The sequence below is a fragment of the Candidatus Nitrosopumilus koreensis AR1 genome (genome assembly GCF_000299365.1).
Taxonomy (GTDB): Archaea; Thermoproteota; Nitrososphaeria; order Nitrososphaerales; family Nitrosopumilaceae; genus Nitrosopumilus; species Nitrosopumilus koreensis.
Window position 1 is genome coordinate 843495 of record NC_018655.1, and the last position, 230686, is coordinate 1074180.

A 230686-nucleotide genomic window follows, 5' to 3' on the forward strand; every position below is an offset into this window, starting at 1 on the left:
GCACATTTTGTTCAAGTTCCACAAAATATTTTTTACTTATTTTTTCAAACAATTCAAAATTATCAGTTTGAGATTCAGGCATACTAGATTTAGTTTTTTTAGAGATTTAAACTAGCAGGTGGGAAATCAAGAGTAAAAATAATCCAAATGAAATGAATATACACTAGTACAATACATCACAAGACCTAATGATCACATTTGATAACAGAGTTCGCTATGAGTACAAAATTAAAACTGCTAGGATAGACACACTTGTAAAATCAATAATGACACATAGAGATCCTAAGAGTCAGGAAGCAAGAGATGCATCAAAATTTTTGGATTTGTTAATTTCCGAAATAGACAGATTCTATGAAGAGAATAGTGATCTTTTATCAAAAAAAGGTAAAAGACCACATCCTCGTTCACGCTTACCAGAAAATAAAGAATGGAATGATAATGTCGAGAAATATTACGAAAAAAATCCTCGTAAAAGACCTAGAAAATAATCAATCAGATTAGTCCAAATTCAAGAAGTCAACTAGTAAAAATTAGAATAAACGAATCATCAAAAGCATAATCATCATAACATTCGATGATACCAAATTCCTCATATTTCATAATTCTATATAGAAAAATACTAGAAATTCTCAAATATTGTTTTTGAAAGATATACTCATGGATAATCCTACTGAGATCAATTCTGTTTATTGGGATGAAGAAACAAAATCATGGCAATACAAAGTGGTTCCAGTTGAGGAGTATCATGGATTCACAGAGTGCCAGCATTGCAGAAGGCCCATGTCTCACAACATAAAGAGTGAAGGAGAATTCAAAGTGGCCTATGTGAAATGTGCATGCGCAAGAGAATAGTTATTTTCCAAGAGACATGTAAATTAAAACCCCAGATAAAATAATTATCAAAATTGTGGGAGGAACCCATGATTTCATGGCATCACTTCATTATTTAGATAGTATTTTTCTATTCGCTCATGCATTGGTTGGATATAGTCATCACATTTTTTGATAAATTCCTGTCTAGTATTCTTTTCACTACTCACAAGAATCACCACTTGGTTAATCTTTTGTCCTGTAACCTCATGAAACATTTGAGTATAACATGTAGTCTGTAAATAATACTCATACATGTATTCATCAACTTGAGGTTTTCTTTTTGTTTTATAATCGATAATTGATAATTCGCCATTATATTTTGCAATAAGATCACTTGTTCCTGCAACTTTTAGATTATCAGAATACATTCGTTGTTCAATACAGGTAACATCTGAAATATTTTCTAAGAAAGGCTTTAGATTGTGAAAGTGTGCAATAGGAAGCAAGTCAAATTCTTCCAGGTTTAGATTCCGAGCCAAATAATCTTCAATAATTTTGTGAGATTGTGTTCCAATGTGTTGAGACTGTGCTGTGATGTATTCATGGGCAGGTTCATTTTCCCTCCAAGCAGATAACCCGTTTTTCTTTTCATCAGAAGCAGTGGCAGACAAAATTGTGCTTATTGAAGGGTAAATTTTGTCAAATTTTGTTTGATACCAGTGGCCATCTTCTCTATCAAGTAGTGTAGGTTCCCTTATTTTCAGCATCTGAGCAAAATTAGGCATAATTGATTTCAGAGCACTAGTAATTTAATACTAAGTCATTCAATCATTTTTTGGAATTTGTCAAATTCGGATTTAGTTTTTACAAATTGATCCGTATTGATTTTCAATGAAAAAAGCGGATCCATTTTTTCATTAATAATGAAAAGTCGTTCATCAAAGATCAAGGTTTCAATTAGTTCTTCATTAGGATATACAGTGAATTGAAGAAATTGTTCATCAGTCTTTATTTTTAATTGAAAGCCCATTAAAAGACCAAATTCATCATCTTTGTTTAAAAATCCTGTAAGACTGGCGCGGAGAGAGGGATCATCATTCACATCATCATAATTATTTTGAGGATCAATTATACAGGCAACAGGAGTTCCTTGAATGTGCAATACAACAGATTTGTGAGTTGGGACAAAATCTTCAGGATTTGCCATTTTATCTAGAGGCATGTTTTATGAAAGAATTTCAGTATTGTTAAGTATCACGATTTTTCATAACACACATGAGTAATCTAGATGACTCAATTGGAAAAATCTTACTAGAGTTGCAAAGAGAGGATCCTGAAACATTTGGAAAATTGATGAAAAAAGCGCAAGAAGACAATCCTGAACTATTTGAAGACGTAGACACAGAAAACAAAGAGATTGAAGAAGATAACAAAAAAGTAGACGAGTACAACAATGCAATAGATGAAGAATGAGTTTTCATAATAACCTCAGATTTTAAACTAAAATCAAAGTAATAATCTTCTTGAGTTATAGATGTCTTATTTGCAATGTTGTCATGACAACGCCTAGGAAATTAGAGGATCATCTCCAAATCGAGCACAAGTGGGGTAAAAAACATGAAAGATAGGCTCAAAAAATGAATTTTTATAAAAACACCTAATTATTTATGGAATGACTTGAAACAAATCTCATTGAATTTCATTTCAAAAAAAGTTTTAGATTTTCAAAAAAAGAAGCTAAAATCAGCCGAGTATAATTTGAAAAAACATATTCATGAAATAGAAAGATTAGAGGAGATTAAAAATTCAGATAATTCAAAAGAGATTGAAAATCAGAGAAAAATGGTAAAAATCTGGACAGATAACATTAAGAAAATTAAAGAAGAGATTAAAAAAATAGAGTCAAGATAGTGAATAAAGAATTATGAAATTTAAAAAGGATTCAAAATCAATTGAAGAGAATTTAGAATTAAGAATACTTGCAGAATATAATCGAAGATTCAAACAAATGAAAATTACTCAAAAAAAAGTAAACAAATTACGAGATATGGAAATGGATGAAGAAGCCAAAAAAATCCAAGGATTAGTGAAATTACTGTTAGGTGAAATTGAAGCATATTATAGAAAATATCGTAAAATATTGATAAAATATGGAATTTTACCAGAATATCCTTTAGAAATTAATGATATCACTAAAGAAGAAATGGATATTGCCACAAGATGGCAAAATGCTCATCGTAAAAAATATGGAATATAAAAAAAGAAAAAAATTAGGAGTTTACTGTAATGAATAATGTACATCGCAAAATAGAACGATTCCATTTGACAATGTTTTTGCAGTAATAGAATGGCCATCTTCTAATCCTTTACCACAAACATAACATTCTACTTTACTTACTGAAGTTGAAATATTTCGTTTTTTGAGAACTTGCATGTCTTGCATAATTGCTCGATTTACCCCCTGCATGACAACTATACTACGATCAACTATGCTATAAAGGTACCGTACCATACGGTAATAGCATTGTGCCTAGTAGAGAGCCAATTTAGACAAAAAATGTCAGACCTCTGCCTACTTTACAATTTAAATAATAAACCAGCAAAATTGTGTCTATGGGTGGACGCCTTTGGAAAGACTCAAGCAAAAATAATACCCCTAGATTTATCTGAAAACCAATTTCAAATTTACAATAAAATTTCAAGAAATTATTCTCATTCATTTCTCTTTGAATCATTAACAGGGCCAGAAGTACTTGCCGAGACATCTGTAATGGGGTTTGACCCCAAAATAATCCTAAAAGGGTATTCAGACAAGGTCGAGATAATTCAAGACGGAAAAACCAAGACAATACAAACTAACGACCCATTTTCAGAACTAAAAAAACTACTTGGAAGTTCAGATGATCAAAGTTATAGATATCTTGGAGGAGCAGTAGGAGTCGTAAATTACGATGCAATCAGAATGGTAGAAAATATTCCAGACAGACACAAATCACCTCAGCCATTAATGGAGTTTGGAATTTATGATGATGGGTTATTGTATGATAATGTACATGAAAAATTGTTTTATTTTTTTCACGACGAAAACAGATTTGACAAATTAATTATGAATAATGACGAGTTTGGAGAATTCCATTCAAGTGAAGTTACACCAAATATGGATGAATCAAAATTTTCAGAGATTGTAAACAAAGCAAAAGAATACATCCATGACGGAGACATATTCCAAGTGGTTTTATCTCGCAAATTTGCATTTGACACTAACGGAGACAATCTTACACTTTACAAAACATTACGAAAGCTAAATCCATCACCATACATGTATCATCTGAAACAAGACAATAAAACAATCATAGGCGCATCCCCAGAGATGTTGGTAAGGATTACCAATGATAAAGTAGAGACATTTCCTATCGCAGGAACTAGAAAAATCACAGACGATGAGGAGAAAAATAAGCAATTAGCAGAGGAATTAATCCACGATGAAAAAGAATTAGCAGAACACACAATGCTTGTAGATTTGGGAAGAAATGATATCGGCAGAGTTTGCAAATATGGAACAGTCCATCCAGAATCATTAATGGAGATAAAGAGATTCAGTCACGTTCAACACATTGTGAGTCATGTAGTAGGCAATTTGGCACCTGAAAATGACATGTTTGATGCATTTCAGGCAGTGTTTCCAGCAGGAACAGTGTCAGGAGCACCCAAAGTGAGAGCCATGGAAATCATTGATGAACTGGAAACAGAGGCCAGAGGCCCATATGCAGGGGCAGTAGGATATTTCTCATACAATGGATGTTGTGATTTTGCAATTGCAATCAGAAGCATCTTCATTGAAGACGGAAAAGGGTTTGTCCAATCAGGTGCAGGAATTGTTTCAGATTCAATTCCAGAAAACGAGTTCAAAGAAACAGAGCACAAAGCAGGGGCAATGCTACAAGCACTAAAGGAGGCATCCTCATGAAATTTTTAATCATAGACAATTATGATTCGTTTGTTTACAACATAGCACAATACTTGGGAGAACTAGGAGTAGATTGTGATGTGATTAGAAATGACAAGATCACCCTAAATGAAATTCAAGAAAAAAATTATGATGCAATAATTATTTCTCCAGGTCCAGGAACTCCAGAAGATAAAAAATACTTTGGGGTCTGCAGTGATGTAATCAAAGATATGGGTTCAAACACACCCATACTAGGAGTGTGTCTTGGACATCAAGGAATAATTGACGCATTTGGAGGAAAAGTGACCAATGCAGGATGTGTAAGACATGGAAAAACAAGTCCAGTAGATCATACTGAATCAAAATTATTCAAAGATGTAAAAAATCCATTTAGAGCAACACGTTATCACAGTCTTGTTGGAGATAAAACAATCATTCCAGAAGTTCTAAAAGTCACAGCTACTGCATTAGATGACGGAGAAGTTATGGCAATAGAGCACAAAGACTATCTAATTCAAGGAGTGCAATTTCATCCCGAATCAATAATGACAGAAGATGGGAAAAAAATCCTTGCAAACTTTATCAATCAAGTAAAGGAGAGGAAAAAATGATTTCAGATTTAATTGAGAAACTTCAAAATAAGACAGACCTCACGTATGACGAAATAAACCAAGTGATGACAGACGTTCTTTCTGGAAAGACAACTAATTCTGAAAATGCAAATTTCCTATCCAATCTAGCAGACAAAGGAGAAACAGATGACGAGTTATTAGGAATGCTTGACAAAATGCAGGAATTCTCATTAAAAATTGAGCCTAAAAATGCTGGAACCATAATTGACATGTGTGGTACAGGAGGAGACAAGCTCCAGACATTCAACATATCAACTACAGCATCATTTGTAGTAGCTGCTGCGGGAGGAATTGTTGCCAAACACGGGAATCGTTCAAGTTCAGGGGCATCTGGCAGTGCAGATATTTTTGAGTATTTTGGATATGACTTAAATTTAGAACCACCTCAAATTGCAGAAATTTTAGAAAAACACAACATCTGTTTTATGTTTGCACAAAAATTTCATCCTGCAATGAAACATGTCTCTGCAGCAAGAAAACAATTAGGAAAACGAACTGCATTTAATTTACTTGGCCCATTATCCAATCCAGCTAGAGTAAAAAACCAACTAGTAGGAGTTTTTTCAATAGAATACCTAGACAGATTACCACTAATCTTGAAGAGAAAAGGTGCAGAAAACATCATGACAGTACGCTCAGATGATGGGATGGATGAATTTTCTACCAGTTCAACTAACAGAGTATGCATTTTAAGAAATGGCAAAGTTTTGATGAATGCAATTGATCCAGAAGTTGTAGGATTACACAAATCATCATTAAAAGACATTCAAATCAAAACCAAAGAAGATGCGATAAAGTCGTTTGTGAATGTTCTAAACAATACTGCAAATCAAGCAATGATCGAGACAACTGCACTTAATGCAGCAGGAGGATTAATTGTTGCAGACATTTCAAGTAATTTTGAAGAAGCAGTGGAGCTTGCATTAAACACAATTAAAGATGGTAAAGCATTCTCACTATTAGAGAAATTTGTACAAGATACAGGGGACATTACCAAGTTAAAGGAGATTATAGATGGCTGAAAATATTCTTAGAAAACTGGTAAACAACTCACAAATGGCAATTAATGATGGGGTTTATGAAATAGAATCTAATTTGGAAAAATCAAACAAAGACTTTATTCAAATTATTAAGACAAATGGACATGCACCTCTGATTACAGAAATAAAATTTGCATCACCTTCCCTAGGTAAAATCCGCACACTCACTGATCCTGTAAGCATTGCATCCCAAATGATAGCAGGAGGTTCAAAAGCACTATCGGTGTTGACGCAACCACACTTGTTTAATGGATCCCCCGAGTATTTTATGAAAGTAAGACAAGCAGTGGATGTTCCAATGTTAATGAAAGACATCATGATTGACAAAATTCAGATAGATGCCGCAAAAAAAATTGGAGCAGACTTTATGTTAGTAATTCAATCATTGTTTGATCAAAAGTATCTAAAAGACATTGATGATTTTATCGCATATGGTCACAAACAAGGACTGCAAATTCTTTTGGAAGTACATACAAAACAAGAATTTGAAAATGCCCTAAAAACACAAGCAGACTTAATTGGAATTAACAATAGAAATCTAGATACACTAGAAATCAATCTAAAGACTACTGAAGACATCTTGTCAGGAATTGAAAAAACAAGACCCATTTTATCTGAAAGCGGGATAGACACACCTGAAGACATACAATATCTAAAAAAGTGTGGAGCAGACGCATTTCTAATAGGATCAAGCATAATGAAAAGTGAGAACATTGAAGAACAAGTAAGAAAATTGGTGAATGCGTATTGAAATATCCAAAAAATGGTAGGTTCGGAGAATTTGGTGGAAAATACATTCCAGAAACTCTAGTTCCAGCAATTGAAGAATTAGAAGAAAATTACCTAAAATTCAAAAATGATAAAAGTTTCAAAAAGGAATTAGACTATTATCTCAAAGTTTACGCAGGACGTCCAACGCCACTTTACTATGCAAAAAATCTATCAGAGAAGCTCGGAGGCGCAAAAATCTATCTAAAAAGAGAAGACCTTCTACATGGAGGAGCTCACAAAATAAACAACACATTAGGTCAAGCACTTCTTGCAAAAAAAATGAAGAAAAAAAGAATCATTGCAGAGACAGGTGCAGGCCAACACGGAGTTGCAACTGCCATGGCATGTGCAGCATTAGGTATGAAGGCAGAAGTGTATATGGGATACAAAGATACTATCAGACAAAAACTAAACGTATTTCGAATGAATCTACTTGGATCAAAGGTCCACCCAGTCAAATCAGGCTCAAAAACACTCAAGGATGCAATCAATGAGGCAATTAGGGATTGGATTACAAATGTAGAAACCACGTATTATCTACTGGGTTCGGCAGTAGGACCACACCCATATCCTGTCATGGTCAGAGATTTTCAAAGTGTAATTGGAAATGAAATAAAATTACAAATGAAAAAACTAAACAAAACACCAGACAGTGTAATAGCATGTGTTGGTGGAGGTTCAAATGCTATTGGAACATTCTACCCACTAGTAGATACAAATGCAGAAATTATTGGAGTAGAAGCTGCAGGTCATGGATTAAAATCAAAAAAACATTCTGCAACATTATCTGCTGGAAGCAAAGGTGTACTTCATGGAATGATGACATATCTACTTCAAAACAAAGAAGGACAGATTACAGAAACGCATAGTATTTCAGCTGGACTTGATTATCCAGGTGTAGGACCTGAGCATTCTTACTTTAAAGACACTAAACGAGTAAAATATCATTCAGCTACTGATACAGAGGTAATTGATGCATTTTTGATGCTAACTAGAACAGAAGGAATCATTCCAGCACTAGAATCAGCTCATGCAATTGCCGAAGCAATCAAAGTTGCAAGAAAAAGCAAAAAATCCGAATCAATCGTGGTAACACTTTCAGGCAGAGGAGACAAAGACGTAGAAGAAGTACAAAACTATATGAGTAAAAATGTCAAAGATTGAAGAAAAATTTTCAGAGTTAAAAGAAAAAAAGCAAAAAGCTTTGATTTCATACATAATGGCAGGATTTCCAAATGAAAAAGCAACCATATCGGTTGTAAGAGGATTGGTAAAAGGAGGAGTAGACATCATAGAATTGGGATTTCCTTTCTCAGATCCACTGGCAGATGGTCCAGTTATTCAAAATGCAAGTACCATATCTCTTGATGGAGGCACGAAGATAAACAAATTTTTTTCACTAGTGAAAAAAATCAGAAAAGAGACAGACATACCACTTGTATTGATGACATATACCAACATCCTATACCATAGAGGGTATTCAAAATTCATCACAGATGCAAAAAAGGCAGGGATTGACGGATTCATTCTTCCAGACATGTCAGTAGAAGAGTCAAAAGAATATCTTCAAGCTGCTAAAAATATTGCAGATACCATATTTCTGATATCACCCAATACCAGTAAAACAAGAATTCAAAAAATTGTAAAAGCATCATCAGGTTTCTTGTATCTAGTTGCAGTGTATGGAACCACCGGAGTAAAAACAGGAATTAAAAATTATACAATAAAGGCAATCAAAAATGTCAAAAAACAAACCAAAGGAAAGATTCCAATAGGAGTTGGTTTTGGGGTATCGACTCCAGAAGACGTAAAGAAATACATCAACGCAGGAGCTGACGGAGTAATTGTCGGAAGTGCATATTTGAAATTAATTGAAAAGACACCTCAAAGCAAATTAGAGTCTAAAATAGAATCATTTACAAGATCTCTGAAAAGACAAACATTGCAGAAAAAAATAAGAACCGTCTAAGTAAGGTGGCCAAGTTTACAAACTGGCATTGAGGGGAAACTCGATTTCAGTTATGACCACCTACTAGATGTTCTCACCATATTATAATAAAAGAAAAATAAAAAATTCGTGTTATCAAAAACTAAAAGTTGTTCAAAAATCAAGATTTTTTTTTACAGCTGTATAGTTTTGGAAATAAAGTTATTTTTCATCAGATTCATCTGGCTCATTTGCCTTATCTCTCACTTTTTTCATAACACAGAATTTTGCAAGAGTTTTCCTAAATCCCATAAAATACACACGTAATCAGGTAACTTAAGCATATTGATAGAATCTAATCAAAACCATAATCAAAACTAGTTTATTTTTTGAATATCCTGACCACAATGAATGCAGAAAAATGACCCATTTTTGGACCAATAATGATTACAATCTGAATCAGTCATAGGACTTGATGGATATTTAGGCATAAGAGAAAGGTTGTTCAAAACTTACAACACCATAAAGAAAAGATTTGATCTAATCCAATCCAACAATTAAGAAATTTTAGTCAGTTTTTCATCCAAAGCGTTGACCTGGGTCATCAGGTTTTTTACAATGGTACCAATTTCATCAGTCTTGTTTTCTTTTGGTTTGTCTGTAGCGTCTGCCCAATCCATCATTGCACCAAATATTGCCTTAACTTGTAATGAATTATCATATAGACCGTCTATGGAGATTTGTTTTTTCTTATTTGCATCGTTGGGATGAATTAGCAAATGCCCGTCTTTTAAAATAAGATATTTTTGATACACAACAGCATCTGCAAAATCAGCCAAAAACAAACCCCTAATTGCATTTTTTAGTTTTGGGTTGTATTGCATTTTGTTACAAGTCTTTTTGAGCATTTGACTTAGTGTTGTGTTTTCATCAAAACCACCTTTTAGTTGTGCAAAATCAACAATAATTTTTAAAAATTTTTCAAATACTTTAATGTGTGAATTAATGTAACATAACATAGAATACACTGCAAAAAATATCACTTCATCATGTTTTATTTCAAAGTCATCCAGTTTTCGTATAATTTCAGAAAATGAACGTGAAAATATTCTTTCAAAATTAATGAAATTCAGAAAGAATTTTTCATCATAATATTCATAATTAAAATGACATAGGCCTTTTTTTTCAATGTCATTGAGGATGACCATTGTAGCCTTGTAGTTGGGATCAGCGTTATGTGTCACAGAATGTATGAATTTTGTACGAACTTAAGTTTTTGATTTACATCAAACGTTCATTTTTTAGTTTCTGTTTATTTCGATAAACGATCAGATGGTAATTGATGATTTGTTTTAGTTTTTCTTCTATTGTTAAATTATCATCGGTTGCAATACTTAGAAATCCAAAATAATCATCATCGTTTAGTTTGAGGCGAATCTCTCTCACCAGATATGTTGGCATAATTGAGCCTAAAAGAGAGGGTTATTGTAAAAACAGGCCCTTATCTCATAGCAATCAAACTAGTCTTTTTTGATAAAATTATGGTTGAGACTATAGAGACTGCAAGAATTAGCAAAGCAATGCTTTCAAACTCAGGAATCACATAAGACCCCATAATTTTAATTTCTCTAGAGTGAGGTTCCAAAGGGATTGTCAGTCGAGTAACAGTGTTACCGCTTATGCTTGAATCAGATTCAAATTCTGTCATTTTTCCATCAATCCAGACAGATATAGGATTTTCAATTAATCCATTGGGCAAAGTTAGTACGATTTGTTCATTATTGGTATTGCCAGAAATTGTAAATGTCAATGTTCTTTCATCAGGGTTAACATGGACAGCATTTGACAAATAGACATCTAAAAAGTATTTTACTTCAAAACCAAGCCCGTCATCACTAAAACCTGATGCAACGCCATCTATTGATTTAACACTGCCAGGATCATTTATGACATGAACCACACCATTCATCCAAGGATGGATGCTGCAATAATAGTAAAAATCACCTAGTTTGTTAAATTGTTGTGTGTAAGCCTTTCCAGGAGAGAAAAATCCACTATCAAATAACCCGTCTTCTTCAAAATCACCTGTTTCAATACTTGATGCAGAAACAGACGTTACAGTGTGAAATGCAGTATCAGCATTAGACCATGTTACTGAATCGCCTGGAAAAACAGTAATCTCACCAGTAGTTACACCGGTATCTTTTTGAGACCAAAAATAAGGAAAATTCTCATCAGATGCACCTGAAGGAATTTTTATTTCATAACTTTCAGCAAAAGCAAAACCAGTGCCAGTTACCAATACTGCAAGTAAAGGTAATACGGCAAATGCAAGTTTCATGAATGTTTAATCTAATTGGTTGTATTTCAACCACACCATGATCGACAAAACATACAAAAACCAGATACTCGTTTCATTAATGTGCAGACGAAGTTTATTTTTGTCACAGGTGGTGTGATGTCTGGCCTTGGAAAAGGCGTAACAACTTCCTCGATTGCAAAATTACTACAGTTAGCAGACCAAAAAGTATCATGTATCAAAATAGACCCATATCTGAATTATGACGCAGGAACCATGAATCCAGTAGCCCACGGAGAGGTGTTTGTCACAGATGACGGAGGGGAATGCGATATGGACATAGGAAACTATGAGAGATTCCTAAATCAAGACATTCCAAAAAGTCACAACATTACAACTGCCCAAGTTTACTCCTCAGTAATAGAGGCAGAAAGAAAAGGAGAATATTTGGGAGCATGTGTTCAAATTATCCCACATGTAACTGATGAGATCAAAAACAGGATTAGAAAAATTGCTGAAGATGAAAAACTAGATTTCTTAATTGTTGAATGTGGAGGCACTGTAGGAGATATTGAATCATTACCATTTCTAGAAGCATTAAGACAGATGAGGGTAGAAGAAGGGCCCCAAGGTGTGATCTTTGTACATGTAACATTAGCTCCCTCACTGGATGTGGTAGGAGAACAAAAAACAAAACCAACTCAACACAGTGCACAAGAATTAAGAAGAATTGGTATTCAACCAGATTTTTTGGCAGTTAGATGTACTTTACCATTAGAAGAAAAAACTAAAAAGAAAATTGCAATGTTTACAAATGTAACTGCCAAAGATGTTCTATCGTGTCATGATGCAAAATCAATTTTTGAAGTACCACAAATGCTCTATGATCAAGGAATCATGGATTCCATATTTACAAAATTTGGAATAGTAGGTATGGTCAACGCATCAGCAAACTGGGACAAGTGGAATAAAATTGCACAAAACATGGTAAATCATGAAGACCAAAAAGTAAAGATTGTAATGGTGGGAAAATACGTGACACTAACAGATAGTTATGTTAGCGTAAATCATGCATTAAAACATGCAAGTGCACAAATTGGGAAATCAGTAGACATAGATTGGATTGATTCAGAATCAATTACAGATTATTCTATTTTATCAAATTATGATGGAATCCTAGTCCCAGGAGGATTTGGTGCTAGAGGTTCTGAAGGAATTATTCAAACTGCAAACTATGCACGTGAAAACAACATACCATATCTTGGCATTTGTTTTGGATTCCAATTAGCCGCAATAGCATTTGGAAGAAATGTTTTGAAATTAGAAGATGCAAATTCTACTGAAATCAAACCGGATACAAAAAATCCAATAGTAGATTTGCTACCAGAACAAAAAGACATCTCAGATATGGGAGGTTCTTTGAGATTAGGGGCCAATGACGTCATAATCAAAGAAAACACAAATGCTCAAAAAATCTATGGTCAGACAACAATCAGTAAACGTCATAGACACAGATATGAGATCAACAAAGACTATATTCCAGAATTTGAGAAAAATGGGTTGATATTTTCAGCAGACAGTGATAACGGCAAAAGAATGGAGATGTTAGAGATTCCTAATCACAAATTCTACATAGGGGTACAATTTCATCCTGAGTTCAATAGCAGACCAGGATTTCCTGAAGAAGTATTTTCAGCTTTTATCAAAGCAGCATCTGAAAAGTAATCAATTATTCTATTTTAGAGATTTCATAGATTTTTTGCCTAGCATCTCTGATTGAGACTTTCTTTTTCACATATCCTTTTTTGAGTAAATGACTTAGTGCAAGTCTAACAGTTCTATCTGGGAGAAGTGTCTTGTTTGCCAAGTCTTTTTGTGTCAGTGCACCTTCATATTCTAATGTCTTTAATAGTAACTTTGAGCTTGGAGGCATGCTAAGTAATTCTTCTGCCAGATGTACCTTTTTTGCAAGGGCAGAAATTGCAGTAGAATTTCTTTTTAGACGGATTATTTTTGCAGGTGGAAAAAATTGAGTGCACTCAACAGTCTTGCTAACCTTGTATCTATCCAAACCATCAAGAACTACTTCACAGTGTAACCTAGCAGAAATATCATCAATTTCAATAGAGCTGTCATTAGATACTATGATTGGTCGTCTTGTAACATCAAGGGAGTTTACAGAAATTATTTCAAACACTGCAGAATCCTGAAATAAAACAGGACCGCCTGCAGACATGGAATAAGCTGAAGAGCCAATAGGCGTAGATACAATTATGCCATCACTGTTATCGTGCCAGACTTCTTCCCCATTAACACGTAAAGTATGCTCCATCAACATTGCACTTCTAGATGAAAAAACTGCAACGTCATTAAGTACAGGGTAAACATTTTTTCCATCAATTTTCACACCAAGTCGAGGAACTTCTTCAACAGTGTACTTTTGTTTTTTGAGAATATTGACATAAGACGAAAATTCTTTTAGATCAATTTGTGCCAAAAATCCACTTGATTCACCTTCACTGATTCCCAAAATAGGCAATGTCGAATCAAATGTGCGATGAAAGTAGTTTCGAACCCCCTTATCGCCGCCCAAAACAATAATGCAATCAGCAGGTTTACTCTTTGATTTTGTAATGGCAAAAGATTTGATGCCAGCATCATCAAGTATTTTTTTACAGTCTTAGCTGAATTACTTGTAGTACCAGACCCATAGATGCCTATTTGCATAGAGTAAAGAGTTGATTGGCTTCAATAAAAGAATAATGAATTACAGGTCTCGGAATTTTACTAAATTATAAAAATAAGAGGCATTATTTTGAATTGTTCCTTTACGAGGTATTTTTTGTAATCCAATATTTTTAGAGTCAAGTGCAGCCTGTGCAGCACCTCCTGCAAAACATAACGCCCACAAAAAGTCCTTCTCTTTTAGCATAGTGCAACAAAATGCTGCACAAAAAATATCTCCAATCCCAGTTGTATCATGAATATCTTTGTTAGGTAATGTAATAGAGTACACCTTATCTTTAACTAACATAGACACTTGAGCTTTGTTTGTAAGTAACACATATTCTGCACCTTTTTTCTGAAGTGATACCATCATTTCATCATGAGTGCCATTTACAAGTTGTTGAGCTTCTTCTGGATTTACTTTGATTGCACTAACACCAGACAGATCAATATCATTTTTTTGTAACAAAACATTATTTTGAGAATCTTTTTGTCTAAGAAAGCCTTGAGGATCAACAAATAAAAAATTAGAATCATCTTTAATTTTTTTTAGCACATCAGCAGAAATTTCATGGTAGATTGGACTAACAAGGTGCCCATCTGCTTTTGTATTAGAATATTCAATTGGCTCACATTCATTTTCAAGTTTCAAGGTTCTATCAGCACCAGTAATAGATATTGCAAATTTTGTAGTATTTTTCACAGATTCAGAATTTATAAAATTTATTTTGTTATTAGAAAGATATTGTTTTGGAAAGTCATTTCCAAATTTTGTAAATAAATCAACATCAAATTTGAACTCTCTTGCAGTAAGACCACAATAACATGCGGAGCCGCCAACTTGCTCGTAATTAGAACTATCAATAGTAATTGTGTCGATAGCACAGTGAGCAAATACAGCTAATTTCATTTCTCTTTGTCAAATAATAACAGATTTAGTTTTTTGCATTGTTTTTGTCAAAACATTCTTTGCACAAAATTTTGCCTTTGAGGAGGAATAATTCAACTCCAGAGGTAAAACAGCTATGACATAGACCGCGCATGATCTGTAATGGGAATTGCAATCCCTTGCATTAAAACATGCAGTTGTTTTTATCAAGTTTTAGGAGAAACAGAACTACTTTTTTGGCAAAACGATTGTAAATGTTGTAGGATTATTTTCAACAGACATTTTACCGCCGTGCTGATTTACTATATTTTTACTGATTCCAAGTCCAAGTCCTGTACCAGTATCTTTTGACGTAAATAGTGGTTCAAAAATCTTTGATTTTATATCATCAGGAATACCGGGACCAGAATCAATTACTTGTATTGTTACATGATTAGGATTGTCTTCAAGTTTTATCGTAATGGTTCCTTTCTTTTTTATTGCATCAAAAGAATTTACGACAAGGTTTACAATCATGGCTTGAATTTTTCTACCATCACAAGTTAATGATACATCTTCCTTAGGAAGTTCAATCTGGATATCAGCAGGCACATTAAGACTTGAAACTGACTCGGATATTATTTTTAGAAGAGAATGTCTTTCCAAATTAAGTTCCTTTGTTTTTACAAATTCCAACACATCATCAATTATGTAATTCATATCCGCAACAGAGCGTTCAATTCTATTGTATTTGTCTTTAACAGATTGTTCAATACCAGAATTCCTTTTCAAAAGTTCAAGATTCATCTTTATCACATGTATAGGGTTTCTCAAATCATGTGCCAATCGAGAAGACATTTGGCCAATTGCATAAAGTTTTTCTAATTTTTGTAATTTCTTTCCTTCTTTTTGTAAAATTTTAAAAATTGTCAGTATTGTAATGACATAAACAATTCCGTTGAGAATAGGCAAAATTATTTCCAAACGTTCTTGTTCATAAGATATGTTTTCAAATTCATCAGTAATATTCACAGTTAATGTTTCAGTTACACCAATTAGTTCAGTTTCAAGTGTTTCATGTTTTGTGAAAAATGATTCATCTAATTCAATTTCTAAGTTTTTTGCATTGATTAGTTCATCTGCCAAATCTTCAAATTGTTTGAATTTCTCTTCAACAGATGTCAAATCAGAATTAAAAGATGCAGGTAAAGGAGGCATGTATTCTCCATTCAAATCACCCCCATGTCTCAACAAAGAGATATTTTGACGCATATTATCATATTGTGACAAAAGTTCAGATTTCCCAATATCACCAGACTCAAATTCAGATAACGTGTGTATTGTAAATGCAGTATGAAAGCGATTTTTTCCAGCCACATTTACAAAATCGGCATAGTTTTTTTGCTCAAGAGAATATGCATACAATATTGAAAAAGTAGAACCAATCAAAATTAATTGAATTAGGACAAGAAAAACGATCATGTTTTTTGGGCTCATGATAATCGTATTTTCGTAACCACTATAAAACAAGGCAGTCCTATGAGAAACACGCAATAGATTTTTGAAAACCTAGTCAAAAAATGAAATAGACGCCATCAAGAATATAAAGAGGCAAATCAGCTTACGTGCATGCCACTTAAGCGCGCAAGTAGAGGTCGTACAAAAGGAGGAAAAGGATCCTCAGGTGTTGTACAATGTACAAACTGCGGACAAACAGTCCCAAAAGACAAGGCAAAAAAAGTCACATCTAGATTAAATCTAGTTGAACACACATTAGCAAAAGAACTACGAGCTCAAGGAGCATATATTGCATCACCCACAGTTCTAAAATGGTATTGCATATCATGTGCAATTCACTTTAAGATTCTAAAAATTAGATCTGCAGATAATAGAAGAAAACGTGGAAAGCTACGATAGTATTATTCTTGGATGTTTTTTGCAGTAACAATCATTCTTTGAATTAATGTTATTGCTGCAATAATTACAACAATGATTACTGCAATTTCCATAAATCCAATAATTCCAATAATTGCAATCACAAGCAATCGTTCTGCTCTTTCTCCAATTCCAACACCTTGTAGTTTTACATTTATTGCATCAGATTTTGCTCTAGCATAACTTACCAGTAATGATAAAGTTATTGCAAGCAATACCAAATAAGGTTCTGCATATCCACCAACAAGAATTCCTAAAAATATTGCAGTCTCTGCAATTTTGTCAAACATGGAATCAAGATACGAGCCTTTCTGAGACGTTTTTCCAGTAACTCGTGCCACTTGTCCATCTACCATATCAAAGAATCCTGAAACAAGTAACAAAATTCCACCAACAACTAAGGATGTTATTCCAATTCCAAGTCCATAGACTATTGCAGAAAGGAATGCAATTGCCAACCCTGCTGCAGTCCAAAAGTTTGGGGACAATCCAGTGGATGCAAATCCTTTACCAATTTTTTCAAGTGTTGGTTTGAGAGATTCTCGGAGATTATTTAACACGTGATAACCCCAGCAACACTAGCTAATAAAGTGAATAGGAATAAAATCAATGTGAAAAGTGGTCAATTTTTTGAAATTTGTAGTTTATTTGTTATGAGACAGATTAATTGCGATAAGCGTAGACATTATCTTTGCTGCAAGAGAAGCAGTTGCACCATTATCATGATATGGATTTAGCTCTACAATATCTACGCCAGTCACCTTGGTTTCTTGAAGAGAGTAAATCATGTCAAAGAGTTCTCTGGATGTTATTCCTGTAGCTTCAGGATTTCCAACTCCAGGTGCAAATGCTGGATCAAGTACATCAAGATCAAAACTAGAATAAATCATGTCAAAAGTAGAAACATGATCTTTTAGTAATTGAGGGCCTTTTCCATCACGGATTTCCTTATCGGTAATAGTTTTGATTTTATGTTCGGTTAAAAATTCCAGTTCTTCTTTAACAAATGCACGTGCTCCAACATGTAGAATGTTTTGAGCACCTCTTTCTTCAACAATTCGTCTAAGATAAGATGCATGACTAAGTTTGATATCAGCAAACTCATCTCTCAAGTCATAATGGGCATCAAATACAACATAACCAGTTTCTTTTGGAAAACTAGTGTATGTTCCATAAGTTATAGAGTGCTCACCTCCCAGAATAAACAACTGGCGTTTTTTTGCAACAAGTTCAGCGGTAATTTTTTTTACCATGTCAATCATTTCAGATGCGACAACAGTATGACGGGTATTTCCCAGATCTTCAATGTTTACAGTTTCTAAATCCACAGATAGTTCAGGATGAAATATCTCAATGTTGTTAAAAGAATCTCTGATTGAATCAGGACCAAATCTACAACCAGGTTTGTAAGAATGAGTTGCATCAAATGGAATGCCAAAGACAGTTGCTACAGGTTCAGAGTCATCATCCGAAGCAGTTATCAGGGGATTTTTGTTCATGTATAAATCAAGAAAACTCATAGCCTACACCATCAACTGAGGTCTTTTTGAAAGATGTACTGATTGATTCAATCCGGTAAAGGGTTTGTCTGAAGTTTGTTTGTTAATTTCATTCATAAAATCACCAAAAGACAACTCTCTGACATTTCCTGTCTGCCTATCACGAATGCTAAGATGCTCAGAACCTGCCTCTTTTTCGCCGATTACTAGAATGTATTGAATCCATTCTTTTTCTGCTTCACGTATTCTTTTTCCAATGCTTTCATTTCTGTCATCAACATCTACACGTACATTTTGTGCAGAGATTTTGTTACATAGATTTTCACAAAAATCATAAAATTCTTCTTTTAATGGAATAATTCTAACTTGGGTAGGCGCAAGCCATAATGGAAATTGTGGTTTTTTACCTTTCTTTGAGTCATCAGCTGCCTTTTCCAACAAGGCATAGATTATGCGTTCAATTGCACCGCTTGGAGAGTTGTGCAAAATGATTGGATTTTGTGCAGTGTTATTCTCATCGATAAATTCTATCCCATATCGTTTACCATTTTCAACATCTATTTGATCTGTAGATAATGCAGATGCTTTTCCTAAATTATCAATAAAATTGAATTCCCATTTTAAAACAAAATAAAAGAATTTTTCTTTCCACATTTCAACAAGTACGGGTCTTCCATGTTTTTTGACAAGTTCTTCGATTGAAGATTTATTTTCATTGTAAAAATCTTCAGTAAATCGAATTGCCATGTCATAATCAGAATCATCTATTCCCAATTCTTTCAGAACACTTTGAGACAAATCAAATCTAACCTTTATCTCATCTATGGCTTGTGGAATATCTTTACAAAATGCATGGCAATCAGGCATTGTGAATGCACGAAGTCTTCTCAATCCAACTAGTTCACCTGATTGTTCACGTCTAAAGCTGTATCTCGTGAGCTCATATAGCCTGTAAGGCAGATTTTTGTATGACATTTGAAAGTGATTTGCCATTAAAAATTGTCCAAAGCATGCTGCAAATCTCAAAAAAAGTTTCTTTCCCTCTGAATTAATATTGTATTGTCTTGCAGGAAATCGATTAAAGTAACTAACCATACTTGGGTGTTCGGAATCATACATAATTGGAGTTTCAACTTCATAACCGCCATACTCCTTTACACGGTCAGTGACATACCTTTCAATTAGTGATTTTATTAAACGACCATTTGGAAAAAATCTCATGTTTCCCGAATCAGAAGCAGGTTCATAATCTGCAATTGCAAGTTTTTTCATCAATGCAACATGAGGAGGAGGTTCATCAACCTGACGTTGTTTTGCAGATTCATATTTTGCCAATATTTCTAATTTCTTGTGATTAGAAAAATCAAAGTCACCAATGTTTGTCATTGTTCCATCAGGAGACATTATTTTCCAATAAGAGCGAATAGTAGATTCCCCTTTTAGTGCATCTGATGTAACTTCCTCATCTTTAGAAGATGCAGAATCTTTTGTTACAACTTTGGAGCTTTCAGCTAGAGGGTGTCCTTTAACTTGCACTTTGTAAGACTTTGTCCAACCAAAAGGAGAATGAGAAACTTCAAGATCTGATGCTCCATCTTCCATTTCCAGTAACAAAGACATTGCAATAGAGGGTTTTGCAAGATTTGAGCTAAGATGAGCATAAGGATATAACAATAATTTCTTGCACCCAATTTTTTCCATTGAGTTTTTTATCTGAGATATTGCGTTTTTTGCAACAGACGAATCATCACCATCTTCAATTGCAACAAATGCAACTACAATCTCTTCAAATCTTTGAGTTTGAGGGTTTTCAATTTCCTCAGCTGATTTGATCTCCTTTTTTGTAGGAGTATACTCTATACTATCACAGTGTAATTGCAATATTCGCATAATTTCAAACAGAAAAGACAATTGAAATAAGTGTTTGCTGAAATGCCAGAATTTTTTTAAGACATTTTATCACGTAATGAAATCACTGAGCGTAAAATAAGTCCAGATATGCCTAGATTGGAGGTAAGAAATTCCGATGCCCTTTTCAAAGAGTCTGCTCCACGATACCCTTCATCATAAATCATCTCCACCGTACCTTTGTCGGTCTCCACAAAAGAAGTGATCAGAGAAAAATCCCCTAAATGTTCATCAGTCCTTTCAACATACAGACGCAACTCTACTTTTAGAATCTTAAACTCGTCTTGCATGAAACTTCCTGAAGAAAATAAAACTTTAGTCTCATCAGGTATCCTGTTCACTCTCTTTGGATCATGCAAATCAACAACATTCAAGATATTTTCAATATGCAAATGATAGTTTAAAGTTTAGTCGCAAGTATTATTTACTCTGAGAAACTGTCAGTAAAAATGGACCATCACAATTTCCATGGAAAAAATATTCCTCATATTGAATTGAAACCCAATATGAAGATTGAAGATATTGTAGAGGTCTATGCTCAATCAGGATATAACGGGAGGCAATTAGGAGAAGCTGCAAAACTTTTTGCAAAAATGATAGATGAAGGAGCCACAATTTGTTTAACTATTGCAGGGGCAATGACACCAGTAGGATTTGGAGGAATCTTCAAATCATTAATTGAGAGAGGGTTTGTAGACTGGATTATCACAACAGGAGCTAATGTATATCATGAAGATCATTTTGCACACAAATTACCTGTAAAACAAGGACATTTTGATGTGGATGACATGATTCTGTATGAAAAAGGAATTGTAAGAATTCGTGATGTGTATATTGATTTTGAAAAAACAATGAAGGCAGAAGACAAAATAATGCAAGACATGTTTAAAGAAAAATTTATTGAAAAATCATTCACTAGTGCAGAACTGTGTAATTTCATAGGAAAAATGACTCAAGAAAAAGCTAAAGATCCAGAAAAAAGTTTCTTAGCATCAGCATACAAGTATGATGTTCCAGTATACATTTCAACGATTGGAGACTCGTCAATTGCTATGAATTTAGCAGTACATAGATTACGTGGCAAAAAATACAATTTTGATTTTGTTAAAGAATTATTAGAACAAGCTGCAATTCTATACAACTCAAAAAAATCAGGAATTTTGGAATTGGGGGGAGGAGTTCCAAAGAACACAGCTCAGCAAACAGGACCCACACTAGACCAGATTCTAAACAGAGATGACGGAGGGCAAGATTACATTATACAAATTACTGATGCTAGACCAGACACAGGAGGTCTTTCAGGGGCAACATTACAAGAAGGAAAGAGTTGGGGAAAAGTTCAAGATGCACATGAAGATGTAATTACTGTCTATGCAGATGCAACAATTGCATTTCCGATTCTGGCATTATATGCAATTAGCACACAAAAAAGAAGAAAACCAAAAAGAATTTTCAAACACCTGGACAAATTCTATAAAAAATTAGAGTCAGATTATTTGAATAACAAGTAATCACTTCAAAGTGCTAGAAATTATCAGTATTTTTCTATTAGGCTAAAATCTGTCAAATCTTGCACGTTCAAGTTCACGGTCATCTTTAGATTCTTTTTTGTATTCTTTGTAATGCTCCTTGCAAAGAACTGTTTTTTTGCCTGTCGAATTTACTCGCAATCCGGCATTTTCAACTTTGGTTGTATTTAGTGAACGGGCCCCATCTTTGTCACATCCATCAACATTACATTTTGCGCCTTTTGACACTACACCCATACAATCTCATATCCAATATGTTATTTATATTTGAAAATTTTAGAGGTGAGAACGAAATCATATCTCCATCGTTTATAAGAGGAATATTTTTTTCACAGTTTATGGGTGGAGCAAAAAAACCAACAGCCGCAAAAAAAGATTCATCATCTACTCCTAAAGATTCCAAAAAGAGTAAGAAAGACAAAGGTGAAGGCGGTCCAAAGAAAGCAGAGATCACAGTAATGGTTAACGAACAACAAGCAATGAAGATCATCCAAAGTTCCAAAGTAATTACAGTTCAAGACATGGCAAGACAAACAGGTGTAAAAATTTCTGCAGCAAACAAATTTCTAAAAGAATCTGCAGAAAAAGGAATTGTAAAGCGAGTTGGCGGTTATTCAGGACACCACTTGTATCAAGCAGTCTCCTCATAGATACACAATACATCTCCAGATTTAACATCCTTTAATGCATCAACATTTCCGGTCAGTTTTCCTATAGGAGTCATTGTTTTTGCAGCCTCCACATTGTTTGTAAAAAAACAAAAACTTCCAGAAGAAGGCAAGAATGCAACATCGCCTTTTTTGAATTCTGATCTTGCACGCTCTATTCCAGAGTCAACTGAAGTTTCAAAATAAACAATACTTTTTCCTAAAAGATGAGCATGTCCCTCCAATGGCAAAGATCTCATAATCGTCCCAACAGTTCGAGGAGACAGATGTCGTTTCAGATCACATGTGATTTTTGCTTTATCTCTAATCTCCAAAATTAGTTGTTTTCTAGATACAGAAGAGGTGCTCAATTCGTAGTTTAAAATGATTAGATTATATAACGTTTTAAGAAAAAATCGGTACTTGTCTGATGTCAATAAAACCGAAGTAGTAGAAGTTGCCGAAGATGAAATTCCTGCAACTGAGGAAGTTGACGAAATAGAAGTTGAAACTAACGCAGGACTAACCAAAGCACTAGACACATATCGAAAATTAATTGAGAAAAAAGTGGATGCAGACCCACTAACTGAAAAAGAACAAGATGATCTTGAAAAGAGAATTAAAGAAATTGAATCCAGAGAAATTGTTGAGACAATTATAGAACATGAGCCAGTTGAGATACCTTGTGAAAAAGGAAAAATTACAATTGGGCCACCAACATTGACCAGATTTGAAAAGGCAAGAATTATGGGTGCAAGAGCATTGCAGTTATCTTTAGGAGCACCGCCATTTATCCCAATTCCAAAAACTGCAAGGATTTCATTGGATATTTCAATGGAAGAATTAGAACAAAGAGTGATCCCAATCACAATTAGAAGAGTTCTTCCAAACGGGGATTACCAAAATATTCCTATCGACTATTTTGAAAAATGAATCATTGGTCGATAAAACTTAAAAGAAGACAAAATTGCTGATTGTTGAATAATGCTCATGGAAGAGACAAGTGAACCGCACGGTCAAGAGCAGACCAAAAAGTCTGAAACTGTTGTGCATATTGGAAATGATCCTGTAATGCAATCTGCAGTTGATGTGTTATCAACCATAGGAAATACAAAAAAAGTAATCATTAGATCAAAAGGAAACTCAATTCCAAATGCAGTTGCAGTTGCAAACATCATCACTGAAAAAATGCTAAAAGGTAATTCCAAAGTAGAAAAAATTACACTAGATACAGATGCAGCAGCTGGTATTGGAAGAATGACATCAACGATAGAGATTATTTTGATTAAGTGTTAGTAAACGCTACCAGGGCCTTTCAAAAGCATGTTTTCACATTCTTTGCATACTTGTTCATCAATATTAGATTCCAAGTTATGATGAATTTCACAGATTAACAAGCTTGATTTGATGTAATTACACAATCCTATGAATTTGGACAAGCTAGATGGGGTGTATGCCATATCAGATGAAAGATTTGAACTAAGTTCATCAATCAAATCTGAAACTTGTTTTTCTGCCAAAAGTTTTGCAATCAAAGATGGATCCCCTCTTGTACCTCGAATGTAATTGCTTACTGCAGCTTGTGTGACTCCAAGCATTTTAGAAATTTCATCTTCTCGAATATTGTGATCTTCTGCAAGCTTTTTTGCAAGAATTGCGCGTAAAGCAGGAATAAGAGTTTTCGATTCAATTTCTGCAGGAAGTAGCATTAATTCTCAAGGGCTCTATAAAGAATTTAAAGTTTGCAATTACAAGACAGATGATTTTACGTGTCAAATTAGGCATAGCTATTTTAATTTCAAAATAATTTATTTTGCATTGGATGAGACATCTAAGGAACTTTACGATACACTAGAGAAATCATGTAAATCATGCAAATCGGATTTAATTTCACTATCAGGAGGATTAGATAGTTCAATTATTGCATATTTTCTCAAGGAAAGAAAACCAAAAACACTTGCAATAATTGCAGAGGATTTTGTTTCAACTGATCTTACATATTGTCAATTGGTTTCAAAAGAAATGGAGTTACCATTAACAATTTACAATGTGAAAACAGCGGATATTTTAGAAGCAGTTGAGCAAACAATAAAAATTTTAAAAAATTTCAACGATATTGAGATCAGAAACAATGTTGTGATGTATCTTGCCATAAAATGGGCAAAAAATAATGGAATAAAATCAATAATTACTGGAGACGGAGCAGATGAATTGTTTGCAGGGTACAATTTTTTAGTTCACAAACCCGAAAAAGAACTAGAATCGGAAATCAACAGAGTATGCTCAATTATGCATTTTCCAACACAAGAGATAGGAAAAGCGTTGGGAATAGAGATTGAATCGCCATTCCTAAATGAAAAAGTAGTCAATCTTGCAAAAAAGATTCCAGCAAATTTGAAGATAAAAAAAGAGGGTGAGAAAAAACATGGCAAGTGGATATTGCGAAAAACTTTTGAAAAATACCTTCCTGAGCAAATTGTATGGAGAGAGAAATCACCTATGCAGGAAGGTTCAGGAACATCGGGACTAACAAATTTGTTTGAATCAATCATTGAAGAAGAAAAATATGTGGAAAAAAAATTAACTGTCGAAAAAGAAGATGACGTGATTATTAGAAGCAGAGAATCAATGCATTATTATGAAATTTTTAAGAAATTGTATGGATCACCTGTAGATAAAGATGCTAAAAATACATGCCCGTACTGCAAGCACAAGATAGTGAACTCAAAATTTTGCAGGATGTGCGGAGCATTTCCAATCTAATCTTATTTGTATTTACGAGGTTTTTTGATAAATATTCTTCTGCAACCATTACAGCAGAAATAAAATTTCTTTCCATCATGTTCATGAAGTAATGCTAATTCTTCATCAAGTTCAATTCCACAAACAGGATCAACTGGCACAAATTTTTCTTATGTAAATTCTATTTATAGATTCACCAAAAGATCGTACTAGGAATTAACAATTTCAAGTATTTTTTTTGGCAATGCGCCATAATCAGAATCAGGTTCAGATACAACATACAAAATATCCTCATTAATTGGGACACTTATTGCCAATGCTCTTTCACGTGAGGCCATTGCAAAATTTACTACACCTAGTTGCTTATCAAACTCTTTTCTCATTTTAACACGTAATGCAAGCTCCATGAAAATCATCTCATCATCCTTTTCGTTTTCCAAAGGTTCAACATTTGGTTTCATACCACCTGCAACCAATCGACCTCGTTCATTAATCACACCTGCAAATCTAATTTTTGAATCAATGGATAAAATTGAATCACAGATTTTTGAATAATCATAAATCTTTGCAGACATGCATTCACTACTCAAAAAGCCCATTTATTATCTTTCTACAAAATTTTGAACAAAGTTATGAAAAAAGCATCTCAAGAAGTTAATTTTTTGACAAGACCAAGGAACTCGTCTTCAGAATAAGGAGGAATTTTCATTACTTCGAGATTTTCAGAAACATGTTCTGAAGATTTTTGTCCAATCAGAGGAGCCAATACACCTGGACTTGAGCGTATGAATTGAAGTGCTCTTACAGAAGGTTTCAAATCACTAAATTCAGGCATCACACCAGGTTGTAATAACCTGCCTTGCATTAATGGAACACTAGTAAAAACACCAATTCCCAATCTTGTGGCAGATTCTAATACAGAAACAGGATTATTTTCAATTGTTTGGGTTTTTCCAAGTAACGCTTGATCATAATACAAATTGAATGGTAATTGAATAAACTTGAATCCATTATTTTCTCCACCAACCTTTTTTGCCATATTTACTGTATCTTCTAACGAAAGGTATTGTGGATTATCATTTGCAACTCTAAAGCATTCCCAAGTAGCCATTCCATAGAATTTAATTTTTCCTTCATCGCGTTTTTGTTCATACAATTCAAATACAGATTGAAGGTTTTTCAAAAATTGTTCTCGAGAGACATCTTTAATCTGACCTTCCATTGCATTATGAAGATACATCAAATCAACACATTCTAAATCAAGATTTTTCAAACTACGATCTAATTGATCTGAAAGATATGTAGTAGTCATACAATGGTAGCCAGATGTGATGTCTCCTTCTTTGACAACACCTTTTTGAGCATACTCTTCTTTGACATATTCCCAAAATCCAAGCTGAACATCAGCATCATTTGTGACGTATCCATTCTTTGTTGAGACAAATATCTGATCACGTGAAATCTTGTTTTCTTCAACGAGTTCTGAAATTGCTTTTCCAACAGAGCGTTCTGCTTTCTGTGCACGATAATTTATTGCAGTATCTACAACATTCACTCCAGATAAAATAGACTGTTTTACTGCACTAGTCACTAATTCATCAGTTCTAGCATCAGCATCACCAAGGTAAGTCCCAATTCCAACATTTGACAGAGTAAGGTTTTGAAATTCCTTAAAATTCTCTTGATTTACACCTGAATTTTGAGCAAATTTTTTGGTTCCGTCAGGAGTTGCAAATCCAGTAATCATATTTTTGGTTTAATTCTAACTAAATTTATGTTTAGACCACAGAATCAAGTAAAAAACTAATAACAAACAAGACGCCTGTAATTCTACTAAACATCAAAGTAGAAGACATGAAAGGAATTAATTTTTCAACAGAATCATAGGTTTTCTTTAAACCAAATCCAGATTTTATCACCAAAGGAATGCTCAAAAAACTAATCAAAGAAAGAAGAGGAAACAGATTTAGAGATACACCCACAATTATTGCAGAGCAAGATACAAAGGGAAATATCCAAAACAGTTTTGTTGCATTTTGTTTTCCAACCACTATCACCAGTGTTTTTCTGCCTTTTGATTTGTCTGCATCATGATCTGGAAACGATGCAATGAATAAAACCAACGAAGACAGAGAGCCAACAACCATTCCTGCAAGAATTGATTCGGTAGTTATTTGTCCAGATTGAATAAAAAAAGTTCCCATTATAATCATAGCCCCCTTTACTGCAACAAAAAATTCCCCTAATCCAGAATCAACAATTTTTGTAGAGTAAAAGTAGATAGACAGTATTGCAAATCCCAGAATAATTGCAATGATTATTCCATCAGTAATTACAAAATATGCCCCAATTGCAGAGCCAATTAATAGAAATGCAATTCCAGCGCGATATACACTAGATGGTTTTAGTAATCCTTCTGGAAGAACACCAGTTCCACCACTCATCTTTGTTTTTGGAGTCTTTGCATCTATTCCACGTTTAAAATCCCAAAAATCATTTAGTAAATCAACACTCGCATGAAGTGCCAAAACTCCTGCAAAAGTCAAAAATGCATCAAATACATCAATAGTTGAATTTTGCCACCAATTCAAAGCAAGACCTACAGAGACTGCAATTATAGATGCAAACAAAAAACGAATTCGAATGACTCTAAACCATACAGTGAGCATCAAGAATAATATAATTTTTTTAGTATAATATTCATGAGTTTTGTATTAAAGCCAGTATTTATTAAAAAAATCAATCAAACCCAATCATGATAATTGGCAGAGTTTTAGACAATGAGAAGAGAGTGAAATTTGACACAGATGTTTTCTGCACAGATTGTGGAAAAAAGGTGCCAGGAGGACTTCAGACAGGAGAATCATACTATCAAACTCAAGAATTTCTAGTAGAATTAGAGAATTTTAAAAAAAACTATCTGTGTGGGGTTTGCCGAGATAAAAAAAGAAGAAATTAGAGTTCTTCCTCTTCTTCCCATTCTTCTTCAATATTGGTTTTTGATTTCTTTAAGAACATAAAGACAACAACACCAACCATAAGAATTCCTGCAATTACAATGTAAATTATCCATTCAGGTAATTCCAAATCAATTGCATCAAATGTTTTTTGAGGAGCGTCAACGTTTACAGTGAATGAATCCTGGCCTTCAGCATACCCTTCAGCAGTTGCAATTATGTCAAATGAGATCGATGGACCTTCAAATGCAGTCAAACTCACAATGGCACTACCATCGGAACTTGTTCTAACAACATCAGGATTAAACAGGACATTATCTTCAGTGATAATTTTTATTAATGCATTTGGAACAGATTGGTCATTTTCATCATCTACAAATAATCTAAATTCTATTGACTCGTCAACTTTAACTTCACTTGCAAGCCCACCACTAGAGATCATCAACTGGGTTTGAGAAGATGCAGTGTCAATTTCATATGAAGTACCACTAACACCCTTTGCACTTGCATGAATTACAGAATTTCCAATAGAACCAGTAGTCTTAATAGGAAATGAGATGTAAGAGGATCCTGCGGGAATTACTGCATCATCAATCACCTGAATAACAGAATCATGAGAGGATGTGATTTTTGATTTAACATCAAACTTTGGAATTACAGGATTTCCTTGTAAATCAACTAATTGAACAATTCCAATATTATTTTCATGTTCCGCATTAATTTTATCAGTTGGGAAAAATATTTGTAATTTTGAAGTAGGCCAAGTGACAAATGTTTTGCTCGACTTTAATTCAGATTTTGTTTTTTCGCCAATTGGCTCAACGCTAAGGGTAACAGTGGTTTCATCTTCAGAAACATCAAATGTATCGCTTCTTAATTTAGTAAATGCAAATGTTTCATCTTTAGGAATTTCTATTAATCCATTAGTAGGAGTAATCAAGTATTTCCCAGCATCTTTCATAACTTTTGGGCGCTCATTTCCATCCATTGCGATTAAAAATACATCAAAATACCCATCCCTATCAAAGATTAAGCTGTTGTCTCCAGTAGGGGAAAATATTCTGACCTTCTTTTGCTCCAATGTGTTTATGACTTCAGTAGTAAATGAACCTGTACCAACACCATTAATTGAGGCAGATATTGTCAGAGGACCTGTTTTTTGCCCAGTTGATATTTTGGCAGTACCAAAAGAATAACTACTTGGAACTTTACCGCCATCAACGATTTTCCCTATTTCATCATCACTTGATATCACATTGATTTTTTGGACATATCCGTCACTGTACAAACTTTCACCAGATTGTGCAGGATACAATTCACCGTCTCCAAGACAATCAATAGAATACAAAAGCATGTTTTCAGAATCAAGTTCAGTGTTGTGAGTGATTTCAGAATCTGAGTCATTATTCAAATTGGATTCATTAGATTGTGTCTTACATTCTGGATGAATTTCAATTTCAGTACCATCAGATCTTATACCATCGTCGTCTCCATCATCTTCAATTAATGAGAATTGATAAGTGAAATACGCTGTAGCATTACTTGGAATTTTATCCAATCCAAAAACAGAAACAGATTTTTCATAATTCTTTGTGTCAAACCCAAAGTTAGAAGACGTTAAACTTTTTTTAGTATTTTTTTCTAACACAATAGATTCACCAACCGTTCTAAACGTATCAATTGCAGTTCCATATCCTTCTGCATTAACACCAATTAGTATATCATTCACAAGAAGGTTTTGCAAACTAAATTTCTCTCGTAGTAAAAAGCCAAATTCGCCTTTCTTAATTACAGGTTTTTCAGATTTTACAAAATCATCTAATTTCTCACCAATTGGGTATTGTTCACTAGAGAAAAAAGTCAAAGGGATGTCATGTGGTGTTTTTGTAGGATTTCCGTCAGAATCCACAACAGTTACAAAAACATCCAGTTTTCTGTCAATTTCAGCAGGAATCATTTTTGGATATATTGATAATTGTAATGCAGTAGGCAAAGTAGAAGAGATTTTGATGCTTTTTGCCACATCAAGGCCAGTTTCATCATTAATTGCTCTCAAGAATGTGTTTCCTGTTTTTTCATGTGCATATACAACACCCCAAGCATAATAATCACCTCTGTTTATAGTTAAGATGTCGTTTTCAGGAGTAGCCAAGGATGTTTCGTATTCCAATTTTATCAAGATATCATCAGGAGCTCGAACTACATTCCCATCAGAAGTTTTAAGAAATACAGAAAAAGGCATTTTGGAATTTACATGCATTTCATTTGTGGGCAAATGTAATTCCAAAATTAAGTCGTCGGGAAGATAAGATTCATCAGTTCCTATTTCTATTTTTTGGAAAGTTGTTTTGCCATTAAGTGTTGCAGTTATTGTTGTTTGGCCAGACTTGTCACTTGTGGTTATCGGGAATGATACAAATTCTTTATTAGCCTCCAAAATTATTCTAGGAGGAACACTTGCAATAGAAGGATCATCAGAGCTCAAGCTGACTGATACGTCATTAGATGATGTAATTGGAACACCTTGTTTACTTAGAACATAAAAATATCCCACATTATGTGTTGCAAATCCTGTTTCTAGATGAGATGGGGATATTGCAAGTTTAATGGAGTAATCAGACAATACATCTAGGTTTTGGGCAAAGATGTATTGAGGCATTCCTCCAAACAGTAGTGATATCATAAGTAAGAAAATCAGGGGTTTTTTTGTTTTCATTTTTTCACCATTTATCATTCACTCCATTTATTTTTCATAAAAAGGAAAAAAGGGAGGGAGTTATCCCGTTTGTTGGCCTGCGATTACAGTTCCAACAAAGACCGCGCCGTTAGCAGTTGTTAATTTTACCTGAGTATCTCTACCTTCTCGGATGTTTTCATCCAGAGTGAGCAGTAGTGTTACTTGTTGTCCAGGTTGAATTTCTGCTGCAGTGGTTGCCAAGATGGTATCAGGTCCTCTTGTAAGAACTCTGAATTCACCATTACCAGGAGTACTACTAGTGGTGTAGTCATAAACAGTTCCACCAACTCTTACCTCACTGAGAGTAAGTTTGCCTACACTGTTGCTTTGAACATACACACCAAGTTCTTCACCTGCGAGAAGACCATTACCGGCAGTATTGTTTGCTGCAGTAAATGTAGTTCCATCATGATTTAACAGATTATTACCATCTGATGCATCATAACCAGAGAATTTTAGAGATTCAATGTTTGGAGAACCACTAATTTGAGCAGAACTAAAAAATCCTTGTGAGAACACAAAGACAATACTTCCACCAACGACTGCTATTGCTACTAGAAGAAGCGTTGCAATTACTGGGGCAACTGCTTTTCTTGAAGTCAATTTGTTTTTTGACATTAGTCGTGTCATTTCTAAATTTTTTAAAACTAGAAAAGATGTTAAAGGAATTTGTGTTCAAAGTGGACTACAATTAACTGGTTTGTACATGTGTTTTATGAAATGAACAAAAAATAATCAGAAAAAACAAGAATTATGGGCAACCACTAGTAGGACATACCTGTAAAACAGTTTCAGCTATAGGGCCAACTGCAAATACGCCACTTGTGCTATCACCAGTTGCAATACCGTTTGCAAGAATAGACATAACATACATTTTTGCTTTAGGAACAGAAGGAGCTTGTGCTGTAAATTGAATAGTTTTCGCTTCAGTATGATCATCTATAGAAGAAATTAAAGTTCCAACTATCTGTGTAGAACCATCAGGATATGTGACGGGGGGAGATAAATTAAAACCGTTGTGACTGACAACAGAACCGAAAGCCCATTCTTTTGGAATATTTATTATCAAAGATGTACCGCTACTAATGCCATATACATCATCACTGCTCATATCCGCAAGAGTTGCATTGAATGTAACAGTACTGCCTTCCACAATTCCAGTTAACTCACTCATCACATCAGAAGAAGCAACTGATTCAGGGGTTCTTGCAAGAAAAACATTAGGCAATGCAACTTCATTTGTGTGCATAGTAGTACCATAACCTGATTTTCCGTATTGGCCAAGAGTGGTAAACACAACAGGTTGTACAAGAATATTTTGTGCATCATCAGTTGTTCCAGCCATATTTCCACTGCCAACACCTACAAGAAATGGAAAAACGGATCGAGGAGCAACCTCAACAGGAGAAACTAAATCGCGCCACATCAACTGATTGCTTTCAGGACAAGACCAATTATCAGGAGTGGGAGATATGGTTACAGGTCTTTCAGGATTTGCACCAGGAATATCTTCGCAGTTTTTAACAAAAACATCATCCTGAGAATTTGCTCTAGGTACAAATGCCATCACTACAACTTTGTTTACAAACATGGGTTGATCAGTAGGGTTTGCAACATTTACGCCCCAAATTGGCCTATCAGAAACATCACTGTTTTCATCCCCAACAGCGTTAGGCATTAACATGAATATCTGAGGTTTTCCAAATAGTTCATTTGAAATGACTACTTCACCTCCGCCTCCGCCTTCACCTGCTTCACGTAAAAGAATCGTATCAGACGCAACATTACTTGACACGTCATCGACATCTTCAAAATCTCCTTGCGCTATAGCTGAAAAAACCAAATCATCGCCACTAACTCCATCAACTTGATAATCCCAAGAAAACATCACAGATTCTGCAGGTTCCAAATTTACAGAAGTGGGAGTATGTGAGGGGGATGGTGAAATAAGAAAACCAGAGCCAGTTACAGATTGCATTACAGGATGGACATTCTTAATTTCAGCACTGCCAGTATTAGTGACAACCATTGCAATAGTAACATTTTTGCCTAAAACTACATCAGGGGGGTCTGTTATTAATTCAGCACGTAAATCACCAATGGAAGCACCAACTCCAACAACTAGTTCATCAATATCCATGGTTCCATACGATGAAATTATTTTGATATCATATGTATCAGGAACCATGTAAAGCGTTTGTGATGAAATTACATTATTGGTAAAACCAGATGGTACAAATGCATCATCATAATTTATGTCAAATCGAGTCACAGGTTGATTGGGGAGGGTTTTATTGACAATCCACATGCTTGAAATCTCAACTGGGTTTTGGCCTTGATTTTTGACATTCATACTTAGAATGTTATTTTCATCAACAGATGCAAAAAACTGCAAATTGTTCTTGTTGTTTTTTAATTTCAATGTCAGAAACAATTCTTTGAGTAGAAACAATATCAGTTTGAGCATCAAGTGCAAGACTCAACACAGAAAATCCGGCAATCATCAAGACAGTAAAAAATAACGCTCCGACTACAGAAGATAGTCCACGCCTGTTTTGAGGCAAAAATTCAAAGGTTCTACTCATCGTGCATCACCACTCTCAATAAAGAACTCTATTGGCTGTATGGCCCCCACATTGAGAAATATGTGAATTCCCTTGTTTAGCGTAATATCTGCATCATCAGAGCCTAGTTTGATAAGTAAGTTAACAATCTGTCCGTTTTGGATTTGTATATCATCATTCTGAATTAATGGGTTTTGTGAAATAGGGACAATAGAAAACATCCCATCAGAAGGATATTTTCCTCCAATCAAATCATTTTGAGATGCATCCAGAGATATACCAGATGTTGAAGAATCCCAAGAATGAACTACACCATTAATTGAGATATCTTGTAAAAATATAGGATTAATACCATTATTTTGAACTTGCAGTACAATGAATTCTGTTCCACCATTTTCAGGAATTGCATTAGAGAATGAACTACACGTAACTCCACACAAAAAGGAATTAACTATGTTTTCATTGTCAACATCATTCATCATTAACAAAGATGCAGAATCTCGCGTATCATATGCTAATAATAATAAATTCAACGAGGAAGAATCCGATGTAGATACACTGCCAAGATTACCAGAAACAAACCCATCATTAACAAAATATGTCAAGGTTGTAGCACCAGTTACCGTTACTGCCATTAATAACATTGTACTAATAACATCAGTTACTCCACGTCTTTTCTTCAGACGAGTGTTATTTTTTGGAAAAGTACCTTGGAAAATCATTTTCATCTAAGTGTTAAACGGACTAGCAACAGTAGTAAAGAAATTTCCTCTAGCAGTGGTCAGAGATATTTTATATTCTGAATTCAAATAATTGGCATCATTCCATACTGCCGAAATTGGGGTCAATTGGATTTCGGAATCATCATCAGTATCTAACATGATTTTTTGGTTTTCTTTGGCAAAAATGATTTGATTAACTTCAACCCAGTTTGCAATTATTTCTTGATTATCAATCTTCAAAATGGTGATAGTAGATATGGTAGATTCAACAGTTCCAATATTTGCCAAATCTATGGAGATATCATCAGTATTAGGTTCAAATCGTACATGCTCAAAAACAATATCTTCCCTATGAATTTGGTTTTTTGATTTTTCATGAAATGAAAGATCATATGTAAATGCACTAATTCCACTCATACCATTAAACAGAATAACAGAACCGACAGATGTGACTATTCCTAAAATCACAAGACTCCCCATTACTTGGCTTACTGCACGTCTATTTTTTAGAGATAATTTTTCTGAAACACAATTCATTTGTTATCACCATTTTTTCGGTATTGTTCAGAAATGAATTTCTCAACACTAGAAACAATTTGAGAGGCATTAGGCTCACAAATTAAATTTATTCCATAATGTTTTGCTATTTGTTCTACGCCATCATTAATTGCAGAAAACGTAATCAATAATGTGTTAGTAGGCTCAACATCTAGTTTAGGAACTAATATTGAATTCATATCAGTTTGATCAATGCCACGCGATTGATTTTTGATGAAAATAATGATAGATTCATCAGATGTTCTATGTTTACCATAAATTGGAATCTCATGGATATTGTTGCTTTTACCATGAACGGAATAATTTATAGAAGAATCAAAATTAAATTTAGTTAATAATTTTTGAATTTCATCTTTAATTTGACTTGTTTCAGAATTCATAGAGATTTCAGAATTTTTTAATCTATATCTAAAAGTAGAAATGAACTGACCAGAATTTGTGTCAAAATCATGTTCATATTTTCTGCAATGCAATTTTATTACTGCATCATCAAACTTTTCAGAACAATCATTACATTGATACCACATAGCTGGTACCCGTATTTCTTTTTCAAAATTAGATATTGTTTTTTTACATGACGGACATTGAGAGTTTTCATTGTCTGTGAAATCAAAATTAGTGCTTTCTGTAATATAACCACATTTTTTATGCTCAAACAAATTTAATTTTTCAACATCCATAGAATGGCATTTTGGACAATAAAGTCTAACACTGGATGAAAATGTATCAGAGTGAATTGGACAAACAATTAATTTTTCATAGATTTCTTTTTCCAAGATTCCATCAGAAACCAACCCATCAAGATATGACAAATTATCTTGTTTTTCTCCAACCTCGGACAAAATTGGATAGAGTAGGTGTCCTTCATTATAATCAACAAAGGGAATTATTGACATATCTTTGAGTTTTTGAACTTTCTGAATCAGTCTAGAAGATTTGTTTGTAGAGGGTTTTTCCAGATCCGGTTGAACAGTCAATTCTGGCTCCAAAACATGTTCTGGTACAGATTCAATTTGAGATTCGTCTGAATTTCCCTTGAAAATAGAGGAAATGCTCTGAAAACTGGAAAGTTTTGAATCAGATTTTGTCTCTAACGCAGACTGACTAGAAGATTTCTTTCTAAATATCATATATCTGCCTCACTAGATACGAGCAACTCGCATTAACCATGGTAGTTATCATAATCAAGCGAAGAGTAAAAGACAAATGTTGTTCATATGGACGAACAAGCGTTAAAACACATTACATGTACATAGAATTTCAAATTGAGGCTAAATATTTTCAAAGATAGTTTATCAGGATTGCAAAAATTACAGATTAAAGGAAAAAATAGACTAAATGCACCTCTAAACACACAAAAAGAGATTCCCAATACAAGCGAAAATAAAAAAATTCCTCAGTATATGACACTATCAAAACTAGAATGGGATGGAAACGAAATTCATGCAGGAATTATCAAAGATCCAACAGCCAAAGGGGGATTGAGATATCAGGTGATAGAACCGGTGTTAACAGAAAGGGATCAAAAAGCATTCGAAATCATAAAAAAATTACTAATAACAGAACTCACAGTATCCATGCACGAAATTAAATCTAAAAAAGATGCCGAAAGAAGATTGAAAAAGAAGATTGCATCGATGATAAAAAAATACAAATTAAAAATCCCTCCAAAAAATATTGCAAAAATAAACTATTATGCAATTAGAGATTTTGTACATCTTGGAAAAATTGAGCCACTAATGAGAGACCACATGATTGAGGAAATCAGTTGTGATGGAACAAATATTCCAATCTATATTTGGCACAGAGAACATGAGTCTATGCCAACAAACATTATTTTTGAGAAAGATTCAGAATTAAATAATTTCTCAAGAAAGATGGCATACATTTGTGGAAAACATGTTTCTATGGCAGACCCAATCATCGATGCATCACTTCCAAATGGAAGCAGAATCAATCTAACCCTAGGTCATGAAATCACAAAAAGAGGGAGCACATTTACAATTAGACGATTCCGTGCAGATCCAATAACAATCATTGATTTGATTAAATTCGGAACAATTTCTGTAGATATTGCTGCATATATGTGGTATTTAGCCGAAAAACGTGCAACAATGCTTATTGCCGGAGGTACTGCAAGTGGAAAAACCACAGCTCTAAATGCTCTAGCGTCATTTATCAGACCAGGTCAAAAGGTTGTAAGCATAGAAGACACGCAGGAATTAAACTTGCCACATGAAAATTGGATTCCAGCAGTATCTAGACAAAATTTTACAGATACTCAGATAGGAGAAATTAATCAATTTGATTTGTTACGAGCAGCTCTCAGACAAAGACCAGACATAATTATTGTCGGAGAAACAAGAGGTCGTGAAGCATACACACTATTTCAAGCTATGGCAACAGGCCACGGAGGATTCTCATCAATACATGCAGATTCAGTAGATGCAACATTAACAAGACTTACATCATCACCAATGGATGTTCCCAAGGCATTAATTTCAAATAGTTTAGATTTAATTACATTACAATTAAAAATCAGAGTAGGAGATAAATCAGTCAGGAGAATTATTCAGGTATCTGAAATTAATGGAATTGACGAAAACACTGGACAAATAAAAACACATGAAATTTTCAAATGGAATCCAAAAACAGATTCACATGATTACATTGGAGATAGTATAATCTTCAAAAAAATTAGAGAAAGAGACGGAGATTCTGAAGAAAAAATCAATTATGAGTTAACAAAGAGAAGATCAGCGTTAGAATGGATGGTAAAAAATAACATTCGGGATCATAAAGAAGTTACTGCAAACATTATGGACTATTATGCAAATCCTGAAAGATTCTACGAAAGAAAAAGATTGGAAGTATAATCATGGCACTGATAGGAGCAAAACAAAAAAAATACAAAAAGAAGAATCAGTAGGCAGAATTCATATTTTTAGTTACAAGTTACTAAACGATCATGTAAAATTTTTACATCCAAAATTAAAAACACTTGAAAAATCCATCAAGCAGGCGATGATGCCAATTCCATTTGAAGTCTATGTGTCAAGCATGATTTTCTTTAGCATGATTGCAGGCATGTGTGGAATGATTATGGGGGTTGTAGCATTGCAATTTATCAATATTCAACCAGCAAGTATAGGATTTTTCTTGCCCGTACTTACAGGACTAATGTTGTTTGGAATGACTTTTGGAGTACTGCAAACAATTCCAGCAATAAGAGTAAAAAACAGAGCAGCAAAACTAGTAGAAGAAATTCCTCATTTTATAGGATACATGTCGACACTTGCAACTAGTGGCCTCACACTAGAAGGAATATTCAAAGCAATTGCAAAAGAAGAAACGAATGAAGACATTGTAAAGGACGCAAGATTCATTGTAAGAAATATTGACATTTTGGGAATGGATTTGATCAGTGCCATTAAAGATTTGATTCACAGAACACCAACGGGACCCTATTCAGAATTACTTGACGGGGCAATCATCACAGTACAATCAGGAGGAGATCTAAAAGAGTACTTTAACGCAACTGCAAAAGTTCAGTTAGAAGAAAAGAAGATGCTTATGCAAAAAACTACAGAATCACTTGGAAGTGTTGCGGAAATTTATACAATATTACTAATTGTTTTCCCATTACTTGCAGTAATTATGTTATCCATTATGGGCATCATGAGTCCAAGTCTTGCAGGATTTGATTTGTTAACTTTGATGAATATTCTTACATTTGCAGTTATTCCGTTAAGCGGAGTACTAATGTTAGTAATGATGGACACAATGGTACCAAAGAGGTAAAAATATGGAAAGAGTTCAAAGAAAAAGAAACCAATCAACGGAGTTAGAACCAAAACAATCAATATTAAAAAATGATTTACTAAAAAGTGGCATATTTTCTGTTGTTGCATCAATTAGCGTCATAACAATGAGTTTTTACTTTTCAGAATTTTCAAATTCCACCACAATCAGGGATGTAGGATTAATCTTTGGAATTTTAGTAGGAGTCATACCTTTAACAATACACCAGTTAAAAGAAGTTCAAAGAAGAGACAGCATAGATAGAAACCTACCAGTGTTTTTACTTGCATTGTTGAGTTCAGTTCAAAGTGGAGCAAATCTCATCAAGGCAATAGAACAAGCAGCGGACAGAAATCTAGGGTCATTAACTCCAGAGCTCAAGAACTTAAGAGCAAACATTAGTTGGGGAACCCCAATTGAAGAAGCATTTGAGAATTTTGCAGAAAGGACTGGAACAAGAGTTTCAAGAAGAGTTACAGTATTGTTAGAAATGGCAATGAAAATCGGAGGAGACGTAACAGAGAATCTAGAGATGATTCAAAAACATGTGTCTGAAATGCAAAATATTGAGAAGAGTAGAAAGTCAGCTCTTCAACCTTACACGTACACAATATACATTTCATTTGCAGTGTTTTTGGCAGTTGCAGTTTTGCTAACCACAAGTTTCTTTACAGAGATAGAAAAAGTTCAGGAAGGGCTTTTGGCAGCTGGAAGTGGAAATGAAGGATTGTTTGGATCCCTGGCAAACATGGAAATTGAGAAATTAGAATCAGCATTGTTTAACATGGCAGTAATTGAAGCGGTCTTTGGTGGACTAGCGGCAGGAAAAATTGGTTCGGGATCATATGTTGCAGGAACAAAACATGTAGTAGCAATGATTGTGATCGCAGTTATAGCATTTAATGTGATGTAAAATGAAAAATTGTTTGTTCATTTGAACAAACAATTATGAAATCATATTCCAACATAACAAAAAGGCATGTGTGTAATATCAATTACATGCAGAACCTTTTGTTCTAACATATCCATCAAGATTAGGGGTATATGGGAGAATATGAGAATTATATGTTATGAACAACATAGAAATTGTACGAAAGTGCTAAATGCAATTAGGCAAAACAAACCCAAGATGACGAGGGGATGGAAATAGTATGATGTCATACGAAGATCAAGTCAGCGGCATTGCAGCTGAACTGGAAGAGGTTTTAGATTTAGACGATTTGGAGGCCAAAGTTTATCTGAATCTGTTAAGAGCAGGGCCAATTACGGCAAGTGCATTAGCTAAGGAATTAGACATAGACAGAGCAAGAATGTACAGAACGGTAGACAAGCTAGTTAGTAGAAATATTATTTCAACAACACTATCTAGTCCAAAATTATGTATTGCAGCAGACCCACATGAAGCATTAAAGATCACACTAGGTAAAAAAGAAGACGAGGTAAACAAAATCAAAAAATCAGGGGAGGCAATTATTGAAAAAATTAATAATGAAATTACAACAAACCAAAGCAGTTCAGTTCCTACATTTAGGGTAGTACAAGGTCGTCAAAACATCTATGCAGACATTGCACAAATGGTAGAAGAGACAAAAGACGTTCTTTACATTGTAACAACATTGGACGATGTTTCAAGAATGTATCATAGTACAATTCCTGAAAAAATCACCATCTGTGAAAAAAATGGTGGGAGTGTAAGATTACTAGTGGATATGAACGATGCTAAACTCACACCATTTGTAAAAAGATTCAACGCAACTGAGACCAGAATAGGAAACCTCCCTTCAAAAGGTAGACTCATAGTTCAAAAGGACAAGAAGATGATAATGTCAGATTCTGCATCATCATTTCAACATTCAAGTGCAGATTCTGATTTCTCACTTTGTACAAACTCAACTGAAATGGTGGACAATATTTTCACGTTATGTAAATTTTTGTGGGAAACATCCAATCCACTTAAAACAATTGATGTAAAGAATTTTGTTAAAAATTAAACTAACGATTCATCATTTACTTCGATAGGTTTTCGGCCCATAAATCCAGAGTCTTTTTCATGCCAAAATTTTATTTCAGTTTCACCATATTTCCAACACAACCATACCTCATCATCAAATCTTTTGGAGGGAAAATCAAGTAATCCTTGCTCAATACTTTTGACAACGACCCCCGTGTTTTCAAGAATTTCAACTGCCTCATAGAATTTTGTTATTGCAGAGTTCAGTTGTTGTTTCAGAGTAACATACTCTTCAAAAGAATTAGTCGTAGATAGACTCATTTGCAATTGTTGTTCTAGTTTTGTGACTTCATTCTTTTTTGCTAAAGCATATTCAAATTTTTTAATCACATCAGGAAGTGCTTCATTTGCTTCATTTGTAGTAAAAAACGAGAACATGTATCATCTCAATATTGCTGGATTAAAAATCTTAGGCGCAAATTTATTAGTTAATCTCTATGAAGAAAAGACATGAGTGACAAACAGTTAGAGGAATTAATAGTTCAAACAATTAACGGAGCAGTGGCCACAATTCCAGCATATCTTGAGGAGATTAAAGAAAACAAACAAGTCCTAAAAGTAGAAGACCCAAAAGAATTTGTTTATGGAATTGTTATGGGAATGGCATTAGGAATGAGTGGAGCAATACTAAGTGCACAAAAAGAAATGCCGACACCAGAAGATCAAATCAAAGTCAGAGACATTGTCTACAAACACATACCAGACATAAGAGAACGGATTTTTAATTGATTGAATTTACAAAAAAAGAAAGAGAGTTTCTCAATTTATTAGAAGAAGCAAGAATAGCGACATCGCACAATGACATTCCTCATGTAAAGCCAGTATCTTTCATATTAAATGAAAACACAATCATTATTGCAACAGACTATGAAACAAGAACATATTTGAATCTAAAAACAAATCCAAATGCAAGTGTTGTAATTGACATCTACAAATCAGGAGGACATAAAGCAGTGTTAATTCAAGGCAAAACAGAGATTATAGAAAAAGGTGAAGAATTCAAAAAATTATACAACAAATTTTTTGAAAAATTTGAATGGGTGAGACGTGATCCTTGGAAAGAGAATGAAGCACCATTTCTAAAAATAATTCCAAAAAACAAGATTAGTTGGGGCTTGGACGAAAAATAAGAATTGTTAAGTTAACGAATTTTTCAGAATGGTTTTCATTAACAATTACAAGGTTATTTTTTGATACGATTTTTGGATTTCTTGGCTCTTGGTTTTGTTCGAAGTAAACGCCCACAACAAGGACACCATAAGCCCTCCCAGACAATGAACAATTCACATTCAGGGCATCTTTTTTGACCTAATTCGTACCTTCCGCCATCAAGACTTGTGCTTGTTGCCTTGTATTTTTTACAAGAGCCATTACAATGCATAAATAATTATGAAGTATAGATATAGAAAAACAGTAGCTCTGTTTTCAAAAATGTAAGTTATGTGAAATCCCTAACAAATAAAGAGTACAAAAAAAGAAAAACAGCATGTCAAACAAAATCAAATGTTCACACATTCTTGTTTCAAAACAAAGTGAAGCATTAGAAATTATGGAGAGATTAAAAAATGGTGAGAAATTTGGAAAGTTGGCAAAAGAATTATCCACTGATTCAAGTAGTGCCAAAAGAGATGGTAGTCTTGGGTATTTTACAAAGGGCATGATGGTAAAACCATTTGAAGATACAGCATTCAAACTACAAATTGGAGAGATTTCTGAGCCAGTAAAATCAGAATTTGGATACCACATAATCAAAAGATTCGGATAAACACTATAGAAATGGCAGTATTAACAAAAGAGACAATAGATGAGATTTTAACATATTTAGAAAAATCAATTATGAACCTAGCAAGAGATGCATTTGAGAATTTAGAAGTAGACGGAGGATTTGAAGGAACAATAAATTTTCTAGAAAATCAATTTGAAATAAGGCTAGAAAATTTACTTGTATCAAAAGGTTTTAGCACACATCATTTAGAATCAGGAATCAAAAATAAAATTATTCAAAGAAAACAGGTGATTTTTGGAGATATTTTAAAACAATATAAAAATTAGATAAACGCATCTAATCCTGTTTTTTTAGGTAGTTCTTGATTTTTTCTAATACTTTGGTCATCTTATCTCCCATAGATTTCGATGCAGTCATTTTTCGTTTTCCAATCCAATAATATGTTTCATCAATAGTATTTTTTGCAATTAACACTACTAGTTTTCCAGTGTCTTTTCTCCCAGTTCGTCCCCTTCTTTGAATAAATCTAACAGAACTGGGCACATTATCATAAAAGATAACCTGATTTACTTCAGCAATATCCAATCCTTCTTCGCCAACACGCGTTGCAATTAAAACATCAAATACCCCATCTCGAAATTTTTGTACAGTTTCAATTTGCTTTTTTTGTTTTAAACCTGTCTCCCCTGCTTTCCCAATTAATATTCCAGCAGAAACCCCAAGTTCTGTTAATTTGTTAAAAATTAGATCAACTGAATCACGATAGCTGGTAAAGATCAGAGTTTTTCCTGGAACAGAATCCAAGATACTCTTTAGTTTAGGGATTTTAGAATGCTCTATTCCTCTTGATTGAGCTTCTTTTGCAAGATGTATTGCTCGAGTAAAATTTGGATCAATTTCAAAGAGTTCTTTGACGCCTGCTCCTTTTTTTGCTTGTGCACGCTCACAAAACTTCAAGAACGGGGTCACTCCATGCGCCTCCAAAATATTTAGTGCATAATGAATTCTGATTGCAGTGAATAATGGTTTTGCAGAACGTCTGTTTTGATTTAAAACAAATTGTCGTATTCTTAATAACGCAGAAAGAGATTGTTGCTCAGCTAGTTTAATTCCATTAGATCGTAATGTATCATATCTTTGATCCAGTGCCAATTTCAACAATGTTTGAATAGACTTTAGTTCAGAGGGAAGTTCAACATTTATCCATTCAGTATTTGTTTCTTGAGTATAGGGTTTGACATCAGGACTATCCTCAGTTCTTTCAGCAACACTAGCAATTTGGAGTTTAGTAAGAATTTCAGTTGCTTTGTCTTTTTCACTTGGCAAGGTAGCAGTCATTCCAACAATTCTTGCAGAAGAATTTGTAAAACGCTCAGCAATTCCAGAATATGCATAGTCACCAGCTGTTCTATGTACTTCATCAAAAATTACAAGATTGAATTGATCTGATGAGACAATACCTCTATCAAGATCATTTTTTGTAATTTCAGGAGTTGCACAAATTACACTATTATTCCACAGTTTAGTTCTTTTTTGAATCGGGTCTTCTCCAGTAATTAGTGAAATATCATCCAAAGTAAGATTTTCTTTTAAGAATTCATAGTGTTGATTGACAAGAACCCTTGTAGGAGCTAAAAAGAGAACCCCCCCAGTACCCGTAGAAAGATATTCGGCAATGACTTGTAATGCAATTGCAGTCTTTCCAAGACCAGTTGGCAAAACAACAATACAGTTCTCAGATATAGCTTGATTTGCAAGATTTACTTGATAGGCTCGTTTTTCAATAGAGTCTTTTTTAACATATTTTCTTTCAATAAACTCAGTCAACTGATAATGGAAATTTGCAATTTATCGATTTTATGCTTTCGTGTAGTTAACCATTGACAAACAGATACTTTTGAATTTCAAATAAATAAAAATTTGTGCCTGATACCAATAATTTAGATATAAAAATAACTCAAAGGAGCCCATTTTTATCCAATAATCACATAGAGTGTATATTGAGTGACAAAAATCCCAATGAAGAATACTTTCAATCACTGCTTAAATCTTTGAACCAAGATCCCAATTGGAGAATTGTAGAAGAATATTTGGAAAAATATGAGTTAATCAAAAAAGATCTTACGCAAGAACAACAAACCGTAATTTCAGAGATGGGAAGGGCAATGCTTGCATTGGCAGATTCACAACCCAAAATCATCATAGACAAATTCCTAGAGTTAGTTCAGAACATGAATAAAAAATAGTGTTTAGACACTAGACAATTAATACAAAAAAGGAAAAAACTAGTCTAGTTTTTTCTTGGCTTTGTTGATCATAGCAATTTCTTCACGCAAGTGTTTCTTTAACAAGCGTTCATGTGCTTTTTTGTGAACACTATATGCAGTGTTAAGGGATTTTTTTGTTTTTGCTCTTTTTACTGCATTGTTGAATTTTTTGTGAATTGCATTTACTTCAGATGTATAGGTTGCCATTAAATCAGATGGTTTAAGGATATTAAAGAAGTTTATGTGTAAATTATTCAAAAATATGATCGCATAGCCATTCACACATAACGCGATCCATATATTGAACAGAAAAACAGAATTGGTGTTGAGTACTTTTGAGAGACCCAATTGGGATGAATATTTTATGCTTCAAGCAGAACTTGCAAAATTGCGCTCAAATTGTGTAACAAGACAAGTAGGAGCAGTCATTGTTAGAAACCACAGACAGTTAGCAACAGGATACAACGGGACACCTCCAGGAATCAAAAACTGTTTTGATGGAGGGTGTAAAAGATGCCAATTAAGAATGGAAGGAAAGATTGAATCAGGAGCATCACTTGACAGATGTCTTTGCAATCATGCAGAAGCTAATGCAATAATGCATTGTGCAATTTTAGGCATAGAAGCAGGCATAGAAGGAGCAATACTGTATACAACATTTGTTCCCTGTTTGGAATGTACAAAGATGGCAATTACAATAGGCATTAGAAAATTTGTGTGTCTTGACTCTTATCCAGAAACAGACTTTGACTTGTTAAAGGAAGCAGGGGTAGAAGTGGTTCAATTAGATAAAGCAAAAATTGCAAAATGGGCTCAAGAACTAGTTAACAAATACAATTCTGGATGATAAAATGCAAGTCAATATGGGAGAATCTAAAAAAATTGAAACAATGCCACCATCAATGTTAGTGTCAGCAACATATGATAACAATTCAAAATCGGCAGTTTTAAAGTTCTATAATCCAGAATCTCAAAAATTATTTTTATGGAAAGATGAAATTAATCATAAACCATATTGCTATTCAAGACTTGCCCCAGAAGAATTAGAATTTCTTCAAGAAAGAGATGACGTATTAGAAATTAAAACAGTTCAACGATATGACCTGATGAAAGACAAAGAGGTAGACATGTCAAAAATTACAGTAGCGGATCCACTTGCAATTGGAGGCACATCTGGAGACAAGAGTATTAGAAACGTAATTGAAACATGGGAATCAGACATCAAATATTATGAAAATTATCTATACGACAGAAATCTAATAGTGGGAAAATATTACGAAGGTGTAAACGGAAGCATTCAACCCCATGATTTAGAAATTTCTGATGAAGTAAAAATTGCCCTAAAGAGTTTGTTGTGGGATAAGATTGACAGCGAAAGTATTGTAGATGCAGATGAATTTAAAAAATTTGTTTCTGAATGGGCAGATTTGCTCAATCAACCAATTCCAAAGATCAAAAGACTGAGCGTAGACATTGAAGTTGAAGCTGAAATCGGAAGGATTCCAGACCCAAAGATTGCAGAAAAAAAAGTAACTGCAATAGGGATGAAAGGAACGGATGGGTTTGACCAAATTTTTGTGCTCAAAACAGAAGGAACAGAAGAAGGGGTAAATGAATTAGAGCAAAACATCAAGGTCATATTCTATGATTCAGATAAAGAAAAAAAAATGATTCATGACGCATTTAAGTTGATCAAAGAATTTCCGTTTGTTGTAACATACAATGGGGATGAATTTGATTTACCATATCTATACAATAGAGCAGAAAGACTAGGGATAAAAAATTCAGAAAATCCGTTTTACATGATGCGTGATTCTGCAACATTGAAACATGGAGTTCATCTTGATTTGTATAGAACATTTTCAAATAGATCATTTCAAATCTACGCATTTAGTCAAAAATACACAAATTTTTCACTAAATAGTGTCTGTAAAGCACTACTTGGAAAAGAAAAGATAGATTACGGATTAGAATTTGATCAATTGTCGCTATATCAAACTGCAAATTATTGTTACAATGATGCATTACTGACATATGAACTTACAAGTTTTAACAATGAACTGCTGATGCAATTATTGATAATCATTTCAAGAATTGGGAGGATGCCAATTGATGATATTGCAAGAATGGGAGTATCACAATGGATTCGAAGTCTTTTGTATTACGAACATAGAAAAAGGAATTATCTCATTCCAAAAAGACAGGAATTAGAAAGAAGATCAGAAGGGGTAATGTCTGATGCAGTTATCAAAGACAAAAAATACAGAGGAGGACTAGTGGTTGAACCAAAAGAGGGAATTCATTTTGATGTTGTTGTAATGGACTTTGCAAGTCTGTATCCTAGCATTATCAAGGTCAGAAATTTATCGTATGAGACTGTCAGGTGCCCACATGAAGAATGTAAAAAAAATACAATTCCAGGAACGAATCACTGGACTTGTTCAAAGAAAAACGGCATTACATCAATGATCATAGGTTCATTGAGGGATTTGAGGGTAAATTACTACAAGAGTTTATCAAAAAAAGAGACACTTACTGATGAGCAAAGACAGCAATACACAGTAGTAAGTCAAGCACTTAAAGTAATTCTAAATGCAAGTTATGGGGTGATGGGAGCTGAGATATTCCCATTATATTTTCTGCCTGCAGCAGAAGCTACCACCGCAATTGGAAGGCACACAATTTTAGAGACAATCAAAAAATGTGAATCTGCAGGAATCAAAGTTCTTTATGGAGATACAGATTCATTATTTATCAAAAATCCAACTAAAGAACAGATTCAAACAGTAATCGAGCAAGCAAAAAAAGATCACGGTGTTGACTTAGAAATTGACAAAACATACAGGTATTGTGTTCTAAGTAACAGAAAGAAAAATTATCTAGGAGTAACCAAAGAAGGAAAAGTAGACGTCAAAGGCCTTACAGGAAAAAAATCACACACACCACCATTTATCAAGAAATTATTTTACGAATTACTTGATGTGTTGTCCAGTGTTCAAACAATTGAAGATTTTGAAAGAGCCAAAAAAGAAATTTCTGAAAAAATTGCCACATGCGGCAAAAAAGTAGAAGCAAAAGAAATCCCACTAGAAGATCTGACATTCAACGTAATGCTTAGCAAAGCACCATCAGAATATACAAAAACAATTCCACAACATATCCGAGCAGCAAAACAACTAGAAACAATAAGGGAGATAAAGAAAGGAGACAGAATATCCTACATCAAAATTCTAAACAAACCAGGAGTAAAACCTGTAGAGATGGCAAAAAAAGAAGAGATTGATTCTAAAAAATACATGGAATTTATGGAAGCAACATTGGAACAGATTACATCATCAATGAATTTGGATTTTGATACAATTTTAGGAAAGCCAAAACAAACAGGATTAGACGAATTTTTCTGGAATTAGTGAAATAAATGGAAATTGACGGAACCCTACTTACCATCTTAGGAATAGCTGCAGGAATTCTAATTCTTTCAGGATGGGTAGAACAAATCTACAAAGGATACAAAACAAAAAGACTCAAAGATGTTTCAAAATTTTTGATGATATTCATAGCATCAGGTTCAATTTTATGGTTAATTTATGGAATCATAGTAGAAGACGTGTTTATCATTGGGACAAATGCATCAGGAATTGCATTAATGATGATTGTATTGGGAATGAAGAAAACATATGATAAAAGATTAAGAAGTCAAATCAAAGATTAAATACAATACAAAAAGGTTCAAAGAAGATGTTTGTAATCAATTGTAAAAATTATGAAGAAATTTCAGGAGACAAAATCATTAAATTTGTAAAAATTGCTGAAAAAATTTCAAAAAAATTTAAGATAAAAATTGCAATATGTCCACCTCAGCACCTCATAGGAGTTGTTGCAAATAGTTCAATTCCAATTTTTGCACAACATGTTGATGATTCCAATGTAGGTAGCACGACAGGTTTTGTAATACCAGAATTACTAAAAAAATCCAAAGTAAATGGATCATTGATCAACCATAGCGAACATAGAATTTTATCAAAAGAGATTTCAAAAATAGTATCAAAGTTAAAAGATCTGAAAATGACATCAATTGTTTGTGTGAGAGATGTAGCAGAGGCAAGAAAATATGCCAAACTAAACCCAGATTACATTGCAATAGAACCTCCAGAGCTTATAGGTTCAGGAAAATCAGTATCGACTCATAGACCAGAACTAATAACAAAAGCTGCAATCGCAGTAAAAGATGCAAAAAATAACACAAAACTTCTTTGTGGTGCAGGAATTATTTCAGGAAAAGATGTTTCAAAAGCAGTTGAATTAGGTTCAAAAGGAATTCTAGTTGCAAGCGGTATAATCAAAGCAAAAGATTGGAACAAAATAATTTCTGAATTTGCCAAGGCATTAGTTTAAAAAGCCAAAAAATTTACGCATTTTTGCATGGCAAAAACAAAACCAGTGTATGCATTTGAAGAGGCAGATAGTAAAAACAGGATGCTTTTAGGCGGAAAAGGAGCAGGACTGAGCGAAATGACACGATTAAAGCTTCCAGTACCACCAGGATTTACGATCACAACTGAAGTTTGTAACAAGTATTATGAAAATAACAGAAAACTCCCAAAAGATGTCATGCCATTAGTAATGAAAAATATTGAAAAAATAGAGAAAAAAACAGGGAAAAAATGGAATTCAACAAAAAACCCATTGCTGGTTTCAGTTCGTTCTGGGGCAGCCATATCAATGCCAGGAATGATGGATACGATTTTGAATTTAGGATTAAATGAAAAAACAGTGGAAGGATTAGCAAATCAAACAAAAAATCCACGTTTTGCATGGGATTCATATCGAAGATTTATCCAATTATTTGGAAAAGTGGTATTTGGGGTAAATGATGAAAAATTTGATCACGTATTAGAATCTGCAAAAAACAAACAAAACGTAAAAGATGACAGTCAATTAAGTGTTGAATCACTAGAAAAAATTGTAGCAGAATATAAAAAAATCTGTGAAACACACACAAAAAGAAAATTTCCGGATTCGCCTAATGAACAATTAGGATTGGCAATAGAAGCTGTCTTCAAAAGTTGGATGGGAGAAAGAGCAATAGTTTATCGTGAAAAAAACAACATAACAAAAGACATTGCAAATGGAACTGCAGTTAATGTTGTTACAATGGTTTTTGGAAACATGGGAGATGACAGTGCAACAGGTGTTGTATTTACAAGAAACGGACACAATGGCAAGAAGGAAATTGAGGGGGAATATTTGATAAATGCGCAAGGAGAAGATGTGGTTGCAGGAGTCAGAACAGGAAAAAATGTATCTCTATTAAAAAAAGAAATGCCAAAATCTTACAAAGAACTAAGCAATGCATGTTCAAAATTAGAGAAACATTTCAGAGAGCCACAAGATATTGAATTTACCATTGAACAAGGGAAATTCTACTTGTTACAAACAAGAACTGCAAAGATGAGCGCAATGGCATTAATTAAAACATCAGTAGATATGGTAAAAGAAAAATTAATTGATAAAAATAAAGCACTAGCAAGAATTCCTGCACAACAATTAGAAGCATTACTCCATCGAACCATGGACGAATCAAAGATCAAAGATCACAAACAATTAGCCAAAGGTATTGCAGCATCACCGGGAGCTGCAAGCGGAATTGCTGTGTTTGATGTAAAAAAAGCAATAGAGTTAGGAGAAACAGGAAAAAAGATTATTTTAATTAGAAAAGAAACAAAACCAGAAGACGTTCCAGCATTCTTTTCCTCAGAAGGAGTACTGACAAGTTTGGGAGGAAAATCATCTCATGCAGCAATCGTATCCAGAGGAATGGGAAAACCATGCATTGTAGGATGTTCAGAATTAAAAATCAATTATGAAAATAACACATGTGCTGCAAATGGGATCACTGTAAAAGAAGGCGAAACAATCACAATTGACGGTAGTGCAGGAATCGTACTCATTGGCGAAGTCCCAACTGTCGAACCAAAGGTAACAAAAGATTTTGAACAGATTCTAGTATGGGCACAAAAAGCAAAATCATTAGGAGTTAGGGCAAATGCTGATACTCCAGAGGCTGCAAAACTTGCACGAGAATTTGGAGCCCAAGGAATCGGTCTTTGTAGAACAGAGAGGATGTTCAATGCAAGCGACAGAATTGGCTTATTTGTTGATATGATCATGGCAGAAAACATAGAAGAAAGAGCCAAAGTTCTCAAAAAACTAGGGCAACTACAAAAAAGTGACTTTATTCAAATCCTAAAAGCAATGGAAGGATATGAGGTGACAATTAGATTATTGGATCCTCCATTACATGAATTCCTACCAAATCCTGAAGAATTAGCAGAAAAAATTCATACATTAGAAAAGCAAAATGCAACAAAAGAAGTTGAAGATGCCAAAGTGATACTAAAGAGAGCAAGGGAATTAGCAGAAGTAAATCCAATGATGGGACATAGAGGAGTAAGAGTAGGTATCACATATCCTGAAATTTATGAGATGCAAATTCGCGCAGTGTTTGAGGCATTAGTAGAATTAACAAAGAAAAAAGTAAAAGCACATCCACAAATTATGATTCCTCAGATCAGCAGTATTGCTGAATTAAACCACATAAAGAAAATTTATGACAGAATAAAGAAGGAAGTCGAAACCAAAAACAAAATGAAATTAACGATTAATTTTGGTACCATGATAGAAGTTGTAAGGGCAGCATTAACTGCTAACGAACTTGCAACAACTGCAGAGTTCTTTAGTTTTGGTACTAACGATTTAACACAAGGAACGTTTAGTTTTAGTCGAGAGGATGTAGAAGGAAAATTCCTTCCAGAGTACATGGAAAAAGAACTACTTGAACGAAGTCCGTTCCAATCTATTGATGTAAACGGTGTAGGAAGCTTAATCAAAATCGGAATTGCCCACGGACGTGGAATAAGAAAGAACATGGAAGTAGGAATTTGCGGAGAGCACGGAGGAGATCCAAGTTCCATTAAATTCTGTCATAAAGCAGGATTAAGTTATGTTAGTGCGTCACCTCACAGAATTCCAATAGCAATAGTTGCAGCAGCACAGGCAGCAATTGAAAATCCTAAAAGAAAATAATCCAGTATAATTTAATAGTGATTAAGCTTTACTTAATCCCAAATGCTTCCAAATGTTGAATCAATAAAACAAATGAGACAAAAGTTAGGAATCACTCAAAAAAAACTTGCAGTGATGACAGGTGTGAGTACATCAATGATCAACCAGATAGAATCAGGAAGAAGTCAACCAAGCTATGAAACTGCAAAAAAAATTTTTGAGAATCTATCTAACCTTGAAAGCAGGTCATCATCTCACAAAGCAGGGGATTTTTGTAGTCAAGACATCATAAAGTTGAAACCATCAAACACATTACATGATGCAATAAAAAAGATGCATCAATTATCAATTAGTCAAATTCCAGTATTTGATGGAAAAGAGATAGTAGGAGTTGTATCGGAAGATGGAATTGTAAAGCATCTGGCAGATGTTGGAGAAGCAGAATTAAAGAATGCAAAGCTTGCAGATACAATGGATCCTGTTCCACCAATAGTAGATTTTGAAACACCAGCAAATGTTCTTGTTCCATTAATTCGATACTCAAAATGTATATTGGTTACAAAAAAATCAAAAATAGTAGGAATCATTACTGCGTCAGATACATTAAAGATGATGGAATAGTTATTTGTTAGATTTGTTTACTGTTTTGGATGAGCACAGAGTTCAGCCAAAACACCATGAAGTGATTTTGGATGGATAAAAGTGACTTTAGTGCCAGCAGAACCAGGTCTTATTTGACCTAAGAATTGAACACCACATCCTTCCATTCTTTCTACTTCACCCTCAATGTTGTCAGTTTCTAAAGCCATATGATGTAGTCCTTGGCCTTTTTTTTCCAAGAATTTTTTGATAGGACTGTCATCATTTGTTGGTTGCATTAATTCAACACGTCCATTCTCTAAATGAATAATTGCAACTTTAACACCTTCAGATTCTACAGTTTCAAATTCTACGGAATCAACACCTAAAGCTTGTTGATATATTTTGGCAGATTCTTCAACATCATTTACTGCAATTGCAATATGATCAATCTTCATCTAAAATACCTCCTTTGGACGATATTCACCAAATACTTCACGAAACGCATTACTGATCTCACCAGTGGTGGCATACGATTTTGCTGCAGTAATTATGTAAGGCATGAGATTATCATCGGTTTCAGCTGCACTTTGCATTGCAGATAACGCTTTTTCCCACTTCTTTTTGTCCCTAGACGCACGTAATTGTTTTAGTGCTTTTTTCTGCTGAATCTCAACTTTTCCACCAATTCGAAGTAATTCAGGTTGTTTTTCTTCCTCAACATATTTGTTAACACCAACAAGAATTCTTTCACCGTCATCAGCTTCTTTCTTTAAACGATATGCATTTGCCCTAATTTCAGATTGGAAGAATCCCTTCTCAATTGCTTTTACTGAACCACCCATCTTTTGGATTTTCTTAAGATACTTCCAAACACCATCTTCAATTTGGTCAGATAATTCTTCAAGATAATAAGAGCCACCAAGTGGATCTGCAGTCTTTGTGATTCCACTCTCATGAGCAACAATTTGCTGAGTTCTCAAGGCTATTTTTGCAGATTCTTGAGTTGGAAGAGCTAATGCTTCATCTCTAGAGTTTGTATGAAGTGATTGGGTACCGCCAGCTACTGCTGCCATTGTTTGAATTGCCACACGAATTATGTTGTTATCAGGTTGTTGTGCAGTTAGGGATTCACCACTTGTTTGAGTATGGAATTTTAGTTGTAATGATTTTGGGTTTTTTGCATGGAACATTTCTTTGAGAATTTTTGCATAAACTTTTCTTGCAACTCTAAACTTTGCAACTTCCTCAAAGAACTCTATTGTACAACAAAAGAAAAATGACAAACGCGGTGCAAAGTCATCAATCTTTAGTCCTTTATCCAAACATGTTTGAATGTATGCAATTGCATTTGCCAATGTAAATGCAACTTCCTGTGTTGCAGTACAGCCTGCCTCTCTCATATGGTAACCAGAGATAGATACAGGATACCATGAAGGAACTTTTTCGGCACAATATCCAATCATATCACCAATCAACCTCATTGAAGGTTGTGGTGGATAGATGTACGTATTTCTTGCAATGTATTCTTTGAGAATATCATTTTGAGTGGTTCCACGTAGTTCATGGCTTTTGAATCCTTGTGATTCTCCAACCGCAATATAGTATGCAAGCAGTGTTGATGCTGTAGAGTTAATTGTCATCGAAGAGCTTACTTTACCAAGTGGAATTCCATCAAAAGCAGTCATCATATCTTTAATTGAAGTAATAGAAACTCCGACTTTTCCAACTTCGCCTTCTGCTTGAGGAGAATCAGAATCATATCCAATTTGCGTAGGAAGGTCAAAAGCCATTGAAAGGCCGGTTTGTCCTTTTTCAAGCATGAACTTGAATCGTTCATTAGTGAGTTTGGCATCACCAAATCCAGAATATTGTCTCATAGTCCAAAATCTATCACGAAACATTCCAGGATGAATTCCTCGAGTAAATGGGTATTTACCAGCGTCTTCTACTGATCTTTTCTTAGATGATTTTTGATAGATTCGTTTTACTGGAAAACCAGAATCAGTAATGACTTTTTTTTCAGGTTGTTTTGATTTTGATTTTTTTGCTGCCATAGTATCACTTTAACATTGATTTTGTAATTTTATCTCCTGCATCAAATGGGTCTATATCTTTTGATTGTAATTTTTTCAAATACTTTGAAAATGTTTTATCAGAATCTAACATGTCATCAATCTTTTCACGTATGTTATTTAAAACAATATCTTTTAGTTCTTCCTCTAATCGTTCAATGTCCTTTTCTTTCTTTGATTTCTTTTTTAATGCCATCATATTTTTGAGGGTTTTTGCAAATTCAGTGATTCCAGTATTCTTTTTTACAGAAGTTTTTAAAATTGAAGGGTTTCGGTCAGAATCACCAATAAAATCACGTACCGCATCAAACAACTGATTTGTTCCACTCAAATCACTCTTGTTTACTAGATAGATATCCCCAATTTCAGTAAGACCAGCTTTGATTGTTTGTATGCTGTCTCCCGTATTTGGATTAAAGACTACAACAGTGATATCTGCAATATTGGATATTTCAACTTCAGTTTGTCCAGCTCCCACACTTTCAATAATAATTGGATCAAACCCTGCATACTCTAAAACACGAATACTATTTCGTAGTGAGCGAGACACTGCACCAGTTGCACCACGAGACGCAATGCTGCGAATATAAGTTCCTGAATCAGTAGATTCGGTCATTCTAACTCTATCACCTAAAATTGCTCCACCAGTAACATGACTAGTAGGGTCAACTGCCAAAACTGCAGGTTTTGTACCTAGTTTTTTCAATGCGCCTACAGTCTTGTTAATTAGTGAACTTTTTCCAGCTCCTGCAGGTCCAGTAATTCCGATAATTATTGATGTCCCAGTATTTTTAAAAATTTTCTTTAAGAGTTTTTTTGATTCTTTTTGATCATTTTCGACCATAGTGATTGCTTTTGCAATAGCACCACGTTTTCCTTTTTTTAAATCAACAAGCAAATCCAACATAAAGTAGTCTTTAGAGGTGCAATAAAATCTTGTATCCGATCTAAGGTCTTGAATAAATCACAGGAGGAACAGGTTCACCTAATGGATGGATTTCAGTTTTTAGTTGAATATGACCCATTTCTGAATGTTCTATCTCCAACACAATTGGATGAATTGCCCAACCATATTTTGGTTCGTTTGAAAATGGAATAATTTCAATGAATTGTGAATCAGAAAATGTTTTTTGAAATGTTTCATCCATTCCGAGGATTTCCATTACAACAGAAGTGGTTTTTTCAGATTTATCTAAAAATGCAATTTCAACATGACCTGTGTCATAATAAACTGCATCTACTTGAAATGTTTGGCGAAGAATTTCCTTATCATCAGTTCCTCCACCAGTAAGAAAGACTAAAGCAAAAATAGTTAATATTCCAAGAGAGATTGCAGGAACAATTTTTCTTGCCATGTTATTTGAATTCTTTTCTAATCTGACGTAAGAATTTTGAGTGAATTCTAATTTTTTCAATTGTCTGGGCTTGAGTTCTTTCAGTTCCAGGAGTAGGATGAGATTTGAAAAATGATTTAATGTCTTTTTCCATAGTGTCATCTGCCACTAGTGCAATACTAGCTACAATGCGATTAAACAAAGGATTTCCGTGTCCAACTTTTTTGCTCAACTTGTCCCAATTCTTCTTTAGCCAAGGCCACAAAATCTTTTTTCCATAAGGGTTTGCTGCAATTTTCATGATAGGTAATTGCATGTTTTGAGAGCGAACCTCAGAAGTTTGAGAGAATTGTAAGGTTTTGATTAATAATTTTTCATTTTGGAAGTTACACATTGCACCTAAGAATCGTAATTTTTCTTCAGTTGTTTTTGCTTTTTTGTATAATGAAATTAGTTGGGAATGAGTCTTTGCATTTCCAGTCCATGCTACAAGTGAAAATATTGGTTCTCGAATATCAGGATGAAGTGAGGAAGGTTTTTTCAAAAATTCTTTGAATTTAATTTGTGCTTGTTCAAGTATATTTTCATCACCAAGTTTACCTAATACAAAGATTGCAAAGCCTCTTAGAAATGCATCAGTGTGTTTGTCTGTCTTTTGTGGAGTCCAACCAAGATTTGATAAAATTTTTCTAAAGTAGTTAATTGTGTAACTGTGAATTTGTTCTGCATAATCTTCAAAGAAAGTCAATGATGATAAAGAGTTGAGGTTATTTGCAACATTTGTTTGCGGAAGATACGAATCTTCATCAAAATATGCATCTGAGAAATCTAAATAGTTTTCAACATCTTCTTTTCCTGCAACACACATTGCAAACAAGTCATTTTGTATCGCCCATCTATCTACAGGAGGGATTTGTTTTTGGTCTACCAACATCTTAAGATCAAGCAAGATACCATCATCATATTTTACACGATAAAATCCAGTACGTCCAATGTTTGCAACAAATCCAGGTCCTTTAGGTGATTTTACAGTAATGGATTTCTTTGTTATGAGTTTAGTCTTTGTTTCTTTTCCTAAACCATAAGTTAACGGAACATGCCACAATCCTTTTTGAGTTTTCTTTGTAGGTTCCATCAAAAAGCGATTTTGTTTTATTACTAAGTCATTATTCTTTTGAGATATGTCAATCTGAGGAAATCCGGGCTGTTTTAGCCATGAATTTACCATTGTGCTGACAGGCATTTTTGATGCTTTGCCAATTGCATTCCACAAATCTTGTCCTTTTGCATTTTCATACTTGAATGTAGAGAGATATTTTTTGAGACCTGCCCTGAAATTGGCTTCGCCAACATAATTTTCAAGCATTCGCAAAATACAACCCCCCTTATCATATGATATCGCATCAAATATTTCTCGAATCTCAGCAGGAGAGTTTACTTTAACATCAATTGGATGAGTGGTCTTTAATGCATCTAGACCCATTGCAGTGTTCATCGCATCTTCAATGAATTGATCCCAAAGATTCCATTCAGGATAAAACTTGTCAACAAATTTGGTCGCCATAAATGTTGCAAAGCTTTCATTTAGCCACAAATCATTCCACCATTTCATAGTAACAAGATTACCAAACCATTGATGAGCAATTTCATGGGAAATTACTTCAGCAATGAACTGTTTTGTTCTAGTAGATGATGTTTTAGGATCATAAAGTAAGATTGTTTCTCTAAATGTTATTGCACCCCAATTCTCCATTGCTCCTGCCGCAAAATCAGGAATTGCAATCAAATCGAGTTTTGGTAACGGGTATTTTATTCCAAAGTATTTTTCATAAGATAAAAGTAACTTTTTTCCAAGTTCTAAAGAATATTTACCCTTTGATTTGTTTCCTTTTGTAGTTACAACTCTAATCTGAACTTTTCCAGTTTTTCCAATCAGGTATTCAAATTCACCCACACCAAGGTAAATCAAATAAGTTGACATAACAGGTGTTTTTTCAAATTGGTATAGTGTTTTATTTTTAAGTTTTTTCTTTGATTGAACTGGCATGTTTGATATCGCCGTAAACTTGTTATCAGCAATGATTGAGATTTCAAAGGTAGCCTTTGCTTCAGGTTCATCCCAACACGGGAATGCACGTCTTGCATCAGCTGCCTCAAACTGGGTAGTTGCAAGATATTTTGTTGTGTTACCTTGTTTGTATTGGCTGCGATAAAATCCCAATAACCTGTCATTTAGAATTCCTTGAAATTCAAGATGAATTGTTGCTTCACCCTTAATTTTTTCTCCTAGTTTAATGGATAGACGTTCTTTCTTCTCATCAGTTTTTGGAGTGGATGTTATGATTTTTGAACCAAATTTCACAGTACAGGATTTTATTTTGATTTCTGCACAATCCATAGAAATAAGATTTGTTGGTTTTTTACACGAGACAGTAATGATTTCTGTTCCCAAGAAAATGAATTTTTTAAGATCTGGCTCAAATGTTAACTCATAATTTATGGGATTAACGTCCACGATTCAGGTGATTTTGATACTCTTTAAGTAGATTTTCTATTAAAATGTAAATCAGAAAATCAAATAAAGCCTTTAAAATATACAAAATATCGAATAGTATCATGAAGCAAAAGGCACAAACAAGAAACATCAAGATTCTAGTTGCAAAATTAGGCCTTGATGGACATGATAGAGGAGCACTTGTTTTGTGTAGAGCATTTAGAGATGCAGGAATGGAAGTAATCTATTCAGGACTATTTGCAACACCAGAGCGAGTAGCACAGATTGCAGAAGACGAAGATGTTGATGCAATTGCAATGAGTTTGCTAAATGGTGCACATGGAACACTATTTCCAAGAGTGGTCAAAGCCCTCAAAAAGAAAAAGATTAACGATGTGTTAGTTGTGGGAGGAGGAGTAATTCCAGAAATTGATCATAAAGATTTGATTAAAGCAGGAGTTGACCATGTATTTGGACCAGGAACACCACTACCTACAATAATTAACCACATCAATACTGGGGTAGCAAAATTAAGAAAAATATAAGAAAAAAGAATTATTCTGTGGAATCAGGCCACATCATTTTACGCATTTCTTTACCAACTTTTTCAATTTGGTGTTCGTCATATTGTTTCATGTATTTGTCAAATGCATCTTTTCCATTTTTCTGATATTCAGAAATCCACTCGTTGTTGAAAGTTCCATCTTGAATCATGGTTAGAACTTTTTTCATGTTTTCTTTGTTTGCAGAATCCATTACCATTGGTCCACGTGTCAAACCACCATATCGTGCAGTCTCACTTACACGTCTCCACATTCCATTGATGCCATATCTTTGAATCATGTCTACAATGAGTTTGAGTTCATGTAGGACTTCAAAGTACGCAATTTCCGGTTGATATCCGGCTTCAACTAGAGTTTCAAATGCATTTGTCACCATAGAAGCTGCACCACCACATAGGTCTGCTTGTTCACCAAACCAATCAGTTTCTACCTCTTCTTTGAAAGCAGTTTTGATTAATCCAGCTCTTGCGCTTCCAATTGCTTTTGCAATTCCCAATGTTCTATCCCAAGCTTTTCCTGTAAAGTCTTGCTCAACTGCAACAATAGCAGGCGTTCCAAAATTATCAAGAAATGTTTCTCTTACTTTGGAGCCAGGTCCTTTTGGTGCAATCATGATTAAATCAACATTGTTTGGGGCTTCAATCCATTTCCAATAGATTGCAGCTGCATGAGAAAATGACAATGCTTTTCCTTCAGAAAGATTTGGTCCGATTTCATCTTTGTATACTTGACCTTGAATCATATCTGGAATCAATATGTGAATAATGTCTGCTTGTTTTGTTGCATTTGCAACAGACATTACTTTATGACCATCAGCTTCGGCTTTTTTCCAGCTATTACCGCCTTCTTTAAGACCGATTATAACATTAAGACCAGAGTCTTTCATGTTGTTTGCTTGTGCATCACCTTGTATTCCATAACCAATTACAGCTATAGTTTGATCTTTTATTGGATCAAGACTGATATCGGTATCTTTCCATGTTTGTGCCATGGTTTTGGCATAATCTTTTGCAAATATTAACTATGAAACTTAGATTTCAATGATTTTATCACATGAACGACATTTTACAGTGACTTTGTCTCCAGGGAGTCGGGTAAATCTCTTGGAACCACAATTAGGACAAATAGGACAAGCACGTACTGGTTCCATTAGTGTTTTGTAGGATTTGTATCAGATTTAGAAATTACGGATAGTCTATTTTTAGCATCAATCTTTGTTAAGAATTCGTATACGGCATTTGGAACTGAATCTTTCCAGTTTTCATCACAGATGATCATGGAGCGAATTTTAGTTGCATTGTATTGAGTTCTATCTAAAAATTCAGGTTTTACAACTGTGATTCCCGAATCTGCCAAAAGCATAGATACATAATCATTACCACTATACACTTTATCAAAATGAGGTAATGCAGATTTCAAATACGACCCCCATGTTGCAATGTTGAATTGATTTTCAATAGAGACAACAAAACATTTTTTCAAATCAAGACTTGCCTCCTTTATGGAATTATGAATCATCTCAATTCTTTCACCAGCAGTAAAGGGATCTTTTTCCAAATAATTGAATTGTGCACTAGTTATTGCAATAACTACTTCATCACATTGATTAAGAATTTGTTTAACTAATTCCAAATGTCCTAAATGAAAAGGCTGAAACCTTCCCATCACTAATCCACGCATGAAAACCAAACATCAAATTAAATTAAAAATGTTTAAGAAATCAACATAATTCAGATAATATATTATTGATTTAGCATTTAATTATTAATTACACCTATACGGAATAGATGAGTCATGGCCTTTATGAAATCATCATCAGTAATTTTGTCAGTTGACCACCATCTAGCATAGTCTTTAACCCATTTTGGAATTTCATCTGGACGTTGAGAATCAACGTAATTTGCAGGTAATGCAGCAAGTTCATCAGTGATCAGGTATTCAATTCCATCAATAAATTCATCATCAGACATTTCTCCTTTTACCCAAAATTGCACATAAGTTTTCACCCAAGGAGGAATAGAATCATCTACGGGCAACATTCCGCCAAATTCACCATCATCAGATGTAACCACAATATACTCCTCCGGTTTTTCAATGCTAACAGGTTTGTCAAGAGGTTTAATTGTCAAGATTTCATTAAAAGTCTTGTATGTAGGATTCCTATCTTCGTTCCATAATTCAAAATACAAATCTGATGTATCCATAGATTTGTCAAAAGTCATAGCAAATTGCAGAATCAATAATGTAGGATCTTCTTTTTCCAATAATTTGAATTCACTGTGTTTTAGTAAACCGTTAGGATCAGTAGTTTTAATTATTTCTTCAGAATATTTATCAAAGACAATCGAGGTATCATAATCTTTTGTCCTCAAGTCACCGCCAACACTATTAAAGTAAAGTCCAGCATGTTGAATGTGATTAATTCCCTGTCTCTCATACACCCCAACTCTAAACACTAATGTTTCATCTGTTTTGAAAACCAAAGGTTCAATATTATCAGATAGATCGATTGTACGTAACGTACCACCTAAACCATTATCAGAATTTCCTAGAGAAATAAAAGTGGAATCATTAACAGTGTTAATGCTAGAATAACTATCACCTACAGATACAAAATTCACAGTACCAAGTGCAAATTTGGAGTTTGAATTGGTTGTGCCTTCAGCTCTCCAACGATCATCACCAAGGAAAGTAATCGTAGGAGTAATAGTTTCATTCCAACGGATATTATTGTTCGCATCAAAATACTCATCACCAAAATCACCGTCGCCGTTTAGATCGTGTAAGATAACAACTTCATTTGGACTCAAACCCATGGCAGTTGCATCAGCAGTAGTGAATTCAAAGGAAACAGGGCAACCATTTGCACAGTTAGCACCATCACTAGGCTCAATATCAACAGATACCCCAATCACAGCACTTACAACACCTTTGCCAGGAAGAGTTTCGCCATCAGCGCCAACTCTAGTAAAAGTCATAGTTCCTGAATTATCTTCAGGTAATTGTATAGATGCACTCATTCCAGCAGGTAGTTTTGTGTATCCTTTACCACCTTCAGACATGGACAAGATATTCTGGAAAGTACCAAAGCTTCCCTCCAGAGGTGGAGAGATAGAGGTTGAAGCAAGAGAGTCATCAGACACAATATTTCCAGATTCTCGAGCAATGACTTGTAAACTACCCACTTCAGGAGGAACATCTACATCATCATCTAAAATTGTAATAACAAATGTAGAACCATCATCCCAGAACCCACGATAATCATCACCTAATTCTTGAGTAAACTGAAATAGGGAATCAACCTCAGATTTAGTCAAAGTTCTTTCTTCATTATCTATTATTTCTAATTGTTCTGCAAAAGTTGGTTCTGTGTCGGCACCAAGACCATCTAATCTAGAATCTTTTGCAGCAGCTGTTTCATCATAAAGTGGAGTATTGGTTGGATCAGAGAATTCCACAGTAATGGTATCACCCACAGAATAAGAGTCATCAGAGTTATCAGGATCATCTGCAATTACACTGATAATGGAAGGTCCAGCTTTTTTGGTGAAACTACCAGACAAAAGTGGAGAGACACCAGATAGAGGTTCAGACGTCTCTTGAGCGTTTGTTAGTTTAATTTGTGAATCTTTGACATTTAATCTAAATTCTCCAATAGTTGGATCGCCTCCAGTTGAATCAAGGATGGTAATTTTTAATTCAAATGGAGTAACCCAAGTTCCAACATAATCATTGCCCAAGCTTGCAGAACTTACACTACCATCATAATTCTGATAATCAAACAGTGAATCTAGATATGATTTTGTAACATTACCACCATCATTATTTGTACCATTGGTGGCAATATCAAAGAGAATTGTGAATTCATCACCATTTCCATAATTGCCAACTTGAACACCAGCATCAGGATCTGCTACTTGCACTGAGAAGATTGAAGGAGAAGGTGCAGCACCAAATGTTCCAGACAAAAGAGGAGATGTCGCAGTAGAAATTAGAGAAGATTCAGACTCATCTTGCAATCCAGCTGAGAGTTTTACTGACAAACTAAATGTTCCAACTGCAGGAGGTGCAGAATTACTAGAATCTTTTATTGTTATTTCAAACTTGGAAGGAGTAATCCATTTACCTGTATAATCATCACCTAGGGAATGCGAAAACTTGAAAATACTATCAACATCACTTTTTGGTAATTCAGCATCTGAAAAGTCAGCCCGATTAGTGGTTTCAGAGAATTGGACAGTAATGGTATCCTTATTTCCATATCCTGATGTAGTCAAGTGTAGAGGATCTGCTGCAACCAATGAGATTATTACGGGTCCTTCTTTTTCACCAAAAGTGCCAGTCAAAGTTGGCGAAACAGAATCAGAGGCAGATGAAGTCTTACCATCATCTTTAAGATTTGCAGATTCTTTCACAATAAATCTCAGAGTTCCAATTTCAGGAGGAGAATCAACACTGTCATCTTTAATTGTCACAACAAACTTTCTATCAGTAACCCAATCTCCAGAATAATCATCACCTATTTCCTGAGACATTCTGAAAATACTGTCAACATCATCTTTGTCAAGAGAGTCATCCAGTTTAAAACCTGCAAGATTTGTTGGTTCTGAGAATCTAACAGTGATAGTATCACCTTCATTGTATCCCAAAGACTCTCCACTTTTAACGCCGTCAGGATCATCAGCAATCAAGGATGTAATCAAAGGCCCTTCCTTTACTCCAAAGTTTCCAATCAATGCCAAGGATGTGGATGTCGATGCCTTTGACGTACTATCTTTGTTGAGAATTGGGATACATCCAGTACAATCACCCTTTGCAGTAACAGTCAAAGTACCAATGGTAGGATTAGCAGAACCAGCATCACGTATTGTAATGACAAATACTTTGTCGTTTACCCATGCTCCAACATAGTCATCACCAATTGATTGTGAAAATGTAAACATTGAATTGATATCAGCAGTTTTAGCTGCATTAGGACGGTTTGTTGCTTCGAGGAAGTTAACAGTGATAGTATCACCTGCATTAAAACCAGATACAGGAGTATCCTTAGCATCTGCAGCTTCAATTATACCAAGTTCAGGTCCAGTAGGTTGTCCAAATGTTCCAGAAAGAAGTACAGACTTACTAGAAGATGATAATGATGTTTCATCTTTGTTTTTCAGGCCAGCACTAGATTTGATCGTAAGTGTAAACTGTTCTAATTTAGGATTACCTCCAGTGGAATTATCAATAGTTATTACCAAAGTTTTTGCGTCAGTCCAAACAGCAGAATATGCATTGGCATTTGTACCAAGGGTAGCTGTAGTTACATCTACACCATCATCATTGTTATAAGTAAACAAAGAATCGACATCATCTTTATCAAGCACAGTATTGATTTTGCCAACTGGTTTCATGTTTGTGTTCTCAGAGAATACAGCAGTAATGACATCGCCATCACCATAATCGCCAGACTGGGTACTTCCATCAGGATCAGATGCCTCTAAAAGAATTATTTTAGGTCCAAGTGAAATTCCCCAAGTACCAGATAAAGGAGGAGATATTGAAGTAGATTCAGCACTGGTTCCAGCAGCATTCTTTAGCCCAGAGCCAGTCTGCATCGACATAGTCATTGCACCAACTAAAGGATTGGCAGAACCAGTATTCGTAATTGTAATTTTGAATTCTTTATCATTTATCCATTTTCCATACATATCCTCACCAGATGTAGCAGATTTGAAAGCAATTTCTTTTGAGTTTTGAGCAAAGAAGAACAAACCACTAACCTGATCCTCATTTAGTGTTTGAGTTAAGGTGTACCCAGCTCGATTTGTATCTTCTGAGAATCTTACGGTAATTGTGTCACCAGAACTAAATCCAGTGTCAGTTCCACCATCAGGATCATTTGCAGTAATTGATGTGATTAGCGGGCCAGCAGCATTTACAAAGTCAGCAACCAATCTTGGAGATGTATCAGTAGAAATTAACGAAGACTGTGATTGATCACGAAGTTTACCTGAAGATTTTATTGTTACAGTAGTAGCATCAGTATTTGTAGAACCACCAAGTGGAGTAAATTTAACACCATTGCCAGTAGTATCCAAGATAGTAATTACAAGAGTAGTGTCACTTCTCCACGAACCAATGTAGTCCTTGCCAATAGAGTCTGAGAAAGACAAAAGATTATCGATTTCTTTCTTATCTCCAGCCTTTGGACGGTTTGTTGGTTCATTGAATTTTATAGTAAGTGTGTCATCTTTGGAATATCCAGAGTCACTAGTGACAGGATCAGCGCCAACAAAACTGACTATTTCAGGTCCAGGTTCTCTGCCTTCATTAATAGTAGTAAATGCCATGATTTTGGTATGAGCAATTAGACCACCGGCATTGTTTGCACGATCTACAGCAAGTTGGAATTCAGGTGCAGGTTCTTCCAAAAAGTGAATTTTCCACAACAATGTTTGGGCAAAATTAGAGCCAGCAGATGCCCCACCTTGGCTTTGTAGTGGGAAGCTATCAATAGTGTTAGCATCACCATCATCAGGAACTGATGTTTGAGTAATAATTCTAGTATCAGAAGAAGTTCCAATGTCGGTTCCTTCATACAACATCAAATTATCTAGTTTTTCACTACCAGAATCAGTATCATCAAAATTAGCATGTGCAAGAATTACAAGTCCAGTACCAGTACCAAATGACTCAAATGAAAATGCATCACCAATTTTGTTTTCACCACTTTTATCTGAGGTAGCACTCCATGCATTTGAGTTCTTTTTGTAATCAACTTTAGATGGCTGAAGCACCAAAATCTTTGCTTCAGCTTGAACAGAACTTCCAAGTTCATCATCATCAGTAGGGCCACCATTTGAGTCATCAATAGCCACATTATCTAGTAAAACTTTGTAGGTAGATGCAGATGCAGCGGATTTATCTTCTCCCATAAGGAGAACGTGTAATGCTTTGGCACCTTCATTCTGGGCAGATTTTTTATTACCTTGAGCATCAGGGTTTGCACCTCTACCAAAATTGAATTTTAGTAAATTAGAATCAAGGTCAGTTATGGTACCAGCAGTATCTTTAACTAATCTAAGACTGCCTGCAGGCAAATCCAACAATTCAGTTCCATCATTATAGAGTTGAACAGATGCTAACACTACGTTATCAAGATTGTTACCAACAGTAAAGTCAGTAGTGGCAGATGCAATAACTGCGTCATCTGCATCTTTGGCAACAGTAAGAGCAGCACCATCAACAAATTTTACTTCAGAGACATTTTCAAATCCAGTCAATTTTGCTTGAGCATAAGTAGCATCATTACCAGCAGAATCAAAACATGCGCGTACCAGATAATGAGCATTTGCAGAACCGCTAGTTACAGATGCAAACAAGTCATAGTTGTTATGAGAATTAGCCTTGTTAAGGAAAATCGGGAATTGGTTCGAAGCCAAGTCAACATGAGAGTTTGGATTTGATGCATCAACAAGATAAACATGAGCTTCAGTCAGTTTTGAAGAGCTTCCTTTGGTAAATTGTATGGAGGCAATTAAGGTGTGAGGATTGTCACTTGAAGGAGCATTAAAGTCACTTTCAAAGTCAGCAATTGTAGTTCTAGTAGTACATTTTGTAATTTCCACTCCGCGGTCATCTATCAATCCTGGAACATCAAGTGCTTCATTTTCACTTGCATCATTATATGCATAATCAACATCGTTTCCAAATGTAAATTTGAGGTTGTGTTCACCCTTGGTCATTACAAGATTATTCAGAATACCCTGAGAGTCGCTAGAATAATCTCGAAATATCAAAGAATTGCCAGATATTTCAGGGGTGAATGAATCAACACCTGCAGTTAGAGAAGTGAAACTTAGATCATCAGGAAGAGAGTTACCAAATGTGGTTCCATTAAAACCTGTAACGGTCAAATCAGCAGTTCCCAAAGTGTCAAAGCGAACTGTCCAATAACCACCAACTGTAGGGTATGACTGAACATTAATTACGTTAATGTTTGCAACGATTGAAAATTGTTGTTCAGAAAGTTGTGGTACTGTCCAACACATCTGATCATTAATGCCATTTTCATCAGAATCCTCATAACTCAAATTAAACCTTGGATCATCAGTTACATCAACTTTTTCACCATCAATATTCCAGAACAATTGGAATTCTACACCCATCTCAACATATTCTTCAGGTAGATCAGAACAGGTCCTAACATCAGAATAGTGTAATCCAGAATCATGAGACACCTTCACATCTTTAGTGAATTCAGAATCAGAAACAGTTGTTTCTTCTTGAGTTTCTGCAACAGGGGTTTCAAAAATTATAGAATAGTCAGATGAAGAGTTCATAATTACAAGATGGTTAAAGTTGTGGCCTTCTTGAATTAATTCGGGATTTTCAATAATAACCAAAGAATAAACACCATCAGGAGTCACAACAAATGTTGCATCACCATCAACTAAGATTTCAGATTGACCTTCAATAGGAGAGTAAATGTGAATTCCTGTAACATTGTATGTTAACACATCATCTTCAGTTACAAGAAGATGTGAATCAATTTGAGACGAGTCAAACAAAACGTTTTGTGAATCGTTTATGGATATGTTTTTGATTTGTGCATCATCAGGTAATGATATTGCGACGCTCTCTTGAAGAGAGTCATATGATACGTTGAAATTCCAGACAACGTTTTCGCCAACTTCTATAGGTTCATGAGCGATTGTTGTTTCATATTCAGAGTATTCAGGGACTTCAGTTGCAGTAGCAGTAGAGTTTGTTATCTCTTCTGCAAATGTTTCTGGAGCAATAGAGAAATTTGCAAACCCTGTAAAAGTAGAACTAAGTAAAACCATGCAAAGAAATGCAGTTAAAACTTTTGAATTAATTTCTAATTGTATTTTGGTTTTAAGTTTGAGAATTACAAATAAAGACAAAATAAAGACAGATAATAAGAAGAACACAGGGTCAGTTTCAGAAAAAATATTTGCCAAATCACCATTAATTGAAATTCCAAACAAAGTAAGCACTACACCAAATACTAATAATGCCGCTACATGCGCCCCTAGACCCAATATTATCATAATATATTACCCAACGTGGTATTTATCCTCTCCACATTGTCTCATGAAAAAATTACAGTTTTCGAGCACAGATCAATTAATTCCCAAAAATGGGAATTATGAAATAATTATACCGTTGCCTAAAATTCGAATTGTCGTAGATTCAGGTTTTAAAATTACAACTTGTTGTTTTTGTTTACATACAATTGGTTTTTCAAATGTTAATTGTAATGGAGACAGAGACGTAAACTTTGCAGCTTTGATTTGTAACCCAATACAAACAAGACACCCTTGGTTTTCAGTTATTTCATTTTTGTAAAAAGGATTTTTTTGAAAATCAATCTCTATTTTGTTTTTTACCTCAACTGTATCCTCTTCGGAAATGACATCACCACGTCCAACCTCATCAGGTTTTACACCTTTGACTGCGAGTCCAACTCTAGCAGGATAAACTGATTCTTCAACAGGATCATCATGCATTTGAATTGATTTTATCAACACATCAGTTCCTAAAGGATATAGTTTTAGATTATCGTACTGTTTAATTTTTCCACTTGTCACTTTACCTAAAATTACGGTTCCAACTCCCTTTACATCAAAGCAATGGTCTATAACCATTTCAGAGGGGCCTTCATTTGAAATAGGTTCTAGTTTATCCATTTCTTCTTTAATTTTATCTTGATCAACTCTTCGATATTTTTCAACTACGGTTCCTTTAATCATGGCATTTAGTTTAAACTCATCTACATCAAATGTGTGGGATAGAATTCCTTTTTCTTTTTTTAAAGAGTCAAGTGCAATGATTTGTTCTCCAGTAAATTTGTCTAACACGTCAACATGAAATATTACATATTCTGCTAGATTAATTGCTTGAAATAACGGTTGTATTTTGTCTGGAAATCCATTTGGAATAACCCATGTTTTAATTATATCAGATTCTTTTCGGTCATAAAGTGTAAGATCAGTTTCAGTTCCCTTTTTGCCAAACTCAGATGCAATGTCTTGTTTTCCCAAGACGACAAAGTTAATGGATTTTACCATACTAAAATTTCAAAACTAGATACTAAAAACCATACGAAAAGAAAATCATGGAAAGGTATTCAGTGTTGCAACATAACTTGCAAACCTATGGTTTTTTGGTTTGACTAATTTCTGATGATACTTACTTACAGGTTTTCCAATTGCCCCATCCAATCCAAGTGGCCCTAAAACATGTTTTTCTTTATTTGCCCACATCAAAACTTCATCAGTTGGCGCATAGTAATTTATGATTTTTTTATTAACAATATTTTGAAGTAGTTTACCATATTTCTTTGAAGATGGTACATCATCTTTAATTGAAGCTCCAAAAAAATATACACTTTCTACAACACCAAAATTTTGTTTCTTTTTTGCAAGATATTCAACAGTACTCAGAATAACTTGAGAGCCTAATGAATGTCCCATTAGTCTAATCTTTGTTTTTGGACTTGATTCTTTAAAGTCTTCAATAAACTGTCCTAGGTTATGCCCGTTCTTTTTTGCAATATTTTGCCCTACAGAAAGTGCATGTTTTGCATATTTGATTAAATGTGCACCTGTAGTGTTAGAATCATAGCTAAACCCAATAACAGGAAAAAAATAACCTAGTCGACGCAATCTGTTGCGTGCTAGAAGAACTTTTGCAACAGCACCAGTACTGTCATTTCTCAAGCCATGAATCATTATAGTAAATTCTTTTAAGCCAATTAATTTTTGAAAATCTTTTTTTGGGTAAAGATAATAGTCGTTTTTCTTTAATGTTTTTCCAGTTTTAAGATCATAGTATCCCCTAGTTGAAATTCTTGGAATAGGTTTCATATTATACTGAAGGTCCTAATTGTTTTTTGTATTTTTCAATATCAGACTCTTCAACTCTTGCAAACAATGGAGATGAATCGCCAAGGACATGATTTGAAGAAACGCCTAAAACAGACATATCATTCCAACTTTGTGCATTCACTTTACCATCCAATGCAAGCTGAGTCCAGATGTTTTGAGCAGAATCAGGAATAAACGAAAATGTGGCTATTGCCAAGCTCCTAACAGCATTGACTGAGAGATAGACACAATTTGCAGTGCCCGGACCTTTTTTCCAAGGCTCTTTGTGTTGAAAATATTGGTTAAAGTATGACGAGAACTCCATAATTTTCTTTAGTGCCCTATCAAGATGATTTTGCTCCATTAATGCACCAACTTCTGATGCAAGATTCTTGATTTTTTGTTCTGCTTCAGAATCTTTCTCATCAAAGTTTTCAGGTTCAGGGATTTTTCCATCAAATGCCTTTTTTGTAAATCCTAATGCACGATTTACAAAGTTTCCAAGATTTCCAATTAGTTCAGAGTTGATTCGTGTTGTAAAGTCATCCCAATCAAAATTCAAGTCATCTTGAGAATAAGGATTAATCGATACAAGATAAAATCGAAGATAATCAGCAGGGTAATATTCTAAAAATTGTTTTAATCCAATATACCAATTTCTACTCTTTGAGATTTTTTTTGCTTGCAGTGTAAGATGCCCCCTAGTTGGAATATAGTCAGGGAGTTTGTATTCACTATCAATTCCCAATCTCATTGCAGGTAAGAAAAGATAATGATGGTACACAATGTCTTTTCCAATAAAATGATAAATGTCAGCAGAATTCCAAAACTCTTTTCCATCAATGCCTTTATCATTTAGAAATTTTAGTGCAGTTGAGATATATGCCAAATGATTATCAAACCAACCATAAAACACCTTATCCTTTGCATCATCAAGTGGGACAGGAACCCCCCAAGTAATATCTCGAGTAATATCCCAATCAATCAATCCAGATTTTATCCAGTTTTGAACATATTTTTTGACATCTTTTTGAAGATGTTCATTTTCATCTAACCACTTAGAAAGAGAATCTCCAAAATTTTTGAGTTTGAAAAAATAGTGCGTTGTTTTTTCTTTTGTGGGAGGTTGATTACATAAAGAACATTTTGGGTTTGTAATTTCTTCAGGCACACGGCCACAACTCTCACAAAGATCAGAGTATTGGTCTTCAGCTTTACAGTAAGGACATATTCCTTTAACATATCTGTCAGGCAAGAATTTTTTATCATTGTTGCAATAGAACTGTATGATCTCTTTCTCATAGATGTGTCCTGCAGCATTTAATTTTTTAAACACATCTTGAACAAATTTGATATTTTCAGGAGAGCTGGTCTTGTAGAAATAATCAAACCCAATGTTAAATGCACTAAAGTCTTCAAAATCACGCTTATTCCAATGTTCAACATATTCTGCAGGAGTTTTTCCTTCTTTTTCAGATTGAATTAGAATAGGAGTTCCAAAATCATCAGATGCACATACATAATACGCCTCAACCCCATTTTGTTTTAGAAATCTGGTTGTAACATCTGCAGGCAAATATGTAGATGCAACATGCCCTAGGTGAATTTCCCCATTTGCATAAGGTAATGCACTAGTAATGATAGCTCTTTTGTTCATCAGATATTCTCAAAAGCAGTGTTGGGGTTAAGAAGTTTTACCAGCTGTTTGCATATTTTACTTGTTCAGGTGTAAGTTTATCGATTTTTACATCCATGGCCTTTAGGGCATCAACTGCAACTTGAGTATCAATCTCTTGGGGCACATTGATAATTTTTTTTTCCATTTTTTTGTGATTTTTGAGAATATACATCACAGATAAAATCTGGTTTGAGAATGATTGCGCCATTACTTCTGGAGGATGTCCTTCAGCTGCAACCAAGTTTGCAAGACGTCCCTGTCCAATCAAATAGACTTTCTTTCCATTTTTCAAAACACATTCATCAAGAGAAGGTCTGACTTCTTTGACAGACTTTGATTTCTTTAACAAAAATTCACTGTCAATTTCTACATCAAAGTGTCCAACATTTCCCATGATGGCACCATCTTTCATTTTTAGAATGTGTTCTTTTCTAATTACGCTAGTCATTCCAGTACATGTGATAAAGATGTCGCCTAGTTTGGCAGCTTGTGCCATAGGCATTACTTCAAATCCATCCATATGAGCCTCAAGAGCTTTGATAGGATCAATTTCAGTTACAATTACTTTGGAGCCCATTCCGTGACATCGAGATGCAACACCACGTCCAACCCAACCATAACCTACAACCACAACACGTTTTGATGCCATAAGCAAATTCATGGCACGAAGATATCCATCAATTGTGCTTTGTCCAGTACCATATCTATTATCAAACATGTGTTTTGTGTATGCTTCATTTACCAGAATAACAGGATAACGTAATTTTCCTTGATTTTCTACTGCACGAATTCTAGTAACACCTGCAGTAGTTTCTTCAGTGGCGCCTAGAATATTCATATTCTTAAATCGCTTGTCAAAGTGAGCTTTGATGTTCATATCAGCACCATCATCTGTGAGAATTGTGGGTTTGTGTTTTAAGACTTGGTCAATACACCAATCATAATCTTTGACAGATTGTCCATTCCATGCATACACATGAATTCCTTGTGATGCTAAAAATGCTGCAATATTGTCTTGAGTGGTAAGTGGATTTCCACCACAGCATGCAACGTTTGCACCAAGTTCTTTTGCACCAATTAACAATACTGAAGTTTCCTTTGTGATGTGAAGGCAAAATCCAAGTGTGATGCCTTTGAGTGGTTTTGATTTTTTAAATCTGTTAATAGTATTATCTAAAATTTGCATGTGAGATCTTGCCCATTCATAGGATAGTTTTCCTTCTTTGATCAGTTTTGGGCTAGACTTTACTTTGCTCATAGAATAAACCTCTAATGACGATATAAAACCCTATCATGCGAATGTAAATAAATGACAAAATTATCACTGAATCATTGACTTGGAAGAAGATTGCAGAAAAGGGAGACATTGATTCAGGCAAGGGTAAAGCATTCAAAATTGACGGGAAACAGATTGCAATTTTTAATCAAGATGGATATCATGCAATGGATGACCTATGTGTTCATCAAGACGGATCTATTGCACCAGGAAAACTTGATGGAGACATTGTAGAGTGCCCACTTCATTTCTGGCACTACAACATCAAAACAGGAGAATTGACAGACTATCTCAAAGATGTGAAATTAGAAACTTATCCTGTAGAAGCAAGAGATGATGGCATCTACGTAGACATTTAGAAATTTTTAGGCACAATTTTTATTCTCAGTTTTTACAAACGAAATATTGAATCAAGAAATTATCGATGAGATAAAAAATCAAGATTATGCTTCCATTACCAGTACAATTGAGAATTTTCTAGAAGAACAAATAAAGAAAAACAATGCAGAGGGGCTTATACTGGGATTAAGTGGAGGAATAGATTCTGCAGTTTTGACATACATTTGCAAAAGAAACCTCAAAGACAAAACACTAGCATTAGTCATGCCAGATACATCAATCACACCAAAAACAGAGACAGAGGATGCATTAAAGATGATTTCACTGACAGGAATACAGTACAAACTAATTGACATCAATCCAATAGTCAAAGAATATTCAATGTACTTGGAGCCAAACGAAAGAGCAAAGGGAAATCTACGTGCAAGAATTAGAACAAATATTTTGTATTATTATGCAAATGTCAAAAACTACCTTGTATTAGGTTCAAGTGATAAAAGCGAGTATTTGATTGGATATTTTACAAAATTTGGTGATGGAGCATCAGACATTACACCAATCATATCATTATACAAACTGCAAGTCAGAGAGATTGCAAAATATCTAGGAGTCCCAGAAAACGTAATTGCAAAAAAGAGCAGCCCTCATTTATGGAAAGAGCATGGAGCTGAAAGTGAATTAGGAGTATCATACGAAGATGTTGACTCTGTGCTTTATTGTTTATTTGACAAAAAATTGTCCATCAATGAAACTCAAAAACTCACCAATATTGAGAGTTCTACAATAGGAAAAATTCAGGAACTGCACAAAAACAGTGAACATAAAAGATTGCCTACTCCAAAACCATATGGCGAGTAGAGATGAAGATACAAGACACGTTATCAAATACAGAACAAGAACTAGACATTTCAAAAAAGGTCAAAATCTATCTGTGTGGCATAACAGTTTATGATGAATCACACATAGGCCATGCAAGAACAATCATAGTTTTTGATGTTCTTAGGAAATACCTAGAAGACAAAGGGATAGAGATTGAATTTATACAAAATTTTACAGATGTGGATGACAAAATAATCAATCGAGCCCAAGTAGAAAACACAACTGCAGAGGCAATAAGTACAAAATACATTGAGAATTATTTCAAAGATTTTGATGGATTAAACGTAAAACATGCAACAAACTATCCAAAGGCAACAGAACACATTGATGACATTATCAAGTTTATTGAAAAATTAATTGAAAAACAAATTGCATACGTTTCAAAGAACGGAGTATACTTTTCAGTATCAAAGTTTCCAGAATACGGGAAATTGTCAAAAAAGAAGATTGATGAACTAGAATCAGGTGCAAGAATCGAGGTTGATGAAGCAAAAAACAACCCATTAGATTTTGCAGTATGGAAATTCTCAAATACCAAACCAGTTTGGGATAGTCCCTGGGGGAAAGGTAGGCCTGGATGGCATATTGAATGCTCTGCAATGAGTGTAAAGTATCTTGGAGAAAATTTTGACATTCATGGAGGAGGAAGAGACCTGATATTCCCTCACCATGAAAACGAGATTGCACAATCTGAATCATGTACAGGTTCACAATTTGCAAAAATTTGGATGCATGTAGGAATGGTCACAATAGATGGAGACAAGATGTCAAAATCCATAGGAAACATAAAGTCAATTAAACATGTTTTAGAGAATTGGGGACCAAACATCATCAGATTGTTTTGTTTATCAGGACATTACTCAAAACCAATTGATTACTCTGAAGAATTACTAAAAGAAAATCTCATCAAATGGAGACAAGCTGAAACATGTTATTATGAATTGATTCATGCAAACAGTAAGAATAGTGAAAAGATAGATTCAACAATTAAGAAACTAGGCTTAGAATTTGACAAGGCATTAGAAGATGATTTTAACACTCACCTAGCATTATCGGCATTTTTCCAACTAGTCAAAGAGACAAACAGATTGGCAGCTGAAGAAAAACTAGGAAAGGAAGATGCACGAAAAATCAAACCAGAGTTTCAAAGAATGCTGAAAATTCTTGGATTAAACATACCAGAGATAACTGAAGAAACAAAACAAGAAATTGACAACATGATTGAAGATAGAGAAAAATTCAGACAAGAAAAGCAATTTCAAAAAGCAGATCAAATTAGAGACAGGCTAAATGAGATGGATGTTGAGTTAATTGATCATAAAGGAAAAACAATCTGGATGAAAAAGAAAACATCAAATCTGAAAACAAAAAAGAGAAGAATTAAGGATCAACCATTGCTAATTTATCCTCAATTCGATCATAGTATCCGTTTTGGTCCATAGCAGGAACATAAAATGTTGCAGAAATTACATCTCCAACACCTGCATCACAATCTGTTACAACAACAGAATGACCCAAAACAGACTCTCCAACACAGCCAAAATCAGTAACAGCGATGACTGACACATCCTCAGTAACTAGTGTTGGAACAATATTCCAAGGAGTGAGTGTGAAAACTAGTATTACTGAAGTTGCTGCAGCCAAAATTAGCATGAATTTTAGCCGTGGTGTTTTTTCGTGAGTTGTTTGTTGCATATCTCCTCACTCTAGTTTAGAGTTTACAAAATATAAGCAAGAGGTAATTTTTTCATCTAGTGCCAACTAATAAAAAAATTAGATTTTACAATGGCATTTTTTTTGTTTTAAGATTCGGATTTGTTTGTTGAGAGAATCAACAAACGTATCTTGTACAGATAGTCCCGTAGCTTTTCTTTTATCAAGAGGACTATGATGCAAATATCCACGGTGAATCATCTCAGCGACTAAAGCATTATGCCTGAAATAAAGAGCTTTTAATTTTCCCTTCCAACGAATTGTTTCAGGATGCATCGAATATCCTTTTTTGTGTTCAGTTACCACTGTCCATATTGCATGTAGTTCTCGGTGTTCACCTAACAAATGATTTTTACACAGTTTTTCTGGAGTGATGTCCCAAATTCTCATTTTATCAACTCGCTAAATGATACTTGTTTACAAACAACAACTTGACCATATCCCATAATGGAAAAATAATTTTTGGCATATTTAATAAAAAACAAAATCCAAAACTAGTGATAAAAAATAAAAAAGCTTTAGCTAATTTTGAAAAATTTACGCATAAAAAATTAGTTCAGTCTAATTAGTTTCATCTAATTTTCGAGTCGTTTAATAGAATCAGAAACTAAATTAGTCTATGAATGCATGGAGTAAGTTTTGGAAATGGTATGAAGATAAAATTCTTGGAAGCATAATCATAATTGCAATTATTCAATTTATTCAAATCCCACATATGGTATGGAATGCAGATATTATGTTAGAAGCGGGTTTTGTCTCAAGAGTGCACCCCGTAATTGATTGGTTTTTGTACGGAGTAGATTTGATTGAGATAATATCAATTGTCAATGTTGGCATGATCATGTTTAGCCTAATTAAAAAAAGACAGGCATCAAAAAAACGTGTAGAATTAAATCAAGTATAAACTATTTTTCCTTACCTTGCCAGATGACTCTTTGTGGGAATGGTATCTCTATTCCAGCCTTATCTAGAGCAAGCTTGGCATGTTTGAGCAAAATAGGTTGTACTTCACTCCAATCCTCACGTGGATGCCACACCAAAATGGTGATATTCACACTAGAATCAGCTAATGCTTCAATTCGGAACTCAGGTTTGGGAACTTGTAATACAAAGGGCATGAAATCTCGAATTTCGTTTTCAATTTCACGAATTGCATGTTCTATTTTTTCGGAATATGCAATTCCAACAGTTACCTCTGCACGTCTCACAAGCGAGGAAGTCAATGTACGAATGTTGGATGTGAAAAATTTTTCGTTCGGAATTCGCATTAGAGTTCCATCAAATTTCCTCACCCGACTAGAAAAAGTAGAAATATCAACCAAAGTTCCAGAAATCCCCATATCAGGCAATTCAATAGTATCACCTTGTTTGGCAGGTTTTTCCATCAGTAAAAATATTCCAGATATCAAGTTTGAAACCACCGATTGTGTTGCAAATCCTATAACAACTGCAAAAATTCCACCTGCAACCAATAGTCCAGATAAATCAAGTCCTGTAGAGGAGGTAAAAATCAAAAATGAGAGGATGATTATTCCATAGTAAATTAATTTACCAATATTTTTTGCAGAATCTTGAGTAAGAGATGAAGCATAATATTTGTTAAACAAAAGACGAATGGTTCGAGCAACAATGAAACCAACTGCCATAATAATACCTCCAACAAATAATGAAAGAATTGTCAACCCACCAATAAGTTCCATTTCAGATAGGCTATCAAAAAATTCCAAAACCATTAGTCTAGTCCCATCTCCATATGTGTTTTAGTAGTTGTAAATTCCCAAGTGGGGGATTGAGTCCACGTAGTTTCAATCTGTTCTTTATTGACACCAATTATATCAGTACGTCCTCGTTTTTTCAAAACTGCAACCAAACCATCAAAAATTGCTTGCCTTTCATCATAATAAATAGAATTATCGGTAATTGGAAAAATAATTTTTCCAAGAGAGTGACTCATACCTAATTCATTTTTTATCAAAATTTTCATTATGCCATTTACATAAGGGGTTGAATCTTCATGAGAGTCAACAATTTGGGTGTTAAAGTATTTACACAAGATTCCAGTGTCAGGAGATCCATACAACCCAAAACGAGAGTTAGTAGGATTACAAGTAAACCAATCAAGGGAGTCTTTTTGATGATCAGTGATAATGAAAAGGCCAATTTCTATAGGACATTGAACAAAGACAGTGGCAGCAGAGTTTTCAGGAAGGAAAATATCCTTATCAAACTGCAAAAATACGTGTCTAGTTCTTCTTGCAGGATGGTTTAGAGGCCTTATTGGAGATATCTCAATTTTCAAAGTTTTTGAGGTTACAGGGATAATTTTTTTCAATATGTTTTCCTTCAGAGTTTACTCGGTCATAAGAGAATACCTTTGGGGAAACTTTTTCAAACTTTATTTCAGTGTCAGGAAAGATCAAAGATAAACTATCAGATATTTCATAAATACCATATTTTGAAAATCCGTCAGTATTTTGAATTTCAGTCATCTTTTCATTTTTTTATGTCAAATCCAGAATTTATGCTCTCTTATTTAGATAGATCAGAGAATAATCTTCAAAATATTTAAAAAAAAGTAGAAAGTGATAACTCACTCTAGATTTAGAGGAATATTTGCAGTGCCAAAGTTTTCATTAATTCTAAACACATATTCTTTTGAAGAATCATATTCAAACTCGGTTCCTCCATATCCAATGTTTGGCCCAAAGAGAATGTTAAATTCTCTTGCATCACCAGGATTCAGTACAATTTGCCCGCTGGTAAAGTCCATACCAGAATATTTGAATGCCTTTGAACCATCCCATACATCATATGCACATATTTGAGGACTAGTGCAATTTAGAGCAGCGATTTCAGAACTTGTGTTTTCAGCAAGCATGCGAATTGACAACAAAGGTTGTCCAGTAGAAGTAATCTCAAATTCATTTCCATTAGAACCAATTCCAGTCCAATAATATGTGATTGGTCCTAAATCAAATTTTTGAGCATTGGATGTGTATTCATATATTTTGATAGCTTGTTTGAGAGGTTTTTCGCAATCTAGTCTTTTGTAGGCTTTGGCAATTTCAGCACATTTTTCAAGTTCAGCTTCTAGTGCGGCTAATTTTGAATCAACGTTTTTTGGTTCTTCAGATACTATTTGTGAGGATTCAGATGGTACTGAAATCAATCCAAATGCAATCAAATGTTGGATGCCATTAACAAACTCACCATCAGATATGACCCCATCTGCCCACCAGCCTGCATTGTTCTTAACCCAGTCCGGTACACCTTCTGCAGATTCAGAAGACACTGCAGTAGCAGGAACGGTAATTATTCCCTCAGAAATTAAAAATGAGATTCCCGTAAGAAATTCAGATTCAGATATGACCCCATCTGCCCACCAGCCTGCATTGTTCTTAACCCAGTCCGGTACCTCAGCATACGCATAGGTAGTCGTTGCAATCAGCATAATTGCAGTTAGTGCAGTTATCGTGGTTTTCATTAACGTAAATTTGCTTTCATTGTATATAAGCTAGTGGCAAATAATTTTTCTAGTGCTAAATTATGAAAGTTAAGACATTAAGACTAGTGGCAATTATGTTTCAGGTTGTTCTTCTTTAAATTCAAACAAAATCGATTTTTTTAGATGACTAAAAAAAATATTGCAAGCACATCAAGATTATCTGAGCAAGAAATCACAGAATACATCCTAGATAGATTCAAAGACGTAAAACAAGGAAAAATCAAAGACCTCGTTTCATTTCAAGCCATGAACAAATACATGATTATGGCACACAGTCAAATCGAATTAAAAATTTTGGGAAATATTGTGGCCAGTTATAAGAAAACATCATTATCAGATATAATGTCAGAATATGAAAAGCACCTAAAAATTGCTTTAGAAAAACAACCAACTACTAAATCACATTATAATGTAATAATGCATATTTTTGGACATTTTTCAAAAAACTTTAGCCAAACAGAAAAAGAGCAATTTTTTAAATTGTTTTACAGATTTAGAGAGGGAGAAATAACCATAGGTGAAATTTTGTCTGAGATAAATCAAATTATTTTTCGATTCAACAACACATATCTTGCAAACCAAACATATTTTCTCCTATATTCAGATCAACAGACAAGAAATTTGTTTCACATATTATCACAAATGAATCTAGAAAAAATCTGAAAGTGGTTTTTGCCGCATTAATTTTGATATATTTCCATGAGATAGCCATTCAGATTTACTAATACTCATTTTTTCTGAGGCTAAAATCAAAGCATGTTCAAAATCATTTGCAGTAACAGGAGTTTGTTTCATCGCTTCTCGAATACCCTCCCTTACCTGCCAAACACCTACAGGAATAGCATATTCAGGCCGAATTTCTCTTAAAATGACCACACCAGATTGAATTCCATTCTCATGAAGATACTCCAGAACTCCTAATTTTGCAGCAAAATAGGCTCCTGCGATAGCAGGAGGATGATCAATTCCCCTAGCATCTTCATAGTCAGAACCAAACCCGAGAATTCCATTAGAATACCAAGCTTCAATCATTTCATAGATCCACCTATGAGGAAATAAAACAACAGAGAAATGATTTCCAAGATGAGTATAAGAAAAAACCTTACAAGAATCAATTAATCCATAATCCAAAACTTCATCAGCAAGAGATTTTGAAATGATGTCATCAGTGGCAGTTATACTCCATTTGGTTGGAACCAGTTTTCGTTTTTGTCCAAGCATTCCAATGCTAAAACATTTTTGAATCTTTGAAATGTCAATTCCAGAATTATACAAATTCAAAACTGCATCTTGTGCATTCAAGTCTTTATCATAAAATGTCTTTTCAATTGATCTTACAGAAGTAGTTCCAGAAAATTTTGCAGATTTTATTTCACCAATAGGTCCAAAAGGAGCACTTTCACCATCTAGAGAGATGTTAGAAGATACAGATTTTTGGAAAATTAGATCAGAGCCAGTAGGTTTTGAAGACATTGTAACTTCTTGAAGACTTTCAATGTAACGTCCATCAGTTTTATCAATAGACATTTTTTGTGTTCCACGAACTAAATTCAATCTAAAGTTTACAATTTCTTCTAAAGATTTTCCTATCCATTTTTCAGGATTGTCAAGAAGGCTTGTATCACCATGGATTGGAGGAACCATCGGACCAACAAAGACTTTGGGATAATTGTATGATCCTACAAATACAGAAGGGGGACTAGTTCCACTAATAGAATCAGAGGAAAATAAGTTGCCATATTTTGATAATGATTCATGCCACTTTGCCAAGATAGAACGACGAATATCCTGAGAATTAGAAGACATTGAAATTGGTGCTCAATCTGTGCCTAATAACTTGACTAATGATGTTAGTTGACGGAAGGTTAACACCGTTTATTCGGGATCTTCAGACTCTCTTTCACGTCCACATTGAGGACAAACAGTTTGGTTTTGCCATAACTCCTTACCACAATTCCTACAAGACTGAGGTTTCATATAGAAGATACAACAAGATTGAATTTAAAAACTTCTACATATCTAAAAAGTTGATGGCAATAAATAGAATAGTTTCTTTCTTGCCTAGTGCAACAGAGTTACTATATGAGTTTGGGGTTCAAGATAAACTGTTTGGAGTCACACATGAATGTAAATTTCCACATGAAGCTATTTTCAAACCACAAATAATTGACACTGTAATAGATTCTGAAAAACTATCCAGTGATGAAATCAACACACAAACATGTCAATTACTAAAAAATGGAAAAGATATTTTTGTGTTAAATGAAAAAAATCTGCTAAAAGCAAATCCAGACATGATTATTTCACAAGAAACTTGCGAAGTTTGTGCAGCATATAATAACCAAGTAAACAAAGCATTGCAGATTCTCGAAAACAAGCCCATAATCTACTCAATGGATCCACACAACATACAAGAAATCATAGAATCAGTTACAAAGTTAGGGATGATTTTAGAAAAGGAATCTAGAGCAAAAGAGATTACAGATTTACTTGAAAAAAGAATTTTGAGTATAAAAAATAAACAAACTAAAAACAAACCACGAGTACTTGCAATTGAGTGGTTAGAACCATTTTTTACCGCAGGTCATTGGGTTCCAGAAATGGTCCAAATTGCAGGAGGGGTGAATCTAATAAGCAAGACAGGTGAACATTCAAGACGTATGGAATTTCAAGAGATATTAGATTCAGACCCAGACATTATTGTTTTAATGCCATGTGGGTTTGATGTAAAACGTACAATTTCTGAGTTTGAAATCATGTTGAGAGAGAACAAAGCATGGAATAGTCTCAGAGCAGTAAAAAACAAAAGAGTTTTTGCAGTAGATGCAAATTCATTTTTTAGCAAACCCAGTATCAGAACAATTGAGGGGGTTGAGATATTAGCAAAAATTTTTCATCCAGAAATATACGATGATGTAAAAATTCCAAAAACATTCCAAAATATCAAAATTTGATTATTATTTCAAATTTTGTTCTGCAGATGCAGATGCCACAGGAGTAGCATTAACTGGATCAACTGTTACTTTTACGGTATCAGTATCTTGTCTGCCGTTATTATCAAATACCTTTAACTCAAACACTAGAACCTTAATTTCACCATTTGCAACTGTAGGAGTAGTAAATATAGGAGTAACACTAGACTTTGAGGACAGCGTCACTGCCTCACCTGCTATTTGAGTCCAAGAATATGATAAAGGTTGGTTTTCAGGATCATGGCTACCACGTCCATCAAGAGAGACTTGGATTTTTTCATTTACTATCATATCATTGCCAGCATCAGCAACAATATCCAGATTAAGAGTATTCCTTACAGTCAAAGTAAGACTATCAGAAGCACTGAGAGTACCATCACTAACAGTACAAGTCAAGATAATTTTAGAATCACCTACAACATTTGGAGTTTTCACTAAAGTATTTCCACTTGAAGGTTCAGTGAAAACAACATTAGATGAAGAAGACCAAGAAAATGTGAGTGCGTCACCATCAGGATCAGTTCCACTACACATTATGTTTACCAAAGTATTTTCATCAACAGTTCTATCATCACTTACAGTTGCTGTAGGTGCACTGTTTTCAGGAGATACAAACACTACAACCTGATCAAAAGCTTTTTGATCAGCAGTGTCAGTAACTGTTAGTTGGAAAGACAAACGTTTGGATTCAGAAGGCATTACTTCAGGAGCAACAAAGCTTAGAGTTTTACCAGATTTATCAAAAGTCACAAGGTCTCCAGACAATTGTTTCCATGAGAAGGTTAGAGGATCACCGTCTGCATCAGAACCAGAGCCAATTATAGTAACAGGGCTACCACTTACAACACGTCTGTCAGGACCAGCTGAAGCATTTGGAGGAGAATTCCTGTTAGTGACGACAATGTTTACATCATCAGAATCAGAATTACCATGAACATCAGTTACAGTAAGCTCAAAGACTAAAGTTTCAGAGTCAGAACTAATTTGAGGAGAGAAGAAATAGATCGAAAATGATGCTCTTTCATAGAATTTCACCACAGGTCCAGATTTTTGGCTCCAAGAATATCTTATGCTATCACCATCAGGATCAGTTCCAGTTCCCAATAATTTTACAAGAACATTTTCAGGTACGTTTTGATTAGGTCCTGCATCAGCAATTGGGGAACCATTGGAAGGAAGTACTTTAACCATTGCCAAAGCATTTGCATATCCGTTTCCAGGTGAATAACCAGTTACTTGGAAGGAAAGTAGTTTTTCAGTGTCTCCAACTTGAGGTGCAATAAATTCTACTTCGGGACCAATAAAAGAGCTAATAGATGCAGAAGGTCCTAACAACTGAACCCAAGAAAATCTAATGTCTGATCCATCTACTGTTTGGCCTGTAGCAGTGAGAGTCACCCTTTCACCTTCATAAACAGTTTGCAGGGGTCCAGCATCAACAGTGATTCGTCTGTTGTCAATAAGATTTGAAAACAAGTACACATTTACACTATCTGTTGCAGTACCACCAAATCCGTCATCAACAGTTACTTGAAATGACAAAGGTTCAAAATCAGAAAAATCAAGATAAATGGGCTGGAATGTAATATGTTTATTGTCGGTGTATACAAGTTCTACTTCTTGTCCACCAGTTTGTTTCCACTGATAAGTTAGTACATCACCATCAGGATCATGTGCTGAAGGAAAGATACTCATTACATGAACACCAGGCAATGCAACTTTATCACGTCCAGCATCAACTTGAGGTGCATGGTTTACAGGATTAACAACTACTTCAACAATATCAGAATGACTTGCCCCAATAGGGTCAGTAACTGTCAATTCAAAAGTTAAAACCTTAATTTCACCATTTGCAACTGTAGGAGCCATAAATGTGGGTTCAGGAATAGAATAAGAAGAAAGAACTACAGGTTCGCCATAGATTTGAACCCATTTAAAGACAAGTTTATCATGATCAGCATCAAATCCTTCGCCAAGTAAGGTCACCATCTTATTTTCAACAACATCAATAGATTCTATCTGTTGAGCAAATGAATCAGAAACTCCAATTACAACAAACAAAGATAATACTAAAGGTAATAGAAAAAAACCATTCATTATAAATTAGTTATCGTTATCATATAAAACCATGATCGTGGAAATTCAACGAAAGTATATTATGTACTAGAAACATGGCTCAGATTTTTTTAAACAATGTTTAACGCGTTAAAAGAATACAAAATTAGATAGGTTTTCCCCTATATTGATAATCAATGACTTTGTGAAATAAATTGTGAGAGGCAATCACAGTTAGCATTACCGCAATCATTCCAATAAAATTTCTTACCATTACCAATTCGTTTAAAGTATTTTCAATGTTTGGGATTTCAAAAAACACATAGTAACTGTCAATCATCCAGAATACCAAAGTTACCCACGACGAGAATCCGGCAATCAAGTAACCTAAACGAGTTTTATTATGAATTAGAATTATTGAAGAAAATATCGCAATATACCAAAACGAAGAGCCCATTAGCCATAAAGGCTGATAAACATCAGATCTATTATCCAGCCAATAGTAGCTTGAACCAACAACAGCTAATGTAAAAAGAGAAACTTGAATTAGCATTTGGTTTATTTTGAAACCTGTTTTTTCTTCTTTTTGTTCCATTTCAGGAGGATCTAATTCCATCTCTTTTGTTGCAATATCAATTGCTTCATGAACGGACTTTAGACGCACAGGTATGATTTTTTTTATTGAATCATCAGTTACAACAGTATCATGAACTAAACTATCAATCAAAGGTCTTGCAAGCGATGCTTTGACAGGAGTAATAAGATCAACCCAGTAAGAAGACAACCTAGTTGTTAAAAATGGAATATGCAGTACAAACAGATTTTTGTTGATATATGTTGAATACACACGCATTAATTCTTCATAAGTCATTTTGTCAGGCCCTCCTATCTCAAAGATCTTTCCTACTGTTTCAGGTTTTGAAAGAGATTCAGCCAAATAGTAAATCACATCATCTACTGCAATTGGTTGAGCTAACGATTTTACCCAAGAAGGGCACACCATAATTCTTAATCTTTCAACAAGATAACGAAGCATCGCATATGAACCACCCTTTGCACCAATAATTATAGAAGCCCTAAACTCAGTTACAGGAATATTTCCGGATGCAAGTATTTCTCCAACCTCCTTTCTACTACGCATGTGTGGAGAAAGTTCTAAACTATCATTTACTAATCCACCAAGGTAAATAATTCTCTTAACTCCCGATTCCGTTGCAGATCTAAGAAAGTTTTGAGCTTGAATTTTTTCTCTTGTAACAAATTCTAGCCAATTACCTTTATCACCTTCCATTGAATGAAGTAAATAAAATGCAGTATCAATTCCAGACATTGCATTTTTTAATTCATCAAATTTGAAAACATCTGCCTGAACATATTTTATTTTTTCACTATCAGGTAATTGTTTTCTAGTTAATCCTTTTACAGAATATCCTAAAGAAGACAATAATGAAATCAATCTAGAGCCAATAAAACCAGTTGCCCCCGTAACTAATATGGAGAAAGGCCTGGAACTATATGCATTATTTATTGAAAGTGTTTCTTTCATTCATTCATACACCAACAGATGTTTTTTTTTTGTTTGAGACTATTTAACTAGTGATAATAATAAATTCTAGTGATAAATCAATGAGATTTTTTCTTAATTTAGGAACAAATTTGAAGCATGTTTCTCTAAAAGTGAAATATTAGCACTAGAAATTTGGGTTAGCATTAGTTATATAATATAGCATTAAAAAAAAGCATGGTCTACATACGAGCTAAAAAGGTCAAATCAGATCAGTATCTGTATTTAGTCAAAAGCGTATGGGATTCAAAAAAAAGTACATCAAAACAAGAAATCATAAAATATCTAGGAAAGGCATCTGAGGTCGTTAAAGATGACATTCCAATAGATTATAGAAACGACCCTAAGGTGTTATCAGTTTTAGCATCTTACAATCCAAAAGATATCAAAAAAAGAGAGGACGCAACAAAAAAATCAAAACAGCAATTATACAAAAAATTAACAGAAGGAAATATTCAAGACTCGATAAAAATTTATGAAGAATATACAAAAATATTCAACATACCAGATTTTTTTGACAGAATTTTAAAACCAATAATGTGTAGGATTGGAGACGAGTGGGAAACAGGGAAAATCAGCATAGCAACTGAGCATGTTGCAAGTAACGTTGCACAAACACTAGTAAAAATAATCATGGAACAAGTTACAGGTTCTGCAAGCAAGAAAAAAATTCTCATTTGTGTTCCAATAGGTGAAGAGCATCATCTTGGGTGTGATGTTTTAGAAACATACCTGTCCATAAAAGGATTCAAAATATACAATATGAGAACTTCAATGCCAACTGAATCAATACTGGGTTTTATAGATAACAACAATCCAGACGTGGTCTTAGTGTCAATTACATTGGAAGATAATCTTTTAGCAGGACAAAGACTAGTTAAAAAAATCAAGGACCATGCAGATATACCAGTATTAATCGGAGGATATGCACTGCAAGCAAGGAAAATTCCAAAGTTTTTAGGAGATGTGATTCCAGATTGTGGTCTTGAAGAACTTCCAAAAATTTTAAGAAGAAACTAACATTGCTTTTATTTAGAATCATAGTCACGAAGACTTGTTTATCACGATTTTATGGAAAAATTAGCACTAGATAAAATAATTATTTTGTTTTAAATAATTTTGAACATCAATTTATTCATAGTATGTGTTTTGATATCAAAAAAAGTCGGAGGAGAAATTAATGGGTAGAACGTGTAGAGGTATTTGCGAAATGCACAAAGCAGAACCTGCACCAAATAAAATCAGATATGAAATAGGTCAGAAAAGGTGCACGTTTTGTGGAATATTCTTAGCAATAAACGATCCAAGATGTATTTGTTGCAAAGCTGTATTGAGAACAAATCCAAGAAGTAAGAAAAGATGATTATTTTTTTGCAGCACTGACTAGAGACACAACATCTCTATCTCTTAGTTGATAGTCAACAGGTAGTCTAAGATTATATCTCAAATCTTTGCCATAAAGCAATCCTTTTGTCAAGTCAGTATGAATCTCCTTTGCAAGATCATTAATTGTTGCCCCATCTTTAAGTAAAATCAAGTCAGGTAGAATCCGTCCTTTTTTATCAGCAAGTTTTGTTTCATCAGCAACGGGATATATTGAATTCATTTTAAGCAGTTTGAAGACGGCAACATTGATTGCAAATTGAACACCTGTACGCATGTATTCGCCCATGATTCCCTTTTTGATAAAATTCAAAGCGTTGATTTGCTTTTCATTTAATTCATCAGATTTTAGTATCTCAAATTGTTCAGAGCCAGGAGAATATTTTATCAATCCCTTTTGTTCAGCACGTCGAAGACTAAACTCACTATCACCACTTACAGGTATCACAATCGAGTCATTGTAACGTTCTCTCAGCCTAACAAAATTTTTGTCTGCCCCTTCAACATCTATTTTATTTGCAACAATCAAAGTAGGTTTTGAAATTTTTCTCAGATAAGACGCAAATTTTTTACTATCAACCATGTCAAACTCATTAAAATTTTTTTCTTCAAGACCAGTTGCAACAAGAGATTCTTTCACATGAGATTTTTTTACACCTATCCCACGATAAAGATCAGTAACAGCATCAACGAATTCTGAACCAGAATTAATTAATTTTGAAATTTTTTCACGATTTCCTTCAAGAATTTTATGATACCACATGATTAATTCTTCTTCAATGTCCGCAAAATCAGAAATAGGATCGCCAGTACCAACCTCGGTAATCTTTCCAGTAGAATCAACACCACCAGAAGCATCTACGACATGTAACAACGCATCAGATTGAGCGGCAATAGAAAGAAATTGATTTCCCAGTCCTTTTCCTTTCCATGCATCTTTGATTAATCCAGGAAGATCAATTAACTCAATTGGAATATATCTCCAGCCATCAACACATTTAGAATTATTTGGATTGTCTTGGATTTTAAATTCAGGATGAACACAAAGAGTAATTGCATTTGCCACACCAGATACAGGGGATTTTGTTGTAAATGGATATGATGAAATTTCTTCAGAAGACAATGTTGCAGAATTAAAGAAAGTTGTCTTACCAGTATTGGTTTTACCGATTAGTCCAAGTTTGATTGGCATACAATAATTTTCATTTGTGAATATTTATCTCTGCCTAGGAATGATCATTGTTTTTGTTTTTAATTTTTTCAAGGGTCTGAGTTAGTTCTTTAATTGCCCATTCAATATCAGATAAATCCTCATTAGAAAGAGAGTCCTTCCATTTTTCTAAAACACTAGTTGCAATTTCTGAACAATTATACAATAAATTCCAGTAAGGATGATGTTCTGCAGTAGTGTAGGATAATTCAGTTACATCGATTAAACCGTTTTTTGCTCTTGCCAAAGAGGTAATTTTTTCTCCAAATATTTTGATAATATCATTTTCAAGATCTGTTTCAATTTTTAATGGAGTGTTTTTTGTTTCATATTTTTTTGCTAGGTCAAGCAAATCATGATAAAAATTCTCAAAATTTTCCATATTAACACAGTCTCTGATGCTCTGCCAACATACATCTGTTAAAGACAACATCAATGCCGGCATCTCTAGCTAGTTTCTCAGCTTCTGGATTATGGATTCCTTCTTGAAGCCAAATCACTTTGGGTTTTTTCTTGATTGCCTCTTGAACAAATGGCAAGACTTCCTCAGAAGGTCTAAAGATATCTACAATGTCAATGTCATCATCAATATCAGATACAGATTCATAACATTTTTTCCCCAAAATTTCATCAGCAGAGGGATTTACTGGAGTTATGGCAAATCCATTTTCAGACAAATATCTAGGCACGTAATGAGCTGCTTTTGAAGGATTTTTTGACATACCAACAACTACCACTTTTTTTAAAGACAAGATATCTTGTATCTGCTTGTCAGTATGGGTATCGTGTTCCATAGCAATCATACGATTAACATGGATATAATTTTTGAAAAATCATGCAAAGAATTTTTTAGTAATAATAAGAAACACCCAACATGGAAGAAGAAGCAAAAGATGTCATTGTTTTAGGTGCAATCAGACGGGGAGACAAAAAATTTGATAAAATTCAGAGATCAACTCAAATTAAACCTGAAGAACTTAATTCCATTTTAGAGAAATTAGAAGAAAGAGGATTCATAGTAGTAGATGAGAAAAAAGGATGGCTAGGAAAAAAAATTGAATTAAAAGTTACTGAAAAAGGTTCAAACGAACTTGATCAAAGATTACACGAAATTAAAGAAAAATGGAATCAAATGCAAGCACTGTACCAAAGTGGAGACAAGCAAAAATTGCAAGGACTCATGGATGACAATAGATCATTTTTTCCAATGATGATGTTTTTTGGAATTATGGATATGATGATGTTTAGTATGATGTTTAGTATGATTGGCGCCAGTATGGGAGATTATGTTCCAGCAGAAAGTATGCCAGATGGTGCAGATGGAGGCATGGATGACGGTGGAATGGATGGAGGCATGGATGGAGGCATGGATGACGGTGGATTTGATATTGATATTGGATTCTAGTGCAAATTTTATACTCGAAGCAAAAACCAACTACAATTGATTTACAATTCATTTGATAATCCAGGATTAGTGAAAGTTCTTACATTTTTGCAAACTCACAATACAGAATACCTATCAGGTCAAGATTTGAGTGATGTGTTACGAATTAGCAGAGTTGCAGTATGGAAACATATCAAAAAAATTCAAGAGTTAGGATATACAGTAGAATCAAAACAAAAACTAGGTTACAAATTAACAAAAAATTCAGATGCATTACTCCCATGGGAAATCACTTCAGGTTTGAAAACAAAGATCATAGGACAACAGGCATTTTATTTTGATTCAACTGATTCGACACAAAATCAAGCACTAAAGATGGCTGAAGAGCATAAAAGAAATGGTGCAATAATTGTTGCAGAGAAACAAACTGGAGGCAAAGGAAGATCTGGAAGGAAGTGGATATCGCCAAAAGGGGGGATTTGGTTTTCAGTTATTTTACATCCAAAATTCGACATCACCATAACAACACTATTTCCCATAGCATCGGCATTAGCATTATCTCTAGCATTAGAAAAAACATGCAAAATTTCTCCAGAATTAAAATGGCCAAATGATTTAACAATTAAAGGGAAAAAATTAGCAGGAATGTTAGTAGATGCATCATTAGAATCAAACAAAATTGAAAGTTTAGTGTTAGGTGTAGGAATAAATTTTGATGTAGATGTTAAGCAAATTGAAAAAAATCTTAAAGGTACACCAAATTTTTATGGTGTGGCTACACTTAACGAATACAAAACTAAAATCAGGCCAGTAGAACTAGTTCAAGCATTTTTAATAGAATTAGAAAAAATATACAAATTACTAAATACAAAACAAACAAAAAAAATCATTTCAGAATGGACAAAAAGATCATCAACAATTGGAAAGAATGTGAAACTAAATACAGTTGAAGGCGAAATTAAAGGAAAAGCAATTAGAATTGATGAAGATGGAGCGCTGGTTATATCCAATAACAAAAATACCAACAGAGTGATTGCAGGAGATATTATTCACCTAGCAAAATGATTATTTTTTGCAGTTTTTGGTTTTCTTTTAGTTGTAGATTTTCGTTTTGGTTTTGAAAGTAATGAAGATTGTTCTTTAACAATTTCTTTAAGATCGTTTTGTATTTCAAATACTGTAGAAAGTAACTCCTCTAATGCAACAGAGTATTGCTCATATACAGAAAGCAATTCATTTTGTTTGGCATTTGTCTTTTGAAGATATTCATTAGACCTTATGAGATTTGCAGTGTCAACTAATTCAGGAATGTCAGAGGGCGACCCACCTAATTGGGCTAGATCTGCTTGTGCTTGTTGTATTTTTTTACGAAGATCATAGATAATGTTGCCCATCCCAATTTTTTCCAATATCAAAACACACACTCCAAATAAATTAAAGAGTTTCTAAGGTATAAAAAAACAGAAAAACAACATGCGTATAAATTAGTAGAAAATAGAAATAAACCACGAAACAATCACTTATCATGTTAAATTATTTTAAAAAATTTCTTGCATGTTATTTATCATAATACTTAGCACACAAAGCATCACAGGAAGTTCATTTGCTCAGACAAATGAAGACCCAGAAGTAATGTTTAATGAGGCAACTGAGTTTTTTTCTAATGGAAATTACAATCAAGCTATAGCAATTTATGACGAGATATTAGAAATTGCACCAAACAACATCTCTACGCTAAAGATGAAAGGGATAGCACATAGTAACATGGGAGACCACAAAAAATCTTTAGAACAATTTTTTATTATTTTACAACATAGACCAAATGACGTAATAGCGTTAACTGGAATGGGTGTAGGATTTGGCAATTTAGGAGAATATCAAGAATCAATATCATATTTTGAAAAAGCCCTCAAAGAGAAACCAAATAGTATAGTGATTAAAAATTACAAAGAATTTGTTGACAAGGTAATTTCAAAATATCCATATACACCTACAGAAAAACCTGAAGGATTAGAAAAACAACCAATATCATCCATACCAGATTGGGTAAAGCCAATAGCAAAATGGTGGTCTACAGATAGTATTGATGATTCAGAATTTGTTTCAGCATTACTATATATGATTAATAATAAAATAATCCAAATTCCACCAGTAGAAACTCAAAGTGTTTCTGAAGAAAAAATACCAGAATGGATAAAAAATAATGCAGGATGGTGGGCAGATAGTCAAATTGATGATGAGGCATTTATTCAAGGCATACAATACATGATAGAAAATGGACTAATTGTAATCAAAATTGAAGAGACATCACAGAAAACACAAGAAGAGTTAGATCATGAATATTATTTATTTACAAAATATCTCAGAGATATTTCCAATAACATATCAAAGGAAAAAAGATACATAGAATATCCAAATCCCAGTCAAGATGTAATCAAAAAATTCCTCAGAGATTACGTAAAATGGAATTTTGAAGAAGAAGCTAAAAATGCATCAAGTAGCTTCCCAGATCCAACATATGAAATTGTTAATGGAACATATATCATACATTACAAAGTTTTCATTAATGAACAGCCTACAGGGCTACCTTTGAATCACGTTAACACATTAAGCAATTCATTTGCATTTTGGGAAGAACAAGAATTATCAACAAATGATCAAAAAGCAAAAATGAAATTCGAAGTAACAGATTTGAAACATGAAGCAAATGTTTGGGTAACATGGGTAGTCCGAAATATAGGAGACGGTGTTTTAGGACATGCACATCTTGGAAAAGGAGTGGTAGAAGTTACGTTAGGCGATTATAATTGTGACGGGAGTTTTCAATTGTATGACGTAAATAGTGTAGAGACAATCATGACTCATGAGCTTGGTCATTCTATAGGTTTGAAACATGTCCAAGATAAAACAAGTATAATGTATCCATCATTTACGCCATCATATGCATATTGTCTACTTAGCTAAATTTCTAAAATTTGTCAAGGTTAATGAAAAAATATCAATTAGCTTAACCTACACACAAATAACCGGTAGAAATTAGGTAAAATGGATAATAAGGCAATTATGTAAATTTCACATATTATGCTTAGAAATACAATGATTACAGGTTCAAAATGTCCAGCCTGCGGCGATAAAAAAATGATCACCGATGAAAATACAGGGGAATTGTTTTGTGGAAAGTGTGGATTTGTTGTTTCAGATAAGATTGCAGATACAGGTGCAGAGTGGCGTTCTTTTTCAAATGATGAAGGTAACAAAGCAAGAACAGGTGCAGGAACTTCCCTTACAATGCATGATATGGGGCTATCAACGGTAATAGGAGCTGCAAACAAAGACTCTACAGGAAAACCATTATCTGCAAGTGTAAAAAGTTCGATTGAAAGGCTAAGAACATGGGACAGTAGAAGTCAAGCTCATTCATCAGCAGACAGGAATCTAAGACAGGCACTAAATGAGATGGACAAACTAAAAGACAAATTAGCATTAACAGATGCAGTTATTGAAAAAGCAGCCTACATTTACAGAAAGGCAATGGAGAAAAAACTTGTCAGAGGACGTTCAATTCAAGGATTAGTAGCAGCATGCCTTTATGCATCATGTAGAAATACTGAAACCCCAAGAACGCTGGATGACGTAGCAAAAGGAATCAACATTAGAAGAAAAGATGTTGCAAGATGTTATAGATTGATTTTTAGAGAATTGGAATTAAAAATGCCAGTAGTTGATCCTGTTAAAGGAGTATCTAGAATTGCAAGTATCGCAGAGCTAAGTGAGAAAAGTAAACGTAAAGCAATTGCCATTTTAAATGAAGCAAAAAAGATGGGAGTAGTTGCAGGCAAAGATCCAATGGGGATAGCAGCTGCTGCATTATATCTTGCATGTATTAGTACTGGAGAAGTAAAATCACAAAAAGACATATCCATAGCATCAGGAGTAACAGAAGTTACAATCAGAAACAGATGTGCAGGATTGAGAAAAATGATTAACAATTAAGAAAATCATTTCTGAGATCTTTCAAATTCTAATTTATCCCAAGGAAACACAACATATGCATCATTGTTAGTTTTTTTAGCATAAACTAATTGTGTAGGATATTTTTTTCCACGCCTTGCAAACAGTGTCACATAAACAAATTTTGAAGGAACATCTACTTTTTTGATTAAGTCATCAAATGTATTTCCCGTGTCAAAGATATCATCAACAAACAAGGAATTAGAAGATATCCTCTTTTTGTCAACATGTATTTTTTTGATTCCCAACTGGTCTGCAATTAAACGCGCAGGAACAAGACCGCCTCTGCTTAGAGTAGTAATACTTGGAAAAGACCGAGGCAATTTCAAAATTTTTTTAGAGACGTTTTTTACAAGATATTCAATTTCACTCCAATCTACTTCTTGATACAACATAAAAAATCTAGAATGAGTAGAATTAAGTCGTTATGATCAAAATGTCTTCATAGGGGTTTTTTTAAGTGGTTCAATAATTTTTAAAATTTTAAATGGAATTTTTCCAAAATCAGTCTCTTTTTCACAAGACACTAACAATACATCATCATTAGATAATGGAAAACTCATAACGATTACTTTATCACGATAAGACATTGAGAAGTGAACCTCTCCAAATTCTTTATCAAACTCGTGTCTCATCCTAACACGTAATGCTAATTCCATAAACATCATTTCGTCTTGTTTCTGAGCCTCAAGTGAAAGCAACCCCTTTTTCATTCCACCAGCCATAAGATGTCCTCTACTATTGATGAATCTAGCTGAACGCATTTTAGAATCTAATTTTGTTATTTTTTGGCAGATTTTCTCTAGTTCTTCAATGTTTTCCATTTGTCTAATTATGCAAACGAACTATTTATTGCGATCTGTTTCAATAGATCACTATGCAATCAGAGTCCACAAAAGACATTACAGATTACTACAAACATCTTTCGCTTTTCTGGACAGATATTGTACATTTAATGTCAAGTAAACCACAAGCATTGGCATCAATTGGGCCAATGAGAGCATTCGCGGCAAATTCTAAGAAAATATCAACTGAATTAATTGAGATTAATGAAGACCTGATGGAATTTAACAAACATTTGACAGAATATTACAAACAACTGGCAGATACTTGGACAGAGGCACAAAAAAAAAGTCAATCTCAAAGCGCCAGAAATTCCTCAAGATGTAGAGCATATGGAAGCAGTCAAAAGAATTTGGATAGATATTTTCGATAATGATTTTACAGAATTATTTGATTCAGGTAAATTTGGAGATAATTATGGAAAACTAGTTTCAAAGGAATTAGAGTTGACAAAACATTGGAACAATATTACAAATGTAATATTACAATCAGTAAATCTTCCAAGTAAAGAAGAGATAGATGAAGTTTACAAAGAGATACATTCCCTCAAGAAGAGAGTTGCAAAATTAGAATTAGAGTTAAAGAAAAAGGAGATGAAAAACAATGCAAAGTGAATCAAATATAGATCCAAAAATCATTGAAGAGATTTTAAAATTTAGTAAAAATGTAATTGATGCACCAAAACTAGTGGCAGCCCCTGACGAGATTAGTTTGGAAGTAACCCCACATGACATTGTGCAACAAATGGATAAAACTCGTTTATTGCATTACAGACCAATTACCGATAAACAACATAAAACTCCTTTATTGATTTCATATGCATTAATTAACAGATTCCATATTTTGGACATACAGCCAGAAAAGAGTTGGGTTAGAAATCTACTTCAACAAGGATTTGATGTGTATATGCTAGACTGGGGAACACCAACAAGCATGGACAAGTATTTGGATTTTGATGATTATGTTAATGGGTATTTAGATGCATATGTAGAATATATTAAAAATGAAACATCTACTGAAAAAATTTCATTACAAGGATATTGTACAGGAGCAACAATTGCCACAGCATATGCATCACTACATCCAGAAAGTGTCAAAAATTACATTGCAACTGCTCCTGTAATTGATGGTTGGAGAGACACCACAGTAATCAGCAATCTAGCAAAGCATATGGATGTGGATAAAATGGTAGAAGTTATCGGGAACATGCCCCCAGAATTCATGTATTATTGTTTTTCAGTGCTCAAACCGTTTGAACAAGGTATTGAAAAATATGTCAATTTCTTCAAAAACATTGAAAATAAGAAATTTGTAGATAGTTTCCTCAGAGTAGAAAAATGGTTAGGAGACACACCACCAATCCCAGGAGAATTATTCAGACAGTGGATAAAAGATATCTATCAAGATAATTTGCTCATTCAAAATAAGATGCACATAGAGGGTCAGTTAGTAGATTTGAAGAAAATAGACATGCCAATATTCACACAAGTTGCAGTAGGAGATCATCTAGTTTCACCTGAATGTAGTATGCCACTTCATTATGCAGTTGGAAGTGAAGATAAAACATTGAGAATGTATCCAACAGGTCATGTTGGAATGATTGCAAGTTCATTATCTCAGAAAAAGGTATTACCTGAGCTTGGACAATGGCTATCTGAAAGATCATAAAATAAAAAAGAAAAAATTAAAAAACAGATTCGCCACTAGTTGTGTTTTGTGGTGAATGCTGAAATCCAAGATTGAAGAATGTTTCTATTTAATTCAGCAAATGATTTTGCATTGTCATTAAAGGTCTTGATGTTTTGTTGTGTAGCATCAATTGTTGCAAGTGTAACTTGGTTTTGAATTGATGTTGCCTTTACGACTTCTTCAGTAGTATCTTGCATTACTTTGATTGTAGCTTCAGGAATGTTTGCTGCAATACCTGCTTTCTTTGCATATTCTTTTTGTAATGATAGTGTTGAATCTGCAATATTCTCATAGGCTTGTAGGAATTCCTGTTGTACGTTTGTAATTGCTTGATGATATTGTGGTACTGATGTTCTAATACCGTTGAAGAATTTATCTACGTTTTGCTGATATACAGAAAATAGATCTTTTGGATTTGATTGTGTCTGTTCGTTCTTACTCAATTTTTCACCTCCCTAGCTTTTGATTTTTTTGCTATTGGAAGAACAATGACTTGAACCAAGTCACCTTCGCCTAATCCTAGGGCATTACGTTCTGCCTCTGGGATCGAAATTCTACCATTACTACTAATGGTGGTTTTGTATGCACCCCAATTCATAAAAGATGGAAGCATTTGTCCAATGCTAAACATTGTGTCCATGCTTTTGTTTTGCATAGATGACATATTGTCCATCAAATTTGATTGGGCCTGCCTAGTATTTTCAGAAACTTCTTTGAGTGTATCTAAGGGATTGAATGTTTTGTTAGTTTGGTTAGTCATTAAAGCACCAAAATTTTTTATGAACTCTGCTTGTGCACGTCCACTTTTTTGGATCCAGTCTTTGAACATTTCTGTAGGATCATATTGGTTTGTATTACCATTCATTGGTAATTATAGGAATTAAGTGGTATTTAAGTGCACCTAATTAACTCCTAAAAAATCCAGGACCTTTTCAGAAAAAACAAGTGGATCTTGAACATATGGAGTATGGCCACACCCATCCATTCTGACAAAACGACAGTCCTTAAGAGATGAAATAAAATCATCAGCATATTGAATTGGGATCACAGGATCATCACTGCCCCAAATCAACATGGTTTGAGTCATGATAGAAGATAGTTTTTTTGTTATAACTTCGGAATTTTTTAAACCAAGAATAGTAGACATGAATGCAAGTTTTGCATTGGGCAATTGCATTCTTTTGATAAAACCATCAACAATTTTTTGATCTACACTTTCACCAGATCCTTCCATCATTTCAAATGCATTTTTTGCATTTTGTTCATTAGGATACAATGCAGCCATGATATAGGCATCAAGTGCAGGAGTTGATTGTTTCATCACCCCAGAAGGAGATACCAAGATGAGTTTATCAACATCATTTGGGTGAGATGCAGTGAATTCAGCAGAAATTTGGCCACCTAAAGAAGAACCTATCAAATAAGGACATTTGATGTTTGCAGACAAAAAGAATTGTTCAAGAAAATTCGAAAAAAAGTCTATAGTATAATCAGCAAGGGGTTTATCGCTATATCCAAAGCCAATTAGATCAGGAATTACTACACGAAATTTTTCTGCAAAAATAGGCATTACCCGTTCCCATCTTTCAGCAGAGGCCCCCAAACCATGAATAAGAACTAAAGTTTTTTTAGAATTTCCAGATTCCAAATAACGAATCTTATTGCCATCAATTTGAAGAAATTTTTCATTCACGATTTTAGCTTCAATTATCATCAGTAGATAAGTTTTAGTTAATTTTGCGATCATCGAGATTCATAGTTTAGAAAAATGTGTAATGCAATACAGCAAGTATGTTTTTTAGGATCAAAAGTATCAAGAATGTGTGATAAAGAAGAAAATCTCAAAAATCCTTGTGCCGCTTGATGGATCAAAGAATTCCCAAAGAGGTTTAGAAATGGCTATCACGTTAGCTAGGGAGTGTGAAGCTATAATCACAGGAGTATTCTCAATAAATGTACCATCGCATTCAGAATTCAGAGGTGTAGGATCTGTGGAAAAATCGTTCAATGAAGAAGTAAAAAAAATCATGGAAGAGGCAAAGACATTATCGGCCAAAAATGGCATTGTGTTCAAAGAGAGATTAATGAAAGGAGATCCTGGATACAATATCATAAAACTCGCACAAGGTAATGAAAAATTTGACATGATAGTAATAGGATCAAGAGGAAGGAGTTCTACAAAAGAACTATTCTTTGGAAGCGTATCAAATTACGTCATACATGCAGCAAAGATTCCAGTTGTTGTCGTAAAATAATTTAAAATCCGTTCTTTTTGAAATACTTTTGATGGTATTCTTCTGCTTTGTAAAATGTAGGGGCAGGAGTAATTTCAGTAACTATTGGCAAGTCATATTTTCCAGAAGAATCTAGTTGTTGTTTTGATTTTTCTGCAATTATTTTTTGTTCTTCATCATGATAAAAAATTGCAGAGCGGTATTGTATTCCAACATCAGGACCTTGACGATTCAAAGTTGTAGGATTGTGATTTTTCCAAAAAACATCTAATAATTCTTCATATGAAATTTCATTAGGATCATATTCAACTTCAACTGCTTCAGCATGACCTGTTCTGTCAGTACATACTTCTTCATAAGTAGGATTTGGCAAGTTACCTCCAATATAGCCAACTTGTGTAGATTTTACACCCTTTGTTTTGCTAAGCAAATCTTCAACATGCCAAAAACATCCTGCACCAAATGTTGCTTTCAATTCAAATAGAATTATCAGTCATCAAATTAAAACCATTTGTTAGAAAATATCTAGAACAAATTAATTTACATCAGTGAAAATCTCAACCACTTTTTTTGCCAAGTTCTCAATATTAGCAGTAGGTTCAGCAGAAATTAACAATAAGATTTGTGTAATAGGAAAAGGGAAACTAACTAAAACTGCCTTATCTCGTCTTGCTGCAAGATAATTGATAGGCCCCAAACTTTCATCATATTCTTTTCTGATGGATGCCTTTGATACAAATTCTAAGAATGACTGCAATCGTGTTTCATCACCTTCATGAGGGATTAATCCTTCTTTGAAACCTCCAGATATCAATTGGCCGTCTTTATCAACAATTCCTGCAAAGCGGATCTCAGATTCTTCAAGTAGTTTGCTGCATTTTTCACCATATAGTTTCAAAGCACCTTCAGAATTAGACATGATAAAATCATTCAAGATATCAAAAATAAAAACCTAGTCAATTTTACGTTTGGAAGATATTCCAAATTGGTCACAATGTTTAACGAATTTGTACATGGAATTAATAAGCAAAAACCAAAATTAACAGTATTGAAAATCACAGTAATCCTAGTTATATCTATTTTAATGATAGGGAGTTTTAATGTTCAAAGTATTTTTGCACATCAGCCAGATTTTTCGGTAAAAACGCCTGAAGATATTTTGAAGTTTTGTGAATTTTTTCACCAAGAATACAAAACGTTAGGATTGGATTCGCTTATTGATCAACATTCCCAATATCCAAACATCAGAGTATGTGCAATTTTGTATAATCATATTGCATGGGATAGTACGCATAAAGCAAGAGATATTGTGTTAATTGCAGAAATTGGAAAATACCTAGGAGATTCTAGTTTTCTTAAAGAAAGGCATATCAAAGAATTTACTACAATGCCACCTTGGATAATAGCAGACATAGTACGATGGACAGATGGAAAATACAAAGATAGTCTATATGCATATGGAGTCAGAGCATTAATTGAGAATAATGTAATATCTCCAAAGATTACAGACAATGTTAGTCAAAGATTATGCATTGATGGTTCATGTATAAAAGAAACAGATTATGTGACTTACTCACACACTAGCAAATACGGAAATACGATCACAGAAAAATTTGAAGTTAAAAAAATTGATCAAAATGGAATTACAGTTAATTCAAAAATAGTTTCAGAAGATGGAATAAAAAATTACGAATTTTTACTTGATGAGAATTCAAAGATACCAAATGAGCAAAAATGTTGTAAAACAGAAAAATTTCTTTATAAAATACCCATAGAAACAGGACAAGTTATCGATGAAAAATACACAGTTTATGGAACTGTAAACCTCACAATAGGTAATATTTTGAGAGAAGGTGCAGTTGCAGAAAATAAAGATAAAACTGAGATGGTGGTAATTGACAAAAAACAGGCCTATTATTATCAGAAAAATTTGAAAAAACAGAAATTACAACAAACTGGGAAAAGACATCAATACTACAGACAAATGTATTTGAAAAGTCAAACGGGATACAATATCATGATTTGAAAATTCCTTTATGGTGGAAAACAAGTGCCATGTGGTTTACAGATGGATTAACTTCAGAAGATGAATACATTAAAGCTCTAGAGTACATGATAGAAAAAAGAATCATCATCGTGTAGTTTTTGGAGTACATTTTAGAATAACATAATCAATTATTCTTTTCTCAGATGCGCTTTTCATTTTAACAATTGATTTGTATAAAATATTTTCAACATAATTTGGATATTCTTTTAAGATAGATTTTTTCAAGTGTTCTCTATTTTTAAGATAATAATCTGCAAGAGGTTCATATACAAATTTACCAATTAGTTGTTCGTTTTTAATTACAAATTCACAGGAATCCAATATCTCTCGTACAGCGTCTAATGAATAATGTTCTGAAGACCAAGTAAATTTCAACATGCCTAAATCTTTGAGAGAAGAATTTCCCAAAGTTACAGGAATTGCCATCACGAGTAATCCAGAATCCAACAGGATTCTTTTTGACTCAACAATAAAATCAGAAAGAGGTTTGAAGTGTTGTGCAGACTCTAATGCCAAAACACGATCTACAGAATTGTTTACAAATGGAAGTTTTGTAGATGTAGAGTTTAAAAATTCAATTTTTTGTTTCTTTCCAGAGTACAGTTGAGAATAGTTAATGTTTACATCATACAAAAAAATATTTGGAAATTTTTGTTGCCAGAGATGAGAAGGAGCAGACAACCCACTTCCTACATCAACAACATGTTTTGCAGATGAAAGTTCAGCAAGATCTGCAAAAACCATACAGAGATTTTCCTGAGCAGAGAGTGGATCACAGTTATTTGATGACCAATATCCAAAATTTAGCATAGAGCCGCCAGTTGCAAGTTGCATTACAGGTGATAATACATTGTAAAGATTTACAGTATCCTTTTCATTTCTACGAAAAGTCCACAAAAATACATCCAAAGGATTTATCGATACCAAAAATAAATTCAAAATTAATTGAATTGAGTCATATTAATTTCTAGGGTAATCCATCAGAATCTTCAGCACAGTGTTTATGCACCCATTTGTCATCTTGATTTTTTGAGATCTCTTTTCCTGGTTGGATTTTGTCACCACAAGAGACGCAAGATGTTGCAAATTTTGCTTTCATGTTTTTAGATATATTATAACAGATAAATCAAATGCGTTGTAAATTGTGTTAACTAGTGATTAACATGTTTTATAAATTTGGATTATTAGTTAGATACTAGGTATCAGAAATGTCATCAGAGATTATTCTTGCAAAATGGTCAGACAGATTCTTTGCATGGTTGATTGATTTTATCATAATATCATCCATTTCAACTGCGACAATCTTTGCAGTTTTTGGAAATATAGATTATGAATTTGAAGAAGAGATGTTTTGGGCAGAAAACACACAATACATTCCAACAAGCATCATATTTTTTGTTTATTGGACAGTTTTAGAATACAAAACAGGCCAAACAATTGGCAAGAAAATCCTCAATCTAAAAAGCACAGACATAGATGGTAAAACTCCAAGTTTGAAAGGTGTTTTGATCAGTAGTTTTGGAAAATCATTTTTGCTTCCATTTGATGTTGTTTTGGGATGGATTTTGACTAATCAGAAAAGACAAAGAATATTCAATAAACTAGGGGACACTTTGGTTGTAAAAATCAAAGAGTCTCAAGATGCGTCAGACATCACATATCAAAAGGATTAGTGTTGTCAGATTTTCTTGAATTGTTACCATGAAGAGTTAACCGACAGATCTATTAACAACCTTCGATCTGTTCTCTTGATGTCAGATAACCAAAAAGAATGGTGGATTGGATTACCAAGAGAACTTCAAACAGATATTGAGTTTGAAGAATAAATTCTCATCATATCTTAAAAAACCTAGTTTACACTAAGTAATTTCAAATCACAAAAAATTGTATAGCTTTCGCTAGGTGTGATTAAAAATGAAATCATCGTACAAGTCGTGTATATTTCAATGAGGATTTGATTGCAAGATCAATATCTGAAATGTGAAGATTATGTGCATCCGTCAATTCCAATTAAAGTACAAATGTACTTCAATAATCAAAATACAAAAAATAAATCAGAATCCGGTTGATCCTGCCGGACCTGACTGCTATCGGATTGATACTAAGCCATGCGAGTCATTGTAGCAATACAAGGCAGACGGCTCAGTAACGCGTAGTCAACCTAACCTATGGACGGGAATAACCTCGGGAAACTGAGAATAATGCCCGATAGAACACTATATCTGGAATGGTTTGTGTTCCAAATGATTTATCGCCGTAGGATGGGACTGCGGCCTATCAGTTTGTTGGTGAGGTAATGGCCCACCAAGACTATTACAGGTACGGGCTCTGAGAGGAGTAGCCCGGAGATGGGTACTGAGACACGGACCCAGGCCCTATGGGGCGCAGCAGGCGAGAAAACTTTGCAATGTGCGAAAGCACGACAAGGTTAATCCGAGTGGTTTCTGCTAAAGGAACCTTTTGTCAGTCCTAGAAACACTGACGAATAAGGGGTGGGCAAGTTCTGGTGTCAGCCGCCGCGGTAAAACCAGCACCTCAAGTGGTCAGGATGATTATTGGGCCTAAAGCATCCGTAGCCGGCTCTGTAAGTTTTCGGTTAAATCTGTACGCTCAACGTACAGGCTGCCGGGAATACTGCAGAGCTAGGGAGTGGGAGAGGTAGACGGTACTCGGTAGGAAGGGGTAAAATCCTTTGATCTATTGATGACCACCTGTGGCGAAGGCGGTCTACCAGAACACGTCCGACGGTGAGGGATGAAAGCTGGGGGAGCAAACCGGATTAGATACCCGGGTAGTCCCAGCTGTAAACTATGCAAACTCAGTGATGCATTGGCTTGTGGCCAATGCAGTGCTGCAGGGAAGCCGTTAAGTTTGCCGCCTGGGAAGTACGTACGCAAGTATGAAACTTAAAGGAATTGGCGGGGGAGCACCACAAGGGGTGAAGCCTGCGGTTCAATTGGAGTCAACGCCAGAAATCTTACCCGGAGAGACAGCAGAATGAAGGTCAAGCTGAAGACTTTACCAGACAAGCTGAGAGGTGGTGCATGGCCGTCGCCAGCTCGTGCCGTGAGATGTCCTGTTAAGTCAGGTAACGAGCGAGATCCCTGCCTCTAGTTGCCACCATTACTCTCAGGAGTAGTGGGGCGAATTAGCGGGACCGCCGCAGTTAATGCGGAGGAAGGAAGGGGCCACGGCAGGTCAGTATGCCCCGAAACTCTGGGGCCACACGCGGGCTGCAATGGTAACGACAATGGGTTTCAAATCCGAAAGGATGAGGTAATCCTCAAACGTTACCACAGTTATGACTGAGGGCTGCAACTCGCCCTCACGAATATGGAATCCCTAGTAACTGCGTGTCATTATCGCGCGGTGAATACGTCCCTGCTCCTTGCACACACCGCCCGTCGTTTCATTGAAGTGAGCTTTTAGCGAGGTGACGTCTGATTGGCGTTATCGAACTTGAGGTTCGTGACAAGGGAAAAGTCGTAACAAGGTGACCGTAGGGGAACCTGCGGTCGGATCACCTCCTTAGATAAGGAAAGTGTACGGATGCACTAATCTTCACATCAAATCATCGATGCAATGCATCACGAAAGTGGTGTATGAAGGATGTAGCGGGTCCCTGCCAGGGGACTTGCAATGATCGTCGTGCATAGTCGTGTAATATGTGGCTGAATTTGCCGGTGTAAAGACGGTAATAGGTGGATTGCTAGGCTTGAGGAGAGATGAAGGACGTGGCAAGCTGCGATAAGCTCGGGGTAGGCGCACGCATCCTATGATCCCGAGATGTCCGAATGAGAATCTTGCACTTTTGTGCATTCCAGTACACTAGTATTGGAAGTCGAACCGTGGGAATTGAAGCATCTTAGTACCACGTGGAAAAGAAATCAATTGAGATTTCCCAAGTAGAGGCGATCGAAAAGGAAATAGCCCAAACTGAATCCTTCGGGAGATGTGGTGTTTTGGTATGATAATATGGAATCTTGAAACATAGCTGAAATGTTCTGAAAAGTACTGACATAGAGGGTGATATCCCCGTAAGCAAAATGGGAAGAGTCCTATTCATACCCGAGTAGTTGTCCTTGGTAGTGGGCAATGAATATGGGTGAAAGTAGCATCCGAGGCTAAATATCTCTCAAGACCGATAGTGGACTAGTACCGTGAGGGAAAGCTGAAAAGTACCCCGGAAGGGGGGCGAAAAGTGCATGAAACCTATTACTTACAGACGTGCATGGCATGGAAGGTGATTTTTTCATTTTGGAGATTCTAGCAATAGAGTTGAAGATTTGATGTTCAAGTCATCAGTGTCATGCGTTCCGTCTCGAAACACGGGCCAGGGAGCTAACTGTCATGGCAAGCTTAAACCTGTAAAGGTGGAGGCGAAGGGAAACCGAGTTCTCGCAGCATTGTGAGGAGAAGCGTGTGAAAGTGCGTAGAGTCATGGCGGCTAGGCTAGAAGCCAGTCGATCTATTCCTGGGCTAGATGAAGGCGGGCGAAAGCCCGCTGGAGGTCTTAAGACGTTCTGACGTGCAAATCGTTGTTGTGACCTGGGAATAGGGGTCAAAAACCAATCTAGACTGGCGCTCGCTAGTTCCAACCGAAGCGTCTCGCAGGGCGTGCTTTGTGGAGATAGTGTTTCCGGTAGAGCACTGATAGAGTGGCGCGGGGGAGAAATCCCTCACCACTCATTCAAACTCCGAACGGATATACATCGTAGAAGCAAGGACACGGGTTCATGTGGCGTAAGGCTCATGACCGAAAGGGGTTTAACCCAGACTGAAGTTAAGGTCCCCAAATTTTTGCTAAGTGTCAAGCTAAAGAGCGTGTTCTCGCCAAGACAGCAGGGAGGTAAGCTCAGAAGCAGCTATCCTTTAAAAAGTGTGTAACAACTTACCTGCCGAGGGGGGATGCCTCAAAAACGGACGGGGCTAAAGCAAAGTACCGATACTTTAGATAACCATCAGAGGATGGTTCGTGGTAGGTTGGCGTAGTGATTGGGTCGAAGCAGGGCGGTGACGTCCTGTGGACCGGTTTCTATTGCAGATCCTGGCGGCAGTAACAGCATAGTATGGTGAGAATCCATACCACCGTAAGCGCAAGGGTTTCCAGGCAATGCGTTATCAGCCTGGAGGTAGTCGATCCTAAGATGTACCTCAACAGAGTACACCGAATGGGAAACTAGTTAATATTCTAGTACCTTGCATGGAGCGTTTGAGCTATATGGTTAGCCTCCGGATAGGGATTGTACAATCGTCGTTGTATCTAACTATTCGAGAATTGGGGAGTGTCGTAATGACGAGAACCAGTTCGAGGTGGGAGTGGCTCCGCGTTAGCGGAGTTTTCTCGATTCCAGGGGACCATGAAAGACTGTGTAGTTAGCAAAATGCAAGCTCGTACCCAGAACCGACACAGGTGCGCTGGCTTAGTAAGCTAAGGTGCTACGGGTATACCGTATGGCGAGGGAATTCGGCAAATTAGTCCTGTAGCTTAGGTATAAGGGATGCCTGCAATCTTCATGAGGAATGGGGATCGCAGGTTGCAATGACAAGGGGGTTTCGACTGTTTAATAAAAACACAGGCGACTGCTAGTCCGAAAGGATTTGTATAGTCGCTGAATCCTGGCCGGTGCCGGTACCTAAAACTTGGGTTCAACCGAGCTAAGGGCCGGTTAACGCCGGGAGTAACTCTGACTCTCTTAAGGTAGCCAAATGCCTTGTCGGGTAAGTTCCGACGCGCATGAATGGAACAACGAGAGCCCCACTGTCCCCGCCTACAACCCGGTGAAGCCACATAAGGTGGACGAACAGTCCATCGCCTTCCATCGGGGAGAGAAGACCCCGTGGAGTTTTACTGCAGCTTGTGCTTGTGGTATAGTAAGAATTGCACAGGGTATCTGGGAGCCATGCTTAACACTCTCCGGGGTGTTAAGAAGCAACGATGTAACACCAGACTCTTTTTGCAGTACCACTTATCCAGTGAAGACCGGAGACACGTGCAGGTGGGCAGTTCGGCTGGGGCGGCACCCCTTTGAAAAGATATCAAAGGGGCCCAAAGTTGAGTTCAAACGGGGCAGAAATCCGTTGAAGAGGGCAAAGCCAAAAACTCGACTGAATGGATTTCCAAACGCACGGAATTCATAGACGAAAGTCTGGCTTAGCGATCCTTCGTGTGCCCACTATTGGGGCCCGGAGGTGACAGAAAAATTACCCCAGGGATAACAGGCTCGTCGCGGGCGAGAGCTCCTATCGACCCCGCGGTTTGGTACCTCGATGTCGGCTTTTCCTATCCTGGTCCTGCAGCAGGGGCCAAGGGTGAGGCTGCTCGCCTATTAAAAGGGAACATGAGCTGGGTTTAGACCGTCGTGAGACAGGTCGGTCTCTGCCTGATGGAAGCGTGAATAACTGAGGGGAAGTTGCTCCGAGTACGAGAGGAACAGAGCAGCGTGGCCACTGGTTTACCGGTTGTCTGACAAGGCAGGCCGGGCAGCTAAGCCGTTTAGGCTAAGTGCTGAAAGCATCTAAGCACGAATCCTATCCCGAGACAAGTTATTCTTTCGTAAGATGAAGGTCGGCAGCAGAAGACTGCGTTGATAGGAAGGTGGTGTAGATCACAAGCTTCGGCGAGTGGTGAGCCAGCCTTTACTAATAGACCAACACATCGGTTCAGCCACTTACATAGAGACTATGCGCGATGATCATTTTTGTATGCGTAACTGGAGGCCCATGAATCACAAAATGGCATAATACCATACTTCATCACAAGCGCCGCCTATTGCGTTACGTATGCAAAAGGTGAACAGCCCAGAATCCATATAAACCATGCGTAAAATTATGCCTGATCGTACCTATTTCTTGTAAAAATTACAATTTGTTTTAGGCATGGTAGTGCGTAAAAAAAGGAATTTCAACAGTTAAAATGTCAGATTGATTTTTGCAATTTGGTTTTGGATTACATCAAAGAGTACAAAAAAAATACTCCAACTTCAGCTAAGCTGTTTGCAAAATCTGCAAAGTTACACATCAATGGTGTTTCTCACAACATAAGATTTTATGAACCATATCCATTTGTTGTGAAAGAATCTTCTGGAAAAAATTTGATAGATGTTGATTCTAACAAGTATACTGATTACTGGATGGGGCACTGGAGTCTGATTCTAGGACATGGCCCAAAGAATGTGAAAAGGAATCTGCAAAAGCAGATTGAGAAATCTTGGATGTATGGGACAGTAAATGAGCAGACCATCTTACTATCTGAATTAATTGCAAAAGCAGTCCCAGTAGCTGAGAAGATTCGCTATGTCACATCAGGGACTGAAGCTACAATGTATGCAGTAAGACTTGCCCGTTCTGTAACTGGGAAAAAAGTAATTGCAAAGATTGACGGAGGATGGCACGGATACACATCAGACTTGCTAAAGTCAGTAAACTGGCCATTTTCAGAATCTGAAAGTTCAGGGGTAATTAATGAAGAGCAGATTGTTTCAATTCCATACAATGATTTGGAAAAATCACTTTCTATTTTGAAAAAATATTCCAAAGATTTAGCTGGAGTGATTATTGAGCCAGTGTTGGGTGGCGGAGGATGCATTCCAGCAGAATATGATTACCTCAAAGGAATTCAAGAATTTTGCAAGAAGAATAATTCGTTGTTTATACTAGATGAGATTGTAACTGGATTTAGGTTTCGCTATGGTTGCTTGTATCCTACAATGAAATTGGATCCTGACATTGTTACTTTGGGAAAGATTGTCGGAGGAGGAATGGCAATTGGTGTAATGTGTGGCAAAAAAGAAATCATGGAGTATGCAGATACTACTGGAAAAAAGAAATCAGAGAGAAGCTATGTTGGGGGCGGAACGTTTTCAGCAAATCCTGCATCAATGGTTGCAGGACATTCCACATTAACTGTGCTCAAAGGCAAAAAATCAGTCTATTCTAAAATTGACTCCTTGGGAGAGTATGCTAGAAAAGAACTAACCAAGGCATTTGATGGCAATGTAATAGTTACTGGCAAAGGTTCATTGTTTATGACTCATTTTGTAAGAGACAGAATTACTCAGATTAGAAATTCTGCAGATGCGGCCAAATGCGATGGTGCTGCACTAGCACAATATCATTTCAAAATGATTGCCCATGATGGAATATTTTTCCTGCCAGGAAAGCTTGGTGCAATATCAGAGGCACATTCTAAAGAAGATATTAAAAAGATGATCAAAGCATCTGAAGATTTTATTTGTTAGAATCGTTTGGAAAGAATTCAGATTTCCAAGATTTTAGTTTGCTGAAAATTTCCAGGTATTCGGATGATTTCACAGTAATGTGAATATGAGCATACAATTCTCCAAACTGAGACTCAAAAATCATTCTGCATTCATCTTTGAAAAATGGAACAGATATTCCAATCTTTATGAGATTGGAAAATGTAAAATCTTCAATTTGTACAAGTTTTTCATTAACGGTAATTTTTTTGGTTCAGGATTTTTGTTAATAGTATCATCTAGTTTCTTTTTTGTTTCATCATTCCAGAGAGGCGTGTCATGAGGCCATCTGTGAACAAAGACCTTTTCAGCCAAAAATGAAATATCAGACAACATTTCATGTTGATTTTAAATCAAATTAAGCGTATCCTATAGTCTACCACCCGTTTGCGGTTTCAAAGATTAGTTTCTTGTTACCATTACGCGTATCTCAAATTAAAACTTGTATTTCGGTACGAACCGCAATCGTTCCGTCATCATATCATTTCAAATCAGCGGGTTTGAATCTGTTAGGGTTTGAATTTAATCGGGTTCCAGTATAATCAAAATCGTCAGCAGATACAAAAAATAAGAAAACACTTTCAGTTATTTGGATAAAACTGAAAGTATAGGCATTGCGTCCCACTGATACATATGATGCACTAGAACATTTTCACATGCATCAGAGTAGTCTTGGTAGAATTTTTTTGCGTCTTGTTCTGTTGCTTCAAAAACTGCCATACCACTTGGTTGGCCACTAAAAGAGCCAGACCACATGGTTCCCTTTGAGGATTGCCACTCATCAACTAGTGATATGATGTTTGGTCGAATCCTTTCGATATCTTGTTCTGAAGCATCATCTCCAATAGAGCTGACTATTACCCATGGTTTTAGTTGATCAGACATGACATGTTAGAGATAAATTAGAAATTAAAGATAAGGATGATTGTAATAAGATAATACAATTTCCTATCTCAAAAACTTAGAACAGGAAAATAAAATCATCGATGATTTTATTACAATTATCTTGTATCAAAATATGTTCGAGCCATGTATCTTACCATGACACTTTTTTGCAAGCAAGGTTTTGAACCAAGGAAGGCATTAACACAATTCAAGGTTCACCTACATGGAAGTTGCTATTGGCATAACTTCGAATAAACTGTGTTAATGCTTTCTTTGATAAAATTATATTCTATTTCAAAATTATATTCTAACTTTGTAGAGTATTTGGTTTTCTAGATCTTGAAAGTTTGACAAGTATCGGGTGGTAAAAATAACACTATTAATCATTTTTGTACAATAAAAAAGAAAAAGAGATTATACTCTTAGACTCAGTCTAGATTTTGCAGTAATTGCAACAATACTCATGATTGAAACAACAAGAATTATCATCGCAATTGTTCCAAATTCAGGGACAACATTTGCAACGGTATCCATTTTTGTCAGTATTGCATCAACTTGTGCATTTACTTCTGAGACAGGAACATCATTTTTGATCATGTTTCGAAGGTCTTCTCTTAACATGTGTTCAACATCTTCCATTAGTTCCTCTTGATCAAGTTCAACTAGAGGTCCCTCAAGGAACTCAAAGTTGTCAAGATATGCTTTAGTTGCAAGACTTAATGCTATGTCTTTATCTCCAGTTGCATATTCTTGTTTTGTTTGCTCAAGAAGTTCTCTGATATTTTCAACATATTCTAACAGATTCTCACTTTCGTCTTCAACACCTAAGATTTCGTCAATTTCATGAATGATTCCTCCTGCATACGTTTCTACTTGAGTAGGCGTTGCTCTAGCATCATAAGATTCCCAAAGGTCTTCATAGAATTCATCAATCTCTTGAGCCATATGCGAATCAATATCATCCCTAATTGTATTGAAAATCTGCTGTGATCTCCATACAAATGCAGAACCATCTTGGAATTCTGCCATCTCTCCGATGACACCATCAGACACTGCTTCACCGTATTCGGCTATGGATGTATCAAGTAAGACCTTCATTAAGACTAGTTTTGTGTTCACATCACTACTCAAATAGTCTCCAACAATAGTTGAACGAGCAATAGAAACTACTTGTTTTGCGTCATCAATTGCCTGCTGAGCTTGTTGTCTTGAGACATCAGTACTTGCTTTGTCTTTTAACTCCATGAGAGTTTTTTGGACTTGTGCATCAAGGTTAGGATCCGATGCTTTGAGTTCTGGTTTCATGGAATCATACAATTCTGAAATTGGATGAGTTGCATGAATCAATGCAAGTTCAGCATTTCCATCATCAAGATTTTGCTCTAGTGCCCAGAAATGTCCCAATGTCTCTTCAAGTGAAGAAGCAAAGGCTATTTTTGATTCTAGAGATTCATCAAGTTCGTGGATAATGCCATTAGCAATAGTTGCTACTTGAGCAGGTTCTGCTCTAACATCATAAGCTAACCAGAGTTCGGCATACATCTCATCAATTTCTTCAGCTATGTGAGGATCAATGTCAGATTCTATTTCTGAGAAAATCTGTTGTGATCTCCATACAAATGCAGAACCATCTTGGAATTCTGCCATCTCTCCGATGACACCATCAGACACTGCTTCGCCATATTCGGCTATGGATGTATCAAGTAAGACCTTCATCAACTGCACTCTAAAGGCTGTATCTTGGCTTAATTTGTCTCCAACAATAGTTGAACGAGCAATAGAAACTACTTGTTTTGCGTCATCAATTGCCTGCTGAGCTTGTTGTCTTGAGACATCAGTACTTGCTTTGTCTTTTAACTCCATGAGAGTTTTTTGGACTTGTGCATCAAGGTTAGGATCCGATGCTTTGAGTTCTGGTTTCATGGAATCATACAATTCTGAAATTGGATGAGTTGCATGAATCAATGCAAGTTCAGCATTTCCATCATCAAGATTTTGCTCTAGTGCCCAGAAATGTCCCAATGTCTCTTCAAGTGAAGAAGCAAATTCTGCTTTTTCTTGAAAGGAATCTGCAGAAGCCATTTGAAACGAGGTCACAGATAGAACCAACGAAGTCATTAGAATTGTCAATGCGGTTGATTTTTTCATCAAAAAAAGTCCAAATTGAGATGATTTAAACAAAGTATTGATTCTGATGGCGTATTTTATATTCTTAGAATGTAGAACGATACAAAAATGTGAACCATTTCAAAAATTAGAGCGAAAATGGAACCAAAAAGAACCATCACAGTACCACTACCCATCAGGTCCATGTATTTTATTTTTAGACCATCAAAGGTGTAAAACTATCAGGGTTTGAATGTGTGTTTATACAATTATTATAATTTTGTTTTGGTGGTAAATTAGCAGATTTTTATAAAATGATGATCTAGCAAATACATGGAAAAGAAAAAGAAAGAAAATGAACCATATGCAACTAATGATCCTACTAAGACAACAGCTGTAGAACAAGAAAACATGGCAAAAGAAGCCATCAAGAAATTCAAATCACTGAATAATTAGCATTAATTACAGAGCAAGAGGTTTTTGAAAGATTATGGGGCTGTTTGGCAAAAAAGAAGATCCAGAAGATTTGATGTACGATGCAATGGAAATGGTTGAAAGGAATCAGCCAAAAGCAGCCATATCATTATTCAACAAAGTCCTAAAACAAGAGCCAGAAAACACAGAGGCATTACTGCAAAAAGGATTAGCGTTAAACCAGATTAAAAAATATCAAGACGCCATTACTTGTTTTGACAAACTTGTAGAAATAAACCCCAAGGATGCTCAAGCTCTAAACAATAGAGGGATATCTATGGCAGAAATTGGCAACGTACAAGGGGCTGCAGAATATTATGAAAAGGCAATTGAAGCAGACCCCAAATACGCTTCGGCCTACTTTAACAAAGGCGTACTGTTAGACAAACTCCAAGAACATGAAGAAGCATTAACGGTTTTAGAAAAAGCAATCTCAATTGACCCAAAAAAACCCAATGCACTAATTTACAAAGGAATAGTGTTAGGCAAACTCAAGAGAAATGAAGAGGCTTTGAATTGCTTTTCTAATGTGTGTAAAAAATATCCAAATAATTTGGATGCATTCTTTCAAAAAGGAGTTCAGTTGGCAGAATTAGGTCAACACAAAAAAGCATTAGATGTTTTTAATGAGATTTCAAAAAAATTCAAAGACAATGTGAATATCCTATATGCAAAATCACGCAGTTTAGCAGCACTTGAGAGATATCCTGAATCATTAGAGATGCTAAAACAAGCAGTATCAACAAGCCCCAAAGTTATTCGGGCATGGGCAAAAGAAGAACCAATATTTACAAAGTTGCACAGCAATGATCAATTTAGAAAAATAATAAAACTATAGAATTTTTTTACGTACTGCGTCTATTCGCATGAGTTCAACCTTCTTTTTGGGTCCAATCAATCTTGCCTCAAATATTGGAACATACACTTCAGTGATATCACGTAACACAAACTCTTCAGAGAGTTCCCTAACATCGGCTGCTAATGGTTTTTTCAAAAGTGATTTGAGACTTTCCAAAGCAGCATCATACGTCATTTCGGGCCTTTTGATATTTGGCTCATTTTTTTGCAGTATTCTCTTTGGATAATTCTCTACAGTTTTTGAGTTTACTTTGAAAGGGAATTTTACCTCCCGTCCATGATGATCAAAAGTCAATTCATCTTCTTCTTCAACAAATACGTGCTCTTCTAATTTTATGTCAATCTTGTTTTTGCCCTTCTTTCCAACAAATGTTTTCTCCAATACGGATTTTGGGCGAGTTTGAAAAACACCATCTCCCAGTTCTACCTCTTTTACATTAGAATCAACAGAGATGGTGTGAGTGGCTTTTCGATAGTAATCAGCAATGTATTTTCCAGATACCATCAGTATGCATTCATAGTATAGTTTGATGGAATGGATGTGAATCTGTTCTTTTTTTGGTCTGGACAACAATGACTTGAAGGGTTTTGTTTTCTTGTCTTCTACGATTTCTGTTGCTTCATCCAGATCTATATTTTTTCGTAAAACAACAGTCTTTACATCATATGTCTTGTTCAAAACTATACAAATTATACAATTCCATCTATTAAACAGATTCTGTCATGAAAAGAGATAATAGATTTGATATTCATTAAAAACTATGGCAGCAAAAAAAGCAGGATATATTGAGAAGTTTCTAAAAAAAGCAGACAAGGCACTTCAAGAAGGAGTTAAAAGAGCCGATGAAGTATTAGAAGACGCAGTAGAGTTTGGAACAATGACTGCAAAACAGGCAGCACAAGCAAGCAAAGAAATCCGCAAGCAGGCAAAAAAAGAAAGTGATGAATTGCAAAAAAAGGGTGCCAAAAAAATTAGCGAGGGAATTACTGCTGCAAAGAACATATCTTCAAGTACAGATGATGAATTGGCAACATTAGAAAAACTAGGAAAACTTAGAAAGGCAGGAGTAATCACTGAAAAAGAATTCCAAGCAAAGAAAAAGAAAATCCTAGGAAGAATTTAGAGATGAAAAAATCAAACATTCACGGTATCAATGATAAAAGAAATGTAAATCCTGATTGGTTTACATCTAAAACATGGATGAAAGTATTATCTGAAAAAATAAAATCAGAAGACCAAGACATCTATCATGTTCATTTTGAAAAAGGTTCAAGAACTAAACTTCATACACATAATGGTAATCAAGTATTAATTGCAACAAAGGGAAAAGGAAGTCTTGAGATTTTTCGAAAGTACGGAACAAGCAAGAGTGACTTTAAGATAAAAAAAACTGAAAGAATCACTATGAATGAAGGAGATATTGTGCACATACCTGCAAAGACACTTCACACTCATGGTTCTATAGATAAAAAAAAGACGTTTTCTCACATTGCAATCAACATATTGCCACGAAAAAATGCAGAATACAAAACAGTTTGGTGGGAATCAGATTTTAAGACAAAGGCTTTCAACATAATCTAGCAATGTCATTACGAAAAAATTCAGAGATAGAGTCAATTCAAGGAAACGAAGGAACTACGATCAAACAGTTTTTTGATCCGCACAATACAGAGATAGGTTACAGCCTTGCCCAATTTACATTAGAGCCAGGAAAAAAATCAAAACTTCACAAACTAAAATCATCTGAAATTTATTACATTTTAGAGGGAAATGCAAGTCTGATGATTGATGACAAAGTTCTAGAACTAAACAAAGACGATTCTGCATGCGTGCCACCAAACTCCAAACAATCCATCAAAAATACAGGAGAGCAAAACTTGAGGTTTTTATGCATAGTAGAGCCAGCATGGAAAGCAGAAGACGAGATCATGCTAGAATGAATAACCCATACATGAATAATAGAAATTATTTTTAAAAGATGGCAAATCTCTAAGTTTAGTGAATACGTATCAAGCTCTCAAAGTACTAGATGTTGATTCCAACTCATCCCAGGAGGAGATAAAATCTGCGTTTAGAAGAAAGGCACTAGAGCATCACCCGGATAAAAGTAAGAACAAAAATGAAGATATAGAATTTAAAAAAATTACAGAGGCATATGAATTTCTGAAAAAAAATCACCATCAAAGAAATGAGGTGTATCACAAAGAACAATCAAGGCCAAAATCAGATTTCAAAAGAAAGCCATGGGGAGCTCCAGAGGATGAAAAAATTCCAGAACAAGATTGGGGCAAATACACAAAAGAATTCGAAGAAGGGGATCCGGATTTTTGGAAAGAGTATGAGAAAAATTTTTGGGAAGAGTATAACGCAAGAGTTCGTCCAGATGGAAGAAATGGAGAGTATGAAAAGGCAAAAGAGCCTAAGAAACAGCCCAATCTCTTTGTAGATGTAGACAAGAGTTTGTGTATTGGTTGTTGCAGTTGTGAGATAATTGCACCAGATGTATTTCAAATCAACAAAGAGAAAATGATGAATCCAAAATCATCAGTGATTGATCCAAAAGGTGCGGGAGTAAACAAGATTATGGATGCGGCAATGACTTGTCCCACAAAAGCAATAATTGTTGAAGATACGGACACAAAAGAGAGAATGTATCCGTATTGAGATTAAATTTTTAGTTTTTCATATAGTTCATTTAATTCAGAATCAGATAACTTCAAGGTACCATCAAACATGCTGTGTATTGCAGATGCAGAATCATTAGAACTTCTTGGAACCAAATGCACATGCACATGAGGAACTTCTTGTCCTGCTTCTTTTCCATTATGAACTGCAACTAAAGTTGCACCTGAAATTGAATCAACTTTGGAGATCATCTTGTGTACAAATGAAAATAAATCGGTGTTTTCAGCATCAGACATGTCTTGAATTTTTTGGTGATGGTTTTTTGGAATCACCAGAACATGTCCTTTTGCAAGCGGAAAGGCATCAAGAAATGAAATAGAACTAGCAGACTCTCCAAGTATTTTACAAGGGATTTCTTTTGCAATGATTTTACAAAAAATGCAATCCATAATGTTTCATAGTTTTTTTGATATTAAATCATTGACTTGGTTCAACAATTGTTGCCCATGCCAGCCCTTTGCCAAACTTTATGGTTACTACATCTCCAGGAACAAGAGTACAATCTTCAATTGTTTTTGGTACGGCATCACTAGTTTCGACATAACATATTCCGTTATCGTTGTTCAAAAGTTCAACATCTTCGTAGACATCTTCACGAATTAAATTCCAAAATGGAAACACAAGTGTGGATAATACTAATCCTGCAACCACAAATGCACCTCCAAAGATTAAACCCGCCTTTTGGCTGGAGCTAATTTCCATTCTACCAAGTACCGCCATCGCCTGCGTTAGGATCTAATTTCTTTGCAGGAACATTTCCATGTGCTTTTTTCATATGTCTTTTCAGGCGTTCAGGATCATGTAGTTCTGTACCACACGTATCACATTTTGTTTGGTTATCCTTGTCCTTGTTACGTTTGAACAAACCCATATTTTGTTAAAATTTTGAAATACATTATAAAGGATACGTGATTTTGGGAAAAACATGACGATAAAAAATATCACCGTTTTAGGTTCTGGAGTAATGGGACACGGGATTGCACAAGTATCAGCCACTGCAGGATACAATATTGTTCTAAGAGATATCGAGCAAGGATTCTTGGATAAGGCAATGGAGAAAATAAGATGGAGTTTAGATAAATTAGTTTCAAAGGAAAAAATATCTAAAGAAGAGGCTGATGCAATTTTTGGTAGAATCAAACCAGTTGTGGATTTGAAAGAAGCTGTAAAAGATGCAGAGTTAGTAATAGAAGTAGTGCCAGAGATTATGGATTTGAAGAAAAAAGTCTATGCAGAACTAGATCAAGTTGCAGCACCAGAAGTCATCTTTGCATCAAACACCAGCACATTGCCAATAACAGAGATTGCAGATACGACATCGAGACCAGACAAATTTATTGGAATTCATTTCTTCAACCCTCCACAATTAATGAAACTAGTAGAAGTAATTCCAGGTGAGAAAACATCTCAAGAAGTTACTGAACTGACCAAAGATTTTGTAAAATCAGTTAACAAACAAGCCGTATTATGCAGAAAAGATGTTCCAGGATTTATCATCAATCGATTATTCATCCCAATGGTTCACGAAGCATGTTATGTAAAAGATAGAACTGGGGCAACTCTTGAAGAGATTGATTCGGCAGTAAAATTCAAGCTAGGATTTCCTATGGGCATCTTTGAATTGGCAGATTTCACAGGCATGGATGTAATACATAAAGCAACAGTGGAGATGCATTTGAGAGACAAAAAAGTGATCAATCCACACCCATTAGTTGAAAAAATGTTTGATGAAAAAAAGTTAGGTCAAAAATCAGGTGAGGGGTATTACAAATATTCAGATGACAAGTATGAAAGAGTTACACTGTCTGAGGAATTGGCACAAAAATGCAACCCAATTCAACTTGTTGCCAACATTCTAAACAACGCAGCATGGCTTGTCACAAATGGAGCAAGTGATATTGAAGAGATTGAAAAAGCAGCACAGTTAGGATTAGGTCTAAAAAAACCATTATTTGAAACAGCAAAAGAGATAGGCATCAAAAATATTGTAGATGAGCTAAACAAACTTGCCAAAGAACACGGAGAGTTTTACAAACCAGATCCGTTGTTAGTGTCCATGCAATAATTAATGGATTCCCAGATGTTCTTTTATTTTACCTACATCTTCTCCAATCATTGCAATCTGGCTGCTTAGTGCCCACACAGAATTTCTTGACTGAATGTTTTGATTGTTTAGATATTTTACCAAAGTCATGGTAAATTCAGAATTTTTTGTAGTCTCAAGATAGCAGATGATTTCATCTATCATTTGAGGAGGCAACCCCTTGTCTAATTTATCAATGAGTTGTTTGCATTCCTCATCATTTTGAATTACCATTATACAATATACGAACTTTTGATTAAAGAAGATTATGGGGAGAGTAATTCCAGAATTTTTTGAACTGCTTCTTGAGGAGTATCTGCTCCAACTATTTTGATATTTTCTCGGTGATCAAGATATCCATCAATGTATGGATCAACTGAGCTATTCAAATTTCTGATTGCAACCATAGGTTTTTTGTGCATGTATGCAGCACAGGTTTCAGACAAAGTTCCAGAACCACCACCTACAATTATCACACCATCAGCAGACAATGCATTAAGAAAATCACGAGCAAGTCCCATCCCAGTTGGAATTACAATATCACAGAACTCGTTTGCTTCTGAAGGATCATTTTGAGGTATAATTCCAACAGTCAAGCCATTTGCATCTTTAGCACCATGAGCTGCAGCAGTCATTACACCACCTAATCCCCCACAAATTAAAACAGAACCAGATTTTGCAATTTCTACTCCTACCTCATATGCAATCTTCTCATGGTTAGGCAAGCATCCCTTGGTATTATTGCCAATAACTAAGATCTGCCTTTTCTTTACCATATTCCAAAATAGAAAAATGGTTTGAAATAGCTTCCGAGAGAAAAGGATATTAGTAAAAAATACTGTTGTATAGCATGGAAAGACGTTCAATGCCAGTATGTTTTACTGAAAAACAATACAAAATGATCGAAGAGTATGCTAAGAAAAATGGAATGCTAAATGCAAGCCAAGCTCTTGAGAAGATTCTAAGCGAATAAACGCTTTTTTGTTATTTTTATTTTGCTTACATTTAAGACATAAAATTCCAGTTTGGAATCGATCATGGGTCTAAAGTACCGTATCATTAATGGGCGAATTTGATCTAATGAAGTTATGGATAAAACATACAAGTGTTCTAATTGTTCAGAAGAGTTTCCAGTAGAGAAATTAGAGCACCATTTAATAGAAAAGCATTTTTGGAATTAATTTTAGAAACAATAGAATTATAGAAATAGAACTTACATTTTGCTTTACATTTATAGAATAAGCTGTACTATGTAAATTTGAAATGGGATTATTTAGCAGAAAACCATCATTTTGTACTATTTGTAATAAAGAACTAACCCACAAACACAAACCAAAAAGAGAGTGGAACATCAAAGGCCCACTTTGCGGTGATTGTCATTTTGAAAAACAAAAAGAGTACTATGAGGGAAAAGTACGACAACCATGTGCAGAGTGTGGAAAAACTCAAAAAATAACAGACTTGTGGGAGCCAAGATGGCAATGGGATATGGAAGGACTTCTTTGCAAACCATGTTTTGATAAGAAAGAAGAATCATTTGGAAAAAAGAAAAATTTTTGCTCGTTGTGTGGTGCAAAGATGGGATTGATCAGATATAATCCAAAAGGAAAATGGAAGATTGACGGTCAGCTTTGCAGGAAGTGCTGGGATGAAAAAAAGGCAGAGTTTGGATAACAGTTGGGTTTTTTAAAAAATAAAATGCAGTATTTGTGACAAGAAATTTTCAAAGCAAGAAGAATTGATGAATCACAAACAGATTGTTCATGGAAAAGATTTGCAGTATGATTGTAAAGAGTGCGATAAATATTTCTCAAACATGGAAGATATGAGAACTCATTTACAAAGAGAACATAGTTACAAAAAAGACAGATAACTAAATTGCTTTTACTGTTTTGACTACAGGAGGTCTTGCTTTAACAAATACTCTAAATCCACAAATACATTTGATTTCAGGCAAGCGAGATAGTTCGCTGTTTGAGACTAGAGTTCCACATCTAAGGCAAGAGTAGTTTACATCAAATGTTTCTACAGTAGATTCTTCTTCGTCAAAGTTTTCTTCAGCCATGTTTATCATCAAAATTTCTGTAATTTAGAGATTATGTTAGTGAGAGTTCGATGTAGACATCATCAGGAATTTTCAGTCTCATTAATTGTCTAATTGCTTTATCGTCAGCGTTGATATTGATAATTCTTCTATGCATTTTCATCTCCCATTTTTCATAGGTTTCAGTTCCACTTCCGCATGGAGATTTTCTAGTAGCAACATGTAATCTTTTTACAGGAAGTGGTGTTGGACCCTTTACCTTTACACCGGTTTTTTTACCGATACCCATGATTTCCCCACAAACACCATCTAGTTTAGGTAGACTGGTTGATGTGAGTTTGACACGGGCGGTTTGGGTCATAAAAAATCCGCCTATGGTTTGTACTCTTCGGTAATTTCCTTAACGATTCCTGCTGCGATAGTTGCACCCATATCTCTAAGGGCGAATCTACCCATCTCAGGGAACTCTTGGAATGTTTCAATACAAGTTGGTCTTACCGGTCTGATTTTTACAATTGCAGAATCCCCAACTTTGAGGAATTTTGGATTCTCTTCCTCTACTGCACCAGTTGCTGGATTGATCTTTTGTAAGAACTCAGTAACTGTTGCTGCAACTTGTGCAGTGTGTGCGTGCATTACTGGAGTGTAACCAGGTGCAATTGCTGTTGGGTGATGAATTACAATGATTTGTGCTTTGAATTCTTTTGCAACTTTAGGAGGAGCGTCAGGACTTCCCAGAACATCTCCTCTTTTGATATCTTTCTTCTCAACACCTCTAAGGTTGAAACCAATGTTATCACCTGCTTCTGCAGATGGCATCTCTTGGTGGTGAGTCTCAATAGATTTGATTTCGCCAGGAGCACCAGAAGGCATTACAACAATTTTGTCGCCTGCTTTCATAGTTCCTGTCTCAACTCTACCTACTGGAACAGTACCAACGCCAGTGATGGTATAAACATCTTGGATTGGCACACGTAGTGGTTTTCCAACTGGTTTTTCTGCTACAGTAAAGTCATCAAATGCTTCAAGTAGTGTTTTGCCATTGTACCATGGCATGTTCTCGGATTTTTTAACCAAGTTGTCGCCTTTCCATCCAGAAACTGGAATGAATGGTACGTTTTCTAGTTTGTAACCTACAGATTTAACTAATTTTTCGCCCTTCTCTTTGGCTAGTTTGAATGCTTCTTCAGAATAGTTGCTATCATCCATCTTGTTGATTGCAACAATTAGTTGGTTTACACCTAAAGTCTTGAGCAAGAATGCGTGTTCTCTTGCTTGACCACCTGCAGCAATTGCAGTATCGGTTTCACCTTCTTTTGCTGAAAGTACTAAGACTGCTGCGACTGCGTGTCTGAGGGCATTTATTACTGTTATGAATTTTTGAAAAAAAATCTAAAATTTTTCAATTAATTTCAGATCAGAAGACTTTGCTAAAAGCACATAAATCAAAGGGACAAAAATGGAAAATATGAAAATTACAGTTTCAGTTATCAAAGCCGATGTCGGCGGGATCGGAGGACATACAAAACCTAGTGACGGATTATTAGACGCAATTAAAAATACCGTCAAAAATTCAGCAGATTTGCTTATTGATTATTACATAGGATATTGCGGAGATGACACACATATTGTAATGTCCCATACTCATGGAGTAGACAATCAACAGATTCACAAATTAGCATGGGATGCATTCATGGCAGGAACTCAAGTCGCAAAAGAAGAGGGACTGTATGGTGCAGGACAAGATTTACTCAAAGACTCTTTTTCAGGAAATGTGAAAGGAATGGGTCCAGGAGTCGCAGAGATGGAATTTGAAGAAAGACCAAACGAGGCATTTACAGTGTTTGCAGCTGATAAGACAGAACCAGGAGCATTTAACTATCCAATCTACAGAATGTTTGTTGACGCATTAAGCAACACAGGATTAATTGTAAACAAGAATCTTGCAGAAGGAGTTAAAATCAACATCATGGATGTTGAAAAAGCTCAGATTGCAGAATTAGAATTATGGCAAGACAAACCAACAATTGAAGCTGCATTAATGTATCCAGGAAGATATGTCGTAGATTCAGTCACTACAAAAGATGGGGAGCCAATTCTAGCTGCATCAACTGATAGATTACATAACATTGCAGGAACATATGTTGGAAAAGACGATCCAATCTGTGTCGTTAGAACACAAAAAAGATTCCCAGCAACTGAAGAAGTGGGCAGTGTCTTTAACAATCCGCACTTTGTTGCAGGAAACACAAGGGGAAGTCACAACATGCCCTTAATGCCTGTAAAACTAAACTCAGCTGCAACAATCAACTTTTGCATTCCAATAGTCGAATCACTTGTGTTTAGCATGCACAATGGAAAGTTTACTGGTCCATTTGACGGGTTCTCAACCCCAGACTGGGATCTAATTAGAGAAAGAGCCACAGAAAAAGCAATGGCAATCAGGAGTCAAGGATTCATACATCCAGCAACACTTGTTCCATCCGAGTTAGAATATGCTGAAGGATATAGAGCAAGAATGGATGTTCTTGAAAGTAAAATGAAGCCAATGGAAGGAACCACATCTAGTGGCGAGAAGAAAGAGAATTACGAAGATCCAGACTAGTTACCACATCTGCAAATCATAAGAAATAGTTAAATCAAAAAAGACACTATCAAACTTAGGGTAAAATGGATTTTCAAAAGATTTTTGATTGGAAGACATACATATTCACAGCAATAGCTGTTATTTCATTTTCAAATTTCATGGCAGTCCTATTTGGTCAAACCATACCAGGGGTAATTTTGGACTTTTTCAAAGTTGCAGGAGAATACGTGGTATTAGGAGCAGTCTTTGTGTTTGCACTTGCATGGCTTCTAAAGGCAAAACCTCACAACCGTCCAAAACAATATTCAGTGATTCCATTTGACGTATTTGGAAAGAAGAGCCAGATTGATGGGTTAAGAACAGAGTTCAAAACACATGATGTAGCATGGAGTTTTATGAAACAATACAAAAAATCATATCCATTATACAATTTTGCGCTCGTATCTGATCTTCCAAAGTCAGACAAGCCAACAATTTTCAGATACATCTAGATTCAATTTTTATTCAACATTACGTAAAGAATTAGAATGGAGTTTTCTGTGTTAGCTGATGCATTTAACAAGATGGAATCAACTAGAAAAAGATTAGAGCTAACTCAGTATCTGGTAGAATTATTTGAAAAGACACCACAAGATGTGATTTCAAAGATAGTTTATCTTCTTCAAGGAAAGTTAAGACCAGATTTTGAAGGGATTGAATTAGGGATTGCAGAAAAACTTGCGATACGAGCAATCTCAAAATCTTCAGGAATTCCTGTTAAAAAAATTGAAGATGAGTACAGGAAAAGCGGAGACTTGGGACATGCTGCAACCATAATACTAGAACAAAAAACGCAAACAACATTTCTTGTAGAAGACATTACAGTAGAACGAGTTTACGAAACATTATTCAAAATTGCAAAGTCAGAAGGAAACAGATCACAGGACATGAAGATGAAATACATTTCTAGTCTACTAAATGATGCAAGTCCGTTAGAAGCAAGTTTCATCCTAAAAATTTTGTTAGGAACACTCAGACTAGGTATTGCAGAAAATACAGTAATGGATGCATTGGCAATGGCGTTTTCAGGAAACAAAGAAAACAGAAAAGTCCTAGAACATGCATACAATGTTTCTAGCGACTTGGGAAAAGTCGCAGAGATTTTAGCAAAAGAAGGATTAGAAGAAGTTGAAAAACTCAAGATAATTTTGTTTAATCCAATCAGACCAATGCTTGCAGACAGAGTAAAGAGCGAACAAGAAGCAATTGAAAAAATGGGAGAATCATTTGCAGCAGAATACAAGTTAGATGGAGAAAGAGTTCAGTTACATGTTGAAGGGGACAAGGTTGTTTTGTTTTCAAGAAGTCTAGAAAACATTTCAAGTTACTATCCAGACATTATAGAAAAAATTCCAAAAACAATTCAGGCAGAGAACATAATACTAGAAGCAGAAGCAGTTGCAATCAATGAAAACACGGGAGAGTTTTTACCATTTCAGGAATTAATGCATAGAAGAAGAAAATACAAGATAGAAAAAGCAGTTACCCAATATCCAATCACAGTTAATCTGTTTGATATTTTGTATTGCAATGGAAAAAGCTGTTTAGAGTTAGCCTACAAAGAAAGAAGAGAAAAACTTGAAAAAGTTGTGAAAGAAGATGATTTTGTAAAACACATTCCAATGGCAATAGTAAAAAATGAAAATGACATTGAAGACTTTTTTGAAAACAGCATAAACGCTGGAAGTGAAGGCTTGATGCTAAAGATGCTGGATAAACCATACCAAGCAGGTTCTCGTGGAAGTCATTGGCTAAAACTCAAAAGAGAATATCAAAATGAACTGGGAGACAGTTTAGATCTTGTAGTAATAGGAGGTTTCTTTGGAAAAGGAAGAAGAACTGGGAGCTATGGAACTTTGTTGTTAGCAACATATGAGGAAGACGAGGATACATTCACAAGTATTTGTAAAGTTGGGACAGGATTTTCAGATGAAGATTTAGATCAATTGTATCAAATCCTAAATCCCAAAGTCACAATCAAGAAAAACCCACGCATTGATAGCGAGATGGAAGCTGATGTGTGGTTTGAGCCAGAATTAGTAATAGAAGTAGTTGCATCTGAAATTACACTCAGTCCAATCCACAAAGCAGCAAGAGACAAAGTCAGAAAAGGTGCAGGACTTGCGTTGAGATTCCCAAAGTTTACTGGAAAGATAAGAGTTGAAAAAATGGCAGAAGACGCATCTACAAATGAAGAAGTAATTACGTTATACCAAGGTCAGAAAAAAGTGGCACATGACAAAAGTCTCATGTAACCATGCTCAAAAAATATCAAAGATCATAGAGGATTTAAATTACCTCAGGAATTGGTAGTTTTTGTTATGTATAGTGGAGAGCTTGAAGTTCAAGCAAAAAGAAAGGCTATCGCAGTTTTACAAGACGAAATCAACAGAATTCTTAATGCATCTAGAGAATTAGCAACACTTCCTGAACTGATGATGAAAAAAGACAAGACAGGAATCAAAAACACACTAGAACAGATTTCAACAATTGAAGAAGAAGTAGAAAATCTAAGAAGAAAGATCACACGAGAAGTAGCAGATGTTGGAGGTTTGATCATGAACAGAGAAAATCTTCTAAACACAGCATACACAATGGATGAGATTGCAGGCTACATTACTGGAATATCATTCAAACTCTCAAACGTAAAACCAACTACACTAAAAAGTTCAAAATTAGACAAAGACTTGACAAAACTAATTGAATTAGTTGTAGACGAAGTCTACAAACTAAATGAAATCATCAGAAGTCTTAACACAAACACTGCAAATGCAATTGAATTAGCACAAGAAACACAGACAATTGAAAGAGAAATAGACATCAAATACAGACAAGCAACAATAAAACTTCTAACCGAAGTCACCAACACCAAAGAACTGATGTTAATGAAAGATGTGATTGAAGGAATTGAAGAGATGGCAGACAAATGCCAAAGAGTATCAGATTCTTTCATTTTGTTAGCATTGAGCCTATAGAAAAACCAAAATCTACATTTTTACTTTATTTTCCATTCGAATCTAATGAATTCATATACACTAATGTTGTTGGGAAATTATGAAAGGAGAGTTAATCGAAAACAGAGTGATTGTTTGGAATATTGAAGATTCACGCAAACTTTTCAGTAATGGATACTATGGAAAACCCATTGGAATTCCAAAACCAAAAATTGAAGAAATTGATGCACCTCTAGTTTTAGATTTAATTGAGTCATTGTATTTATTAGAAAACAAAAAAATTTCAATATCAAAATCAAAACACAAAGTTTCAGTTGAACAGATGATAGAAATTTGTAAAAAAGAACATCATGATTTTGATAAAAAATATCTAGTTTACAAAAACTTTAGAGACAAAGGTTACATCATCAATCCTGGAATAAAGTTTGGTTGTGATTTTGCAGTTTATGAGAAAGGGCCAGGAATAGATCATGCACCATTCTTAATCCAAGTGTATAATCGAAATGAACCAATAACATCAACAGGAATTGTACTTGCCGGAAGACTAGCAACAACAGTAAGAAAACAATTCATTTTAGCAATTCCCAAAGGTAAAGACAGTGTTGACTTTTTAGCTTTAGATTGGTGGAAAGCCTAGATTGATTTTATGTGACCTGCAATGCGGTCATAAATATCAAAAAGATCTTTTGTGATTCCAAAAGACAAATGATTATCCCATTTACTACGGATTCTTACTGCTTTTTCTGTTGGCTCTACATAGATTGTTGCATCTTTTACTGACTGTTTTGCAATCATCTCATTGAGTTCTGTATCAGCATTTAGTTTAGAGGCAAGACTTCCAGGTCCATCCCATTCTACTTTTTCAACGGTTTTTGCAGCAAAATGGCCACGTGTTTTTAATTTGGTTTTTGCAACAAAATTACCTACAGATGTTCCAACATCTTTTCTTACAATGAAGTGTGCTTGATATCTGTCTAGTGCGCCCCAAGGCATTGGATTTGGATCTTGCATTTTTACCCCTTTTGAATAATTTGAATTACGTCTATGTTGGAGTTCTTGACATCAAGACATCCTCTATTAGTTATCATTCTTGCTGTGTGAGCAAAATATCTACTGTAATAATCACCTTGTTCAACATCATCGGTTCCAATTTCTTTGGATTCAGAATCTACACCGATCTCTTTTAGCATACCACTAAATTTCTCAGGCCATGTTTGATAGACAAATGTATCTGGCTCTGTATCATGCATAAAAAATCATGAATCATACCCACAAATAAAGATTAGTTGTGTATTTGATACATTAGATCTAAATCGTAGTAATTGTTATTTCATCAAACAATTCTTCGGCTTTTTTGATAATTCTCTTGTCATCGGCATCAGGTTCTGCAGTAATTAAAACAAGATTCTCTCCAATAGGGACACTAATTATCAGTTGATTTTTTCTCCTTGAGGCAATATAGTCAATAGGGCCCAGAATGTCATCTAGTTCTTGCCTCATGTTAAAGTCAAGCTGCATCTGCATGTATAGCATCCTTAACCTCTCATCTGGAAGCAAGGGCGTTATTCCTTTCTTAAAACCTCCTGCAACTAGTCTTCCTAATTCGTTTATGACTCCAACATAACGCACCTTTTCTTCTTCAAATAATTCAGTACAGGCCTTATCCAATTTCTTAAGATCATCAGCTGAAAGTAGAGCCATAATTCATTTTTGTATGATATTTAATATGTATTTCAAAAACCTAGTTTTCATTTTTTGTCTATGCAGGAATTCATTTGTTCCAGAGTCAGAATTATGCCAGGATCAATCCAATTAAATATTACAAAAGATTTGAGACTTTATCATGCTAAAATTCCAAGATAAAGTTGCACTAGTTACAGGAAGTGGAACAGGTATTGGAAAAGCCATCGCAACAAAATTTGTAGAAAATGGTGCCAGTGTGATCATTCTCGGTCGAAGAAAAGAACCGTTACAAGAAGCTGCAGCAGAACTAGAGGGAAAAATCCCACAAGGAGTAAATGCAACAGTCAAAATTTTTGCAGGAGTAGATGTTGCCGATGAGACAGCAATGAATGAAATGTTTGATACCCTAAAAAACGAAGGAGTAAATGTAGATTACATAATTAACAATGCAGGAGTTTCAGGACCAGTAACGTGTTTTGCAAACGCACCACTAGAGGAATTCAAAAGTACAGTTGGAATCCACTTAACTGGAACGTTTTGGGGTTCTGTGCAAGCACTAAAAGTTATGAAAGAAGGAGGAAAGATAATCACAATTTCGACATTCTTTACTGAAGAAAGGCCTTTAGAGCAAAGACCTTACAGATTTAGAAGTCCATATACTGCATCACAAGGGGCAAAGAACAGACTGGCTGAGGCCATGTCATGGGAATTAACAGATAAAGGAATAATATCAATTGCAACAAACCCAGGACCAGTTCATTCAGATAGAATTTACAAGACAGTATATCCAAAAGCTGCAGCCGAGTTTATGAGAGTAAGTGGATTTGAAGATTTGAGTCCAGTTGAGGTTGAAGAGGCAAAAGATGATTTGCTAGAATGCATACAAGCAGAAGGAATAGACAAAGAGGGAGTTGCAAAGACAGCCGAAAAATTAGCAAACGGCAGAGATGTTGCAAAGTTAACGGAGACATTTACAAATCTATTAACCAAAATTCAAACTATAGCTGAAAAAGTTCAAAACAATACATCTCACATGATTGCAAACAGAGAATTTTTGTCACAATCACAAGTTGCAGAATCAGTTCTGAATTTGTGTGATGATGAAATCGCAAAGATTCTAAACGGCAAAGTCATTCCAGGAGACAGAGTATTTTATCCAGTAAAACCACACATTGGAACCACAACACCAGGAGTCCATCAACCAGATTTTAGTGGAAAAGCTGTAGTTTTCACTATTGATGGAACAGACAAAACAGATGCTGAGCGAGTAGAATTCTTGGCGGAACATGTTGAGAAAAATGGTGGTAAAGTTGCATGTTTCATTTCACAATCAACTCCTCAAGAAATTCAGGATTCTATCAGTGGAAAATTCCACTCACACGTTGTAGATATCAAAAACCCTGAAGAAGTAGAAAGATGGCTAAACACTGCCAAGACAAACATCGGAGACATACTAGCAGTAGTTCACGTTACAGGGAAACTACCAGAAGTTGGAAAACTAACAGAATTAACCAGACCAGGATGGGAGGAGTTGGTTGCAAAATTCATCTCAACTCCAGCAACAGTTGCCCAAAGAGCACTAGAACAGTTTGTGCCAGGTGGAGGAAAAGACCCACGACTCTTCAAAGATACAACAGGGGCCATCATGATAATTGGACCAGATTTGCCAATTGGACGTAAAGTAACAGGTACCCAAAGAGCACAAGTTGAAGTTTTCAGAGGAGCACTAAGACCATTTACAACTACAGTTAATCAAGAACTAAGTGATGTTCTAAAATCAAAAATCAGGATGTTTACTATTTTCCCAGGTTCTGTTACTGGTTCAGAGCCAGACAATCAAAAAATTGCAGATGCATTTAATTTCCTAGTATCTGAAAATGCTGCTTCATCATCTGAAGTAACTTTCTGTGTAGACGAATCAAGATAAGAATGAAGAAGTTTTCTGAATTCAGAGTAGGAGATTCATTTTATTCTACATGTAGTATTTCAGACAAAGAACTAGAAGAATATCTGAATTTTTCTAGAGTCAGAAACGCGTTCTTAGAAGACAAGCAAGGTGGAGAGCAAATAGTTTCAGGGCGAGCAATTTTATCAAGAATGGAAGGGGAATTTACAAGACTCAGTCAGATTTATGGAAATCACATTGTTTTTCTTGGAACAGATGGAGACCCAGATTGGGAAAATAGAAACACACGATTCCTCAAACCATTATACACCGATCAAGTGCTGAAATTAAAATTCACTATTTCACAAACAGAAGATATCGACGATGAGTTTGGAAAGATTGCAGTAGACTATGAGGGAACAAACAATGAAGGAGAAATCATTGTACTTTCAAAAAGAAACATCTACAGAATCAAAAAAGAGCCTCCACGATAAAATCTAACGCAGAATGTGTAGTTAGATAATAGCTAAGTTACTAATTTTTTAGCTGCTTTACAAGCTGATTCTATTAACACACAGAACATACATAGTTGTAGATGAGAATGTACAGAAAAGAGCCTGATTACTTGAAAGAGTTTAGCACTGCGGTAGATGAAAACCACACCATAGAACACCTAGAAGAATTCATGTCAGATATGGCAAGCGGTTTTCAAAGATGCGAGCACAAGTTTTCCCATAATGGTACCATTTCATGCATAAAATGTGGAAAAACTATGATGTAATACATGCTTTTAAATCATTTAGAAATACTAGAATAATTTCTTAGTAAATTACTTTAATGAAAAACAACAATTTGAATTCATGATGAAAAATTATACTTGTTCTAGTTGTTTAGAGAAATTTTCCATTATAGAATTAGAATCTCATTTAAAAAAATACCATTTTTGGAGCAATTAGAGAGCTTTCATGTGTTTATACAGTGCATAAATGATTAGCATAAATGCAGCAGACCAAAGAGAATTGATTGGATGGTTATGCGTAAAAGCCTCTATTGTTTCCAGATAATAATAGATAGAGTCAGCTACAGTCCACAAAAATATTCCTAGTGCTAATAACAACCAAGTTTCTTTGAGAACAGAGTGACGAAAAACGCTTACACCTATAACTGCAAAAGCAAGAGTTACAGATATTCCAATAACAAAGATATTACTATAAGCCAGATCAAATAAAAGCTCATCATAAACTCCCCAAGCTTCATACGCAACTACAGTAAAACTGCCAACTGCAACAATTGGAATGATGACAAGTGTGGCTTTCATAGCCGTACTCCATTGGGGTTTGAAGAATCTGGTGTTAAGTGAAAGATGCAAGATTGCAAAAACATAGTTTGCAGCAAAACCTGCATCAAATGGAGATGGCCAAGGATCAATGTCTAAAACAAACTGTTGATAGTAATACCCAAGGTCACCAATAAACCAAGCAAAGAATCCCAATCCCAAAAACAGATATGCTTTTCCAAGCATTTCAGAGCCATGATATTTTTTGGCAACTACGATTGAAAATGCACCAACTGTGGCAATGCCAGCCATGTAAAATCCATCTTTTATATCAAAATGAGTGCCCTCAAAAAAGTAAAAACCATAAAGAAGATCAACTATAGTAAGCCCTACAATTAACGCAATAATCTTGTAATTTATCCCGTGAGAAGTTTGCCCAATAGGGCTGCTGGCAGTTACTCCTTCATTACTCATTTGACGGGACTACATAAGGGATGAATAAATTAGTTTATGTCATCTATTAATTAATGATATTACTTTTATATGAAAAACTTATTCAACGTCAGCAAATTTGGACCAGAAATTTTTCCAACCATAAGAATAATCAACAGCAGCTCTTGTAGCCAAAGCTATTAACAACATTAAGAATATAGACAAATTTTGTGTCCACCCATCATCAACATACGCAGGAGACACATATGCATAATGTATTGAAAATATCCATGCAAACATACCTATTATAATATCAAAAACTATCCATTCCAAATAAACAGGAGCATCCCTAACTTCATCCCTCATATCATTCCAAGTAAAGATTGTTACCCATGCAGCATCAATGAAAACTAAAACCATCAAAAAACTAAGAAATGCATTAACATCACCTATACTTGCTGCTAAAAAGTAAACAACAATAGCTTGTAGTAAAATTACTAGAAAATTTACAAAGATTAATGGTTTATTTCCTAAAGTTAATTCCTCAGATGCATTTGCCGATAAAAAAATAACCCCTTGATGATAAAATAGTATACCAAGAGGAAAAAAACATAATAAAAGAATTATCATGTATTGATAATCTATAAAATTAGATTTTAGGAAATAATAGTCTGCATGATAGCAGTCATCAGCACCAAATTCCCCACAGTTTGCAGGTAATTGTAATGTATCAATAACAATATCCAAAGAATTTGTTAACGCAACTGAAATTATTAGTGCAAAAACTACTCCAAAGAATACAATAGCTTTACCAGCTTTTACACCTTCAGGAAATCCAAATGATTTCACTATGCCGTGAACTGCACGAATTGTTCTATTTTTGTTCCATGCAACTTCAGTAGGATCTGGTTGAGGTTCTTTTTTCAACCAACTTTTGAATATTTTGTTGTAGTTTTTATTTAATTTTTCAGAAATTGGTTCATCAGCTACTTCTATACCAGCATGCCTGTCTTTGTCCTTTTTACCATCCTCTTTCCATTTATAATAAATCGATCCCATTGCCCTCCAATCAGAAGTATCCCATTCATTACGATCAATAAGCTTACATTGAATATTGTTAATTTTTTCACGTATCTCTTCATTAGAGTCCACAGTACATTCAGGTACGATATCATCAAGATTCACATCAAAATCATTTTCGTCACTAGTCTTAGTACCAAACAATTTGTGCTCTATAGTTTCTATAGAATCAGTTACAATAGATTTCAACTTCATTGCATCAACGTTTTTTTCTTGTAGTTCATTTGTACCACTAGTCTTAGTACCAAACAATTTGTGCCCTATAGTTTCTATAGAATCAGTTACAATAGATTTCAACTTCATTGCATCAACGTTTTTTTCTTGTAGTTCATTTGTACCACCTGCATAGGGTACAGATAATTTGTTTTCGATAGTTTCTATAACACCTATTATTGTGGACTCTAAATCAATTCCACCAACATCTTTTTGTTGGGAGTCTTTTTTGACTCTAATTTTTTCAGTGGTGTGTAATTTTGCATCTGCCAGAAGCCATCTAGTTGTTGCTTTTTCCAGACCACGTCTAAAATTTATCATCACAGCATAATATGCAACATCATTCTGAATTTTTCGTAGCAATATTTTCTTTAATTCTTGAATTTTTTTTCCATCTTCAATGAAAATAGTCAATTCATTTAAAATTGCATCCAAGACTGTTTGATTATTTTCTAAATTCTTAATAGACAATAAATTATTTCTAGAACTAAGTTTTCGTATTCGAAGTTTGGTATTTGTTAGTTTGGATTCAGTATCTTTTAATTCCGAAGATTTTAGCTTTTCTGAATTTGTTTTTAAAGTGTCTAAATCTTCCCCCATTTTTATTTTTATTTTATAATTCTTATCATATTCATTTGATTTATCTTCACGTTCTTTAGTTATTTTTTTTATTTTTTCATCAATTATTGTTTTTATAGCATCCAAATAATTTTCAGGAGTACTAGTTTTTTTAAATTCATTTTTTAATTTTTCTAAGATAAACATTTTTTTCTTCAATACAACAATTTGATCATTGATTTCCTTCAATTCTTTGGTTTTTTTTATTAATTCAACTTTCTTTTCCCCTATATCATTATCAAGATCTTTGATGTTTTTAGGTTTTATTTTATCCAATTTTTTTTGTAATGTTATAAGATATTTTTCTTTAGCACTCAATTCATTTTGTATTTGTGTCTTAGTCATCTCCAATTCTTTTTTGATTTCAGAATTACTCATGTCAGGAACTAATTCAGGATTTGCAAAAAGTTCTAAACTACGATCCTTTTTTGGAATGAATTCACCTTCGTCATCTTTTTCAAAAACAATGCCTCCATCATTTTTATTTTCATAATTAATTTCATTCCATTCAGGCCATAATTTTTCAAATCCAATTTCATAAAACCGGTAGTCTATTTTTTCAGTAAATACATTATACCATTTTTCATTTTCATCAATAGGTTTCCAATCCAATAGGTCTTCTGTTTTTATCTCAAGTGCTTTTCCATCATTAGATTCTTTTTTAAATGTACGACGATAAAATTCCTTTAATTTAGAATAGTCATTCTTGTCATCAACAAATTGAAAAAATTTTAAATCAAATTCAAGTTTATCATTTGCTAATTTTTCCAACCACGGGGTATATGAGGTATAGCCTTTTCGTGATAAATAGACAGTTAAAATCAAAAGAGACATCGCTATACCAAATGCAATGTATATCCTATCTTGATATTCAAATGACTTTAGGTGTTTGTAAATACTTTCTTCTAACTCTATTCCTTCTAGTTCAGGATTTTTTTTTACAATTAGTTCTTTTGTGGTAACATATTCATGATTAGAAAATTCTAGCAAAATTTCATTTTTTGACGAAGCATGATTATCATCGATTGGAAATACAATAAAAGGTAAAAAATAAAAAATACTCCAAATAATAAGATAATTTCAATTTTTGTGAACTCAATATCCTCTATATAATTATCCACAAGAATGATGAAAACTAATATGATAAAACTTTATTCATATGTTACATTTTTCATACAAAAATAACTACTCAAGACAGTTTTGCCTCTTGAAATGGCACACTTTGTTCCCAGCACCATTCAAAATAGTCACAACACCATTCACGAAACTTTGGATCGGCACTATAAAACATCTGACTCAGATCAATGGTTCCCTCAAGATCAGAGAAAAATACGGCTGCCTCCTTATCAGTAACTAAAACAGCAATATCGACATCCTTTTTGATTTTCCTCTTCAAGTTTCCGCTCTGGATGTATTTTTGAAATCCTTTTTCTTCAAAGATTTTTTTCCGCTCTTCAGGAATTATGACATCGTCTGAAAAAATTGAATGGATTTCAATTTTATTTTTTAATTGCTTTGAAATGACTTCTACAACATCTCCAGAGTATGGAACTTCAGACAAAATATTGTAGATGTATTTTTTAGCGTTTTCATGAATTTGACGCCACTTTTCCAAAGTTTTCACATATCCTTTGATATTTTTTTTATTTGTTAATGCACCTAGTCTTTGAATAAATTTTGCATCGAGATTTCCCAATGTGTGCTTGCTAAAATATGATTTATTGTCAGAAAAGAAAGTGATAGAAGGAATTTGAACTAGTACTGCCTTACCATATGTAGTTAAGCTGTAATTTCCATCAGTGTCTTTTTCGATTAATCCAGATTTAGACAGTCGGGACACATTTCTATGAATTTCAGGTTTAGTTGCATCCAAAATCTCTGCAAGTTTAGAATTGTTGAGTTTATTTTTTGATAGTTTTTGCAAAATATCTAGTCGCTGTTCACTAGCTAATTCAAACAATTCAGAAGATATACTTTCAGAATCCCAACTCACAAAAAGCATGAAAAAAGATCAGACAAAAAGGTTACTATGACAATTAAGATTCAGGCCAATTGCCATTGCATTCTAAGCACATTCCACGCATTCCAGAATAACGTACTTCATCGACAATTATTGCTGGTTTATGACAAGCTAAACAAATAGTATAACACATTATTCGCATATTAGTAAAATAGGACTATTTTCATAAATATTTCAATTAACAAAAATGTTAATTGTTACAATAGTAGCTAATGAAAATTAATCTATATTACGCACAAAACCATCAAAAATTACAAAATTATACAAAAAAGTTCCCATAACATTAAAAATTATCTTCATAAAATAAGAAATGAATTGTATTGAGTAATGAGGCACCTGAAGATTTAATCTACGCAGCATTTTTTTTCACAGACATTGTAGGATTGTCAAATCCCATTATTTCAACAGAGACCCAAAAAATGAAAATTGAAAAATTAAATTCAATGATCTATGACTGTAAAACTTTTGCATTAACCAAAAAAAATGAATTATTTATTTTACCAACTGGAGATGGGATGCTACTTGCGTTCAAAGATGGATTAGAGCAACCCGTCTCTCTTGCAGTAGAACTGCATCAGAAACTCAGAAGATATAACGAACAAGCATATGATACTGAAAAGATCTTTATTAGAATTGGGTGCAATGTAGGCCATATTTTTATTGTAAAAGACATGTTTGGAAATGTCAATTTATGGGGGCCAGGTGCAGTTCTTGCAAGAAGAGTGATGGATCTGGGGGAATCTAACCACATTTTAATTCCTTCAAGCATGGTCAATGATCTCTTTGAATTATCAAATGACTATGAGAAAATGATTTTTCCCATTCAAAATTTTACAATAAAACACGGAGAAGATCTTTTAGTTTACTCTATACACGGTTCAGAATTTGGAAATAGTGAACCTCCAAAAAAAACTAATCAAATTACTAAAACACAATCAAATCATAGTTCCACATGTCAAAAGATTATTTTTAATATAAAAATAAAAGATTCAGAAAAAAACAATTTAGCATTTGAAAGGATTTATGATTTTGTAAATAATTCAACAGAACCGATATATGATATTCAAATTGAAATTATGTCACATACAAAACTAGACATTGGTGATTTAAACATAAGAGCGTTTGATGAAAACAAACAAGAATTAGAAATATCAAAAATTACATCTACTGATTTTTCCAAACAATTAACCATAAAACTAGCACGACCAGTCTTTAAAGGAAGTCAAGGACGCATAATCAGAGTAACATATGAAAAAAATGAACCAAGTAATTTCTTTGAACATAGATTTTTGATGGATACTGATAGTTTTGAATTAAATTTGATCACACCAAAAAATGTTTCAAACATACATCCAAAATTCTTTCTAATAGACAAAAACAATAAAAAAACTTGTCTAGAAGAAACACAAAAAACATCTAAAGGAATGTCATATGTTACTTCATGGCAAAAAAATGATAAAATATTTTTTGACGATATAATTAGAGTGGAATATTAGACGTACACTACAACCCCAAAATCATTCGAAATCCCTTGTTTTTAGACAATCTAGCAAAATCATGATCCACACGTAATTTTTCTTTGCAAACTAAATCATGTTTACATATATTTTCTAAAATTTCAAGACATTTGGATTCATTTTCCAAAAATAATTCACATTTTGCCTGAGCATAAAGTGTTTTGAAATCATCATTTTTAACGTCTAATGCATGTGCAAAACAATCATTAGATTCAACATATTTTTTCAGATGAAAAAAACACAATCCTTTGTTATACCAAAATTCATTATCCAGTTGTTTTTCATTAATAGCTAGATCGGCATATAACAGTGCTTTTTCAAACTTGTGAGCTTTTTTCAGTCGTTCTGCCTTTTTGTTACTTTGCAGATAGTTTTGATTTCTTTCTTCAGCTGCTTTGTTAAAACACTCTATTGCTTCAGCATGGTGAGTTAATTGCATTAAAAGAAGTCCCTTTAAGAAAAAAGTTTCATAGCTTTTTTTGTGTACAGACAAATCTTTGTCAAGACAGTTCACGGCATCCTCATACTCCCCCAATTCACAGCAATGCACAGCTCGAGAATACCAAAAATTTTCAGATTCTTCTTCTTGTTTAATTTGAGTTGCTTTATTTGTCAGTTTCAGCGCCTCCTCGAATTTTTTATCCTTTTTTAATTTCTCAGCTTTTTTTGCATAAAATGAGGATATGTCATTCATAATATCTCAATTATTTTATTCGTATTATGTTTTTTCAAATTTAGATTGTTAGTTGCACGAAACTCCATTTTTACCGATTTTTTAATTGAACCTTGTAAGCAGGGTAGGCAGACTTGAAGCCCACATTGTATCCACGGATTTGTTTGAAACTATATTTTTCTATTTTTTTTACAATCTCACGCAAATCTCCACCAATAACAAATTCATTATTTTGAGCAAGATGATTTATTTTTGTACACATGTTTACTGGAGGTCCTATCATATCAATTTCTACAGATTTGTTTGTATTCATGATTATAACACTGCCATAGTCCATACTTATCCTATAGTTTAAGGAAGGTAATTTTTTTAAAATTAATTCTCTAGAAATAATTTTTTGCGCCTTTGTCATTACCAAACCGCAATCAATAGATCTTCGCACATGTTCTAGATTATTTCCATTTTCAGACAGTGGGAAATAAAATAACAAACAATCGCCCACATTTTTAATTACTTTGCCATCAAACTTTCCCACAATTACTGCCATTGAATTCAAAAAAGTTTCATAGTATTTCATAAGATTATCTCTAGATAATGATGCAGAAATTCTCGTTGAATTTACCATATCCACACAGCCCACACAGTATGCACGAGATTTTGTGGCAAATGCAACCAAATAATCTGAAATTCCCATAGGATCAGAATCAGTTTCTCGTAATGGATACTTTAGAATAGAATAGGGAGGAGGTTCTAAATTTTGCACTACACCATCATTTGATAGTAATTCAGATAAATTTACACCTGCTTCCCATCTCATGATTATATTACGTAAAAAATTGTGTTATAGTTTGGTTAGCTCGTATGGTAATACTTTAGGAAAACAGCTACTTACATGATATATTTTCTAAAAATACTCAAAAAATAATGACATCAGGTATGAGAATTATGAAAATATTAATTTATCATTAGTGTAACGTTATTAAAAATGATAAAACAGCCAAGACCTCAAGATTTTGTCCAAAGAAGCAATTTGAGGGGATTTTCAGTGTTAATTTTTGACTGGAGTGTGATTTTTAGTGTAATAGGAATTAGTATTTGGGCCGATAGTTGGATAGTATATCTAATTTCAGTTTGGGTAATTGGAGCATTTCAATATGCAATTGGAGAATCTCTATTCCATGAAGCGTCACATGGAAATTTGTTTAAGACTAAAAAATTAAATGATTACTTGGAATGGCTTTATGCAATTCCATTTTTTGTAGACATGAATCAATACAGAAAAGAACACACAGACCATCATTATAAAATGAATACAAAAGATGATCATATAGTTAGAGACTATAACATTCATGGACTCAATAATCCTAAAAAGAATCTCTTTTGGATGTGGTTTGTAAAACCAGTTATCGGATATGCAGGTCTTTTTTATCTTAGATTTGCAATTCAGTTAAACCCTCTAAAGAGTTCCATAAAATTTGCAATATTTTGGATACCAGTGATTGCCATATGCTGGCATTTTGAAGTATTACACATACTAGCGATGTATTGGTTTGTTCCATTTTTGTGGTCATTTGCTAGTTTCTTTTATTGGGCAGAAATTTCAGAACACTATAACACAAAATCAGGCAGCAGATCAGACTTGGGGTTTTTGAAAAATTTGTTCCACCACAATGGTGGATACCACTACATACATCACAAGTATCCTACAATTCCATGGTACAAGTTACCTGAAGCTCACAAAGTATTTGCCCCATCAGACATAGACATTTCATATGGATTTGTAGACACATACAGACAAATGAAAAATAATCAACAGTAAATTTTCATCAACCTGAACAAATTAGCATCATAGCTAACCAGACCACATATAGGAAATTATCACATCTAAATTATGAAAGCATATCATTTTACCATATCAGATAATTTAATGGAAAATATCAAAAATTATCACAATCATTATTGTCAAACCAACAACACACGAGAGTTGAGGCAAACAATCACTATTTTGTTAAAATATGTTCTAGAAGATATCAAAGATATTCCATTAAAGGAAGTTATTTCAATTGAGGTATTCTTCAGAGATAAAGAATACATTTTAGAGGAATTTTTAGACATTACAACTATAACATTTCAAACAGACGACTATTTGAGACAATACGCATGAATTCTAGAAATTTTTAGAGCAAAATAGAGCAATAATTATTTTTCATTATCTAGTTATTTAACATAAGAAGGAAATGAATCATCAAGTAACACTTCATTTCTAGTATAGTCAACATCAACTGCAATTACAATTGGTTTGTCTTGTACTAGTTTTGCATCTTTTAGAGATTGTTCAAATTCCTGAGAAGATTTTACATGAAATCCCTTTGCACCAAAACTTTCTGCAATTTTAACAAAGTCAGGATTTCCAAATTCTGTAAATACACTTTTCCCAAATTCATGTTTTTGTTTGGTTGAAATTAGATTATAGTCATTATCAACCCATACAATTATGATAATAGGTAATTTCAGACGTACTGCAGTCTCTATCTCTTGAACATTCATCAAGAATCCTCCATCACCAGTCATTGCAACAATTGTTTTTTTTGGAAAAACTAGTTTTGCAGCAATTGTACCAGGAAGAGCAAATCCCATCGATGCAAATCCATTTGGGATTATGCATGTGTTTGGCTCAAATGTCTGATAAATTTTTGAAATCCACAATTTATGGGTTCCAACATCAGAAATTACAATGTCTTTATGATCAAGTGCTTCTCTAACATCAAGGATTAGTTTTTCAGGTTTTATTGGGTATGCGTCATCGTCTTTGAACATGTTTATTCTGTCAATTACTTCTGAGCGAACTTTTTGGAAAATTTCGGGAATTTCCTTTCTAGGAAACGAATCAAAAGAAGGATGTTGAGATTGCAATGTTTCAATCTCTTCTAAAATAGACTCCATAGCAGCGCCAATATCTGAATCAATTTCAACATCAGGTCGATAAAATGTGTAGACCTCAGAAGGTGTAAAATCAACATGAATTATTTTTTTATTTAGATCAGAATTCCACATCTTTGGGGAATATTCCACCAAATCATATCCCACAGATATTATTACATCAGCCTCCAATACTGCTTGCAAGGCATGATCTGCAGACTTTATACCAATAGTCTGAAGATGAGTTTCACAGTCATCAGGAATAACTCCTTTACCCATGAATGTGTTAATTGAGAAAATTTTTGTTTTCTCTACAAACTTTCTAATTTGTGTACTCTCATCTTCTCGAGCACATCCGTTTCCAACAATCAGAAGGGGTTTTTTTGCCTCTAGAATCATTTTTGCTGCTTTTTTTATTTGGTCTTGGTTTGCCTTTGGTCTGAAAATATTCTGAAACCCAATTGGAGGAATGTCTGACTCTCGTTTTGCTATATCTTGAGGAAGCTCAATGTGAGTGGCTCCGGGTTTTTCTGTGAGTGCAATCTTGAATGCCCTTCGTACAATTTCTGGAATGTTTTGAGGATTTCGTATAGACCAACTCCACTTGGTAATTGGTTCAAACATCTTTACGACATTGAGATTCTGATGAGACTCTTTATGCAAAAGATGAGAGTCAGTTTGTCCCGTAATTGCCAGTAATCTGGATCTATCCATGTTTGCATTTGCAACACCAGTTACAAGATTAGTGGCTCCAGGACCAAGGGTTGCCAAACATACACCAACACGTCCCGTCAACCTACCATAAACATCTGCCATGAATGCAGCACCCTGTTCATGTCTAGTGAGAATAAATTTGATTTTTGATTCTGAAAGTGACATCATAAGATCTGCATTTTCTTCACCAGGAATTCCAAAGATGTATTCAACACCCTCAGATTCCAGACATTTAACCAATAGATCAGATGCTTTCATGCCAGATCAAATTTTAGAAAGAATCTTCTTCTTTTTTTCTTGAAACTCTTTGTTAGTGATAATTCCTGCCTGGTTTAGGTGGCCTAGTTTTTCTAACAATTCCAGCTGGTCTGCAGTAGAAGAAGAAAGATTTTTGCTTGTGGCAATTCCTTTTTTATTCCTAATCGAGTTCCTTTTTTAATTTAGAGCCCAAAATCCCACTTTTTTTGAGAATGTTGTCACTGATTTTATGGCCTTTTTTCTGAGCCTGTGAAATAAATTCTTCAGATTTTTGTTTTGTGATGTCATCTATTGCAATACGCTTTCTTGCAAGTCTGGTCAAATCTTGAGTTTTCTTTTTGGCAAGATGGGTCTGAAATTTTATATCTTTTATGATTTCATCTTTTGTTTTTCTTTTGAAGCGTCTAGTATACTCTTCAATAAGCAATACAGGAAAAGGTGAAAATTCCACATCAAGATAATATTTGATAATGGTGTCATCAGGCAATGTTTTAAGATATTCTTTAATTGATTTTTCAGATTTAATATTCACATGTTAATTTCAAAACCAGTATTAAAAAACATTCATGTGTTCTATTAACCAATTAAGATACAAAGAAAACATAAAATTCAATCATTAAATAGAATCATGACCATATAATTACATGTCAATAAAAATCAAAAAAATTCTAGTTCCATATGATGCTACTCCCAGCAGTGAAAAAGCAGTAAAAAAGATATTACCTCTCATTGAAAAACATGATTCTAAAATTATATTTTTAACGTGTATTCATGACAAAGCAACATTTGGGTTTTTCAAAACAAAATCAGATAAAAGAGAAATTGAGCAGGAAAAAAAGAAAATGGAGCAATATCATGAACGCTTAAAAAAAGAAGCTGCAAAATTTGGGATTCCATCAAGTTCTAAAATTATCAAGAGCGACCTAGAATCAAGGTCAATCATAGAATATGCAAGGGATCAGAATGTAGACCTCATAGTAATGAGCAAATCAAAAATGGGAACTCATGCTGAAAAATTATACTATAACAGCACAGTTGATGCAGTCTTTAATAAAACTCCGTGTCCATTATTGTACATTCCATAAAAATTTTAGAGCATCATAATTTTTCGCAGGAACCGCCAATTTTTCGCCAGCTTTTTCCACCCTCACGTCTGCATTGGGTTTTTGTCACTTTTCTTGACAAGACACCCCTGCAATTTTTTTCAAGATAACAAGTGCCCAATGTCCTAGTGGTTTTTGTGCCATGATGTGGTTTTTTTGGAGTTTTTGCAGTGATTCTGCCCGTAGATAATGTGGGTTTTGCTTTTACAATACGCTTACGTTTTGAAATTAATGGTTTTTTGATTTTTGGGATTCTAGGTTTTCTAATTACAGGTTTACGGATTGACACATGTTTAGTTAGAAGATTTAGTATTAAACTAATTCTATAATCTACTGTTTTGGAGATTCATTATTTTCTAAAAGTTCCAGTATTTTTTCTGCAGTAACTACTCCAACAAGTTTTGAGTCTAGTGGTTCCATTACAGGTACGATACTAGCTGGATTTGAATTTAATTTTTGGATTGCAAAAAACAGCGGTTCTTGTGGAATTGCAGTTCGGAATTTTTTATGCATTACATTTTTCACAGCAGTTTTTCTTCGTAATTTTTTTTGCGCACGTTCAAGATCACGTTTTGAAACTAGTCCAACAAGGTTGTTTTCATCTAACACTACAAAAAATTCATTGTCATTATTTTTCAATGCATCATCAACAGAAATGTCAGGAGACAATGTTGGGTAATCCAACACCATTGCATTTTCAGCAGCATATTCAGATACTGCTCTTCTAAAATAGACAGGTACAAGAGCTAATTCTTGTGATCCTATCTTGACTGGAACTATTTTTTTCAATGTTCGTTGGAGTTCGACACTTGAAATTATCATGGTAATTAAAGTTCCAAAAACAAGTAAAGAGAACAAATTATTTTCTAATAATTCTGCATTTAACAAAGACAGCATCAGTGCCAAGTCAACGGCACCTTTTGACATTATTCCATATGCAACAGTACGGGCAGGTTTCATATGAGCTACTTTTGCAGCCAGATATGAGCCGATAAATTTGGCACCAACTATTATGGCTAAAAAGCCACCAATTACCCACAAAGGAAGTTCAAAGAAACTCAAGGTAAAGTGCAAACCAATTCCGGCAAAAAAGATTGGGATGAAAATCCCATAGCCAATAACATGGACACTTTTTGAGATCTCAGTATACTCTTTTTTGTTCATTCTAGAAACTGCAATTCCTAGCAATAGTGCACCAATTGCACCATGTATACCGCTGATTTCTGCAAAGTATGCCACAAGCAAAATGACTCCAATTACTACTGCAAAGTATACCTGTTGAGCTTGGAGATGTTTTCTGATAAATCTAAAAAAGTGCGGCAATGCAAATACAGACAATAATCCTGCCACAGCAAAGAATAGAATCATCTTTGCAAACAACCATGCAAAGTCTTCGATTTCAGGGTTCAGAGAAGAATCAACCTGAATTACAACACTGGTAAAAATAATGGCAATAAATTCGATAATTCCTGCCATCGTAAAAATTTCAAGGCCTATTTTTGAACGAAGTTTGCCCATATCCGTAAGGACCTTAGCAGTAACACCAAGACTCGAAGCACCTATCACACTAGCAATTGCAAGAGATTTTACAAAATCCATATCCATTGCCAAGAATCCAAAGACTCCTGCTGCAACAAACGGGATCAAAAATCCCAATGCAGAGCCTGCAAAAATTCTCCCTCTCAATACTTTGAATAGGGCAGTAAGATCAATTTCTTCAAGACCAATCAAAAAGAACAAAAAGAAGACACCTATTGAAACAAAAATTTCAATTTCATCAATTGGCTCTACAAGAAAAAACAACGCAGGTCCAACAATTATTCCTGCAAGAACATTTCCAATAATAGTTGGCTGATTAATTCGATGTAATGCCTCACCAAATATTTTTGCCGATAAAATCAATACAGCAATATACAAAATTGCCTCAAATGACATCTGTAAACAACTCTAAATGATTAGAAATAATGTATCTTATTTAGATATTTGAATTAAAACAAGCATGTCCAAACTTATTAAAGAAAAGAATATGTAAATTATTCATGGTAAGAGTGGATGAATGTTTCAAATGCGGGGCAAGAGAAAAAGATGCCAAATTGATTTTCAGAACAAATGAGCCAGTACTATGTGAAAACTGCTACAAAAAGTTAGAAAAATGATTATTTTTTATTGGTTTTAGACAGGTACGCCCTTTAGGAATTTAAGAGATATATCGTACTTTCTACAAATTAATAATTGTGCCAATAATCTCAGAAGTCATCAATGATAGAAAATTATGGGTAATTATTAGTTCTAGAAAAGATGGAGGTTCAGATGAATTAGAGGTAATTCGACCAATAATTGAAAAATTAAATGAGCAATGGTTTGAGAAAGGGGATTTTGTTTGGACAGGGAGATTTGATGATAAAAAAACAAGCATGGCTATTTTTGAGTCAACAGAAGACAAAGCTAAAAATTATTTTGAAGAGTATTCCAAAATTTGTGCAGATTCTCTTGATACGAAACTGTACCAATGGGATGCTCTTCCATTATTTACTATTTTAGAGCGAATTCAAGGGAAGATCTAAAAATAATTTAAAATTATTAGAAAAAAATGAGGTCATGCAATATTTGTAAAAATAGTATTTTTTATTGCGTAAACAAAGGTTATGAAAATAAGCTATTGTCATGACATGCCACATATAGACACATCAAGACGTTTTTGGATGGTTCCTGGAGATTGTTTTTGCCTTTTTCCAATAATGCTCAAAGAAATCCAGACACCAATCTTGAAAAGATGAGCTCTTACCATAAAACATATGTCGCAAATCAGGTTCGTCATTATTGGGAAAAACTATTGCAGCCTCTTTTTCGCTGACAATTAAGATAAATCCGGTGTTGTTTACCTCCTTTCGCAGAATTTTTCCATTTTGAATCAAATCATAATATCCAATTTTTTGCAAATGTCCATCTCTGTCAGAGTATTCTTCAAAATCACTACTGAAAATATGTCTATACTTTACGCCTTTTTTGACACGGCCAACCAAAACATCATCCAGTCCTGCAGGATATTCACTGGTGACATCGCATACAAATTCTGAAGCATTGTTTAAAATTTTCTTCCACGTGTCAATGACATTGGTGACCCCCCTAACATGAGTACACGTTTCAAGAACGCCTAATCTACGGCTAAATTTCTTGGGCAGAGAGTCAAGATCATGAGTTGAAAAATATTTTTGGTTCTTTGAAATAAAAAGTACCAAAGGCATCTGGCTAAGTACAAGTCTTCCAATAGAAGTTATACGGAAATGTTCATCTGTACCCTTTTTTACAAATCCTGATTTTGACAACCTATCCATATTTCTGTGAATTTCTTGAGGAGTTAGTTCCATTTTTTTAGCAAGTACTGAGAGTCGATAGGGTTTTGAAGACAGATTATCTAAAATTTTCAAACGTTGTTCGCTTGCCAGTTCTAAAAATTGTGATGCCACAATTTCGAACTTATCCATAGCAATTTTGTATGTTTAATGTGATATATTATCTTTAAACAAATGTTAAGGAAAATATTATTGAAATTCATGCCTGAGCTTAAATTCACAAAGATAGCTTAAGCGAACTTATGAGTTGAGATAATCAACATAATACATGCATGCAAAAGTTTCTTCAAAATTACTTGATGATACATGTAACATATTGTTAGCTAATAAAAAAATTCGATACATTGGTATTCTGGATAAAATGGGTAGTTTAGTATTTGAAAAACAAAAAGATGGAGTAGACCTGTCGCTGCCAGACAGCAAATCACGTTCTTTATACATAAAGTCGGTATTAGAAATTTTGTTAAAGAAAGACTTTGATGAACAAATGGGCCTTTTGAAATACAATGTCAGTCACAGATCAAAAATAGATGTGATAACTATTCCCATCTTCAACAACATCGTGATGATTACTTTGGAACCAAACGAAAATTGCGATTTAATTGCAAATAGCGCTATAATGATTTTTGAAAAAATATTTATGAAATAATTTTACGTGTTTTATTCAAAATCATGTAATAGTTATTTTAGGTAAATCATCTACGACAATACGTTTTCTTAATGCAACAAATCATCTAGTTTTCCTTTTTTGGCCATATCAAAAACAAAAGATTCTACTTTAGTTATGCCACATCTTGGAAATTTTTTTACATGCCGATTTTTTTCCACTATTATCTCATCATCTAGAACATAGACGTTGACTTTTGAATCAAACATTTTACGAAGTTACTAAAAGTGGGGCAGTACGCAGTGGAAGAATACTTCGAACATCATCCAAAGGCCTGATGCTAGAAATTACAAGACGAGATACATCCTCAGAAGGCATTTTCTCAGTTTTAACTATGCAATCAAATGCGCCATGTACAGGCACTGCTTCTTTGACTCCAGACAATTCCTGAAGCGTATTTGCCACATCTACATTCTTAGTAGGAGTGCATGAAATTAACAAATAAGTAAAATCCATCAAATAGATTAAGGTGCAATTACTATTATCATTTCATAAGCTGATTTGCTTAATTTCAATTAGATTGTTGATGACTGAATATAGCGCATGCAAGTGCAATTATCATATGGCAAAAATCGTGATTTGGAAGAATATGAAAGAAAGCGATTGGAGAAATGGAGAATTGGCAGAAAAAACTATTCTTGAAACAGAACTAAGGCATTGTTTAGCAGACAGCCACAAATCTCCAGTTACAGATGTCAATGCAGGAGAGATTATTTGCAGTGATTGTGGTATTGTACTAGAAGAGAGAGCAGTAGACAGGAATAACGATTCAAAAACTTTCACCAAAGAAGACTATTTGAATACGGCACGAAATGGCCCTCCAACAAAAATTTCCATATCAGACATGTCAAGTTCGTCTATCATATCCAAGAAAAATTTTGATGCAGTTGGAAAGAAAATGCATTCAAATAACATAAGACATTTTTCCAGAATGCGATTTTGGGATTCAAGAAGTAAAAGCAACAACAAAGAACAGAATCTAGTAAAAGCATTTACCGTTTTGGATGCATATTCAAACAAGCTAAACATGCCAGAAAATGCAAAAGAGCATGCAGCATACATCTATAGAAAAGCAGTAGACAAAAAGATCATCAGAGGCAATTCAATTCCATCCATGATGGCAGCATCAGTCTATGCATCATGCAAACAATTAGGAATTCCCAGAAGCGTTGACGAAATATCAAAAATCACAAACATCAACAGAAAAAAACTTTTAAGATCATACAAGAGACTAGTCAAAAAACTAGAGATCAAAGTAGACTCTACAGGAATAAATTATGTTTCCAAGATATCAAGTTCGTTATCAGTTAGTGAAAAGACTTCAAGATTAGCAAACAAGATTCTTCACGACGCAAAACAAGAAAAAATCCACGTAGGAAAAAACCCAATTGGGGTTACAGCAGCGTCAATCTATCTTTCTGCAATAAACCATGGAGAACATGTTCCAATAGCAAGAATTGCCAGGAAGACCAACATAAGCACAGTCACAATTCGTAAAATTATAAAGATGTTGAGGCCTTTTGCTGCAAAATACATCAAAAGCATAGACATCGGAGCATAAAAAAAATCATCATTGTTTTGATATGGAAATAAACTCCAACATTTCAAATAATGCCAAAGTAAACATTATTGTTTTTGCAATATTTGGATTTTTACTTGTTTCAGGAATAACTGTCATTAATTTTATGGGTATTTTTTCAGAAAACTGGTTTATTGGTTTAGGATTACTTTTGACAAGTATTGCAACTATTGCCGTATTCATAGTTATCAAATTAAAAAAATAAAAATGGTTTGAGTACAGATACTTTAATCATACAGAGATTTAGGTTCTAGCATAGAATTCAAAATATGTCTAGCCTTGTTTTCTTCCCAAATCAACTTGTATTTGATATCTAGTCTGTCTAGCTTGTTTGAATTGGTATTTGCATAGTCGTAACTTTTTGCATCTTCCAAGTCTGTAAACTCTTCAGTACATGCAGGACACAACTCTAGCAATTGGGCAATTGCATCATTTGCTTTGTCTGTTTTATAATTTCCAAACTCTGAATGCGTTCTTGTAAACACATCAGTGGCCTCATCCTGTACCCTTTCTTGCTTGATGTAGTCTTTGCTCCATGTTCCATATTGGAATGTCCATGTATCTCCAAACTCATCTACTGCTGTAGTCTTGCTTGTTTCAGTCAGGTGGTATATGTGCCCCTTGTTTATTCCGTCATATTCCTTTGGAGGGTTTAGAGATTCTCCTGCCACCTCGATTCCGTGATTGTAATAGTTTTGCCATGAGCTGCGTTTAGTGTCCCATACATCTGTTCCAACAATGTTAAAGTCCAATGGTGCTCTGAACATATGCTGGATTGACACCTTCAAGCACTCGTTAGTGGAGTGCTCCATGCATGATACCTTGCTTGTAGTGACTTTGATGTTATCTAGTGCATTTTCAGGATCAGTCACTGTAACTGTCTCTGTTCCATCAAAATCAATGTCTAGTTCAATCTTTGCCTTGCTTTGTGAGATTATCTCTCCTTCAGCCATGCCAAATGCAAACGTAAAGTGCCTGATGTTGTGCACCCCAGTATTTTCATAGATCTTAAACTCTGCAACGTTTGTCTTTCCAATATCAGCTGTGATTAGCGGGTATGGTGTGAAATACCTCTCAACGTCAACTGTGTATCCGTTGTATGAGAAGCCACCGGTCACCTGACGCTTTCCACTAGAGTCAATTCCTATTGTTGGTTCTTCACAGTCTCCACTGCAACCGCTGCCATTACCATCAGAATCACTTGATGATGAAGATGTGATAATACCAAAGTTACCAGTCAATGATACTGCAGTTGTGTTGGATCCCATGACAGTGTTGTCTGTGTTGTTATTCTGAATACCTATGTTGTTGGTAGATTTTGCAGCTACTGTGGAGGAGCCTATGGTCAAAGTACTGCCAGAACCAATATCTGTCATGTTGATGACCAGTTGTGTGTTAGATGTCCATTCCCCTACAAAATCCACTCCTGTTGCACTTAATGGGTCATCTGAGGCAAATGTGAAATTTCCAGTGATGGCAGAGTCTTGAACTATTTGAGCTGTTGCATTGCTAGCTTCACTTAGTGTGATAGTTATGGTGTCTCCATTACTGTACACGCCATCCAAATTGTCCGGATCATCGGCAACATATGCTGTGATGTATGGAGCTGCAAATGCACTTTGAGATAATAGCGGACTGAATCCAAGCAAAACCCCAAAGACTGCAATTAGTAATACTCTTGAAGTCATTAATCAGTATCGGTGCAATTATATTTTAAAACCAACTCCCTTTGATACTTTCTATAATGGGTATTGACAACACAACAAAATTATCTTTAGATTATTTTATAAAAAAATAAAGTTCATCTAGTTCAACACAAATTGAGAATATTATTTATGTTTTGAAATATTTCTAAAAAAGAATTGCAATTAATTTTGCAAATAAAAAACGGTAGGAATCAACTTAAAGTTAGTGGGTTAGCGTTAAACCATCAATCGTTTTTTCTTTTTCAATTGTTTTTGGAAGACGTATGGAAAAAGTCACGGGATCATTGTTTACAGATACAGTACCATGATGTTCGTTTACAATTTTAACAACACTGCGCAATCCCAATCCTGTTCCACGTTGTTTTGTAGTAAATAATGGTTCAAAGATCTTATCCATGTATCCTTCAGGTATAGGAGGTCCAGAGTTGGATATTGTCATTACTATCTCATCAGATTCTTCGCACACGTTGATCTTTATCCATCCAGAGTTATTTCCAATAGCCTGTTTAGCATTGTGCAAGATGTTAATAATGGCACTTTGAAGTTTGTATTTGTCAGCAGTTATGGTTATCATTGGACATTGTATGGTAAGTTGAATACTCTTTCCAAATGAGATATTTTTTGATGCATCATCCATAAAGGAATTTAGGTCAAATATCGAATAAGATGTTGGCTTATCTCTAAGATAACCCATAATGTCTTCTACTTGATGCGACATTCTTTCTATAGAATCTTCAAACAATGATATGTATTTCTCAGTACCAGGAATATTCTTCAGTTTTAAAATTTTTGTTGTCGTTTTTTAAAACAGATATAGGATTTCGCATGTCATGTGCAATCTTTGCAGACATTTCACCAATAGTGGTGAGTCTTTCATGCATCAATTCTTGTTTTTTGTTTTTTCAAGTTGTTGTGCCATTTCACATATGCTTTTATTTAGAGATTGTATTTCCGAAACCCCACCTACATCCATGGGCGCAACAAAATTTCCCTGACTTATTAGTTTTGAAGCAGCCTGAATTTTTTTCAGGGGTTTGAGAATAGATCTTGAGAACATAATTGCAGGGAAAAATATTATCCCACCAGCAAAAATGATTTGAATTACAGACCAGGTTTCAAACACATTTACTGTCGCTAAAAGATCTGCCTTGTCAATTTTTACCACTAATCCCAAATCATAATGATCTAAATATTTAACATATGTGACTACTTCCTTCCCCCTATAATCTATAGCAGTGTCAACACTAGGGGCGTTTCCAGCAAATGCTTTGATGATTGGTCTGTCAGAATTGTTTTCTATGATTCTACCAGATTGGTAATTATCGTATTTTAGCGGAGTAATGACAGTTGCACTACCATCATTGTTTTTTGATGCAAGAAATATTTCTAATGATGAATGGTCAGCAAACAGATCTGTTATTGCAGTTTCAAAATAAAGTGGTTTTGTGAACAGTTCAATAAAACCAATATGCGTGCCAGATAGATACAAGGGTGCAAATGCACGTATATCGATGTCACCTTGATCATAAATTACTGAAAATTGATTTGGGCGCTCAAATTGAAAATTAGTCGCAGGCATCACATCAGAGGTAGAAGATACAAGAACACCATTATTATCATATATTGATATTGTTTGATATGCGTCGTTTGAATTTAGTGCATCAAGCAAGATAGTCCTTATCTTTTCAGGTGGCGTGTCATGTATCCCGTTGTTATATTCATCTAACAGTATTCGCATCTGAGTTCTGGTTGCAATATTGTTTAATTGATCTATGGTAGAATGCTCTGTAGTTTCAAGTATCTTTTCCACACTTGTAGAGACTATAGAAAAATCTTCTAGTTTGTCGTTTACAATATCAGATTTTATCATAACAATATACAAAATAAAAGATAACATCACTGGAATTATTATTCCAATCCATATTGCCAACATTACGTTTGTTTTAATTTTCAACAGCCCCTGCCACCTCGTTGGCTACATATTGTAAGGACTTTTTTTTGTACAAGCTTTCCATGATCGATAGTATGTTATCCATGTCAAATGGTTTGTAGACTATCGAGTCCACATACAATCTGTGGAGTTTGTCTTCTGTTTCGTTGGATAGATCTGCAGTTACCGCAATTACGAATGCTGTACGGTCATATTGTTTAATTTTCTCTAATGCATAAAACCCATCATATTCTGGCATCATTATATCCAAAAATACAAAGTCAGGACGGACTTGTTTGAACATCTCAAATGCCTGTTTGCCATCAAATGCCTTGCCAACAACTTTGTGGTCTGTTAGCTCCAAATATTCTGAGAAAACATCAACGGTGTTCAGATCATCATCTACTACCATTACGTTAAATCTGGATTTTGATTGCAATTCCTCTTTTGTAACATAGTTAATCTCTGGAGAATGCTTACTCATTTTTCACAAACCACCGTTGTTCTAGTATTTCCATTATAGAGTGCCTCCAATGCATCAACATTGCACTCTGAGATGTATGGGTAATCTGTCTTAATTACAGGATACATCAGATCTTCTGGATCCGTCGAATGTGCAAGTCCAAGCACATGACCAAACTCGTGCATTATGATTGTGTTTAGTTGAGATGCTGAAAGTGAATCAACATCATAGATTGTAACATATGACTTTAGAATCTCGTTGTTGTCTACAGTATTTTTAGTGTATCCAGTGTATCCATCAGGATGAGAACCTGACTCTAATAAAATTACAATACTTCCTTCAGCAATGTCAGACTCAAAGATGTTGAATGTCGAGGGAGGCACATACAATGTATTGTCACCTATTTGAGTTACTGCTCCTTGCCAACCAGAGTTGTAAACAGACGTTGATCCCTTTGGCCCTTTATGCAATGAAAAGTCATCCAAAGTAATTTCATCCATAGACAAAATGGCATCTTTTAGAGAATCCATTTGTTCATCATTTATCAGGTGTGTGTTAAGTACTGAGACATTAATTGGAGAATCCTTTGCCCACTTCCAGTTTACATGAGTTTGAACTACATCTCCACGTAAATTTTCAACAACATAACTTGATTTTAATTCCATGTCATTTTCAGATTCCACAATTTTATCAAAATCAGGAACGTAATCAAAAACAATTTCATTAATTGGCACCAACAGACCTAATGTAAAAACAGAACCCAGTAAAATCAAGGGAATGTTTTTTGTGAAAGTATTTTGTCATTGGCATCATGAGTTTTGTTTTTTCTTTTAGTTCAGAATTTTCTGCAGAAAGATGATTAATTTTGATTTCAAGCTCGTGGTTTTTTTCTTTTAGTATTGAATTGATTTTTTTCAAGGTCATCTCATTTTGAAGATAATCAGGTACTGTTTTTTCAGCCATGAGCAAAAATAGAGATTTTTTTATTTAATGTATATTCTCTTTATCACATATTGAGATACTCTCCATAGGGAGTGGTGTATTTATTACAAAAAAACAAGTTATGGCATGTTTCATAGAAAATCACCTCCAATCCATATTTGTCTGGTAAAAAATGACACGGAGTTAAAGGAGGCTAATGAACAAGTTATCAAAAGCAAATATTGTTGAGCCCAAAATCCAATTTCTTCATTCAATAAAAGATCTGAAAGATCTAGTTACTAAAATCGAACAATTTAACAAGAAATATGACATCAACCTATAAAAATAAATTAAAAAAACTATACAGTTGTTAAGAAGAAATCAGAATAAGATTTTATATTATTATTACAATATTAAACTCTGTGAATAGAAAGGAAAGGAGGGGAAAGTTAGAGATTTACTATGATGTCCTCACTGCAATTAAAAATGAGAGTACCAACATAGGTGTAATAAAACCAACAAGATTGCAATATGGAAGCAATTTATCTTATGACAAGTTAACAAATTATCTTCATGATCTAAAGCAAAAGGAGATGGTAATGAAAAATGGCGGAATTAAAATTTTAGAGAGAGGAAGAGAATTCATGGAGGAGTATTGCAACATCAGAAAACAAATTAAAAAATTGGGGTTGGAGTTTACATGAAATTATTAGTAGTAGAAGATGAGAAACATACTGCAGAAGCTTATAAAATCGCACTTGAACATAACAAACACGAAGTTACATTAGCAAGTACTGGAGAAGATGCACTAGAAAAATGCCAAAAAGAAACAGATGCCACATACCATAGTCCTTTTGATCTAATAATTTTAGACTACAAACTTCCTAAAATGGACGGATTAGAAGTAGCAAGAAGAATATTAGAAAAAAATCCAGACCAAACCATAGTCTTTGCATCAGCGTTTGTAAAGGAACTGCTAACAGAGGATATAAAAAACATCACAACAAATGGAGAAAGAATAGAAATTCTATCAAAACCCTTTGACATATCCACATTACTAAACAAGATAGAAAACCATCAGATTTCCCAAGAGTTATCTGAGTTTAGAATAAAGATAAATCCAGAAATAATTGAAAACAACATAGAAGCATTAAAGGAAATACTAACCAAATTAAAAACAGTAGAATCCAAATATCTAAAATGACAGTGTAGGTACTGAGAGACTTGAAAGATCTTGAATTATCTAAGCTCATGCAAAATAGTAAAATCAATTTAGAGACATTAGAATTTTGTTTAAACGAGGCAGTGCTGCTGACTGTTTGGGACAAACATGGAACAATAACGTATGCTAACAAAAAATTCTGCGACGTGTCAGGGTATGAAGAAAAGGAGCTTATAGGTCAGAATCACCGCATACTAAAAGCTAAAACATACTCTGATCAATTTTACGATGAGCTATGGAATGTGATATCCAATGGGAAGACATGGCACGGTGAAATCAAAAATGTGAGCAAAACAGGAAAATATTACTGGGTCATGGCAACCATAGTTCCAGTATTTGATGAAGACGGAAAGCCAGAACAATATGTGGCAATAAGAACCGACATAACAAATAGAAAAAATATAGAAGAAAGGCTTCGAAGATCACAAAGCGATGTAGAAAAGATCAAGTTTGCTTTAGATGAATCAGCACTGGTTGCAATTACAGATAAGCAGGGAACAATAACGTATGCTAACAAAAAATTCTGCGACGTGTCAGGGTATGAAGAAAAGGAGCTTATAGGTCAGAATCACCGCATACTAAAATCAGGATATCATCCACCTGAATTTTACGATGAGCTATGGGAGGTCATATCCAAGGGGAAGACATGGCAAGGTGAAATCAAAAACGTGAGCAAAACAGGAAAATATTACTGGGTAAAAACTACAATCGTTCCATTTCTTGATGAAGACGGAAAGCCAGAACAATATGTGGCAATAAGAACAGACATAACAGATAGAAAAGAGGCAGAGGAAAGGCTTCTAAAAGCCAATAAGACAATACTAGAAAACGAAAAACAGATCAAAGAGCAAATAGAAAAACTAAAACTACATGATAAAATGCAAACTGAATTCATAAACGTAGCAGCTCATGAATTAAGAACACCAATTCAGCCATTACGTAACTATACACAACTTGCATTAAACGGATTGGTGGATTCAAAAACAGCACTTGAGATTATTGATTCAGAATCAGACAGATTAAGAAATCTGGCAAACGACATTTTAGATGCATCCAGAATCGAATCAGGTACTTTAGCAGTTACATTTTCTAGAACAATGATCAACGACATAATTTACAAAACAACTGACATGATAAAACGAGATTTAGAAAATAATATAAAAATTGAAACAGAGTTAAAAGACACCAACGAATTGATAATTGATGCAGATCATGATAGATTAATGCAAGTATTCACAAATATAATCAGCAATGCATGTAGATTTGCTAAAACAAAAATATGGATTAAAAGTAAAACAATTGATTCAGAGAATATAAAAATTGAAATTCGTGATGACGGGGATGGAATATCTGATGAAATCTTGCACTCATTGTTTGAAAAATTTGTAACAAAAAGTGCCAACATGTCAGACAAGAAAGGAACAGGTCTAGGTTTATTCATAAGCAAAAATATTATTGAATCCCATCATGGCACCATATCAGCTGGCAACCTAAAAACAGAAGGGGCACAATTCACCATAACTTTGCCAATAAAACAAAAAATCATCAAAACAATCTAAATTTTCCAAAGTATTTTGCAAGAACATTTCCAGTAATTCCAAAAAAGGACTTTGAGCCTACAATCACAGTAAATCAATGAATGTTTCAGCAGTTGTTTTTGCAGATATTACTTTAGTTCACAGAAACGACTCTCAAATTTGAAAACTTTGCAGACGCGATAATTGTCACCGTGATTGCAACCACCAAAATTACCATAATGACACCTCCAAACTCAGGAACAACTTTGAATGTTATTAATTCGCCAACAGGTCCAGTCCATTTGGTTTCTTCATTTGGAAGCCCTATTCCTTGTAGTACAACATCAATGTCTACAGAAGAATCATCATTCAATGCAGAAGTCATAAACAATGACTTGCCAGTATGGGTATGAAGTTTTGATTGTTCAAGGATAATGTCTCCTTGTTGTGATATTTTGAGGTCAAAATTTACATGAGGCACAGGATTTCCCAACTCATCAGTGAATCTCATAACGATGTCGAGCGGCATATTTTCTTGAGGAACAGTACTACTTACCTCAACTAGGATTTGGCCATCATTTGACATGCCATGATATGCAACTCGTGCAGATTCCAACTGTCTTGTTTTTTCATCAATAGAGATATCAGGGATATCAGTTACTAAAAGTGCAGTTATACTGGAAAAATTTTCAGCCTCCAATATTGTGGCTCCACCTTGGCAGACATTTGGTTCGATATCCCTATCCATTGTGATCAATTTTGATTCCATATCAGAGTATACCAAAATTTGTGGAAATGTCAAGTGGTTATTTCCAGAACATACTTCATATGCTACAGCTGCCTCCCCAGCTTCAGTAAAATCTGTGTTAATTTTTGTAACATGTGCCCCAACAGTTGCAGCAAATGCATCATCTAATACAAACGGAACAATGGCTGCAGAAAGTAATATCATGATTGAAGTGTAGAGAGCAAATCCATGATAAGATTTAATCATCGAAAATATTGTGTATGCAGGTTACTTATGCATATGTAAGCTAGAAATGCTATTTTTAGCTAGAATTATAAAATAAATTTGATGATGAATAACCATATGTTTCAGAGAATTTTTTGATTGTCTACGCAACTAGGATTAACAAAAATCAATTTGATTACATGCACACAAAAATATCTAAAAAAATTGCAGGTTATTTAAAAAAAGAAAAAACAAAGACGAGAATTATCGTCTTCTAATTGTTCGTTTGGCAGCTCTACTGTAGGCTTTCTTTGTAACCTTTTTTCCTTTCTTAGCAGGTTTTTTAGAAAGTTTTCTAGGGCCTTTACCACTCAAAGTAACTAGTCTACGGGCAGCCTTACCATATGCTTTCTTTGTAAGAGACTTGCCTTTTTTTGCAGCAACTGTCCTTCGTGGTTTTGGTTTTGCTTTACTAGTAGAAACAGTTCTTCTTGCCGCTTTTTTCCAAGCAGGAAGAGATGATTTCCTAGTAGAAGATTTTGTCGCTTTTCTGACAGTCTTTCTTGCCGGTTTAGTTACTTTTTTGGCAGTACGTGTCGCTTTTCTGACAGTCTTTCTTGCCGGTTTAGTTACTTTTTTGGCAGTACGTGTCGCTTTTCTGACAGTCTTTCTGACAGATTTTTTTGCTTTTTTAGCTATTGCCATAAGTTAATCACAATAAGTGAATGTATTAAATGGAGACAAATGAATTAATTGATACAAAGTAAAAAAATTATGCAAAAACAATACTAAATTCAATAAGATATACAGATCATATGTTTTTGTTTTATGTTAACGGTAAAAGAGACGCATCATTAATGCCATCTATTGCCTGTATTCTTTTAACTACATTAGTCATCACATAGTTTTTGTCTTCAGATTGAACCTCTGCAAGGACCTGATTTTGATCTTTTCTTTGTTGAATGTTTTTTACGTCCTGGAATTCTTTTAGTCTTTCAATTGCATAATCTCTTTTTCCATCATCACAAGTCACTAAAACATCAAAAGTCATACAGTGATTATGTTTTTAGTAATTATAAACCCACGTACATAACGAGTGTTAATTTAAATCAATTAGCTTAATGGGCTTTAAGTGAAATAGAACAAACCAGACTATACAAAATTTAAACTAGTCATCGTCCCTTATACTCTTTTTATGAAAACCCTCACATAGTTTACAAGGTCTATTTGGCCAGCATTCGGGTCGAAAACAAGTCATTACATAAAGTTACCAATTGAAAAATATTACATTTTATCAAAACATTAGCTTAAATTCAAATTTAAAATTTATTGCAATGTAAATTATTTTTTATTAATTTTTGGAAAAATTTGAATCATATCTTCGCTAAATTTGTGATTTGGAATAATCACTTTGATTCCATCTTCAGTGATTGCGGTGATTTTTGTCAAATGCAATCCAGTAATTTTACATTTCACATAATCAAATTCAATCAAATCACCTACGTTAATTTGAGGATTCAGAAATATGCTTATTCCAGAAATAGAATTTTTGAGTTGGTTTTGCAGAGCAATTCCAATCACAACTGCTGCAGCACCAATAGATGTAATCATCTCCAAGGCAATATCAAATAGGCCAAAAAACGTACCCAAATACAATAACTCACCAACAATTATGAAAACCAAAACCATTCCCAAGAGTTTATCAGAACCTTGAAGGTCTTGCAGTTTTTTGTTGATTATTTGTCTAGACACTACATACAAAACAATAGTTACAACTATGGATAATACTGCAAAGACAAGTTCAGTCAAAAATTATCTCAACAGATCCTCTTCAAAAAATTCAGCAATACTGTCCTTTATTACAACCTCAGAATTTTTTTTAAAGATGAATGATTCGTGGTATTGCGTTCCAAGAATACTTAGTGATATCAATGCCCCATCTTCAAGAGTCACATAACGACGAGGAACAGAATCATCTAAGCGCTTCCATTTGCCCTCTAACTTGCAAGTATCAAAAAGCTTTTGAGACTTTATGTTATGATATGTTTGTGTATTAAATTTCATGAAAACCTTCTCTCCTATTTAAAACCAGATTTTCTAAATCGTTTCTTGTATTCCTTCATCAACAGAATAGGAAATGGTGTATACTCTAAATTTTCAAAAAAGGTTTTTAGCTGAGAATCAGATAGTGCTTTAAGATATTGTTTGATGTTTTTTTCACAGGAAAGATATGATTTTTCAGGATCAAAGAATTTCTCCATAATACAGTTTCAAGTTTTAAGAATATAGCATGTTGTAAGCTTTGAGATAGATTTTCAGCTTATTCTTTTAATTTAAATTCCTTGAAAGGGTCTGAGACATTCCAGCAATATTTGAAATAATCCATACACCATTCCCTAAAAGACTCATCCTCACTAAAGAACATAGAACGAAGGTCAGGCCTTCCAGAAGAATCAGGGAACATTAGTCCTGCAGAATTTTCGTTTAAAATTATTGAAATTTGTACAGATTTTAGCATCCTACGTTCAATTTTTTCAGATTCCAAGAGAGCATAAAATCCTGATTTTTCAAGAAGTTTTTTTCGTCCTTTGGGAATTGACGCATCTTCAGATATTATATGTCGATATTTTGTTCCGCGTTTCACTCGTTTAATCATCAAATCCATAAGTTCCAAAGGAGTCTCAGACAAAATATTGAAAATATAATCATCGGCAGTTTTGTAGATTTTTTTCCATGTTTCCAATACACGTGATACCCCTACAATCTCCTGCGAATTACTCAAATCACCTATACGGCGTAGAAACTTTGAAGGAAGGTTTCCAAAATTATGACTTTTAAAATATTTTTTATTTTCAGAAAGATAAGAGAATGAATGGATTTGCGTACAAATTGCTTGTCCAAACGTAGTTAATGCATAAAAATTATTTTCTTGTTTAACAATCAAATTAGAATTAACCATCCGCTCAAAATTTCGATGTATTTCCTGAGGAGAGACATCGTATTTTTTTGACAATGTTGTTAGACGTGATGGTTTTTGGAGTAAATCAAACAGAATTTTGAGTCTAACCTCACTTGCAAGCTCTAAAAATTCAGCAGAAGTATCCTCAAAGTCCAGCATGAAATTATTGTGATTTAACACCATAAAAAACTACGTTTTAACAACATTACAAATCAACAGACATAAAAAATCAGAAAACACTACTAATAACCAAAACAAGATTTTCAAACTAGATAACATGCAAATTTTATTTATTGATGAAAAACATACAAAATGAATGGAAATTAGGTCTTTCAAGTATTCTATTCCTCAAATCACATTTCTAGTAAAAACAAAATTATGGGCACAAGTTCTTGTTGCATTATTCTTAGGATTAGTAATAGGACTGGCATTAGGACCAGAAACAGGTTTAGTTGATGAAAAATCAGCAGAGATCATCACAAACTGGTTATCAATTCCAGCTAATCTATTTCTAAAAATTATTCAGATGATAATAATTCCTTTAATTTTTGCATCAATAATTAGAGGAATCACATCTTCAGGCAGTCTAAAGCAGCTTCAAAAACTAGGTTTGGGGGTATCAGTCTATTTTGTTGCAACAACTGCAATAGCATTAGCGATAGGAATTCTTTTCGTAACAACAATAGAGCCTGGAAATTTTGTGGATAGTGCACTAATTAGAGATAGTTTTAATTTAGAAGATACAGAACCAATCGAAAATACAGAGTTTACAATAAATGACATTCCCCAAAGTATCACAAATGTAATTCCAAGCAACCCGCTTGCATCTTTTATGTCAGGGGAGATGCTCAGCATCATTGTTTTTGCATTAATTATCGGTGTGTCTATGATTTCAATTCCAAGAAAAAGCTCTCAGCCAATTCTTGATTTGTTAGAATCAGTACAAAAAATCACTCTAAAAGTGGTCTCATGGGCAATGCGTTTGGCACCTTTTGCAGCCTTTGGTCTCATGGCAGGAATTACATCAAAGCTTGGATTATCCGCACTGACCGGACTTGGGGCATACATGGGAACTGTAGTAATTGCTCTTTTTACAATGATATTCATCTATATTCTAATTATCAAATTTTTAGCAAAAAAACCATTATCTTTTTTTTCAATGATGAGAGATGCACAACTCTTAGCATTTTCAACATCAAGTTCTGCTGCAGTGATGCCATTATCTATCAAAACAGCAGAAGAAAAGATGAAGGTAAAGCCAAAGATATCTCAGTTCATCATACCGTTAGGAGCCACAGTAAATATGGATGGAACTGCATTATATCAAATAATTGCAGTGTTTTTCTTAGCACAGTTGTTTGGAATTGACTTGGGTTTTACTACAATACTTTTAATTTCAATAACCGCATTGGCAGCATCAATTGGTGCACCATCTGCACCAGGAACAGGAATTGTAATTCTATCAACAATTTTAATTGCTGCAGGAATCCCACCAGTTGCAGTAGTTTTGTTATTGGGAGTAGACAGGATTTTAGATATGACAAGAACCATGACAAATGTCACAGGGGATTTGACAGCATGTCTATTTTTTGATAAGAGAATCAAAGCATCAGACTTGGTAGACGAACCAGAAGAAACAAAACAAGAATAAGATTAGACAAGTCTAATCTGAAAAATTTTCAATGGGCTCTAAAGGAGTAAAATCTCTAGATCCAATATAGTTAGGTCTAGGCGCAAGACCACAAAATGGAGTAGTAAGTTGGTTGTGAACGCTATTGAATACAAAAAATGCATTACTTCTGGGATAAGGAGTGATATTGCCATTAGAACCATGCATAATATTACAATCAAAGAAGATTGCAGAGCCTGCATCGCCTTTAGCAGAAACAATTCCACCTTTTTCAACCATTTTTTCCAAAATATCTTTGTCGGGAGTGCCTATCTCTTGTCTTTTTAGAGATTGTTTGTAATGCTTTTCAGGAGTTTGCCCAGAACATGATACAAATTCATTATGAGATCCAGGAATTAACATCAATGGTCCATTGAATTCATAATTTTTTGTAAGGCTGATAGAACAAGATATGGCTCTCATGTTTGGCATCCCATCTTCAGAATGCCATGTTTCAAAATCAGAATGCCAATAGAATTCTTTTCCATCAAAGCCAGGTTTCAAGTTTACACGAGACTGATGAATGTAGACTTTGCTACCCAAAAGATGTTGAACCACATTTAAAATTCTCTTGTCACTACAAAGTCTACCATAAAGTTTACTTAGTTTATGAATTTCAAAGATGGAGCGAACTTCTTTGTTGGTTGGCTCCAAAATAAATTGTGGCAAGTCTTTTTTTGATTCATCTTCAGACATAGATTTTAGTTCTTCAAACAATGAAGCAACTTCATCAGCATCAAATAGGTTTTCAAAAATCAGGTACCCATTTTCTGCAAAAAATTTTTCTTGTTTTTCTGTCAGAGACGAAAAAGAACTAGGATAAACTACAGGATCAGTTCTGGAGATTATTTTTGATTCAGAATTTAATCGGGTTGGATAAAAATCCAATTCAGTTTTATTTTGAGACATTTTTGGATTCTGTTAATAATGGATATACGCCATCAGCATCGTGTGTTTCAGGTCCCAAGAGGGGCGGATTAAAGACACAAATCATTTTCATGTTTGAAAATGCTCGCAAGATATGTTTATCATGTTTATCTAATGCATAAATTGTTCCAGGAGATATGTTGTGTTTGGTACCATCATCTTCCTCAATTTCACCTGAACCTTCAACACAATAAACTGCCTCAAGGTGGTTTTTGTACCAGATTTTAGTTTCAGTACCAGCAAATACAGTTGTTTGGTGAAAAGAGAACCCCATATTATCATCTTTTAACAGCAGTCTGGTACTAGACCAATTATCTGAACGCACTTCACTTTCAGTATTGTACAACGAATCAATATTTCGAATGATCATTTTTGAACAATCTCGGCTTCTAGAATTTTCTTATAATCTGATTCATCCATGACTTGTTTGATACTTTTTTCTAAAATATCCAATCCTTTTCTTAAATCATCTTCAGAGATATTCAAAGCAGGAAGTAGTTTTACTACTTGATCATCAGAACCGCATGTTTCAAGTATCAATCCATTTTCAAAACATTTTTGTTTAATTTCACTAGCTAAATCTTCTAAAATACAATCAATGCCATAGATCATGCCTTTGCCACGAACTTGAATATCAGAAGTAGGGAATTCAGATGCTATTTCATCTAATCGGGCTTTCATGATTTTAGAGTTTAAGATAATTTGGTTTTCAAGTTCATCTGGCACCCAATATTCTTCAATTGCAGCTGTAGCAGTAACAAATGCCATGTTATTTCCTCTAAAGGTACCGTTATGTTCACCAGGTTTCCACACATCTAACTCTGGTTTTAACAACAATAATGAAAATGGCAAACCAAAACCACTCAATGACTTTGATAACGTTACAAGGTCAGGTTGAATTCCCATTCCCTCAAAACTGAAGAAGGTTCCTGTTCTACCACATCCAACTTGGATATCATCAATAATTATTAAAATTCCAAATTCTTTACACAGTTCTTGTAAAGACTGAAGCCATTGCGAGCTTGCAACATTAATTCCACCTTCACCCTGAACAGTTTCTAAGACTACAGCTGCTGGAAGGTCTACACCGCTACTGTTATCCTCAAGCAATCTTCGCATGTAATCAATCGTGTTAACCTTTTTTCCCATATAGCCATCAAATGGCATGAATATCACGTCATTAAGGGGAATTCCTGCACCGCCTCTATGATGTTGATTTCCGGTTGCAGCTACGGCGCCAAGAGTAACTCCATGAAATCCATTTGTAAAAGATATGATTTTTGTTCTGCCTGTAACTTTTCGTGCAATCTTCAATGCAGCTTCTACAGCATTTGTTCCAGTAGGACCGGTAAACTGCACTTTGTAATCCATGTTTCTAGGAGACAAAATATTTTTTGAAAAAGAATTCAAAAATTCTTCTTTTGATTCAGTTGCAAGATCTAAGCTATGAATTATTCCATCTTGATTTAGGTAATCAATAATTTTATTTTTTAAAACAGGATTATTATGACCATAGTTTAACGAACCTGCTCCGCAAAGAAAATCGAGATAAGATTTCCCATCCTTATCAATCAGATGCGAGTCCTTGGCTTTTGAAAACATAACCGGGTAAGCACGGCAATATGAGCGAACTTCAGATTCTAAAGAATCAGTTTGCTTCAATTTGTTACCTCCAGAATGTTTTTTTGAATAGGTCCAATAACTACAAGATCTTCGGGCTCATGTCCTCCACCCAAAACATCAGTTGAAAACAGAGGTTTTTTGTTTAATTTGGCACCAATATTATCTGCAAAGTTTTGCAAAAACTTCAATGATGCATGGTTTGATGGAGTCACAGTTGCGTGTACAAATTCTATAGGCGAATCCACATTGCAAAGAGTGTGAGAAACTAATTCTTTTGCAATACCCATATTCCTAAAATCATTATTAACTGCAGCTTGCCAAACAAACAAAGTGTCAGGGTTTTTTGGAGGTATGAATCCAGATAGAAAACCAACAATCTTTGAATCAGATTCAGCCACACAACATGTTTTTGAGAATTGGTGGCACAAGAGGACGTACAGATATTTTGAATTCTCATCAAGAGGTTTGTTATTTTTTACCAACTCCCAAATCTGATGGGCATCACTAACTGTTGGTTCTCTGTATGTTATAGAAGTCATGATCAAAGTACTATTTTTTGAGCGTTTCCTTGAGATTGAATTTCATTTTCTTGAAATGTCTTGTCTGCTTCATTACTTGCCTCAGGCGGAACCCCTATCACAAAGGGTAGTCGTTCCCCTTCAGAAGATCCGCGTCCCATCATTAGTTTAGATAAAGTCAGAATTTTTTGTTTAGTTAAATCAGAAGAGATAGTTTGAGAGTCTGCAACAACTCCAATATGATAAAGTTCTTTGTTAGGATTCCAGCAAATCACATCAGGTTCTACACCTTCTATAGTTGTAGGATTCTCAAAACCAGTACAGTTTGCTTGAATAACTTGTAATCCATCTTTTTCAAATGTATCAACCAAATTTTTCACCATAGACTCTGTTGTAGTCATCATTAGGAATTCGAAGTAAAGGAAGTTAATCTTTTGTAAGCTAATGTATGGATTTTCAGCTCATATGTTAAACTAGTTCACTGAGATTTCCATTTTTTGCCATCTCCATTACAAACAGTTCTACGTCAGTTATTCCGCATCGTGGGAATTTTTTTTCTTTACCGTTTTGATTTTTCACAACAATCATATCATCAAAAAGATAGATGTCTAAGGAGTTTTTTTCAAACATGATAAATCATTCCAGATCTATCTGCAAAGGTAACTTTTTTGAACTACGTATAGAACACGACAGAAGCAAAAAAGAACTTTCCATTAGAAGAATTTTTCAAAAATTTCTATTATTGTTTTATAAGCTATTTCATTGAAATTCAATTCTAAAACATAATTTAGTATTTTTTATGAATACACTGTTAATTAAACTGAGAATTTGTTGGAAGCATGGGAAAACGTCAAGTAAAAAATGAAAGTGCATTAAAGGAAATAAAATTGCCAGAAACAGAAGAAGAGATGTTTGGCAGAGTAATCAAAATGATGGGGGGAGAAAATGTAATGGTAAAATGTGCAGACAAGGTAGTTCGAAGAGGAAGAATAAGGGGCAAATTGAAAAGAAGAGTATGGATCAGAGATAATGACGTGGTGATTATCGCACCATGGGAGTTCGGAAAGGATCAAAGAGGAGATATTTTATGGCGATACACATTGCCGCAGGTGGATTGGCTAAAACAAAACAAGCACATCCCACTAGATTTTTAGATTTAATTGACAAAATGATGGAATCTTGAATATCAGAGTTACAATACAGTCCTAAGACTCTTACATCTGTTTCTTATTGTCACTTCAGTGATACCTGCAGCATCAGCAATATCTTTTTGAGTTCTGTTTTCTTCCAGATCAGCACTTGCAAGATACAGTGCTGATGCAGCTAGTCCCATAGGATGTTTACCTGCAAGTTCATTTTGTTTTTCAGCTTTTTTCAAAATTTTCATAGCATTTCTTTTTGTTTTTTCTGATAAATCAGCATTACTTGCAATCTTTGCAATACACGAAACAGAATCGACTACAGGCATTTTTAATTCCAATTCTTTGAAAATCAATCTATAACTTGCAGTGAGTTCTTTCTTTTTTATCCCCATCGATGTTGCAACTTCTTGCAATGTACGAGGTGTCTCAGATTCACGACATGCAGCATAGAGTGCAGCAGACACTAGTGCAGCAATAGAACGTCCACGAACAAGTTTTTTTTCTAAAGATTTTCTGTAGATATACGATGCTTTTTCTATAACTGCATCAGGTAAAGACAATTTTTCTTTTAATTTCAATAGTTCAGATAGTGCTTGCTGAAGATTTCGATCATCATTATTTTTTACACGACTTCTACTATCCCATTTTCGGAGTCGTTTCAGAGAGGATTTCATTGATACAGATAATGGATTTCCAGAAGAATCTTTATCAAAAGGATTAATCATGGTACTAAGACCACGATCATGTCGTGCTAAAGTTGTTTTATCGCCAGAATGGGATTTGTTTGTAGTAGAATTTGTAAATGTTCTTCCAGGTCCACTATCATGTACTTTTTCATCTAACACCATTCCGCATTTTGAACAAAAAACTTCTTGAGATTCAACATCAGTAACAACAGCATTCTTTCCACATCGAGGACATTTTGTTTCTTGTAAACTCATAGCAATATCAAAAATATTTTGTGCTAGATTTCAGTATGTTTCCTTGATTTTTCAGAAATCGAAACAATACTAGTCTCGAGTTTTTTAGGACTTGCAATGTAAAAATCTGCATAAAAATGACCATCATCTTCAAGCCACTTTGTGTCTATTCCCATACTATGCAAAAGAGACAGAGTTTTGTGTTTTTCTTCCGAGTCTGAGAACATTCTCTGTTGGATTGGTTTTATGTCGCTTTTTACAAGAGAGTACCCAAAATGATCAAAAGTTTTCTCAATTTTTTCCATATCAAACATCCTTAAAACAGAGAATGCAAAAATAGGTCCTTTTTCCAGAATGTCTAAGTCAGATCCAGATTGCTGTCGCTTAATTAACTCAAAGAGATTGGAAAATGCCTTGTATCCAATATAACCAATACAGCCAGTTGCAATTATCATATCAGCACTAGGTATTTCTTTTATTGGCAGATCCCCAGATTCCAGATTGACACATATTCCTTTTTTGCAAAGTCCAGTATTTTCAGAGAATTTTAGTGCAGGTTCAGATATGTCTATTTGATAAAAATCAAACATGTCGTCAGTTGAAAGATTTTCAAAAAAATGTTTTGATTGTTCGGTTGAAGGCTCCTGTTTTAAAAAAAAGTCATCTAACTCAGACATTTTTAGATCATATTTCATCAATGCAGAATTGATTCCATAAGAGCTTCCAATATCTAAAATGTTAATTTTTTTTGAAAGTTTTTTGAAAAGTTGTTTAGCAATAGAGAGATACAATGGCTTAGTTTTATCAGGAATTCTATAGTCTAATCTCTTCATTTCTTTAAGGTATGAATTTGGAAGTTTTTGTGTGTAAATGTTTGTAAAATCTTTTTTTACAGCCAGTTCTTCCATGTGGCAAATTGTTATCATAGCACCCGTTATAAAACCATCGATGAAATTGTTGGTTATTGTAATAAAATAACACATTTTAAATGAATTTAGTAACATGGGTTAGTGCAGATGAAGTTGATACAATCTACGTTACGCTCACTGCAACTAATCCCATGGTATTATCAAAAATACTATAAATGATAATCGTATAACAAATGTTAATGATGAGTGAACCACCAAAATCATCATCAGGGGACGAAATTTGCCCAATGTGCAAACGTAAAAAAAGTAATCATACAAACGAAGAGATGCTTGCATGTTCTAGAAAATTACAAGAATTTAACAAAGAGAACACAGGCGGTGCAGGCATAGAATAATTTTAAAAAAATTTAGCTTGAAACAAATTTTTTTGTCAACAATCTATTTCAAACAATAAATTTACAAAAATACAATGACTCAAATAGAATATGACAAAGAGAAATTACAAAATTATGAAAATCTACAAAAAGAGTATAAGATACTTTTAGAAGAATATGAAGACATTAAATCAAAAGATTCCAAAGATCCCAGCCTGGAAGAAAAAATCAAAGAGTTAGTAAAAAAACAAAAAGAGATTCAAGATCTTTCTTCAGAACTATCATAATAATACAATAGGAATAAAACCATAGTTTTCGTACTCATTTTGTGTAGAATTTCACAAAATGGCAGCATAGTAAATCAGATAATTAAATTATAGAAAAATAAGTGTGAGAAGAGCTTTTTAGTTACTTGGTTGAAGTTGCTCTTTTTAGGGCTTTTTGATAAACGGCCTTCTTTTTGCGTGCAGATTTTTCTGCAGTTCGCAATGTTTTTTTCAGGCTTTTGATCTTGTTGTTTGCTTTTTGCATGTCCCGTTTTCTTTTGTTTGCAACTTGTTGTGCACGTCTTTTTGCTTTACTTACAGCACTTTTTTGCTTTTCTTACAGTACGTTTTGCTTTTCTAGTTGCTTTTCTAGCTGTCTTTCTAGCTGTCTTTCTAGCTGTCTTTCTAGCTGTCTTTCTAGCTGTCTTTCTAGCTGTCTTTCTAGCTGTCTTTCTAGCTGGTTTACGGGCTGTTTTTCTTGTTGTTTTACGTCTAGCCGTACGTTTTGCTGCCATGTTAAAATTTTAAATCGGTAAAGTAAATAACCCAAACATCAGGAATTTTTTAGGATAACTCAACTTTTTTAAATGAATTTTATTTTGAGATAAAAAATTTGTTGAAAGAATTAGAGTTAAAATTATTTTTAATATACCAACGATTACATTAACAGGATATTTCTGAAGAAGGTGTGGTGAGAAGGTACAAACCAACAATCTCATACCGGTTAAAAGAGATCCCAATTAAACAGATCAGAGTATGGAAAGAAGCTCAGGCACGAAAGCTTGACAGAGAAAACATTTCAGAATTAGCAAAATCAATTAAAAATGAAGGATTGTTAAATCCACCATTAGTTCAAAAAGAAAACAAAAACACATTCTTGTTAATGTCAGGACAAAGAAGACTGGCTGCAATGAAGAGGTTAGGAGCAAAGAAAATTCCAGTTCACGTACTAACAAAACAAACATCGTACGATCTAGATAATGCAAAAGCTGCCTCAGTGGTTGAAAACATCCACAGAAAAGACATGAATCACAAAGAAATTGCAGATTCTTGTAAGTTTCTTACAGAACATGTGGGCAAATCTGCCGCTGCAAAATCCATGGGAATGTCAAGAATCACACTAAACAAATACTTAGGATTTGCAGGAGTTCCAGACAAATTAAAAGCACTTGTACCTCACCTAATTTCTCGAGATGAAATGACAAAACTCTACATGGCAATTCCAAATATCAAAAATGCAGAAAGGATTGCAGAACGTATTTCAAAACTAGAAACAGGTTTGCGAAGAAGATACATTCAGGCATTATCAAAATCACCCAAATCAACACATCAAAAATTGTTAAAACGGGCAAAAAATATGCGAATCAAGCAGAAATTATCAATTAAACTATCCAAGACAAATGCAAGAAAGCTTGCAAGCCAATCAAACAAAAAAGAACTCTCACCAGATGAATTTGCAGAAAAAATAATTTCAGATTATCTCAAGCGTAAAAGAAGATAGAATTAATTAAAAAATAGATTTTCTATATTGCAAATTAGATACATAGTTTTAGTATAAGAAATTAAAATCACAAGTAATGGTACCAGAGTTTGACGTAATCCCCATAATTATAGGGATTTTGTTTTTAGTTTTTCCTGCTTTGCTTTTGGGCAAACTGTGTTCTCATTTTAAAATCTCAGAAGTCATCGGATTTGTATTTGCTGGAATTATTTTGGGCCCTACTGCCCTTGGAGGATTAATTCCAATTTTTGGTAAACCCATTGTGGAACTAAACGATGTAATGTTGGCATTATGGCAAATTTCTGGAATAATTATTTTGTTTTCTGCAGGTCTGCATTTTACATTCCATGATCTAATCAAGGCAGGTCCAAAAGCTGCGATAATTGGAGTGTTTGGAGTTATCACACCATTAGTTATAGGATATTTTGCTGTAGTATGGATGGGCTTTGATTGGACGGTTGCAGTACTTATCGGTGCAACACTTAGTGCAACAAGTATAGCAGTGTCAGTATCAATTTTAGAAGAAATAGGAAAAGAGAGAACAGAAGAAGGAAATGTTTTGGTAAATGCTGCGGTGTTAGATGATGTATTAGGACTGGCAATTCTTTCAGCAGCAATCACATTAGTTGCATCAAAAACAATTCCAACAATAGAATCAGTAGTCATCACAACAATCACAGATATAGGATTGTGGTTTTTGATACTACTTGGAGCAGTTTATCTTTTACCAAAAATTGTTCAGGTGGTATCTAAAACACACCCATCAACATTAGAAGCTAGAGGAATCAGACATGGTGTCGCATTAGGATCAGCATTTGGTTTGGCTGCAATTTCATCAAGTGTTGGATTGAATCCTATTGTGGGTGCTTTTGCGGCAGGTATGGGACTTGCAGGATCAAAACTAGCAATTCAAGTTAAAGAATTTGTTGGTAGATTGAAAGTAATTGTAGCCCCTTTGTTTTTTGCAATTATTGGAGCTCATGTAGACATTACACAAATCTCATCAATTAACTGGGTGTTATTTGCAGTAATTTTGGGTGCGGCAGTTTTTTCAAAGGTTTTTGGCTGCGGGATACCAGCGACAATTTTGTTGAAAAGCAAACAAAAGGGTTTTCGAATAGGTTATGGCATGATATCCAGAGGAGAAGTATCTTTTATCATAGCAGGAATAGGATTATCATTTGAAATGTTTTCAGAAGAGGTTTACTCTACAATCATCTTTGCCATTTTGGCAACAATTTTCATTGCACCTATTTTACTGAGGAAATCATTTAATTCAGATTAAAATTAAAATAATCATAACATACGATCATTTCACATCATAATTACATAAAATTAGAATTAGTAGTCCAGACTAATTAGCTGGCTCTAATTTTAGAACTGTTTTTAAATTAATTTCAAGACAATATACCATGCAAAAACAATCGTGCAAAATTTGTGATTCAAAGTTAGAAATTGAACATAGATGTAAATTCTGCAACGAACCAACAAGATTATTCTGTCACACTTGTGGAGTTATGGCTGAAAAATCTATGCATCCAGCATGCATGGTAATAGACATGAATAACATGGTTCTAGAAGCACAAACATGCAGCAACTAACTTTTTTATTTTTGTTCCAATTTTACTTAGACTTGTTTTTTCTGGGTTTTGCGTGAAAAATATTTCCTTTGTATTTTTTAATCGGTCCACGTAGTCTACCAAGAATGTCTCTGATTTTAGATTCTTTTGATTTTAATTTACCATCCTCAACAAAGGCATCATCTTTATGAATTAACCAAGAATGAGTTGCCCAACTTCCACTAGAACGTTTTCCAGCAATTCTTTGTGTATGGCCCTCTCTTCCCACATCATGTGTGCGGAATAAATCAAATTCAGATTTTGGTCTGATTATTACTCTATAGTAATCACCATTATTCCCCATTCCTGGTTTTTTTCTAGAAACACCGTCAGTCTGTCTGGTTTTTCTTTGACGATGGGACATGTTTTTCCAAGCAGTCTGCGCTTTTTTGATATTTTGTCGGGCAGCCTGAATTTGTTTTAGAGTAGCCATTGGCCAACATAGGGAAGCATATCATAATAGATTCTATAAACAACAAAGCTTAGAATCAACTACAATGTCTAAATGATATAATCAAGCTTATGAGGCATTATACCAATTAATGGTCAATAAACAACATGAATGACTCAACAACCAAAACATGTCTATTTGTGTTGATTGCAACCATAGTTTCTACTATGACATATGGGTATGCAATGGCAGCAGAAATTACATTGAGTACTGATGAAACAGTGTTTGAGCAAACTTCAAGGATATTTTTGACAGGAACAGTTGATCCACAAAATCAATTCTACGAACCAGTAGAACTTGTGATTTATGACAAAGACGACACTCCCATCATGTATTCTCAAAGCAAAATTGACTACAACAATGAGTTTTCTGCCCTAATAACAGGTCCTCTAGGATCTTTTGAATTGGGAGAGTACAAGATTGTAGCAAATCATCCTGCAGCATCAAATTCTGCAAGCATAGTAATTGACATAAACAGACCCATAGAACAAAACAAACTAGTGTTTGGAATGGCACCCTTAGAACAGATGAATGTAGGCATTACGCCAACAAATGTTGTATGTGATGAACAATATGTCTTGATGTATAACGAGTACAGAGGGTCCCCAGCATGTGTGACACCTTCAACTGCAGTTGTTTTGGAAGATAGAGAATGGGGAATCATTCTTTAATTCTTAATTTTTTAGATATAGAAAATAAATTTCAAGATTATTTTTGAAGGTATTTCTTAATTATTTACAAATTTTTCCATTTCTTTTTTGATTTTCTTCTTATCCACCTTTTTGTCTTCTAAGGTTTTTTTCATGATATTTTTCAAATTTTGTATATCTTGATAGCTTTTACTCATATGCTCAATGAGGAATTAGACAAAAATAACAGTTCATAAGCTGATATAATTATAATAAACTTTTAAGCTTAAGATCATCTATTTATTGTCACGCTCATTATACAATATGCAAACAAACCAAACCACATCATGGAAGGAATTACAAGATCAATTCCAGGACAGATTAAAAAAATTTGATGAGAATCTCACTACAATGCAGTTTTACGCAGAAGATCTTCAAAAGATTTACAGACACATAATGGAGAAATCAAAAGACGATTCACCCGAAATAAGAAACAAATTCATAGATTTATGGCTAGACAAAATTGATGTAAAAAATGATGGCTCCCTTTTAGCAATTAAGGACGATTATGAGACTTTTCTAAATGGGCCAAAGCCAGCATCTGCAGATTTTAAAAATTTTGAGGCATCTCTAGAACACAAATTGTATCAAAAATCAATAAGTTCTCTGGAAGCGTATCATTTGTTCATGAATGAGTTCTTTAACGCCTGGAAAAAGATGTGGAAAAACAAATCATAATTAAACAACATTACTAAAACACATTTTTCATTGCAATAGAACAAAATACACAAAAATTTTCAGAAAAAAATGGGCATATAAGCTGATGTGATTTTTTTAAGCTAAATACATTATGAGGTTTTATCTTTTATGCAGAGTAATTAATATCATGAATACAAACAACATTTGCCTGACAATTGCCGTTATTGCCATAGCGGGAATTTTAACAGGTACAACTCCAATTGCAAATGCATGGTTATACAACATATATTCTGACAAACCGTTAGAGGTCACCACAGATACAATGCCATTTATCAAAGAATATGTAGACAATCTAGAAGAATATGTTGAAGAGCATGACATGGAATCCGTAGTATCTAATGACTTTATAGTATAGGAATCAGAGATCCTGTTTTTCATAATTGATACTACAATCTTGGTTTTTATTTGTTAAACATTTCTTGAATTCAACATCAAGACTATCTTGTATGTAATTATAATTTAAACAAATATTGCTCAGACATAAGCTTAAAAAATTAATTTAAAAAGATTAGCTTATTGGAAAATAAATATTAAAATTCCATACAGCAGTGTAATGCAGAATAATTTTGTTGTTAGTTTATAGGAAATAACATGGTTGAAGAAGTGATTGGAGAATTCAACTCTGTTTTTGATGCGTTAATTTCCAACATATCACTCCAATTTGCATTTTTGATATTAGGCATAGGAATTGTCATCATTGTTTTAGCCTATAGAAAATTTTCAAACTGGATATTAACAAGAAAATTCAGTTATACAAGACCGCATTTATCAAATTTTTTAAGAACTGCACTTTTACCGATTTTTGCATTTATTCTAATTACATCTGTGAATGAATATGTTCAGATCATAGATATTTTTCCAGGAGTTCAACTAAATGAAAAAGAACTTCAACAAATATTTGTGAAAATTTTAAACAGTATGAACTTAGCTGTTATAGGTTATACAGTAGCACATCTAATTCCAATAATTCTAAGAAAACACAACACTTCCAATGAAGAATGGAAAGATTTCATTAAATGGCGAGACAAGAGAGGGTTTGAAGATGACGAAGATGATCTTTTCCATAAAATATACAAATGGAAGCCCCCAGAAGACCCTCCAGAAGATTTAGACAAAGCAGAGTTTGAAAAACTTCTAAGTACAAAAGAAGGACGAAAAACGCTTGAAAATTATAGAACAAGCGAAGAGTTTGAAATAGGAGTTCTAATCCCTTTAGTAAAAAACCCCTTTGAAACATGGAAAGAATCTGAAAGAAAGAAGTATGAAAAATATTATGAAAAATGTGTAAATGGGAACAATAACGCAGGTCACAAACTCCGTCCAGGCATAGAACCTGCAGAGATTTTTTCAATTGCCCAATGGAGACAGGAAAAAAGGTTGAATTACTATACACATGTCAAAGCAGGAGCAAAACCTTCAGGATATGCTGAAAAACAAAAGGAGTTAATGCCAAAATCATTAACATCATTTATTCCGCCACTAATTTTTTCAGGGTTTTTGATTAGTATTCTAGTATGGTGGAACGTAGATCTGTTTGTTTTAGCAACAGCTCTGGCAGGATTAGGTGTAGGTATTGGATTTGCATTAAAAGAAACTTTAGAAAATCTGTTTGCATATCTTATGATTCGAAAAGACAAGGTGTTCATGGAAGGAGATCGTGTTTTAATTGATAATTATAATGGATATGTTCACAAAATCACAACAAGGATCACTTACATAAGACACGCATTAAACGAATCAATTGCAATTTTCCCCACTAGACAGATGGTAGGTTCAAAAGTAATCAATTATTCAAAAAATAATGATTTTGTTCCTGCACAAATAAGAATAGGGACATCTTACCTGAATGATCCACAACAAGTTTGTTCAATACTAGTTAAAGTTGGAAAAAGGGCGATGAAAGAGGTCACAGATGACAATGGATTGCATCTTGCAGTACAAGAAAGATGTCCATATCTTGATCAGAATAAACCTAGTTGTGGATGTGATAAAGGAATAACAGACATGGAACAACCATGGGTTCTCTTTGACGAATTTGCGGATTCAGCTTTAATATTTCAGATGTGGATTTATGTTCGAAATTATGGTTCACAGTTCAAAATGAAGAGCAATCTCAGATTGATGGTGTACCAAGAATTTAAAAAACATGATATTCGAATTCCATGGCCTATACGCACAATTTATTCAGGGGATCAAGTCAAAGAAGAAAAAGAGATAGAAAAACTAGAAAAAGACAGACAGAAAACATATGACGAGTACGGTCCAGGTAAAATGAACGAATTTTAGCAACAATGAGAGATTACGGACACGCGGTAATCGGAGTTTTCAATTCTAAATTTGAAATTAAGCTATGAAAGTGAAAATCATGTCAAACTAATACAGATTGTTTTATCCAATTTTTGTATAAATTAAAAAGATGGAGGAAAATACGTTTTTTGCAATAATTTCAGTTATCATCACGGCATCGATTTTCATCATAGTCAAGATAGTTGAATTGACAAAATTCAGGACATTGTTAGGCTCAGGTAAAGCAACAGGCGTCATTTTCATAATTATTGCAATAGCAGAAGTGATGTATCTTGCAGTAACATTAAAAATTCTTTCACCAGCAATAGAGGTGGTAACATCACTTAGTGCAATATTGTTATTTTTCACATTTATTTATCTCAACAAATTGCAAAATGCAATTTCCGGTATGAGCATCGCATTGGGAAGAAGGATTAATGTGGGAAGCAAGATTGAATTTGAAAACAAATCAGGCAAAATCATCCAAATAGGCCTGACAAAAACAATTGTAGAGTTAGAAGACTCTAGAATAATGCTAATACCAAACAAAAAATTTGATGAGGAAGTATCCGTAGTAACTAATTCAAAAATACCAAACAAAAAGTTTGAAAAATAAAAAATCACATATTTCTAAATAATCTTTATTCAGTGACTTTTATTTCGGATTTTTCTGCTTTAAATCCTGTTTTTACATGTGTTCCATCACAGCTGGGTTGTGTTTGGGATCTTCCACATCTACACAATGTAACAGAAGTTTTCTTATCAACTTCAACCAACAAAGGACCATCTTTTAATGCTTTGATAATTACATTTGGCATGATCATATTTGATAAGTATAATCAAAAAAAGTACCTAAGCTTTTTCATTTAATTTCAGCTTTGTTGTTAAACAAGATTAAAGTTGTTTTGTTGGCAACATCAACAATGACAAATATGCAACAATTTCTAGTTGATCAGAAAAACAGATTAGTTGTAACATACAACAGTGAAAAATTCCTCAACAAAAACAATACACTAACACCATAAACCGAACACGCGTTTAATTTTATTTTATAACATGCCTGAAAAACAATCAGAAAAATGGAATTCTGGGTTCGGTTTTCTGTTAGCATGCATAGGTTCTGCTGTAGGAATGGGAAATATCTGGAGGTTCCCTTATGTTGCAGGAGAAAACGGAGGCGGGGGATTCCTAGTACCTTTTTTGATAATTGTAGCAAGCTTTGGATTTTTGCTGATGCTTTTAGAGTTTGCAATAGGACGCAAATACAAATCGTCAATAGTGACGGGAATGGCCAACATTTCAAAAAAATTTCGGTGGATAGGCGCCTTTATTGCGGTAGTGGCTTTCTCAATTTTGAGTTTTTATCTTGTGATTCTTGGCTGGGTGTTGTCATTTTTTGTATCAAATCTTGGTCAATCATTCCTAGATTTCCAACAGTATTCACAAACATTTTTCCCCGTAGTGTCATTTGTGGCAATTTTGTTTGTTACTTATTTGATCATTAATAGAGGAATCGCATCAGGGATAGAATTATTCAACAAAGTTGGAATTTTATGCCTAATTGCAATCCTCATTCCTTTAATGGTTTATGCCACAACATTACCAAATGCAGACAAAGGGATTGCTTATTTCCTAAACCCAGACTTTTCTAAAATAACAGAACCAAATACATGGTCGATAGCACTAGGCCAAGCATTTTTCTCTTTATCCCTAGGTTCAGGTTCCCTACTGACATACAGCAGTTATCTACGAGGAAAACACTCCATGACACGTTCATCAGGAATAATCATTTTCTCAAATACTGCCATTTCAATAATTGCAGGGTTGATGATATTTTCATTTGTTTTTTCATACAGACTAGATCCAGAGGCAGGAATACCATTGATTTTTGAAGTGTTGCCAACTATCTTTTCAAATATTTACATAGGATACATAATTGGCTCTGTTTTTTCTTTTTGTTATTGATAGCAGGACTGACATCAGCATTGGGAATGTTTCAAGTTCCAAACGCATCACTACAAGACACATTCAAAATATCTAACAAAAAATCAAGTAGAATTGTTTCTTTGGGACTGCTTGCAGTAGGGCTACCATCAGCTTTGAGCTACAGTCCAATAAATCTGAATATTTTTGGAACGCCTTTTTTGGATGGGATGGATTACATCTTTGGCACATATGGAATTGTCATATCAGAGTTACTCTTTGTAGTGGCAGTTACATGGGTTGTAGATAAAACAAAGATCTTAGAACATATCAACACTAATTCCAGTCTCAAGATACCAGAGTCTGCAATATCATTCATTAAATTCGGAGCACCAGTTGCCTCAATAGTGGTTATTTTAACAAGTATGTTTGTTTAAGATTATTTGAGTCCAGCTTTTTCTTTCATTTTTGAAAATGATCTTCCCTCACCATGACGTGGATTTGGTTTTCTTTGTTTTAGACGAGTTTTTGTTCCAATTTTTGCAGATTTTTCTTTTACTATCAACACAGGAATGTCTGAATTTTGCATTACAAAATTAGAAACACTTCCAAAAATTAACTCCTTTAGCATTCCTTTACCTGAGGAGCCCATAATGATCATATCATATTTGGATTTTTTTGAGATTTTGATAATCTCTTCAGGTTCATGACCACGTACAGTCATTTGTTTAGCTACTATGTTTCTTTCATCACAGTAATCTTTTGCATACTTGAGGGATATTTTTGAAGTTTTTTGAAGTTCCTTTGCTATCTCTTTCATAAAGATCCTATTTCCCACCTTGAGATCAGGAATAACATACAATAATGTGATTTTTGAGCCCAATTGTTTTGCAAAATATATGGCAGCATCTAATGCCCTTGTTGATTTTTCAGATATGTCTACTGGAACCAAGATGCTATCAATTCCTTTGCGAATAATTTTTTTCTCATTTCTATTACATTTTTCACATAAAGGTAAACGAATCGAGGATTTGATATCTATCTCTCCAATAAACTTGCCACAGACAGAGCACTTTACTTGTTTTTTATCATAAATGTTCATAGTATGTTTTGAATTAGCATTATTTTGATTTATCATGTATTAAGCTATAATTGATATTTTCAAACCATCAGCTTATTTGAATAAAAGATGTGAGGGAGAAAATGAACAAAACAATACGAATAGGCATTAAATGATTATTGCAATTTAAATTCACAAATTTGCATAAGCTGTATTTGTTAATTTCAGCTGATTTTAGTATTAGAACTAAAGTAATTTTGAGACTAAACCATTGTATGTCAAAACTACAACTACTTCAACAACTAGTTGAAGACAAAGGTGAGCTGATGGTAATGTCAGACACTGGTGAGAAATTTGAACTTCACAAACACAATGTAAAGTTTGACGACTCATCAGATCTAATAGAAATTGATGGGGGAACTAAGAGGTTCTGGCTTGTTCCATCAAAGATTGCATACTATTGGACTCACGACAAAGCCAGAGAAGAGTAATTCTTCCCAGGTTCTATTACTGCCAAATATTTTTTTATTTTAAAATTGGTATTATTTTTGTGAAAGTTTAGAAAGTTCCAATTTTTTCATTATTTTTTGGTTTTATTGTCAAGTATTATGATCTTTTAAGTACTATTCCAACACTTATTTTTCAATGACTAAATCAATGAGAGCTACGACTTTTCTATTGTTACTATCAATCATGCTAATCTTAGCACCTTCAAGTGTTATGGCACAAACTGAAGTTGGTGTGGAATCTGAAACAAAGGCAAATGTAGGTGTTAATGTTGGCGCAGATAGCGGAACAAATGCAACAGCAAAATCTGAAACAAAAGCTGAAGCAAAGACTGAAGCAAATCCTAAATCTCAAGAAAATGAATCTTCAGAATCTCAACAATCCTCTGAGGCACAGTCAGAAGCATCTGCAAAATCTGAAACAAAAGTCCAAACCACAGTTGGCAACATTGGAGTTACAGCTATGGGAAAGGGAAAGATGATTGTGGGACTTCCTACAAAGTATCCAATGCCGGCAGTTAGTGCATCTAATTCATTTGGATTACAAACTAATCAGCATTTGTACAAACCAGGGGACATGATAACGGTTGAAGGTTCCATATGGGCAGATCTTTTGGCAAATCTTGATGGAGGTGATACAGTTACAGTAAATCTACTTGACAAACAACGAAATGTTGTTTACGAGACAAAATCACAAATAACTACTGAGGGAGAATATTCTGCAGAGTTCATGATGCCTGATGATGCATCAAAAGGAGCATACACAATTACTGCTTCTGTAAATACTGAATCTGATCTTTCAAGCATTGTAGGATTAAACGGAAAGGTAAACTTGGGCGCCAGCACCAAAGTTGCTGTAGTTCCACCTCAAGTGTTCAAAATCAATGTTGAAGAGCACGGAGATTTTGATGTCAAAGTAGCAACAAACTCGACTATAACAGATGTCCAGTTTAATGGAGATCAAAAGAAAGTATCCGTAACAGTCGAGGGTCAATCAGGTACAAAAGGAGTCAGTCACATATCAATTCCAAAAGCGATGGTAAGTGGTGATCTCAAAATAATGATTGATGGAAAAGCAGTAGCTAGCGACAAAACCGTGATAACGTCACATACAGAAAATGAGACCGAAGTTGAGGTAAGTTATGGTCACAGTGTCCATACTATTGACGTGATAGGTACTCAGGCAGTTCCAGAATTTGGCACAATTGCAACTATGATTTTGGTTGTAGCCATAGTGTCAATAATTGCTGTCAGTGCAAAATCCAAACTAAGCATAGTTCCAAAACTATAATTCCTCTTTTTTATTCTGCACATAGTTAATTCTTAAAGGAATTAACAATGTTTGTTTCAAAAGTGATCAAACATTAAGAAAAGCCAACAGTACTCAATCATCTCAGACAACATTTTCTCATTAGGAATAAAAATAGTCATAAAAAAGATGAAAACGATTTATTAGTTTTGCAGATAATAAAAAATGTGAATAATTCAAAGAGAATTACCATTCAAGGAATCATCGTATTTTCTAGTGTAATGTTATCTTTATCGCTATGGTTTTTCATAATGGTTCCAGAATTTCAAAAATTAGATGACAGTTATTCGTTGATTCTAGAATATGATGCACAGACCACCATGGTAGATGATGTTTATGGAGAATTACACGGACCATACTTACAACGAGACATATTATATGAAAAAGTAATTGAAAGAGACGGAGACATACTTACAATAGAATCATCAGTAACGGGTACCAACGTATTGACAGATGAAGTAATGTTTCATGTTGATAACATCTACAAGGTGAATGCATACACACTAACGCACGTAGATAAAGAAGGAAAAAGATTCAAATTTTTGCCAGGTGTTGAGAAAAAAAATTATGACTTTTTTCATTCTGCTGTATTTTATGATGATCCGATGACGTTTAAAAAAACAGATGTTGTCAACGGTTTAGAAACATATGTTTTTGAAGTAGTGACAAATGGTGCAGACACATCACGCGCATTTCCTCAATTTGCCCCACATGTGATTTTAACAGATACAACATCAAGATTATGGATAGAACCAACAACTGGAAATCTTGTAAAATTTGAAAAAGAATGGGACAATTATTTAGTTGAAAATGGAAAACGCGTAAACACTATTCAAATAGGCGGAAAACATACAACTGAATTTACAGAACTTATTTTAACACAGCATGCAAGAGCAGAAATAGAGAATCTTAAGACTATTAATTTCTGGATTCCAGCATTATTATCAATAATAATTTTGGGTGTAGGAACAATTTGGATTTTATTAACATTTTTGTACACCATAAAGAAAGAATCGCTGAAAAAAGAACAAATGGCAATTATTGGAAATATTGCTGCAAACATTGCTCATGATTTAAAAAATCCGTTAACAGTCATAAAAGGAAATATAGATGTATTAAAACACACAAATAATTCTGAAATTAAAAAAAATATAGAGTTAATTCAAAAAAGTACAGATAAAATTTCATATCAAATAAATTCCATAATGAATTTTGTTAGAAATAAACCATTACAAAAAGAAAAAATACCATTAAAAACAGTTTTAGAAGCATCAATTGAAAATTCTCAAATTCCAGACGACATACATCTTGAAAAAGACATACCAGACATTACAGTTACAGTCGATGTCAATCAAATAGAAACAGCATTTTCTAACATAATTACAAATTCTATTCAGGCAATAAATGAAGGTACAATAGCAATTTCTGCAAAAGAAAATTCAAAACATATAGAAATAATATTTTCAGACTCAGGGCCAGGAATACCAAAATCCAACATAAAGAAAATTTTTGAACCACTGTACACTACCAAAAAAACGGTACAGGTCTAGGCCTTGCAAGCACTAAAACAACAATTGAAAAACATGGTGGAAGTATTTCAGTTAAGAACGAACCAACAAGATTCATAATTCAATTACCAAAATAATTCCAAAAATTTTAAAATAAATACAGGAGAGCCGACTAGTAGTCAACCATTTTAGACACTATTTTAGCCCCGTTTAGGCACAAATTATCAAAAGTTCAGTTTTCCTGTTTTCTTTATCTTATGCTTGCATTCTAGTTGATTTAGTCTAGTAATTCACAGGTTATTGTTTCAATAGCCTCTTTTCTTGCTTGATCATCATTGTGCCAAACATGTTTTCCAAGACTAACCCCGTAATCTATCATAGATTGGAGTCTCAAATCACCAGTTACAAAACCATTCCAAACAGAAAGCAATCCAATTGCGACAATTCTATTTTTTGTGTTTTCTCTTGCTAGTAAACATTGATTCATAACCCATTGTTCTTTTTCGAACATATAACAAGTTTTAAAAAATGAAAAAACGAAGACTGTTTACGCACACAACGACAATAATGAAAATATGATTTGAAAAACAGTTCTTTTAAACCCGTATGAAATTATTCTCTCATGAGTTATGAATTACCTTCTTTTATTTTGGTAATTATCCGTCTTTTTGCTACCTATAAGAAATAATTTTCTGTTTTTGAGAATTAGTTAAAACATTATTAGTATCAAGTTTGGCTTTGCCTTTATGAATATGTGCAGATATTACTTTAAAGGAAATTAAAAATGAAGAAAAAATTTCTTATTCTAATCCCACTTGTTCTTGCAAGTTTTGTGCATTTGCTAAATCCGGTTGGGTATCCTGAGATTTTCTTTGATGAGGGAATATACATGCGACGTGCAATGACTACTATTGAAACTGGCAGCCCTCAGGAGAGTTATCTTTATGATCATCCGTATCTTGGACAGTTAATTCTTGCAGGAGTTTTGCAAATAACAAACTATCCTCCAGATGTATCTGCTGATCCTCAATCCCTACAAAGTCTGTATCTTATCCCAAGACTGTTTATGGGAATGCTTGCAATACTGAGCACATTCTTGGTTTACCTGATTGCAAGAGAAAAATTTGGAACAAATGTTGCACTGATATCCTCTACCCTATTTGCAGTAATGCCCTACACTTGGATATTTGATAGAATCTTACTTGACTCTATACTCTTGCCGTTTTTGCTTGCATCAATACTGCTTGCTATACATTATGCAAAACCGGAAGGGAAGGTGTGGCTTGCACCTCTGTCAGGTATATTGCTTGGTCTTGCAATCTTTACAAAAATCCCTGCATTCGTGTTCATTCCACTTGTCATATGGTTGGTGTATCAAAAGAGAAGAAAATTCTCTGACATGATAATTTGGATAATGCCTGTATTACTGATTCCGATGCTTTGGCCTGCAAATGCAATTATGCTAGATCAGTTTGATTTGTGGATAAATGATGTGTTGTGGCAAAGCCAAAGAAGTAACAGTATATTTGAAATCATTGGATATTTTCTTTACATTGATCCAGTACTGTTTGCAATTGGCATGACAGGAATTGTCTATGCTGGAATAACTAGAAACAAGTTTGTCTTGTTTTGGTTTGTACCGTTCATGGTATTTCTGTCACTAGTTGGATTCAAGCAATACTTTCACTGGATTCCACTCATCCCGATTTTGTGCATTGCAGCAAGCATATGGCTGCTTGATTTGCCAAAAAAGATCAAAACATTGCAATCAAAACGACTACATGGAATAGTTATTGTATCAATTCTAGTCTTTGGATTGTCTAGCACACTTTTAGTAATCACAAATGACATGTCCATAACTCAGTTTGAAGCATTGTCTTTTGTTCTGCAAAATCAAGATGATAAAAATACAATTCTTGCTAGTCCTGTGTATACTTGGATTCTTTATGATGTATTTGATATCTCAAATGTTCCAATAGACTATTCGATGATCTTGTTTTATCCAATACCTACAAATGTCATTACCGTAATTGCAGATGAGCACTTTATGCTAGACCGTAACAGAGGAGTAGAGATTATCCATGCTTACAACAACACTGAATCTATTCAATCATTTGAAAATGTTGCAACTGTGTTTGATAATAGGATCTATCCTTACACAAACTTGAGAGTCAACCAAGAAGGAATGCTTATTGATATTAGAGAGGGTCAATGGATCAAACCATAGTCATAAAAGTAATTTTTTACATGAAACATTTTAATCCAAATCTGAGAGGAAAATTCCATTGCAATCTACTGAAGTCTCTATAATCTTGCCAACATACAACGAATCTCAGAATATCTCAGAGATACTTGAGCATATTCAAAAGTCAGTTCCAGAGAATCTAAGAGCTGAAACTATAGTCGTTGATGACAATTCCCCTGACAATACTGCAAAGATTGCAGAAGACTATTTTCATTCAATTGCAGAAAAGACCCATCACACAATCAACGTAATCAAAAGAAAGGCAAGGGACGGATTGAGTTCTGCAATTCTAAGCGGAATAGAGCATGCATCAGGACATACAATAGTGGTGATGGACAGTGATTTTTCTCACCCTCCCCATGTTATTCCAAAACTAATTGATACAATAAAGCAGACAAAATGTGATATTGCAATTGCGTCGCGATATGTCAAAGGCGGTTCCATTCAAGGGTGGCCGTTTAAACGCAAACTAATGAGCAAGATTGCAACTGGAATTGCCAAAAAGGGACTTGGCATAGAGTTATACGATCCAATGTCGGGATTCTTTGCGTTTAAAAAAAACATCATTGACGGTCTAAAGTTTGATGCAATAGGATACAAGATGTTGCTGGAATTGTTGGTAAAAACCAAGGGGGTAAAAATCCAAGAAGTACCATATACTTTTACCGACAGAAAAGATGGTTCAAGCAAACTTGGGGCTGGAACAATACTTGATTACTGCAAGTCAGTATGGAAACTGTACAGATACGGTAAAACAGTAACAAAGTCTGAGAAAAGAATCTCTGTCAGGTTTTTCTCAAAGGCTGCGCGATTCTTTACAGTAGGAGCATTGGGTCTTGGTGTAAACTATCTTGCATCTCTACTGTTCTCATCCAGTCTTGACATGTGGTATCTACACGCGACTATTCTTGGAATTGCTTTCTCAATTACAAGCAACTTTGCACTAAACAAATACTGGACATTTGAAGACCGCGACTTTGCACCAAAGAGAACCATTATTCAGTACGGAAAATTTGCAGGGTTTAGCTCAATTGGGGCACTAGTCCAGCTAGGAACGGTGTATTATCTGGTAGATGAATTCAGTTTGTCATACCCTGTAGCATTGGTATTGGCAGTTGGAACCGCGGCATTTAGCAACTTTGTACTGAACAAAAAATGGACATTTAAAGAAAAAGTCTGGAGCTAGATTTTCATATTATGCTGTAAGCAAAAGTCTAGTTTTCATTTTCTTTTTCTCCGCAAAATAACTCCTGCCACAGTTACAAAGATTCCAATTATGCCACTGAGCAAAAATGTCTGTTTATACATAAACAAAACATAGTCCAATCCTTCTATCGGTTTCATTATTGGTGGCTCAACAGGTGGAAGCAAGACATATGATGAATAAATTACTGCCAAAAATCCTTCAGTCATTAATGCAATTCCGATAATTATCAAAAGTATGGATTGCAAAACAACAGTACAAGAAATGTTTCGCATATAATGATTGATAAAATTTTGATTTTAGTAATACTGAAAGATTCAAAGTGGCAAGTACAGGATTTTTACAGTTTGTTTTATTTTCATGATCTTAAAATCAGATATTCACAGGTTCTTCCATACTGTTGATTTTACGCAGTTAAATAGAATACAAACCATTAGAATCATGGAAGAAAATTCTCTTCGTTATTGGATTATTCCAATTATTTGTATAGTTGTAGTGATGGGGGTGTTTGTGGTTACAATGGAATACAAGATAAACACTGTTTTTCCTAATGCCGCAGCAGAATTAGAAGAGATAAAGAAAATGTCATGTCCCGAAATCATAGCAAAAGATTCTGCAAACAAATATTGGACTCCAAAAAACAGTGCAATTGGAAAAGCAAAAGCTATTAGCTGCAGCGTTCCAGAAGAAACCAAGAGTTCTGGTCTAAGTCCATATGTTGAGTTTTGCAATCCGGGAGGATTTGCACCAAATAAAATAATTGAAAACAGCACGCATTCGTTTAATCATGATACGTGTACATGGAATTCAAAGTAAAAATATTTTTTACAATACAAACTAGACGCTAGTTTTCATTTTTCTACTCTCCATAATGCGTAAAATGCTCCAACAACAATCAATGATATCCCAGTTATTGGGAGTATTGTAAATTCAGGTGCCACACCAACAGTTTCAATTTTTACCCCATTGTCATCAATACTAGTGTAACTAACTGTCCCAGCAAAATACTCAATTGGAATATGAGTTATCTGAACAAATGCTAACCCAGAGAACCAAATCCCAATAATTACTGTACCAATAATAATAATCATGTAAGGTGTTTTCATTTTCTAATCTTGAACAATGACTTCAGTAGATATTGGAGGGGATAGCGCAGTTGGATTACCTACACTCTCCCAAGCAAAAGCTGTTATTCGATATTTTCCAGGTTCTGTAGGAAGCCAGGAGGTTTCCACAAACTTTTGTGCATAAAATTTTCCTTCACATATCTTATCTCCGCAAACATATGGCTCAGAATAAGTCCATTCGTTGTAGCATATTTTATCCCCACACACAAAAGAACCCGGTTGATCAGTTAATTTTTGCTGGAATCCTTCAAGCCAACTTAGCAACACAACTTGGTTTTTTTCATTAGTTATTTGATACAATATCACGTATTCAGTATTAGGAAAATTTGATTGGTAATCAGTTCGGATTGTATATTGCTGATTTGATTTTATGGGCATAGAATCATCCACCCCCTGAATTACAAGATTCTGTAAAGGTACTCTCTCCATTGGTGGTACTGCAAAAGAATCGGAACCGCCCATAATGCCAATTAAAACCAAAAGGATTACAAGATACTTCATAATGTATGAAATCCTAGTCTGTCATTGAAAAGTGCTTCTGATGATTTACTTGTTTTTTATAGCCCAAAAGATTCTTCAAATGTTTGCCTTGGTTTTGGGTGTGTTTTTTTGGATTGCCTGTTTTTAATCAAGAATAAAACAGGAAATCCTGCAATAATTGGTGAGAATCCTAACAACATGAAAAATAATGCTAGGTGTTCTGCTGAAAGCGACATAACCATACAGAACAAGAGCAGTTCATAAAATATTCTATTCTAGACACTATTAGATGACTGCAAAATTTGCAAGTAAAAAAACATGACTGCAATCCTTGAAAAATAATTTACAAATTTCTGAAATTTTTTATAATATAATTTTCCAGTTTAATTTTTCAAGATCCACATACAATTTCCAAGATCAAATTCATGGGTTTGATTTTGTATTAATATTGATGGGACAATTTTATCAGGTCCACCAGGAATACAATTTTTTACAAATCTATTATTGTGTGCATCTTCATTTTGTTGTTTGTTTTCCAAATAATCGATTGTAAAATATGTTGAGCTAACAACTATTAAAATTCCAATTCCAATTATTATCAAAAGTCTAGTTTTCATTTTATTTTCCAAATATCCATGAAATCAAATTGTCAAGATATGCAAAAATTCCAAAGAATGGGGCATCAGAGCCAACTTTGTCTGTTTTTATTGCTTGGCATATCCCGTCTACCAAAACAGTTCCTTTGCCGCATATATCATTATCAACAAACTTATCTGATTCATTTAGATTCATATTTTTCAAAACAGAAAGATTGCGCCCATTAACAGAACAAATATCTCTTTGTACTCCTTTGCCTTCTTTGCAAATAATCTCCTTGACTACCTGTGAATCCCCTAATCTGATTATCAAATCAGTATCTGCATATCCATGAGTATTTTTTTGAAGATATAGCAAAACCACTTGATCCTGCAGGTATGGCTGAGTTGCGTAACTCATTCCATGAGGTTCTCTTGTGAATAATCCCGTAACTGTTACTGTTTGATTATAACTGGATGTTTTGAAATATTTTTCAGCTTCAATTTCATACATGACAACCCCCAATCTCTCTGTGGAAGTGTTTTCTGTTTTTGTAACCTCTGGCTCAGATAAGATTTCTACTGATATGACTTTGCCAACTAGAACTATATCTGAATAATCAAATGCGTGTGATGGGTCTAATTGCGGAACAGCGTAAGATATGCTGGTAAAACTGGCAATAATTAGTAGAATTACAAGATACTTCATACTGTATGAAGTCTTATTTTATCATTGAAAAGTGCTTCTGATGTTTTGTATCTTTAGTTTTGTTTTCCAAGCAGATGTTCCATATCGACAGTTACATCTTTTTCGTTTAACATGGTTATCTGATGCTCAATCTCTGCACGAGTTTCATTGCCATACGAAATCAAAATCCGATCCCCATCGCTTACGTCATAGTCTGAAACATCATCTATCATATTGTCGTTTACAAAATACTTTAGAGAATATCTTTCATCTGTACAATAACTAGTGCCATTTGTAATTGCAATGCATTTTTCATCAAGTTTAAAATTCAACGTTTCAAACAGATAGCCAACCGTAACCCTATCGCCATGAATGTGTATGACATCATCATAGGGCGACTGGAAATTTATCCAATAACTTACTTGTTGGTATTGGGGGTCGTTTAGATCAAACTTTTCGCCATGGATCATGAACAGTATTCCTGCATGTTGGTGTACTTTGTTTATTATTGGAGGAGCAAACAGTGACTCTGATTCCTGATTATTCTTGATCATTAACAATAACACACCAATTATAATTACCATAACTACAATTATTCCAATAATTATCAGAAATCTAGTTTTCATTTTCTATCAGTTAATCTTGTCCCAATTGAGAATTAGAAAAACAGCATCTTCATACTTGTACAGATTTGTTGACTTGTCTTCCACCCATTTGTTATAGTGATCAAGTTCAGATGGAGACATTCCAACTCGGATATTATACTCATTAGGAGTTATTCGTACTTCATATTTTTCATTAGTTGAATCTTGATGGATGACGTATTCATGATCACCATTATTTTCAACAGTAAGTAAAACATCCATCATGTATTTTATTTTTGGAACGTCGTCATAGTCGGTCTCTTGCATTTGGTAAACAGGATATTTGTCTAGAAATGGAGCATACATTTCTGGATCATCTGAATACATCAGTCCCATTCCTTCATTGTATGAAGGAACGTATGTGGAAAAATAAAAGACCATAAAGCCCAGAACAATTCCAAGCAATGTAAAGGTAATCAGCGTTCTAGTTTTCATTTTCTTTTTTTCCACATATTTTGCATTTGTAATCGCCAAGATCAGAATCAGACTCGTTTGTTTTTCTAGTTTGATCTTTTGAAATAAATTCAAACTCTTCAGATCCACAGAAATTGCATTTCCTTGGATGGTATTCCAAGTTTTCAAACTCTTTTTTCTTTTTCAAATATTCTTCTTTGGTGATTTTTTCTTCAATGTATTTTTTTTCTAATATTCTCAATGCCTCATCGTTTTGTTCTTTTTCATATTCGTTGATTGGATCAATTCGTCTATAATTCAGAAGAGAGTCTTTATCTCTAAAAGCATGTTTTTTTGTATACCATAAAATTGCTCCAGCAGATACAATTCCCAAAATCAACCCATATGGAAATGGCATGACTGTTTGAATCAAAAAGAAAACAACAATTGCAGATATTATTCCAATGAAGATGGATTTCATTTTCGTTTCCACCAATAGATAATTCCAACAATAAAAGACACGCCAAGACTGCTAGCAAGAACTGCCAAAAACACATCCTCTGAGCTAGTTTTAGATGCCAAAATATTTGGACCATGCATTATGTTCCTAGGCTGACATAGTGCTTGCCCATTTTCACACATTTCATCTAACTGGTTAGTAGGAAGTGAACGTTTAGACTCTGGTGATGGCATTATCACCCAAGTGTTTTCAGGTAATGGAATTATGTCTGGATTGTATTTCAGGTATATGTCCATAGATTCATCAAATCTTTTAATCTCAGATTCATCAACATAATCAAAAGAAATTTTGACTTTCATGTCAGGAGGTAAAGAATTCCTCATGCTAATCGAGGGATGAATCTGCAAGGTGTCTTGAATTGCATTGTCTTGATAAAACCCCCAACCACCTATGAAATCTTTAGATGATTGTATTGCATAGTTTTCCCAATCTAGATGAATTCCTAGTTTTCTAACGTCATCTTCGTTTAAATCCAAATCATCAACTGCCCTACAAAAAATATTGCCAGGAGTTGCACTACCATCATATCTTGGACTCCAAAGAGTACGACAGATTTCTAAAAGTTCATCAGGAGTACATGATTCATCAGCAGTTCCCACTTGTTTGTCACAACTAGCATCTGCATTAAGAAAAACAAATGGAGCTAATGTGACTCCAATGATGCCAAGCATTATCAAAATTCTAGTTTTCATTTTCTTCTCCAAAAAAACACCAAACCGACTCCAATTCCAACTCCAGATAAAATTCCAAGAATTATTACATACATGTTAAAATCAGGATCAATTCCAAGACCTCCAAGTTCTACTTTATTTGAAGCCAGTTGATATCGTTCATCATCAGTATATGGGTCATGATCTGTTGAACTTTCATTAATCATGAATTCTTCAAATTGCCCAAAATATTCACCCGTGTTGGGAGCTCTTCCAGAAAAAAAATAATATTCATACACGTTTCTGTTCTGAATTGATTCATCTACCCATTCTTGCAGAGTGTTTTCATTGATTGCCTTTTCAAGTTCAATGCGTTTTTGTTCCATGAATTCAGTGCCTTTGAAAGAGTAGTATTGACTCCATTTGTTTACTTCTCCTTGATCATATTTTCCATTTCCAATAGAATCAAGGCATGGAGCATCTGGCCAGTCTTCGTTTACTATGCAAGATGCAAAAGAATATGGAATTGACAAAAACAGTCCAAAGATTACAAATATTATCAAGAGTCTAGTTTTCATCTTTCCAGTAGTTCTCCAGCCACAGACCAAGTTCAAGGTCAGGCTCTACAAGTATCGTATCTGTCTTCCAAATTTTATAACAGTCATCAGGTTGTATTTTGTCAATGTATGTTCCTGTTATCTCAAAGGGCTCATAGACAAACACAGATGAGACATACAGTTCAGTCCCATTGGATGCAATTATCGGAGAGCATACGCGGTGAACACCATCATATCCAATGTCATTGTTTGCATAGGATTGCTCTTTTGGAGTAAATTCAACCCCATTTCTGTGCAAAAAGCCATTCCAGACATACGGAAATACAGATTCCATACTTGTTGGAATTATTGCATCTGATGAATTAAACTCAATGTCCACATCCCCGCCAGTAATATCAATTATTTTTTGTTCGATTAGTTTTCTATCAGAATCATAATATTTTTCAAGAATATCTACAATCAAAAATCCATCACCAATCCCATAACCTACAATTACATCTTTGATGTTAAACGAGCCCCAAGACACATTGGCATGATATGCTTCTCGGAGTTTGTCTCGCGCATCAAGTAGAGTCTGTTGATCAGTATCAATGGGTTCTGGTTCAGGAGGAAGAGTTCTCTTAAATTCACATTCTTGACTTACGTCACTGAGGAACATATTATCAGGACATGGAAGTACCACTTTGCAGTTTTTTTCAGTTTCATTATAAAATTTCCAAGGAGGGCAAGAATTAGGATATTCTGATGGAGGTTCACGAGTTATTCTATTTTCTTGAGTATCTTTTACCCAACCAACACCAGGGTATAGTTTGTATCCTGCATCCAGCATAAGGTCTCTTTCTGCTTTTGATGTGATGATCAGATTTCGCTCAACTAATTTTAGAAGAGTGTGTTCTTTTACACATGCAGGAGTGCCATTGTTTTTTGTAACCAGAGTTAATGAGTCTCTGCACTGAATCTCATCAGATGGAACTCCTGACTTGAATTGTTTAAGAGGGGACATCGACCATGGAACAGGATAGACAGTACGGTCAAGTGACATACCAGAAGGATTTTGCCTTACGACAAATTCTTTGCTAATGTGTACATCATCAAAGTCTATCTCAAGATAGTATTTTCCAGAATCATTGATAATTATTGGACGGTCTTCATTGTATCCAATTTTGGTTTGTATCGGAATTGAACTGGAGGTCAAGTCAGGAGAACACGATATTTCTGCACCCCATCCCAAAACAAAGTTTCCTTCTTCATCAATTATCTTTGCATCATACGAATTGCAGTCAGCATCAGCAGTCTTTTCTAAAATGAACTGTATGGGCTCCCCAACCATATGAGCATATGAAAAATCAATGAATCGGTATTTTTCAGAATCAGTACTGTCTTGTACTAGAACATCAAGTGCGACCTGATCATTCCATGAGCTTTTTTGCAGTTCATCAGTTTGAAAATGATGCCCAACATATGAAATGCTAAGAAAGATTTTGTTATGCTCAATCTGAGGGTCTACAGTAAGGGTCACTGGAATTCTTTTGATCTGTCCTTGCGTGATTTCTATGGAATCAACGTCAACTTGAACAAATTGTCTGGCACTTGATGGGTTTACCTCAATTACAGGGGAAAAATCATTCATCGTGTAAGGTCCTGAAGTATACAAGAATCGGATGGTCATTTCAGTTGATTTGCCTGCAACTACTTCAGATAATGGCGGATCTATACTTGAATTTCCATTAAATGATGATTCTGCAAATGCTTGAGGCATAAACAAAATTGCAACAAATGACAAAATCAAAAAATACTTCATACTGTATGAAAATTCATCACATCATTGAAAAGTGCTTCTGATGTATGATATCTAGTTATTTTTGTGCACGCCAGTTTCATCACAGGTGTATGTTCCCAAGAAATTCAAAATGTTTTCTTGTGCAACATCTGTCTGATGGACTCGTTGAGCATAGCAATGAAATGATATGTCTTTTATGTTGTGGTTTTGGTCCAGATTCAGATTCATTCTAACGCTGAAATTATCTCCGTCTCCTGCAAAATAAGACAGGATGTTATCATCAAAGAGTACATCCGCGTCATCATACACGCTGTAAAATGCTACAACCTCTGGCAGTGTTTTGTAATAATCTAAAATTGGTTCATCAGAGAAAATAGTTTTTGCAACCCATCCTCTCTGAACTAATTTTAGAACGGACTCTTCAAACACGCAAACAGCTTTGCTGTAATCAGGTTTTACCACCAACTCACGTTCAGGGGCACATCCATTTAGTGCAGCAGCAGAATATTTTTCAAATATTATGTATTCAGACTTTGATGTTTGAACTATATCTCCATTGACCTTTCCAACAATCATTATGAAAAACCTTCCAACATCATCAAGAAAGTAATTCTGATGAGTCCCAAAACTTTTTCCAGGAGATACGTCACCTGAATGCTGTTTTGTATCCCAATAGTTGTCACCTTCTATGTTTTCAAAAATATACTCAATTGATGCAGTTGTGCCGTAATTGTTTGGGTTGTTCACTGAAGTGTGTATAGCAACAGGGTTTCCAACTTGACCGTAAAATGTCCCGTATCGGTCATCAACATGTTCAGCAAATACAGAAGGCATGAAAAACAGCATAAAGACAAAACTGATCCCAATAACTGCTGTACCCACCATGAAAAATCGACTGGACTTTTACATATAACAGGAACTGATGAATGATTAGTAAAATTTTGAGTTTTTACGCATAAAGGAAGTTTATTTTAGAAGAAAAGCATCAATGCAAGTTCAGCATAACTTGCTTTACAGTAACCATGTCGCTGTCATCATGATACGCAATGACATAGAGAACTGCAAGGCCGTTTTCAAGAGAAGTAATATCAGCTAGAACTATTTCATTATCAGATGTGTTTTGAGAAAAATTAGGAACACAGCTTACACATCCCACCTCATAATACGATACTGCATCATCGTTATTCCATGTCACTTGTACTGATGCCAGGGAACCGTCATATTCAATCACAGCAGTATCAATGTCATCTAATGGCTGGGCGTATGCAGTGCCAAACAAGCCCAGAACAGCCACAGACATGGCAATCAGCAGAGGTTTCATGTTAGTGATGATTTGGCGATTTTGACATTGATAAACCCTTCTTATCTTTTGTATTCTGAGTACGAAAAAATATTTTTAGGGTTGACCAACTAGAGTCAACTATTTTAGCCCCTTTAGGCACAAAAGGGATTGAAGAAACAATATCAAATACACACCATTACTTTATTCACTATATTCTCCCTTGTTCATTTTGTCAGGATACAATATAGAGCGAGTACTCCAAATTGCGGACGAGACTCTGACTCATCTTTGTAAATTTGAAATCCAAATCCTTGGCTTTATCATATACAGAATCATCAATTACTACAGTATTTGGTAAGGCATAATGATTAATCTTGAACACAGTGTTTACAGGCTCACCAAAGATGTCATCAAGGGACAAATCAGCAGTCTTAGCTGCATGAACCAACCCATATGCAGAACTTATTCTGTAAGATATGCCAGGAAGATTCTCAGAAGTAGTTTTCTCATTTAGTTCACCATACATTTGGGACAATTCGATGCAACATTTGAGCATATTTGACAAAGTATCTTTGTTATCAGAAACTGGGAAATAAAACAAAATGGCATCATCTACAATTTTGATCGGGATTCCTTCGTATTTTTTTATTACAGGAACTACTGAATCAGAGAAAATATGACCATACTTTTGTTTTTGTTCTGCAGATAGAGACTCAGATATTTTCACAGAACCAACAAGATCTATCAAACACACATAACTGTCCTGCTTTTCTTCAAAGAATTTAGACAGAATATTTCCTTGTTGCTTGATTATGTTTTCTCGTTTTCCTATTGCAGAGATTGTTTCTTCTATGGTCTTTGCCATATTATCAAAGGATGCAGATAACTGCTCAATCTCATCATTTGTTTTGATGTTTGTTCTAACATCAAAATTCCCTGAAGATATTTCCTTAGCTGCATTACGTAATTTGAGAATTGGTTGTGATATTCTTCTTGATAAAATCAGTGTAACAATACTTGCAATGACGATAAGACTGATTCCAACAATTATTATCTTGTTTTGTAATTCTGTAATTGGTTTTAAGATAGAAGACTCATCAACCTCAGTCAACAAGACAAATCCTAGGTCTTTTTGACAGTAAGAATACCCAAAGATGTCAACATTTCTGTAATCTGTATAATCTGCAGCCTCTACATTTCTTCCATTATCAAAGCATTCCCTTACTGCAAATGTGTCTACTTTTTGGTTAAACGGTGCATTTTCAAAAAATATTGATTCAGAAAGCATCATCTTGTTTTTACTTACCAAGTAAACCTCACCTGTTTCATGCAAACCAAATCTGTTCAGCAAAACATCATCAAACACAGAGCTGCCCATACTTGCAATCATCACACCCACTTGATTGCCAGTATCTGAAAAAATAGGCAGTGAGATTTTCATTAGTCGGTTTTTGTCAGGATCTTGTGTAAATTCAACAGTAGTTTTACTTACTTTGTAATTGCCTTTGATGTAGGTTATAGGATCAATTTTTTCATTTAATGAGAAAATTGGTTTTCCCCTCATGTTAATAATTTGAAGATCCCGTATTCCAGCTTCAAACTCATTTAACTGGAATGAATGAAATTCAGTCTGAATATGTGGAAGTTGTTCTACAAGAATATTATGAAATGAAATATCATCAAGTCCAGGAATCAAAACATCAAAGGATTCTCGGATAACCTGATTTTGTGAGAAGCTTTGTAATTTTGTAATTCGTGATTCAATAATGGATGAGATTACCTGACCACGTGTTTCGGATTCATCTTTTAGCGACTCTTTTACATTGTTTTTAATTACGCTGTCTGCAAAATTATAGGCAAGTCCAGTAGTCACTGCAATTGATGCTATGCTTATGGCAAGCATCAACACAATCAGTTTGGTACTGATACTTACAAAAGACTTCATTTGATTTGTAATAGATTTCTGAGTATTTTAATCATCTATATGGTAAAACCATCAGAAATTCCAAATGATTTATTCTTTGAGTTTACTTTCTTTGAAGACGTCAGAGCCGTACCAACAATATCTAAAGTAATCAAGGCACCATTCATGAAACATTTGATCATTCGAATAAAACATTTCAGAAATATCTGATTCGTTATCATTTGTAGGAAACATTATGCATGCCTCCTTTTCATTTAGGACAAGCACAGTATGTACATCTTTTACCATTTTTCTTTCAACAAATCCTTTTTCAATCAATTTGTCAAACCCTAATTTCTTCAGCAATGCCTTTCTGCCTTTTGGAATAACAGTATTTTCTGCATAGATATAGTGGAATTGGACTCCTTTCTTTACCTGTTTGACTAAAGGTTCTATTAAATCAAGAGGCACCTCTGAAACTACCTCATAGATGTATTTTTCAGAATTTTTGTAAATGCTCTTCCATTGTTCAAGTACTTTAGAAACTCCTTTGATATGCTTGTTCAATGCAAGCTGTCCGCAACGCATATTGAATTTGTGGGGAACGTCTCCAAAGCTATGCTTTTCAAAATATTGCAGATTCTGCATCAAAAATACCAAAGAAGGAACTTGAGAGCATATGATTTTACCAAATGTTGTCAGTTCAAATGTTCCCCCTGATGTTTTTTTAATCAATCCATTTTTTTCAAGTCGTGAGAAATTCCTATGAACTTCCTGTCGTGTTGCCTGAAGTTCTTTTGCACATGTAGTCGGGGTCAAATTCCTACTAAGTAACATGAACAATATGTTTAGTCTCTGAGGACTTGCAAGCTCCAAAACATAATCAGCCGTTTTGTCAATAAGATCTTCCATAATTACTTGCCATATAGTTCACTTAAAAATCAGTAGAAATAGGTTCAGGTAAAATAATCAGGCAGTATTCCATGGACGTGACTCCAAAAAATCAATCTCTGCAACCATATCATCGACTTTCTTGACTACTGCAAATATTGAACGATATTCATCATACATATCAGATTCTTCCTGAGGAGTAAGAACACTGGATTCGGCATCATCAAAAAACTTGTTTTCCTTGTTCAAGTGGTCATTAAGGAACACAGCATATGTTTTGAGATAGCGTATGACATTTTCCCTGGCATCCTCGCCATTCTTCCATCTTTTGAGGTGATGTGAAAGTTTTCTTGCAACATTTCTTCCAAGCTCATGTTCTACAAGGAATTTGTGGATCTCATCTTTGAGAGAACCATGACTTGAAACGCAAGGAAAGTAAGAGTCTTCTTCCCTAGAATGATGAATTGTGTCAATAAATTCAGAGATGACAATTGTAATTTTTGTCAAATCAGAAAATGGAATTTCTTCTCCTTTGTTAAGTTCACCCACACACTTGAAAATAATTTTCTCCAATCTTCGTACATGTACATGGTCTTCTCTCAGAGTATTCGTTGCACTCATTTTCTACTCCTTTGAGGACAAAAAATTCCTAAGAATTTCTGCAGCTCCAGAAGTATCACATGCTTCAAGCCTGTCAAGAAGATAAGAATCGGCTTCTATTTCATTCATTTTTTCTTTAAGATTACGATATTTTTCTGCATCATCATAATAATTTAAAATCTGAGTTAAATCATCAGATGAAATACCACTTTCTTTAAGTTTAGATTCAAGATCTTCTTTTTTCAATGACATTAATCACTCTCTAAATTATATTTAAAACCACATTACATTTTCCATGTTGAATAATGCTGGTGTCATGTAACATTTACAGTACCTTTCATCCATGGATGTAATGTACAGATATAATCAATGATGCCAGGATTTTCAAATGTATGACTCCAAGTTTTGCCCGCTTGAATAAATTCTGAATCAAATGATTTTTCATTATCAGTCACAGTATGTACAACAGAATCATCGTTTGTCCAAGTTACTGTTGTTCCAGATTTTACCTCGATGGAAATTGGATCATAAGATTCCACAACATCTGGATTCCAAGAGCCTTTTACAATTGAAACTTTATCAGTTTGGACTTTTTCAGTATGGCTGACCTGAACCTGACCTAAATTCTCATATGAGATTATCTTTGGTTGTTCTAATGATTTTATCAATTCTTCTTGCCATTCTATCATGGAATAGCTTCCTTTGTTGTTACTTGGAGTTTGAATATCAGTTAATGAGGATGCATCCTCAAGCACTTCAATAATTGCCATAGAGCCACGTTCTTCCTGAATACCGTGAACATGGAACAAGTATCTACCAGGAGTGTCCCAAGTAGCTTCAATAATTGCAGTATCACCATTTCCAATCAAATGTGTCTGTGCAAAATATGGTTCATTCCATAAAATTCCTGATGGGTAGACCTGCATTATTGTACTGTGTATATGAAAAGGGGATTGCAACACGCCACCAATACCAACTACATAAAATCGTGTCAGATCTCCAGCTACAACTTTGATTGGGTGTTCCATGTATTGACCAGCATACCCGTTAATTGGATAGTATTTTGTAAAATACGCTAGAGTGTCAGTAGGATCAAACTCACTTAAAGTGAAAAAGTACTCTCTTGCAGGCTCCATTGGTCGTATTGCAGGATCAATTATCATTGTACCAAACATCCCCATTCGAACATGTTCAGTTGTGGGAAATGCATGACAATGATACATGAAAAGACCTGCCTCTTCTGCGATAAAGTGATACGTGTATTCTTCTCCAGGCATTATCATTGGAAACACACCATCATTTACAGAGTCATGAGTTCCATGGAAATGAATAGTATGTGCATATGGAGTATCATTAACAAACTTGACAGTAACATCATCCCCTTCGCTAAATCTAAGAGTAGGAGCTGGAACTGTTCCATTATATGTCCAAACTGTTGCACGTTCACCACCAGCTACTTCAATTTCTGCATCTTGGGCAATTAGTGTATAATGTAATGTCTGAGGATTTGGATTCTCAAATTTTGGATAGATATTAGACGAGTCTGCAATAGTAGTTTGTAATTCAGGAGATTGAATCAGTAATGCAGATGCAATACCGACCCCTATAATCACCCCTACAATAACATACAGAGTACTTGGCTTGATCATAATATCACCGACAGTACAACTATTGAAATTCCTGCAATAGCATAAAATGCCCAGAATGCTTTTTTGTGTCTTGGAGGATTTTGCTTAGCTTGAGATTTCATTGTATTCCTCCTTTAGAAAAAACTGCGAGAACAGTGTGAAAAAAGTCACACTTGTTTTCGTGTCTATGGGGATAGCGTTCTCGCATATTCAGAATATACCAAAAGAAAGGATTAATCTTCGTCAGCTGTATAGCTTACATGTAACGCTAGATGAGACAAAATTCTTTGAGAAAAAAAATAATGCAAATTAGGAGGAATTGATTGTCTAGAAATTCAGGTCCATTTCCATCATGTGTTGGAGAATGTAAAAAGTATCAAGTAAAAAGACCTCTGAAGGGTAGAAGATACGAGTTAGGACAGAAGAGATGTCAAACACGCAACCAATGGCTAGAATACGATGGGATTAGGTGCCCATGTTGCAATTACAGGCTCAGAACAGGTGCACGAAGCAGAACAACAGAAAAAATAGTGCCTAGAATATGAACATTCCAATTATCTGATTTTTAAAAAAATGGAGTAAATGGGTTTAGGAGATTTCCTTTCCACATTTACTTGAACATATTTTTTCAAACAAGCTGACAAACTCTCGTCCACAATGAATACATTTTTTGAGAATTTTCATTAGTTATGAAACAGCTCCACAAAGTCGCAGGAATTGCAAAACTTTGCTTGGATCTTTCTCCAAGGCTGTCGTGCATGGATAGAGACATTCGTGTCACTTGTGTGAATTAGGTTTGAACACTTTGGACATGATTCCATGTTCTTAGTTATTGCACAATGATATTACAAGTGGTAAACAACACAGTTGCTTTGTCATAAGACAAGCTGACAGACTTGGCTACAATTTTTCAAAACATAATACATAATTAACTAACAATTATTGTAAAGAAGCAATTGAGCACTGAACAAAAAAAGAAAACAGAGACAATGTCGTTTAGGTTAGACAGTCAGATCTTAGGTAAATTACGAGCAGAGTCAGAATCTCAAGGGGTCAGTTTGAATACATTGGCAAGTAAGATCTTTTCAAGATATGTAGATTGGGGCATGTTTGAGCCTAAAGTAGGAATGGTGCCAATAGCAAAACCCATTGTAACTGCATTATTTCAAAAACTTTCAGAACAAGAGACTATTGATCTTGCAAAACAAATTGGCAAAAGTATCGTGTCAGATATAGCCACATTCATGAAAGGCTCATTTGATCTAGACTCATTTGTATCATGGTTTATCACGAGAATGAAAATATCTGATTTTGAGTTGAACCACACGATAAATAATTCAAAACACAGTTTCATAATAAAACATGACTTGGGATACAACTGGTCACTGTATCACAAAACAGTACTGGAATTAATTTTCAATGAGGCATTTGAGAAAAAAATTGATTTTGAGATAAAAGATAGAATGATGGAATTAAGTTTTGAGAAATAATCAAACAGCCTTGATTGTTCCAGTCATCCATGGATGAAGCATACAGTAGTATTCATACAAACCCACACTTTCAAATGTCTGCTCAAATGCATCACCAGGCATCATCATGCCAGAATCAAACAATTCATCATTGCTTGTCACAGTATGAACTGAGATGTCCTTGTTTGTCCACGTGACAGTATCACCTTTCTGAATCTGTGTCAATTTAGGATAGTATGACTTGTTTGAAGATTTTATCGCAGAACCTTCTTCTACTTCACAAAGAGTGGTTTCAACTATCTGGGATTCATCGGTATTCTGTGCAAATGTGAGATGTTCTTCATGACTAGATGTACTTGCAGCAGTTTTTGTGATTTCTGCAGATTTGTCAGGAGATTCCAGTTCTGTGAAAACTTGTTTTTGCCAATCCCACATATCAATGGATTTAGTTCTTGCAACATCAACACCATCTATTGCATCAGATGAGGCATCTCTTACATCAAAGTAAGCCATAGTGCCCTTTTCTTCAGGGACACCATGCAAATGGAAGAGATACCTTCCAGGTTCTTTCCATGTAGCTTCAAAGATTGCAGCATTTCCAGGACCGACCTCCCATGTCTGTGTCTTGATAGGTTCATTTTCCCAGATTCCAGAAACTATAGTATCAAATATTGTACCATGAATGTGGAACCCAAATGCAGGGATTGCACCCATATCTACATAATACAATCGGACTAATTCACCAGTTTTTGCAGGCAATGGATTTGTCCAGTATTGATCAGCATATCCGTTAAAGAAAACATAATCAGGCGTCCATGTCTCCTGATCTTCCAAATCGTATTCACCTTTGACAAGAACATATTCCCTTGCAGGTTCTACTCCTTCTCTAGGATCTACAATGAATGCACCATACAATCCATTTCTAACATGTTCAGACACTGGCATAACATGACAATGGTACATGAAAACCCCTGCAGGTTCTGCTATGAAATCATACGTGTAAGACTCACCAGGAAGAACTTCTTGAAACACTCCATCATTTTTCTCATTATGATCACCATGAAAATGCATCGTATGTGGAAGTTTTCCGTTATTGATAAAATTGATAATCACCCTGTCTCCTTCAGTTGCACGTAACGTAGGACCAGGAATTGTTCCGTTATATGTCCAAGCTTCAACTCTAACACCTGGAGAAATCTCCAACGTTGTATCTTCAGCAATCACAGTGAATGTTCTTGTAATTGGAGAGCTGTGGACAGAGGGGTCTTGAGCGAATGATTGCAAAGGCAATTCGGAATCTAAGAAGAAAACACCTAATGTTACTCCGAGAGATATAACGCCGATGAGCATGATCGTTGTTCTGTCCACGAAACACAATATCACAGATTGCTTTTAATCAGGAGGTTTATTTTGCAAACATTTGCAAACAACATAATACGCTGTTCTTATGTACAATGTTTTTTTCTAATCTGTCTTGGCACCAAGATGTAAGGGACATTGTATTGATTTTAAGATAAAACGATTTGAGGGAGGAATAAAGTATCAAAATGGATTAAAGTGGTGTACGATATGTTCAAGATTTATTCAGACAGATCTTATACGTTGTTCTTGTTGCAACACAAAATTGCGAGTAAGAGCTAAGAACAGAATATATCAAAAAAAGATTCAAAGAATTTGACAAGGACATTTTCAAAAAATGAAAATCTCAGATTGGTTTAATTACAAAATATGCAAATCAAGATCATGGAAATCAAAGGGATGTACATGCTAAAGACATCAGAATTTACCGAGGAAAAAATTCAAGAGTCACTCAAAATGTTGTATGCAGACAGGCAAAACGAGTTCCGCACGATATCTGAAGTATTCTTGGGAAAAGACAGATTGAATCAGACTCCAGAATGGAAGGAATTTGTGTTGAATTTTTGTCTGGACGTAGAGGACTCTTTTAAGACATGGTCTAATCAAAAACAGCCATCTACAACATCACCCCAAAAAGCCCTGACAATCCTAAGACAGATAGGCAATGGCATGACATCCATGAACCAACTAACGCACATACTGAATCTTGCATTCAACATATCAAAGGAGTTCAAAGAGATTTACAGACGTTTGAAATGATGATTCAAAAACATGTTAGTTTGATTAATGTTGGTTTAGATTAACTGTTTATTGTTAAATGAAGATTTGTGTTTCAGAAAAGATTTACAAGACAATATTGTCTTACGAGTAAGGCCAACCAGTAACCACGTAGTTTGCTCACTAAACTTGCTCCAATTAAAAAATAATTTTCAAATTATAAAAAATCAGATAAAATGAGAAAAGAGGACTAGTCTTTAACATCCAAACATGATTTCACAGTTTGGCTTTGAGAATTAGTGAAAAAAGTGAAAAAGCGTGAAAAAAGCGTGAAAATCAGGTAGTGTTCTATGTTAATTCACGTTTTTCACATTTCACAAAAATTTCCTATAATATAGGGGGGTTTTGTGAAAATAGTGACAAACATTTTTTGAAAAATAGATTCAGATTTTTTCTTATTAAATTGAAACAGAAATAATACATCGACGTGCGACGTTATGCATACGCGAAAAACTAATGGCTTTTAGTTTTCAAGTATTTCAATTAAGAAAGACATCGTTTATCTTTTAAATCATTTAATCTTCTCGTATTCAATCTGAATTTCATAAATTCAGGTTTTTTGCTGCAAAGTTCACACAGATGCCAAACATCATCTTTTTGCAAGGATCCAGTGTCAAATTTCACTTCAATGGTTTTTGAGTGACTATCATCGCAGACAAAGTAATCATCTATCAAATATCAAACCCTCCAGTTGCAATATTGGTGATGAAGTACCTACTGACTCAAGAAAAGAGGTCAGGGAGACACATGAGCAAGAGCAGTCATTCATCAAGTACTAATGGACAAAAAATTGGGAATAATGTCCACATGTGGACATACCTTGCAATTTCAACATATTTGATCATAAATAGAGCAGTTAACCAAATGACTGATTCTCTATGAGAGAATTAAATCAAATTTGTTATGATTTGAGCAGCACCATCCAAATTAAATTCTGGAAATAAGATAATTTCTAAGACGAGGTTCTTCTATTTGATGCGAATCTTCATTTTAATTCGGATTTAGTACTTATCCAATCTAAAGGAATTAGTTTTTCCCCATTTCGCCATCTCTCTCTAATACATGATTGGAATTTTGTATCAGCAGGTTCTGCATGTTCTGTTATGATGACTTGCAATTGCCCTTTTGATTCCTCTACAGTGTTAAAAATCAAATTAAAGACTCTTGCTAATGATTTTTCATCATCACTACTGAGTTGTTTGGTTTTTACTGATTTGTCTTGTGGATAATAAACCTGAGATGGTTGATCAAAAATAATGAATCTGGGAACGGGTCTTGAATGTTTTCTAAAAAACTGATGTAGAGCTAAATGTGTAATTATATGATACCCCATCCAATTTTTCCCACTTCCCGTATTTCTCAATGAAATTGGATTGCCATCTCTTTCTATAATTAGAGTCAATTTGTTTAAATCAAGTTTTATAGGGTATTCTGAATGTTCTAATTCTAATTCTCGTGACCACTCTGTCATGAGATCGCTAATTTCATTCAGCGCTTTTTTCGTTTTACGTTCAATTAGACTATCATCAAGAATCTTCTCAATTTCCTCAATTTTTGTTTTTGTTTTTATGGTGTTTTTTAATCCTAAATTCTCATCTGATGCATCCACATTTTCTAACCAGAATTTGATTTTTCCAATAATTTCAGATTTCATCATTTGAATATTTCTTAAATCCTGTTCTTTTTGATGGTACTTTAAAATTGAATTAATTTGTGTGAGCAATTGATTTCTGTCAAAAATTATTTTTTCACGTTTATCTTCTAATGAATTCAGATATTTTTGAATATGGGGTTTTTCTTTTTGTGTCCCTTCAAGAGATTTTGCTAAATCTTGAATTGAATTGTTGATTGAATTAACTTGAGAAATTTTTGTTTTTAGTTCACTTTCACATAATGGACACACAGTAGAATCATGTTTCAATATGTCAAAAAGTCCTAAAGTATCTAAGCGTTGTTTTTGAAATTCCATTTCTGTAGCATATGATGCAATCTCCTCATGAGCTTTTTTTAGGTCACTAATTTTTTCATCTAGATAAGATAATTCCTTATCTGTTTTTTTGATCTTTTCTTGTAATTCAAACAGTCGGCTATCTTTAGGTAAATCTAACGACTCAATTTGAGATTTAGCTGCTTTTTCAAGAATTTTTTGATTGTGTTTTATGTCTCCTAATTGGGTATTTGAAGGAATAAGCCCATATTCTTTGGCCTCTGCAATTAATCCAATAGTTTTTGATATGCCTTCTCCACGAATTGACGCATATTCTTTTTCCTCTTGTTCTAATCTAAACAACTCTCTTCTAATTTTCATTAATTCAAATTCCAACATCATTAGATTGTCTGGAATTGCTCCAAGAAAATATGGGGTTACCACGGATAATGTTTTAGGAATCCATTCTTCATCTTGTCTATGGAATAAAATTTTCTTTGAAGCTATTTCTGACTGATATTGAAAACAAAATAATGAACTATGGTTAAAATTTACAGAAATTGGGACATTCATATTTTTTGAGATAGAAAGTTTTAGTTCAGAGGGAATACCTATCTCTGAAGTTAGTTTGTTGCGAACTACATCTGTTGTGATATTTTCATGAGGGGTTTTAGAAGGAGATGTTAATTTTGCATTTTTTTCAAAATATGCTTTTGTAGATGAATTTTTTCCAGGATTGGGATTTTTACGAGCAATGAAAATTCTTTCATTTTTCATTTGAAGCAGTACTCCATACCAATCAACAGTTTCTCTAATTGGGCCTGCAGGAATTGTACATGTGTCGCTTCCAAAACAATATTCAAGTATATCTACTAAAGATGATTTTCCAGTTGTCGAATCTCCAGTGATGATGTTTGTTGCCCCTAAATGAAATTCTACTTTTCTAATTTTTCCATTTTTTCCATATAGAACAATTTCTTTTATTTGCATTATGGTTTTACTCCCAATGATGAATAAATTGATTCAATTTTTCTCGTTTTTGCAAACCAGCGTCCTATAGTTTCAGCTTTTTTAAAACATTCAGTTTTTTCATCATGTACATCATCTATGGTGTCGTTAATTTGATAATTCAAGACAGTTATTGACGCGTTATTATCTAATGAAATTTGATTTTGTTCTAACAAAAACCAAAATGAATTTTTTGTTACAGGAACCAAATCTTTTGCAATTTTATGAAAATGTATCAAAATTTCTGAATTCATATTTAACCAATTTGAGAAATTTTGACGTGAACCATATTCAATTTTTTCCCTAGTTTCTTTATGCAAAACTAACGGAAGTATTAGGAATAAGAGTGGAAAAGGCATGGGTCTGGTGGAATATTTTGTATATTTTTTGACACATCTGCGCAAAATTTCTGCACAGAACGCAGGATTAAAGAGATTGAAAATCTCTCGTGATTCATTCGTTTGATTCATTTTTATCCATTTTCGAAATTTTAGTTTTGTAATCTGGATGCCATCCTATTTCTTCTTTATCCGACAGTATCTGAAAAGTGCCACGTCTAACAAAAGGAGATTTACATAATGGTCTTATACACAATGCATCAGTTCCATAGTTTGCCCATTGAAGTAATTCTCTACCCCGAGATTTTTTGGTATTGTCATGGGAATTATTATCTAAAGATTCTTCCATCTCGTCAAATCTTCGTTCCCATTCTGTTCTCAATAAATTATCAAATTTTTTTAATTCATCAAAGAATATCAATTCATTTCTAATCCACTTTGATCTATGCTCACTAGCAAGGTAGAAGTCACTCTTGCAATGTCTTTTCGTGTTATCGCCTACAGAAATCCAATCTAATTGTTTTACAAAAGTTCTGTCATCATTAGGCAAATCTTTATCAGATATGGCTGATTCGTCAAAATAAATTGGTAAATTATCATTAGTGTATTTTCTAGATATGTCTAAAATTTTTTCTCTAACTTCATTTTTAGATATATTTCTAGATATTTGCCCCGTCAATCTAAGCAAAACTTCTCCCCACCACCAACCAAGTAATTCATCATACAAATCATTAATTCGGTTAGGAATCACACTATAATCAAGACTTGAAATAATTGCTTTTTTATTTCATTAATTTTTGGGTATGTGTCTATGATGTAGATGTTATCTAATAGACTAAATTTTTGATAATCATCTAGCTTGTTAAATTTATCATAATGCTTTTCATGAGAAACATCTATTTTTTTCGCGATTTCATTAATTTTTTTAAAACTGATGCAGTGTCTCTGTTTTCAGGACGTAAGTTAGTTAAGACTGAAGAATCAGAAATTTTTTGCGTAGTGATTATCATCAACATTGTGTCTTGTGGTCTCAGTTTTTTTTCAAAATATGCTTCACTCCAATTTCCCAAGGTGTTCCAAAAATCTGTACTGGAATTGGTCAATTTCCCTTTGTCATCCTTGTGGTGTTTGGTTTCTATCCCAACAATAATTTGTTCATCTTTTATGAGGGACACATCATCAAATTTTTCCAAAGCAATTTCAGTATTTTCGTTACTTTTCAACAATAAAGACAATGCAAAATATGCCTCGTAAACATACCCTACAAAGGAATCACTTGCGTCAATTTTTTTCATTGTTTGCATGCTATCATATTCATAAAATAATTGCAAGTACTTTAACTTGATTGCATCTCAATCTTAGTGTTTTATGTAGAGACTTTAACCAATTCGAAAATTCTCCTTAAGAGAATTTTAAATACAATTTTTATTTTTGATTTTTATTTTCTTGTCTTGCAATCCAGTTCAAAATTTTCTCATTATCTTCTTTGATTTGTTCAAGTTCAGTTTTTTCTGATTTTAATTTCTCGTTTTCAACACGCATTCTTTCATCATCAGATATAGTCAACAATGGAATTGCCTTTTGATATTCAGAAAATCTCTCAAAATCATCTTCCTGATATCGCTCATAGTGAGATTCCAAGCCTACTTTATGACCCATCATATCCTCTTTATCCAAAAAATTTACCTTGGCACGTCTCATCATGGTGTTAAAATATTTTCGAAGACCATGTGCTAGCATAACCTTGTGGCGTTTCTTACCGGGTTCTAACGGAGGTCTCAATCCAGCCTTTTTAGCAAGTGTGTTCATTCTTGATTCCATACCTCTTTTGCCTATTCGTTTAGGATCATGAATCCTAACTGAAATAACAAGAGGTTCAGAGTCTTTAGGATATCTCATGAATCTAGATTTCCAATATTCTTTGTACAGTTGCAGATACTTTCCAGCTTCTGGTGTAAAGTGAGTCCAGTACTCTTCATTATCACCATGATAAACTCTCAGAGCACCGCCTTTCAATGAATTATCATCATTGTAAAAGAACAAGACATCTTCCCACGTGAAATAGTCCCATGCCTCAATTCTAAATCCTGCTGAAGAAGAAAGCGTTATCATGATTTTATCAACAAGGTTTGTGGCATTTGCCATTAACATTTGAAGTTGTTCTCTAGAGTATGCCATGTCTTTTGACTTGCCGGGTTTTGGAATGGATTTTCCTATCATCTTCCATGAAAAGTCAATATCGTTTGCAGCAAACAATGCCTTGATTGGTTTGATTAAATTCAAAACTCTTGCAGGAGAAATCTCTTTAGAATCTACTTTCTTTTTTAATTCTCTAACATATGCATTGATAATTGATTTGCCTATCTTTACATCGTCTCTAACAAGAGCAACAAAGGCTTCTGTTTTGTCAGTAGTGTCAATCTTTTTTTCTTCAAAAATCTTGTCTGGAATTAAATCAAGAAACTTTTGTAGATCATTTGTGTATTTTTTGCGAGTTTTTTCATTTCTGATATAATCTAAAAAATTCTGAAAAGCAGACGATTTTACATCAGAAATATCTAATTTCATACATTCTATAGAACTTGGGGCTATTTTAGTAAGTAAAATACAGGAGAGCCGACTAGTCTCCCCCGCCCTCAGATCATAAGACCTGATGAACAACATACATTACAAAATTTGTATAAAAACACAAAATAATTTTTGAGCCTAAAATCCCAACAAAACAGACTCACCGGTTAAAGAATCAAAGAATAGTTTTCCGGCTGCAATCAAAATAACCACAGATACTAGAATCTGCAGATATCTCTCCTTAACATCAATAGACAATCTTGCACCAACCAATCCTCCAATAAAAGAGCCAATTGCCAAAAATCCTGCTTGAAGAAAATCAGGATGCCCCAAAAGACTGTGAACGATTACTCCAGATAATGAAGCAAACAACAAGATCATCTGCGAAGTTGGAGCAGCTTTCTTCATGGCCATTCCCATGCCGACAACCATCAATGGAACAAACACAATACCACCACCTATTCCAAAGAAAGAAGAGATTATTCCTGCAAAAAAGCTGGCACCTATTGCAAAAACCATCATTTGTGCAGAGACTTTTTTTTCTTTTGTTTCAATTTTTTTTTCGCAAGAAGATGTATGCAGCTGATGCAATCAATACAAAACCAAATAAAATTTTAAAAATGTCAGGAGCAACATCACTTGAAATAATTGCCCCAAGAACAGTTCCAGGAACTGACAACAGCCCAAGTTTTAACCCCAAGGAATATTCTATTCGTCTTTGCCTAGAATATGAAACAGTGGATGCAACAGCATTACTTAGAGCAGCAAAGAGACTATTGCTTGCAGCAGCAATTGGCGGAAATCCTAAAAATGTTAAAACAGGAACTACAATTATTCCTCCACCCAATCCAATCATAGACCCCAACACTCCTGCTGCAAATCCCAAAAGAATTAGCCATAATTGATCAATCATCGTATTTGCCAATCAAAGAATTTTGTTGTATATAATTAGACGTGTTTTAAAATTATTAATGTCTGTAACACAGAATTATCTTTTGATGTAATTTCTAAGAGGATTTCAGTATCTGCCAGGTTATCAATTTTTGATTTGATATTACGTTTATCAGAATCATAATAGAATGTGTGTACAGCATCCACCCATTCAGGAATGGATTCAAAGCCAATAGCATCTTCTTCCTCCCAGCAGTCACAGACAAGTGTACGAATTACTGTTTCAAATATTACAAATGTTTTTTCTTTGTCCGATTCCAAAGTACCAGTTTCAAGGTTAGCTATTGCCAAAATAGGAGAGTCAGTACTTCCACCTATGTTGATGTTTCCAAGTGTATTTCCATCCGAATCTAAAACAGCAGTGGTTGTACAGTATTCTACATTTTTAGGCAGCCCATTTTCAAAGAATGTGCAATATTGACTAATTGTGTGATCAGTTACTGCAGTAGGAGACGAGACAAATATACCATTTTCTTTTAGAGACGTCTGAATTTTTTCAATATCATAATAAGTGAATCCAGAGTCATAGATGGGTGTTGTGAGAGGTTTAGGAGATTCGTCCATAGTCAGCACAGCATAAGAGATAACAACTGCAATTACAAGAACAATAGGAATCACAATGAGTTTATTCACAATCAACAACTCTGGCATTCAAAGATAAGGTTTTGCAATTCTAAATCGATATTATAGTCAAAGTGGAATCTTTTGTAATGTTGTTTTGTTCAACGAATCCAGCAGTTACTTCAAGGACATAAAGTGCATCGTGTTCGGGCACCACACTTTGGCACGTAGCAATTTCTAGTGCAGCTTTGCATGGAGGAATGTTTTGTTCGATATGAACAGCTTTACCATTTACATCAAACCAGATCATGTCAAGTGGAAACTGCATGTTAAGCATCCACAGAGAATAAAGTCCAGGTTCATCAAAGACAAAAATCATTCCTTGATCATAAGGTAATTGATCCTGGAACATCAGTCCGCGAACTCTTCGTGGTTCAGTATCTGCAATCTGTACCTCAAGTGGGATATCATCAACCATGATTGTTCCTCGAGGAAATTCAACTGATTCTAGCTTACTTTCGCTGGGAACAGACATCAGCCCTACAGCGCCAATGATAACTGCGGCAATTGAGATTGGAATAAGTGCCTGAGCCCTAGTAGCCACAGTATGATTTGCAGACTCCTTTTAAAATACGTTAATTATCTTTAGAATTTAGGACATTTATACAAACAAAAGCAAATGGTAGTGATTGCCTGAAGATAAAATACTTCCAAAGGATATAGATTCAGATTACAGTCTACCCGGACGTTACGAAGAAAGTAATCCAACATATCAAGAACCAAACATTCCTCAAGAGATACCACCAAAACCAAGAAGCAAAAGTCTGGTTATAGGAATAATTGCTTTTGTCATTGTATCATCAGGATTCTTTTCATATTACTTTATCAATCAAAGCGAGATAGACTCACAGATTGTTCAGAACACACTAAACATGAGTTCAGAGCAAGTATTGGCAGACCAATACAACATTGGAAAATATGGAAGTGATCACACCCATGCTGCAATACTTGTTGTAGTAGATGAGGAGCAACTAAATTTTGGCTTGCCGCAGTTTCAGCTGTCAAGTAAGTACATACACTTTGAGGATCATAATCCATATTTGATTCACAAACATGCAACTGGAGTACCATTAGAGATGCTCTTTGTATCGATAGGATTGAAAGTAACACAAGACTGTATTTTTGTAGAATATGGTTTTTCTGAAAGTACTAGTGAATTTTGTGCAGAAGGAAAAAAGTCAGTTCAAGTTTATCTAAACGGAGATAGATTTCTATCAGACATATCCCAATATGAAATTCAACAGGGGGATAGAATACTAATCACATTGGATGAAAAATCAATTTCAAAACATTTGAAATATTTAGATTCATTTAGAATATTTGATGTTCCAGAAAAACCATCAATTAATTCAGGAAAGGATATTTTTATCTAAATTATAATCTAGTGATTCATCACAGATGTTTTAAAATCACTAATTGATGAAAACGTGTTTTTTGTTTGATGACCAATATCGTGAATTGTAGCACTGTTGTATTTCTTCTCAAGATACCTACCTGCAACTATCATAGGACCTCCAATAGCACAAGTAACACCTGTTGGTTCAGGTACCCATAACATCAAAAACCCAATTTTTTGGAGTTTTTTTCCAGGGGCAGGAGCTTTTTGGAGAGCACCCAATGAACGTGCAGTATGTTTATCATCTATTTTTGCAACATCAGAGTACAAACTTGCTCTTCGTTTTGCAGATTCAGATACTTTTCGGAGTTTATCTAGTCGTTCCTTTAGAGGGTCTACCATTCCGAAATACAATCAAGGAAAAAATAGTTAAGATTCAAAGATCAACAACGGTTACTTCTGAGTCAACAAAGAGTAACCAAAATTCTGCAAAAAGACACCCAATTATAGTAGATTAAATTTAGATCCAAAGAACACATGAAACCCAAAAACTCAAAGAGACTGGATTCCATTAAAGCTGCACACAAGTCAGAAAAAACTCGCTCCAGTACAAGGATGGAGGATTATTTGGAGATTATTTTAGAATTGGTGGAATTAAAGGGATATGCAACTACTTTAGATATTTCAAGATACATGAATGTCAGTGCTCCAAGTGTAACCAAAATGCTGCAAAGACTGGATGAGGGCGGATATCTAGAATATGAAAAATATCATGGGATCAATCTTACAGATAAAGGAACACACATAGCTGAGGGAATTAAACAGAAACATGGGATATTGTTAGAGTTTTTTGAGATTTTAGGTATCGGGTATGATACTGCAAATCAAGACACAGAAGGTATAGAACATCATTTGAATCCAAAGACAATCAAACAGTTAAGAAAATTCATCACATTTCTAAAAGCAAATCCAAAAATTATTGAAAATTTTAAAAATCTTTGAGAAACAATTGAATGTCATTTTGTGATGATGCAAGTTTCATCAAGTTTCTTGCAACATCAGAGCGTTTTGGGATTTTGATTTGCCCTTTTTTACCGATTCGAGTAGATGTAATATATTCATCACCAACGTAAATGTCTGCATGCATTGCAGTGTACTCTTTACTTACAGTTAGAATCAAAGAGGTTTTTGATTCGGAAAAAGTGAAGGGAAGATCACCAGAGTCTAAATTAAAATGCTCAGAGTTTTTTTTAACAACATCAATGTGAACTTGAAGGTATTTTTCAATTTCATTAATGTTGGAGCCACCTCTTCCAATAATGGATGGAATGTATTGTTCATCAACTAGCACCTTTACCTTGTTATCAGAAAGAATTTCAACTTGAGCATGAGGATCATATTTTCTAAAGGTTTCACGGATTTTGTCCTCAGCTAGTTTTTCTATTCCAACTTTGGTCTTTTTCCCAACAGGTACGATCACATTTTCTTCTCCAAAGGTGTAGATTTCATGCTCTAGTGTATTATCATCAAAGTTTCTAATTTCAATTACAGGCCTAGCAAGGTCGGATTCAGTCATGCCGGAAGGAACCTTTACCTTTAATTCCAAATCATAGACTTTTTCGATTTGCCCGTCTTTGACAAAGACTACAGTATCCAAAACATTTGGAATTATTCCAAGCTCGATTTTTCCAATGAATCTTTGAATTGCATCCAAAGGAGAGTTTGCATGAACGACACCCACCATCCCGACACCAGTCAATCTCAAATCGGCAAATGTTCTAAAGTCTTCACGTCTCCTTACCTCATCAAATACAGTATAATCAGGACGGACAAGAAGTAAAATATCTGCAGTATTATCAAAACTCCCATCAAGTTTGCTGTATTGGGTAATACCAGGTTCAACTTGCAAATCACGTGGAGACTCGAATGTTTTTACAATTTTTCCTTTGTTGTGATAAAAATTTGCAAGACCTGATGCCAAGGTACTTTTCCCAGAACCCGGAGCACCTGAAATTAAAATTCCCTCTGCTCTATCAGATAGGCGCTCCATCAGTTTTTCAGAAATTTTGTAATCTTCAAGAGACAGTTTGATTATTGGGTGCACGATTGTTATTTCAAATGATTCAGAGAATGGAGAATGTGTAATTGCAATTCTATAATCATCATGTTGAACTACAGATGCACCAGTCTTAGATATTTCAATAGTACTAGAATCAATGGCGTTTGCAACATCCAATATTTGCGAGGAGATCATCTCCAAATAGTCTCTTGAAAGAACATCATCACTGATTCTTGTAAGTAAAAAGGCACCAGGTTTTCCTTTTTTGGCAAGAGGGTATTGGTTTTCTTTGAGATGAACACTCATCGTATCAGCATCAAAAAAACTTCAAAAATTCCAGAGTCTCTTTTTGGACTTCTGCCTTTAGAAATACAGTTTGAACACCTTCAGCTTGAGCGACCAGATGTTGTACATTATCAGAGGTGTAAAGAACAGCATCATTTTGCTTTGCCATATCAGTAATTATTGCATCAATTCTTCCACTTCCTGCAAGTTTAATTTCATCAGTAGAAAGGTGGGAGCCCTGCAAAATTATTTCCAATCCATAACTACCAGACAATTCTTTTAGTTTACGGATTTTCTCCAATCCTACAAATCCCTGTTCTTTTTTATTTGATGCTTGAGATTGCAGTTCATCTAAAACTGCCTGAGGAATTATAATTTGAGAATTTCTAACAGTTCCTTTTTCTATTTGAGACAGTAATTGGCCATTAATTACAACACTAGTATCAGCGACAATTTTTGACAAAGTTTTTACAAATTATAAATGGAGTGTGCCCTAATTATCGTTTCCTGAAATATCACTAATTGATTTTAACACACTGGTAAAATCAAAAGGTTTTGAAATATACGAAGTTGCACCAGAGTTCAGACATTGAGCGATAATTTTTTGATCATCACTTGCAGTGATCAAGACAATTTTTGCATCAGGATCATATGCAATAACATCTTTTACAACTCCCAAACCATCTTTTTTTGGCATTGCTAAATCAAGCAAAAGGATTTCAGGATTATGTTGTTTGTATAAAGAAACTGCTTCCTCACCATTAACTGCCTCAACAATTACTTCGTGATCACCAATCAACAAAATATCTTTTAAAACTAAACGGATTGCATCTGAATCATCGGCAATCATAATTTTGGCCATGATTAGCAACAAACTATCAGATATAAAAGATATTGAATTAAAGATTATTTAGAAGATTTTTTGTTTTTTGTATGACAGAGTCTAAATCGGAATCGTTGTTCATATTTTGGGCCAAATCTTCAACTAAATTATTCATAACATCAAACATTCCAGAAGGGGTTTTTCCTGCCATAATTTGTTTTAAAATGTCATCAAGAACAGCAGCTAAATTTCCTAAAGCATTTTTTCCCATCATTGGGGCCAACCCCTTAATTTTGTGAGTGTGTTTTTGAAATTTATCAGAATTTTGAAAAACTTCAGCATCATCAGAACAAGAATTTAAAATATTTTTCATGCCCAAAATTTCTTCATTGATTTCTTTGGTTGCCAGTTGAACAAATTCATCAGACATTGTAATAGTGATAGGTAAAACCTGTCATTACTTTTATACTCTATGCCATAGGTTTTCTCATATGAAAATAGTTACCAAGACATATCTTTTGATTTCGGTGTTGGTTGCCGTAGCTGCGTTTAATTTATTTTTATTATATCAAGAAGGTTCAGGAGTACAAAACGAATCAAACTCCATTATCAGAGTGGCAGATATCAAAGTCAAGGCAGAATCTATTTCAGGATTTGCAGAGTTGATTGCAAATGGAAACATGGAAAACATGGAAGGGTTAGAAGAAGAAATCGACAATGTAGAACAGATACTAGAAAGTGTCAGAAACGGCGGAAGTATTGAAGGAACAGAAATTGCAAAAGCTCCTACCTCAGAAATTTTTACACAATTAAATCAAGTTTTAACAGAATGGGAAGAATATAGATTCAAGGTAGAGAATGTAAAAGACACACCAGTATTTGACGAGGAAGCTACGAATGCAGCTAATTACGTATTAGAAAAAAATCAAGATCTTGTCTTACTTACAGATCAATTAGTCAGAGACTTGAATGAATTAGATAGAGATTACAACAGACACAAGCAGATTGCTGAAGAATTGGCAGAATGTGCTAGAGGTATAAGTCAACAGACTTTGTTGATATCAATTGGAGAAGAAGGCAGTTCACAAGAATCTCTAAAAGAAAAAAGAGTTGGATTTGAAATAGGACTCAGAAAGCTGTTAGGAATTTCCACGCAGGAACTAGATGTTCAAAGTGTAGGAGCAGAACACGAGGATTTGGATCCAATTCCCAGAGCCAACTCAGACACACTAAGACAATTAGAACCATTATGGGAATCCATTCAGATTAGAATACAAGTTCTAGAAGAGAGGGCACTTTTATCACCAGAGTTCAATGTTGCAAAAAATGAAATGATGGAACAAAAAGAAGTTTTATTTGAAAAAGTCAATAGCGTAATCAATGCCTGGAATGCAAAATTAGCTTCTGAAAAATCATCAAATGAAGTAGTTGTTGAAATACTATTAGCTGCAAATATTCTAATCTTCATAGCTGTTGTGTTAATAATCAAACAATCACTATCGCCATTAAACTCAATCACACGTGCAATTTCCAAAGTAAAAGAAGGAGTATACGGTGAGAAAATTGAATATTCAGGTTCTGACGAAGTAGGAGAATTAGTTTCCAACTTTAACATAATGTCAGATACCATCAAAGCAAAAGATGAAGAGGCAAAACAAACAGATATTGCAAAAGATGAATTTCTTGCAATGATCACACATGAATTAAAGACACCTCTTGTTCCAATTCAAGGATATTCAGACATCCTACTTAGTGAGCATTTAGGAAAATTAACGGATAAACAAAAAGAAAGAATCAAAATCATCAAAGATAGTTCTGCAACATTGTTAGCAATCATATCAGATTTGCTAGATGCACAGAAACTAGAATTAGGCCAATTAAGAATGAAAAAAGAAAACAGAAACATCAATGAAACAATATGTAGTGCAGTAAATGCGTTATTGCCAGAAGCTCAAAGAAACAACATTGAATTGACTTTAAACACTAGAGATTTAGAAATAAATCATGATCCTGAAAGAATAAAACAAGTCATTACCAACTTGGTAAAAAATAGTTTAACAGCAGTGAAACCAGATACAGGTAAAATACATGTTTCAATGGAAGAGTCTCCAACTGAAATCAAAGTTCTAGTCAAAGATAACGGAATTGGAATTCCAATTGACAAACAAGCAGATCTATTCAAAAAATTCTATCAAGTAGATGCTACTCTTACAAGAGAGATGGGCGGAAGTGGTTTAGGTCTGGCAATTTGTAAGGGAATAATAGACAATCATGAAGGCCAAATTACAGTACAAAGCAGTCCAAATCAAGGGGCAGTATTTTCATTTACGTTGCCAAAAGGAGAAAAGAGCAAAAGTTCTCGAAATCCCATAGGAACTGCTTAAAGAAAACAAGCTCCGAGAACTAAAATCGCTCACTCTGTTCAAAAAATGTTAATTTAACAAAACACAACATGGACAGGTACGAAAAAAACAAGGAGTTTTACAAAAACTGTACGCAATACTTTGAATTCTTACGAAAAGTTGGAAAGACAGACTATGAGTTTGAAGACGAATATTATTTCACCATGCCTGCAATTTCCAGCAGTTAGAGACCAGAAGACTTAGGAATACCATAAAGTTTCATAGCGTATGGACACTCAACTAGAAGAGTTAACAGATTATGCTATAAAATATGCAAGTGATTCAGGGGCACAATATTGCGATGTAAGATCTGAAGAACAAGAAAGAGAATCAGTGTTAATTGAAAATGGAGAAACAGAATATGTCAGAACAATTAATGATTCAGGGATAGGAATAAGATTAATCAAAGATGGGACATGGAGTTTTAGCTCAATTACAAATCCGAAATCAAAAGAGCAAATTAAAAAAGCAATAGATGAAGCCGTCAAAAATTCAGTTCATTATGCAAAAAACAGAAAAGAGCAATTTTCTCTTTACCCAAACCCCAGCATAAAGAAAAAGATAGACTACAAAGTACTACAAAAACCAAACTTGGATGAATTGATCAAAATAGGTACAATGTGTGATAAGATTATTTCAGATACACCAAAAATTATCAAGTCAGTGATAAATCCATGGTACACAAATAATTCAAAATATTTTGTAAACAGTGAAGGTTCAAAAATTTTACAGAGTTTTTCAGATGTAGTAATTGACATGATTGCGACTGCACACGAATATGGAATAACCCAATCAGTAAACATTACAGAAGGAGGAAGGGGAGGAATGGAACAAATCATCAACAAAGATAAAGCTCAAAACAGTGCACAGAAAATTGCCAAAAAAGCATCTGAATTGTTATCAGCAAAGCCTGCAAAAGAGGAAAAAGCAACAGTTGTCATGAATCCTGACTTTGTATCATTACTCACACATGAGATTTTAGGTCACCCATCTGAGGCAGACAGAGTTTTGGGAAAAGAGATGGCATGGGCAGGGGGAGCATGGTGGAAAGGTATGATTGGAGAAAAAATTGGTTCTGAAAAATTAAATGTTTTTGATGATCCTACCATCGAAGAAAGTTTAGGATGGTATAATTTTGATGATGAAGGTGTTGAGACAAAAAAGACAACACTAGTTGAAGAAGGAGTTTTGAAGAACCACATGCAAAACAGGGAAACAGGACAAATTTTCAATGTTGCTCCTACAGGAAACATGAGAGCAACAAACTATCGATTCATGCCATTAATTCGAATGGCATGTACATGTGTTGGAAATGGAGATTGGAAAGTAGATGAAATGATAAAAGAAGTAAAAAACGGATATCTAATTTCAAATATGAAAATTCCATCAATAGACATGAAGAGATACAATTGGAGTATATCATGTCAATATGCACAAAAAATTGAGAATGGAGAAGTAACAGACTTGCTTAGGGATGTAATCGTGATGGGAATTGCCCCAGAATTTTTCCAATCAATTGATGCATGTGGTAACGACTTTACGATAAGGCCGATTACAAATTGCGGTAAAGGTGACCCAATGCAATCAATGATTATGGGCAATGGAGGACCATCAATTAGAGGAACTGCAACAGTAAAGAGCGTGAACTAGATGAACCAGTTAGAAAAGATAAGGCAGAATGTAATAGAATGCACAAAATGTGATTTGTGCAAAACCAGAACAAATTCTGTTCCAGGTAAAGGGAATTTTCAGTCAGATGTTATCTTTGTAGGAGAAGCACCAGGGAGAAATGAGGACAAAAATGGAGAGCCATTTGTAGGAACAGCAGGAAAAAAACTCTCAGCAGCACTTGAGGAAGCAGGGGTTTCCAGAGAAAAAGTATACATCACAAATGTTGTAAAATGCAGGCCGCCAAACAACAGAGTGCCAAATACAAAAGAAAGAGACACTTGCAGAGAATATCTAAAAAAAGAGATTTTCATAATAAAACCAAAAATTATCTGCATATTGGGAAATACAGCATTTAATTCAATTTTAGGAGGTTCAGAGATTACAAAATTCAGAGGAAAACTAGTTAGAAAAGACAACCAATTGTATTTTTTGACAATTCATCCTGCAGCAACAATATACAATCAAGAATTAATTTCCACATTAAAAAATGACATTGCAAGGCTCTTTGATTTAATCAGAGAATTAAAAAACAACAAAGAGATTCCTGTAGATATTGAATACACTTCCTAGAAGATTTTATCTTCAAGATACAGTTATTGTTGCAAAAAATCTTTTAGGTAAAAAAATTATCAGAAAAATAGGAAGAACCGAAATTTCAGGAATAATTACAGAAACAGAAGCTTATAGACACAAAGATGATCCTGCAAGTCACGCATTTAGTAAAATTACTGACAGAAACAAAGTAATGTTTGGTGAAGTGGGAATGGCGTATGTCTATTTCACATATGGAATGTATTATTGCTTTAATGTAGTAGCTAAAAATCCACGAGTTGGTGCAGGGGCAGTTTTGATTAGAGCAATTGAGCCAGAAAAAGGAAAAAAAGAGATGCTAAAAAACAGAAATAAAACAGACATGAAAAATCTCACAAATGGACCTGCAAAACTAACCCAAGCATTAGGAATTACAAAGGAGCACTATGGTGTAGATTTGACAAAAAATTCAAAACTGTACATCACAGAAGGCATAAAACCAAAAAAATTGTTTCATCCCCCAGAATAGGAATTAAAAAAGCAACAGACAAGTTATGGAACTTCAAAATTGGTATCTAGTCTTTGTTGTTTTCATCCAAAGTCCAAGGAGCAAATTTGCCAAGAATTCTTTGCCAATCTAATCTCAAAAGCAAAACCACAACTGTAGTCATCATAGCTCCAAAAATAATAATTCCAATGTAAACTGGAGTTGCATCATCAATGTTTTCTAATAACGGTTCAACCAAAGACAGACCAAGGTAATGAGAAACAAAAACTATGGTGTAGCTTAGAACAAATTTTCCTGTAAGTGTTGCAATAAAGAATCTTTTTGGATTATACTTTGCAAGCCCTAAAGGGACATAAACTAAATCATCTGGAATCGGAGTTGCAGCTGCAAAGAACGCAGCTCCTGCACCGTATCTTTTTACCAATCTCTCAAAGGGGCGCATCCTTTTTCGGGTTTTTTCATTGATAATTTTCCTTCCACCATAACTGACATAGAATATGATCTGTTTTGCGACAGTTGCAGTAATTGCAGACAAGATTGCCAAGACATGTAGATCAAATTGATCACCTACAGACATTGTTGCAAGTAATAGGAACCCAGGTAAAGGAACAAAAGGAACAAGAGATCCAAAAAAGTTGACAAGTGACAAACTAAGATAGCCTACTTCAGGGGCAAATGGAAAAAGGTCAACAAAATCCACTGTTCAAACTGTTTTCATGTGTTATTTAATTAAAACTAGATAAGAAAATACAACAATCATTAAAATATCATATTTTAACAACCCCAGTAAATGGTAAAAAAAGACTACAAGAAAATTTGTGATGAAATTGCAGCAATTAGTCCCTATATCAGATTTGTAGGAGTGATAGGAGAAAGTGGGGATTTACTGGCATATAGAAGAAGAGATGACTTGGTGCCTTTATTGAATGCAAAAAATACCCAGTATCAGTTCTCACATATTGCCATAAAGACCGATTTGGAAGGATTTTTTGATAAAAATCTAGGCGAAATAGAGTTTGTATGGGAAGAAAGGAAAAAAGTCCAGACCATATCATTTGCAATTAAAAAAGAAAGAGTATGGATTTCAATTGATAAAAAAGTAATCAGATCAGAGATGCTCAGAATCATTGATTCCTGTTTACCAATTGTAAAAAAATATTCTTAGAAATTGAAATGCCCATATTGTGAAATTGATTTGGATTCACTTAGCATGACTGATGGCTTGAAGCATGTTTTAGAGCATAAAAAAGAAAATCAAAATTAACTTTTTTGTATAACTACAATTATCATACAACATGGATGAACCTGATGAGATTCAAAAATTAATTGATGAGATTAGTTTTCGAAAATCAAACTCTAAAGATTACAAGAAAATGAGAGTGGAGGAAATAAGCAAAGAACTTAGAGACATTATGAAATTTGAGCAAGAATCTTTTAAGAAAATTGAAGAATTTGAAAAAACACAAGACAACCCAGATTTAGTCAAATATGCTAAGATGATTTGCAAAAATACTACACAGAGAGAAATCACACAGATTCAAGATGTGTATCTAGAAAAAATAGACAAAGAATATCTAAAATCAAAATAGATTATTGATCTTCATATAACCAGCATCTAACATATCCAGTTTCAGTTTTAAATTTAGGCGGAAGTTGCTTACATTTTTCAACTGCCAAAGGACACCTGTCAATAAATCTACATTGTGTTGGCGCATCAAGTAAGCTTGGAGGAATGCCTTTGATGTATTTTGGTTTGTCTCCCTTTAGTGTTGGAATCGATTCTAAAAGTCCTTGAGTGTATGGATGTTTTGGATTTTTGTAAATTTCTTCAGAGGAACCAAATTCTACCATTTGTCCACCATACATGATGCCAATCTTCTCTGCAATCTCAGACAGTACGGCCAAATCGTGCGTAATTAGCATAAAGGACATGCCCGATTTCTTTAGAGATTTTAAAAGATTGATGATTTGAGCTTGGATTAATACATCAAGTGCAGTGGTAGGCTCATCTGCAATCACAAATTTTGGTTTTAGCAGCAAAGCCATGGCAATTACAACTCTTTGCTTCATACCACCACTAAGCTCATGAGGATATTTTTTCAGTACATTTTCATCAAGGTTTACAGAATTCATTGCATCAGAAATTATCTGTTTTGAGTCACCATCAAAATGATGCTGTTTTAAAATTTCAAGAAATTGTTCATTGATGGTAAAAACAGGATCAAGTGAGTTCATTGCTCCTTGAAATACCATAGAGATTTTTTTCCATCGAAATGCATTATCAAATTTAGTTTCATCAACATCTAAGATAGAATCACCATCAAAAATTATCTTACCTTGTGTTTTTCCTCCAACAAGCATTCGAATAATAGACAATCCCAAAGTACTTTTCCCACATGCACTCTCACCTGCAATTCCTATGGATTCTCCATCTTCTAATGTAAAGTCAACATCATCTACGGCATAAACTGGACATTTTGATGAATCATATCGTGATGTTAATCCATCAACAGTTAGAAATGCCATATATTGTTCATATCCAAACTAGAATTTTTGTTTTGTACTAAGGGATATAAACAACTCTATCAGAATGTAAAAAGCGATTCAAATGAAACTACCAATATGTGGCTTTGATGCAAAAAATGCTATACTTTGTCCACAATGCGAAAGCAAGGTTGAATCAGGAAAAATAACACAAGCAGATGTTGAAGCATCTATGATCTTAGCTAAAATTGCAAAATCAAATAACGAGATTGAAAACTTTACACTATACTCTTGCAGAGAATTTCAAGGAAATTTTGTTTTGTCTTTGGCAAAAAACGACATCATGATAATTAGACAAAGCAGAACGCTGTACAGACTGCTTCAAGATCAATTCAAGGGTAAAATTTGGCTTGTAGAGGCAGATGAAACAGATAAGAAATTCATAGAAGATTTGTTCTTTCCAACAAAGATTCTTTCAATTAACTCAGTTTGGGCCCCAGGAGGAGTTCAAAAGACAAAGGCAGTGGTTTCAGGCAAATGGACACCAAGATTTCCAATAGATACAGAAAAAGTAGTCGAGATTGTAAAAAATGCCCGAAACCTTGACATTGAGATAGAATTTGAGGATAAGGGTAGAAAATAATGGTCTTTGTAAAAACTCACGATATTTCAGAACTTACATCAGAATTAATTGGAAAAGAGGTTGTTTTAGGAGGTTGGATTGAGGATTTAAGAAAATTGGGAAAGATGTCATTTATCACATTACGTGACGTGTCAGGGATATCTCAAGTCATTGTAAAAGGCGAGTTAAACGACAAACTTGGAGAGATTAATCGTCAAAGTGTTGTAAGTGTAAAAGGCATAGTTCAAGAAACAAAGGCAAGGGATTTTGCATTTGAAATCAAAGCTGAAGAAATTGAAGTTTTAGGAAAGGCAATCCATCCACTGCCAGTAGACCCTATTGGGAGAGTTGAAAGTAACATAGACACAAGGCTAAATCATCGTGCATTGGATATGAGAAATCAAAAGACAGCATCTATTTTCAAATTAAGACATTATGTTTTACAATCACTGCGAAAAACACTAGCAGAAAAAAAATTCATAGAGATAACTACACCAAAAATTATTGGTAGTGCAAGTGAAGGAGGAGCAAATCTATTTTCCTTGGAATATTTTGGAAAGAAGGCATATTTGGCTCAAAGTCCTCAATTATACAAAGAACAGATGACAATAGGGTTAGAAAGAGTGTTTGAGATTTCAAACTTTTATCGAGCAGAAAACTCCCACACAGGAAGACATCTTAGTGAATTTACCAGTGTAGACATCGAAGCTGCGTTTATGGATTACAATGATGTGATGGATGTTTTAGAGTCACTAGTCATGGAAGTTTACAGGTTTACATCAGAGAACTGCAAAAAAGAACAAGAAATTATCGGTCACACAATAGAGGTTCCAAAATCACCATTTGAGAGAATCACATACAATCAATGTGTGGAGGAATTAAGGAGTGCAGGCGAAAAAGTGGAATTTGGTGATGACTTGTTAGACTCTCATCTTAGAATTATCGGAGATAATCATCCAGGATTTTTCTTTTTGACTGACTGGCCAATGAAGCTAAAACCATTTTACATAAGAGAAAAGGATGAAGACCCAGAACTGTCTCGTTCATTTGACTTGCAGTTTGGATATCTAGAGTTATCATCAGGTGGAACCAGACTGCACAATCCAGAGATGTTAAAAGCAAGGCTAAAAGAACAAGATTTGGATCCTGCACAATTTACAGACCATCTCAAAGCATTTGATTGGGGAATGCCTCCACATTCAGGATGGGGTATGGGTCTGGACAGACTAATGACTACACTAATTGGAATCGACAATGTACGTGAAGTCGTATTGTACCCAAGAGATCCAGACAGATTAAGCCCATAGCCATTCAGATTTTTATTGTAATAGAATTACATCAATTCATGATAGAACAAGATGATGCAAAAAAAGTCGTTGAAGTGATAGGGAATAATCTAATCGGAGTTTCACATGATTCAAATAGTTTTCAAAAGCTGCCAGATTCTTTTTGGGGATATTTTGCAAGAGGACACGACAAGAAAGGAAACTTTGGAGTTATTGTAACTTATTCTGAAGATGGAAAAGACGTTGATGAGTTAATTAAAATGTATGAAAAATGGGCAGAAAAGAATAAACCAAAATCAGAATAGACTATTTTGTTTCTTGTAATAATTTTCTATAGCCCTGACATTCTTTACAGATAGGTTTTCCTTTGTATTTTGGATTTCCGTCTTTAATTTTGAGAGTACCTTCAACAAGTTTGCAGATACAGCATTTTGCCATCAAGTGTTCATTTAAAATGTGATTTATAAAAATTGGGAATTTATGAAAAAAAGATAAATTCGTAGAAGTGGATCTAAGATAGTGTACAAATGTGATTTTTGTGGCTCAAGTTTTGGAGACAGAGTTTGCTATTTTTGTGAGAAAAACTGTTGTACGTCATGCATGATAGATGACAGAACACGTTGCAAGGAATGCTATATTCATAAAAGAAAATTAAGTGTCAAACAACTAATCAGAAAGAACAAGTTAGTTTTCATTTTTGTTGGGTTTTTATGGTTGTATGCAGTATTTCCGGGTCCATTTTTACCAGGACTAGACCCAGGATTTTATGCAATATCAGTTGTTGCAGCAGTGTTAATTATGATTCCAGTGTGTTTGGCCATGTTTTTTTGGTCGCTAAATCCACCAAAATCAGATGTTAAGAAGAGAAAGTAAAGATGTTAAAAGCAGGAATCGGGCATGGCGGCTTCTAACACCTTTAACTTGATTATTGAATAGATGAAAGATACTTAAGAAAATGTGTGTTCATTCTAAAACACACAATTACAAGTTATCAGTAATTTGCTTTGTAAATTCTGTAGTAGTTTTGTCTCCACCAATATCTTTTGTTTTGACTCCTGTTTTTACCAAGTCAAATATCGTGGATTCTAGTTTTTGACCAACTTCAAGACATTTTGAATCGTTGTGTTTTTGCCCCAACCAATCCAACATCAATTTGATAGACAACAAAAATGATGAAGGGTTTGCAATGTTTTGTCCAGCAATATCAAATGCAGCACCATGAACAGGTTCAAACAATGCAAAGTTATCACCGATGTTTGCAGCTGGAGCCATACCCAATCCACCAACTACTTGGGATGATTCATCAGACAAGATATCACCAAAAAGATTAGTTGTAACAATAACATCAAACTGTTCGGGTTGACGGATCAAGTTCATAGCACATGCATCAACATACATTTGCTCAAAAGTGATATCAGGATAATCCTTTGATACATCAGTGCAGGCTTTTGCAAACAATCCATCTGTAACTCTCATTACATTTGATTTGTGAACACACGTTACTTTTCTCATAGAATCACGCTGTTTTGCAGATTCAAAGGCATATTTTGCAATCCTTTTTGAGGCATTCTCTGAAATTATTCTCAAAGCCACTGCAGCGTCACCCAAGCTAAACTCTTTTCCAGTGTAAAGGTCTTCAGTGTTTTCTCTGACTATGACCATATCAATATCATCACGTAATGCAGGCATGTGTGGATATGACTTTGCAGGTCGAATATTGGCATAAAGATCAAGCATTCTTCTCAAAACAACAATGACATCAGCTGCACTTTCCCCAACAGGCGCCTTCATACACGCATCAGATTGTTTTATGGCATCAATTGTTTCATCAGGAAGTGCCTTTCCTGTTTGCTCTAATGCCCTGTCACCAGCAGATAATTTTGTTATATCAAACTTCAAGTCAAGTTTATCATGAATTGTGTTAAGAACAGAAACTGCAGATTCAGATAGTTCAGGACCAATTCCATCACCAGTAATTAATGAAATTTTGTACATAATTGTATGTGATTATAACGAAATATAATGTCATCTCATAATGAACTAAATTTCACGGTGTAAATATTATTGATATGGATTAAGTATTCCAATTGTTTGTCCCACTTCACAGTTTAGTCCATGATCTGTTAGGAACCAGATGTAGTTACCAATATCAAAAACATCACCATGACAAATCCTTGCAATAGATACAAAGACAACTTGTATATGATCACCCACTTTTGGCTCACTACTGCATCCAAAAGTAGCAATCTCTGCTCCTAGTCTACATACGACATCAGGTTTTTCTGCAGATACTGTGTTTGTCAATCCCAAAGTACCAACAACCATGATACTGACAATTACAGGGATTAGGAACTTGTTCACAAAAATAAATGAGTCTAGATTTACTTAAACTTGTTTTTCTTGGAGTAGTTTCTTGAGCATTATTCGGTTAATAGCATCAATAACTGCCTTGACAGAGGTAGTAACAATATCCTCACCAACAGATTTTGCAGAAACTTTGTTTCCCAAAGCATCTTCAACTTTTACTGTAACCTCACATAATGCACTAGAACCGCCAGAAATAGATGCTAATCCATAATCTTTGATTCTGATTTCAGATAATTTTCCTGTGATCTTTTGAATTGCATTTAATGCTGCATCAACAGGTCCAACACCATAATCAGTTCCAACATGATCTTCACCATTCACATTTAATTTTACAAATGCATAAGGCATTGTTCCGATTCCAGTAGAAACTGAAAATCCTGTTAATTGAACAATTCTTTTAAGATCTTTTTCTTCCATTACCTCACTGGCAATTGACAGCAATTCTACATCAGTGAGTTGTTTTCCCTGATCACCTATTACTTTGACTTTGTCCAAAATCTGTTTTGATTGTTCTTCAGTAGGTTTCACCCCATATTCTGCAAGCATTGCATTCATCCCATGGACTCCTGCATGTTTTCCAACTTGGAGCCATCTTTTCCTTCCAACTAATTCAGGACTAATTGGCTCATACGTGAGAGGGTTACTCAATACACCATGAGTATGAATACCAGATTCATGACCAAAGGCATTTGCGCCAACTATGGCCTTGTTTGGTTGAACAATAATCCCAACGGTTTTTGAGATAAATCTAGATGTATCATAAATTAATTCAGATTTGATATTGGTCTCATATTTTTGCTCATAAGGTAAACACTTGAGCGCCATAGAAAGCTCTTCTAATGATGCATTACCTGCTCGCTCACCAATGCCATTAATGGTAACATGTGCACATGAAGCCCCTGCATGTATTCCAGCCAAAGAATTTGCAACTGCTAATCCAAAGTCATTGTGACAGTGAACGCTGACTGGAAGTTTTGTAGCTTCAATTGTATCTCTCGTAATTTCTGCCATGTATTCAGGTGTAGAATATCCCACAGTATCAGGAATGTTGACTCTATCAGCACCTGCTTTTGCAACTTCGCCAAATACTTTTTTTAAAAATTCTCTATCAGTTCTTGATGCATCTTCAGCAGAAAATTCTACTTGAAGACCACGAGATTTTCCATACTCTACTGCCTCAATTGCTTTTTCAAGTGCTTGGTCTCTAGTTATTTGGAGTTTATGTTCTAAATGAATATCAGATGTTGCAATGAATGTGTGAATATAATTTAATCCAGCATCAACTGCAGCATCAATATCTTTTTTGATAGTCCTTGTCAATCCCGCAATTTCACATGACAATCCTTCGCCAGTAATCATCTTGACTGCTTTGAATTCACCATCAGAAATTACTGGAAATCCTGCTTCGATTGCATCTACTCCCAATTCATCAAGTTTTTTTGCAATTGATAATTTCTGTCCAGGTGATAAAGACACACCGATGGTTTGTTCTCCATCTCTAAGTGTAGTATCAAATATTCTAACTTTCATTCAGCACCGCTCCTCTGCAAAGCTGCAACACCGGTTCTTGCAACATCAATGATTCCAAAGGGTTTTGCCAATTCCTCAAATGCTTTGATTTGATCAGGTGTAGCAGTCAATTCTACCATAAGAGAGTCTTTTTTAACATCATGTACCTTCCCGCCATATGCGTTGGCTAGTTTGTTTACTTCCATACTATCATTAGCATTACTTAGTTTAATCTTAAAAATACTAAGTTCTCTAAAGACGGTTTTATGCTCATCTAAATGCTCTACTTTTACAGTATCAATCATTTTATCAAGTTGCTTTACAATCTGGTCCACTTGTTTTTCATCACCATACGTAGTGATTGTCATTTTAGAATAATCAGGATTCTCAGTTACCCCTACAGAGATACTATCGATGTTAAAGTTCCTTGCACGGAATAAATGAGTAACTTTGAACAAAATTCCAGGTTTGTTTTCAACTAAAATAGAGAGAATGGCCCACATACTAATCACTACGATGGTAATATCATGTCCTTAAGTGAAGTTCCAGGAGCTACAAATGGCAATACGTCCTCTTCAGGATCAATTGGTATGTCAATTACAGTTGCAACATCACTGCTTAATGCATCCTTTATTGCCTTATCAAGTTCATCCATTGATTGTGCTCTAATTCCTTGAGCTCCATATGATTGTGCTAATTTAACATAATCAGGACATTTTCCTTGATCAACTCCAATCATTCTTCTGTCATAGAATGTTCTTTGCCATTGAGCTACCATACCCAATGTAAAGTTGTTTAATACAAATACAATTACTGGAATATCTTCTAACACTGCTGTTGCAAGAGAGTTTTCTGTCATTGCAAAACTACCATCTCCTGCAATGTCTACAACAGGAACATCAGGTTTTGCAACTTTGGCACCAATTGCAGCTGGAAATCCCCAACCCATCGTACCAAGTCCTGTAGAACTAAAGAAAGTTCCAGGTTGAATCACATCATAAAATAATGATGCCCACATTTGGTGTTGCCCCACTTCAGTTGTTATGATTGATTCTTTAGGTAATAATTCTCTTAATTTACGTAAAATTTTTGCTGCACCCATTTCGCCAGGATGAAGTTTCAAATTTTCTTGCCAATATGCTTTGGTCTCTTTGACATGTTTTATCCAAGGTGTTTCTTCGGTTTTTTTAATTGCTTTTTGCAAGAGTAACTTTACCATAACTCTGAGATTCATCTGCACATCACCTACTACAGCAAGTTGTGCTGTTTGGTTTTTACCAATTTCAGCAGGATCTACATCCATGTGAATGATTTTAAGATTCTTCTCAAATTCCTCAAAAGTTCCAACAGACCTATCAGAGAATCTAGTACCAATTGCCAATACACAGTCAGCCTCAGACATTATTCTGTTAGCCTCAGCATGACCGTGCATTCCAATAGGACCTAAAGATAAAGGATGATTTTCAGGAAATGCTCCTTTTCCTTTGAAAGTAGTTACTACAGGAAGCATCAATGCTTCAGCAACAGCTTGCAACTCTGCAAAAGCTGATGAAATGATTGTTCCACCACCAGCTAAGATTACAGGTTTTTGAGAATGAAGTAACATGTCAATTGCTTTTTCTACCGCAACAAGATCAGGATCAGCCCATGGATGATATCCTGGGATTTTAAATTCATCTGGGAAAACCATTTCAGCTTCATTTTGTTGAACATCTTTTGGAATGTCAATCAAAACAGGTCCAGGTCTTCCAGTTTGTGCAATGAAAAATCCTTTCTTTACAACTTCAGGAATTTCAGAAGCATGTCTTGGTTGAAATGCATATTTTACAACAGGATTTGCCATTCCAATAATATCACTTTCTTGAAATGCATCCTTTCCAATCATAGCTACAGGAACTTGTCCAGTCACTGCCACCATGGGTGCAGAATCAGCCTGTGCTGTTGCAATACCGGTAAGAATGTTAGTTGCGCCAGGTCCAGATGTTGCAAAACAAACTCCAGGTTTTCTACTTACACGTCCAAAACCATCTGCCATGTGAGCTGCAGATTGTTCATGTCGTGCCAAGATGTGTCTAATATTACATCTAGCAAATTCATCATACATTGGAAGATTTGCACCTCCCGGTAAGCCAAATACTTCCTTGACGCCTTCTTTTTCCATTGCCGTCATCAAGGCCTTTGCACCAATCATATTTTCCATATTATTCATCAAATTTCTCTCCATAATTTTAATGTGTTAAAATTTTGAGCACACTTTACAGTGTTAGGACAACTAGCAACTCTTTGCCAAATTTTACAGCTAATCTTGTGCTCATTGAAATCAAAAAATCAATCAATCTATAATTAATAAAGATTCTCTAAAGAGTAATCGTGGTTTTGCCCAAATGCGTACAGAAGATTTAAACTGATTATTTTCATATTCGAAAATGACTGTTTTTGTCAGATAGTGAAGAAATTATCAAAGTAATAGAAGCATTATTTCAGGCAGGCATTACAAAAGACACATCAATTCTAAAAGACATCCATCTAAACGATCCAAAATTTTCGAGTTTTAGTGACTTGCCACCATATGATCTTAAAGATTATCAAAATACAATAGAACTAGAAGAACTCAAGTTTGTCAGTATTTCAGATTATAGTTATGAAATCAAAAATCCAAAAATTAGTATTTTTGGAGATTCAGCTGTTGTTGCAATGGAGTTAAATCAAAAAGGAATGTTAGTGGACACAAAAGCATACACAGGAGAACACATGGAGATTAAAGGAAGAGCCACTTTTGTTTTAGTAAAGCAACCAACATGGAAAATTGCTCACATTCATCTATCAAAAATTAATGGGTGAACTAGTTCTTTTTTGGTTCTGATTTATTTTGATTAGGTTTGTTGCCTTTTGATTTGTTTTGATTAGGTTTGTTGCCTTTTGATTTGTTTTGATTAGGTTTGTTGCCTTTTGATTTGTTTTGATTAGGTTTGTTGCCTTTTGATTTGTGTTTTTTGTTTGGTCTTTCGCTAGCTAATTTTTTGTATAATTGGAAAGCCTGATCGACATTGGCATTTTGATGAACGATTGCCCTAACTGCTTTAATCATAGCTACTGGATGTTCAGATTGCCAGATGTTTCTGCCCATATCAACACCTACAGCACCACCTTTAATGGAATTGTATGTTAATTGTAATGCATCGCGTTCTGGGATTTTCTTTCCGCCCGCAACAATAATTGGGACAGGACAAGATTCAACAACTTTTTCAAAGTTTTCACAATAGTATGTTTTCACAATATGTGCACCTTGCTCAGCTGCCATTCTACAGGCCAATGAAAGATATCGAGCATCTTTACCAAGTTCTTTTCCAACTGCAGTTACAGCTAAAACAGGAATTCCATATTGTTCTGCCTCACTGACTAATTTTCCAAGATTTACAACTGTTTGGTATTCATACTTTGAGCCAACAAAGATAGACATTGCAAGAGCACTTGCATTGAGTCTAATTGCATCCTGAATTGAAACGGTAATGTCTTCCTGAGACAAATCTTCACCAATAATACTAGAACCACCAGATACTCGAAGTACCATAGGAGTATCAGTTTCTGCAGGAACAGAGGTTCTTTGAACACCTCTTGTGAGCATCAAAGAGTCACAATGTCTCAATAGAGGCGCAATCACTTTTTTTGGATTTTCTAATTTTTCAGTAGGTCCCAAAAAGTATCCATGATCAACTGCTAACATTAA

The 230686-nt window shown here is 34.6% G+C and carries 275 protein-coding genes, 2 rRNA genes and 4 pseudogenes (2 of these 281 only partly in view); 121 read left to right on the forward strand and 160 right to left on the reverse strand.

The features are described 5' to 3' along the window. Positions 1-82, reverse strand: the beginning of a protein-coding gene (locus tag NKOR_RS05045) for a hypothetical protein (protein ID WP_014963290.1). The gene continues 332 nt to the left of window position 1, outside the view; the window shows 82 of its 414 coding nt (coding positions 1-82); its start codon is at positions 80-82; the stop codon falls past the left edge of the window. Positions 83-188: 106 nt separating this feature from the next. On the opposite strand from NKOR_RS05045, the gene NKOR_RS05050 reads away from it, so the two are divergent. Together NKOR_RS05050 and NKOR_RS05055 are read left to right on the forward strand one after the other, a co-directional pair. Continuing rightward, a complete protein-coding gene (locus NKOR_RS05050) occupies positions 189-488 on the forward strand; it encodes a hypothetical protein (protein ID WP_014963291.1) in 300 nt (99 codons plus the stop codon). A gap of 169 nt (positions 489-657) precedes the next feature. Beyond that, positions 658-852 carry a hypothetical protein gene (locus NKOR_RS05055; protein ID WP_014963292.1) on the forward strand — a complete coding sequence of 65 codons (195 nt, stop codon included), beginning with the start codon at positions 658-660 and terminating at the stop codon, positions 850-852. A gap of 74 nt (positions 853-926) precedes the next feature. On the opposite strand, the gene NKOR_RS05060 is transcribed toward NKOR_RS05055, so the two are convergent. Together NKOR_RS05060 and NKOR_RS05065 are read right to left on the reverse strand one after the other, a co-directional pair. Then, the gene (locus NKOR_RS05060) at positions 927-1598 is read right to left on the reverse strand and encodes a PD-(D/E)XK nuclease family protein (RefSeq protein WP_016939393.1); all 672 of its coding nucleotides are present in this window, start codon (positions 1596-1598) and stop codon (positions 927-929) included. A gap of 35 nt (positions 1599-1633) precedes the next feature. After that, complete coding sequence (locus NKOR_RS05065; protein WP_014963294.1) at positions 1634-2035, reverse strand: hypothetical protein; 402 nt, start codon at positions 2033-2035, stop codon at positions 1634-1636. Positions 2036-2088: 53 nt separating this feature from the next. Here NKOR_RS05065 and NKOR_RS05070 point away from each other — a divergent pair, with 53 nt between their 5' ends. From NKOR_RS05070 to NKOR_RS05080, 3 genes are all read left to right on the forward strand, one after another. Beyond that, positions 2089-2286: a hypothetical protein gene (locus NKOR_RS05070; protein ID WP_014963295.1), complete on the forward strand. Its 198-nt coding sequence runs from the start codon at positions 2089-2091 to the stop codon at positions 2284-2286. Between the two features lie 219 nt (positions 2287-2505). Then, positions 2506-2724: a hypothetical protein gene (locus NKOR_RS05075; protein ID WP_016939921.1), complete on the forward strand. Its 219-nt coding sequence runs from the start codon at positions 2506-2508 to the stop codon at positions 2722-2724. Positions 2725-2737: 13 nt separating this feature from the next. Beyond that, positions 2738-3070, forward strand: coding sequence for a hypothetical protein (locus tag NKOR_RS05080; RefSeq protein ID WP_014963297.1), 333 nt, complete (start codon positions 2738-2740; stop codon positions 3068-3070). Positions 3071-3091: 21 nt separating this feature from the next. On the opposite strand, the gene NKOR_RS05085 is transcribed toward NKOR_RS05080, so the two are convergent. Then, positions 3092-3325 carry a hypothetical protein gene (locus tag NKOR_RS05085; RefSeq protein WP_049800834.1) on the reverse strand — a complete coding sequence of 78 codons (234 nt, stop codon included), beginning with the start codon at positions 3323-3325 and terminating at the stop codon, positions 3092-3094. Positions 3326-3430: 105 nt separating this feature from the next. Here NKOR_RS05085 and NKOR_RS05090 point away from each other — a divergent pair, with 105 nt between their 5' ends. Genes NKOR_RS05090 through trpA form a run of 6 tightly spaced genes read left to right on the forward strand, consistent with a single transcriptional unit; the run spans position 3431 to position 9174 of the window. Then, positions 3431-4780, forward strand: coding sequence for an anthranilate synthase component I family protein (locus NKOR_RS05090; protein WP_014963298.1), 1350 nt, complete (start codon positions 3431-3433; stop codon positions 4778-4780). Beyond that, a complete protein-coding gene (locus NKOR_RS05095; protein WP_014963299.1) occupies positions 4777-5373 on the forward strand; it encodes an anthranilate synthase component II in 597 nt (198 codons plus the stop codon). The genes NKOR_RS05090 and NKOR_RS05095 overlap by 4 nt, the downstream gene beginning before the upstream one ends. Beyond that, a complete protein-coding gene (gene trpD / locus NKOR_RS05100; protein WP_014963300.1) occupies positions 5370-6416 on the forward strand; it encodes an anthranilate phosphoribosyltransferase in 1047 nt (348 codons plus the stop codon). Before NKOR_RS05095 ends, trpD begins: the two co-directional genes overlap by 4 nt. Next, positions 6409-7185 carry an indole-3-glycerol phosphate synthase TrpC gene (locus tag NKOR_RS05105; RefSeq protein ID WP_014963301.1) on the forward strand — a complete coding sequence of 259 codons (777 nt, stop codon included), beginning with the start codon at positions 6409-6411 and terminating at the stop codon, positions 7183-7185. Before trpD ends, NKOR_RS05105 begins: the two co-directional genes overlap by 8 nt. Next, positions 7182-8369 (forward strand): tryptophan synthase subunit beta, encoded by a 1188-nt coding sequence (trpB, locus tag NKOR_RS05110; protein WP_014963302.1) that lies wholly within the window; start codon positions 7182-7184, stop codon positions 8367-8369. The genes NKOR_RS05105 and trpB overlap by 4 nt, the downstream gene beginning before the upstream one ends. Next, positions 8356-9174 carry a tryptophan synthase subunit alpha gene (trpA, locus tag NKOR_RS05115; protein WP_014963303.1) on the forward strand — a complete coding sequence of 273 codons (819 nt, stop codon included), beginning with the start codon at positions 8356-8358 and terminating at the stop codon, positions 9172-9174. Before trpB ends, trpA begins: the two co-directional genes overlap by 14 nt. Positions 9175-9689: 515 nt before the next feature. Here the strand turns inward: trpA and NKOR_RS05120 are convergent. From NKOR_RS05120 to NKOR_RS05130, 3 genes are read right to left on the reverse strand one after another with little or no spacing between them, the layout of a single operon-like run. Then, positions 9690-10376: a hypothetical protein gene (locus NKOR_RS05120; protein ID WP_014963304.1), complete on the reverse strand. Its 687-nt coding sequence runs from the start codon at positions 10374-10376 to the stop codon at positions 9690-9692. 37 nt (positions 10377-10413) lie between these two features. After that, positions 10414-10593 carry a hypothetical protein gene (locus NKOR_RS05125; protein WP_016939396.1) on the reverse strand — a complete coding sequence of 60 codons (180 nt, stop codon included), beginning with the start codon at positions 10591-10593 and terminating at the stop codon, positions 10414-10416. 40 nt (positions 10594-10633) lie between these two features. Further along, complete coding sequence (locus tag NKOR_RS05130; protein WP_014963305.1) at positions 10634-11473, reverse strand: PEFG-CTERM sorting domain-containing protein; 840 nt, start codon at positions 11471-11473, stop codon at positions 10634-10636. A gap of 81 nt (positions 11474-11554) precedes the next feature. Between NKOR_RS05130 and pyrG the strand changes: the two genes are divergently transcribed. Beyond that, on the forward strand, positions 11555-13156 hold the full coding sequence (gene pyrG / locus NKOR_RS05135; protein WP_016939397.1) for a glutamine hydrolyzing CTP synthase: 1602 nt from the start codon (positions 11555-11557) through the stop codon (positions 13154-13156). A gap of 4 nt (positions 13157-13160) precedes the next feature. On the opposite strand, the gene NKOR_RS05140 is transcribed toward pyrG, so the two are convergent. The 3 genes from NKOR_RS05140 to NKOR_RS05150 all read right to left on the reverse strand — a co-directional run bounded on the left by NKOR_RS05140 (position 13161) and on the right by NKOR_RS05150 (position 16523). Further along, positions 13161-14024: an NAD(+)/NADH kinase gene (locus tag NKOR_RS05140; RefSeq protein ID WP_016939923.1), complete on the reverse strand. Its 864-nt coding sequence runs from the start codon at positions 14022-14024 to the stop codon at positions 13161-13163. Between the two features lie 174 nt (positions 14025-14198). Next, positions 14199-15068, reverse strand: coding sequence for a PfkB family carbohydrate kinase (locus tag NKOR_RS05145; RefSeq protein WP_014963308.1), 870 nt, complete (start codon positions 15066-15068; stop codon positions 14199-14201). Positions 15069-15275: 207 nt separating this feature from the next. Continuing rightward, positions 15276-16523, reverse strand: a complete 1248-nt coding sequence (locus NKOR_RS05150) for a sensor histidine kinase (protein WP_014963309.1) — start codon at positions 16521-16523, stop codon at positions 15276-15278. A gap of 132 nt (positions 16524-16655) precedes the next feature. On the opposite strand from NKOR_RS05150, the gene NKOR_RS05155 reads away from it, so the two are divergent. Then, the gene (locus tag NKOR_RS05155) at positions 16656-16943 is read left to right on the forward strand and encodes a 30S ribosomal protein S26e (protein WP_012215306.1); all 288 of its coding nucleotides are present in this window, start codon (positions 16656-16658) and stop codon (positions 16941-16943) included. 2 nt (positions 16944-16945) lie between these two features. Here NKOR_RS05155 and NKOR_RS05160 read toward each other — a convergent pair whose 3' ends face one another. The 4 genes from NKOR_RS05160 to NKOR_RS05175 all read right to left on the reverse strand — a co-directional run bounded on the left by NKOR_RS05160 (position 16946) and on the right by NKOR_RS05175 (position 20742). After that, complete coding sequence (locus NKOR_RS05160; protein WP_014963310.1) at positions 16946-17521, reverse strand: CDP-alcohol phosphatidyltransferase family protein; 576 nt, start codon at positions 17519-17521, stop codon at positions 16946-16948. A gap of 84 nt (positions 17522-17605) precedes the next feature. Beyond that, a complete protein-coding gene (speB, locus tag NKOR_RS05165) occupies positions 17606-18481 on the reverse strand; it encodes an agmatinase (protein ID WP_016939399.1) in 876 nt (291 codons plus the stop codon). 3 nt (positions 18482-18484) lie between these two features. Next, positions 18485-20350 carry a threonine--tRNA ligase gene (locus tag NKOR_RS05170; RefSeq protein WP_014963312.1) on the reverse strand — a complete coding sequence of 622 codons (1866 nt, stop codon included), beginning with the start codon at positions 20348-20350 and terminating at the stop codon, positions 18485-18487. Positions 20351-20406: 56 nt separating this feature from the next. Then, on the reverse strand, positions 20407-20742 hold the full coding sequence (locus tag NKOR_RS05175; RefSeq protein WP_014963313.1) for a hypothetical protein: 336 nt from the start codon (positions 20740-20742) through the stop codon (positions 20407-20409). A 75-nt stretch (positions 20743-20817) separates the two neighbouring features. Here NKOR_RS05175 and NKOR_RS05180 point away from each other — a divergent pair, with 75 nt between their 5' ends. After that, complete coding sequence (locus tag NKOR_RS05180) at positions 20818-21879, forward strand: homospermidine biosynthesis protein (RefSeq protein ID WP_014963314.1); 1062 nt, start codon at positions 20818-20820, stop codon at positions 21877-21879. A gap of 42 nt (positions 21880-21921) precedes the next feature. Here NKOR_RS05180 and NKOR_RS05185 read toward each other — a convergent pair whose 3' ends face one another. After that, positions 21922-22134: a hypothetical protein gene (locus tag NKOR_RS05185; protein ID WP_014963315.1), complete on the reverse strand. Its 213-nt coding sequence runs from the start codon at positions 22132-22134 to the stop codon at positions 21922-21924. A 101-nt stretch (positions 22135-22235) separates the two neighbouring features. On the opposite strand from NKOR_RS05185, the gene NKOR_RS05190 reads away from it, so the two are divergent. Continuing rightward, positions 22236-22547 carry a 30S ribosomal protein S25 gene (locus NKOR_RS05190; protein ID WP_016939924.1) on the forward strand — a complete coding sequence of 104 codons (312 nt, stop codon included), beginning with the start codon at positions 22236-22238 and terminating at the stop codon, positions 22545-22547. Here NKOR_RS05190 and NKOR_RS05195 read toward each other — a convergent pair. Continuing rightward, positions 22529-22879 carry a cyclophilin-like fold protein gene (locus NKOR_RS05195; RefSeq protein ID WP_016939400.1) on the reverse strand — a complete coding sequence of 117 codons (351 nt, stop codon included), beginning with the start codon at positions 22877-22879 and terminating at the stop codon, positions 22529-22531. The genes NKOR_RS05190 and NKOR_RS05195 overlap by 19 nt on opposite strands. 88 nt (positions 22880-22967) lie before the next feature. Between NKOR_RS05195 and NKOR_RS05200 the strand changes: the two genes are divergently transcribed. Both NKOR_RS05200 and NKOR_RS05205 read left to right on the forward strand, forming a co-directional pair. Next, complete coding sequence (locus NKOR_RS05200; RefSeq protein WP_014963318.1) at positions 22968-23477, forward strand: DNA-directed RNA polymerase subunit K; 510 nt, start codon at positions 22968-22970, stop codon at positions 23475-23477. 51 nt (positions 23478-23528) lie between these two features. Beyond that, on the forward strand, positions 23529-23840 hold the full coding sequence (locus NKOR_RS05205) for an AlbA family DNA/RNA-binding protein (RefSeq protein ID WP_014963319.1): 312 nt from the start codon (positions 23529-23531) through the stop codon (positions 23838-23840). Here the strand turns inward: NKOR_RS05205 and NKOR_RS05210 are convergent. Next, positions 23837-24253 (reverse strand): transcriptional regulator, encoded by a 417-nt coding sequence (locus NKOR_RS05210; protein ID WP_014963320.1) that lies wholly within the window; start codon positions 24251-24253, stop codon positions 23837-23839. The two genes, NKOR_RS05205 and NKOR_RS05210, sit on opposite strands and share 4 nt — an antisense overlap. A 109-nt stretch (positions 24254-24362) precedes the next feature. Here NKOR_RS05210 and NKOR_RS05215 point away from each other — a divergent pair, with 109 nt between their 5' ends. Next, a complete protein-coding gene (locus NKOR_RS05215) occupies positions 24363-25307 on the forward strand; it encodes an asparagine synthase C-terminal domain-containing protein (RefSeq protein WP_014963321.1) in 945 nt (314 codons plus the stop codon). 2 nt (positions 25308-25309) lie between these two features. Here NKOR_RS05215 and NKOR_RS05220 read toward each other — a convergent pair whose 3' ends face one another. The 4 genes from NKOR_RS05220 to NKOR_RS05235 form a co-directional block, all read right to left on the reverse strand. Then, positions 25310-25447 carry a YHS domain-containing protein gene (locus NKOR_RS05220; RefSeq protein WP_014963322.1) on the reverse strand — a complete coding sequence of 46 codons (138 nt, stop codon included), beginning with the start codon at positions 25445-25447 and terminating at the stop codon, positions 25310-25312. A 48-nt stretch (positions 25448-25495) separates the two neighbouring features. Further along, complete coding sequence (locus tag NKOR_RS05225; protein WP_014963323.1) at positions 25496-25861, reverse strand: DUF6659 family protein; 366 nt, start codon at positions 25859-25861, stop codon at positions 25496-25498. Positions 25862-25932: 71 nt separating this feature from the next. Further along, entirely contained in the window at positions 25933-27033 is a 1101-nt protein-coding gene (locus tag NKOR_RS05230; protein ID WP_014963324.1) for an aldo/keto reductase, read from the reverse strand. Positions 27034-27064: 31 nt separating this feature from the next. After that, the gene (locus NKOR_RS05235) at positions 27065-27955 is read right to left on the reverse strand and encodes a prenyltransferase (protein ID WP_014963325.1); all 891 of its coding nucleotides are present in this window, start codon (positions 27953-27955) and stop codon (positions 27065-27067) included. An 86-nt stretch (positions 27956-28041) separates the two neighbouring features. On the opposite strand from NKOR_RS05235, the gene NKOR_RS05240 reads away from it, so the two are divergent. Continuing rightward, the gene (locus NKOR_RS05240; protein ID WP_014963326.1) at positions 28042-28245 is read left to right on the forward strand and encodes a hypothetical protein; all 204 of its coding nucleotides are present in this window, start codon (positions 28042-28044) and stop codon (positions 28243-28245) included. On the opposite strand, the gene NKOR_RS05245 is transcribed toward NKOR_RS05240, so the two are convergent. The 7 genes from NKOR_RS05245 to NKOR_RS05280 all read right to left on the reverse strand — a co-directional run bounded on the left by NKOR_RS05245 (position 28242) and on the right by NKOR_RS05280 (position 35954). Continuing rightward, the gene (locus NKOR_RS05245) at positions 28242-30959 is read right to left on the reverse strand and encodes a hypothetical protein (RefSeq protein WP_232202972.1); all 2718 of its coding nucleotides are present in this window, start codon (positions 30957-30959) and stop codon (positions 28242-28244) included. The two genes, NKOR_RS05240 and NKOR_RS05245, sit on opposite strands and share 4 nt — an antisense overlap. 60 nt (positions 30960-31019) lie before the next feature. Then, positions 31020-31598 carry an archaellin/type IV pilin N-terminal domain-containing protein gene (locus NKOR_RS05250; protein ID WP_014963327.1) on the reverse strand — a complete coding sequence of 193 codons (579 nt, stop codon included), beginning with the start codon at positions 31596-31598 and terminating at the stop codon, positions 31020-31022. Between the two features lie 133 nt (positions 31599-31731). After that, positions 31732-33375 carry a hypothetical protein gene (locus NKOR_RS05255; RefSeq protein WP_232212267.1) on the reverse strand — a complete coding sequence of 548 codons (1644 nt, stop codon included), beginning with the start codon at positions 33373-33375 and terminating at the stop codon, positions 31732-31734. Then, positions 33353-33565, reverse strand: a complete 213-nt coding sequence (locus tag NKOR_RS05260; RefSeq protein ID WP_014963329.1) for a hypothetical protein — start codon at positions 33563-33565, stop codon at positions 33353-33355. Before NKOR_RS05260 ends, NKOR_RS05255 begins: the two co-directional genes overlap by 23 nt. Next, a complete protein-coding gene (locus NKOR_RS10025; RefSeq protein WP_014963330.1) occupies positions 33562-34272 on the reverse strand; it encodes a hypothetical protein in 711 nt (236 codons plus the stop codon). Before NKOR_RS10025 ends, NKOR_RS05260 begins: the two co-directional genes overlap by 4 nt. Then, on the reverse strand, positions 34273-34803 hold the full coding sequence (locus NKOR_RS05275) for a hypothetical protein (RefSeq protein WP_014963331.1): 531 nt from the start codon (positions 34801-34803) through the stop codon (positions 34273-34275). It lies immediately after the preceding gene. Beyond that, complete coding sequence (locus NKOR_RS05280) at positions 34800-35954, reverse strand: TackOD1 domain-containing metal-binding protein (RefSeq protein ID WP_014963332.1); 1155 nt, start codon at positions 35952-35954, stop codon at positions 34800-34802. The genes NKOR_RS05275 and NKOR_RS05280 overlap by 4 nt, the downstream gene beginning before the upstream one ends. Before the next feature lie 135 nt (positions 35955-36089). On the opposite strand from NKOR_RS05280, the gene NKOR_RS05285 reads away from it, so the two are divergent. The 4 genes from NKOR_RS05285 (at position 36090) to NKOR_RS05300 (ending at position 40616) form a co-directional block, all read left to right on the forward strand. Beyond that, the gene (locus NKOR_RS05285; RefSeq protein ID WP_014963333.1) at positions 36090-37700 is read left to right on the forward strand and encodes a type II/IV secretion system ATPase subunit; all 1611 of its coding nucleotides are present in this window, start codon (positions 36090-36092) and stop codon (positions 37698-37700) included. Continuing rightward, complete coding sequence (locus NKOR_RS05290) at positions 37654-38625, forward strand: type II secretion system F family protein (protein ID WP_014963334.1); 972 nt, start codon at positions 37654-37656, stop codon at positions 38623-38625. The genes NKOR_RS05285 and NKOR_RS05290 overlap by 47 nt, the downstream gene beginning before the upstream one ends. Positions 38626-38629: 4 nt before the next feature. Then, a complete protein-coding gene (locus tag NKOR_RS05295; RefSeq protein ID WP_014963335.1) occupies positions 38630-39538 on the forward strand; it encodes a type II secretion system F family protein in 909 nt (302 codons plus the stop codon). A 238-nt stretch (positions 39539-39776) separates the two neighbouring features. Further along, positions 39777-40616, forward strand: a complete 840-nt coding sequence (locus tag NKOR_RS05300) for a TrmB family transcriptional regulator (RefSeq protein ID WP_014963336.1) — start codon at positions 39777-39779, stop codon at positions 40614-40616. Here the strand turns inward: NKOR_RS05300 and NKOR_RS05305 are convergent. Further along, entirely contained in the window at positions 40613-41014 is a 402-nt protein-coding gene (locus NKOR_RS05305; protein WP_014963337.1) for a DUF2203 domain-containing protein, read from the reverse strand. The genes NKOR_RS05300 and NKOR_RS05305 overlap by 4 nt on opposite strands. Before the next feature lie 72 nt (positions 41015-41086). On the opposite strand from NKOR_RS05305, the gene NKOR_RS05310 reads away from it, so the two are divergent. The 4 genes from NKOR_RS05310 (at position 41087) to NKOR_RS05330 (ending at position 42688) form a co-directional block, all read left to right on the forward strand. After that, the gene (locus NKOR_RS05310; protein WP_014963338.1) at positions 41087-41365 is read left to right on the forward strand and encodes a hypothetical protein; all 279 of its coding nucleotides are present in this window, start codon (positions 41087-41089) and stop codon (positions 41363-41365) included. Next, positions 41362-41766: a pyridoxamine 5'-phosphate oxidase family protein gene (locus tag NKOR_RS05315; RefSeq protein ID WP_014963339.1), complete on the forward strand. Its 405-nt coding sequence runs from the start codon at positions 41362-41364 to the stop codon at positions 41764-41766. Before NKOR_RS05310 ends, NKOR_RS05315 begins: the two co-directional genes overlap by 4 nt. A gap of 356 nt (positions 41767-42122) precedes the next feature. Next, the gene (locus NKOR_RS05325; protein ID WP_014963340.1) at positions 42123-42401 is read left to right on the forward strand and encodes a peptidylprolyl isomerase; all 279 of its coding nucleotides are present in this window, start codon (positions 42123-42125) and stop codon (positions 42399-42401) included. An 11-nt stretch (positions 42402-42412) separates the two neighbouring features. Next, on the forward strand, positions 42413-42688 hold the full coding sequence (locus NKOR_RS05330; protein WP_014963341.1) for a hypothetical protein: 276 nt from the start codon (positions 42413-42415) through the stop codon (positions 42686-42688). Positions 42689-42698: 10 nt separating this feature from the next. Here the strand turns inward: NKOR_RS05330 and NKOR_RS05335 are convergent, their stop codons facing one another. Continuing rightward, complete coding sequence (locus NKOR_RS05335; protein ID WP_014963342.1) at positions 42699-44189, reverse strand: DEAD/DEAH box helicase; 1491 nt, start codon at positions 44187-44189, stop codon at positions 42699-42701. Between the two features lie 173 nt (positions 44190-44362). Between NKOR_RS05335 and NKOR_RS05340 the strand changes: the two genes are divergently transcribed. Continuing rightward, positions 44363-44608, forward strand: coding sequence for a hypothetical protein (locus tag NKOR_RS05340; protein ID WP_014963343.1), 246 nt, complete (start codon positions 44363-44365; stop codon positions 44606-44608). Positions 44609-44647: 39 nt separating this feature from the next. Here NKOR_RS05340 and NKOR_RS05345 read toward each other — a convergent pair whose 3' ends face one another. Next, complete coding sequence (locus NKOR_RS05345; RefSeq protein ID WP_014963344.1) at positions 44648-44836, reverse strand: hypothetical protein; 189 nt, start codon at positions 44834-44836, stop codon at positions 44648-44650. A gap of 94 nt (positions 44837-44930) precedes the next feature. Here NKOR_RS05345 and NKOR_RS05350 point away from each other — a divergent pair, with 94 nt between their 5' ends. From NKOR_RS05350 to NKOR_RS05375, 6 genes are read left to right on the forward strand one after another with little or no spacing between them, the layout of a single operon-like run. Continuing rightward, the gene (locus NKOR_RS05350) at positions 44931-45476 is read left to right on the forward strand and encodes a deoxycytidylate deaminase (protein WP_014963345.1); all 546 of its coding nucleotides are present in this window, start codon (positions 44931-44933) and stop codon (positions 45474-45476) included. Between the two features lie 4 nt (positions 45477-45480). After that, the gene (locus NKOR_RS05355; protein WP_014963346.1) at positions 45481-48039 is read left to right on the forward strand and encodes a DNA-directed DNA polymerase I; all 2559 of its coding nucleotides are present in this window, start codon (positions 45481-45483) and stop codon (positions 48037-48039) included. An 8-nt stretch (positions 48040-48047) separates the two neighbouring features. Beyond that, on the forward strand, positions 48048-48341 hold the full coding sequence (locus NKOR_RS05360; RefSeq protein ID WP_014963347.1) for a SemiSWEET family sugar transporter: 294 nt from the start codon (positions 48048-48050) through the stop codon (positions 48339-48341). A 26-nt stretch (positions 48342-48367) separates the two neighbouring features. Further along, positions 48368-49024 carry a triose-phosphate isomerase gene (gene tpiA, locus NKOR_RS05365; RefSeq protein ID WP_014963348.1) on the forward strand — a complete coding sequence of 219 codons (657 nt, stop codon included), beginning with the start codon at positions 48368-48370 and terminating at the stop codon, positions 49022-49024. 27 nt (positions 49025-49051) lie between these two features. Beyond that, positions 49052-51715, forward strand: a complete 2664-nt coding sequence (ppdK, locus tag NKOR_RS05370; protein WP_014963349.1) for a pyruvate, phosphate dikinase — start codon at positions 49052-49054, stop codon at positions 51713-51715. A gap of 42 nt (positions 51716-51757) precedes the next feature. Then, a complete protein-coding gene (locus tag NKOR_RS05375) occupies positions 51758-52315 on the forward strand; it encodes a CBS domain-containing protein (RefSeq protein WP_014963350.1) in 558 nt (185 codons plus the stop codon). Between the two features lie 17 nt (positions 52316-52332). Here NKOR_RS05375 and mce read toward each other — a convergent pair whose 3' ends face one another. The 5 genes from mce to NKOR_RS05400 are packed head-to-tail and all read right to left on the reverse strand — an operon-like array spanning position 52333 to position 58197. Then, positions 52333-52731, reverse strand: a complete 399-nt coding sequence (mce, locus tag NKOR_RS05380) for a methylmalonyl-CoA epimerase (RefSeq protein ID WP_014963351.1) — start codon at positions 52729-52731, stop codon at positions 52333-52335. Further along, the gene (locus tag NKOR_RS05385; RefSeq protein ID WP_014963352.1) at positions 52732-54330 is read right to left on the reverse strand and encodes an acyl-CoA mutase large subunit family protein; all 1599 of its coding nucleotides are present in this window, start codon (positions 54328-54330) and stop codon (positions 52732-52734) included. Between the two features lie 4 nt (positions 54331-54334). Beyond that, a complete protein-coding gene (meaB, locus tag NKOR_RS05390) occupies positions 54335-55255 on the reverse strand; it encodes a methylmalonyl Co-A mutase-associated GTPase MeaB (protein WP_014963353.1) in 921 nt (306 codons plus the stop codon). A gap of 40 nt (positions 55256-55295) precedes the next feature. Beyond that, complete coding sequence (locus NKOR_RS05395; RefSeq protein ID WP_026089969.1) at positions 55296-55703, reverse strand: hypothetical protein; 408 nt, start codon at positions 55701-55703, stop codon at positions 55296-55298. 1 nt (position 55704) lies between these two features. Continuing rightward, positions 55705-58197, reverse strand: a complete 2493-nt coding sequence (locus NKOR_RS05400; RefSeq protein WP_014963355.1) for a M1 family metallopeptidase — start codon at positions 58195-58197, stop codon at positions 55705-55707. 101 nt (positions 58198-58298) lie between these two features. Between NKOR_RS05400 and NKOR_RS05405 the strand changes: the two genes are divergently transcribed. Next, a complete protein-coding gene (locus NKOR_RS05405; RefSeq protein ID WP_014963356.1) occupies positions 58299-58721 on the forward strand; it encodes a cobalamin B12-binding domain-containing protein in 423 nt (140 codons plus the stop codon). Positions 58722-58731: 10 nt separating this feature from the next. Here the strand turns inward: NKOR_RS05405 and ilvC are convergent, their stop codons facing one another. The 7 genes from ilvC to NKOR_RS05440 form a co-directional block, all read right to left on the reverse strand. Then, positions 58732-59730 carry a ketol-acid reductoisomerase gene (gene ilvC / locus NKOR_RS05410; RefSeq protein ID WP_014963357.1) on the reverse strand — a complete coding sequence of 333 codons (999 nt, stop codon included), beginning with the start codon at positions 59728-59730 and terminating at the stop codon, positions 58732-58734. Positions 59731-59888: 158 nt separating this feature from the next. Beyond that, positions 59889-60419 (reverse strand): nicotinamide-nucleotide adenylyltransferase, encoded by a 531-nt coding sequence (locus NKOR_RS05415; protein WP_014963358.1) that lies wholly within the window; start codon positions 60417-60419, stop codon positions 59889-59891. A gap of 77 nt (positions 60420-60496) precedes the next feature. Continuing rightward, positions 60497-67798: a hypothetical protein gene (locus tag NKOR_RS05420; RefSeq protein WP_148679355.1), complete on the reverse strand. Its 7302-nt coding sequence runs from the start codon at positions 67796-67798 to the stop codon at positions 60497-60499. A gap of 96 nt (positions 67799-67894) precedes the next feature. Continuing rightward, positions 67895-68818, reverse strand: a complete 924-nt coding sequence (locus NKOR_RS05425; RefSeq protein ID WP_014963360.1) for an EF-Tu/IF-2/RF-3 family GTPase — start codon at positions 68816-68818, stop codon at positions 67895-67897. 45 nt (positions 68819-68863) lie between these two features. Beyond that, positions 68864-69616: a DUF726 domain-containing protein gene (locus NKOR_RS05430; protein ID WP_014963361.1), complete on the reverse strand. Its 753-nt coding sequence runs from the start codon at positions 69614-69616 to the stop codon at positions 68864-68866. Between the two features lies 1 nt (position 69617). Next, positions 69618-71273, reverse strand: coding sequence for a methionine--tRNA ligase (gene metG, locus NKOR_RS05435; RefSeq protein ID WP_014963362.1), 1656 nt, complete (start codon positions 71271-71273; stop codon positions 69618-69620). 37 nt (positions 71274-71310) lie between these two features. Beyond that, complete coding sequence (locus NKOR_RS05440) at positions 71311-72552, reverse strand: adenosylhomocysteinase (protein ID WP_014963363.1); 1242 nt, start codon at positions 72550-72552, stop codon at positions 71311-71313. A 74-nt stretch (positions 72553-72626) separates the two neighbouring features. Between NKOR_RS05440 and NKOR_RS05445 the strand changes: the two genes are divergently transcribed. From NKOR_RS05445 to cysS, 3 genes are read left to right on the forward strand one after another with little or no spacing between them, the layout of a single operon-like run. Then, positions 72627-72929, forward strand: a complete 303-nt coding sequence (locus NKOR_RS05445) for a Rieske (2Fe-2S) protein (RefSeq protein WP_014963364.1) — start codon at positions 72627-72629, stop codon at positions 72927-72929. A gap of 46 nt (positions 72930-72975) precedes the next feature. Continuing rightward, positions 72976-73767, forward strand: coding sequence for an NAD+ synthase (locus NKOR_RS05450; protein WP_014963365.1), 792 nt, complete (start codon positions 72976-72978; stop codon positions 73765-73767). Between the two features lie 2 nt (positions 73768-73769). Then, positions 73770-75230 (forward strand): cysteine--tRNA ligase, encoded by a 1461-nt coding sequence (gene cysS, locus NKOR_RS05455; RefSeq protein WP_014963366.1) that lies wholly within the window; start codon positions 73770-73772, stop codon positions 75228-75230. Here cysS and NKOR_RS05460 read toward each other — a convergent pair. Beyond that, the gene (locus NKOR_RS05460) at positions 75169-75483 is read right to left on the reverse strand and encodes a hypothetical protein (protein WP_016939217.1); all 315 of its coding nucleotides are present in this window, start codon (positions 75481-75483) and stop codon (positions 75169-75171) included. The genes cysS and NKOR_RS05460 overlap by 62 nt on opposite strands. Positions 75484-75561: 78 nt before the next feature. Next, positions 75562-75891, reverse strand: coding sequence for a pyrimidine dimer DNA glycosylase/endonuclease V (locus NKOR_RS05465; RefSeq protein ID WP_014963368.1), 330 nt, complete (start codon positions 75889-75891; stop codon positions 75562-75564). 229 nt (positions 75892-76120) lie between these two features. Between NKOR_RS05465 and NKOR_RS05470 the strand changes: the two genes are divergently transcribed. After that, positions 76121-76405, forward strand: coding sequence for a hypothetical protein (locus tag NKOR_RS05470; RefSeq protein WP_014963369.1), 285 nt, complete (start codon positions 76121-76123; stop codon positions 76403-76405). A gap of 1 nt (position 76406) precedes the next feature. Here the strand turns inward: NKOR_RS05470 and NKOR_RS05475 are convergent, their stop codons facing one another. The 4 genes from NKOR_RS05475 to NKOR_RS05490 form a co-directional block, all read right to left on the reverse strand. After that, positions 76407-77234 (reverse strand): mechanosensitive ion channel family protein, encoded by an 828-nt coding sequence (locus tag NKOR_RS05475; RefSeq protein ID WP_014963370.1) that lies wholly within the window; start codon positions 77232-77234, stop codon positions 76407-76409. Beyond that, positions 77234-77800, reverse strand: a complete 567-nt coding sequence (locus tag NKOR_RS05480) for a DUF432 domain-containing protein (protein ID WP_014963371.1) — start codon at positions 77798-77800, stop codon at positions 77234-77236. Before NKOR_RS05480 ends, NKOR_RS05475 begins: the two co-directional genes overlap by 1 nt. After that, positions 77790-77990: a hypothetical protein gene (locus NKOR_RS05485; RefSeq protein WP_014963372.1), complete on the reverse strand. Its 201-nt coding sequence runs from the start codon at positions 77988-77990 to the stop codon at positions 77790-77792. The genes NKOR_RS05480 and NKOR_RS05485 overlap by 11 nt, the downstream gene beginning before the upstream one ends. A gap of 101 nt (positions 77991-78091) precedes the next feature. After that, positions 78092-78985: a hypothetical protein gene (locus tag NKOR_RS05490; protein WP_014963373.1), complete on the reverse strand. Its 894-nt coding sequence runs from the start codon at positions 78983-78985 to the stop codon at positions 78092-78094. Positions 78986-79129: 144 nt separating this feature from the next. On the opposite strand from NKOR_RS05490, the gene NKOR_RS05495 reads away from it, so the two are divergent. Continuing rightward, positions 79130-79669 carry a DUF1722 domain-containing protein gene (locus NKOR_RS05495; protein WP_014963374.1) on the forward strand — a complete coding sequence of 180 codons (540 nt, stop codon included), beginning with the start codon at positions 79130-79132 and terminating at the stop codon, positions 79667-79669. On the opposite strand, the gene NKOR_RS05500 is transcribed toward NKOR_RS05495, so the two are convergent. Then, positions 79655-80812, reverse strand: coding sequence for an Nre family DNA repair protein (locus NKOR_RS05500; RefSeq protein ID WP_026089971.1), 1158 nt, complete (start codon positions 80810-80812; stop codon positions 79655-79657). The genes NKOR_RS05495 and NKOR_RS05500 overlap by 15 nt on opposite strands. Before the next feature lie 69 nt (positions 80813-80881). Next, positions 80882-80983 (reverse strand): zinc-ribbon domain-containing protein, encoded by a 102-nt coding sequence (locus NKOR_RS10030; protein ID WP_187146191.1) that lies wholly within the window; start codon positions 80981-80983, stop codon positions 80882-80884. A gap of 53 nt (positions 80984-81036) precedes the next feature. On the opposite strand from NKOR_RS10030, the gene NKOR_RS05505 reads away from it, so the two are divergent. Beyond that, on the forward strand, positions 81037-81960 hold the full coding sequence (locus NKOR_RS05505; RefSeq protein WP_026089972.1) for a cobalamin-binding protein: 924 nt from the start codon (positions 81037-81039) through the stop codon (positions 81958-81960). Positions 81961-81963: 3 nt separating this feature from the next. On the opposite strand, the gene NKOR_RS05510 is transcribed toward NKOR_RS05505, so the two are convergent. Further along, positions 81964-84075: a PKD domain-containing protein gene (locus tag NKOR_RS05510; RefSeq protein WP_016939221.1), complete on the reverse strand. Its 2112-nt coding sequence runs from the start codon at positions 84073-84075 to the stop codon at positions 81964-81966. Positions 84076-84199: 124 nt separating this feature from the next. Continuing rightward, positions 84200-85579, reverse strand: a complete 1380-nt coding sequence (locus NKOR_RS05515) for an NAD(P)H-binding protein (RefSeq protein ID WP_014963378.1) — start codon at positions 85577-85579, stop codon at positions 84200-84202. Positions 85580-85774: 195 nt separating this feature from the next. Here NKOR_RS05515 and NKOR_RS05520 point away from each other — a divergent pair, with 195 nt between their 5' ends. Then, positions 85775-86617 (forward strand): cobalamin B12-binding domain-containing protein, encoded by an 843-nt coding sequence (locus tag NKOR_RS05520; RefSeq protein ID WP_014963379.1) that lies wholly within the window; start codon positions 85775-85777, stop codon positions 86615-86617. A 160-nt stretch (positions 86618-86777) separates the two neighbouring features. Beyond that, positions 86778-86960, forward strand: a complete 183-nt coding sequence (locus NKOR_RS05525) for a hypothetical protein (RefSeq protein ID WP_016939222.1) — start codon at positions 86778-86780, stop codon at positions 86958-86960. On the opposite strand, the gene NKOR_RS05530 is transcribed toward NKOR_RS05525, so the two are convergent. Genes NKOR_RS05530 through NKOR_RS05540 form a run of 3 tightly spaced genes read right to left on the reverse strand, consistent with a single transcriptional unit; the run spans position 86961 to position 88993 of the window. After that, the gene (locus NKOR_RS05530; protein ID WP_014963380.1) at positions 86961-88172 is read right to left on the reverse strand and encodes a redox-regulated ATPase YchF; all 1212 of its coding nucleotides are present in this window, start codon (positions 88170-88172) and stop codon (positions 86961-86963) included. Between the two features lie 34 nt (positions 88173-88206). Further along, complete coding sequence (locus NKOR_RS05535) at positions 88207-88572, reverse strand: hypothetical protein (protein WP_014963381.1); 366 nt, start codon at positions 88570-88572, stop codon at positions 88207-88209. Between the two features lies 1 nt (position 88573). Further along, positions 88574-88993 (reverse strand): CoA-binding protein, encoded by a 420-nt coding sequence (locus tag NKOR_RS05540; protein WP_014963382.1) that lies wholly within the window; start codon positions 88991-88993, stop codon positions 88574-88576. Between the two features lie 71 nt (positions 88994-89064). Between NKOR_RS05540 and NKOR_RS05545 the strand changes: the two genes are divergently transcribed. After that, on the forward strand, positions 89065-89595 hold the full coding sequence (locus NKOR_RS05545) for a hypothetical protein (RefSeq protein ID WP_014963383.1): 531 nt from the start codon (positions 89065-89067) through the stop codon (positions 89593-89595). A gap of 36 nt (positions 89596-89631) precedes the next feature. Next, the gene (locus NKOR_RS05550) at positions 89632-90639 is read left to right on the forward strand and encodes a biotin--[acetyl-CoA-carboxylase] ligase (protein ID WP_014963384.1); all 1008 of its coding nucleotides are present in this window, start codon (positions 89632-89634) and stop codon (positions 90637-90639) included. On the opposite strand, the gene NKOR_RS05555 is transcribed toward NKOR_RS05550, so the two are convergent. Beyond that, positions 90624-90983, reverse strand: a complete 360-nt coding sequence (locus NKOR_RS05555) for a hypothetical protein (protein WP_014963385.1) — start codon at positions 90981-90983, stop codon at positions 90624-90626. The genes NKOR_RS05550 and NKOR_RS05555 overlap by 16 nt on opposite strands. 145 nt (positions 90984-91128) lie before the next feature. Here NKOR_RS05555 and NKOR_RS05560 point away from each other — a divergent pair, with 145 nt between their 5' ends. After that, a complete protein-coding gene (locus NKOR_RS05560) occupies positions 91129-92538 on the forward strand; it encodes a M57 family metalloprotease (RefSeq protein ID WP_014963386.1) in 1410 nt (469 codons plus the stop codon). A 117-nt stretch (positions 92539-92655) separates the two neighbouring features. Then, positions 92656-93567 carry a transcription initiation factor IIB gene (locus tag NKOR_RS05565; RefSeq protein ID WP_014963387.1) on the forward strand — a complete coding sequence of 304 codons (912 nt, stop codon included), beginning with the start codon at positions 92656-92658 and terminating at the stop codon, positions 93565-93567. Between the two features lie 5 nt (positions 93568-93572). On the opposite strand, the gene NKOR_RS05570 is transcribed toward NKOR_RS05565, so the two are convergent. Together NKOR_RS05570 and NKOR_RS05575 are read right to left on the reverse strand one after the other, a co-directional pair. Then, positions 93573-93980, reverse strand: a complete 408-nt coding sequence (locus NKOR_RS05570) for a phosphoribosyltransferase (RefSeq protein ID WP_014963388.1) — start codon at positions 93978-93980, stop codon at positions 93573-93575. A 36-nt stretch (positions 93981-94016) separates the two neighbouring features. Continuing rightward, the gene (locus NKOR_RS05575) at positions 94017-94409 is read right to left on the reverse strand and encodes a DUF6659 family protein (protein WP_014963389.1); all 393 of its coding nucleotides are present in this window, start codon (positions 94407-94409) and stop codon (positions 94017-94019) included. Positions 94410-94462: 53 nt separating this feature from the next. Here NKOR_RS05575 and NKOR_RS10655 point away from each other — a divergent pair. Further along, positions 94463-95042: pseudogene (locus tag NKOR_RS10655) on the forward strand (poly(R)-hydroxyalkanoic acid synthase subunit PhaE). Next, positions 95032-96096, forward strand: coding sequence for a class III poly(R)-hydroxyalkanoic acid synthase subunit PhaC (phaC, locus tag NKOR_RS05585; protein ID WP_014963390.1), 1065 nt, complete (start codon positions 95032-95034; stop codon positions 96094-96096). Before NKOR_RS10655 ends, phaC begins: the two are co-directional and overlap by 11 nt. Positions 96097-96131: 35 nt before the next feature. Here phaC and NKOR_RS05590 read toward each other — a convergent pair whose 3' ends face one another. The 3 genes from NKOR_RS05590 to NKOR_RS05600 are packed head-to-tail and all read right to left on the reverse strand — an operon-like array spanning position 96132 to position 97864. Beyond that, positions 96132-96560 (reverse strand): hypothetical protein, encoded by a 429-nt coding sequence (locus NKOR_RS05590; protein WP_014963391.1) that lies wholly within the window; start codon positions 96558-96560, stop codon positions 96132-96134. Continuing rightward, on the reverse strand, positions 96557-96982 hold the full coding sequence (locus NKOR_RS05595; RefSeq protein WP_014963392.1) for an AbrB/MazE/SpoVT family DNA-binding domain-containing protein: 426 nt from the start codon (positions 96980-96982) through the stop codon (positions 96557-96559). Before NKOR_RS05595 ends, NKOR_RS05590 begins: the two co-directional genes overlap by 4 nt. A 36-nt stretch (positions 96983-97018) precedes the next feature. Beyond that, a complete protein-coding gene (locus NKOR_RS05600; protein ID WP_014963393.1) occupies positions 97019-97864 on the reverse strand; it encodes an alpha/beta fold hydrolase in 846 nt (281 codons plus the stop codon). Positions 97865-97940: 76 nt separating this feature from the next. On the opposite strand from NKOR_RS05600, the gene NKOR_RS05605 reads away from it, so the two are divergent. After that, positions 97941-98372, forward strand: coding sequence for a universal stress protein (locus tag NKOR_RS05605; RefSeq protein WP_014963394.1), 432 nt, complete (start codon positions 97941-97943; stop codon positions 98370-98372). Between the two features lies 1 nt (position 98373). On the opposite strand, the gene msrA is transcribed toward NKOR_RS05605, so the two are convergent. Together msrA and NKOR_RS05615 are read right to left on the reverse strand one after the other, a co-directional pair. Continuing rightward, on the reverse strand, positions 98374-98826 hold the full coding sequence (gene msrA / locus NKOR_RS05610; protein ID WP_014963395.1) for a peptide-methionine (S)-S-oxide reductase MsrA: 453 nt from the start codon (positions 98824-98826) through the stop codon (positions 98374-98376). Positions 98827-98886: 60 nt separating this feature from the next. Beyond that, on the reverse strand, positions 98887-99270 hold the full coding sequence (locus NKOR_RS05615) for a DUF6659 family protein (protein ID WP_014963396.1): 384 nt from the start codon (positions 99268-99270) through the stop codon (positions 98887-98889). A 75-nt stretch (positions 99271-99345) separates the two neighbouring features. Between NKOR_RS05615 and NKOR_RS05620 the strand changes: the two genes are divergently transcribed. Then, a complete protein-coding gene (locus tag NKOR_RS05620; protein WP_014963397.1) occupies positions 99346-100377 on the forward strand; it encodes a hypothetical protein in 1032 nt (343 codons plus the stop codon). A gap of 105 nt (positions 100378-100482) precedes the next feature. Here the strand turns inward: NKOR_RS05620 and NKOR_RS05625 are convergent, their stop codons facing one another. Both NKOR_RS05625 and NKOR_RS10560 read right to left on the reverse strand, forming a co-directional pair. Continuing rightward, positions 100483-101307 (reverse strand): methyltransferase domain-containing protein, encoded by an 825-nt coding sequence (locus tag NKOR_RS05625; protein WP_014963399.1) that lies wholly within the window; start codon positions 101305-101307, stop codon positions 100483-100485. A gap of 58 nt (positions 101308-101365) precedes the next feature. Next, entirely contained in the window at positions 101366-101497 is a 132-nt protein-coding gene (locus tag NKOR_RS10560; protein WP_014963400.1) for a hypothetical protein, read from the reverse strand. A gap of 109 nt (positions 101498-101606) precedes the next feature. Here NKOR_RS10560 and NKOR_RS05630 point away from each other — a divergent pair, with 109 nt between their 5' ends. The 4 genes from NKOR_RS05630 to NKOR_RS05645 all read left to right on the forward strand — a co-directional run bounded on the left by NKOR_RS05630 (position 101607) and on the right by NKOR_RS05645 (position 108638). Beyond that, the gene (locus NKOR_RS05630; RefSeq protein ID WP_014963401.1) at positions 101607-102071 is read left to right on the forward strand and encodes an RDD family protein; all 465 of its coding nucleotides are present in this window, start codon (positions 101607-101609) and stop codon (positions 102069-102071) included. A gap of 385 nt (positions 102072-102456) precedes the next feature. Next, positions 102457-103927 (forward strand): 16S ribosomal RNA (locus NKOR_RS05635). 147 nt (positions 103928-104074) lie between these two features. Then, positions 104075-107064 (forward strand): 23S ribosomal RNA (locus tag NKOR_RS05640). Together the 16S and 23S rRNA genes form the textbook arrangement of a ribosomal RNA operon. Before the next feature lie 272 nt (positions 107065-107336). Further along, on the forward strand, positions 107337-108638 hold the full coding sequence (locus NKOR_RS05645; protein ID WP_014963402.1) for an aspartate aminotransferase family protein: 1302 nt from the start codon (positions 107337-107339) through the stop codon (positions 108636-108638). A 165-nt stretch (positions 108639-108803) separates the two neighbouring features. Here NKOR_RS05645 and NKOR_RS10350 read toward each other — a convergent pair whose 3' ends face one another. The 3 genes from NKOR_RS10350 to NKOR_RS05660 all read right to left on the reverse strand — a co-directional run bounded on the left by NKOR_RS10350 (position 108804) and on the right by NKOR_RS05660 (position 111689). Continuing rightward, positions 108804-108989 (reverse strand): hypothetical protein, encoded by a 186-nt coding sequence (locus tag NKOR_RS10350; protein WP_232212270.1) that lies wholly within the window; start codon positions 108987-108989, stop codon positions 108804-108806. Positions 108990-109241: 252 nt separating this feature from the next. After that, on the reverse strand, positions 109242-109541 hold the full coding sequence (locus tag NKOR_RS05655; RefSeq protein ID WP_014963405.1) for a hypothetical protein: 300 nt from the start codon (positions 109539-109541) through the stop codon (positions 109242-109244). 414 nt (positions 109542-109955) lie between these two features. Then, a complete protein-coding gene (locus NKOR_RS05660; protein WP_014963406.1) occupies positions 109956-111689 on the reverse strand; it encodes a PEFG-CTERM sorting domain-containing protein in 1734 nt (577 codons plus the stop codon). A gap of 291 nt (positions 111690-111980) precedes the next feature. Between NKOR_RS05660 and NKOR_RS10565 the strand changes: the two genes are divergently transcribed. Together NKOR_RS10565 and NKOR_RS05665 are read left to right on the forward strand one after the other, a co-directional pair. Then, positions 111981-112103 carry a hypothetical protein gene (locus NKOR_RS10565; protein WP_016939231.1) on the forward strand — a complete coding sequence of 41 codons (123 nt, stop codon included), beginning with the start codon at positions 111981-111983 and terminating at the stop codon, positions 112101-112103. Between the two features lie 34 nt (positions 112104-112137). Next, complete coding sequence (locus NKOR_RS05665) at positions 112138-112959, forward strand: tetratricopeptide repeat protein (protein WP_014963407.1); 822 nt, start codon at positions 112138-112140, stop codon at positions 112957-112959. Here NKOR_RS05665 and NKOR_RS05670 read toward each other — a convergent pair. Further along, entirely contained in the window at positions 112954-113658 is a 705-nt protein-coding gene (locus NKOR_RS05670; RefSeq protein WP_014963408.1) for a hypothetical protein, read from the reverse strand. The two genes, NKOR_RS05665 and NKOR_RS05670, sit on opposite strands and share 6 nt — an antisense overlap. A gap of 82 nt (positions 113659-113740) precedes the next feature. Between NKOR_RS05670 and NKOR_RS05675 the strand changes: the two genes are divergently transcribed. The 4 genes from NKOR_RS05675 to NKOR_RS05690 are packed head-to-tail and all read left to right on the forward strand — an operon-like array spanning position 113741 to position 115644. Further along, positions 113741-114103 carry an SHOCT domain-containing protein gene (locus NKOR_RS05675; protein WP_014963409.1) on the forward strand — a complete coding sequence of 121 codons (363 nt, stop codon included), beginning with the start codon at positions 113741-113743 and terminating at the stop codon, positions 114101-114103. A gap of 2 nt (positions 114104-114105) precedes the next feature. Further along, complete coding sequence (locus NKOR_RS05680; RefSeq protein ID WP_014963410.1) at positions 114106-114561, forward strand: cupin domain-containing protein; 456 nt, start codon at positions 114106-114108, stop codon at positions 114559-114561. A gap of 2 nt (positions 114562-114563) precedes the next feature. Continuing rightward, positions 114564-114920 carry a cupin domain-containing protein gene (locus NKOR_RS05685; protein ID WP_014963411.1) on the forward strand — a complete coding sequence of 119 codons (357 nt, stop codon included), beginning with the start codon at positions 114564-114566 and terminating at the stop codon, positions 114918-114920. A 58-nt stretch (positions 114921-114978) separates the two neighbouring features. Next, the gene (locus tag NKOR_RS05690; RefSeq protein ID WP_014963412.1) at positions 114979-115644 is read left to right on the forward strand and encodes a DnaJ domain-containing protein; all 666 of its coding nucleotides are present in this window, start codon (positions 114979-114981) and stop codon (positions 115642-115644) included. Positions 115645-115646: 2 nt separating this feature from the next. Here NKOR_RS05690 and NKOR_RS05695 read toward each other — a convergent pair whose 3' ends face one another. The 3 genes from NKOR_RS05695 to NKOR_RS10035 are packed head-to-tail and all read right to left on the reverse strand — an operon-like array spanning position 115647 to position 116536. Continuing rightward, complete coding sequence (locus NKOR_RS05695) at positions 115647-116054, reverse strand: HIT family protein (RefSeq protein ID WP_014963413.1); 408 nt, start codon at positions 116052-116054, stop codon at positions 115647-115649. Between the two features lie 28 nt (positions 116055-116082). Further along, a complete protein-coding gene (locus NKOR_RS05700) occupies positions 116083-116367 on the reverse strand; it encodes a hypothetical protein (RefSeq protein WP_014963414.1) in 285 nt (94 codons plus the stop codon). A 1-nt stretch (position 116368) separates the two neighbouring features. Further along, positions 116369-116536, reverse strand: a complete 168-nt coding sequence (locus NKOR_RS10035; RefSeq protein ID WP_014963415.1) for a hypothetical protein — start codon at positions 116534-116536, stop codon at positions 116369-116371. 54 nt (positions 116537-116590) lie between these two features. On the opposite strand from NKOR_RS10035, the gene NKOR_RS05705 reads away from it, so the two are divergent. Continuing rightward, positions 116591-117730 carry a 3-hydroxyacyl-CoA dehydrogenase gene (locus NKOR_RS05705; RefSeq protein ID WP_014963416.1) on the forward strand — a complete coding sequence of 380 codons (1140 nt, stop codon included), beginning with the start codon at positions 116591-116593 and terminating at the stop codon, positions 117728-117730. Here the strand turns inward: NKOR_RS05705 and NKOR_RS05710 are convergent, their stop codons facing one another. After that, on the reverse strand, positions 117731-117982 hold the full coding sequence (locus NKOR_RS05710; protein ID WP_014963417.1) for a hypothetical protein: 252 nt from the start codon (positions 117980-117982) through the stop codon (positions 117731-117733). A 32-nt stretch (positions 117983-118014) separates the two neighbouring features. Further along, a complete protein-coding gene (locus tag NKOR_RS05715) occupies positions 118015-118524 on the reverse strand; it encodes a TIGR00725 family protein (RefSeq protein ID WP_014963418.1) in 510 nt (169 codons plus the stop codon). Positions 118525-118598: 74 nt separating this feature from the next. On the opposite strand from NKOR_RS05715, the gene NKOR_RS10570 reads away from it, so the two are divergent. The 3 genes from NKOR_RS10570 (at position 118599) to NKOR_RS05725 (ending at position 119621) form a co-directional block, all read left to right on the forward strand. Next, on the forward strand, positions 118599-118721 hold the full coding sequence (locus NKOR_RS10570; protein WP_016939232.1) for a hypothetical protein: 123 nt from the start codon (positions 118599-118601) through the stop codon (positions 118719-118721). Between the two features lie 290 nt (positions 118722-119011). After that, complete coding sequence (locus NKOR_RS05720) at positions 119012-119422, forward strand: hypothetical protein (RefSeq protein ID WP_014963419.1); 411 nt, start codon at positions 119012-119014, stop codon at positions 119420-119422. Between the two features lie 67 nt (positions 119423-119489). Continuing rightward, positions 119490-119621 carry a hypothetical protein gene (locus NKOR_RS05725; RefSeq protein ID WP_016939932.1) on the forward strand — a complete coding sequence of 44 codons (132 nt, stop codon included), beginning with the start codon at positions 119490-119492 and terminating at the stop codon, positions 119619-119621. On the opposite strand, the gene NKOR_RS05730 is transcribed toward NKOR_RS05725, so the two are convergent. Genes NKOR_RS05730 through NKOR_RS05740 form a run of 3 tightly spaced genes read right to left on the reverse strand, consistent with a single transcriptional unit; the run spans position 119622 to position 121184 of the window. After that, positions 119622-119822: a TFIIB-type zinc ribbon-containing protein gene (locus tag NKOR_RS05730; protein WP_016939234.1), complete on the reverse strand. Its 201-nt coding sequence runs from the start codon at positions 119820-119822 to the stop codon at positions 119622-119624. It abuts the gene before it with no gap. A 22-nt stretch (positions 119823-119844) separates the two neighbouring features. Continuing rightward, positions 119845-120153: a 30S ribosomal protein S10 gene (gene rpsJ / locus NKOR_RS05735; RefSeq protein ID WP_008299200.1), complete on the reverse strand. Its 309-nt coding sequence runs from the start codon at positions 120151-120153 to the stop codon at positions 119845-119847. An 11-nt stretch (positions 120154-120164) separates the two neighbouring features. Then, positions 120165-121184, reverse strand: coding sequence for an elongation factor 1-alpha (locus NKOR_RS05740; RefSeq protein WP_338032545.1), 1020 nt, complete (start codon positions 121182-121184; stop codon positions 120165-120167). A 76-nt stretch (positions 121185-121260) separates the two neighbouring features. Here NKOR_RS05740 and fbp point away from each other — a divergent pair, with 76 nt between their 5' ends. The 5 genes from fbp to endA all read left to right on the forward strand — a co-directional run bounded on the left by fbp (position 121261) and on the right by endA (position 126009). Next, entirely contained in the window at positions 121261-122397 is a 1137-nt protein-coding gene (fbp, locus tag NKOR_RS05745) for a fructose-1,6-bisphosphate aldolase/phosphatase (protein WP_016939934.1), read from the forward strand. A 65-nt stretch (positions 122398-122462) separates the two neighbouring features. Beyond that, the gene (locus NKOR_RS05750; RefSeq protein ID WP_014963423.1) at positions 122463-122870 is read left to right on the forward strand and encodes a hypothetical protein; all 408 of its coding nucleotides are present in this window, start codon (positions 122463-122465) and stop codon (positions 122868-122870) included. A gap of 36 nt (positions 122871-122906) precedes the next feature. After that, positions 122907-124673, forward strand: coding sequence for an ATP-dependent DNA ligase (locus NKOR_RS05755; protein WP_014963424.1), 1767 nt, complete (start codon positions 122907-122909; stop codon positions 124671-124673). Positions 124674-124739: 66 nt separating this feature from the next. Then, on the forward strand, positions 124740-125393 hold the full coding sequence (locus tag NKOR_RS05760) for a DUF47 domain-containing protein (RefSeq protein WP_014963425.1): 654 nt from the start codon (positions 124740-124742) through the stop codon (positions 125391-125393). A 79-nt stretch (positions 125394-125472) separates the two neighbouring features. Beyond that, on the forward strand, positions 125473-126009 hold the full coding sequence (gene endA / locus NKOR_RS05765) for a tRNA-intron lyase (protein ID WP_014963426.1): 537 nt from the start codon (positions 125473-125475) through the stop codon (positions 126007-126009). Here endA and NKOR_RS05770 read toward each other — a convergent pair. From NKOR_RS05770 to NKOR_RS05780, 3 genes are read right to left on the reverse strand one after another with little or no spacing between them, the layout of a single operon-like run. Beyond that, positions 126006-126383: a hypothetical protein gene (locus NKOR_RS05770; protein ID WP_014963427.1), complete on the reverse strand. Its 378-nt coding sequence runs from the start codon at positions 126381-126383 to the stop codon at positions 126006-126008. The genes endA and NKOR_RS05770 overlap by 4 nt on opposite strands. 2 nt (positions 126384-126385) lie before the next feature. Continuing rightward, entirely contained in the window at positions 126386-126622 is a 237-nt protein-coding gene (locus NKOR_RS05775; protein ID WP_014963428.1) for a hypothetical protein, read from the reverse strand. 58 nt (positions 126623-126680) lie between these two features. Then, positions 126681-127073 (reverse strand): DUF6659 family protein, encoded by a 393-nt coding sequence (locus NKOR_RS05780; RefSeq protein ID WP_014963429.1) that lies wholly within the window; start codon positions 127071-127073, stop codon positions 126681-126683. Between the two features lie 142 nt (positions 127074-127215). Between NKOR_RS05780 and NKOR_RS05785 the strand changes: the two genes are divergently transcribed. The 3 genes from NKOR_RS05785 (at position 127216) to NKOR_RS05795 (ending at position 129721) form a co-directional block, all read left to right on the forward strand. Then, positions 127216-128982: an SDR family NAD(P)-dependent oxidoreductase gene (locus tag NKOR_RS05785; RefSeq protein WP_014963430.1), complete on the forward strand. Its 1767-nt coding sequence runs from the start codon at positions 127216-127218 to the stop codon at positions 128980-128982. 2 nt (positions 128983-128984) lie between these two features. Next, entirely contained in the window at positions 128985-129434 is a 450-nt protein-coding gene (locus NKOR_RS05790; RefSeq protein WP_014963431.1) for a hotdog family protein, read from the forward strand. Between the two features lie 107 nt (positions 129435-129541). Next, positions 129542-129721 (forward strand): hypothetical protein, encoded by a 180-nt coding sequence (locus NKOR_RS05795; protein WP_232202928.1) that lies wholly within the window; start codon positions 129542-129544, stop codon positions 129719-129721. A 171-nt stretch (positions 129722-129892) separates the two neighbouring features. Here the strand turns inward: NKOR_RS05795 and NKOR_RS05800 are convergent, their stop codons facing one another. The 3 genes from NKOR_RS05800 to NKOR_RS05810 all read right to left on the reverse strand — a co-directional run bounded on the left by NKOR_RS05800 (position 129893) and on the right by NKOR_RS05810 (position 134561). Continuing rightward, positions 129893-130690: a hypothetical protein gene (locus tag NKOR_RS05800; protein WP_014963433.1), complete on the reverse strand. Its 798-nt coding sequence runs from the start codon at positions 130688-130690 to the stop codon at positions 129893-129895. 78 nt (positions 130691-130768) lie between these two features. Then, positions 130769-133549 (reverse strand): hypothetical protein, encoded by a 2781-nt coding sequence (locus NKOR_RS05805; RefSeq protein WP_014963434.1) that lies wholly within the window; start codon positions 133547-133549, stop codon positions 130769-130771. Positions 133550-133748: 199 nt separating this feature from the next. Beyond that, positions 133749-134561 (reverse strand): helix-turn-helix transcriptional regulator, encoded by an 813-nt coding sequence (locus tag NKOR_RS05810; protein WP_014963435.1) that lies wholly within the window; start codon positions 134559-134561, stop codon positions 133749-133751. Positions 134562-134899: 338 nt separating this feature from the next. Between NKOR_RS05810 and NKOR_RS05815 the strand changes: the two genes are divergently transcribed. Continuing rightward, positions 134900-136075 (forward strand): adenylate/guanylate cyclase domain-containing protein, encoded by a 1176-nt coding sequence (locus NKOR_RS05815; protein WP_014963436.1) that lies wholly within the window; start codon positions 134900-134902, stop codon positions 136073-136075. A gap of 7 nt (positions 136076-136082) precedes the next feature. Here the strand turns inward: NKOR_RS05815 and NKOR_RS05820 are convergent, their stop codons facing one another. Beyond that, a complete protein-coding gene (locus NKOR_RS05820; protein WP_014963437.1) occupies positions 136083-136790 on the reverse strand; it encodes a tetratricopeptide repeat protein in 708 nt (235 codons plus the stop codon). 70 nt (positions 136791-136860) lie between these two features. Next, complete coding sequence (locus NKOR_RS05825; RefSeq protein WP_014963438.1) at positions 136861-137586, reverse strand: adenylate/guanylate cyclase domain-containing protein; 726 nt, start codon at positions 137584-137586, stop codon at positions 136861-136863. Positions 137587-137754: 168 nt separating this feature from the next. Between NKOR_RS05825 and NKOR_RS05830 the strand changes: the two genes are divergently transcribed. Together NKOR_RS05830 and NKOR_RS05835 are read left to right on the forward strand one after the other, a co-directional pair. After that, positions 137755-138588: a fatty acid desaturase family protein gene (locus NKOR_RS05830; protein WP_014963439.1), complete on the forward strand. Its 834-nt coding sequence runs from the start codon at positions 137755-137757 to the stop codon at positions 138586-138588. A 72-nt stretch (positions 138589-138660) separates the two neighbouring features. Then, complete coding sequence (locus tag NKOR_RS05835; protein WP_014963440.1) at positions 138661-138933, forward strand: hypothetical protein; 273 nt, start codon at positions 138661-138663, stop codon at positions 138931-138933. A 53-nt stretch (positions 138934-138986) separates the two neighbouring features. On the opposite strand, the gene NKOR_RS05840 is transcribed toward NKOR_RS05835, so the two are convergent. Both NKOR_RS05840 and NKOR_RS05850 read right to left on the reverse strand, forming a co-directional pair. After that, a complete protein-coding gene (locus NKOR_RS05840; protein ID WP_014963441.1) occupies positions 138987-140660 on the reverse strand; it encodes an acetolactate synthase large subunit in 1674 nt (557 codons plus the stop codon). 160 nt (positions 140661-140820) lie between these two features. After that, positions 140821-141192, reverse strand: coding sequence for a hypothetical protein (locus NKOR_RS05850; RefSeq protein WP_014963442.1), 372 nt, complete (start codon positions 141190-141192; stop codon positions 140821-140823). A 112-nt stretch (positions 141193-141304) separates the two neighbouring features. Here NKOR_RS05850 and NKOR_RS05855 point away from each other — a divergent pair, with 112 nt between their 5' ends. Beyond that, positions 141305-141745, forward strand: coding sequence for a universal stress protein (locus NKOR_RS05855; protein ID WP_014963443.1), 441 nt, complete (start codon positions 141305-141307; stop codon positions 141743-141745). Positions 141746-141758: 13 nt separating this feature from the next. Here the strand turns inward: NKOR_RS05855 and NKOR_RS05860 are convergent, their stop codons facing one another. Together NKOR_RS05860 and NKOR_RS05865 are read right to left on the reverse strand one after the other, a co-directional pair. Then, positions 141759-142052, reverse strand: a complete 294-nt coding sequence (locus NKOR_RS05860) for a hypothetical protein (protein WP_014963444.1) — start codon at positions 142050-142052, stop codon at positions 141759-141761. 41 nt (positions 142053-142093) lie between these two features. Then, complete coding sequence (locus tag NKOR_RS05865) at positions 142094-143698, reverse strand: cation:proton antiporter domain-containing protein (protein WP_014963445.1); 1605 nt, start codon at positions 143696-143698, stop codon at positions 142094-142096. Positions 143699-143997: 299 nt separating this feature from the next. Here NKOR_RS05865 and NKOR_RS05870 point away from each other — a divergent pair, with 299 nt between their 5' ends. Beyond that, positions 143998-144327 (forward strand): hypothetical protein, encoded by a 330-nt coding sequence (locus tag NKOR_RS05870; RefSeq protein WP_014963446.1) that lies wholly within the window; start codon positions 143998-144000, stop codon positions 144325-144327. A 123-nt stretch (positions 144328-144450) separates the two neighbouring features. On the opposite strand, the gene NKOR_RS05875 is transcribed toward NKOR_RS05870, so the two are convergent. Then, positions 144451-145248 (reverse strand): helix-turn-helix transcriptional regulator, encoded by a 798-nt coding sequence (locus NKOR_RS05875; RefSeq protein ID WP_014963447.1) that lies wholly within the window; start codon positions 145246-145248, stop codon positions 144451-144453. Between the two features lie 136 nt (positions 145249-145384). On the opposite strand from NKOR_RS05875, the gene NKOR_RS05880 reads away from it, so the two are divergent. Further along, on the forward strand, positions 145385-145765 hold the full coding sequence (locus tag NKOR_RS05880) for a DUF6659 family protein (protein WP_014963448.1): 381 nt from the start codon (positions 145385-145387) through the stop codon (positions 145763-145765). Between the two features lie 228 nt (positions 145766-145993). Here the strand turns inward: NKOR_RS05880 and NKOR_RS05885 are convergent, their stop codons facing one another. Then, on the reverse strand, positions 145994-146239 hold the full coding sequence (locus NKOR_RS05885; protein ID WP_014963449.1) for a hypothetical protein: 246 nt from the start codon (positions 146237-146239) through the stop codon (positions 145994-145996). A gap of 70 nt (positions 146240-146309) precedes the next feature. Here NKOR_RS05885 and NKOR_RS05890 point away from each other — a divergent pair, with 70 nt between their 5' ends. Further along, entirely contained in the window at positions 146310-147344 is a 1035-nt protein-coding gene (locus NKOR_RS05890; RefSeq protein ID WP_232202929.1) for a transcription initiation factor IIB, read from the forward strand. A gap of 9 nt (positions 147345-147353) precedes the next feature. On the opposite strand, the gene NKOR_RS05895 is transcribed toward NKOR_RS05890, so the two are convergent. From NKOR_RS05895 to NKOR_RS05925, 7 genes are all read right to left on the reverse strand, one after another. Then, positions 147354-147545 carry a hypothetical protein gene (locus NKOR_RS05895; RefSeq protein ID WP_014963451.1) on the reverse strand — a complete coding sequence of 64 codons (192 nt, stop codon included), beginning with the start codon at positions 147543-147545 and terminating at the stop codon, positions 147354-147356. Positions 147546-147589: 44 nt separating this feature from the next. Continuing rightward, the gene (locus NKOR_RS05900; RefSeq protein ID WP_014963452.1) at positions 147590-149050 is read right to left on the reverse strand and encodes a hypothetical protein; all 1461 of its coding nucleotides are present in this window, start codon (positions 149048-149050) and stop codon (positions 147590-147592) included. 220 nt (positions 149051-149270) lie between these two features. Next, the gene (locus NKOR_RS05905; RefSeq protein WP_148679356.1) at positions 149271-149786 is read right to left on the reverse strand and encodes a sensor histidine kinase; all 516 of its coding nucleotides are present in this window, start codon (positions 149784-149786) and stop codon (positions 149271-149273) included. A 162-nt stretch (positions 149787-149948) separates the two neighbouring features. Then, positions 149949-151022, reverse strand: coding sequence for a sensor histidine kinase (locus tag NKOR_RS05910; RefSeq protein WP_014963455.1), 1074 nt, complete (start codon positions 151020-151022; stop codon positions 149949-149951). Beyond that, positions 151012-151482, reverse strand: a complete 471-nt coding sequence (locus tag NKOR_RS05915) for a response regulator (protein ID WP_014963456.1) — start codon at positions 151480-151482, stop codon at positions 151012-151014. The genes NKOR_RS05910 and NKOR_RS05915 overlap by 11 nt, the downstream gene beginning before the upstream one ends. Next, the gene (locus NKOR_RS05920) at positions 151479-152195 is read right to left on the reverse strand and encodes a matrixin family metalloprotease (protein WP_014963457.1); all 717 of its coding nucleotides are present in this window, start codon (positions 152193-152195) and stop codon (positions 151479-151481) included. Before NKOR_RS05920 ends, NKOR_RS05915 begins: the two co-directional genes overlap by 4 nt. After that, entirely contained in the window at positions 152185-152424 is a 240-nt protein-coding gene (locus NKOR_RS05925) for a hypothetical protein (RefSeq protein ID WP_014963458.1), read from the reverse strand. The genes NKOR_RS05920 and NKOR_RS05925 overlap by 11 nt, the downstream gene beginning before the upstream one ends. Before the next feature lie 380 nt (positions 152425-152804). On the opposite strand from NKOR_RS05925, the gene NKOR_RS05930 reads away from it, so the two are divergent. The 3 genes from NKOR_RS05930 to NKOR_RS05940 are packed head-to-tail and all read left to right on the forward strand — an operon-like array spanning position 152805 to position 155163. Next, a complete protein-coding gene (locus NKOR_RS05930; RefSeq protein ID WP_014963459.1) occupies positions 152805-153086 on the forward strand; it encodes a winged helix-turn-helix domain-containing protein in 282 nt (93 codons plus the stop codon). Then, a complete protein-coding gene (locus tag NKOR_RS05935; RefSeq protein ID WP_014963460.1) occupies positions 153083-153586 on the forward strand; it encodes a response regulator in 504 nt (167 codons plus the stop codon). Before NKOR_RS05930 ends, NKOR_RS05935 begins: the two co-directional genes overlap by 4 nt. A 20-nt stretch (positions 153587-153606) precedes the next feature. Beyond that, positions 153607-155163 carry a PAS domain-containing sensor histidine kinase gene (locus NKOR_RS05940; RefSeq protein WP_016939245.1) on the forward strand — a complete coding sequence of 519 codons (1557 nt, stop codon included), beginning with the start codon at positions 153607-153609 and terminating at the stop codon, positions 155161-155163. Between the two features lie 112 nt (positions 155164-155275). Here the strand turns inward: NKOR_RS05940 and NKOR_RS05945 are convergent, their stop codons facing one another. The 7 genes from NKOR_RS05945 to NKOR_RS05975 all read right to left on the reverse strand — a co-directional run bounded on the left by NKOR_RS05945 (position 155276) and on the right by NKOR_RS05975 (position 159191). Next, a complete protein-coding gene (locus NKOR_RS05945; RefSeq protein ID WP_238535956.1) occupies positions 155276-156073 on the reverse strand; it encodes a PEFG-CTERM sorting domain-containing protein in 798 nt (265 codons plus the stop codon). Between the two features lie 264 nt (positions 156074-156337). Next, positions 156338-156778, reverse strand: a complete 441-nt coding sequence (locus NKOR_RS05950) for a hypothetical protein (protein ID WP_014963463.1) — start codon at positions 156776-156778, stop codon at positions 156338-156340. Positions 156779-156899: 121 nt separating this feature from the next. Beyond that, on the reverse strand, positions 156900-157124 hold the full coding sequence (locus tag NKOR_RS05955; RefSeq protein WP_014963464.1) for a hypothetical protein: 225 nt from the start codon (positions 157122-157124) through the stop codon (positions 156900-156902). A gap of 290 nt (positions 157125-157414) precedes the next feature. Then, on the reverse strand, positions 157415-157882 hold the full coding sequence (locus tag NKOR_RS05960) for a mechanosensitive ion channel domain-containing protein (protein WP_014963465.1): 468 nt from the start codon (positions 157880-157882) through the stop codon (positions 157415-157417). Positions 157883-157885: 3 nt separating this feature from the next. Beyond that, entirely contained in the window at positions 157886-158137 is a 252-nt protein-coding gene (locus NKOR_RS05965; RefSeq protein WP_014963466.1) for a hypothetical protein, read from the reverse strand. Positions 158138-158151: 14 nt separating this feature from the next. Further along, on the reverse strand, positions 158152-158334 hold the full coding sequence (locus NKOR_RS05970; RefSeq protein WP_014963467.1) for a hypothetical protein: 183 nt from the start codon (positions 158332-158334) through the stop codon (positions 158152-158154). 59 nt (positions 158335-158393) lie between these two features. Beyond that, positions 158394-159191, reverse strand: coding sequence for a helix-turn-helix transcriptional regulator (locus NKOR_RS05975; protein ID WP_014963468.1), 798 nt, complete (start codon positions 159189-159191; stop codon positions 158394-158396). Between the two features lie 157 nt (positions 159192-159348). On the opposite strand from NKOR_RS05975, the gene NKOR_RS05980 reads away from it, so the two are divergent. After that, positions 159349-160683, forward strand: coding sequence for a dicarboxylate/amino acid:cation symporter (locus NKOR_RS05980; RefSeq protein ID WP_014963469.1), 1335 nt, complete (start codon positions 159349-159351; stop codon positions 160681-160683). Positions 160684-160695: 12 nt separating this feature from the next. On the opposite strand, the gene thpD is transcribed toward NKOR_RS05980, so the two are convergent. The 6 genes from thpD to NKOR_RS10040 form a co-directional block, all read right to left on the reverse strand. Next, a complete protein-coding gene (gene thpD, locus NKOR_RS05985; protein WP_014963470.1) occupies positions 160696-161610 on the reverse strand; it encodes an ectoine hydroxylase in 915 nt (304 codons plus the stop codon). Then, a complete protein-coding gene (locus tag NKOR_RS05990) occupies positions 161597-161998 on the reverse strand; it encodes an ectoine synthase (RefSeq protein WP_014963471.1) in 402 nt (133 codons plus the stop codon). Before NKOR_RS05990 ends, thpD begins: the two co-directional genes overlap by 14 nt. Continuing rightward, complete coding sequence (ectB, locus tag NKOR_RS05995) at positions 161995-163290, reverse strand: diaminobutyrate--2-oxoglutarate transaminase (protein WP_014963472.1); 1296 nt, start codon at positions 163288-163290, stop codon at positions 161995-161997. Before ectB ends, NKOR_RS05990 begins: the two co-directional genes overlap by 4 nt. Further along, positions 163287-163790, reverse strand: coding sequence for a diaminobutyrate acetyltransferase (gene ectA / locus NKOR_RS06000; RefSeq protein ID WP_014963473.1), 504 nt, complete (start codon positions 163788-163790; stop codon positions 163287-163289). Before ectA ends, ectB begins: the two co-directional genes overlap by 4 nt. Before the next feature lie 2 nt (positions 163791-163792). Beyond that, positions 163793-164170 carry a hypothetical protein gene (locus NKOR_RS06005; RefSeq protein ID WP_016939247.1) on the reverse strand — a complete coding sequence of 126 codons (378 nt, stop codon included), beginning with the start codon at positions 164168-164170 and terminating at the stop codon, positions 163793-163795. A gap of 67 nt (positions 164171-164237) precedes the next feature. Continuing rightward, positions 164238-164399, reverse strand: coding sequence for a hypothetical protein (locus NKOR_RS10040; RefSeq protein WP_016939248.1), 162 nt, complete (start codon positions 164397-164399; stop codon positions 164238-164240). 209 nt (positions 164400-164608) lie between these two features. Between NKOR_RS10040 and NKOR_RS06010 the strand changes: the two genes are divergently transcribed. After that, entirely contained in the window at positions 164609-164923 is a 315-nt protein-coding gene (locus NKOR_RS06010; RefSeq protein WP_014963475.1) for a translation initiation factor eIF-1A, read from the forward strand. Between the two features lie 38 nt (positions 164924-164961). On the opposite strand, the gene NKOR_RS06015 is transcribed toward NKOR_RS06010, so the two are convergent. Then, positions 164962-165852, reverse strand: a complete 891-nt coding sequence (locus tag NKOR_RS06015; RefSeq protein WP_014963476.1) for a transcription initiation factor IIB — start codon at positions 165850-165852, stop codon at positions 164962-164964. Between the two features lie 23 nt (positions 165853-165875). Continuing rightward, positions 165876-166739, reverse strand: coding sequence for a hypothetical protein (locus tag NKOR_RS06020; protein ID WP_014963477.1), 864 nt, complete (start codon positions 166737-166739; stop codon positions 165876-165878). A 203-nt stretch (positions 166740-166942) separates the two neighbouring features. On the opposite strand from NKOR_RS06020, the gene NKOR_RS10045 reads away from it, so the two are divergent. Beyond that, a complete protein-coding gene (locus NKOR_RS10045; protein ID WP_187146206.1) occupies positions 166943-167095 on the forward strand; it encodes a hypothetical protein in 153 nt (50 codons plus the stop codon). Positions 167096-167169: 74 nt separating this feature from the next. Next, complete coding sequence (locus NKOR_RS06025) at positions 167170-167361, forward strand: hypothetical protein (RefSeq protein ID WP_014963478.1); 192 nt, start codon at positions 167170-167172, stop codon at positions 167359-167361. 290 nt (positions 167362-167651) lie between these two features. Here the strand turns inward: NKOR_RS06025 and NKOR_RS06030 are convergent, their stop codons facing one another. Then, positions 167652-167855, reverse strand: a complete 204-nt coding sequence (locus NKOR_RS06030; protein ID WP_187146192.1) for a hypothetical protein — start codon at positions 167853-167855, stop codon at positions 167652-167654. Positions 167856-168031: 176 nt separating this feature from the next. Here NKOR_RS06030 and NKOR_RS06035 point away from each other — a divergent pair, with 176 nt between their 5' ends. From NKOR_RS06035 to NKOR_RS06045, 3 genes are all read left to right on the forward strand, one after another. Next, positions 168032-168841, forward strand: a complete 810-nt coding sequence (locus tag NKOR_RS06035; RefSeq protein ID WP_014963481.1) for a ParB/RepB/Spo0J family partition protein — start codon at positions 168032-168034, stop codon at positions 168839-168841. A gap of 76 nt (positions 168842-168917) precedes the next feature. After that, positions 168918-170126 (forward strand): cation:proton antiporter, encoded by a 1209-nt coding sequence (locus tag NKOR_RS06040; protein WP_014963482.1) that lies wholly within the window; start codon positions 168918-168920, stop codon positions 170124-170126. A 127-nt stretch (positions 170127-170253) separates the two neighbouring features. Next, positions 170254-170442 carry a hypothetical protein gene (locus tag NKOR_RS06045; protein WP_014963483.1) on the forward strand — a complete coding sequence of 63 codons (189 nt, stop codon included), beginning with the start codon at positions 170254-170256 and terminating at the stop codon, positions 170440-170442. Between the two features lie 22 nt (positions 170443-170464). On the opposite strand, the gene NKOR_RS06050 is transcribed toward NKOR_RS06045, so the two are convergent. Continuing rightward, entirely contained in the window at positions 170465-170893 is a 429-nt protein-coding gene (locus NKOR_RS06050) for a hypothetical protein (protein ID WP_014963484.1), read from the reverse strand. Positions 170894-171018: 125 nt separating this feature from the next. Between NKOR_RS06050 and NKOR_RS06055 the strand changes: the two genes are divergently transcribed. From NKOR_RS06055 to NKOR_RS06075, 5 genes are all read left to right on the forward strand, one after another. Continuing rightward, entirely contained in the window at positions 171019-171582 is a 564-nt protein-coding gene (locus NKOR_RS06055; RefSeq protein ID WP_014963485.1) for a hypothetical protein, read from the forward strand. Positions 171583-171864: 282 nt separating this feature from the next. After that, entirely contained in the window at positions 171865-172278 is a 414-nt protein-coding gene (locus NKOR_RS06060; RefSeq protein WP_014963486.1) for a hypothetical protein, read from the forward strand. 148 nt (positions 172279-172426) lie between these two features. Next, positions 172427-172654, forward strand: a complete 228-nt coding sequence (locus NKOR_RS06065; protein WP_014963487.1) for a hypothetical protein — start codon at positions 172427-172429, stop codon at positions 172652-172654. 236 nt (positions 172655-172890) lie between these two features. Continuing rightward, on the forward strand, positions 172891-174585 hold the full coding sequence (locus NKOR_RS06070; protein ID WP_014963488.1) for a mechanosensitive ion channel family protein: 1695 nt from the start codon (positions 172891-172893) through the stop codon (positions 174583-174585). Between the two features lie 130 nt (positions 174586-174715). Beyond that, positions 174716-175201: a mechanosensitive ion channel domain-containing protein gene (locus NKOR_RS06075; RefSeq protein WP_014963489.1), complete on the forward strand. Its 486-nt coding sequence runs from the start codon at positions 174716-174718 to the stop codon at positions 175199-175201. 25 nt (positions 175202-175226) lie between these two features. Here the strand turns inward: NKOR_RS06075 and NKOR_RS06080 are convergent, their stop codons facing one another. Beyond that, a complete protein-coding gene (locus NKOR_RS06080) occupies positions 175227-175403 on the reverse strand; it encodes a CDGSH iron-sulfur domain-containing protein (RefSeq protein ID WP_016939252.1) in 177 nt (58 codons plus the stop codon). Between the two features lie 238 nt (positions 175404-175641). Between NKOR_RS06080 and NKOR_RS10575 the strand changes: the two genes are divergently transcribed. Both NKOR_RS10575 and NKOR_RS10580 read left to right on the forward strand, forming a co-directional pair. After that, complete coding sequence (locus NKOR_RS10575; RefSeq protein WP_049800836.1) at positions 175642-176550, forward strand: sodium-dependent transporter; 909 nt, start codon at positions 175642-175644, stop codon at positions 176548-176550. Further along, a complete protein-coding gene (locus tag NKOR_RS10580; protein ID WP_187146193.1) occupies positions 176547-176945 on the forward strand; it encodes an SLC5/6 family protein in 399 nt (132 codons plus the stop codon). Before NKOR_RS10575 ends, NKOR_RS10580 begins: the two co-directional genes overlap by 4 nt. A 2-nt stretch (positions 176946-176947) precedes the next feature. Here the strand turns inward: NKOR_RS10580 and NKOR_RS06095 are convergent, their stop codons facing one another. After that, a complete protein-coding gene (locus tag NKOR_RS06095; protein WP_014963491.1) occupies positions 176948-177610 on the reverse strand; it encodes a universal stress protein in 663 nt (220 codons plus the stop codon). A gap of 158 nt (positions 177611-177768) precedes the next feature. Here NKOR_RS06095 and NKOR_RS06100 point away from each other — a divergent pair, with 158 nt between their 5' ends. From NKOR_RS06100 to NKOR_RS06110, 3 genes and pseudogenes are all read left to right on the forward strand, one after another. Beyond that, a complete protein-coding gene (locus NKOR_RS06100) occupies positions 177769-178059 on the forward strand; it encodes a hypothetical protein (protein ID WP_232212272.1) in 291 nt (96 codons plus the stop codon). A gap of 154 nt (positions 178060-178213) precedes the next feature. Next, positions 178214-179365, forward strand: coding sequence for a PEFG-CTERM sorting domain-containing protein (locus NKOR_RS06105; protein WP_014963493.1), 1152 nt, complete (start codon positions 178214-178216; stop codon positions 179363-179365). A 479-nt stretch (positions 179366-179844) separates the two neighbouring features. Then, positions 179845-181028, forward strand: a pseudogene (locus NKOR_RS06110) (porin PorA family protein). 140 nt (positions 181029-181168) lie between these two features. Here the strand turns inward: NKOR_RS06110 and NKOR_RS06120 are convergent. Beyond that, a complete protein-coding gene (locus NKOR_RS06120; protein WP_016939259.1) occupies positions 181169-181378 on the reverse strand; it encodes a hypothetical protein in 210 nt (69 codons plus the stop codon). 297 nt (positions 181379-181675) lie between these two features. Here NKOR_RS06120 and NKOR_RS06125 point away from each other — a divergent pair, with 297 nt between their 5' ends. Together NKOR_RS06125 and NKOR_RS06130 are read left to right on the forward strand one after the other, a co-directional pair. Continuing rightward, on the forward strand, positions 181676-183118 hold the full coding sequence (locus NKOR_RS06125) for an ArnT family glycosyltransferase (protein WP_014963496.1): 1443 nt from the start codon (positions 181676-181678) through the stop codon (positions 183116-183118). Positions 183119-183176: 58 nt separating this feature from the next. Then, a complete protein-coding gene (locus NKOR_RS06130) occupies positions 183177-184322 on the forward strand; it encodes a glycosyltransferase (protein ID WP_014963497.1) in 1146 nt (381 codons plus the stop codon). A 35-nt stretch (positions 184323-184357) separates the two neighbouring features. On the opposite strand, the gene NKOR_RS06135 is transcribed toward NKOR_RS06130, so the two are convergent. Then, on the reverse strand, positions 184358-184588 hold the full coding sequence (locus tag NKOR_RS06135) for a hypothetical protein (protein ID WP_232202931.1): 231 nt from the start codon (positions 184586-184588) through the stop codon (positions 184358-184360). Between the two features lie 193 nt (positions 184589-184781). On the opposite strand from NKOR_RS06135, the gene NKOR_RS06140 reads away from it, so the two are divergent. After that, positions 184782-185156 (forward strand): hypothetical protein, encoded by a 375-nt coding sequence (locus NKOR_RS06140; RefSeq protein ID WP_016939260.1) that lies wholly within the window; start codon positions 184782-184784, stop codon positions 185154-185156. Positions 185157-185191: 35 nt separating this feature from the next. On the opposite strand, the gene NKOR_RS06145 is transcribed toward NKOR_RS06140, so the two are convergent. The 18 genes from NKOR_RS06145 to NKOR_RS06225 all read right to left on the reverse strand — a co-directional run bounded on the left by NKOR_RS06145 (position 185192) and on the right by NKOR_RS06225 (position 198079). Beyond that, entirely contained in the window at positions 185192-185446 is a 255-nt protein-coding gene (locus NKOR_RS06145; RefSeq protein WP_014963500.1) for a hypothetical protein, read from the reverse strand. 3 nt (positions 185447-185449) lie between these two features. After that, positions 185450-185968 carry a hypothetical protein gene (locus NKOR_RS06150; protein ID WP_014963501.1) on the reverse strand — a complete coding sequence of 173 codons (519 nt, stop codon included), beginning with the start codon at positions 185966-185968 and terminating at the stop codon, positions 185450-185452. Between the two features lie 56 nt (positions 185969-186024). Continuing rightward, positions 186025-186183, reverse strand: a complete 159-nt coding sequence (locus tag NKOR_RS10050; RefSeq protein ID WP_016939261.1) for a hypothetical protein — start codon at positions 186181-186183, stop codon at positions 186025-186027. 147 nt (positions 186184-186330) lie between these two features. Beyond that, positions 186331-186564 carry a hypothetical protein gene (locus NKOR_RS06155; protein ID WP_232202932.1) on the reverse strand — a complete coding sequence of 78 codons (234 nt, stop codon included), beginning with the start codon at positions 186562-186564 and terminating at the stop codon, positions 186331-186333. A 1-nt stretch (position 186565) separates the two neighbouring features. Further along, positions 186566-187231, reverse strand: a complete 666-nt coding sequence (locus NKOR_RS06160; RefSeq protein WP_014963503.1) for a hypothetical protein — start codon at positions 187229-187231, stop codon at positions 186566-186568. Between the two features lie 53 nt (positions 187232-187284). Continuing rightward, entirely contained in the window at positions 187285-187836 is a 552-nt protein-coding gene (locus NKOR_RS06165) for a hypothetical protein (RefSeq protein WP_014963504.1), read from the reverse strand. Positions 187837-187842: 6 nt separating this feature from the next. Continuing rightward, complete coding sequence (locus tag NKOR_RS06170; RefSeq protein WP_232202933.1) at positions 187843-188289, reverse strand: hypothetical protein; 447 nt, start codon at positions 188287-188289, stop codon at positions 187843-187845. Beyond that, positions 188279-188728, reverse strand: a complete 450-nt coding sequence (locus tag NKOR_RS06175; RefSeq protein ID WP_014963506.1) for a zinc ribbon domain-containing protein — start codon at positions 188726-188728, stop codon at positions 188279-188281. The genes NKOR_RS06170 and NKOR_RS06175 overlap by 11 nt, the downstream gene beginning before the upstream one ends. Next, on the reverse strand, positions 188725-189459 hold the full coding sequence (locus NKOR_RS06180) for a hypothetical protein (protein WP_014963507.1): 735 nt from the start codon (positions 189457-189459) through the stop codon (positions 188725-188727). The genes NKOR_RS06175 and NKOR_RS06180 overlap by 4 nt, the downstream gene beginning before the upstream one ends. Continuing rightward, positions 189456-189995 carry a hypothetical protein gene (locus NKOR_RS06185; protein ID WP_014963508.1) on the reverse strand — a complete coding sequence of 180 codons (540 nt, stop codon included), beginning with the start codon at positions 189993-189995 and terminating at the stop codon, positions 189456-189458. Before NKOR_RS06185 ends, NKOR_RS06180 begins: the two co-directional genes overlap by 4 nt. Further along, complete coding sequence (locus tag NKOR_RS06190) at positions 189985-191775, reverse strand: hypothetical protein (protein WP_014963509.1); 1791 nt, start codon at positions 191773-191775, stop codon at positions 189985-189987. Before NKOR_RS06190 ends, NKOR_RS06185 begins: the two co-directional genes overlap by 11 nt. Before the next feature lie 51 nt (positions 191776-191826). Beyond that, positions 191827-192588, reverse strand: coding sequence for a hypothetical protein (locus NKOR_RS06195; protein ID WP_238535957.1), 762 nt, complete (start codon positions 192586-192588; stop codon positions 191827-191829). 151 nt (positions 192589-192739) lie between these two features. Then, the gene (locus NKOR_RS06200; protein ID WP_014963511.1) at positions 192740-193075 is read right to left on the reverse strand and encodes a hypothetical protein; all 336 of its coding nucleotides are present in this window, start codon (positions 193073-193075) and stop codon (positions 192740-192742) included. A 193-nt stretch (positions 193076-193268) separates the two neighbouring features. Next, on the reverse strand, positions 193269-194981 hold the full coding sequence (locus NKOR_RS06205) for a cache domain-containing protein (RefSeq protein WP_014963512.1): 1713 nt from the start codon (positions 194979-194981) through the stop codon (positions 193269-193271). 69 nt (positions 194982-195050) lie between these two features. Beyond that, positions 195051-195851: a helix-turn-helix transcriptional regulator gene (locus NKOR_RS06210; protein ID WP_014963513.1), complete on the reverse strand. Its 801-nt coding sequence runs from the start codon at positions 195849-195851 to the stop codon at positions 195051-195053. A 57-nt stretch (positions 195852-195908) separates the two neighbouring features. Continuing rightward, on the reverse strand, positions 195909-196451 hold the full coding sequence (locus NKOR_RS06215) for a hemerythrin domain-containing protein (protein WP_014963514.1): 543 nt from the start codon (positions 196449-196451) through the stop codon (positions 195909-195911). A gap of 3 nt (positions 196452-196454) precedes the next feature. Continuing rightward, on the reverse strand, positions 196455-196682 hold the full coding sequence (locus NKOR_RS06220; RefSeq protein WP_014963515.1) for a hypothetical protein: 228 nt from the start codon (positions 196680-196682) through the stop codon (positions 196455-196457). Between the two features lie 62 nt (positions 196683-196744). Continuing rightward, positions 196745-198079: a multicopper oxidase domain-containing protein gene (locus NKOR_RS06225; protein WP_014963516.1), complete on the reverse strand. Its 1335-nt coding sequence runs from the start codon at positions 198077-198079 to the stop codon at positions 196745-196747. Between the two features lie 302 nt (positions 198080-198381). On the opposite strand from NKOR_RS06225, the gene NKOR_RS06230 reads away from it, so the two are divergent. Then, positions 198382-198603 carry a hypothetical protein gene (locus NKOR_RS06230; protein ID WP_016939264.1) on the forward strand — a complete coding sequence of 74 codons (222 nt, stop codon included), beginning with the start codon at positions 198382-198384 and terminating at the stop codon, positions 198601-198603. 411 nt (positions 198604-199014) lie between these two features. Further along, the gene (locus NKOR_RS06235) at positions 199015-199548 is read left to right on the forward strand and encodes a hypothetical protein (RefSeq protein WP_014963517.1); all 534 of its coding nucleotides are present in this window, start codon (positions 199015-199017) and stop codon (positions 199546-199548) included. Here NKOR_RS06235 and NKOR_RS06240 read toward each other — a convergent pair whose 3' ends face one another. Then, positions 199549-200895: a multicopper oxidase domain-containing protein gene (locus tag NKOR_RS06240; protein WP_016939265.1), complete on the reverse strand. Its 1347-nt coding sequence runs from the start codon at positions 200893-200895 to the stop codon at positions 199549-199551. Between the two features lie 375 nt (positions 200896-201270). Here NKOR_RS06240 and NKOR_RS06245 point away from each other — a divergent pair, with 375 nt between their 5' ends. Further along, positions 201271-201645 carry a hypothetical protein gene (locus NKOR_RS06245; protein WP_026089973.1) on the forward strand — a complete coding sequence of 125 codons (375 nt, stop codon included), beginning with the start codon at positions 201271-201273 and terminating at the stop codon, positions 201643-201645. Between the two features lie 657 nt (positions 201646-202302). After that, complete coding sequence (locus NKOR_RS06250; RefSeq protein WP_014963520.1) at positions 202303-202545, forward strand: hypothetical protein; 243 nt, start codon at positions 202303-202305, stop codon at positions 202543-202545. A gap of 103 nt (positions 202546-202648) precedes the next feature. Here the strand turns inward: NKOR_RS06250 and NKOR_RS06255 are convergent, their stop codons facing one another. The 8 genes and pseudogenes from NKOR_RS06255 to NKOR_RS06290 all read right to left on the reverse strand — a co-directional run bounded on the left by NKOR_RS06255 (position 202649) and on the right by NKOR_RS06290 (position 209620). Next, positions 202649-204580 carry a DUF3732 domain-containing protein gene (locus NKOR_RS06255; RefSeq protein WP_014963521.1) on the reverse strand — a complete coding sequence of 644 codons (1932 nt, stop codon included), beginning with the start codon at positions 204578-204580 and terminating at the stop codon, positions 202649-202651. Beyond that, the gene (locus NKOR_RS06260; protein ID WP_014963522.1) at positions 204580-205068 is read right to left on the reverse strand and encodes a three component ABC system middle component; all 489 of its coding nucleotides are present in this window, start codon (positions 205066-205068) and stop codon (positions 204580-204582) included. The genes NKOR_RS06255 and NKOR_RS06260 overlap by 1 nt, the downstream gene beginning before the upstream one ends. Continuing rightward, complete coding sequence (locus NKOR_RS06265) at positions 205052-205687, reverse strand: ABC-three component system protein (RefSeq protein ID WP_014963523.1); 636 nt, start codon at positions 205685-205687, stop codon at positions 205052-205054. Before NKOR_RS06265 ends, NKOR_RS06260 begins: the two co-directional genes overlap by 17 nt. Positions 205688-205832: 145 nt before the next feature. After that, positions 205833-206231, reverse strand: a complete 399-nt coding sequence (locus tag NKOR_RS06270) for a hypothetical protein (RefSeq protein ID WP_148679359.1) — start codon at positions 206229-206231, stop codon at positions 205833-205835. 130 nt (positions 206232-206361) lie between these two features. Beyond that, entirely contained in the window at positions 206362-207504 is a 1143-nt protein-coding gene (locus NKOR_RS06275) for a tyrosine-type recombinase/integrase (protein WP_014963525.1), read from the reverse strand. Positions 207505-207642: 138 nt separating this feature from the next. Then, positions 207643-208417 (reverse strand): annotated as a pseudogene (locus NKOR_RS10660) (sulfite exporter TauE/SafE family protein). Positions 208418-208452: 35 nt separating this feature from the next. Next, positions 208453-209088 (reverse strand): hypothetical protein, encoded by a 636-nt coding sequence (locus NKOR_RS06285; protein WP_232202935.1) that lies wholly within the window; start codon positions 209086-209088, stop codon positions 208453-208455. Between the two features lie 40 nt (positions 209089-209128). Further along, a complete protein-coding gene (locus NKOR_RS06290; RefSeq protein ID WP_014963529.1) occupies positions 209129-209620 on the reverse strand; it encodes a DUF192 domain-containing protein in 492 nt (163 codons plus the stop codon). An 85-nt stretch (positions 209621-209705) separates the two neighbouring features. Between NKOR_RS06290 and NKOR_RS06295 the strand changes: the two genes are divergently transcribed. Continuing rightward, positions 209706-210449, forward strand: a complete 744-nt coding sequence (locus NKOR_RS06295) for a hypothetical protein (protein ID WP_014963530.1) — start codon at positions 209706-209708, stop codon at positions 210447-210449. 8 nt (positions 210450-210457) lie between these two features. On the opposite strand, the gene NKOR_RS06300 is transcribed toward NKOR_RS06295, so the two are convergent. After that, positions 210458-210814 carry a hypothetical protein gene (locus NKOR_RS06300; RefSeq protein ID WP_014963531.1) on the reverse strand — a complete coding sequence of 119 codons (357 nt, stop codon included), beginning with the start codon at positions 210812-210814 and terminating at the stop codon, positions 210458-210460. Between the two features lie 135 nt (positions 210815-210949). Here NKOR_RS06300 and NKOR_RS06305 point away from each other — a divergent pair, with 135 nt between their 5' ends. Next, on the forward strand, positions 210950-211414 hold the full coding sequence (locus NKOR_RS06305) for a metal-dependent transcriptional regulator (protein ID WP_014963532.1): 465 nt from the start codon (positions 210950-210952) through the stop codon (positions 211412-211414). Here the strand turns inward: NKOR_RS06305 and NKOR_RS06310 are convergent. The 3 genes and pseudogenes from NKOR_RS06310 to NKOR_RS06320 all read right to left on the reverse strand — a co-directional run bounded on the left by NKOR_RS06310 (position 211401) and on the right by NKOR_RS06320 (position 214009). After that, positions 211401-213219 (reverse strand): annotated as a pseudogene (locus NKOR_RS06310) (ATPase, T2SS/T4P/T4SS family). The gene NKOR_RS06305 and the pseudogene NKOR_RS06310 overlap by 14 nt on opposite strands. Before the next feature lie 30 nt (positions 213220-213249). After that, positions 213250-213618 (reverse strand): response regulator, encoded by a 369-nt coding sequence (locus tag NKOR_RS06315; protein ID WP_014963533.1) that lies wholly within the window; start codon positions 213616-213618, stop codon positions 213250-213252. Between the two features lie 37 nt (positions 213619-213655). Beyond that, the gene (locus NKOR_RS06320) at positions 213656-214009 is read right to left on the reverse strand and encodes an Hpt domain-containing protein (protein ID WP_014963534.1); all 354 of its coding nucleotides are present in this window, start codon (positions 214007-214009) and stop codon (positions 213656-213658) included. 61 nt (positions 214010-214070) lie between these two features. On the opposite strand from NKOR_RS06320, the gene NKOR_RS06325 reads away from it, so the two are divergent. The 5 genes from NKOR_RS06325 (at position 214071) to NKOR_RS06340 (ending at position 218712) form a co-directional block, all read left to right on the forward strand. Beyond that, on the forward strand, positions 214071-215963 hold the full coding sequence (locus NKOR_RS06325) for a sensor histidine kinase (protein ID WP_014963535.1): 1893 nt from the start codon (positions 214071-214073) through the stop codon (positions 215961-215963). A 68-nt stretch (positions 215964-216031) separates the two neighbouring features. Continuing rightward, positions 216032-216169: a hypothetical protein gene (locus NKOR_RS10055; RefSeq protein WP_016939271.1), complete on the forward strand. Its 138-nt coding sequence runs from the start codon at positions 216032-216034 to the stop codon at positions 216167-216169. A gap of 40 nt (positions 216170-216209) precedes the next feature. Further along, a complete protein-coding gene (locus tag NKOR_RS06330) occupies positions 216210-217631 on the forward strand; it encodes a TldD/PmbA family protein (protein ID WP_014963536.1) in 1422 nt (473 codons plus the stop codon). Beyond that, a complete protein-coding gene (locus NKOR_RS06335) occupies positions 217632-218222 on the forward strand; it encodes a uracil-DNA glycosylase (RefSeq protein WP_014963537.1) in 591 nt (196 codons plus the stop codon). Further along, positions 218206-218712 (forward strand): DNA-3-methyladenine glycosylase, encoded by a 507-nt coding sequence (locus NKOR_RS06340; protein ID WP_014963538.1) that lies wholly within the window; start codon positions 218206-218208, stop codon positions 218710-218712. The genes NKOR_RS06335 and NKOR_RS06340 overlap by 17 nt, the downstream gene beginning before the upstream one ends. A gap of 46 nt (positions 218713-218758) precedes the next feature. Here the strand turns inward: NKOR_RS06340 and NKOR_RS06350 are convergent, their stop codons facing one another. Next, positions 218759-219391: a VTT domain-containing protein gene (locus NKOR_RS06350; RefSeq protein WP_014963539.1), complete on the reverse strand. Its 633-nt coding sequence runs from the start codon at positions 219389-219391 to the stop codon at positions 218759-218761. Positions 219392-219481: 90 nt separating this feature from the next. Between NKOR_RS06350 and NKOR_RS06355 the strand changes: the two genes are divergently transcribed. Together NKOR_RS06355 and NKOR_RS06360 are read left to right on the forward strand one after the other, a co-directional pair. Next, the gene (locus NKOR_RS06355) at positions 219482-219856 is read left to right on the forward strand and encodes a DUF6659 family protein (RefSeq protein WP_014963540.1); all 375 of its coding nucleotides are present in this window, start codon (positions 219482-219484) and stop codon (positions 219854-219856) included. 130 nt (positions 219857-219986) lie between these two features. Next, positions 219987-220280 carry a hypothetical protein gene (locus NKOR_RS06360; RefSeq protein WP_014963541.1) on the forward strand — a complete coding sequence of 98 codons (294 nt, stop codon included), beginning with the start codon at positions 219987-219989 and terminating at the stop codon, positions 220278-220280. A 1-nt stretch (position 220281) separates the two neighbouring features. Here NKOR_RS06360 and NKOR_RS06365 read toward each other — a convergent pair whose 3' ends face one another. Beyond that, positions 220282-221217 (reverse strand): ABC transporter ATP-binding protein, encoded by a 936-nt coding sequence (locus NKOR_RS06365; RefSeq protein ID WP_014963542.1) that lies wholly within the window; start codon positions 221215-221217, stop codon positions 220282-220284. 82 nt (positions 221218-221299) lie between these two features. On the opposite strand from NKOR_RS06365, the gene NKOR_RS06370 reads away from it, so the two are divergent. The 3 genes from NKOR_RS06370 to NKOR_RS06380 are packed head-to-tail and all read left to right on the forward strand — an operon-like array spanning position 221300 to position 223388. Beyond that, complete coding sequence (locus NKOR_RS06370) at positions 221300-221818, forward strand: transcription elongation factor NusA (RefSeq protein WP_014963543.1); 519 nt, start codon at positions 221300-221302, stop codon at positions 221816-221818. Continuing rightward, complete coding sequence (gene aspS, locus NKOR_RS06375; protein ID WP_014963544.1) at positions 221818-223104, forward strand: aspartate--tRNA(Asn) ligase; 1287 nt, start codon at positions 221818-221820, stop codon at positions 223102-223104. The genes NKOR_RS06370 and aspS overlap by 1 nt, the downstream gene beginning before the upstream one ends. Before the next feature lie 38 nt (positions 223105-223142). After that, positions 223143-223388: a hypothetical protein gene (locus NKOR_RS06380; protein ID WP_014963545.1), complete on the forward strand. Its 246-nt coding sequence runs from the start codon at positions 223143-223145 to the stop codon at positions 223386-223388. Position 223389: 1 nt separating this feature from the next. Here NKOR_RS06380 and NKOR_RS10590 read toward each other — a convergent pair whose 3' ends face one another. Further along, positions 223390-223521, reverse strand: a complete 132-nt coding sequence (locus NKOR_RS10590) for a hypothetical protein (RefSeq protein WP_016939272.1) — start codon at positions 223519-223521, stop codon at positions 223390-223392. 162 nt (positions 223522-223683) lie between these two features. Here NKOR_RS10590 and NKOR_RS06385 point away from each other — a divergent pair, with 162 nt between their 5' ends. Next, a complete protein-coding gene (locus NKOR_RS06385; RefSeq protein ID WP_014963546.1) occupies positions 223684-223956 on the forward strand; it encodes a hypothetical protein in 273 nt (90 codons plus the stop codon). A gap of 108 nt (positions 223957-224064) precedes the next feature. Here NKOR_RS06385 and NKOR_RS06390 read toward each other — a convergent pair whose 3' ends face one another. The 5 genes from NKOR_RS06390 to ilvB form a co-directional block, all read right to left on the reverse strand. Then, positions 224065-225078 carry an isocitrate/isopropylmalate dehydrogenase family protein gene (locus NKOR_RS06390; RefSeq protein ID WP_014963547.1) on the reverse strand — a complete coding sequence of 338 codons (1014 nt, stop codon included), beginning with the start codon at positions 225076-225078 and terminating at the stop codon, positions 224065-224067. Between the two features lie 66 nt (positions 225079-225144). After that, the gene (locus NKOR_RS06395; RefSeq protein WP_016939273.1) at positions 225145-225444 is read right to left on the reverse strand and encodes a hypothetical protein; all 300 of its coding nucleotides are present in this window, start codon (positions 225442-225444) and stop codon (positions 225145-225147) included. A gap of 24 nt (positions 225445-225468) precedes the next feature. Beyond that, entirely contained in the window at positions 225469-226980 is a 1512-nt protein-coding gene (locus tag NKOR_RS06400; RefSeq protein WP_014963549.1) for a 2-isopropylmalate synthase, read from the reverse strand. After that, a complete protein-coding gene (gene ilvN, locus NKOR_RS06405) occupies positions 226977-227462 on the reverse strand; it encodes an acetolactate synthase small subunit (RefSeq protein ID WP_014963550.1) in 486 nt (161 codons plus the stop codon). Before ilvN ends, NKOR_RS06400 begins: the two co-directional genes overlap by 4 nt. A gap of 8 nt (positions 227463-227470) precedes the next feature. Further along, entirely contained in the window at positions 227471-229168 is a 1698-nt protein-coding gene (ilvB, locus tag NKOR_RS06410; protein WP_232202936.1) for a biosynthetic-type acetolactate synthase large subunit, read from the reverse strand. Between the two features lie 227 nt (positions 229169-229395). Between ilvB and NKOR_RS06415 the strand changes: the two genes are divergently transcribed. Beyond that, positions 229396-229800 (forward strand): YybH family protein, encoded by a 405-nt coding sequence (locus tag NKOR_RS06415; protein ID WP_014963552.1) that lies wholly within the window; start codon positions 229396-229398, stop codon positions 229798-229800. A gap of 1 nt (position 229801) precedes the next feature. Here the strand turns inward: NKOR_RS06415 and lsrF are convergent, their stop codons facing one another. Continuing rightward, a protein-coding gene (gene lsrF / locus NKOR_RS06420) for a 3-hydroxy-5-phosphonooxypentane-2,4-dione thiolase (RefSeq protein WP_014963553.1) crosses the window boundary here: on the reverse strand, positions 229802-230686 show its 3' portion. It continues 60 nt past the right edge of the window; only the last 885 of its 945 coding nucleotides appear in the window; its start codon lies beyond the right edge, outside the window; its stop codon occupies positions 229802-229804.

Coding starts and splice junctions, on each gene's coding strand:
- NKOR_RS05050 (WP_014963291.1), top strand. CDS start 189: ATGATCACATTTGATAACAGAGTTCGCTATGAGTACAAAATTAAAACT.
- NKOR_RS05055 (WP_014963292.1), top strand. CDS start 658: ATGGATAATCCTACTGAGATCAATTCTGTTTATTGGGATGAAGAAACA.
- NKOR_RS05060 (WP_016939393.1), bottom strand. CDS start 1,598: ATGCCTAATTTTGCTCAGATGCTGAAAATAAGGGAACCTACACTACTT.
- NKOR_RS05065 (WP_014963294.1), bottom strand. CDS start 2,035: ATGCCTCTAGATAAAATGGCAAATCCTGAAGATTTTGTCCCAACTCAC.
- NKOR_RS05070 (WP_014963295.1), top strand. CDS start 2,089: ATGAGTAATCTAGATGACTCAATTGGAAAAATCTTACTAGAGTTGCAA.
- NKOR_RS05080 (WP_014963297.1), top strand. CDS start 2,738: ATGAAATTTAAAAAGGATTCAAAATCAATTGAAGAGAATTTAGAATTA.
- NKOR_RS05085 (WP_049800834.1), bottom strand. CDS start 3,325: ATGGTACGGTACCTTTATAGCATAGTTGATCGTAGTATAGTTGTCATG.
- NKOR_RS05095 (WP_014963299.1), top strand. CDS start 4,777: ATGAAATTTTTAATCATAGACAATTATGATTCGTTTGTTTACAACATA.
- trpD (WP_014963300.1), top strand. CDS start 5,370: ATGATTTCAGATTTAATTGAGAAACTTCAAAATAAGACAGACCTCACG.
- NKOR_RS05105 (WP_014963301.1), top strand. CDS start 6,409: ATGGCTGAAAATATTCTTAGAAAACTGGTAAACAACTCACAAATGGCA.
- trpA (WP_014963303.1), top strand. CDS start 8,356: ATGTCAAAGATTGAAGAAAAATTTTCAGAGTTAAAAGAAAAAAAGCAA.
- NKOR_RS05125 (WP_016939396.1), bottom strand. CDS start 10,593: ATGCCAACATATCTGGTGAGAGAGATTCGCCTCAAACTAAACGATGAT.
- NKOR_RS05130 (WP_014963305.1), bottom strand. CDS start 11,473: ATGAAACTTGCATTTGCCGTATTACCTTTACTTGCAGTATTGGTAACT.
- NKOR_RS05145 (WP_014963308.1), bottom strand. CDS start 15,068: ATGAAATTAGCTGTATTTGCTCACTGTGCTATCGACACAATTACTATT.
- NKOR_RS05150 (WP_014963309.1), bottom strand. CDS start 16,523: ATGAGCCCAAAAAACATGATCGTTTTTCTTGTCCTAATTCAATTAATT.
- NKOR_RS05155 (WP_012215306.1), top strand. CDS start 16,656: ATGCCACTTAAGCGCGCAAGTAGAGGTCGTACAAAAGGAGGAAAAGGA.
- speB (WP_016939399.1), bottom strand. CDS start 18,481: ATGAGTTTTCTTGATTTATACATGAACAAAAATCCCCTGATAACTGCT.
- NKOR_RS05170 (WP_014963312.1), bottom strand. CDS start 20,350: ATGCGAATATTGCAATTACACTGTGATAGTATAGAGTATACTCCTACA.
- NKOR_RS05180 (WP_014963314.1), top strand. CDS start 20,818: ATGGACCATCACAATTTCCATGGAAAAAATATTCCTCATATTGAATTG.
- NKOR_RS05185 (WP_014963315.1), bottom strand. CDS start 22,134: ATGGGTGTAGTGTCAAAAGGCGCAAAATGTAATGTTGATGGATGTGAC.
- NKOR_RS05190 (WP_016939924.1), top strand. CDS start 22,236: ATGGGTGGAGCAAAAAAACCAACAGCCGCAAAAAAAGATTCATCATCT.
- NKOR_RS05205 (WP_014963319.1), top strand. CDS start 23,529: ATGCTCATGGAAGAGACAAGTGAACCGCACGGTCAAGAGCAGACCAAA.
- NKOR_RS05210 (WP_014963320.1), bottom strand. CDS start 24,253: ATGCTACTTCCTGCAGAAATTGAATCGAAAACTCTTATTCCTGCTTTA.
- NKOR_RS05225 (WP_014963323.1), bottom strand. CDS start 25,861: ATGTCTGCAAAGATTTATGATTATTCAAAAATCTGTGATTCAATTTTA.
- NKOR_RS05230 (WP_014963324.1), bottom strand. CDS start 27,033: ATGATTACTGGATTTGCAACTCCTGACGGAACCAAAAAATTTGCTCAA.
- NKOR_RS05235 (WP_014963325.1), bottom strand. CDS start 27,955: ATGCTCACTGTATGGTTTAGAGTCATTCGAATTCGTTTTTTGTTTGCA.
- NKOR_RS05240 (WP_014963326.1), top strand. CDS start 28,042: ATGATAATTGGCAGAGTTTTAGACAATGAGAAGAGAGTGAAATTTGAC.
- NKOR_RS05245 (WP_232202972.1), bottom strand. CDS start 30,959: ATGAAAACAAAAAAACCCCTGATTTTCTTACTTATGATATCACTACTG.
- NKOR_RS05250 (WP_014963327.1), bottom strand. CDS start 31,598: ATGTCAAAAAACAAATTGACTTCAAGAAAAGCAGTTGCCCCAGTAATT.
- NKOR_RS05260 (WP_014963329.1), bottom strand. CDS start 33,565: ATGAGTAGAACCTTTGAATTTTTGCCTCAAAACAGGCGTGGACTATCT.
- NKOR_RS10025 (WP_014963330.1), bottom strand. CDS start 34,272: ATGAAAATGATTTTCCAAGGTACTTTTCCAAAAAATAACACTCGTCTG.
- NKOR_RS05275 (WP_014963331.1), bottom strand. CDS start 34,803: ATGAATTGTGTTTCAGAAAAATTATCTCTAAAAAATAGACGTGCAGTA.
- NKOR_RS05280 (WP_014963332.1), bottom strand. CDS start 35,954: ATGATATTTAGAAAGAAATCTTCTAGTCAGTCTGCGTTAGAGACAAAA.
- NKOR_RS05290 (WP_014963334.1), top strand. CDS start 37,654: ATGCAAATCCTGAAAGATTCTACGAAAGAAAAAGATTGGAAGTATAAT.
- NKOR_RS05295 (WP_014963335.1), top strand. CDS start 38,630: ATGGAAAGAGTTCAAAGAAAAAGAAACCAATCAACGGAGTTAGAACCA.
- NKOR_RS05300 (WP_014963336.1), top strand. CDS start 39,777: ATGATGTCATACGAAGATCAAGTCAGCGGCATTGCAGCTGAACTGGAA.
- NKOR_RS05305 (WP_014963337.1), bottom strand. CDS start 41,014: ATGTTCTCGTTTTTTACTACAAATGAAGCAAATGAAGCACTTCCTGAT.
- NKOR_RS05310 (WP_014963338.1), top strand. CDS start 41,087: ATGAGTGACAAACAGTTAGAGGAATTAATAGTTCAAACAATTAACGGA.
- NKOR_RS05325 (WP_014963340.1), top strand. CDS start 42,123: ATGTCAAACAAAATCAAATGTTCACACATTCTTGTTTCAAAACAAAGT.
- NKOR_RS05330 (WP_014963341.1), top strand. CDS start 42,413: ATGGCAGTATTAACAAAAGAGACAATAGATGAGATTTTAACATATTTA.
- NKOR_RS05345 (WP_014963344.1), bottom strand. CDS start 44,836: ATGGCAACCTATACATCTGAAGTAAATGCAATTCACAAAAAATTCAAC.
- NKOR_RS05355 (WP_014963346.1), top strand. CDS start 45,481: ATGCAAGTCAATATGGGAGAATCTAAAAAAATTGAAACAATGCCACCA.
- NKOR_RS05360 (WP_014963347.1), top strand. CDS start 48,048: ATGGAAATTGACGGAACCCTACTTACCATCTTAGGAATAGCTGCAGGA.
- tpiA (WP_014963348.1), top strand. CDS start 48,368: ATGTTTGTAATCAATTGTAAAAATTATGAAGAAATTTCAGGAGACAAA.
- ppdK (WP_014963349.1), top strand. CDS start 49,052: ATGGCAAAAACAAAACCAGTGTATGCATTTGAAGAGGCAGATAGTAAA.
- NKOR_RS05375 (WP_014963350.1), top strand. CDS start 51,758: ATGCTTCCAAATGTTGAATCAATAAAACAAATGAGACAAAAGTTAGGA.
- mce (WP_014963351.1), bottom strand. CDS start 52,731: ATGAAGATTGATCATATTGCAATTGCAGTAAATGATGTTGAAGAATCT.
- NKOR_RS05385 (WP_014963352.1), bottom strand. CDS start 54,330: ATGGCAGCAAAAAAATCAAAATCAAAACAACCTGAAAAAAAAGTCATT.
- meaB (WP_014963353.1), bottom strand. CDS start 55,255: ATGTTGGATTTGCTTGTTGATTTAAAAAAAGGAAAACGTGGTGCTATT.
- NKOR_RS05395 (WP_026089969.1), bottom strand. CDS start 55,703: ATGGCAAGAAAAATTGTTCCTGCAATCTCTCTTGGAATATTAACTATT.
- NKOR_RS05405 (WP_014963356.1), top strand. CDS start 58,299: ATGAAGCAAAAGGCACAAACAAGAAACATCAAGATTCTAGTTGCAAAA.
- ilvC (WP_014963357.1), bottom strand. CDS start 59,730: ATGGCACAAACATGGAAAGATACCGATATCAGTCTTGATCCAATAAAA.
- NKOR_RS05415 (WP_014963358.1), bottom strand. CDS start 60,419: ATGCGTGGATTAGTGATGGGAAGGTTTCAGCCTTTTCATTTAGGACAT.
- NKOR_RS05420 (WP_148679355.1), bottom strand. CDS start 67,798: ATGATAATATTGGGTCTAGGGGCGCATGTAGCGGCATTATTAGTATTT.
- NKOR_RS05425 (WP_014963360.1), bottom strand. CDS start 68,818: ATGGTAAAATCCATTAACTTTGTCGTCTTGGGAAAACAAGACATTGCA.
- NKOR_RS05430 (WP_014963361.1), bottom strand. CDS start 69,616: ATGAAACCTATTCCAAGAATTTCAACTAGGGGATACTATGATCTTAAA.
- metG (WP_014963362.1), bottom strand. CDS start 71,273: ATGAACAAAAGAGCTATCATTACTAGTGCATTACCTTATGCAAATGGG.
- NKOR_RS05440 (WP_014963363.1), bottom strand. CDS start 72,552: ATGAGCAAAGTAAAGTCTAGCCCAAAACTGATCAAAGAAGGAAAACTA.
- cysS (WP_014963366.1), top strand. CDS start 73,770: ATGAAGATACAAGACACGTTATCAAATACAGAACAAGAACTAGACATT.
- NKOR_RS05460 (WP_016939217.1), bottom strand. CDS start 75,483: ATGCAACAAACAACTCACGAAAAAACACCACGGCTAAAATTCATGCTA.
- NKOR_RS05465 (WP_014963368.1), bottom strand. CDS start 75,891: ATGAGAATTTGGGACATCACTCCAGAAAAACTGTGTAAAAATCATTTG.
- NKOR_RS05470 (WP_014963369.1), top strand. CDS start 76,121: ATGAATGCATGGAGTAAGTTTTGGAAATGGTATGAAGATAAAATTCTT.
- NKOR_RS05475 (WP_014963370.1), bottom strand. CDS start 77,234: ATGGTTTTGGAATTTTTTGATAGCCTATCTGAAATGGAACTTATTGGT.
- NKOR_RS05485 (WP_014963372.1), bottom strand. CDS start 77,990: ATGACTGAAATTCAAAATACTGACGGATTTTCAAAATATGGTATTTAT.
- NKOR_RS05490 (WP_014963373.1), bottom strand. CDS start 78,985: ATGAAAACCACGATAACTGCACTAACTGCAATTATGCTGATTGCAACG.
- NKOR_RS05495 (WP_014963374.1), top strand. CDS start 79,130: ATGACTAAAAAAAATATTGCAAGCACATCAAGATTATCTGAGCAAGAA.
- NKOR_RS05500 (WP_026089971.1), bottom strand. CDS start 80,812: ATGTCTTCTAATTCTCAGGATATTCGTCGTTCTATCTTGGCAAAGTGG.
- NKOR_RS10030 (WP_187146191.1), bottom strand. CDS start 80,983: ATGAAACCTCAGTCTTGTAGGAATTGTGGTAAGGAGTTATGGCAAAAC.
- NKOR_RS05505 (WP_026089972.1), top strand. CDS start 81,037: ATGGCAATAAATAGAATAGTTTCTTTCTTGCCTAGTGCAACAGAGTTA.
- NKOR_RS05510 (WP_016939221.1), bottom strand. CDS start 84,075: ATGAATGGTTTTTTTCTATTACCTTTAGTATTATCTTTGTTTGTTGTA.
- NKOR_RS05515 (WP_014963378.1), bottom strand. CDS start 85,579: ATGAAAGAAACACTTTCAATAAATAATGCATATAGTTCCAGGCCTTTC.
- NKOR_RS05520 (WP_014963379.1), top strand. CDS start 85,775: ATGGTCTACATACGAGCTAAAAAGGTCAAATCAGATCAGTATCTGTAT.
- NKOR_RS05525 (WP_016939222.1), top strand. CDS start 86,778: ATGGGTAGAACGTGTAGAGGTATTTGCGAAATGCACAAAGCAGAACCT.
- NKOR_RS05530 (WP_014963380.1), bottom strand. CDS start 88,172: ATGCCAATCAAACTTGGACTAATCGGTAAAACCAATACTGGTAAGACA.
- NKOR_RS05535 (WP_014963381.1), bottom strand. CDS start 88,572: ATGGAAAATTTTGAGAATTTTTATCATGATTTGCTTGACCTAGCAAAA.
- NKOR_RS05540 (WP_014963382.1), bottom strand. CDS start 88,993: ATGATTGCTATGGAACACGATACCCATACTGACAAGCAGATACAAGAT.
- NKOR_RS05545 (WP_014963383.1), top strand. CDS start 89,065: ATGGAAGAAGAAGCAAAAGATGTCATTGTTTTAGGTGCAATCAGACGG.
- NKOR_RS05560 (WP_014963386.1), top strand. CDS start 91,129: ATGTTATTTATCATAATACTTAGCACACAAAGCATCACAGGAAGTTCA.
- NKOR_RS05565 (WP_014963387.1), top strand. CDS start 92,656: ATGCTTAGAAATACAATGATTACAGGTTCAAAATGTCCAGCCTGCGGC.
- NKOR_RS05570 (WP_014963388.1), bottom strand. CDS start 93,980: ATGTTGTATCAAGAAGTAGATTGGAGTGAAATTGAATATCTTGTAAAA.
- NKOR_RS05575 (WP_014963389.1), bottom strand. CDS start 94,409: ATGGAAAACATTGAAGAACTAGAGAAAATCTGCCAAAAAATAACAAAA.
- phaC (WP_014963390.1), top strand. CDS start 95,032: ATGCAAAGTGAATCAAATATAGATCCAAAAATCATTGAAGAGATTTTA.
- NKOR_RS05595 (WP_014963392.1), bottom strand. CDS start 96,982: ATGAATGGTAATACAAACCAATATGATCCTACAGAAATGTTCAAAGAC.
- NKOR_RS05600 (WP_014963393.1), bottom strand. CDS start 97,864: ATGATCGCAAAATTAACTAAAACTTATCTACTGATGATAATTGAAGCT.
- NKOR_RS05615 (WP_014963396.1), bottom strand. CDS start 99,270: ATGTCTAATTCTGAAGGTGCTTTGAAACTATATGGTGAAAAATGCAGC.
- NKOR_RS05620 (WP_014963397.1), top strand. CDS start 99,346: ATGTTTAACGAATTTGTACATGGAATTAATAAGCAAAAACCAAAATTA.
- NKOR_RS10560 (WP_014963400.1), bottom strand. CDS start 101,497: ATGAAAGCAAAATTTGCAACATCTTGCGTCTCTTGTGGTGACAAAATC.
- NKOR_RS05630 (WP_014963401.1), top strand. CDS start 101,607: ATGTCATCAGAGATTATTCTTGCAAAATGGTCAGACAGATTCTTTGCA.
- NKOR_RS05655 (WP_014963405.1), bottom strand. CDS start 109,541: ATGTCTGATCAACTAAAACCATGGGTAATAGTCAGCTCTATTGGAGAT.
- NKOR_RS05660 (WP_014963406.1), bottom strand. CDS start 111,689: ATGAAAAAATCAACCGCATTGACAATTCTAATGACTTCGTTGGTTCTA.
- NKOR_RS10565 (WP_016939231.1), top strand. CDS start 111,981: ATGGAAAAGAAAAAGAAAGAAAATGAACCATATGCAACTAATGATCCT.
- NKOR_RS05665 (WP_014963407.1), top strand. CDS start 112,138: ATGGGGCTGTTTGGCAAAAAAGAAGATCCAGAAGATTTGATGTACGAT.
- NKOR_RS05675 (WP_014963409.1), top strand. CDS start 113,741: ATGGCAGCAAAAAAAGCAGGATATATTGAGAAGTTTCTAAAAAAAGCA.
- NKOR_RS05680 (WP_014963410.1), top strand. CDS start 114,106: ATGAAAAAATCAAACATTCACGGTATCAATGATAAAAGAAATGTAAAT.
- NKOR_RS05685 (WP_014963411.1), top strand. CDS start 114,564: ATGTCATTACGAAAAAATTCAGAGATAGAGTCAATTCAAGGAAACGAA.
- NKOR_RS05695 (WP_014963413.1), bottom strand. CDS start 116,054: ATGGATTGCATTTTTTGTAAAATCATTGCAAAAGAAATCCCTTGTAAA.
- NKOR_RS05700 (WP_014963414.1), bottom strand. CDS start 116,367: ATGGAAATTAGCTCCAGCCAAAAGGCGGGTTTAATCTTTGGAGGTGCA.
- NKOR_RS10035 (WP_014963415.1), bottom strand. CDS start 116,536: ATGGGTTTGTTCAAACGTAACAAGGACAAGGATAACCAAACAAAATGT.
- NKOR_RS05705 (WP_014963416.1), top strand. CDS start 116,591: ATGACGATAAAAAATATCACCGTTTTAGGTTCTGGAGTAATGGGACAC.
- NKOR_RS05710 (WP_014963417.1), bottom strand. CDS start 117,982: ATGGTAATTCAAAATGATGAGGAATGCAAACAACTCATTGATAAATTA.
- NKOR_RS05715 (WP_014963418.1), bottom strand. CDS start 118,524: ATGGTAAAGAAAAGGCAGATCTTAGTTATTGGCAATAATACCAAGGGA.
- NKOR_RS10570 (WP_016939232.1), top strand. CDS start 118,599: ATGGAAAGACGTTCAATGCCAGTATGTTTTACTGAAAAACAATACAAA.
- NKOR_RS05720 (WP_014963419.1), top strand. CDS start 119,012: ATGGGATTATTTAGCAGAAAACCATCATTTTGTACTATTTGTAATAAA.
- NKOR_RS05725 (WP_016939932.1), top strand. CDS start 119,490: ATGAATCACAAACAGATTGTTCATGGAAAAGATTTGCAGTATGATTGT.
- NKOR_RS05730 (WP_016939234.1), bottom strand. CDS start 119,822: ATGATAAACATGGCTGAAGAAAACTTTGACGAAGAAGAATCTACTGTA.
- rpsJ (WP_008299200.1), bottom strand. CDS start 120,153: ATGACCCAAACCGCCCGTGTCAAACTCACATCAACCAGTCTACCTAAA.
- fbp (WP_016939934.1), top strand. CDS start 121,261: ATGAAAATTACAGTTTCAGTTATCAAAGCCGATGTCGGCGGGATCGGA.
- NKOR_RS05750 (WP_014963423.1), top strand. CDS start 122,463: ATGGATTTTCAAAAGATTTTTGATTGGAAGACATACATATTCACAGCA.
- NKOR_RS05755 (WP_014963424.1), top strand. CDS start 122,907: ATGGAGTTTTCTGTGTTAGCTGATGCATTTAACAAGATGGAATCAACT.
- NKOR_RS05760 (WP_014963425.1), top strand. CDS start 124,740: ATGTATAGTGGAGAGCTTGAAGTTCAAGCAAAAAGAAAGGCTATCGCA.
- endA (WP_014963426.1), top strand. CDS start 125,473: ATGAAAGGAGAGTTAATCGAAAACAGAGTGATTGTTTGGAATATTGAA.
- NKOR_RS05770 (WP_014963427.1), bottom strand. CDS start 126,383: ATGCAAGATCCAAATCCAATGCCTTGGGGCGCACTAGACAGATATCAA.
- NKOR_RS05775 (WP_014963428.1), bottom strand. CDS start 126,622: ATGCATGATACAGAGCCAGATACATTTGTCTATCAAACATGGCCTGAG.
- NKOR_RS05780 (WP_014963429.1), bottom strand. CDS start 127,073: ATGGCTCTACTTTCAGCTGATGATCTTAAGAAATTGGATAAGGCCTGT.
- NKOR_RS05785 (WP_014963430.1), top strand. CDS start 127,216: ATGCTAAAATTCCAAGATAAAGTTGCACTAGTTACAGGAAGTGGAACA.
- NKOR_RS05790 (WP_014963431.1), top strand. CDS start 128,985: ATGAAGAAGTTTTCTGAATTCAGAGTAGGAGATTCATTTTATTCTACA.
- NKOR_RS05795 (WP_232202928.1), top strand. CDS start 129,542: ATGTACAGAAAAGAGCCTGATTACTTGAAAGAGTTTAGCACTGCGGTA.
- NKOR_RS05800 (WP_014963433.1), bottom strand. CDS start 130,690: ATGAGTAATGAAGGAGTAACTGCCAGCAGCCCTATTGGGCAAACTTCT.
- NKOR_RS05810 (WP_014963435.1), bottom strand. CDS start 134,561: ATGCTTTTTGTGAGTTGGGATTCTGAAAGTATATCTTCTGAATTGTTT.
- NKOR_RS05820 (WP_014963437.1), bottom strand. CDS start 136,790: ATGAATGACATATCCTCATTTTATGCAAAAAAAGCTGAGAAATTAAAA.
- NKOR_RS05825 (WP_014963438.1), bottom strand. CDS start 137,586: ATGAGATGGGAAGCAGGTGTAAATTTATCTGAATTACTATCAAATGAT.
- NKOR_RS05830 (WP_014963439.1), top strand. CDS start 137,755: ATGATAAAACAGCCAAGACCTCAAGATTTTGTCCAAAGAAGCAATTTG.
- NKOR_RS05835 (WP_014963440.1), top strand. CDS start 138,661: ATGAAAGCATATCATTTTACCATATCAGATAATTTAATGGAAAATATC.
- NKOR_RS05840 (WP_014963441.1), bottom strand. CDS start 140,660: ATGAAAGCATCTGATCTATTGGTTAAATGTCTGGAATCTGAGGGTGTT.
- NKOR_RS05855 (WP_014963443.1), top strand. CDS start 141,305: ATGTCAATAAAAATCAAAAAAATTCTAGTTCCATATGATGCTACTCCC.
- NKOR_RS05865 (WP_014963445.1), bottom strand. CDS start 143,698: ATGTCATTTGAGGCAATTTTGTATATTGCTGTATTGATTTTATCGGCA.
- NKOR_RS05875 (WP_014963447.1), bottom strand. CDS start 145,248: ATGGATAAGTTCGAAATTGTGGCATCACAATTTTTAGAACTGGCAAGC.
- NKOR_RS05880 (WP_014963448.1), top strand. CDS start 145,385: ATGCATGCAAAAGTTTCTTCAAAATTACTTGATGATACATGTAACATA.
- NKOR_RS05885 (WP_014963449.1), bottom strand. CDS start 146,239: ATGGATTTTACTTATTTGTTAATTTCATGCACTCCTACTAAGAATGTA.
- NKOR_RS05890 (WP_232202929.1), top strand. CDS start 146,310: ATGACTGAATATAGCGCATGCAAGTGCAATTATCATATGGCAAAAATC.
- NKOR_RS05895 (WP_014963451.1), bottom strand. CDS start 147,545: ATGAATACGGCAATAGTTGCAATACTTGTCAAAAGTAATCCTAAACCA.
- NKOR_RS05900 (WP_014963452.1), bottom strand. CDS start 149,050: ATGACTTCAAGAGTATTACTAATTGCAGTCTTTGGGGTTTTGCTTGGA.
- NKOR_RS05905 (WP_148679356.1), bottom strand. CDS start 149,786: ATGTCGCATCAAGTAGAAGACATTATGGGTTATCTTAGAGATAAGCCA.
- NKOR_RS05915 (WP_014963456.1), bottom strand. CDS start 151,482: ATGAGTAAGCATTCTCCAGAGATTAACTATGTTACAAAAGAGGAATTG.
- NKOR_RS05925 (WP_014963458.1), bottom strand. CDS start 152,424: ATGGCTGAAAAAACAGTACCTGATTATCTTCAAAATGAGATGACCTTG.
- NKOR_RS05935 (WP_014963460.1), top strand. CDS start 153,083: ATGAAATTATTAGTAGTAGAAGATGAGAAACATACTGCAGAAGCTTAT.
- NKOR_RS05945 (WP_238535956.1), bottom strand. CDS start 156,073: ATGATATTACTTTCTGCAGCCATTGTTCCGTTTGTATTAGATGATGCA.
- NKOR_RS05950 (WP_014963463.1), bottom strand. CDS start 156,778: ATGGCAATAGCTAAAAAAGCAAAAAAATCTGTCAGAAAGACTGTCAGA.
- NKOR_RS05955 (WP_014963464.1), bottom strand. CDS start 157,124: ATGACTTTTGATGTTTTAGTGACTTGTGATGATGGAAAAAGAGATTAT.
- NKOR_RS05965 (WP_014963466.1), bottom strand. CDS start 158,137: ATGAAATTTAATACACAAACATATCATAACATAAAGTCTCAAAAGCTT.
- NKOR_RS05970 (WP_014963467.1), bottom strand. CDS start 158,334: ATGGAGAAATTCTTTGATCCTGAAAAATCATATCTTTCCTGTGAAAAA.
- NKOR_RS05975 (WP_014963468.1), bottom strand. CDS start 159,191: ATGCTGGACTTTGAGGATACTTCTGCTGAATTTTTAGAGCTTGCAAGT.
- NKOR_RS05980 (WP_014963469.1), top strand. CDS start 159,349: ATGGAAATTAGGTCTTTCAAGTATTCTATTCCTCAAATCACATTTCTA.
- thpD (WP_014963470.1), bottom strand. CDS start 161,610: ATGTCTCAAAATAAAACTGAATTGGATTTTTATCCAACCCGATTAAAT.
- NKOR_RS05990 (WP_014963471.1), bottom strand. CDS start 161,998: ATGATCATTCGAAATATTGATTCGTTGTACAATACTGAAAGTGAAGTG.
- ectA (WP_014963473.1), bottom strand. CDS start 163,790: ATGACTTCTATAACATACAGAGAACCAACAGTTAGTGATGCCCATCAG.
- NKOR_RS06005 (WP_016939247.1), bottom strand. CDS start 164,170: ATGACTACAACAGAGTCTATGGTGAAAAATTTGGTTGATACATTTGAA.
- NKOR_RS10040 (WP_016939248.1), bottom strand. CDS start 164,399: ATGTTTGAAAAAAACTCCTTAGACATCTATCTTTTTGATGATATGATT.
- NKOR_RS06010 (WP_014963475.1), top strand. CDS start 164,609: ATGGGAAAACGTCAAGTAAAAAATGAAAGTGCATTAAAGGAAATAAAA.
- NKOR_RS06015 (WP_014963476.1), bottom strand. CDS start 165,852: ATGAGTTTACAAGAAACAAAATGTCCTCGATGTGGAAAGAATGCTGTT.
- NKOR_RS06020 (WP_014963477.1), bottom strand. CDS start 166,739: ATGGAAGAACTGGCTGTAAAAAAAGATTTTACAAACATTTACACACAA.
- NKOR_RS10045 (WP_187146206.1), top strand. CDS start 166,943: ATGAGTGAACCACCAAAATCATCATCAGGGGACGAAATTTGCCCAATG.
- NKOR_RS06025 (WP_014963478.1), top strand. CDS start 167,170: ATGACTCAAATAGAATATGACAAAGAGAAATTACAAAATTATGAAAAT.
- NKOR_RS06030 (WP_187146192.1), bottom strand. CDS start 167,855: ATGGCAGCAAAACGTACGGCTAGACGTAAAACAACAAGAAAAACAGCC.
- NKOR_RS06040 (WP_014963482.1), top strand. CDS start 168,918: ATGGTACCAGAGTTTGACGTAATCCCCATAATTATAGGGATTTTGTTT.
- NKOR_RS06045 (WP_014963483.1), top strand. CDS start 170,254: ATGCAAAAACAATCGTGCAAAATTTGTGATTCAAAGTTAGAAATTGAA.
- NKOR_RS06050 (WP_014963484.1), bottom strand. CDS start 170,893: ATGGCTACTCTAAAACAAATTCAGGCTGCCCGACAAAATATCAAAAAA.
- NKOR_RS06055 (WP_014963485.1), top strand. CDS start 171,019: ATGAATGACTCAACAACCAAAACATGTCTATTTGTGTTGATTGCAACC.
- NKOR_RS06060 (WP_014963486.1), top strand. CDS start 171,865: ATGCAAACAAACCAAACCACATCATGGAAGGAATTACAAGATCAATTC.
- NKOR_RS06065 (WP_014963487.1), top strand. CDS start 172,427: ATGAATACAAACAACATTTGCCTGACAATTGCCGTTATTGCCATAGCG.
- NKOR_RS06070 (WP_014963488.1), top strand. CDS start 172,891: ATGGTTGAAGAAGTGATTGGAGAATTCAACTCTGTTTTTGATGCGTTA.
- NKOR_RS06075 (WP_014963489.1), top strand. CDS start 174,716: ATGGAGGAAAATACGTTTTTTGCAATAATTTCAGTTATCATCACGGCA.
- NKOR_RS06080 (WP_016939252.1), bottom strand. CDS start 175,403: ATGCCAAATGTAATTATCAAAGCATTAAAAGATGGTCCTTTGTTGGTT.
- NKOR_RS10575 (WP_049800836.1), top strand. CDS start 175,642: ATGCCTGAAAAACAATCAGAAAAATGGAATTCTGGGTTCGGTTTTCTG.
- NKOR_RS06095 (WP_014963491.1), bottom strand. CDS start 177,610: ATGAACATTTATGATAAAAAACAAGTAAAGTGCTCTGTCTGTGGCAAG.
- NKOR_RS06105 (WP_014963493.1), top strand. CDS start 178,214: ATGACTAAATCAATGAGAGCTACGACTTTTCTATTGTTACTATCAATC.
- NKOR_RS06120 (WP_016939259.1), bottom strand. CDS start 181,378: ATGAATCAATGTTTACTAGCAAGAGAAAACACAAAAAATAGAATTGTC.
- NKOR_RS06125 (WP_014963496.1), top strand. CDS start 181,676: ATGAAGAAAAAATTTCTTATTCTAATCCCACTTGTTCTTGCAAGTTTT.
- NKOR_RS06140 (WP_016939260.1), top strand. CDS start 184,782: ATGGAAGAAAATTCTCTTCGTTATTGGATTATTCCAATTATTTGTATA.
- NKOR_RS06145 (WP_014963500.1), bottom strand. CDS start 185,446: ATGAAAACACCTTACATGATTATTATTATTGGTACAGTAATTATTGGG.
- NKOR_RS06150 (WP_014963501.1), bottom strand. CDS start 185,968: ATGAAGTATCTTGTAATCCTTTTGGTTTTAATTGGCATTATGGGCGGT.
- NKOR_RS10050 (WP_016939261.1), bottom strand. CDS start 186,183: ATGTCGCTTTCAGCAGAACACCTAGCATTATTTTTCATGTTGTTAGGA.
- NKOR_RS06155 (WP_232202932.1), bottom strand. CDS start 186,564: ATGAAAACTAGACTTTTGATAATAATTGGAATTGGAATTTTAATAGTT.
- NKOR_RS06160 (WP_014963503.1), bottom strand. CDS start 187,231: ATGAAGTATCTTGTAATTCTACTAATTATTGCCAGTTTTACCAGCATA.
- NKOR_RS06165 (WP_014963504.1), bottom strand. CDS start 187,836: ATGAAAACTAGATTTCTGATAATTATTGGAATAATTGTAGTTATGGTA.
- NKOR_RS06170 (WP_232202933.1), bottom strand. CDS start 188,289: ATGAAAACTAGAACGCTGATTACCTTTACATTGCTTGGAATTGTTCTG.
- NKOR_RS06175 (WP_014963506.1), bottom strand. CDS start 188,728: ATGAAATCCATCTTCATTGGAATAATATCTGCAATTGTTGTTTTCTTT.
- NKOR_RS06180 (WP_014963507.1), bottom strand. CDS start 189,459: ATGAAAACTAGAATTTTGATAATGCTTGGCATCATTGGAGTCACATTA.
- NKOR_RS06185 (WP_014963508.1), bottom strand. CDS start 189,995: ATGAAAACTAGACTCTTGATAATATTTGTAATCTTTGGACTGTTTTTG.
- NKOR_RS06190 (WP_014963509.1), bottom strand. CDS start 191,775: ATGAAGTATTTTTTGATTTTGTCATTTGTTGCAATTTTGTTTATGCCT.
- NKOR_RS06195 (WP_238535957.1), bottom strand. CDS start 192,588: ATGCCTTCTGTATTTGCTGAACATGTTGATGACCGATACGGGACATTT.
- NKOR_RS06200 (WP_014963511.1), bottom strand. CDS start 193,075: ATGAAACCTCTGCTGATTGCCATGTCTGTGGCTGTTCTGGGCTTGTTT.
- NKOR_RS06205 (WP_014963512.1), bottom strand. CDS start 194,981: ATGAAGTCTTTTGTAAGTATCAGTACCAAACTGATTGTGTTGATGCTT.
- NKOR_RS06210 (WP_014963513.1), bottom strand. CDS start 195,851: ATGGAAGATCTTATTGACAAAACGGCTGATTATGTTTTGGAGCTTGCA.
- NKOR_RS06215 (WP_014963514.1), bottom strand. CDS start 196,451: ATGAGTGCAACGAATACTCTGAGAGAAGACCATGTACATGTACGAAGA.
- NKOR_RS06220 (WP_014963515.1), bottom strand. CDS start 196,682: ATGTCATTGAAAAAAGAAGATCTTGAATCTAAACTTAAAGAAAGTGGT.
- NKOR_RS06225 (WP_014963516.1), bottom strand. CDS start 198,079: ATGATCAAGCCAAGTACTCTGTATGTTATTGTAGGGGTGATTATAGGG.
- NKOR_RS06245 (WP_026089973.1), top strand. CDS start 201,271: ATGGAAATCAAAGGGATGTACATGCTAAAGACATCAGAATTTACCGAG.
- NKOR_RS06255 (WP_014963521.1), bottom strand. CDS start 204,580: ATGCAAATAAAAGAAATTGTTCTATATGGAAAAAATGGAAAAATTAGA.
- NKOR_RS06260 (WP_014963522.1), bottom strand. CDS start 205,068: ATGAATCAAACGAATGAATCACGAGAGATTTTCAATCTCTTTAATCCT.
- NKOR_RS06270 (WP_148679359.1), bottom strand. CDS start 206,231: ATGAAAAAAATTGACGCAAGTGATTCCTTTGTAGGGTATGTTTACGAG.
- NKOR_RS06275 (WP_014963525.1), bottom strand. CDS start 207,504: ATGAAATTAGATATTTCTGATGTAAAATCGTCTGCTTTTCAGAATTTT.
- NKOR_RS06300 (WP_014963531.1), bottom strand. CDS start 210,814: ATGGTAGACCCTCTAAAGGAACGACTAGATAAACTCCGAAAAGTATCT.
- NKOR_RS06305 (WP_014963532.1), top strand. CDS start 210,950: ATGAAACCCAAAAACTCAAAGAGACTGGATTCCATTAAAGCTGCACAC.
- NKOR_RS06315 (WP_014963533.1), bottom strand. CDS start 213,618: ATGGCCAAAATTATGATTGCCGATGATTCAGATGCAATCCGTTTAGTT.
- NKOR_RS06320 (WP_014963534.1), bottom strand. CDS start 214,009: ATGTCTGATGAATTTGTTCAACTGGCAACCAAAGAAATCAATGAAGAA.
- NKOR_RS06325 (WP_014963535.1), top strand. CDS start 214,071: ATGAAAATAGTTACCAAGACATATCTTTTGATTTCGGTGTTGGTTGCC.
- NKOR_RS10055 (WP_016939271.1), top strand. CDS start 216,032: ATGGACAGGTACGAAAAAAACAAGGAGTTTTACAAAAACTGTACGCAA.
- NKOR_RS06330 (WP_014963536.1), top strand. CDS start 216,210: ATGGACACTCAACTAGAAGAGTTAACAGATTATGCTATAAAATATGCA.
- NKOR_RS06335 (WP_014963537.1), top strand. CDS start 217,632: ATGAACCAGTTAGAAAAGATAAGGCAGAATGTAATAGAATGCACAAAA.
- NKOR_RS06355 (WP_014963540.1), top strand. CDS start 219,482: ATGGTAAAAAAAGACTACAAGAAAATTTGTGATGAAATTGCAGCAATT.
- NKOR_RS06360 (WP_014963541.1), top strand. CDS start 219,987: ATGGATGAACCTGATGAGATTCAAAAATTAATTGATGAGATTAGTTTT.
- NKOR_RS06365 (WP_014963542.1), bottom strand. CDS start 221,217: ATGGCATTTCTAACTGTTGATGGATTAACATCACGATATGATTCATCA.
- NKOR_RS06370 (WP_014963543.1), top strand. CDS start 221,300: ATGAAACTACCAATATGTGGCTTTGATGCAAAAAATGCTATACTTTGT.
- aspS (WP_014963544.1), top strand. CDS start 221,818: ATGGTCTTTGTAAAAACTCACGATATTTCAGAACTTACATCAGAATTA.
- NKOR_RS06380 (WP_014963545.1), top strand. CDS start 223,143: ATGATAGAACAAGATGATGCAAAAAAAGTCGTTGAAGTGATAGGGAAT.
- NKOR_RS10590 (WP_016939272.1), bottom strand. CDS start 223,521: ATGGCAAAATGCTGTATCTGCAAACTTGTTGAAGGTACTCTCAAAATT.
- NKOR_RS06385 (WP_014963546.1), top strand. CDS start 223,684: ATGATAGATGACAGAACACGTTGCAAGGAATGCTATATTCATAAAAGA.
- NKOR_RS06390 (WP_014963547.1), bottom strand. CDS start 225,078: ATGTACAAAATTTCATTAATTACTGGTGATGGAATTGGTCCTGAACTA.
- NKOR_RS06400 (WP_014963549.1), bottom strand. CDS start 226,980: ATGAAAGTTAGAATATTTGATACTACACTTAGAGATGGAGAACAAACC.
- ilvN (WP_014963550.1), bottom strand. CDS start 227,462: ATGTGGGCCATTCTCTCTATTTTAGTTGAAAACAAACCTGGAATTTTG.
- ilvB (WP_232202936.1), bottom strand. CDS start 229,168: ATGAATAATATGGAAAATATGATTGGTGCAAAGGCCTTGATGACGGCA.